This is a genomic window from Pseudomonas sp. IT-P294 (genome assembly GCF_949767865.1).
Taxonomy (GTDB): Bacteria; Pseudomonadota; Gammaproteobacteria; order Pseudomonadales; family Pseudomonadaceae; genus Aquipseudomonas.
The window spans coordinates 115,343-301,736 of sequence record NZ_CATKQW010000057.1 but is presented as its reverse complement, the minus strand read 5'-3'; the positions used below and the strand labels follow the sequence as shown (position 1 = coordinate 301,736).

175 protein-coding genes and 2 tRNA genes (1 of these 177 only partly in view) are annotated in these 186,394 nt (G+C 59.1%); 68 read left to right on the top strand and 109 right to left on the bottom strand.

From position 1 onward, the window contains the following. Nucleotides 1-123: 123 nt before the first annotated feature. From ACM6I0_RS28835 to pdeM, 9 genes are all read left to right on the top strand, one after another. Entirely contained in the window at nt 124-1,158 is a 1,035-nt protein-coding gene (locus tag ACM6I0_RS28835) for a ligase-associated DNA damage response exonuclease (protein WP_414923852.1), read from the top strand. Further along, nucleotides 1,155-2,843 (top strand): ATP-dependent DNA ligase, encoded by a 1,689-nt coding sequence (locus tag ACM6I0_RS28830; RefSeq protein ID WP_414923851.1) that lies wholly within the window; start codon nt 1,155-1,157, stop codon nt 2,841-2,843. Before ACM6I0_RS28835 ends, ACM6I0_RS28830 begins: the two co-directional genes overlap by 4 nt. 310 nt (nt 2,844-3,153) lie before the next feature. Further along, nucleotides 3,154-3,936, top strand: coding sequence for a transporter substrate-binding domain-containing protein (locus ACM6I0_RS28825; RefSeq protein ID WP_140666252.1), 783 nt, complete (start codon nt 3,154-3,156; stop codon nt 3,934-3,936). A 56-nt stretch (nt 3,937-3,992) separates the two neighbouring features. After that, nucleotides 3,993-4,721, top strand: a complete 729-nt coding sequence (locus ACM6I0_RS28820) for an ABC transporter permease (RefSeq protein WP_033058975.1) — start codon at nt 3,993-3,995, stop codon at nt 4,719-4,721. Continuing rightward, nucleotides 4,718-5,428 carry an ABC transporter permease gene (locus tag ACM6I0_RS28815; RefSeq protein ID WP_222590030.1) on the top strand — a complete coding sequence of 237 codons (711 nt, stop codon included), beginning with the start codon at nt 4,718-4,720 and terminating at the stop codon, nt 5,426-5,428. Before ACM6I0_RS28820 ends, ACM6I0_RS28815 begins: the two co-directional genes overlap by 4 nt. Before the next feature lie 28 nt (nt 5,429-5,456). Next, nucleotides 5,457-6,575: a succinylglutamate desuccinylase/aspartoacylase family protein gene (locus tag ACM6I0_RS28810; RefSeq protein ID WP_414923850.1), complete on the top strand. Its 1,119-nt coding sequence runs from the start codon at nt 5,457-5,459 to the stop codon at nt 6,573-6,575. A 13-nt stretch (nt 6,576-6,588) separates the two neighbouring features. Further along, the gene (locus tag ACM6I0_RS28805; RefSeq protein ID WP_208671578.1) at nt 6,589-7,353 is read left to right on the top strand and encodes an ABC transporter ATP-binding protein; all 765 of its coding nucleotides are present in this window, start codon (nt 6,589-6,591) and stop codon (nt 7,351-7,353) included. A 173-nt stretch (nt 7,354-7,526) separates the two neighbouring features. Continuing rightward, nucleotides 7,527-10,013, top strand: a complete 2,487-nt coding sequence (locus ACM6I0_RS28800; RefSeq protein ID WP_414923849.1) for a ligase-associated DNA damage response DEXH box helicase — start codon at nt 7,527-7,529, stop codon at nt 10,011-10,013. Beyond that, nucleotides 10,013-10,669 (top strand): ligase-associated DNA damage response endonuclease PdeM, encoded by a 657-nt coding sequence (gene pdeM / locus ACM6I0_RS28795; protein WP_285430259.1) that lies wholly within the window; start codon nt 10,013-10,015, stop codon nt 10,667-10,669. The genes ACM6I0_RS28800 and pdeM overlap by 1 nt, the downstream gene beginning before the upstream one ends. Nucleotides 10,670-10,717: 48 nt before the next feature. On the opposite strand, the gene ACM6I0_RS28790 is transcribed toward pdeM, so the two are convergent. Next, complete coding sequence (locus ACM6I0_RS28790; RefSeq protein WP_084321795.1) at nt 10,718-10,927, bottom strand: hypothetical protein; 210 nt, start codon at nt 10,925-10,927, stop codon at nt 10,718-10,720. Nucleotides 10,928-11,033: 106 nt separating this feature from the next. Beyond that, entirely contained in the window at nt 11,034-11,600 is a 567-nt protein-coding gene (dcd, locus tag ACM6I0_RS28785; protein ID WP_090187649.1) for a dCTP deaminase, read from the bottom strand. 354 nt (nt 11,601-11,954) lie between these two features. Here dcd and ACM6I0_RS28780 point away from each other — a divergent pair, with 354 nt between their 5' ends. After that, the gene (locus ACM6I0_RS28780; RefSeq protein ID WP_002554837.1) at nt 11,955-12,164 is read left to right on the top strand and encodes a cold-shock protein; all 210 of its coding nucleotides are present in this window, start codon (nt 11,955-11,957) and stop codon (nt 12,162-12,164) included. 110 nt (nt 12,165-12,274) lie between these two features. Here ACM6I0_RS28780 and ACM6I0_RS28775 read toward each other — a convergent pair whose 3' ends face one another. Beyond that, nucleotides 12,275-13,282, bottom strand: a complete 1,008-nt coding sequence (locus ACM6I0_RS28775) for a DUF481 domain-containing protein (RefSeq protein ID WP_285430263.1) — start codon at nt 13,280-13,282, stop codon at nt 12,275-12,277. 134 nt (nt 13,283-13,416) lie between these two features. Here ACM6I0_RS28775 and ACM6I0_RS28770 point away from each other — a divergent pair, with 134 nt between their 5' ends. The 4 genes from ACM6I0_RS28770 to ACM6I0_RS28755 all read left to right on the top strand — a co-directional run bounded on the left by ACM6I0_RS28770 (nt 13,417) and on the right by ACM6I0_RS28755 (nt 18,218). Next, nucleotides 13,417-13,797, top strand: a complete 381-nt coding sequence (locus ACM6I0_RS28770; protein WP_285430265.1) for an MGMT family protein — start codon at nt 13,417-13,419, stop codon at nt 13,795-13,797. Nucleotides 13,798-13,841: 44 nt separating this feature from the next. Then, complete coding sequence (locus tag ACM6I0_RS28765; protein ID WP_285430267.1) at nt 13,842-15,401, top strand: AmpG family muropeptide MFS transporter; 1,560 nt, start codon at nt 13,842-13,844, stop codon at nt 15,399-15,401. Between the two features lie 130 nt (nt 15,402-15,531). Further along, nucleotides 15,532-17,247 (top strand): proline--tRNA ligase, encoded by a 1,716-nt coding sequence (locus tag ACM6I0_RS28760; protein WP_414923848.1) that lies wholly within the window; start codon nt 15,532-15,534, stop codon nt 17,245-17,247. A 17-nt stretch (nt 17,248-17,264) separates the two neighbouring features. Next, nucleotides 17,265-18,218, top strand: a complete 954-nt coding sequence (locus ACM6I0_RS28755) for a hypothetical protein (RefSeq protein WP_414923847.1) — start codon at nt 17,265-17,267, stop codon at nt 18,216-18,218. Nucleotides 18,219-18,348: 130 nt separating this feature from the next. Here ACM6I0_RS28755 and dinB read toward each other — a convergent pair whose 3' ends face one another. Beyond that, the gene (dinB, locus tag ACM6I0_RS28750; RefSeq protein WP_414923846.1) at nt 18,349-19,410 is read right to left on the bottom strand and encodes a DNA polymerase IV; all 1,062 of its coding nucleotides are present in this window, start codon (nt 19,408-19,410) and stop codon (nt 18,349-18,351) included. A gap of 299 nt (nt 19,411-19,709) precedes the next feature. Between dinB and ACM6I0_RS28745 the strand changes: the two genes are divergently transcribed. The 4 genes from ACM6I0_RS28745 (at nt 19,710) to ACM6I0_RS28730 (ending at nt 24,313) form a co-directional block, all read left to right on the top strand. Beyond that, a tRNA-Met gene (locus ACM6I0_RS28745) sits at nt 19,710-19,786 on the top strand. A 231-nt stretch (nt 19,787-20,017) separates the two neighbouring features. Continuing rightward, nucleotides 20,018-20,094, top strand: a tRNA-Met gene (locus tag ACM6I0_RS28740). 278 nt (nt 20,095-20,372) lie between these two features. Beyond that, nucleotides 20,373-23,015, top strand: coding sequence for a bifunctional lysylphosphatidylglycerol flippase/synthetase MprF (mprF, locus tag ACM6I0_RS28735; protein ID WP_414923845.1), 2,643 nt, complete (start codon nt 20,373-20,375; stop codon nt 23,013-23,015). Then, nucleotides 23,015-24,313, top strand: a complete 1,299-nt coding sequence (locus tag ACM6I0_RS28730; protein ID WP_414923844.1) for an AcvB/VirJ family lysyl-phosphatidylglycerol hydrolase — start codon at nt 23,015-23,017, stop codon at nt 24,311-24,313. The genes mprF and ACM6I0_RS28730 overlap by 1 nt, the downstream gene beginning before the upstream one ends. 316 nt (nt 24,314-24,629) lie before the next feature. Here the strand turns inward: ACM6I0_RS28730 and ACM6I0_RS28725 are convergent, their stop codons facing one another. Both ACM6I0_RS28725 and ACM6I0_RS28720 read right to left on the bottom strand, forming a co-directional pair. Beyond that, nucleotides 24,630-24,917 carry a type II toxin-antitoxin system RelE family toxin gene (locus ACM6I0_RS28725; protein ID WP_111450975.1) on the bottom strand — a complete coding sequence of 96 codons (288 nt, stop codon included), beginning with the start codon at nt 24,915-24,917 and terminating at the stop codon, nt 24,630-24,632. Between the two features lie 11 nt (nt 24,918-24,928). Further along, on the bottom strand, nt 24,929-25,219 hold the full coding sequence (locus ACM6I0_RS28720) for a type II toxin-antitoxin system Phd/YefM family antitoxin (RefSeq protein ID WP_259152092.1): 291 nt from the start codon (nt 25,217-25,219) through the stop codon (nt 24,929-24,931). Between the two features lie 482 nt (nt 25,220-25,701). Between ACM6I0_RS28720 and ACM6I0_RS28715 the strand changes: the two genes are divergently transcribed. Next, nucleotides 25,702-26,028 (top strand): DUF3077 domain-containing protein, encoded by a 327-nt coding sequence (locus ACM6I0_RS28715; protein ID WP_285430278.1) that lies wholly within the window; start codon nt 25,702-25,704, stop codon nt 26,026-26,028. A gap of 185 nt (nt 26,029-26,213) precedes the next feature. Here the strand turns inward: ACM6I0_RS28715 and ACM6I0_RS28710 are convergent, their stop codons facing one another. Next, the gene (locus tag ACM6I0_RS28710; protein WP_285430280.1) at nt 26,214-28,115 is read right to left on the bottom strand and encodes a potassium transporter Kup; all 1,902 of its coding nucleotides are present in this window, start codon (nt 28,113-28,115) and stop codon (nt 26,214-26,216) included. Nucleotides 28,116-28,404: 289 nt separating this feature from the next. Between ACM6I0_RS28710 and rimO the strand changes: the two genes are divergently transcribed. The 6 genes from rimO to tsaA all read left to right on the top strand — a co-directional run bounded on the left by rimO (nt 28,405) and on the right by tsaA (nt 33,447). Then, nucleotides 28,405-29,742 (top strand): 30S ribosomal protein S12 methylthiotransferase RimO, encoded by a 1,338-nt coding sequence (gene rimO / locus ACM6I0_RS28705; protein ID WP_059181533.1) that lies wholly within the window; start codon nt 28,405-28,407, stop codon nt 29,740-29,742. A 113-nt stretch (nt 29,743-29,855) separates the two neighbouring features. Then, nucleotides 29,856-30,329 (top strand): GNAT family N-acetyltransferase, encoded by a 474-nt coding sequence (locus ACM6I0_RS28700; RefSeq protein ID WP_285430282.1) that lies wholly within the window; start codon nt 29,856-29,858, stop codon nt 30,327-30,329. A gap of 92 nt (nt 30,330-30,421) precedes the next feature. Next, nucleotides 30,422-31,132, top strand: a complete 711-nt coding sequence (locus ACM6I0_RS28695; RefSeq protein ID WP_090187685.1) for an rRNA pseudouridine synthase — start codon at nt 30,422-30,424, stop codon at nt 31,130-31,132. A gap of 75 nt (nt 31,133-31,207) precedes the next feature. Beyond that, nucleotides 31,208-31,678: a DUF1456 family protein gene (locus ACM6I0_RS28690; protein WP_285430283.1), complete on the top strand. Its 471-nt coding sequence runs from the start codon at nt 31,208-31,210 to the stop codon at nt 31,676-31,678. A gap of 136 nt (nt 31,679-31,814) precedes the next feature. Beyond that, entirely contained in the window at nt 31,815-32,585 is a 771-nt protein-coding gene (locus ACM6I0_RS28685; protein WP_285430284.1) for an SDR family oxidoreductase, read from the top strand. A 163-nt stretch (nt 32,586-32,748) separates the two neighbouring features. Then, on the top strand, nt 32,749-33,447 hold the full coding sequence (tsaA, locus tag ACM6I0_RS28680) for a tRNA (N6-threonylcarbamoyladenosine(37)-N6)-methyltransferase TrmO (RefSeq protein WP_285430286.1): 699 nt from the start codon (nt 32,749-32,751) through the stop codon (nt 33,445-33,447). Nucleotides 33,448-33,618: 171 nt separating this feature from the next. Here the strand turns inward: tsaA and fpr are convergent, their stop codons facing one another. After that, a complete protein-coding gene (gene fpr, locus ACM6I0_RS28675; protein WP_003443014.1) occupies nt 33,619-34,398 on the bottom strand; it encodes a ferredoxin-NADP reductase in 780 nt (259 codons plus the stop codon). A gap of 121 nt (nt 34,399-34,519) precedes the next feature. Here fpr and ACM6I0_RS28670 point away from each other — a divergent pair, with 121 nt between their 5' ends. Beyond that, nucleotides 34,520-35,446, top strand: a complete 927-nt coding sequence (locus tag ACM6I0_RS28670) for a LysR family transcriptional regulator (RefSeq protein WP_414923843.1) — start codon at nt 34,520-34,522, stop codon at nt 35,444-35,446. Here ACM6I0_RS28670 and ACM6I0_RS28665 read toward each other — a convergent pair. The 3 genes from ACM6I0_RS28665 to ACM6I0_RS28655 all read right to left on the bottom strand — a co-directional run bounded on the left by ACM6I0_RS28665 (nt 35,443) and on the right by ACM6I0_RS28655 (nt 37,499). Further along, on the bottom strand, nt 35,443-35,805 hold the full coding sequence (locus tag ACM6I0_RS28665; protein ID WP_008153979.1) for a diacylglycerol kinase: 363 nt from the start codon (nt 35,803-35,805) through the stop codon (nt 35,443-35,445). The two genes, ACM6I0_RS28670 and ACM6I0_RS28665, sit on opposite strands and share 4 nt — an antisense overlap. A gap of 75 nt (nt 35,806-35,880) precedes the next feature. After that, nucleotides 35,881-36,531, bottom strand: a complete 651-nt coding sequence (gene erdR / locus ACM6I0_RS28660; RefSeq protein WP_052966391.1) for a response regulator transcription factor ErdR — start codon at nt 36,529-36,531, stop codon at nt 35,881-35,883. 209 nt (nt 36,532-36,740) lie between these two features. Continuing rightward, nucleotides 36,741-37,499: a tRNA-uridine aminocarboxypropyltransferase gene (locus ACM6I0_RS28655; protein WP_285430292.1), complete on the bottom strand. Its 759-nt coding sequence runs from the start codon at nt 37,497-37,499 to the stop codon at nt 36,741-36,743. Nucleotides 37,500-37,688: 189 nt separating this feature from the next. On the opposite strand from ACM6I0_RS28655, the gene ACM6I0_RS28650 reads away from it, so the two are divergent. Continuing rightward, nucleotides 37,689-38,114 (top strand): quorum-sensing-regulated virulence factor family protein, encoded by a 426-nt coding sequence (locus ACM6I0_RS28650; protein ID WP_259151663.1) that lies wholly within the window; start codon nt 37,689-37,691, stop codon nt 38,112-38,114. Here ACM6I0_RS28650 and ACM6I0_RS28645 read toward each other — a convergent pair whose 3' ends face one another. Continuing rightward, nucleotides 38,115-38,309 carry a hypothetical protein gene (locus ACM6I0_RS28645; RefSeq protein WP_285430294.1) on the bottom strand — a complete coding sequence of 65 codons (195 nt, stop codon included), beginning with the start codon at nt 38,307-38,309 and terminating at the stop codon, nt 38,115-38,117. It lies immediately after the preceding gene. 365 nt (nt 38,310-38,674) lie between these two features. On the opposite strand from ACM6I0_RS28645, the gene ACM6I0_RS28640 reads away from it, so the two are divergent. Continuing rightward, a complete protein-coding gene (locus ACM6I0_RS28640) occupies nt 38,675-39,793 on the top strand; it encodes a TIGR00730 family Rossman fold protein (protein WP_414923842.1) in 1,119 nt (372 codons plus the stop codon). Nucleotides 39,794-39,838: 45 nt separating this feature from the next. Here ACM6I0_RS28640 and recX read toward each other — a convergent pair whose 3' ends face one another. The 22 genes from recX to ACM6I0_RS28530 all read right to left on the bottom strand — a co-directional run bounded on the left by recX (nt 39,839) and on the right by ACM6I0_RS28530 (nt 56,678). Further along, nucleotides 39,839-40,306: a recombination regulator RecX gene (recX, locus tag ACM6I0_RS28635; RefSeq protein WP_285430298.1), complete on the bottom strand. Its 468-nt coding sequence runs from the start codon at nt 40,304-40,306 to the stop codon at nt 39,839-39,841. 8 nt (nt 40,307-40,314) lie between these two features. After that, nucleotides 40,315-41,367: a recombinase RecA gene (recA, locus tag ACM6I0_RS28630; RefSeq protein ID WP_007907270.1), complete on the bottom strand. Its 1,053-nt coding sequence runs from the start codon at nt 41,365-41,367 to the stop codon at nt 40,315-40,317. Nucleotides 41,368-41,450: 83 nt separating this feature from the next. After that, entirely contained in the window at nt 41,451-41,951 is a 501-nt protein-coding gene (locus ACM6I0_RS28625; RefSeq protein ID WP_285430300.1) for a CinA family protein, read from the bottom strand. 80 nt (nt 41,952-42,031) lie between these two features. Beyond that, nucleotides 42,032-42,568, bottom strand: a complete 537-nt coding sequence (locus tag ACM6I0_RS28620) for a lysis protein (RefSeq protein ID WP_414923841.1) — start codon at nt 42,566-42,568, stop codon at nt 42,032-42,034. Then, entirely contained in the window at nt 42,550-43,113 is a 564-nt protein-coding gene (locus ACM6I0_RS28615) for a glycoside hydrolase family 19 protein (RefSeq protein WP_414923840.1), read from the bottom strand. The genes ACM6I0_RS28620 and ACM6I0_RS28615 overlap by 19 nt, the downstream gene beginning before the upstream one ends. 55 nt (nt 43,114-43,168) lie before the next feature. Then, nucleotides 43,169-44,194: a contractile injection system protein, VgrG/Pvc8 family gene (locus ACM6I0_RS28610; protein ID WP_285430305.1), complete on the bottom strand. Its 1,026-nt coding sequence runs from the start codon at nt 44,192-44,194 to the stop codon at nt 43,169-43,171. Between the two features lie 9 nt (nt 44,195-44,203). Beyond that, on the bottom strand, nt 44,204-44,416 hold the full coding sequence (locus tag ACM6I0_RS28605; RefSeq protein ID WP_285430307.1) for a tail protein X: 213 nt from the start codon (nt 44,414-44,416) through the stop codon (nt 44,204-44,206). Beyond that, a complete protein-coding gene (locus ACM6I0_RS28600) occupies nt 44,409-44,792 on the bottom strand; it encodes a phage tail protein (protein ID WP_414923839.1) in 384 nt (127 codons plus the stop codon). Before ACM6I0_RS28600 ends, ACM6I0_RS28605 begins: the two co-directional genes overlap by 8 nt. After that, nucleotides 44,792-46,864, bottom strand: coding sequence for a phage tail tape measure protein (locus ACM6I0_RS28595; RefSeq protein WP_414923838.1), 2,073 nt, complete (start codon nt 46,862-46,864; stop codon nt 44,792-44,794). The genes ACM6I0_RS28600 and ACM6I0_RS28595 overlap by 1 nt, the downstream gene beginning before the upstream one ends. Nucleotides 46,865-46,992: 128 nt before the next feature. Then, on the bottom strand, nt 46,993-47,574 hold the full coding sequence (locus ACM6I0_RS28590) for a phage tail assembly protein (RefSeq protein WP_414923837.1): 582 nt from the start codon (nt 47,572-47,574) through the stop codon (nt 46,993-46,995). A gap of 93 nt (nt 47,575-47,667) precedes the next feature. After that, the gene (locus tag ACM6I0_RS28585; RefSeq protein ID WP_285430314.1) at nt 47,668-48,174 is read right to left on the bottom strand and encodes a phage major tail tube protein; all 507 of its coding nucleotides are present in this window, start codon (nt 48,172-48,174) and stop codon (nt 47,668-47,670) included. Next, entirely contained in the window at nt 48,174-49,340 is a 1,167-nt protein-coding gene (locus ACM6I0_RS28580) for a phage tail protein (RefSeq protein WP_285430316.1), read from the bottom strand. Before ACM6I0_RS28580 ends, ACM6I0_RS28585 begins: the two co-directional genes overlap by 1 nt. A 2-nt stretch (nt 49,341-49,342) precedes the next feature. Then, on the bottom strand, nt 49,343-49,528 hold the full coding sequence (locus tag ACM6I0_RS28575; RefSeq protein WP_285430318.1) for a hypothetical protein: 186 nt from the start codon (nt 49,526-49,528) through the stop codon (nt 49,343-49,345). Nucleotides 49,529-49,628: 100 nt separating this feature from the next. Next, complete coding sequence (locus ACM6I0_RS28570; RefSeq protein WP_285430321.1) at nt 49,629-50,057, bottom strand: phage tail protein; 429 nt, start codon at nt 50,055-50,057, stop codon at nt 49,629-49,631. Between the two features lies 1 nt (nt 50,058). Further along, nucleotides 50,059-51,948, bottom strand: a complete 1,890-nt coding sequence (locus ACM6I0_RS28565; protein WP_285430323.1) for a phage tail protein — start codon at nt 51,946-51,948, stop codon at nt 50,059-50,061. Next, a complete protein-coding gene (locus ACM6I0_RS28560; RefSeq protein WP_285430324.1) occupies nt 51,949-52,584 on the bottom strand; it encodes a phage tail protein I in 636 nt (211 codons plus the stop codon). It abuts the gene before it with no gap. Next, nucleotides 52,581-53,576 (bottom strand): baseplate J/gp47 family protein, encoded by a 996-nt coding sequence (locus ACM6I0_RS28555; RefSeq protein ID WP_285430326.1) that lies wholly within the window; start codon nt 53,574-53,576, stop codon nt 52,581-52,583. The genes ACM6I0_RS28560 and ACM6I0_RS28555 overlap by 4 nt, the downstream gene beginning before the upstream one ends. Further along, on the bottom strand, nt 53,573-53,905 hold the full coding sequence (locus tag ACM6I0_RS28550; RefSeq protein ID WP_414923836.1) for a phage baseplate protein: 333 nt from the start codon (nt 53,903-53,905) through the stop codon (nt 53,573-53,575). The genes ACM6I0_RS28555 and ACM6I0_RS28550 overlap by 4 nt, the downstream gene beginning before the upstream one ends. Before the next feature lie 10 nt (nt 53,906-53,915). Next, nucleotides 53,916-54,527, bottom strand: a complete 612-nt coding sequence (locus ACM6I0_RS28545) for a phage baseplate assembly protein V (protein ID WP_285430328.1) — start codon at nt 54,525-54,527, stop codon at nt 53,916-53,918. 3 nt (nt 54,528-54,530) lie between these two features. After that, nucleotides 54,531-55,043, bottom strand: coding sequence for a hypothetical protein (locus ACM6I0_RS28540; RefSeq protein WP_414923835.1), 513 nt, complete (start codon nt 55,041-55,043; stop codon nt 54,531-54,533). Nucleotides 55,044-55,089: 46 nt separating this feature from the next. After that, nucleotides 55,090-55,440: a phage holin family protein gene (locus ACM6I0_RS28535; protein WP_285430331.1), complete on the bottom strand. Its 351-nt coding sequence runs from the start codon at nt 55,438-55,440 to the stop codon at nt 55,090-55,092. Between the two features lie 503 nt (nt 55,441-55,943). Next, complete coding sequence (locus ACM6I0_RS28530) at nt 55,944-56,678, bottom strand: LexA family transcriptional regulator (RefSeq protein WP_414923856.1); 735 nt, start codon at nt 56,676-56,678, stop codon at nt 55,944-55,946. 200 nt (nt 56,679-56,878) lie between these two features. Between ACM6I0_RS28530 and mutS the strand changes: the two genes are divergently transcribed. Together mutS and fdxA are read left to right on the top strand one after the other, a co-directional pair. Then, nucleotides 56,879-59,458, top strand: coding sequence for a DNA mismatch repair protein MutS (gene mutS, locus ACM6I0_RS28525; RefSeq protein ID WP_285430332.1), 2,580 nt, complete (start codon nt 56,879-56,881; stop codon nt 59,456-59,458). A 141-nt stretch (nt 59,459-59,599) separates the two neighbouring features. After that, entirely contained in the window at nt 59,600-59,923 is a 324-nt protein-coding gene (fdxA, locus tag ACM6I0_RS28520) for a ferredoxin FdxA (RefSeq protein WP_285430333.1), read from the top strand. Nucleotides 59,924-60,396: 473 nt separating this feature from the next. On the opposite strand, the gene rpoS is transcribed toward fdxA, so the two are convergent. The 8 genes from rpoS to ACM6I0_RS28480 all read right to left on the bottom strand — a co-directional run bounded on the left by rpoS (nt 60,397) and on the right by ACM6I0_RS28480 (nt 67,541). Next, complete coding sequence (gene rpoS, locus ACM6I0_RS28515; RefSeq protein ID WP_056856224.1) at nt 60,397-61,404, bottom strand: RNA polymerase sigma factor RpoS; 1,008 nt, start codon at nt 61,402-61,404, stop codon at nt 60,397-60,399. A gap of 105 nt (nt 61,405-61,509) precedes the next feature. Beyond that, entirely contained in the window at nt 61,510-62,367 is an 858-nt protein-coding gene (locus ACM6I0_RS28510) for a peptidoglycan DD-metalloendopeptidase family protein (protein ID WP_414923834.1), read from the bottom strand. A gap of 211 nt (nt 62,368-62,578) precedes the next feature. Then, a complete protein-coding gene (locus ACM6I0_RS28505; protein WP_197678969.1) occupies nt 62,579-63,214 on the bottom strand; it encodes a protein-L-isoaspartate(D-aspartate) O-methyltransferase in 636 nt (211 codons plus the stop codon). Nucleotides 63,215-63,255: 41 nt separating this feature from the next. Further along, complete coding sequence (surE, locus tag ACM6I0_RS28500; protein ID WP_285430339.1) at nt 63,256-64,005, bottom strand: 5'/3'-nucleotidase SurE; 750 nt, start codon at nt 64,003-64,005, stop codon at nt 63,256-63,258. After that, a complete protein-coding gene (gene truD, locus ACM6I0_RS28495; RefSeq protein WP_414923833.1) occupies nt 63,993-65,051 on the bottom strand; it encodes a tRNA pseudouridine(13) synthase TruD in 1,059 nt (352 codons plus the stop codon). Before truD ends, surE begins: the two co-directional genes overlap by 13 nt. Further along, nucleotides 65,048-65,521 (bottom strand): 2-C-methyl-D-erythritol 2,4-cyclodiphosphate synthase, encoded by a 474-nt coding sequence (gene ispF, locus ACM6I0_RS28490; protein ID WP_414923832.1) that lies wholly within the window; start codon nt 65,519-65,521, stop codon nt 65,048-65,050. The genes truD and ispF overlap by 4 nt, the downstream gene beginning before the upstream one ends. Before the next feature lie 53 nt (nt 65,522-65,574). Next, nucleotides 65,575-66,420 carry an S-formylglutathione hydrolase gene (gene fghA, locus ACM6I0_RS28485; protein WP_414923831.1) on the bottom strand — a complete coding sequence of 282 codons (846 nt, stop codon included), beginning with the start codon at nt 66,418-66,420 and terminating at the stop codon, nt 65,575-65,577. Nucleotides 66,421-66,428: 8 nt separating this feature from the next. Then, nucleotides 66,429-67,541 (bottom strand): S-(hydroxymethyl)glutathione dehydrogenase/class III alcohol dehydrogenase, encoded by a 1,113-nt coding sequence (locus ACM6I0_RS28480; RefSeq protein ID WP_285430347.1) that lies wholly within the window; start codon nt 67,539-67,541, stop codon nt 66,429-66,431. Nucleotides 67,542-67,648: 107 nt separating this feature from the next. Here ACM6I0_RS28480 and ACM6I0_RS28475 point away from each other — a divergent pair, with 107 nt between their 5' ends. Beyond that, on the top strand, nt 67,649-68,545 hold the full coding sequence (locus ACM6I0_RS28475; protein WP_285430349.1) for a LysR substrate-binding domain-containing protein: 897 nt from the start codon (nt 67,649-67,651) through the stop codon (nt 68,543-68,545). Between the two features lie 149 nt (nt 68,546-68,694). On the opposite strand, the gene ispD is transcribed toward ACM6I0_RS28475, so the two are convergent. From ispD to rpsB, 23 genes are all read right to left on the bottom strand, one after another. Next, nucleotides 68,695-69,402, bottom strand: coding sequence for a 2-C-methyl-D-erythritol 4-phosphate cytidylyltransferase (gene ispD / locus ACM6I0_RS28470; protein ID WP_285430350.1), 708 nt, complete (start codon nt 69,400-69,402; stop codon nt 68,695-68,697). Then, nucleotides 69,399-69,677 (bottom strand): cell division protein FtsB, encoded by a 279-nt coding sequence (gene ftsB, locus ACM6I0_RS28465; RefSeq protein ID WP_008028992.1) that lies wholly within the window; start codon nt 69,675-69,677, stop codon nt 69,399-69,401. The genes ispD and ftsB overlap by 4 nt, the downstream gene beginning before the upstream one ends. A 171-nt stretch (nt 69,678-69,848) precedes the next feature. Then, complete coding sequence (gene eno / locus ACM6I0_RS28460; RefSeq protein WP_090187791.1) at nt 69,849-71,138, bottom strand: phosphopyruvate hydratase; 1,290 nt, start codon at nt 71,136-71,138, stop codon at nt 69,849-69,851. Between the two features lie 156 nt (nt 71,139-71,294). Further along, entirely contained in the window at nt 71,295-72,140 is an 846-nt protein-coding gene (gene kdsA, locus ACM6I0_RS28455; RefSeq protein ID WP_285430351.1) for a 3-deoxy-8-phosphooctulonate synthase, read from the bottom strand. A gap of 5 nt (nt 72,141-72,145) precedes the next feature. Further along, nucleotides 72,146-73,777, bottom strand: a complete 1,632-nt coding sequence (locus ACM6I0_RS28450) for a CTP synthase (protein ID WP_285430353.1) — start codon at nt 73,775-73,777, stop codon at nt 72,146-72,148. 274 nt (nt 73,778-74,051) lie between these two features. Next, nucleotides 74,052-75,380 carry a tRNA lysidine(34) synthetase TilS gene (gene tilS / locus ACM6I0_RS28445; RefSeq protein WP_414923830.1) on the bottom strand — a complete coding sequence of 443 codons (1,329 nt, stop codon included), beginning with the start codon at nt 75,378-75,380 and terminating at the stop codon, nt 74,052-74,054. A gap of 133 nt (nt 75,381-75,513) precedes the next feature. Continuing rightward, complete coding sequence (locus ACM6I0_RS28440; RefSeq protein ID WP_010462799.1) at nt 75,514-76,461, bottom strand: acetyl-CoA carboxylase carboxyltransferase subunit alpha; 948 nt, start codon at nt 76,459-76,461, stop codon at nt 75,514-75,516. Nucleotides 76,462-76,611: 150 nt separating this feature from the next. After that, nucleotides 76,612-80,133, bottom strand: coding sequence for a DNA polymerase III subunit alpha (dnaE, locus tag ACM6I0_RS28435; protein WP_285430358.1), 3,522 nt, complete (start codon nt 80,131-80,133; stop codon nt 76,612-76,614). A gap of 76 nt (nt 80,134-80,209) precedes the next feature. Beyond that, nucleotides 80,210-80,836, bottom strand: a complete 627-nt coding sequence (gene rnhB / locus ACM6I0_RS28430) for a ribonuclease HII (RefSeq protein ID WP_285430390.1) — start codon at nt 80,834-80,836, stop codon at nt 80,210-80,212. Nucleotides 80,837-80,847: 11 nt separating this feature from the next. Beyond that, a complete protein-coding gene (lpxB, locus tag ACM6I0_RS28425; protein ID WP_414923829.1) occupies nt 80,848-81,978 on the bottom strand; it encodes a lipid-A-disaccharide synthase in 1,131 nt (376 codons plus the stop codon). Between the two features lie 2 nt (nt 81,979-81,980). Continuing rightward, nucleotides 81,981-82,757, bottom strand: coding sequence for an acyl-ACP--UDP-N-acetylglucosamine O-acyltransferase (gene lpxA, locus ACM6I0_RS28420; RefSeq protein ID WP_090187807.1), 777 nt, complete (start codon nt 82,755-82,757; stop codon nt 81,981-81,983). Continuing rightward, nucleotides 82,754-83,194 (bottom strand): 3-hydroxyacyl-ACP dehydratase FabZ, encoded by a 441-nt coding sequence (fabZ, locus tag ACM6I0_RS28415; RefSeq protein WP_017336708.1) that lies wholly within the window; start codon nt 83,192-83,194, stop codon nt 82,754-82,756. Before fabZ ends, lpxA begins: the two co-directional genes overlap by 4 nt. 108 nt (nt 83,195-83,302) lie before the next feature. After that, nucleotides 83,303-84,358 (bottom strand): UDP-3-O-(3-hydroxymyristoyl)glucosamine N-acyltransferase, encoded by a 1,056-nt coding sequence (gene lpxD, locus ACM6I0_RS28410; RefSeq protein ID WP_285430361.1) that lies wholly within the window; start codon nt 84,356-84,358, stop codon nt 83,303-83,305. 3 nt (nt 84,359-84,361) lie between these two features. Further along, on the bottom strand, nt 84,362-84,865 hold the full coding sequence (locus tag ACM6I0_RS28405; protein WP_008028980.1) for an OmpH family outer membrane protein: 504 nt from the start codon (nt 84,863-84,865) through the stop codon (nt 84,362-84,364). A gap of 45 nt (nt 84,866-84,910) precedes the next feature. Further along, nucleotides 84,911-87,289, bottom strand: a complete 2,379-nt coding sequence (bamA, locus tag ACM6I0_RS28400; protein ID WP_285430362.1) for an outer membrane protein assembly factor BamA — start codon at nt 87,287-87,289, stop codon at nt 84,911-84,913. Between the two features lie 74 nt (nt 87,290-87,363). Then, the gene (gene rseP / locus ACM6I0_RS28395) at nt 87,364-88,716 is read right to left on the bottom strand and encodes a sigma E protease regulator RseP (RefSeq protein WP_414923828.1); all 1,353 of its coding nucleotides are present in this window, start codon (nt 88,714-88,716) and stop codon (nt 87,364-87,366) included. 53 nt (nt 88,717-88,769) lie between these two features. Next, on the bottom strand, nt 88,770-89,960 hold the full coding sequence (gene ispC, locus ACM6I0_RS28390; RefSeq protein WP_414923827.1) for a 1-deoxy-D-xylulose-5-phosphate reductoisomerase: 1,191 nt from the start codon (nt 89,958-89,960) through the stop codon (nt 88,770-88,772). After that, complete coding sequence (locus ACM6I0_RS28385) at nt 89,957-90,763, bottom strand: phosphatidate cytidylyltransferase (protein WP_414923826.1); 807 nt, start codon at nt 90,761-90,763, stop codon at nt 89,957-89,959. Before ACM6I0_RS28385 ends, ispC begins: the two co-directional genes overlap by 4 nt. Next, nucleotides 90,763-91,518 (bottom strand): polyprenyl diphosphate synthase, encoded by a 756-nt coding sequence (gene uppS, locus ACM6I0_RS28380; RefSeq protein ID WP_222589971.1) that lies wholly within the window; start codon nt 91,516-91,518, stop codon nt 90,763-90,765. The genes ACM6I0_RS28385 and uppS overlap by 1 nt, the downstream gene beginning before the upstream one ends. 13 nt (nt 91,519-91,531) lie before the next feature. Next, nucleotides 91,532-92,089: a ribosome recycling factor gene (frr, locus tag ACM6I0_RS28375; RefSeq protein ID WP_208669802.1), complete on the bottom strand. Its 558-nt coding sequence runs from the start codon at nt 92,087-92,089 to the stop codon at nt 91,532-91,534. Beyond that, nucleotides 92,086-92,829: a UMP kinase gene (gene pyrH / locus ACM6I0_RS28370; protein WP_003172271.1), complete on the bottom strand. Its 744-nt coding sequence runs from the start codon at nt 92,827-92,829 to the stop codon at nt 92,086-92,088. The genes frr and pyrH overlap by 4 nt, the downstream gene beginning before the upstream one ends. 209 nt (nt 92,830-93,038) lie before the next feature. Beyond that, the gene (tsf, locus tag ACM6I0_RS28365; RefSeq protein ID WP_285430369.1) at nt 93,039-93,902 is read right to left on the bottom strand and encodes a translation elongation factor Ts; all 864 of its coding nucleotides are present in this window, start codon (nt 93,900-93,902) and stop codon (nt 93,039-93,041) included. Between the two features lie 192 nt (nt 93,903-94,094). After that, on the bottom strand, nt 94,095-94,832 hold the full coding sequence (gene rpsB, locus ACM6I0_RS28360) for a 30S ribosomal protein S2 (protein ID WP_090187835.1): 738 nt from the start codon (nt 94,830-94,832) through the stop codon (nt 94,095-94,097). 373 nt (nt 94,833-95,205) lie between these two features. Here rpsB and map point away from each other — a divergent pair, with 373 nt between their 5' ends. The 4 genes from map to ACM6I0_RS28340 all read left to right on the top strand — a co-directional run bounded on the left by map (nt 95,206) and on the right by ACM6I0_RS28340 (nt 101,014). After that, a complete protein-coding gene (gene map / locus ACM6I0_RS28355; protein WP_414923825.1) occupies nt 95,206-95,988 on the top strand; it encodes a type I methionyl aminopeptidase in 783 nt (260 codons plus the stop codon). A gap of 45 nt (nt 95,989-96,033) precedes the next feature. Next, nucleotides 96,034-98,736, top strand: a complete 2,703-nt coding sequence (locus tag ACM6I0_RS28350) for a [protein-PII] uridylyltransferase (protein ID WP_414923824.1) — start codon at nt 96,034-96,036, stop codon at nt 98,734-98,736. Nucleotides 98,737-98,890: 154 nt separating this feature from the next. Next, the gene (gene dapC / locus ACM6I0_RS28345; protein WP_414923823.1) at nt 98,891-100,090 is read left to right on the top strand and encodes a succinyldiaminopimelate transaminase; all 1,200 of its coding nucleotides are present in this window, start codon (nt 98,891-98,893) and stop codon (nt 100,088-100,090) included. Between the two features lie 180 nt (nt 100,091-100,270). Beyond that, nucleotides 100,271-101,014, top strand: coding sequence for a M12 family metallopeptidase (locus ACM6I0_RS28340; RefSeq protein WP_414923822.1), 744 nt, complete (start codon nt 100,271-100,273; stop codon nt 101,012-101,014). Between the two features lie 24 nt (nt 101,015-101,038). Here ACM6I0_RS28340 and ACM6I0_RS28335 read toward each other — a convergent pair whose 3' ends face one another. After that, entirely contained in the window at nt 101,039-102,670 is a 1,632-nt protein-coding gene (locus tag ACM6I0_RS28335; protein ID WP_285430376.1) for a Na+/H+ antiporter, read from the bottom strand. A 214-nt stretch (nt 102,671-102,884) separates the two neighbouring features. Between ACM6I0_RS28335 and ACM6I0_RS28330 the strand changes: the two genes are divergently transcribed. The 4 genes from ACM6I0_RS28330 to ACM6I0_RS28315 all read left to right on the top strand — a co-directional run bounded on the left by ACM6I0_RS28330 (nt 102,885) and on the right by ACM6I0_RS28315 (nt 106,008). Beyond that, nucleotides 102,885-103,247, top strand: a complete 363-nt coding sequence (locus tag ACM6I0_RS28330; RefSeq protein WP_222589966.1) for an ArsC family reductase — start codon at nt 102,885-102,887, stop codon at nt 103,245-103,247. Nucleotides 103,248-103,279: 32 nt separating this feature from the next. Further along, nucleotides 103,280-104,314, top strand: a complete 1,035-nt coding sequence (dapD, locus tag ACM6I0_RS28325; RefSeq protein WP_285430377.1) for a 2,3,4,5-tetrahydropyridine-2,6-dicarboxylate N-succinyltransferase — start codon at nt 103,280-103,282, stop codon at nt 104,312-104,314. A gap of 87 nt (nt 104,315-104,401) precedes the next feature. Next, nucleotides 104,402-105,607, top strand: a complete 1,206-nt coding sequence (locus ACM6I0_RS28320) for an aminotransferase class V-fold PLP-dependent enzyme (RefSeq protein ID WP_414923821.1) — start codon at nt 104,402-104,404, stop codon at nt 105,605-105,607. After that, entirely contained in the window at nt 105,604-106,008 is a 405-nt protein-coding gene (locus tag ACM6I0_RS28315) for a SufE family protein (RefSeq protein WP_414923820.1), read from the top strand. Before ACM6I0_RS28320 ends, ACM6I0_RS28315 begins: the two co-directional genes overlap by 4 nt. Before the next feature lie 89 nt (nt 106,009-106,097). Here ACM6I0_RS28315 and tcdA read toward each other — a convergent pair whose 3' ends face one another. Next, nucleotides 106,098-106,916 (bottom strand): tRNA cyclic N6-threonylcarbamoyladenosine(37) synthase TcdA, encoded by an 819-nt coding sequence (gene tcdA / locus ACM6I0_RS28310; RefSeq protein WP_090187862.1) that lies wholly within the window; start codon nt 106,914-106,916, stop codon nt 106,098-106,100. 213 nt (nt 106,917-107,129) lie between these two features. Here tcdA and ACM6I0_RS28305 point away from each other — a divergent pair, with 213 nt between their 5' ends. The 4 genes from ACM6I0_RS28305 to ACM6I0_RS28290 all read left to right on the top strand — a co-directional run bounded on the left by ACM6I0_RS28305 (nt 107,130) and on the right by ACM6I0_RS28290 (nt 112,354). Beyond that, on the top strand, nt 107,130-109,721 hold the full coding sequence (locus ACM6I0_RS28305; RefSeq protein WP_285429964.1) for a glycosyltransferase: 2,592 nt from the start codon (nt 107,130-107,132) through the stop codon (nt 109,719-109,721). Between the two features lie 219 nt (nt 109,722-109,940). Continuing rightward, nucleotides 109,941-111,092 carry a succinyl-diaminopimelate desuccinylase gene (gene dapE / locus ACM6I0_RS28300; RefSeq protein WP_414923819.1) on the top strand — a complete coding sequence of 384 codons (1,152 nt, stop codon included), beginning with the start codon at nt 109,941-109,943 and terminating at the stop codon, nt 111,090-111,092. Then, nucleotides 111,092-111,901, top strand: coding sequence for a putative RNA methyltransferase (locus ACM6I0_RS28295; protein WP_414923818.1), 810 nt, complete (start codon nt 111,092-111,094; stop codon nt 111,899-111,901). Before dapE ends, ACM6I0_RS28295 begins: the two co-directional genes overlap by 1 nt. Before the next feature lie 75 nt (nt 111,902-111,976). Beyond that, entirely contained in the window at nt 111,977-112,354 is a 378-nt protein-coding gene (locus ACM6I0_RS28290; RefSeq protein ID WP_285429959.1) for a hypothetical protein, read from the top strand. Between the two features lie 123 nt (nt 112,355-112,477). On the opposite strand, the gene ACM6I0_RS28285 is transcribed toward ACM6I0_RS28290, so the two are convergent. Further along, nucleotides 112,478-112,687 (bottom strand): cold-shock protein, encoded by a 210-nt coding sequence (locus tag ACM6I0_RS28285; RefSeq protein ID WP_008146705.1) that lies wholly within the window; start codon nt 112,685-112,687, stop codon nt 112,478-112,480. Nucleotides 112,688-112,852: 165 nt separating this feature from the next. On the opposite strand from ACM6I0_RS28285, the gene plsB reads away from it, so the two are divergent. From plsB to ACM6I0_RS28270, 3 genes are all read left to right on the top strand, one after another. Continuing rightward, nucleotides 112,853-115,336 carry a glycerol-3-phosphate 1-O-acyltransferase PlsB gene (gene plsB / locus ACM6I0_RS28280; RefSeq protein ID WP_414923817.1) on the top strand — a complete coding sequence of 828 codons (2,484 nt, stop codon included), beginning with the start codon at nt 112,853-112,855 and terminating at the stop codon, nt 115,334-115,336. Between the two features lie 112 nt (nt 115,337-115,448). Then, nucleotides 115,449-116,078 carry a hypothetical protein gene (locus ACM6I0_RS28275; RefSeq protein WP_414923816.1) on the top strand — a complete coding sequence of 210 codons (630 nt, stop codon included), beginning with the start codon at nt 115,449-115,451 and terminating at the stop codon, nt 116,076-116,078. A 53-nt stretch (nt 116,079-116,131) separates the two neighbouring features. Beyond that, nucleotides 116,132-116,821 (top strand): DUF4197 domain-containing protein, encoded by a 690-nt coding sequence (locus tag ACM6I0_RS28270; RefSeq protein ID WP_285429955.1) that lies wholly within the window; start codon nt 116,132-116,134, stop codon nt 116,819-116,821. A 44-nt stretch (nt 116,822-116,865) separates the two neighbouring features. On the opposite strand, the gene ACM6I0_RS28265 is transcribed toward ACM6I0_RS28270, so the two are convergent. The 3 genes from ACM6I0_RS28265 to ACM6I0_RS28255 all read right to left on the bottom strand — a co-directional run bounded on the left by ACM6I0_RS28265 (nt 116,866) and on the right by ACM6I0_RS28255 (nt 122,481). Then, a complete protein-coding gene (locus tag ACM6I0_RS28265) occupies nt 116,866-118,212 on the bottom strand; it encodes a Fic family protein (protein WP_414923855.1) in 1,347 nt (448 codons plus the stop codon). Nucleotides 118,213-118,308: 96 nt separating this feature from the next. Continuing rightward, the gene (locus ACM6I0_RS28260) at nt 118,309-121,374 is read right to left on the bottom strand and encodes an efflux RND transporter permease subunit (RefSeq protein ID WP_414923815.1); all 3,066 of its coding nucleotides are present in this window, start codon (nt 121,372-121,374) and stop codon (nt 118,309-118,311) included. A gap of 6 nt (nt 121,375-121,380) precedes the next feature. After that, nucleotides 121,381-122,481: an efflux RND transporter periplasmic adaptor subunit gene (locus ACM6I0_RS28255; RefSeq protein WP_285429953.1), complete on the bottom strand. Its 1,101-nt coding sequence runs from the start codon at nt 122,479-122,481 to the stop codon at nt 121,381-121,383. A 93-nt stretch (nt 122,482-122,574) separates the two neighbouring features. Here ACM6I0_RS28255 and ACM6I0_RS28250 point away from each other — a divergent pair, with 93 nt between their 5' ends. Then, complete coding sequence (locus ACM6I0_RS28250; RefSeq protein WP_414923814.1) at nt 122,575-123,222, top strand: TetR/AcrR family transcriptional regulator; 648 nt, start codon at nt 122,575-122,577, stop codon at nt 123,220-123,222. A gap of 103 nt (nt 123,223-123,325) precedes the next feature. Here ACM6I0_RS28250 and ACM6I0_RS28245 read toward each other — a convergent pair whose 3' ends face one another. Then, a complete protein-coding gene (locus ACM6I0_RS28245; RefSeq protein WP_390899694.1) occupies nt 123,326-124,108 on the bottom strand; it encodes a class I SAM-dependent methyltransferase in 783 nt (260 codons plus the stop codon). Nucleotides 124,109-124,201: 93 nt separating this feature from the next. Between ACM6I0_RS28245 and ACM6I0_RS28240 the strand changes: the two genes are divergently transcribed. Next, on the top strand, nt 124,202-124,822 hold the full coding sequence (locus tag ACM6I0_RS28240) for an energy transducer TonB (RefSeq protein ID WP_414923813.1): 621 nt from the start codon (nt 124,202-124,204) through the stop codon (nt 124,820-124,822). A gap of 87 nt (nt 124,823-124,909) precedes the next feature. Here the strand turns inward: ACM6I0_RS28240 and ACM6I0_RS28235 are convergent, their stop codons facing one another. The 6 genes from ACM6I0_RS28235 to ppc all read right to left on the bottom strand — a co-directional run bounded on the left by ACM6I0_RS28235 (nt 124,910) and on the right by ppc (nt 131,535). Continuing rightward, nucleotides 124,910-125,731: an isocitrate lyase/PEP mutase family protein gene (locus ACM6I0_RS28235; protein WP_414923812.1), complete on the bottom strand. Its 822-nt coding sequence runs from the start codon at nt 125,729-125,731 to the stop codon at nt 124,910-124,912. Nucleotides 125,732-125,764: 33 nt separating this feature from the next. Further along, nucleotides 125,765-126,625 carry a DUF72 domain-containing protein gene (locus ACM6I0_RS28230; RefSeq protein ID WP_414923811.1) on the bottom strand — a complete coding sequence of 287 codons (861 nt, stop codon included), beginning with the start codon at nt 126,623-126,625 and terminating at the stop codon, nt 125,765-125,767. Beyond that, nucleotides 126,625-126,930: a hypothetical protein gene (locus tag ACM6I0_RS28225; RefSeq protein ID WP_222589948.1), complete on the bottom strand. Its 306-nt coding sequence runs from the start codon at nt 126,928-126,930 to the stop codon at nt 126,625-126,627. Before ACM6I0_RS28225 ends, ACM6I0_RS28230 begins: the two co-directional genes overlap by 1 nt. 266 nt (nt 126,931-127,196) lie before the next feature. Then, the gene (gene tsaB / locus ACM6I0_RS28220; RefSeq protein WP_090187910.1) at nt 127,197-127,871 is read right to left on the bottom strand and encodes a tRNA (adenosine(37)-N6)-threonylcarbamoyltransferase complex dimerization subunit type 1 TsaB; all 675 of its coding nucleotides are present in this window, start codon (nt 127,869-127,871) and stop codon (nt 127,197-127,199) included. Nucleotides 127,872-127,968: 97 nt separating this feature from the next. Further along, nucleotides 127,969-128,616 carry an adenylate kinase gene (gene adk / locus ACM6I0_RS28215; protein WP_208669825.1) on the bottom strand — a complete coding sequence of 216 codons (648 nt, stop codon included), beginning with the start codon at nt 128,614-128,616 and terminating at the stop codon, nt 127,969-127,971. A gap of 288 nt (nt 128,617-128,904) precedes the next feature. Continuing rightward, a complete protein-coding gene (ppc, locus tag ACM6I0_RS28210; RefSeq protein ID WP_285429945.1) occupies nt 128,905-131,535 on the bottom strand; it encodes a phosphoenolpyruvate carboxylase in 2,631 nt (876 codons plus the stop codon). Nucleotides 131,536-131,736: 201 nt separating this feature from the next. Between ppc and ACM6I0_RS28205 the strand changes: the two genes are divergently transcribed. From ACM6I0_RS28205 to ACM6I0_RS28195, 3 genes are all read left to right on the top strand, one after another. Continuing rightward, complete coding sequence (locus ACM6I0_RS28205; RefSeq protein ID WP_208669827.1) at nt 131,737-132,081, top strand: pilin assembly protein; 345 nt, start codon at nt 131,737-131,739, stop codon at nt 132,079-132,081. Nucleotides 132,082-132,389: 308 nt separating this feature from the next. Beyond that, a complete protein-coding gene (locus ACM6I0_RS28200; RefSeq protein ID WP_285429943.1) occupies nt 132,390-132,803 on the top strand; it encodes a DUF4398 domain-containing protein in 414 nt (137 codons plus the stop codon). Nucleotides 132,804-132,858: 55 nt separating this feature from the next. Next, nucleotides 132,859-133,647 (top strand): OmpA family protein, encoded by a 789-nt coding sequence (locus ACM6I0_RS28195; protein WP_285429942.1) that lies wholly within the window; start codon nt 132,859-132,861, stop codon nt 133,645-133,647. Nucleotides 133,648-133,839: 192 nt separating this feature from the next. Here ACM6I0_RS28195 and ACM6I0_RS28190 read toward each other — a convergent pair whose 3' ends face one another. From ACM6I0_RS28190 to ACM6I0_RS28120, 15 genes are all read right to left on the bottom strand, one after another. Further along, entirely contained in the window at nt 133,840-134,169 is a 330-nt protein-coding gene (locus ACM6I0_RS28190) for a hypothetical protein (protein ID WP_222589943.1), read from the bottom strand. Beyond that, complete coding sequence (locus tag ACM6I0_RS28185) at nt 134,166-135,080, bottom strand: alpha/beta hydrolase (protein WP_285429939.1); 915 nt, start codon at nt 135,078-135,080, stop codon at nt 134,166-134,168. The genes ACM6I0_RS28190 and ACM6I0_RS28185 overlap by 4 nt, the downstream gene beginning before the upstream one ends. A 148-nt stretch (nt 135,081-135,228) precedes the next feature. Continuing rightward, complete coding sequence (locus tag ACM6I0_RS28180) at nt 135,229-136,506, bottom strand: flavohemoglobin expression-modulating QEGLA motif protein (RefSeq protein WP_285429938.1); 1,278 nt, start codon at nt 136,504-136,506, stop codon at nt 135,229-135,231. A 36-nt stretch (nt 136,507-136,542) separates the two neighbouring features. Further along, nucleotides 136,543-137,103, bottom strand: a complete 561-nt coding sequence (locus tag ACM6I0_RS28175; RefSeq protein ID WP_285429937.1) for a hypothetical protein — start codon at nt 137,101-137,103, stop codon at nt 136,543-136,545. Between the two features lie 148 nt (nt 137,104-137,251). Beyond that, the gene (locus ACM6I0_RS28170; RefSeq protein WP_285429936.1) at nt 137,252-137,968 is read right to left on the bottom strand and encodes a TetR/AcrR family transcriptional regulator; all 717 of its coding nucleotides are present in this window, start codon (nt 137,966-137,968) and stop codon (nt 137,252-137,254) included. Nucleotides 137,969-138,070: 102 nt separating this feature from the next. Next, nucleotides 138,071-139,573, bottom strand: coding sequence for a lysine--tRNA ligase (lysS, locus tag ACM6I0_RS28165; RefSeq protein ID WP_222589938.1), 1,503 nt, complete (start codon nt 139,571-139,573; stop codon nt 138,071-138,073). 71 nt (nt 139,574-139,644) lie between these two features. Next, nucleotides 139,645-140,740, bottom strand: a protein-coding gene (gene prfB / locus ACM6I0_RS28160) for a peptide chain release factor 2 (RefSeq protein ID WP_102593528.1) whose coding sequence is annotated in 2 segments (ribosomal slippage) — nt 139,645-140,667 and nt 140,669-140,740 — 1,095 coding nt in all. Because the reading frame shifts where the segments join, the coding sequence is not laid out codon by codon here. A gap of 160 nt (nt 140,741-140,900) precedes the next feature. Then, a complete protein-coding gene (locus tag ACM6I0_RS28155; protein WP_414923810.1) occupies nt 140,901-141,902 on the bottom strand; it encodes a diguanylate cyclase domain-containing protein in 1,002 nt (333 codons plus the stop codon). A 48-nt stretch (nt 141,903-141,950) separates the two neighbouring features. Beyond that, complete coding sequence (locus ACM6I0_RS28150; protein ID WP_285429929.1) at nt 141,951-142,961, bottom strand: chemotaxis response regulator protein-glutamate methylesterase; 1,011 nt, start codon at nt 142,959-142,961, stop codon at nt 141,951-141,953. Next, nucleotides 142,958-145,249, bottom strand: coding sequence for a hybrid sensor histidine kinase/response regulator (locus tag ACM6I0_RS28145; RefSeq protein ID WP_414923809.1), 2,292 nt, complete (start codon nt 145,247-145,249; stop codon nt 142,958-142,960). Before ACM6I0_RS28145 ends, ACM6I0_RS28150 begins: the two co-directional genes overlap by 4 nt. Beyond that, nucleotides 145,246-145,935: a chemotaxis protein CheW gene (locus ACM6I0_RS28140; protein ID WP_285429927.1), complete on the bottom strand. Its 690-nt coding sequence runs from the start codon at nt 145,933-145,935 to the stop codon at nt 145,246-145,248. The genes ACM6I0_RS28145 and ACM6I0_RS28140 overlap by 4 nt, the downstream gene beginning before the upstream one ends. After that, a complete protein-coding gene (locus tag ACM6I0_RS28135; protein ID WP_414923808.1) occupies nt 145,932-147,194 on the bottom strand; it encodes a CheR family methyltransferase in 1,263 nt (420 codons plus the stop codon). The genes ACM6I0_RS28140 and ACM6I0_RS28135 overlap by 4 nt, the downstream gene beginning before the upstream one ends. Further along, nucleotides 147,191-147,727, bottom strand: a complete 537-nt coding sequence (locus ACM6I0_RS28130) for a chemotaxis protein CheW (protein ID WP_414923807.1) — start codon at nt 147,725-147,727, stop codon at nt 147,191-147,193. Before ACM6I0_RS28130 ends, ACM6I0_RS28135 begins: the two co-directional genes overlap by 4 nt. Then, nucleotides 147,727-149,349, bottom strand: coding sequence for a methyl-accepting chemotaxis protein (locus ACM6I0_RS28125; protein ID WP_285429924.1), 1,623 nt, complete (start codon nt 149,347-149,349; stop codon nt 147,727-147,729). The genes ACM6I0_RS28130 and ACM6I0_RS28125 overlap by 1 nt, the downstream gene beginning before the upstream one ends. A 144-nt stretch (nt 149,350-149,493) precedes the next feature. After that, complete coding sequence (locus ACM6I0_RS28120) at nt 149,494-150,216, bottom strand: tellurite resistance TerB family protein (protein WP_414923806.1); 723 nt, start codon at nt 150,214-150,216, stop codon at nt 149,494-149,496. Nucleotides 150,217-150,392: 176 nt separating this feature from the next. On the opposite strand from ACM6I0_RS28120, the gene ACM6I0_RS28115 reads away from it, so the two are divergent. The 10 genes from ACM6I0_RS28115 to ACM6I0_RS28070 all read left to right on the top strand — a co-directional run bounded on the left by ACM6I0_RS28115 (nt 150,393) and on the right by ACM6I0_RS28070 (nt 161,073). Next, entirely contained in the window at nt 150,393-151,307 is a 915-nt protein-coding gene (locus ACM6I0_RS28115) for a LysR family transcriptional regulator (protein ID WP_090187962.1), read from the top strand. Nucleotides 151,308-151,407: 100 nt separating this feature from the next. Continuing rightward, nucleotides 151,408-152,895: a gamma-aminobutyraldehyde dehydrogenase gene (locus tag ACM6I0_RS28110; RefSeq protein ID WP_285429920.1), complete on the top strand. Its 1,488-nt coding sequence runs from the start codon at nt 151,408-151,410 to the stop codon at nt 152,893-152,895. Between the two features lie 82 nt (nt 152,896-152,977). Next, a complete protein-coding gene (ydcS, locus tag ACM6I0_RS28105) occupies nt 152,978-154,129 on the top strand; it encodes a putative ABC transporter substrate-binding protein YdcS (protein ID WP_285429918.1) in 1,152 nt (383 codons plus the stop codon). 105 nt (nt 154,130-154,234) lie between these two features. Next, a complete protein-coding gene (locus tag ACM6I0_RS28100; protein ID WP_090187970.1) occupies nt 154,235-155,272 on the top strand; it encodes an ABC transporter ATP-binding protein in 1,038 nt (345 codons plus the stop codon). A gap of 1 nt (nt 155,273) precedes the next feature. Beyond that, complete coding sequence (locus ACM6I0_RS28095; RefSeq protein WP_285429915.1) at nt 155,274-156,221, top strand: ABC transporter permease; 948 nt, start codon at nt 155,274-155,276, stop codon at nt 156,219-156,221. Continuing rightward, entirely contained in the window at nt 156,211-157,053 is an 843-nt protein-coding gene (locus ACM6I0_RS28090) for an ABC transporter permease (protein ID WP_285429913.1), read from the top strand. Before ACM6I0_RS28095 ends, ACM6I0_RS28090 begins: the two co-directional genes overlap by 11 nt. Before the next feature lie 176 nt (nt 157,054-157,229). Next, nucleotides 157,230-158,654, top strand: a complete 1,425-nt coding sequence (locus ACM6I0_RS28085) for a gamma-aminobutyraldehyde dehydrogenase (RefSeq protein WP_285429912.1) — start codon at nt 157,230-157,232, stop codon at nt 158,652-158,654. A gap of 225 nt (nt 158,655-158,879) precedes the next feature. Further along, nucleotides 158,880-160,364: an APC family permease gene (locus ACM6I0_RS28080; protein ID WP_285429910.1), complete on the top strand. Its 1,485-nt coding sequence runs from the start codon at nt 158,880-158,882 to the stop codon at nt 160,362-160,364. Nucleotides 160,365-160,556: 192 nt separating this feature from the next. Then, nucleotides 160,557-160,805 (top strand): CopG family ribbon-helix-helix protein, encoded by a 249-nt coding sequence (locus tag ACM6I0_RS28075; protein WP_414923805.1) that lies wholly within the window; start codon nt 160,557-160,559, stop codon nt 160,803-160,805. Further along, nucleotides 160,783-161,073: a type II toxin-antitoxin system RelE/ParE family toxin gene (locus tag ACM6I0_RS28070; protein WP_414923804.1), complete on the top strand. Its 291-nt coding sequence runs from the start codon at nt 160,783-160,785 to the stop codon at nt 161,071-161,073. The genes ACM6I0_RS28075 and ACM6I0_RS28070 overlap by 23 nt, the downstream gene beginning before the upstream one ends. A gap of 51 nt (nt 161,074-161,124) precedes the next feature. Here ACM6I0_RS28070 and ACM6I0_RS28065 read toward each other — a convergent pair whose 3' ends face one another. Beyond that, nucleotides 161,125-161,310: a hypothetical protein gene (locus ACM6I0_RS28065; protein WP_259151790.1), complete on the bottom strand. Its 186-nt coding sequence runs from the start codon at nt 161,308-161,310 to the stop codon at nt 161,125-161,127. Nucleotides 161,311-161,702: 392 nt separating this feature from the next. On the opposite strand from ACM6I0_RS28065, the gene ACM6I0_RS28060 reads away from it, so the two are divergent. Continuing rightward, complete coding sequence (locus ACM6I0_RS28060; protein ID WP_285429903.1) at nt 161,703-163,328, top strand: glucan biosynthesis protein D; 1,626 nt, start codon at nt 161,703-161,705, stop codon at nt 163,326-163,328. Nucleotides 163,329-163,534: 206 nt separating this feature from the next. Here the strand turns inward: ACM6I0_RS28060 and ACM6I0_RS28055 are convergent, their stop codons facing one another. The 3 genes from ACM6I0_RS28055 to ACM6I0_RS28045 all read right to left on the bottom strand — a co-directional run bounded on the left by ACM6I0_RS28055 (nt 163,535) and on the right by ACM6I0_RS28045 (nt 167,205). After that, nucleotides 163,535-164,641 (bottom strand): NADH:flavin oxidoreductase/NADH oxidase, encoded by a 1,107-nt coding sequence (locus ACM6I0_RS28055; RefSeq protein WP_414923803.1) that lies wholly within the window; start codon nt 164,639-164,641, stop codon nt 163,535-163,537. Between the two features lie 245 nt (nt 164,642-164,886). Continuing rightward, on the bottom strand, nt 164,887-166,596 hold the full coding sequence (gene recJ / locus ACM6I0_RS28050; protein WP_259151794.1) for a single-stranded-DNA-specific exonuclease RecJ: 1,710 nt from the start codon (nt 166,594-166,596) through the stop codon (nt 164,887-164,889). Nucleotides 166,597-166,662: 66 nt separating this feature from the next. Further along, nucleotides 166,663-167,205 carry a YaeQ family protein gene (locus ACM6I0_RS28045; RefSeq protein ID WP_008151638.1) on the bottom strand — a complete coding sequence of 181 codons (543 nt, stop codon included), beginning with the start codon at nt 167,203-167,205 and terminating at the stop codon, nt 166,663-166,665. A 147-nt stretch (nt 167,206-167,352) separates the two neighbouring features. Between ACM6I0_RS28045 and ACM6I0_RS28040 the strand changes: the two genes are divergently transcribed. Beyond that, nucleotides 167,353-168,552 carry a CaiB/BaiF CoA transferase family protein gene (locus tag ACM6I0_RS28040; protein ID WP_414923802.1) on the top strand — a complete coding sequence of 400 codons (1,200 nt, stop codon included), beginning with the start codon at nt 167,353-167,355 and terminating at the stop codon, nt 168,550-168,552. Continuing rightward, nucleotides 168,533-169,459 (top strand): TIGR02285 family protein, encoded by a 927-nt coding sequence (locus tag ACM6I0_RS28035; protein ID WP_414923854.1) that lies wholly within the window; start codon nt 168,533-168,535, stop codon nt 169,457-169,459. Before ACM6I0_RS28040 ends, ACM6I0_RS28035 begins: the two co-directional genes overlap by 20 nt. A 170-nt stretch (nt 169,460-169,629) precedes the next feature. On the opposite strand, the gene ACM6I0_RS28030 is transcribed toward ACM6I0_RS28035, so the two are convergent. The 6 genes from ACM6I0_RS28030 to xerD form a co-directional block, all read right to left on the bottom strand. Continuing rightward, nucleotides 169,630-169,917 (bottom strand): DUF3509 domain-containing protein, encoded by a 288-nt coding sequence (locus ACM6I0_RS28030; protein ID WP_285436538.1) that lies wholly within the window; start codon nt 169,915-169,917, stop codon nt 169,630-169,632. A gap of 160 nt (nt 169,918-170,077) precedes the next feature. Next, nucleotides 170,078-171,433 (bottom strand): transporter substrate-binding domain-containing protein, encoded by a 1,356-nt coding sequence (locus ACM6I0_RS28025; RefSeq protein WP_414923801.1) that lies wholly within the window; start codon nt 171,431-171,433, stop codon nt 170,078-170,080. Nucleotides 171,434-171,554: 121 nt separating this feature from the next. Further along, nucleotides 171,555-172,964 carry a threonine synthase gene (thrC, locus tag ACM6I0_RS28020; protein WP_090188006.1) on the bottom strand — a complete coding sequence of 470 codons (1,410 nt, stop codon included), beginning with the start codon at nt 172,962-172,964 and terminating at the stop codon, nt 171,555-171,557. A 66-nt stretch (nt 172,965-173,030) separates the two neighbouring features. Further along, nucleotides 173,031-174,335 carry a homoserine dehydrogenase gene (locus tag ACM6I0_RS28015; protein WP_285436535.1) on the bottom strand — a complete coding sequence of 435 codons (1,305 nt, stop codon included), beginning with the start codon at nt 174,333-174,335 and terminating at the stop codon, nt 173,031-173,033. A 134-nt stretch (nt 174,336-174,469) separates the two neighbouring features. Next, complete coding sequence (dsbC, locus tag ACM6I0_RS28010; protein ID WP_222589910.1) at nt 174,470-175,201, bottom strand: bifunctional protein-disulfide isomerase/oxidoreductase DsbC; 732 nt, start codon at nt 175,199-175,201, stop codon at nt 174,470-174,472. Nucleotides 175,202-175,455: 254 nt separating this feature from the next. After that, nucleotides 175,456-176,352: a site-specific tyrosine recombinase XerD gene (gene xerD, locus ACM6I0_RS28005; protein WP_414923800.1), complete on the bottom strand. Its 897-nt coding sequence runs from the start codon at nt 176,350-176,352 to the stop codon at nt 175,456-175,458. Between the two features lie 108 nt (nt 176,353-176,460). Between xerD and ACM6I0_RS28000 the strand changes: the two genes are divergently transcribed. Next, the gene (locus tag ACM6I0_RS28000; protein WP_414923799.1) at nt 176,461-178,269 is read left to right on the top strand and encodes a cation:proton antiporter; all 1,809 of its coding nucleotides are present in this window, start codon (nt 176,461-176,463) and stop codon (nt 178,267-178,269) included. Nucleotides 178,270-178,330: 61 nt separating this feature from the next. Here the strand turns inward: ACM6I0_RS28000 and rplS are convergent, their stop codons facing one another. From rplS to ffh, 5 genes are all read right to left on the bottom strand, one after another. Continuing rightward, entirely contained in the window at nt 178,331-178,681 is a 351-nt protein-coding gene (rplS, locus tag ACM6I0_RS27995; protein WP_003175895.1) for a 50S ribosomal protein L19, read from the bottom strand. A 45-nt stretch (nt 178,682-178,726) separates the two neighbouring features. After that, nucleotides 178,727-179,479 carry a tRNA (guanosine(37)-N1)-methyltransferase TrmD gene (trmD, locus tag ACM6I0_RS27990; RefSeq protein WP_090188015.1) on the bottom strand — a complete coding sequence of 251 codons (753 nt, stop codon included), beginning with the start codon at nt 179,477-179,479 and terminating at the stop codon, nt 178,727-178,729. Nucleotides 179,480-179,481: 2 nt separating this feature from the next. Continuing rightward, nucleotides 179,482-180,018, bottom strand: coding sequence for a ribosome maturation factor RimM (gene rimM / locus ACM6I0_RS27985; RefSeq protein WP_007944873.1), 537 nt, complete (start codon nt 180,016-180,018; stop codon nt 179,482-179,484). A 5-nt stretch (nt 180,019-180,023) separates the two neighbouring features. Beyond that, nucleotides 180,024-180,275, bottom strand: a complete 252-nt coding sequence (rpsP, locus tag ACM6I0_RS27980) for a 30S ribosomal protein S16 (RefSeq protein WP_010463010.1) — start codon at nt 180,273-180,275, stop codon at nt 180,024-180,026. A gap of 250 nt (nt 180,276-180,525) precedes the next feature. Continuing rightward, nucleotides 180,526-181,902 carry a signal recognition particle protein gene (gene ffh, locus ACM6I0_RS27975; RefSeq protein WP_003209589.1) on the bottom strand — a complete coding sequence of 459 codons (1,377 nt, stop codon included), beginning with the start codon at nt 181,900-181,902 and terminating at the stop codon, nt 180,526-180,528. Nucleotides 181,903-182,097: 195 nt separating this feature from the next. On the opposite strand from ffh, the gene ACM6I0_RS27970 reads away from it, so the two are divergent. From ACM6I0_RS27970 to ACM6I0_RS27960, 3 genes are all read left to right on the top strand, one after another. After that, a complete protein-coding gene (locus ACM6I0_RS27970; RefSeq protein ID WP_285436527.1) occupies nt 182,098-182,910 on the top strand; it encodes an inner membrane protein YpjD in 813 nt (270 codons plus the stop codon). Between the two features lie 12 nt (nt 182,911-182,922). Further along, nucleotides 182,923-184,164 carry an HlyC/CorC family transporter gene (locus ACM6I0_RS27965; protein WP_414923798.1) on the top strand — a complete coding sequence of 414 codons (1,242 nt, stop codon included), beginning with the start codon at nt 182,923-182,925 and terminating at the stop codon, nt 184,162-184,164. Between the two features lie 211 nt (nt 184,165-184,375). Next, on the top strand, nt 184,376-185,692 hold the full coding sequence (locus ACM6I0_RS27960; protein ID WP_414923797.1) for an MFS transporter: 1,317 nt from the start codon (nt 184,376-184,378) through the stop codon (nt 185,690-185,692). 114 nt (nt 185,693-185,806) lie between these two features. On the opposite strand, the gene purT is transcribed toward ACM6I0_RS27960, so the two are convergent. After that, nucleotides 185,807-186,394, bottom strand: the 3' end of a protein-coding gene (gene purT / locus ACM6I0_RS27955; protein ID WP_208669863.1) for a formate-dependent phosphoribosylglycinamide formyltransferase. The gene runs 594 nt beyond the window's last position; only the last 588 of its 1,182 coding nucleotides appear in the window; its start codon lies beyond the right edge, outside the window — the gene reads right to left on this strand; its stop codon occupies nt 185,807-185,809.

Genomic DNA, 186,394 nt, shown 5'->3' with positions numbered 1-186,394 from the left:
TGCTCCGCGTGGGAACGATCAGATCATCGATCTGAATCATTTTCATCCCACATGAAAATTCGATAGAACTTCTGGCTTCGCGCAAACCTCATAGCTAACAAGTCCCTCCATTTTGGTAACAACATGGATCTTGTTATCGCGCGTCCCGAAGGTTTGTACTGCCCCGCCGGCGATTTCTATATCGACCCGTGGCGGTCGGTCGAGCGTGCCGTCATCACCCACGCCCACGGCGACCACGCCCGAGGTGGCAATCAGCATTACCTGGCGGCCACACCCGGCGAAGGGATATTGCGTGCGCGACTGGGACAGGACATCAACCTGCAAACCCTGCCCTATGGCCAGCGGTTACTGCATCACGGCGTCACCTTGAGTTTTCACCCCGCTGGCCATGTGCTCGGTTCCGCACAAGTGCGCCTGGAATACGGCGGTGAAGTCTGGGTCGCGTCCGGGGATTACAAGATCGAACCGGATGGCACCTGTGCGCCGTTCGAACCGGTGCGTTGCCACACATTCATCACCGAATCGACGTTCGGCCTGCCGATTTACCGCTGGCAGCCCCAGGCGCAGGTTTTTTCCGAGATCAATCAGTGGTGGCAGGCCAATGCGTCGGCCGACAGAACCAGCGTGCTGTTGTGCTACTCCTTCGGCAAGGCCCAGCGAATCTTGCACGGCATCGACGCCAGCCTCGGCCCTATTCTGGTGCACGGCGCGGTCGAACCGCTGAACCGGGTTTACCGCGAAAGCGGCGTTTATATACCGCACACGATCTATGCCGGCGACGTCCAAAAAAGCGACCCGATCATGCGCAAGGCGCTGGTCATTGCCCCGCCATCGGCGGGTGCCAGCACCTGGATGCGGCGTTTTGGCGACTACAGCGACGGCTTCGCCAGCGGCTGGATGCGTTTGCGCGGCACGCGTCGGCGGCGCGGTGTGGACCGTGGCTTCGTGCTCTCCGACCACGCCGACTGGCCCGGCCTGCTCTGGGCCATCGAACAGACCGGAGCTGAACGGGTGATGGTCACCCACGGCTCGGTCGGCGTACTGGTGCGCCATCTGCGCGAACAGGGACTGGATGCTCAAAGCTTCAGCACCGAGTACGGCGACGATGAGGAAGACGCTGCGTTCACTGAGCCCGACACCGCCGAGGTGCAGCCATGAAAGCCTTCGCCGAGCTGTACGCGGAACTCGACGCGACCACTTCAAGCAACGCCAAACTGGCCGCGATGCAATCCTACTTCGCTCAGGCTGCGCCAAAAGATGCGGCATGGGCGGTGTATTTCCTGTCCGGCGGACGGCCTCGGCAATTGGTGCCCGTGCGGGTGCTGCGAGAGCTGGCGGTGGAGTTTTCCGGCCTGAAGCCCTGGCTGTTCGAAGAAAGTTACCAAGCGGTTGGCGACCTGGCAGAAACCATTTCGCTGATCCTGCCTGAAGCCTCGCACAGCTCCACCGACGGGTTGGCGGCATGGATCGAAGACAAACTCCTGCCCCTGCGCGGCGAGTCGCCGCAGGTTCTTGCTCAGCGCTTGCCTGCGCTGTGGGCGCAGCTGGACCGCCATAGCCTGATGCTCTGCATCAAACTCATCACCGGTAGTTTTCGCGTCGGCGTGTCCAAGCTGCTGGTCACTCGCGCCTTGGCATCCATGGCCGGGCTCGACAGTAAACGCGTGGCCCAGCGGCTGGTCGGTTACACCGATCTGTCCAATCGTCCGACTGCCGCCAGTTACCTGAAGCTGATCGCGGCCGAATCCAGCGATGAACATGCCCAGCGGGGTGGCCAGCCGTACCCGTTCTTCCTGGCGCATGCCTTGTCGCAACCGGTCGAGCAATTCGAAGACCTGCTGGGCCCCGCCAGCAACTGGCAGGTGGAATGGAAGTGGGACGGGATTCGCGCCCAAGTGGTCAAGCGCGAGGGGCGCCTGTGGATCTGGTCCCGTGGCGAAGAGCTGGTCACGGAGCGTTTTCCCGAACTCGACAGCCTGGTGCATGGCCTGCCGGACGGCACGGTCATCGACGGTGAAATCGTTGCCTGGAAACCCGCGCAATCCGGCACACAGGATGCCTTCAATCCGCAATCAAACGCCTCGCCAGCGGTGCAACCTTTCGCCCTGCTGCAACAGCGCATTGGTCGCAAAACCCTCGACAGGAAAATCCTCGAAGAAGTGCCGGTGGTCATCCTCGCCTACGACCTGCTGGAATGGGCCGGCGATGATTGGCGCAATCAGCCGCAGGACAAGCGCCGTACTCAGCTGGAGCAAGTCATCGCCACCTGCAACAACCCGGTATTGCTCGCCTCGCCGGTACTCACCGGTGAAAACTGGTTCGACCTCGCCCGACAACGCGAGTCTTCGCGCCGCCGCGGCGTCGAAGGCATGATGCTCAAGGCCCGGGATGCGCTGTATGGCGTCGGCCGGACCAAGGACATGGGCACATGGTGGAAGTGGAAAGTCGACCCGTTCAGTGTCGATGCGGTGCTGATTTACGCGCAACGCGGCCATGGCCGCCGGGCCAGTCTCTACAGTGATTACACCTTCGCAGTCTGGGACGGCCCGCCCGATGCCCGCGAACGAACGCTGGTGCCATTCGCCAAAGCCTATTCAGGGCTGACTGACGAGGAAATGCGCCAGGTCGACAGCATTGTGCGCAAGACCACGGTAGAGAAATTCGGGCCGGTCAGCAGCGTCAGGCCGAGCCTGGTGTTTGAGCTGGGGTTCGAGGGTATTGCCCTGTCCAAACGCCACAAGAGCGGAATCGCCGTGCGGTTTCCAAGGATGCTGCGCTGGCGCCAGGACAAGTCCGTCGAAGAGGCCGACAACCTCGCTACCTTGCAGGATTTATTAGGCTGACCCCAATCCCTGTGGGAGCGAGCTTGCTCGCGATTAAGGTGTATCAGTTGGTATAAATTCATCTGACATTCCGCTATCGCGAGCAGGCTCACTCCCACAGTTTTTTGTGCCAATCCGAACTAACTTGGTGCGGCTATTTCCCCGCGCCCGATTTCGTGCATAAATCTCCTGTTGCCATTTCTTGAATCACCTTTTAAAACGCTTGTTCGGGACTCTGGTTCGGAAATTGCTACTTTCACTTGGTCTTACGCTTTCCAGTAACAATAATTCTGCGCCACAAGCGCTCATATTGGTTCTTAGGGATTGAATAATGAAAAAAGCATTGCTGACCCTTTCTGCACTGGCATTGTGCATGGCTGCTGGTTCCGCCATGGCAAAGGAATACAAAGAACTGCGTTTTGGCGTTGACCCTTCTTATGCTCCGTTCGAGTCCAAAGCGGCTGACGGTAGCCTGGTGGGCTTTGACATTGATCTGGGGAACGCAATCTGCGCCGAGCTGAAGGTCAAGTGCAAATGGGTCGAAAGCGATTTCGACGGCATGATTCCGGGCCTCAAGGCCAATAAATTCGACGGCGTGATCTCTTCGATGACCGTCACCGAAGCCCGCGAAAAAGTCATCGACTTCTCCAGCGAGCTGTTCTCCGGCCCAACCGCCTACGTGTTCAAGAAAGGTTCTGGCGTCACCGCAGACGTCGCTTCGCTCAAGGGCAAGACCGTCGGCTACGAACAAGGCACCATCCAGGAAGCCTATGCCAAAGCCGTTCTGGACAAGGCCGGCGTTAAAACCCAGGCCTACGCCAACCAGGATCAGGTCTATGCCGACTTGACTTCCGGTCGTCTCGACGCAGGGATTCAGGACATGCTGCAAGCTGAACTGGGCTTTCTGAAGTCGCCGCAGGGCGCCGATTACGATGTCACCAAGCCAGTCGACAACGCTTTGCTGCCGGCCAAAACAGCTGTCGGTATTAAGAAAGGTAACACCGAGCTGAAAGCGCTTTTGGATAAAGGTATCAAAGCGTTACACGATGATGGCAAATACGCCGAGATTCAAAAGAAACACTTTGGCGATCTGAATCTGTACAGCGGCAAATAATGCCCGGCGCCCATCTCGCGATGGGCGCTTTTTTTATCCGATCAGGTTGCTGATTTATGTTCGAAAACCTATTACAAAATCTGGGGCTCTCAGCCTTCAGCCTCAAGGGCTTCGGTCCGTTGCTGATGGAAGGCACCTGGATGACCATCAAATTATCGGCGTTGTCGCTCTTGGTGGCCGTCTTGCTCGGCTTGCTGGGCGCCAGCGCCAAGCTGTCCAAAGTCAAACTGGTGCGCGTGCCGGCGCAGGTCTACACCACGCTGATTCGCGGCGTGCCGGACCTAGTGCTGATGCTGTTGATTTTCTACAGCCTGCAAACCTGGCTGACGTCGTTTACCGACTTCATGGAATGGGAATACATCGAGATCAACCCATTCAGCGCCGGGGTCATCACCCTGGGCTTCATCTATGGCGCGTACTTCACCGAGACCTTCCGTGGCGCGATACTCGCAGTCCCGCGTGGTCAGGTCGAAGCCGCCACCGCGTATGGCCTCAAGCGTGGCCAGCGTTTCTGGATCGTGGTGTTCCCGCAAATGATGCGTTTTGCCCTGCCGGGGATCGGCAATAACTGGATGGTGATGCTCAAGGCCACTGCGCTGGTGTCGATCATCGGCCTCGCCGACCTGGTCAAAGCCGCTCAGGACGCCGGCAAAAGCACCTATCAACTGTTCTATTTCCTGGTGCTGGCCGCGGTGATTTACCTGCTGATTACCAGCGCTTCCAACTTCGTCCTGCGCTGGCTCGAACGCCGTTACGCCGCTGGTTCCCGGGAGGCCGTACGATGATCGAACTCTTGCAGGAATACTGGAAGCCCTTCCTTTATACCGACGGCCAGAACATCACCGGCCTGGCCATGACCCTTTGGCTGCTCAGCGCCTCGATTTTCATTGGTTTCCTGGTGTCGATCCCGCTGTCCATCGCCCGGGTCTCGCCGCATTTCTACATCCGCTGGCCGGTGCAGTTCTACACCTACCTGTTCCGTGGCACGCCGTTGTATATCCAGCTGCTGATCTGCTACACCGGGATCTACAGCCTGGCCGCCGTGCGCGCCCAACCGGTGCTCGATGCATTCTTTCGCGATGCGATGAACTGCACGATCCTGGCATTCGCCTTGAACACTTGCGCCTACACCACGGAGATTTTCGCCGGGGCGATCCGCAGCATGAACCACGGTGAAGTCGAAGCGGCCAAGGCTTATGGCCTGACAGGCTGGAAGCTGTATGCCTACGTGATCATGCCGTCAGCCCTGCGTCGTTCGTTGCCGTATTACAGCAACGAAGTGATTCTGATGCTGCACTCGACCACCGTGGCGTTCACGGCGACCATCCCGGACATCCTGAAAGTCGCGCGGGACGCCAACTCGGCGACCTTCCTGACCTTCCAGTCGTTCGGCATCGCCGCGCTGATCTACCTGACCGTGACCTTCGCGCTCGTCGGCCTGTTCCGCCTCGCCGAACGCCGCTGGCTGGCCTTCCTCGGGCCTACCCACTAGGACCCGCTTTAGGGATAAAGAGACAAACATGCGCCACCAGATTCATAACCTGTTGTCCCCGCTGCCGGGGACCGCTCGACAGATTCACAGCTTCCACTTCGGTCCCTCGTCGGCCAAAGGCAAGATTTACATCCAGTCGTCCCTGCATGCCGATGAATTGCCCGGCATGCTGGTGGCCTGGCACCTCAAGCAGCGCCTGGCGGAACTGGAAGCCGCCGGCCACCTGCGCAGCGAGATTGTGCTGGTGCCAGTGGCCAACCCGGTCGGCCTGGAACAAGTGTTGATGGACGTGCCGCTGGGCCGCTACGAGCTCGAAAGCGGGCAGAACTTCAACCGCTGGTTCGTCGATTTAAGCGAGGCCGTCGGTAACGAGATCGAAGGCAAGCTTGGCGATGATCCGCATCACAACCTCGAACTGATCCGCAGCAGCCTACGTAATGCGCTGGCAACTCAGACTGCCGGCACACAACTGCAATCCCAGCGCCTGACCCTGCAACGGCTGGCCTGCGACGCGGACATGGTGCTGGACTTGCATTGCGATTTCGAAGCCGTGGCGCACCTCTACACCACGCCCGAAGCCTGGCCACAGGTCGAGCCGCTGGCCCGTTACATCGGTGCCGAAGCGAGCCTTCTAGCCACCGACTCCGGCGGTCAGTCGTTCGATGAATGCTTCACCCTGCTTTGGTGGCAGTTGAAAGAACGCTTCGGCGAGCAATTCGACATTCCGCTGGGCAGCTTCTCGGTCACCGTCGAATTGCGCGGCCAGGGTGACGTCAATCACCCGCTGGCCAGTCTCGATTGCCAGGCGCTGATCGACTACCTGATTCACTTCGGTGCCATTGCCGGCGAACCGGCGCCACTGCCTGCGCTGCCCTACCCCGCCACGCCGCTGGCCGGCGTCGAACCGGTGGCTACGCCGGTCGGCGGGCTGCTGGTATTCACCGCGCTACCGGGGGAATACCTCGAAGCCGGGCAGAAGATCGCCGAAATCATTGACCCGATCAGCGATCTCGTCACTCCCGTTCATTGCACCGCCGCCGGGCTGATGTACGCCCGTTCGCTGCGACGCATGGCCACTGCCGGCATGGTGATCGCGCACGTCGCGGGCGCCGAAGCCTATCGCAGCGGCTACCTACTTTCGCCTTGAGGATGCATGCCCCATGTACAAACTGACCATTGAAGGCCTGCATAAAAGCTATGGCGATCATCATGTGCTCAAAGGCGTTTCACTCAAGGCCAACACGGGCGACGTCATCAGCCTGATCGGCGCCAGCGGTTCGGGCAAAAGTACCTTCCTGCGTTGCATCAACTTTCTGGAGCAACCCAACGACGGTGCGATGACCCTGGACGGCCAGAATATCCGCATGATCAAGGATCGCCACGGCATGCACGTGGCCGACGCCAATGAGCTGCAAAAAATCCGCACGCGCCTGGCGATGGTGTTCCAGCATTTCAACCTGTGGAGCCACATGACCGTGCTGGAAAACATCACCATGGCGCCGCGCCGGGTGTTGGGTTGCAGCAAAGAGGAAGCCGAAGACCGCGCTCGTCGCTACCTCGACAAGGTCGGCCTGGCCGCTCGTGTGGCGGATCAGTACCCGGCATTCCTTTCCGGCGGCCAGCAACAACGGGTCGCTATTGCCCGCGCGTTGGCGATGGAGCCGGAAGTCATGCTGTTCGACGAGCCGACGTCGGCGCTCGACCCGGAACTGGTCGGAGAAGTGCTCCGAGTAATCCAGGGCCTGGCTGAGGAAGGCCGGACCATGATCATGGTGACCCACGAAATGAGCTTCGCCCGCAAGGTCTCGAGCCAGGTGCTGTTCTTGCACCAGGGACTGGTGGAAGAGGAAGGCGCGCCGGAAGACGTGCTGGGCAATCCGAAGAGCGAACGGTTGAAGCAGTTCCTGAGCGGCAACCTGAAGTAGGCAGGGCCTGTAGGCGCGAGCCTGCTCGCGACGGTGGTGTAATCAGGAAACACTTTCCTGACTGACACTGCGCAATCGCGAGCAGGCTCACTCCCACAAAAAACAAAGCAATTAAACTTGTTACATTCCGGCGCGGTCACTGAAAGAACACGTTCAGAGCGCACACCGCCGGCATGGGAACCTCCCCCGACTTCGCAAAACAATGGTTCACCGCCCGCGGCTGGAAGCCATTCGCCTTTCAGAAACAGGTGTGGACGGCGGTTAAACGCGGTGAGTCCGGGTTACTGCACGCCAGCACTGGCGCTGGTAAAACCTACGCGCTCTGGTTTGCCGCGCTCAATCGCTTCGCTGCATCTGTCGCGCCTGTTGAAACACCACGCAAACGAAAACCGCTCGCCCAACCGCTGACCGTGTTGTGGATCACGCCCATGCGCGCTCTGGCCGCCGACACAGCCCGAGCGCTGGAAGCGCCGCTGATTGATTTGCACATACCGTGGAGCGTCGGCCTGCGTACCGGCGACACCAGCAGCAGCGAGCGCGCCCGTCAGAGTCGACGTCTGCCCACCACCCTGATCACCACTCCCGAAAGCCTGACCCTGATGCTGGCCCGTGCCGATGCGCGCACGGCGCTGGCGACCCTGCGCATGGTGGTGGTCGACGAATGGCATGAGTTGCTAGGCAACAAACGCGGCGTGCAATTGCAACTGGCCCTGGCGCGCCTGCGGCGGTGGACCCCGGAGCTGATCGTGTGGGGCGTTTCCGCGACGCTGGGTAATCAGACCCACGCGGAACAGGTTTTGATCCCACAAGGTGGCGGCATCAGCGTACAGGGCCAGAACGCCAAGGCATTGCTCATCGACACCTTGTTACCCCCCACCATCGAACGGTTTCCCTGGGCCGGGCATATCGGTTTGAAAATGTTGCCGCAAGTCGTCGCGGAACTGGATTCCAGCCCCAGCAGCCTGGTCTTCACCAACACCCGTGCCCAATCGGAAATCTGGTATCAAGCCTTGCTGGAGGCACGCCCCGATTGGGCCGGGTTAATCGCTTTGCATCACAGCTCACTGTCGCGAGAAACCCGCGACTGGGTCGAGCGGGCATTGAAGGAAGGTCAGCTCAAAGCGGTGGTTTGCACCTCCAGCCTGGATTTGGGCGTGGACTTCTTGCCGGTCGAACGGGTGCTGCAAATCGGCTCGGCCAAGGGCGTGGCGCGACTAATGCAACGCGCAGGTCGCTCAGGTCACGCGCCGGGACGGGTTTCACGGGTGACCCTCGTGCCCACTCACAGCCTGGAATTGATCGAAGCGGCCGCTGCGCAAGACGCCGTGGCGGCGCAACGCATCGAACCTCGTGAGTCACCGCATAAACCACTGGATGTGTTGGTCCAGCATCTGGTCAGCATGGCGCTGGGCGGTGGTTTTTTACCGGATGAGTTGTATGAAGAAGTCCGCGGCGCCTGGGCATACCGCGATCTCACCGAGGCGGACTGGACCTGGGCCCTTGCTTTCGTACGCCATGGCGGACTTTCTCTGACGGCTTACCCGGATTACCGCAGGGTCGAACCGGATGAACACGGGGTGTGGCGCGTGCCGGATGCGCGACTGGCGCGGCGCCATCGCATGAGCATCGGCACCATCGTCAGCGACGCAAGCATCCAGCTGAAGTTCTGGAGCAAGGGTGGCGGAGGTAAACAATTGGGCAGTGTCGAGGAAGGGTTTATCGCGCGACTCAAACCGGGGGACGGTTTTCTGTTTGCGGGGCGTCTGTTGGAATTGGTCCGGGTGGAAAACATGACCGCTTATGTCAAACGCAGCACCGTGAAAAAAGCGGCGGTGCCGCGCTGGAATGGCGGCCGGATGCCCCTTTCCAACGAGCTGGCACAAGCGGTGGTCGAACGCTTCAGTGCCGCCGCGCACGGGGATTTCGTCGGTCCGGAAATGCAGGCGTTGCAGCCTTTGCTCGAGGTGCAACAACGATGGTCTGGCCTGCCAACCTCGACGAAGTTGCTGGCAGAAGCCCTGAAATCCCGCGAAGGCTGGCACTTGTTTCTTTACCCCTTTGCCGGTCGCCAAGTGCATTTGGGCCTCGCCAGTCTGCTGGCCTGGCGCGCCAGCCAACAACAACCAGTGACGTTTTCCATTGCGGTAAACGACTATGGGCTGGAGTTGCTCAGTGCCACTCACATAGATTGGTCACAGGTGCTGAACGCCGAATTACTGAGCCCCGGCAATCTGTTGCAAGACGTGCTTGCCAGTTTGAATGCCGGTGAGCTTGCGCGTCGCCGGTTTCGGGAAATCGCACGGATCGCCGGGCTGGTCTTCGCCGGCTACCCCGGTGCGCCGAAAAGCACGCGCCAGGTTCAAGCGTCGAGCGGGTTGTTCTTCGAAGTATTCAAGCAGTACGACGCCGGCAATTTGCTGCTGGCGCAGGCCGGGGAAGAAGTCTTGCGCAAAGAACTGGATATTCATCGCCTGGAGCAGACGCTGGAACGCATCAACCGCCTGACAGTGGAGCTGCACCCGATAAAACGTCCTACACCGCTCGGGTTTCCGCTGCTGGTCGAGCGCATGCGGGAGAGCATGAGCTCGGAAAAACTCGCCGATCGCATCCGCCGCATGGTCAGCGACCTTGAGAAAACCGCCGAAGCCGGAAAACGCTGATGAACACGCCCTATCCCGTGCGACTGGCTGGAGAGGAACTGTGGCTGCTGCCCGAAAAAGCCATCTACTGGCCAGCCCAGCAAGCGCTGCTGATCGCCGATGTGCATTTCGGCAAGGCGGCGGCCTATCGCAGTCTTGGCCAGCCAGTGCCTCACGGCACCACCGCGAGCAATATCGCGGTGCTGGACGGGTTGCTGACAGGCCTGCCCTGCCGTCAGCTGATTTTCCTCGGGGATTTCCTACACGGGCCCGGCTCTCACGCAACGGCCACCCTGAGCGCCCTGGCCGAATGGCGAATGCGCCACCCTGATTTACCGATGACGCTGATTCGCGGAAACCATGACAAACGTGCGGGGGACCCACCGGCCTCGTTAAACATCCGGGTTGTGCCCGAGCCGTTGCTGATGGGGCCGTTCGCCTTGCAGCACGAACCTGAGCCACACCCTGATCGGCACGTGCTCGCCGGACACGTTCATCCGGTGTATCGACTCAATGGCAGAGGTCGGCAGACCTTGCGGCTGGCCTGCTTCAAGCTGGGCGTGGACATAAGCCTGTTACCGGCCTTTGGCGCGTTTACCGGCGGGTATCAGGTCGAGCAGGACGAGCGCTGCAGGATTTTTGTCATTGGTGACAACGAAATATGGCCAGTCAGCTGACGTCTTCAAGGACATCAGCTGACTGGCCATTCATTTTTCAGCAGCAGGTCAGACAACAGGCGCGGGAGGTGGCTCATCCGGCAAAGTGGGCTCACCGGGTTCAGTCGGTTGTTCATTGGGGGTATCGGGATCAGGCTGACCGGGGATGCCCCCTGCCATGCTGATGGGTGGATGTGCCAACAAGGACCAGGCCAAAACGCCAACCTGATTGGGCTCAAGCCTTGCCAGTTCGGCACTTATTCGCGGATCGATCTTCATATAGCACTCCTGAGCGAAGGCCCCGTTCGCTGTGCGCGAACCGGGCAGTACACCCAATAGAGTGTCTACCCGCTCAAGAATTCCCGCTACCTCTCAGATGAATGACTCAAGTGCGCGGGAGGGTGACGCCGAGCTGGCCCTGATACTTGCCGCCACGGTCCTTGTAGGAGACTTCGCATTCTTCGTCGGATTCGAAGAACAACATCTGCGCCACGCCTTCGTTGGCGTAGATTTTCGCCGGCAAGGTGGTGGTGTTGGAGAACTCCAGGGTGACATGGCCTTCCCACTCGGGCTCAAGCGGCGTCACGTTGACGATAATGCCGCAACGCGCGTAGGTGCTTTTACCCAGGCAGATGGTCAGCACGTTGCGCGGAATGCGGAAAAATTCCACGGTGCGTGCCAGGGCGAAGGAGTTCGGCGGAATGATGCAAACATCGCTTTTAACGTCGACGAAGCTCTTCTCGTCGAAGTTCTTCGGATCGACGGTCGCCGAGTTGATGTTGGTGAATACCTTGAATTCATCGGCGCAGCGAACGTCGTAGCCATAGCTCGAAACACCGTAGGAAATGACGCGCTCGGCGCCTTCGCCGCGCATCTGGCGCTCAACGAAGGGCTCGATCATGCCGTGCTCTTGCGCCATGCGGCGAATCCACTTGTCCGATTTGATGCTCATGGCGGGTGTCCTGAATAGCGAGGTGGAAAAATTCTGTCCGGCATCTTACCGGGCGCGCGCTCCGGGTTCAAAGTCCAGGGCGCAATTCTCGCCGATCCCCCGTGAATATTGGGCTTTGGCCGCAATACGCTGCACCGTCAGTCACGAAAACATAGAAACCTTCGCAAGAAGCATTGGCACGTCCCGGAAAAAGGGTTAAGGTGGCGCCACTGTGCTGCTTGTGTCACTGAGAATCTCTACACGATATGTTGAATTTCGATCCAACCATCTACAAGAATTTTTCCTGCTCTTTGCACTCAGTCTCGGCCAGGGTTCTTCCTGAGTCGCAGTTATCTTTGTTCAAGGAGTTACACCATGTCTAATCGCCAAACCGGTACCGTTAAGTGGTTCAACGATGAAAAAGGCTTCGGCTTCATCACTCCACAATCCGGTGACGACCTGTTCGTTCACTTCAAAGCTATCCAATCCGACGGCTTCAAAAGCCTGAAAGAAGGCCAACAGGTTTCTTTCATCGCTACCCGCGGTCAGAAAGGCATGCAAGCTGAAGAAGTTCAAGTTATCTAACTTGTACTTGCTTTAGTAAAAAGCCCCGCCCTCAAAAGCGGGGCTTTTTTGTGCCTGACTGTTTTGCAGGCAAAAAAAATCGCAGCCAGTGGCTGCGATTTTTTTATGTCTTACCAGGCCACGCCAAACCCTGCGGTGTAGCGCGTCTTGTCCAGGTCAGCCTCGCTGGTGCCGCTGATGATGTCTCGCTCAGCCTTGAGGTTGAGCGATGCCCACTCGGTGACTTTGTAGCGCAAGCCCATTTCGGCATCGAGCGCGTAATCGGCGACGCCCGACAATGGCTTACTCACTTCGCCATTGGTGAAGAACTCCACCTTCTTGCCAATCAGGTAGCGGTTGTAGTCCCACTTCATTGCCAAGGAATAGAAGTTCTCCTTGCTGCCGTCGGAGAATTCATAGTCCGTGCGGTTAAGCAGCGAACCCAGGGAGAACGCGCCCAACTCGTCATCCCAGAATTGGTAACCCGGACCGGTACCGACCGTGCGCTGACGAGAGAGGTCTTCGACCTGGTCACGCTTATAGACCGCTCGACCTTCCCAGAACCATTTCTCGGTCAGGAAGCGGTCGAGTGAGTATTCGGCGCGCCAGTTGTCGGTGGTGACCACATCATCCTGGAATTCGCGGTTGTACTCGCCTTCCGCGATGTGGCGCCATTTGCCATGGCGCGCGGTGGTCTTGAAGTTGATGTCATAGTCATCGGTGTTTTTTTCCGCACGCTGGTAATCCAGCGCCGCGTCGATATTACCTTTCCACACCAGGTCTTCGATCACGGGCTTGGGCTTGAGGATCTGGTGGATGCTGGCCAGCTCGACTGTCTTCGGCGCCTCGCCATTCTCCAACGTCACCTTGCCGTCCTCCGCAGGATGCAACGACTTGGCTTTCTGGCCGGTGTAAGCATCTTGCTTAACCAGCAACTCCTGATCACTTTCCAGGGTTTTGACCTGTTTCCAGTCGATCGGTACCGCGCCGGCGTACTCCGTCTGGATCAGTAATTTGCCGCCGTCGAACAGTGAGATTTTGCCGCTCAACTTGTCACCGTTTTTCAACCAGACGGTATCGGCGAGCAAGGGCGTGGAGGCACTCAAGACAGCAAGGCACAACAGAGTTCTGGACACCATAAGCAGAGATAGGCTCAAGATTGCGAAAAAAGTCGGCATTATCCATAGGAATAAGGCCCCAACAACGACTGACCCAACTAATTCCCCTGAGTTCATTCTCAACAGGCGATCCAGGACTTACTCTACGGTCGGTAATGCGAACTTTTTCAGGAACCGCGGACGTGACCGACTCAACCACTGAAACCGAAAGCGCGGCGCAAATCCGACGCACGGCGCTCTACCTGACCCTTGCACAGGTACCAGAGGGCAAAGTGGTGAGCTATGGTCAATTGGCCGAGCTGGCTGGATTGGGTCGAGCCGCCCGATGGGTTGGACGCACACTGAGCCAATTGCCCGGCGACACGAAGTTGCCCTGGCACCGGGTGCTCGGTGCCGGCGGTCGGATCAGCTTGCCCGTTGGCAGTCCTTCAGGGGACGAACAGCGGGCGCGATTGCGCTCTGAAGGCATCAGTGTCCTGAATAATCGTGTTGATATTCTGCGCCATGGCTGGCGTCCGGTAGAGCACAGCGGTTAGAGTGCGCGCTTTGTTTCCGTAACTCTTGAGGCAGACTCCAACCCATGCCCCGTAAAACCTGGCGCGCCGCGCTCGCCGCCTATGCCAGCCCCTCGACGCTTGTGTTGTTGTTGCTTGGTTTCGCCGCCGGCATGCCCTACATGCTGGTGTTTTCGACGCTTTCCGTCTGGCTGCGTGAGGCCGGTGTGGCCCGCGAAACCATTGGCTATGCAAGCCTGATCGGCTTGGCCTATGCCTTCAAATGGGTGTGGTCTCCGCTGCTGGACCAATGGCGCCTGCCATTTCTCGGCAAACTCGGTCGACGACGCTCCTGGCTGGTACTGTCCCAGACGCTGGTCATCCTCGGCCTGATCGGGATGGGTTTCTGCGACCCGCAAAAACACCTGTCTTGGCTGATCGCTATCGCCGTGGTCGTCGCCTTCGCTTCGGCGACACAAGACATCGCGGTAGACGCCTACCGTCTGGAAATCGCCGACGACACTCGCCAGGCCGCACTCGCTGCCAGCTATATGTCTGGCTACCGGATTGCCGCCTTGCTGGCCACGGCCGGCGCACTGTTCTTCGCTGAAGGCTTCGGCTCCACCGGCTTCAACTACAAGCACTCGGCCTGGACCGGCACTTACGTGCTGTTTGGTGCCCTGATGGTTCCGGCCTTGCTGACCAGCCTGTTCATGCGCGAGCCACCCGTGCCTCTGCGCACCCAACTCCAGGCCGGGCGCTACAGTTTTGTGCATCAACTGGTGTCAGTGTTCGTGCTGATCGTGTTGCTGGTCTCGGTACCGGCCATGTTCACCCAGCTCTACAACACCGACTTTGCCAGCGTGCTGTTCAAAGGCGTCAGCCTGCTCGACCTGTTGCTTGAAGACCGTGCATTCCTGCGGGCAATCCTCTACACCACCCTGACAATGATGTGCCTGTCAGCCATGGGCCGGCGCGGTCTGGCGCCGGTGCTGACCCCGATCAACGACTTCATTTTGCGTTACCGCTGGCAAGCGTTCCTGTTGCTCGGACTGATCGCCACCTATCGGATGTCCGATACGGTCATGGGCGTGATGGCCAACGTGTTCTACATCGACCAGGGTTTCACCAAGGACCAGATAGCCAGCGTCAGTAAGGTCTTTGGCCTGATCATGACGCTGCTCGGCGCCGGAATGGGCGGCTTGCTGATCGTGCGCTTCGGTATCTTGCCAATCCTGCTCATCGGCGGTATCACGTCGGCCGGGACCAACCTGCTGTTCCTGATGCTCGCCGACATGGGCGCGAATCTGAACATGCTGATCTTCACCATTTCCCTGGATAACTTCAGCTCGGGCCTGGCGACCTCAGCGTTCGTCGCTTACCTGTCGAGCCTGACCAACCTCAAATTCTCCGCAACCCAATACGCCTTGCTCAGCTCGATCATGTTGCTGCTGCCTCGCCTGATCGGCGGTTACTCGGGCGTCATGGTGGAGAAATTCGGCTATCACAATTTCTTCATGATCACTGCCCTCCTGGGCGTGCCGACGGTGCTGCTGATCGCCCTGCACTGGTTCCAGGAGAGCCGCCGCGCAGGTCCGACACCGACACCCGAACCGGTGCCGACCCAGGTCGCCGAAGAATCGTAAGAAATTTCGCAGAGGGCGCGGCGAAACCCGCCCTCCTGCCACACCGCCGACCGCACGCCTGTACGCCAGCGGATCTCGCCCGTACAATGCTCCGTCATTTCTCGTCATCAGCAACCGACAACGGCCAACCATGCGCACCAGTCAATTTTTGCTCGCCACACAGAAAGAAACGCCTTCCGACGCGGTTGTAGTCAGCCATCAGCTGATGCTGCGCGCCGGCATGATCCGCAAACTCGCCTCGGGCCTCTACACCTGGCTGCCGATGGGCTTGCGAGTGATGCGCAAGGTCGAAGCCATCGTTCGTGAAGAAATGAACGCCGCCGGCTCTCTTGAAGTGTTGATGCCGAGCACCCAACCGGCTGAGCTGTGGCAGGAATCCGGTCGCTGGGAAGAGTACGGCCCTGAATTGCTGCGTTTCAAGGATCGCCACGGTCGCGATTTCTGCGCCGGCCCGACCCACGAAGAAGTGATCACCGATCTGATGCGCAATGAATTGAGCAGCTACAAACAGCTGCCAATCAACCTGTACCAGATCCAGACCAAGTTCCGCGATGAAATCCGCCCACGTTTCGGCTTGATGCGCGGCCGCGAATTCATCATGAAGGATGCGTATTCGTTCCACGCCGACCAGGCGTCGCTGCAGGTCACTTACGACCGCATGCACCAGGCTTACTGCAACGTCTTCACCCGCCTGGGCCTGAAGTTCCGTCCGGTTGAAGCCGACAACGGCTCTATCGGTGGCGCCGGCTCCCACGAGTTCCACGTACTGGCCGAATCCGGCGAAGACGACATCGTCTTCAGCAACGGTTCCGACTACGCCGCGAACATCGAGAAGGCAGAAGCCGTACCGCGTGAAACGTCTCGCCCTGCGCCAGCCGAAGAGCTGCGCCTGGTCGACACACCGAACGCCAAGACCATCGCGCAACTGGTCGAAGGCTTCAACCTGCCGATCGAGAAGACCATCAAGACCCTGGTGGTTCACGCTGAAGAGAAAGGCAAGCTGATTGCCCTGATCATCCGTGGCGACCATGAACTGAACGAAATCAAGGCCGCCAACCAGCCTGGCGTTGCCAGCCCGCTGGTCATGGCCTCCGAAAGCGAACTGCGCGACGCCATTGGCGCCGGCGCCGGTTCCCTCGGTCCGTTGAACCTGCCACTGCCAATCATCATCGACCGCTCCGTCGAACTGATGAGCGACTTCGGCATCGGCGCCAACATCGACGACAAGCACTACTTCGGCGTGAACTGGGAACGTGATCTGCCTGTTCCGACCGTTGCCGACCTGCGCAACGTCGTCGCTGGCGACCCAAGCCCGGATGGCAAGGGCACCCTGGAAATCAAGCGCGGCATCGAAGTCGGGCACATCTTCCAGCTGGGCAACAAGTACAGCAAGGCGATGAAGTGCGAAGTGCTGGGCGAGAACGGCAAGCCGGTCACCCTGGAAATGGGTTGCTACGGCATTGGCGTTTCCCGCGTGGTGGCTGCGGCCATCGAGCAGAACAACGACGCCAACGGGATCATCTGGAGCGACACCCTGGCCCCGTTCCAGGTCGCCCTGGTGCCACTGCGCTACGAAACCGAACAGGTTCGCGACGCCACCGACAAGCTGTATGCAGAGCTGACTGGCGCAGGCTTCGAAGTTCTGCTGGACGACCGCGACAAGAAAACCAGCCCGGGCATCAAGTTCGCGGACATGGAGCTGATCGGCATTCCTCACCGGATCGTGGTCAGTGACCGCGGCCTCGCCGAAGGCAATCTGGAATACAAGAGCCGCACCGAACCTGAAGCGCAAGCGCTGCCGGTCGCTGACGTGCTGTCGTTCCTCCAGGCCCGCATCCGCCGCTGACACCAGATAGAGAAGTCATGTTCAAGCGAAACACCTTAGGCCTCGGTGGTGCCGCCCTGTGCGGCACCCTGCTGGTCAGTGGCTGTGCAAATCACATGTCACAACGCAGCGAGCACGAGGAACGTGTCGAGCGCAAATTGCTCGATCACAGCCTGCAGATCGATGTCGGCGAACCCAAGGTGCTCGAATTGCCGCAACGTCGGGTGAAAATCCACGAGCAGAAGACGTTCGAAGTCACGGAATTCGAAGTCACCCGTCACTACGATCGCTATACGCCCTATCAACCCTGGCGGGAGGTTTACGAGATTCCGCTGGGTGCGGTGGCCGTGGTGGCAGGCATCGGCGCGAACGTGGTCAACGTGTTCGCCCTCGGCAATCTGCCGGACAGCGTGACGAAAGACTGGCTGAACTACGGTATCGCCGGGCTCAACCCGTTCATGAACATGCCATCCCATGGCCGAGCGCAGCAGAACCTGGCGGGCATCGACGAGGTTCAGCGCGACAAGCGCACCGAATACTCGAGCCTGCCCTGGAGCGAGCGCCCGGTGCAGGTCAAGGCCGGCAAGGAAACGTTCGAGCTGACTACCGATAAAAACGGTGTTTTACGCCTGAACCTGCTGGACACCCCGTTCGCCGAACATGACATCAATCATCTGACTCGACTGCTGATCAGTGTCGAAGACGGTCAGGACGATGTGCACACCGACTCGTCACTGGCAGTCAGCAGTGGTTTGCGTGGCAAGTTGCTCGAAGCCCACGGGCTGATTTACGACGACCTGGAAGACGACGAGGTGAACCAGTGGGTGCACCGGGTCAAACGCCTGTCGGAACTGGGTCTGGAAGAAGAAGCCAGCGAGCTGGAACAAAGTCTGATCGAACTGACTCGCAACGATCCCGAGTTGCAGACCGAATTCCTCAAGTCCTTGACCAAGGATGCCGGGCGATTGGTGGCGGATCCGGGACCGAATTAAAAGCAAAAAGCTTCGCGAGCAAGCCCGCTCCCACAGTTGACCGAGTTGTTCAGATGAATGCGGTCTAATGTGGGAGCGGGCTTGCTCGCGAAAGCGGCCCGACATTCACAACAGCACCAAAACCCTGCCACTACCGCTCAAACAATTCCATCTGCTCAAACCCGCCCCGCAAATCCTCCAGCCTCACCCCAACCCCCAGCAATCGAACCGGTTTGCCGCCGCGATTGAACGCCTGCGTCAGCAGCAACTGATAACTTCCCAAGGTCCGCCCTGCCCCGGCCTGCTCCAGCGTCGTCTGGGTAAAATCATGGAATTTCACTTTGACGAACGGCTTGCCGGGCCGATAGCTACTATCGATTCGCGCCATGCGACCCGCCAGGGTTTCCAGCAGCTCGGGGAGCTTGTCCAGGCAACTCACCAGATCCGGGAGATCCACGTCGTAGGTGTTTTCAACACTGATCGACTGTCGACGACTGTCGTTGTGTACCAGACGGTCATCGATCCCACGTGCCAGGCTCCAGAGTCGTTCGCCGAAACTGCCGAATTCACGCACCAGCGCCAACTTGTCCCATTCCCGCAGGTGCGAACAATCGACAATGCCGAGTCGGCCCAGCTTGTCGGCGGTCACTTTTCCGACACCGTGCAGCTTGCTGACGGGCAGACCACTGACAAAGCCCTCGACCTGATCCGGCGTAATGACGAACAAACCATTGGGTTTCTTCCAGTCACTGGCGATTTTGGCGAGAAACTTGTTTGGCGCCACGCCCGCCGAAACGGTGATGTGCAGTTGATTAGAGACGCGACGACGAATGTCCTGGGCAATACGCGTGGCGCTGCCGCCGAAATGCGCACTGTCCGACACGTCCAGATAGGCTTCATCGAGGGAAAGCGGCTCGATCAGGTCGGTGTAATCGCGAAAGATCGTGTGAATTTCCTTCGATGCTTCTCTATAAGCCTCCATGCGCGGCTTGACGATAGTCAGGTCAGGGCACAGCTTCAAGGCATGCCCGGAAGACATCGCCGAACGCACGCCGTAGGCCCGCGCCTCGTAGTTGCAGGTGGCGATAACCCCACGTCTGTCAGCCGAACCACCCACCGCCAGCGGCTTACCCGCTAGGCGCGGGTCGTCACGCATCTCGATGGCGGCGTAGAAGCAATCACAATCGACGTGGATGATTTTTCGCTGCGTCATATAAAAGCGGTGTTCATGTGAAGAAATGGAGTGTTACCGAGTCAGATCGGCAGTATCTCACTGGCACCTGTATATAGCACCAGTAGTCTGAATGTTCTTTTCCACACGTAGGAAAAGTGTCGATGAATTTATTTTCTCAATCGAAAAGCATCAGCCAATAGAGCTGAAACCCTTGTGATACCTGCCTTGCGCGCCGATCCAACTGACCGAATCGACCGCTAAGCGATTGAACATGAACAGGTTTTTTCCAGATTGAGGTTGACACCCCTGCGTTCCTCTGTAGAATGCCGACACACAGACGCGGGATGGAGCAGTCTGGTAGCTCGTCGGGCTCATAACCCGAAGGTCGTCGGTTCAAATCCGGCTCCCGCAACCAAACATCAAAAAAGGCTACTCGAAAGAGTGGCCTTTTTTGTGCGCGTCTGTTTTGTGAGTTGAGCGCTTAAATGAACAGAACCTCCTTTCGCGGGTGAAACCAGGAAATCGTTCTGATTCCGAAACTTAAGGCTCGGCAGCGACCGTTCGCCGCTCATTTACGCTTATTTGACCCTTCTGGGGATTAACGGTTGACACCCACGCGTTCGCCTGTAGAATGCCGCCACACAGACGCGGGATGGAGCAGTCTGGTAGCTCGTCGGGCTCATAACCCGAAGGTCGTCGGTTCAAATCCGGCTCCCGCAACCAAACATCAAAAAAGGCTGCTCGAAAGAGTGGCCTTTTTTGTATCTATTGAAAAAGTCCTTTCGCAACAATGACCTGTCACTGTGTAGTGAAGCGTTCCGGATCAACGAAGCTCTGAGACCAGACTATGCTGAATCGCAGACAGAACCCTCTACCACTGATGACATGCCATCACCGCTACCCGGTGAGAGGCGTTAATATTTGTGATTATTTTTTTCTACAGGGATTGGTAACTTGGCTCGATACCTCCATCCTGTCGCGCACAATCCAAGAGGTGATTGATGCGCGCCAACTCGTCTGATCCACAAGACACCGTCACAGCGACACAACCGATCAAGCCCGAGCGTTTGCGCTTGCTGGATCTGGTCAGCAAATATCGTCAGCCCATTGGTCTGGCGGTCACTCTGCTGTTGTTCGCTATCGCGCTGATTGCCTGTCGTCATCTGCTGAGCGAGCTCGACCTGTACGCTTTGCACGACTCGATCCTTGAAGTTCCCAAGCCTGCACTGCTTGGGGCGCTGGGTGCGACCGTGGCCGGGTTCATTATTCTGCTGGGATATGAATGGTCGGCCAGTCGCTACGCCGGTGTGAAATTGGCGCCGCGCATCCTCGCGCTCGGCGGCTTTACCGCGTTCGCCATCGGCAACGCCATCGGCCTGTCCATGCTCTCGGGTGGCTCGGTGCGTTACCGTTTATATGCGCGCCATGGCCTGGGGGCTTCTGACGTCGCCCACATGACCTTGTTCGCCAGCCTCTCGCTGGGTTGCGCCCTGCCACCGCTGGCCGCTCTGGCGACTCTGAGCAACCTGCCTGCCGCTTCTACCGCCTTGGGTCTGTCCGAACTGTTACTGGGGACGATTGCCGCTGCCGTGCTGCTGCTCTTTTCAGTGTTGGCCATCGGCATATACCGCCGTCGACTGCCGGAACAACCCTATCCGGACAACTTGTTGGTCAAGGTCGGCCGGCGCACCTTGCGCCTTCCTGGCCGTCGCCTGACGTTCCTGCAACTGGTCATTACCGCCCTGGACGTGGCTGCCGCCGCCACCGTGCTGTATCTGTTGCTGCCGGAAGCCCCACCGTTCGGCGCCTTCATGCTGGTGTACCTGCTGGCCCTGGCCGCCGGCGTGCTCAGTCATGTACCCGGCGGGGTCGGCGTGTTCGAAGCGATTCTGCTGGCAGCTTTCGCCGACAAACTCGGCGCGGCGCCACTGGCGGCCGCACTGCTGCTGTATCGCTTGATCTACGTGATTCTGCCGTTGCTGGTAGCTTGCCTGATGCTGCTGATCAATGAAGGTCAGCGCCTGTTCCAGACGCGCCAATCATTGCGGGCCGCGTCCGGCCTGGCCGCACCGATCCTGTCGGTGCTGGTGTTCCTGTCGGGCGTGGTGTTGCTGTTCTCCGGCGTGACTCCGGAAATCGACACCCGCCTGGAACACATCGGCTTTCTGATTCCGCACCGATTGGTCGACGCCTCGCACTTCGGCGCCAGCCTGGTCGGTGTTCTCTGCCTGTTGCTGGCCCAAGGCCTGCGCCGCCGACTGTCGGCCGCATGGATGCTGACCACCATTCTTTTGCTGGTGGGCGCCCTGCTCTCCCTGCTTAAAGGGTTCGACTGGGAAGAAGCTTGCCTGATGACCCTCATCGCGAGCCTGCTCGGGGTCTTTCGCCGCTCGTTCTATCGCCCGAGCCGTTTGACCGAATTGCCGTTCTCGCCGCTGTACCTGGTGTCCAGCCTGTGCGTGCTCGGGGCGTCGATCTGGTTGCTGTTGTTTGCCTATCAGGACGTTCCGTACAGCCATCAACTCTGGTGGCAGTTCACCCTCGACGCCGACGCTCCGCGCGGCCTGCGCTCGTTGCTCGGCGCAGCGGTGCTGCTGGTGGTGGTGTCCCTGACCTGGCTGCTGCGCACCGCGCGTCCGGTGATCCATCTGCCGACACTGGATGAACTGGACCGTGCGGTAAAAATCCTCATGGCTTCCTCGCAACCGGACGGCGGCCTGGCCCTGACCGGTGACAAGGCGTTGCTGTTCCACCCTAACGACCAGGCGTTCCTGATGTACGCCCGCCGTGGGCGCAGCCTGGTGGCCTTGTACGACCCGATCGGCCCGACCCAGCAACGGGCGGAGATGATCTGGCAGTTCCGCGACCTGTGCGACGTCCACCATGCGCGCCCAGTGTTCTATCAAGTGCGCGCCGAGAACCTGCCGTACTACATGGACATCGGCCTGACCGCGATCAAACTGGGCGAAGAAGCCCGGGTCGATCTCAAGCGCTTTGATCTCGAGGCCAAGGGCAAAGAGATGAAAGACCTGCGCTACACCTGGAACCGGGGCACCCGTGATGGTCTGTCGCTGGAGATCTTCGAGCCGGGTCAAGCGCCGATGGACGAGCTCAAGGTGATTTCCGATGCCTGGCTGACGGGCAAGAACGTGCGCGAGAAAGGTTTCTCGCTCGGCCGTTTCAGCGATGACTACCTGAAGCATTTCCGGGTGGCAGTGATTCGTTTCGAAGGACGCCCGGTGGCGTTCGCCAACCTGCTCGAGACGTTCGGCCATGAATTGGCCAGCCTCGACCTGATGCGCGCACACCCGGACGCCCCCAAGCTGACCATGGAATTCATGATGATCGGCTTGATCCAACATTATAAAAATCATGGATACGCGCGTTTCAGCCTGGGCATGGTGCCGCTGTCGGGGTTGCAACCCCGCCGTGGCGCACCTCTGACCCAGCGTCTGGGTTCGATGGTATTCCGCCGTGGTGAGCAGCTCTACAACTTCCAAGGCTTGCGCCGCTTCAAAGACAAATTCCAGCCCGACTGGGAACCCCGTTATATGGCCGTGCCCGCCGGACTCGATCCGCTGGTTGCCCTGGCCGACACTGCTGCCCTGATTGCGGGCGGCTTGACTGGATTGGTGAAACGCTGATGATTCGACGCTCCTTGCGGTACGTACTGGCCACACTGGTAGTGCTGGCCCTGATTCTCGGTGGCGGTTACTGGTACCTGAAACGTCCGGCACCGGAACCAACCCTCGAACGGCTGACGCCCGCCGATGGCGCCGCGATCACGCGCGTCATTCCCGGAAGAACTCCACGCGCCCAGGTGCTGGTATCGGTCAACGACGAGCAAAAGCTCAGCGACCAGCAATTGCTGACTTTGAGCCGCACCGCGTCGGCACAGATTGTTCAGGTCATTTTGCCCAAGGACTGCTTGCTGCAAAGTCGCGCATTGCAATCGGGTCTGAGAGAGCTCAAAGGCCCTGCGACCCTGGTCAGTGGTATCGGTCCTGGTGCCGTGCTGGCCTGGCGCTGGTTGTCCGAACAGAAGAACGACAAGGCCCAGGCCGTTTCGGTGGACCTGGCCCTGGAAAAACCGGGTTGCACGCACCTGCTGCCGAAGAGTGCTGCCCACGGCCACTGGCTGGTGGCGTGGAACGACAACCCGGATGACACCAGTGCCGGCTTCGTGCGCGACCAACCGAATGCCGAAACCAGCATCAGCGACTACGACATCAATCTGCCGCAAGTGCTGAACAACGAACTGCGCAAAATTCTCGTCGGCGGCGACAAAGCTGCTGGCGGCTTGCAGATTCCAGTGGTCGAAGTGCCGGCAGGTCAGGCCAAGGACACCGTCACTCTGTTCCTCTCCGGTGACGGCGGCTGGCGCGACCTGGACCGCGACGTCGCGGGCGAAATGGCCAAGATCGGCTACCCGGTCGTCGGCATCGACACCCTGCGTTACTACTGGCAGCACAAGAGCCCGGAGCAAAGCGCGCTGGACCTCGCCGAACTAATGCAGCACTACCGGCAAAAATGGGGCACCAAGCGCTTCATCCTGACCGGTTATTCGTTTGGCGCCGACGTCCTGCCGGCGATCTACAACCGCTTGGCCGAATCGGAACAGCAGCGCGTCGACGCAATCATCCTGCTCGCCTTCGCCCGCACCGGCAGCTTCGAGATCGAAGTCGAAGGCTGGCTCGGCAACGCCGGCAAAGAAGCCGCCACCGGCCCGGAAATGGCCAAGCTGCCTCCAGAGAAAGTGGTGTGCATCTACGGTGCAGAAGAAGTCGACGAAAGCGGCTGCACCGACAAGACCGCCGTAGGCGAAGCGATGAAACTGCCTGGCGGCCATCACTTCGACGAGAACTACCCGGCGCTGGCACAGCGGTTGGTGGACATCATCGTCAAGCGTCAGGCCAAGGACGGAGCGACGGCTCAGGAGTGATCTGAACCGCCCACAAAAAGCCCCCGCAGCCGTTTGGTTGCGGGGGCTTTTTCATATGAGCAAATATGAAGCGCTTCCAGCTAGCCTGACGTTATGCCGAATTCGACTCAGATTCCATTTCCCCTAAACCGTTTTTTTGGCGTGCAGGTGGAAACTGTGTTTTCCAATGTCGATACCGAGAAGCGTCATCGTGTTCATGAGAGATCCTCCGCCGAAAACGAGAAAAGCCCTGCAAGCGTAAACCTGCAGGGCTTCTCGGTCAGGCTGACCATCTCATTAAGCCCCCGCTGCCTTCACGGCAACGGGGGCTTCCTACTTAGAGGCGACGTTCTGCGGCGCCGTATACCTCTTCGTCACGTCGAGCCCCGACTGCAACGATCAATACTTGAATAGCCTTGCCATCGACTCGATAAACAATCCGCGTGTCGCCTGTCCGGATCCGTCTACAGCCAGCCAGACTGGCTCTTAGGGGCTTGCCGCTCTTGTCCGGCTCACCATTGATAATCCGCTCTTCGATAACATCAAGAATACGGTTCGCTGCCACTGCTCCCAGCAGATCCAGATCCTTCTGGACCTCCGGATGATAGATAACGCCCCAAACCATCCATAGCTCCTTTAGTCTTTCCTGGCGTACCGTGCCCGCATATCGTCGTGACTGACGGCCTTGGCCTGATCAAAACCAATCAATCGCTCCCGGGCAGCAGCTTCAACGCGAAGGTCCTCAAGCTCATCGAGCATTTCCTGATACGCCTCGACATTGATGATGACCGCTGCGGGTTGGTTGTCTTTGAAAATGACCAGCCGCTCGGTGGCTCGGCTGGAGATTTCTTTAAGCCTCGCACTAAACCCCCTGACCATCGCAGTCACCGATATTGCTTGGTCAGCACGCTCTAACAATGCCGTCATACTCACCTCTCTACCTACTCGTGCAAATTTGAACACACAGTTCTACGCAGAGTATTGCGTTGAATTCGACATACAGCAAGCAGCAAAAAAACTGGATTCTATCGCCCTGCTCTTTTCTCGCACACGGCAAGTGTTTAGTTTCGTTTACTTCTGGTGTCGCAATATCGGATGACGCCCGCAGACCTTGTAGGCAAACTCCGAATCTCGTGTTTGGGCACTTTGCCGCCTTGTTGCGCGTTTCTTCGACGGGATAGTCTCCGGACGTCGCTGACCATTCAGCGATCGGGCTTGGAAACCCGTCAACTAGCCGCAACAGCGCCTCTTCATGATTGCATGTGTTTTTTGATCATGAGTTATGGCAGCTGTGCGTGGGACGCTCTCGGGCGTGCCGGTTTCCTAGTTCCCGGTTTTCCAACCTGCGTACAGCTGTCACCCATTTGCTTGGAAACGAATGGGGCAGCTCCTCAACTAGGATTTTGAACATGACTAAAACTGACTCAACCGCAATTTCAGATTTAAAAACCATCGGCTTCACCCCGCTCATCTACTGCCAGGATGAGGCGTTATTCAACGTCCGCGCCGGCGTCCCCATCGTTGATGCCTTGTCACAAGCCTCCGACCTGCTGTTCCTCGCCAAATCGTTTACCGAGGACGCCGCCTATGCAAAAGACACCGACCGCCACGCCTGGGCTGCGCATTACCTGACGGCGATGGGCAAGGCCGTGATTGATGACGTGGTGAAGGTGCTGACGCCGCGACCGGCGCGGACGAAGACTGAATCCGAAGAAGAAATGCCCGATAGCAAATAACACCGAAAAACCCCTGTGGGAGCGAGCCTGCTCGCGATGGCGGACTGGAAAAACCTTTGATGTCGACTGACAGATCGCTATCGCGAGCAGGCTCGCTCCCACAGGGGGGGCATCGCCAGTTTCTGAATCCCGGGCACAAAAAAGCCCCCGCTGCCGCACTGGCAACAGGGGCTTTTTGATGGGGCTTACATCTCGACCTGTGTACCCAGTTCAATCACCCGGTTCAGCGGCAGATTGAAGAAGCGCAGGTTGCCGTTGGCATTCTTGAGCATGAACGCGAACAACGCCTCGCGCCAGCGGGCCATGCCTTCGAGTTTGGAGGCGATGACCGTTTCGCGGCTGAGGAAGTAGGTGGTGCGCATCGGGCTGAAGTCCAGGTCCTCGAGGTGGCACAGCTTCAGTGCTTGCGGCACGTCCGGCTCGTCGACGAAACCGAAGTGCAGGATCACCCGGAAGAAGCCTTCGCCATAGGAGTCGACCTCGAAACGCCGTGATGCCGGCACCCGAGGAATGTCTTCGTACACCACCGTCAGCAGCACCACTTGCTCGTGCAGCACCTGGTTATGCAGCAGGTTGTGCAACAACGCGTGGGGGACGGCGTCCGGGCGCGCGGTCAGGAACACGGCGGTGCCCTGGACGCGGTGCGGCGGTTGCACGGCGATACTGCTGATGAAGATCGGCAGCGGCAATCCGCCCTCGTCGAGACGCTCGACCAGCAGTTGCTTGCCACGTTTCCAGGTGGTCATCAGCACGAACAGCGCAATACCGGCGATCACCGGAAAGGCCCCGCCCTGAACGATTTTCGGCACGTTGGCGGCGAAGTACAGGCCGTCGACCAACAGGAAACCGATCGACAGCGGCACCGCGATGATCGGCGGCCACTTCCACAGCAGCAACATCACCGCCGACACCAGCACGGTGGTCATCAGCATCGTACCGGTCACCGCCACGCCATAGGCCGAAGCCAGGGCGCCGGAGGATCCGAAGCCGAGTACCAGCAGGATCACCCCGACCATCAGCGACCAGTTCACCGCGCCAATGTAGATCTGGCCCTGTTCGGCACTGGAAGTGTGCTGGATGTGCATGCGCGGAATGTAACCGAGCTGGATCGCCTGACGGGTCAGGGAGAACGCACCGGAAATCACCGCCTGGGAGGCAATCACCGTGGCCAGGGTCGATAAGCCGACCAGCGGAATCAACGCCCAGCTCGGTGCCAACAGGTAGAACGGGTTGCGAGCGGCTTCCGGGTCCCCCAGCAGCAACGCGCCCTGTCCAAAGTAGTTCAGCACCAGCGCCGGCAATACCAGGATGAACCAGGCACGGGCAATCGGCTTGCGGCCGAAGTGGCCCATGTCGGCGTACAGGGCCTCGGCGCCGGTCAGCGCCAGTACTACTGCGCCAAGAATCGCCACGCCCATGCCCGGGTGGTCGATGAAGAAGCGCACGCCCCAGACCGGGTTTATCGCTTGCAACACTTCCGGGTGCTGGAAGATGCCGTGGACGCCCAGGGCACCCAGGACCACAAACCACGTCACCATGATCGGCCCGAACAGAATGCCGATCCGCGCGGTGCCGTGACTCTGGATCAAAAACAGCGCGACGAGCACGATCAACGACAGCGGCACCACCCAATGGTCGATGCCATCGAATGCCAGGCCCAGGCCTTCAATGGCCGAGAGCACGGAAATCGCCGGGGTGATCATGCTGTCGCCATAGAACAGCGCCGCACCGATCAGCCCACAGACCACCAGCAGGGTGCGCAGTTTCGGATACCCCGACGCCGCCCGCCGCGCCAGCGCGGTCAAGGCCATGATTCCGCCTTCGCCCTGGTTGTCGGCGCGCAGCACGAACATCATGTATTTGAACGACACAACCCAGATCAGTGACCAGAAAATCAGCGCCAGGATGCCCAGCACGCCGTCATGGTTGACGGGTACGCCATAGCCACCGGAGAACACTTCCTTGAGGGTGTACAGCGGGCTTGTGCCGATATCGCCGTAAACCACACCCACCGCCGCGACCAGCATGCCGATCGGCTTTGCCGCCGAATGCTCAGCGCTTGCAGCCTGACTACTTGCCTGCCCCATCCAAAACTCCTACTACTCAGACCCGGACTTCTTATAAGAAGCACTATGCTTTGCCGTGCAGCATGCGCTGTTTTACTTAAGGTTACAGACGATTTATTGACTGTAAAAATTCGGTAAAGCGTAACGGCGCGAAGCATAGCGCAGCACTCGTCGTATTTCCCTGCATAAAGCTGGTCAAGTGCGCCTCTCATCGCTAGAATTGCGCACTTTTTGACCAGAGGCGCAACATAGCGCCCGTCTGTCGCCTTGCCGTCTTCGGCTGGAGGCGTCCCAAATACCGAGGTTAGACATGTCCACCACTCCCGCGCCAGCCAATCCAAAAGTTGGCTTCGTATCCCTGGGTTGCCCCAAAGCACTGGTCGACTCCGAGCGCATCCTTACCCAGCTGCGCATGGAAGGCTATGACGTCGTGTCCACCTACGAGGACGCCGACGTCGTTGTGGTCAACACTTGCGGTTTCATCGATTCGGCCAAGGCTGAGTCCCTGGAAGTGATCGGCGAAGCCATCAAGGAAAACGGCAAGGTCATCGTGACCGGCTGCATGGGCGTCGAAGAAGGCAATATTCGCAAGGTACACCCAAGCGTGCTGGCCGTAACCGGTCCGCAGCAATACGAGCAAGTGGTCAACGCGGTGCATGACGCAGTGCCGCCGCGCCAGGATCACAACCCGCTGATCGACCTGGTGCCGCCGCAAGGGATCAAACTGACCCCGCGCCACTACGCTTACCTGAAGATTTCCGAAGGCTGCAACCACAGCTGCAGCTTCTGCATCATTCCTTCGATGCGCGGCAAACTGGTCAGCCGTCCGGTCGGTGATGTGCTCGACGAAGCCCAGCGCCTGGTCAAGGCCGGCGTCAAAGAGCTGTTGGTGATCTCGCAAGACACCAGCGCCTACGGCGTCGACGTGAAATACCGCACCGGTTTCTGGAACGGCGCGCCGGTGAAAACCCGCATGACCGAACTCTGCGAAGCCCTGAGCACCCTCGGCGTCTGGGTTCGCCTGCACTACGTTTACCCGTACCCGCACGTCGACGAGCTGATCCCGCTGATGGCCGCCGGTAAAATCCTGCCGTACCTGGACATCCCGTTCCAGCATGCCAGCCCGAAAGTCCTGAAAGCCATGAAACGCCCGGCCTTTGAAGACAAGACCCTGGCACGCATCAAGAACTGGCGCGAGATCTGCCCGGACCTGATCATCCGTTCGACCTTCATCGTCGGCTTCCCCGGCGAAACCGAAGAAGACTTCCAGTACCTGCTGGACTGGCTGACCGAAGCGCAGCTGGACCGCGTCGGCTGCTTCCAGTACTCCCCGGTCGAAGGCGCCCCGGCCAACCTGCTGGACGCGGCCATCGTGCCGGACGACGTCAAGCAAGACCGTTGGGACCGCTTCATGGCGCACCAGCAGGCCATCAGCTCGGCGCGCCTGCAACTGCGCATCGGCCGCGAGATCGAAGTGCTGGTCGATGAAGTCGACGAGCAAGGCGCGGTCGGCCGCTGCTTCTTCGATGCCCCGGAAATCGACGGCAACGTGTTCATCGACAACGGCAGCAACCTCAAGCCGGGTGACAAGGTCTGGTGCAAAGTGACCGACGCCGACGAGTACGACCTGTGGGCTGAACAGATCTAAACGCAAAAAATACACACAGCCCCGCTCTTTTCACGAGATGCGGGGCTTTTTTACGTCTATCGTTTTGTGGGAGAAAGGACTCGCACAATCAACGGTAAAAGGGGCAGCCGGCCATGCGCCAACATTCGGTCATCCACACGCCGAAACAGAGCGACTACGAAGAACTCACGCGCGTCTGGGAAGCCTCGGTGCGCGCCACCCATGACTTCCTCCCGAACAGCTACATCGAACTGCTGAAGAACCTGGTGCTGACCCGCTACCTCGACGCAGTGATGCTGATCTGCACCAAGGACGCTCGCCAGCGCATCACCGGGTTTGCCGGGGTCGCCGCGGGAAAGATCGAAATGCTCTTCATTGACCCGGCCCATCGTGGCCAAGGCTTGGGCAAGCAGTTGCTGCGCTATGCCATGGAACATTTGAACGCCGATGAACTGGACGTCAACGAGCAGAACCCACAGGCGCTGGGTTTCTACTTCAAGCAGGGCTTTGAGGTGATCGGTCGTTCGGAAGTCGATGGCATGGGACAGCCCTATCCGTTGTTGCATATGCGCTTGCGTCAGGCGCAACAATTGACGCGCAATGGCTGACACAACATTAAAAGCACATGCGGCAAATGGAGCCGGGATTAACCGGCGCCACGCAGGTACAATGCCCACCCCTTTTTTGTTACGGCCCTGTCATGACTGACCCGATTCGTCTCTCCAAACGCCTCATCGAACTCGTCGGCTGTTCCCGTCGGGAGGCTGAGCTGTTCATCGAGGGCGGCTGGGTCACCGTGGACGGCGAAGTCATCGACGAACCGCAATTCAAGGTCGACACCCAGAAAGTCGAGCTTGACCCGGAAGCCAAGGCCACCGCACCGGAACCGGTGACCATCCTGTTCAACGTACCGGCCGGGATGGACGCGGAAACGGCGATGGCCACCATCAGCGCCGAGACCCTGAGCGAAGAACACCGCTTCAGCAAACGTCCGCTCAAGGGCCACTTCCTGCGGCTGACCGCCAGCACCGACCTGCAAGCCAACGCCAGCGGTCTGCTGGTGTTCACTCAGGACTGGAAGATCTTGCGCAAACTGACTGCCGATTCCGCCAAGATCGAGCAAGAGTATGTGGTCGAGGTTGAAGGCGACATGGTGGCTCACGGCCTCAACCGCCTGAACCATGGCCTGACTTACAAGGGCAAGGAACTGCCGCCGGTCAAGGCCAGCTGGCAGAACGAAAATCGCCTGCGCTTTGCGATGAAGAACCCACAACCGGGCGTGATCGCCCTGTTTTGCCAGGCCGTCGGCCTGAAGGTCGTCGCCATCCGCCGCATCCGCATTGGCGGCGTGTCCATCGGCAAAGTGCCGCTGGGGCAATGGCGCTACCTGTCCGGCAAAGAGAAGTTCTAAGACTTTTCACGCCGCCATACATTTCGGCGCCGCTGTTTATGCGGCGCCCACTGCTGAATATCAGGACTGCACACCATGATCCATAATGACGTACTGCGCAGCGTGCGCTACATGCTCGACATCAGCGACAAAAAAGTCATCGAGATCATCAAGCTCGGCGGCATGGACGTCACCCTGGCAGACCTGCTGACGTACCTGGACAAGAAAGAGGAAGACGAAGAAGGCTTCGTACGCTGCCCGGACGAAGTCATGGCGCATTTCCTCGACGGCCTGGTGATCTTCAAACGCGGCAAGGACGAAAGCCGTCCGCCGCAACCTATTGAAGTGCCGGTGACCAACAACATCATCCTGAAAAAGCTGCGCGTGGCCTTCGAACTCAAAGAAGACGATATGCACGCCATCCTCAAGGCTTCGGAGTTTCCGGTGTCCAAGCCCGAGCTGAGCGCGCTGTTCCGCAAGGTCGGACACAGCAATTACCGGGCGTGCGGCGACCAGTTGCTGCGCAATTTCCTCAAGGGCCTGACCCTGCGTGTTCGCCCGCAGTAAGCGCACATGCGCCTTGAGCCGCAACTCTGCGGCTCAAGGCCAGCCTGTATAGACCTTCATTCCTCGCAAAAATAGTGGCTCCGCTTCCGGCGGCTGACGACTAGGGTGTAATGACCCTCAGCTCTCAGGACTCGCCATGCACCCGTACTTTTCCCTGCAAGGCCGCACCGCACTGGTGACCGGCGGCACCCGTGGTATCGGCAAGATGATCGCCAAGGCCTATGTCGAGGCCGGCGCCAGCGTTTATGTGTGCGCCCGTGATGCCGACGCCTGCCGGCAAACCGCCGATGAGCTGAGCGCCTTCGGGGTGTGTCATGCGGTAGCTGCCAATCTGGCTCATGAGGAAGGCGTCCAGCAATTGGCGGCGCACCTGAGTGAGCAGATTGGCCAGCTGGACATTCTGGTGAACAATGCCGGCACCACATGGGGCGCGCCGCTTGAGAGTTACCCGGTCAAGGGCTGGGAAAAGGTCATGCAGCTCAACGTGACATCGGTGTTCAACTGCATCCAGCAGTTTTTGCCGCTGCTGCGAAAGGCCGGTTCGCCAGCAAATCCGGCACGGATCATCAATATTGGCTCAGTGGCCGGGATTTCTTCCTTTGGTGAAGAGGCGTATGCCTACGGCCCGAGTAAAGCGGCCCTGCATCAACTGTCGCGAATCCTGGCCAGAGAACTGGTGAGCCAGCACATCAACGTCAACGTCATTGCACCGGGGCGTTTCCCGAGCAAGATGACCCAGCACATTGGCAACGATGAGCAGGCGCTGGCGCACGATACGGCGTTGATACCCATGAAGCGCTGGGGTCGGGAAGAAGAGATGGCGGCGCTGGCGATCAGCCTGGCGAGCACGGCTGGGGCGTATATGACCGGGAATATTATCCCGCTGGATGGTGGATTCAGCCTCTGATCCGCATGATCGTTCCCACGCTCTGCGTGGGAATGCAGCCCGGGACGCTCCGCGTCCCAAAAGCGGACGCAGAGCGTCCATTGAAGCGTTCCCACGCAGAGCGTGGGAACGATCTTAGGGTGGGTTATCATGCCCGCCTCTTACCCGCTTCGACCCCCAAACCATGACCTACAGCGTTTCCCCCATCGGCTTCGTGCGCTCCTGCTTCAAGGAGAAATTCGCCATCCCGCGCCAACCGCAACTGGCCCCGGCTGCTCGCGGCGTGCTCGAACTGGTGGCGCCTTTTGATCAGGGTGATGCGGTGCAAGGCCTGGAGCAGGTCAGCCATGTCTGGCTGTTGTTCCTGTTTCATCAAGCCCTTGAAGAAAAACCACGCCTGAAAGTCCGCCCGCCTCGTCTGGGCGGCAACAAATCCATGGGCGTGTTTGCCACGCGCGCGACGCACCGGCCCAACGGCATCGGTCAATCCGTGGTGAAGCTGGACAAGGTAGAAGCCAATCGGCTGTGGATATCTGGAATAGACCTGCTCGACGGCACGCCGATTCTGGACATCAAACCCTATGTGCCTTACGCGGACATCATCGACACAGCGTCCAATAGCATCGCCAGCGCTGCGCCATCGCTGATTCCCGTGCAGTGGACGGACTCAGCGCTGCAACAGGCTCATAGCCATGCTCAGCGCCTTGAAGAGCCGTTGGTGGCACTGATCGAGCAATGCCTGGCACAAGACCCACGGCCGGCGTACCAGATTCCTGCGCCGGAGCGCGAATACGGGGCGCAATTCTGGGATCTGGATGTGCGCTGGCATTATCCCGAGGCCGGCGTGATCCGCGTTCTTGAAGTCATTCCCGCAAAATCCTGAATGCCAGAAACGAAAAAGCCCGCGATGCCTTTTCAGGCAACGCGGGCTTTTTGTGGCGAATAAAAAACCAATGTGGGAGCGAGCTTGCTCGCGAAAGCGGACTGTCAGTCAACATGATCGTTGAATGTTAAACCGCATTCGCGAGCAAGCTCGCTCCCACAGGTATTGGGCTTACTTCTCGACGAACGCACGCTCGATCAAGTAATCACCCGGCTCGCGCATCCGCGGCGAAACTTTCAAACCGAAGCTGTTCAGCACTTCGCTGGTCTCGTCGAGCATGCTCGGGCTGCCGCACAGCATGGCGCGGTCGTCCTGCGGGTTGATCGGTGGCAGACCGATGTCGCTGAACAGCTTGCCGCTGCGCATCAGGTCGGTCAGGCGACCTTCGTTCTCGAACGGCTCGCGGGTCACGGTCGGGTAGTAGATCAACTTGTCACGCAGCGCTTCACCGAAGAACTCGTTCTGCGGCAGGTGCTCGGTGATGAACTCGCGGTAAGCGACTTCATTGACGTACCGTACGCCGTGGCACAGGATCACTTTTTCGAAACGCTCGTAGGTTTCCGGGTCCTGGATGACGCTCATGAATGGCGCCAGACCGGTACCGGTGCTGAGCAGGTACAAATGTTTGCCAGGCTTCAAGTCATCCAGCACCAGGGTGCCGGTAGGCTTCTTGCTGATGATGATCTCGTCGCCTTCCTTCAGATGCTGCAACTGGGAAGTCAGCGGGCCATCAGGCACCTTGATGCTGAAAAACTCGAGATGCTCTTCCCAGTTCGGGCTGGCAATCGAGTAAGCGCGCATGAGCGGCCGGCCGTTGGGCTGTTGCAGGCCGATCATCACGAACTGACCGTTCTCGAAGCGCAGGCCCGGATCGCGGGTGCACTTGAAGCTGAACAGAGTGTCGTTCCAGTGGTGAACACTGAGGACACGCTCGTGGTTCATGTTGCTCATGTACGTGGGACTCCTGGAGATTTGCCTGCGCCAATGATGTGCGCAATTGCATCGCATTCTAATGGCAGCGACAATATCTGTTAAATGGATTATTAAGATAAGGGTTATCGGTTATATAGATATGCGATTTACTCTCCGTCAACTTCAAGTATTCGTCGCTGTCGCCCAGCAGGAAAGCGTATCCCGTGCCGCGGGCTTGCTCAACCTCTCGCAATCGGCGGCCAGCACCTCGATCACCGAGCTAGAGCGCCAGTCCAGCTGCCAGCTGTTCGACCGCGCCGGCAAACGGCTGAGCCTTAACGCCTTGGGCAAGCAGCTATTGCCACAAGCCGTGGCGCTGCTCGATCAGGCCAAGGAGATCGAAGACCTGCTCAACGGCAAGTCCGGTTTCGGCTCCCTGGCGGTTGGCGCGACTCTGACCATTGGCAATTATCTGGCGACCTTGTTGATCGGCAGCTTCATGCAACGCCATCCCGAAAGCCAGGTGAAGCTGCATGTACAGAACACAGCCAATATCGTGCAACAAGTCGCTCACTACGAAATTGATCTGGGTCTAATCGAAGGCGACTGCAGCCACCCGGACATCGAAGTGCAAAGCTGGGTCGAGGACGAACTGGTGGTGTTTTGTGCGCCTCAGCATCCATTGGCCAAACGCGGCAGGGCGACCATGGAGGAGCTGACCCATGAGGCATGGATCCTGCGCGAGCAAGGCTCTGGCACACGGCTGACCTTCGATCAGGCGATGCGTCACCATCGCAGCACACTCAATATCCGACTCGAACTGGAACACACCGAAGCGATCAAACGCGCGGTAGAGTCAGGATTGGGGATTGGCTGTATTTCCAGATTGGCACTGCGCGATGCCTTCCGCCGCGGCAGCCTGGTGCCGGTGGAAACGCCAGATCTGGACCTGGCGCGACAGTTCTATTTCATCTGGCACAAACAGAAATATCAGACCTCGGCGATGCGCGAGTTTCTCGACCTGTGCCGCGCGTTCACCGCCGGGGTGCAGCGCAGCGACGAGATCGTCCTGCCCACCATCGCTTAAAGCAGAATCACCGCCCACACCAGCGCGATCATGCTCAACGCCACGAGCTGAGCGGCGCTGCCCATGTCCTTGGCGTTCTTGGACAGCGGGTGCAACTCAAGGGAAATGCGGTCGATGGCCGCTTCCACCGCCGAATTGAGCAATTCGACAATCAACGCCAACAGGCAGACGGCGATCAGCAACGCCTGTTCGACACGGCTGACGTTCAGAAAGAACGAAAGGGGGATCAGGATGACATTCAGCAGCACCAGTTGCCGAAAAGCCGCTTCGCCGGTAAAGGCTGCGCGCAGGCCGTCCAGCGAGTAACCGGAGGCGTTAAGGATACGTTTTAGGCCGGTTTGGCCTTTGAAAGGTGACATAGAGTGGGCAACTGACCAAAAAAGAGTGGGGAAGCTAGATCAACCAAAGTCAAAAAAGCGTGAATAAGCCAATACTCAGTGGCTTGAAATTGACTCAAGTTGTTGCAGAAGCAAGGCCGCCTGGGTGCGAGTCCGCACATTCAGCTTACGAAAAATCGCCGTGACATGCGCCTTGATCGTCGCTTCGGAAACGCTCAGCTCATAAGCAATCTGCTTGTTCAGCAAGCCCTCACAGACCATGGTCAACACCCGGAACTGTTGGGGCGTCAGGCTGGCGAGGCCTTCACTGGCGGCCTTGGCTTCAGCGGAAACGCTCACCGCTTCGAACGCTTGAGGTGGCCAGAATACATCGCCGTCGAGCACCGCGCGCACGGCTTTCTGGATGACACTCAGGTCACTGGACTTGGGAATGAAGCCACTGGCGCCAAATTCGCGGGACTTCACCATGATCGAGGCCTCTTCCTGGGCCGAGACCATGACCACCGGAATCTGCGGGTACTGGCCGCGCAACAACACCAGACCGGAAAAACCGTAAGCCCCCGGCATGTTGAGGTCCAGCAGCACCAGATCCCAATCGGCCTTTTCGTCCAGACGGGTTTCCAGCTCGGCAATACTCGCCACTTCCACCAGACGGACATCCGGGCCAAGGCCCAGGGTCAACGCTTGATGCAGCGCGCTACGAAAAAGAGGATGGTCATCGGCAATCAGGATTTCGTATGTGGCCATTTTTCAAATGATCCTGTTTTTCAAACAACTCCAGGTGCAGCCACGCAGATGCACCAACAGGGCACGTTCAACGCCAATCACATGGCTATTCACGTAAAAATACGGCGTATCAAACGATGGCCGCGCCCCAATCGGCGCCAAGCATGCCCAGCGAAACCGGGGTGGTCAAGATGCATAACCGGTACAGTTCTTTGCAGTATGGGCGACAATCAGGACATGGCGGGGACGTCGTTATGAATAAACGGCATCAGCTCGGCGTGGGCCGGTGTGGCGAGGTTCATGTCCAGCTGGTTTTTCGCGTCCAGATAATGCTGACTGAACACATCAAAATAAGCGTCCAGCGCTGACGCGGCCGCGGTATCACCGGCCAGATCGAGACACAGTGCAGCCACTTCAGCGGTGCATAAATGTTCGCTGCGGGTGGAACGGCGCAGTCGATAGCGTGACAGCTTCTCGGGCAGCAGGCTCAAGATCGGCAAGCGATCAAAATACGGGCTCTTGCGAAAGATCTTGCGGGCTTCGGTCCAGGTGGCGTCCAGCAGAATGAACAGCGGACGCTTGGCGCTATCGGTCTCGACGCTGTTGGTGACGCGTTCGGGCTCAACGTATTCGCCCGGAAAGACCAGATACGGCTGCCACTGCGGATCTGACAACAGCGCCAACAGTTGCTGATCGACTTCAGTACGCGACCAAATGAACGCATGGTTATCGCGCACCACATCGGCAATCAGCCAACCGGTGTTGCTCGGTTTGAAAACTTCCTTGTTGGTCATGATCAGGCACACACCCGAGCGGGCCTCGACCAACGGACGCCAGGCACATAGGCAGTGACTTTCAATCACGCGGCAATCACGGCATCGCGGCGCCCTCCAGCCACGGGCCTGAATCGGCTTGATGCCCTCCTCTTCACGCTGATCGCGCAAGCGGGCGACGGCGTTTGCGGCAAAGCGCGGGGTGGCAGGGTTCATCGCAGGCGGCACCACAGGGGATGGAAAATCGACACGCAAAACACTCGCAAGGGCAAAAAGTCGCGGCAGTTTATCAGAGCAACCGGTACAAGCCTGTACCGCCCAGACCTCCTCCCCTATAATTCTGCGCCACTGAACGCACAGTCATGTGACGGGTCGAACCACCAGTCACTGAACCAGGAGAGTTTCATGCTGCGCCTTATCGTTCCCACCGCTGCCATTTTGCTGGCGTCGTCCTTTAGCGCTCAGGCTGCATCCTTGAGTGAGCAGAATCTCAACAGAGAGCTGCAAAATGTCGCCGTACAAAGCAGTGTTGGCACTCCACGGGCGATCAACGAAGACATTCTTGATCAGGGCTACACCGTTGAAGGCAAGACGCTGATCAATCACTTGAGCGTGCAAAGCAGCCACGCCGATAAGATGCGTGCCGACCCCAAAGCTGTGTATTTCCAGCTTGGCGCCTCTGTGTGCAACAACCCCTCGTACCGCAAACTGATGGCCAAGGGCGCAGTCATGCGTTACGACTTCACTGAGGTGAAGACCAACCGCGCCGTTGGCTCCGCCAGTTATCAGGAATCGGATTGCCCGAAAGCAACCCCGGCCAAGAAGAAGTAATCATCGGGAATTGGCGCGCCGTTGTTCATCCTCGGCGCGCAGTTCTGCCAACAGCGCTTGCAGATAACGTGAACGCCGGTCGGCCCCCTCCAGACGCCGGCAGCACTCTTGCTCGAGACTCAAATGATTGGTCTCGGCGGATGCCTTCAACAATCGATACAGTTGCGTATCGATCTCCAGAATGACTCTGGCCATCGCTTCCAGCCTCCCTGCACCTCGCCCCTTCGAGCGAAAAATCCTTGAACTGCATCAACCGATGCGTCGCGCCTTTGACGCAAAGTTGTCGTGTCACGCCTGTAATTTAGTAAATCAGAGCGCCAGACGCTTGGCTTGCGTTCAGACGAACGGTGAAATCACCTTGCAAATCGTTAATAAGCGGTTGCCAGGAAAGACTTTGCGGCGCAATCATCAAGCCAGCGAGAATCTCTGCAAGGGTCTAGATTCAGAGTATTAACGATCATCTTTCGTGGCAGAAAAGGGGCTGCCCGGCCTACGTCTAAATTGTGCGAATGTTTCTTTCTCCAAGGGAACAACAAAGCCTGTATGGAAGGAGAAGTTGAATGCCTTACCAACCGAATGACCTCCTGAGCCGTCATTTTGAAGAAAGCGGCCACGACCTCATCAGCAAGGTCGAAGAACAACTCAACCTGGTTTCACCCAACAGCCCCAACACCCCGATTTACCGCGACATGATCCTGACCGTGCTGCGCATGGCCCAGGAAGATCACAACCGCTGGAATGCAAAAATCACCCTGCAAACCCTGCGCGAACTGGAACACGCCTTCCGGGTGCTCGAACAGTTTCGGGGACGGCGCAAGGTCACCGTATTTGGCTCGGCCCGTACACCGATCGAACATCCACTGTATGCCTTGGCCCGGGAGCTCGGCGCGGCACTCGCGCGCTCGGACCTGATGGTCATTACCGGTGCCGGGGGCGGCATCATGGCCGCCGCCCACGAAGGTGCGGGCTTGGAACACAGTCTGGGATTCAATATCACCCTGCCCTTCGAGCAGCATGCCAATCCCACTGTCAAGGGCACCGCCAACCTGCTGCCGTTCCACTTTTTCTTTACCCGCAAGTTGTTCTTCGTCAAAGAGGCCGATGCGCTGGTCCTGTGTCCTGGTGGTTTTGGCACCCTGGATGAAGCGCTCGAAGTGTTGACGCTGATTCAGACCGGTAAAAGCCCGCTGGTGCCTGTGGTGCTGCTGGACTCGCCGGGCGGCACCTTCTGGCAAGGCGCGCTGGACTTCATTCACCATCAACTGGAGGAAAATCGCTACATTCTGCCAACCGACATGAAGCTGGTGAGTCTGGTCTACAGCGCTGAAGAAGCGGTGGAGCAGATCAATCAGTTCTACAGCAACTTCCACTCCAGCCGCTGGCTCAAGCATCAGTTCGTGATTCGCATGAACCACAAGCTCAGCGACCGGGCGCTCGAACACATGCAGGAAGCCTTTGCCGACCTGTGCCTGAGCGATCATTTCCATCAGCACGCTTATAGCGGCGAGGAGCATGACGAACCGCAGTTCAGTCATCTGGCGCGACTGGCCTTCAACTTCAACGCCCGGGATCATGGACGCCTGCGGGCACTGGTGGATTACATCAACCTGCCGGAAAACTGGGCCCATTCAAAACCCCAGCCGCAACAGCGCACGCGCGAACCGTCCAAGGTGACGTGAGGCACAAAAAAAACGGCCCGCTATCGAAATAGCGGGCCGTTTTTATTAATCATCCATTCCTCGACCACTGAACAAGCGGCTGATCATTTCCATGGAGTATCCCCGATAACTGAGGAACCGCCCTTGCTTGGCGCGCTCCCGGACGTCTATCGGTAGATGCCCGGCAAATTTGCGCCGCCAGGTATCTTCCAGTTGCTCCTGCCAGTTGATACCGCTCTCGCGCAAAGCGAGTTCAATATCTGCACGTTGCAGGCCGCGCTGGCTGAGTTCTTCGCGAATACGCAAAGGACCGTAGCCGGAACGGGCGCGGTAGGAAACGAAACTTTCGAGGTAACGGGATTCGGACAGCAGACCCTCTTCCGTCAAACGATCAAGTGCGGTGTCGATCATTTCAGGGAGAGCGCCGCGCTGACGCAACTTACGCGTCAGCTCGACTCGACCGTGCTCGCGTCGCGCGAGCAGGTCCATTGCGGTTCGCCGCACCGCGACGAGTGTATCGAGTACGGCGGTCATCGGATCAATCAGATATCAGCGTCAGCCAGGTCATCAGCAGTCTCTTTGACTGGCGATGCTTTGACGTCCGGCGCAGGGGTCAGCAACTTGTCACGCAGTTGCTTCTCGAGCTTGGCGGCGATTTCCGGATTGTCTGCCAGGAACTTGGCCGAGTTAGCCTTGCCCTGACCGATCTTGGTGCCTTCATAGGCATACCAGGCACCGGACTTCTCAACGAAACCGTGCAGCACACCCAGGTCGATCATCTCACCGTTGAGGTAGATGCCCTTGCCGTAGAGGATCTGGAACTCGGCCTGACGGAACGGCGAAGCCACCTTGTTCTTCACGACTTTAACGCGGGTTTCGCTACCGACGACTTCATCACCTTCTTTCACCGCGCCAGTACGACGGATGTCCAGACGTACCGAGGCGTAGAACTTCAGCGCGTTACCACCGGTGGTGGTTTCCGGGCTGCCGAACATCACGCCGATCTTCATACGGATCTGGTTGATGAAGATCACCAGGCAGTTGGCGTTCTTGATGTTACCGGTGATTTTACGCAGCGCCTGGGACATCAGACGGGCTTGCAGGCCCACGTGCATGTCGCCCATTTCGCCTTCGATTTCAGCCTTCGGAACCAGCGCGGCCACGGAGTCGACGATGATCACGTCAACCGCGTTGGAACGCACCAGCATGTCGGTGATTTCCAGGGCTTGCTCGCCGGTGTCCGGCTGGGAGACCAGCAGGTCGTCGACGTTGACGCCCAGTTTGCCGGCGTATTCAGGATCGAGTGCGTGTTCGGCGTCGACGAATGCGCAGGTCGCGCCGGCTTTTTGAGCCTGGGCGATCACCGACAGCGTCAGCGTGGTTTTACCGGAGGATTCAGGACCGTAGATTTCAACGATACGGCCTTTTGGCAGACCGCCAATGCCGAGCGCGATGTCCAGACCCAGAGAGCCAGTGGAGATAGCCGGGATCGCCTGACGGTCCTGATCGCCCATACGCATTACGGCACCCTTGCCGAATTGACGTTCGATCTGACCCAGGGCCGCAGCCAAGGCTTTCTTCTTGTTGTCGTCCATTAAAGTCCTCACGTAATCAATAAGGCCTGACGGCCAACACCTGTATAAGTAGCCAGTATTATTCCACAGCGTTTCAGGATCGCCTACCCCTGATTTGAGATTTCTCCCGCGGCATGGCGCAGCAGCCCCTCTAGCGCGGCCTTAACCGTTTGTCGGCGGACCTCATCGCGGTTACCGACGAAGTGTTGCTCCTCGCTGAAGACCTGCTCGCCAACGCCCCAGGCCAGCCACACCGTGCCCACCGGTTTACTCGGAGAACCGCCATCCGGCCCTGCCACACCGCTGACCGCCACGGCAAAACGCGCGTGGCTTTTGTCCTGGGCACCGCGAACCATCGCCTCAACCACCTCGCGACTGACCGCACCGACCGTCGTGAACAACTCGACCGGCACATTCAACTGTTGGGTTTTCTGGCGATTGGAGTACGTCACATAACCGGCCTCGAACCACGCCGAGCTCCCCGGGATACGGGTGATCGCCTCGGCGATGCCGCCGCCGGTGCAGGACTCGGCTGTAGTGACGTGGGCATTGAGAACCTGCATGCGCCTGCCAAGCTCAGCGGCCAGCTGGGTGATTTCTTTCACGGGCTTCTCCTGATCGAGCGGAATGAGAACTACCGTACACGAGCAGATGGCGCTTGCAAGGCGCAGGATTGATCAAAATGTTAGCGAGTGACGGCTCTGATATAAGCCTGACACGCCTGCAAGGCAATCAATCCGCTGTCACCGGCGTCGGTGATGGCGATAATTCGTTGAGCATGCGCCGGGTCAAGTCGGGCTCGCGCAACTCCATGATCCACGCTGCTGGCGCTGGAGGTGGCTGGCATTGAACAGCCTGAGGCAGCGTCATCGGCGTCGAGGAGGACCGACAAGCGCACATCAGCAGTGGCAAGACGATCGCGCAAGCGACCTTGATCACGTTGGGCATCGCTAAGCGCTCGAAAATGGACTTGTTCACTGATTGAAAGGCGCTGTTCAAGCGCCTGACGCTTGTCCTGCTCGGCCTGTTGCTGCGTTGCTGCAGCCATTGCCAGCCGATTCAACGCCTCGGCATGCACGCGGGCCTGTTCCGCCAGTTGCCGGCCATACCGCCAATCCTGGAAGTGCCAGGTCAGCGCCGCCGAGCTTGCGGCCAACACAGCCAGAAACACAACAAGCCCAATTGCCCGGCAAGAAACCGGCATCAGACCGAAGACTGGCATAGCACCGCCCTCGCCCGTGCCCACAACAACAGACGATCTTGCAGACCGTTGAGCCCACCGTTGATACGACGTGTGATGCTGTTGAACTGGTCGCGGTCGGCCAGTTCGTTGAGGCCGTTTTTTTGCCAGAACCACGCGGCGGATTCGGCGGCCCATTGGGGTTTTTCCAGGAGTTCTGGCAGAAACAGCAAACGGTCATCGCCGAATAGGCCGAGACTGCATTCACGGTAATTGTCGCGGCCAGTAATCTGGATCAGGCCCCTGCCACGGTACTTTTGACCATCACCGTCGGGTGCGGGCGTATTGCCCAAACGGGCGGCCAACGCGCCGGTGTCGTACTTGCTCAGATATTGCTCGCTGCCAAGCTCACGCACGTACTGCAACTGCCCGGATTCATGGCCGACTTGCGCGAGGAAAGCGGCAATGCGTTTCGGGGTGTTTATGTTGAAGCGAGCCATCGCGTTGTTGAGTGCGCAAATGAAAACGCCCGCTTGGGGGCGGGCGTTGGGCATGATGGTTTCCAGCAGTTGTTGCGTAACAGTCATGATGACCTCCATGGAAAGGATGGAAAGTTACTCGGCCGTCATCGGCACAAAGCACTCAATGCGCCAAGGACCGAGCGTCCAGGCAGGTCGCCTCGATTGAACAGCGATAGCTGTTCTGACGACTGCCACTGGCCGTAACCTTGTCGATTGACCAACGACCGCGCATGAAATCGGGCCACGTACTGTCCAGCAGCACCAGACCTTCGGCGGACAATCCTGGATTGCCGGGACACTCGATCTTCACCTTCAATGCTTCACGCATCATCCGGCGCACCTCGCCCTCAGCGGCGGCCCGGGCGTCGTTTGCACTTTGATAGCGTTGACGAAGGGTCTTGAACGGCGCGATGCCGCTTTCCTCGACACGCACTTTCCCGGCGGCTGCATCCCACCAACCGGTCTTGCAGCCCTGGTATTTCGCCCGAGCGGTTTCTTCGAGGGTTGCCGCGATAAAAGCCTCCTCGCCCGGACGATTGTCAGTCGTCACGGAGAGCTTTATGTCCGGCATGACGTTGCCCGACAGCGACTTCGCCTGCCCACGTCGCGCCAGCACATACAAATCGTTAATCGGCTTGGCGACACCGTCATGGAGAGTGGCCAGGCGGGTCAGAAACCCCATGTCCGTCTCGTTGGACTGGTCGATGTGTTCAATCTGGATCTGCGCCAGTTCAGGGGCGACGCGCGGTGAAAATCCGTGCCTGGATGTCAACTGGCGAAACAGCGTCCCCACGGTGGTCGGACCATGGCTGACGGATCGGCGTTGCTTGAAGCCGGTTTCATCCGCAGCACTGAACGGTGCCGCCGTGGCCACCAGCGTCATACGCAAGGGAAACAGCGTCGGCGTGCGCCGGGTGATCACGAATTCGCCCTTATCAACCAGGCCCGATTCCACATAGCCCACTCGCAAGCCGATTTTTCCGCCCAGGCTCGGTAAACCTTCGAGTCCATCCAGATTAATGGTCAGCGTCAGTTGATCGGACTCTATTCCCGCCGCATCGATGTGCTGCCATGAAATCAAGCGCTCGTTGAGCAGCGCAGCATTCGCGCCGTAAATCTCCACCGAGGGTGTGAAACCAAGTGACATGCCGCCTCCTTAATCCCAGGCCGATGCCGGCTTGGGTGCAATGGGTTTTGAGTCCAGCTCCGGCAGGAGCACCCGCACACCCGCCGGCAATACCGGACCATATTCGGCGAGCCCCGGATTGAGGCGCCAAAGCGCCTCTTCGGCGATATCGTCACAGCGCTGAAGCGCCCGGTAGAGCAACAGATTCACCGAATCACCGGCGATACTTCGAACATTACGCATTGGCGTACTCCATCAAATCGATGACCCAATCGACCACCATCGCGGTGCCATCATCAATCACGTTCGACTGGGTTTCGGACACCAAGACGATCAGCCATTGCCCCCAATTGCGGCCGGTGCCGTCAACCAATGGCACCGCGGCGTGCCGCGCCTGCATAGCACGCAATTCGTCAAGCCGTTCCATGGCCGTCGCGTACATCGATTTGCCCGTTATCTTCAGTTTTTGCAGGCCTTCGCCGGTCTGGCTGGATAGGGGCTTACTGCTGGCAGTTTCGATAACCTTCCAGCCACCATCCGAATTACGTATCAAGTTGTGGTAAGCGAAGTTTCTGGACAGGCCGAAAATGAAATTGCCTAACACCATTTGCTGACGCATCAGCTACCTCCATCGGTCAGGGCCGCGTCACTTCGCATGGCGAGTGAGTTGGGCAGGGTCATAAGTCCGAATTGGCCCGAGATCTGTTGCACAACCAGATTCGCCAACTGACTGGCGCTGGCCTGATCCTGGCCATTGATGTAAATGTTCGCCGTCATTGAGTTCTGCTGATTGCTCGTTTGGGCGCTGGTCAGGTCTTTGCTGACCTGGTCCGGAGCGGCGAGTTGATCGGCAGGTGCGGCGAGTTTTTCGCCCAGCCAACTACCCCCCTCCCCACCTACCCAGCTCCCTGCCAGTCCGCCGACGACCCCGCCTACCGTTGCGCCAATGGCCGTGCCGAGGAGCGGACCGAACAAGGTACCCACAGCAGCGCCCATGGAAGCACCTGCAGAAGCCCCGGCCCAGCCGCCGCCCGCGGCACCCAGGCCAGTGCCGAGCATCTTGGGGTCGCCGTTCATCGTGCCTTCAATCACATCGGGGGCAGCGCTTAACGCAAATGCTCCAGGTAAAAAGCGCTTAAATACGCCCAATGAAGCACTCAAGCCTTTCAGAGAATTGCCGGGGAGACGGGGAGCCTCGCCACCCAATACTCGCTTGGCAGCCCGACTGGTCATCTCATCCATGACAGCTTTGAACAGCGCCCCCACCAGCGGTTTGATCGCGGCTGCAACGAGCACAATTGCAGCAGTGGCTTTCGGTGAGGTTTCAGCAGATTCGCTCAAGCTATCAACCAGGGATCCAAGCGAGTGAAGCAAGCTATTCGTCGCAGGTGCCAGCGCATTGCCCGTGGTCACCGACAGGCGATCATTGCGTGCGCTCATAACGTTCAGCTGGCCTTGCCGGGTTTTTGACAGCGCGAGTGCGTCTTGTCTTACCGAGCCGTTGTTACCCAATTCCGACGTCGCGTACTGAGCAGTGTCTTTCACCTGCCAGAAGGCGCCATTCACTTCGGCAAGGTTTTGCGCCATGCGCAGTGCCGCTTTATCACCATTGCCAAACAGGGTAAAGGCAAGCGTCGGGCGTTTCTCGGCAGGTTGCGCGTTCAAGGCCGCAAGCACCGACATCACCGTGCCAGGTGCTGTCTCCTTGTCACGCAAGCCGCTCGCCACCGCTTTCGGCTCAAGACCCAGCTGCTTCCACGCTGCCCGCTCGGTTTTGGAGGCTTGATCTCCCTTGCCCATGGCAGCGGCGATGTCTTTCAGCGCTACGCCGGCTTCAGCCATCTGCGTACCGGTATTCAACAATGCCGTCGTTAACGCGGCGGCATGCGCGGGTGCCAGGCCTGCTGCTGTAGCAGCACTACCATCACGCTGCAAAACGGCGCCGATGTCAGCCGCTTTCGCACCACCGGGTATCTTGCCCAGATGGTTGACTGTATCCGCCAGGTCAAAGGCTTGAGTACCATTGAGCTTCATGGAAGTGCGCCAGCCGAGCATCATCTCTGCGACATCCATGGCCGGCATTTTGAACGCCGACGCGGCGACGCCAGCATCACTGGCGAAGCGCAGCAGCTCAAACTGTCGGTCGGAAGCATTGGGCAGATCACCCGCAATTCCTGAATTGGCGGCCAGCGTTGCAATCCTCACCAAATCAACCGCTTCGGTCCCTCCGGCCGCCACCAGCGGAGCGATAGCGATTTGCTGGGTTGACTGCGCCATCTCTTCGCTCTGGCGCGGGGTAAACTGGCCTGCCTGCTTCAGATCGGCCCTGGCCAAATCCATCGCTATCGCGGGTTTAAGCAAGTCCGGCGGTTCGATACCGCTACTCGACTTTCCCGCACTCTTTTGCTCGCAAGTCGACTCACACTTTTCACCGGCTCCCGTTGCCTGCGGTAACAAACGTTGCGACGAAAGTTTGAGGGTCAACGACTCAATAGCCGCCGTCAGCAGCCCGAGCTTGATTCCGACATTTTCCAGCACCAGACCAAGGCCCAGCATTTGATCCCTGACGGAGGGGCCCGTACCTTGTGCTGACATAACGCTCGTGGCAGCGGTAGTCAGGCTGGTATTTGCGAACGCCAGCCCACTGTTATCGATGGCTGCGTATTTGAGTGAATATCTATCGTCCGCCATCCCGCTCTACTCCTTTTTCACGCCAAGGCGAGTGATCGCAATGTCGTATCGGCGCAATGCCTTGCCGGCGTCCCATTCCAGAATTTCCGCCTCACTTATCGAGTAAATGAGCGGCACGACATCGAGGATTACTTCGATGTCGCGCTCCGAAAGAAGTCCGCCGGTTTGTTTAAAAAATCGTCGATGCGTACCTGAAGCTGTGTCCAGTCAGGCACGGTCAACAGGTCCAGGTCGGGAAGCATCAAGCCGGTGCAATGGGCGGTGATGAACTCGGCGCGTTCCTTGGCCGTTTTCAGTTTTTTCATCGCTTTAGTGGCGCGTAGTACGGGCATTTCCAGCGTCAGGGAGGTCAGGCTGCGGCCGGCCACTTTGAGTGGTTGCAGCAGTTGCACTTGATCGGGATCGTCCACGGCTTCGGCTTCGATATCCGGCTGTAGAAAATATGACGCCGGACGGGTTGACATCTCATGCACGTACTGCGCGATGCTCACGTAGTCCGGGCGTTTGAGCTGGTCGAGTTCCTTGACCGAAAGACCGGTGGCCAATTTGGCCAGTTCGAAAAACTGGTCGTCCTCATCATCGCCAGCACGTGCCAGGGCATCTTTCTGTGCGGCGTAGTACAACGGCTTGAGTTGAATCTGTTCGATGGCCGACTGATCGTCGCCGGTGATTGGCGACAACAGGGCATGAACGGGAGGTGTCCAGGACATGGAATGAATTCCTTGGGTGTGCAACCTGTGGGAACCGGCTCGCTCGCCACAGGAACTGCGTTTAGCTGAGTTGTATTGAGGTAGTGCGAGGGGTTATGTGATCAGCACTGCGCGACGGGCATCACCGAGAATATCCACGCCGTTGAGCATGAACTTCTGGGTACGCACGTCGATGTCGATCACAGGAATGCCGTTTTCGAGACGGTTGTAGGTGCGGCAGGAGAGTTCGAGGGTGGTCTTGGGTTTATCGCCCATTTTCAGCGCAGCTTCTCCAAGAGATTTCAGCTTGCCGCCGACAGTGTGATAGGTGAACCAAGTGTTGCCGTCCTGATCCTGTCCCGCTTCACGCACGTTCAGCAGAATGTCGTCGCCCAGTTTCACGCCCAGGGCAAGCATGACTTCCGGACCGGCGCCTTGCAGAATGAGGGTGGCGCCCAGCACCTTGCCGCTCTTGGCCATTTCCTCGGCGATGAAGCGTCCGCCGGTCATCGGTTCCATATCGAACTCGATCTTCGGCGGGGTGAACTCTTCCACGGTCGCCGACAACGGCAGGCCTTGCAGGGTGGCCGCGATGGCCTGTCTTACACGGTTGGTAAACATTAGAGAACATCCTCCAGGAACTGCTCGATGATTTCATCGCGGGCATTGAGTTGATAAACCATGTGTTCGTTCGGCGCGTAGCGGCCGTAGTCGATGACAATGAACCAGGTGCCGTTTTTGTACTTCTCGACGCTGTTCAATTCCGGGTGCAGGTACACGCTGCCGCCAGGGATCGTTTCGTCGACAACCAGGGTTTGCAGCCAGTCGTTGATGCGCTTGACCTCCTGATCCATGAACGACTTGGTCAGGTTCTTCGCCATGGCTTTCTGGCCGGCCTTCACCAGCTTGCGGCTGATCGCATCTTCAAGGCCGACGTAGCTGATGAACTTGCCGGTGATGGACCGGTTACCCAGCAGCGAGAAGCCACCGAGGACGGTCCGGGCGTAGTAGCTGATGCCGTAGCGGTTGAGCAGATCGCCTTCGGTGGATGTGTCGAGGATGTTGTATTCCACGACTCGCGACACGTCTTCGGCGTAGGTCACCTGGTTGCCGGGGCTCTCCCATTGCTTGACCTTGGCGAGCGCGGCAATGGCCAGGCTCGATGGCGACAGGAAGACGTTTTTCTTCGCCGCCTTGGAGTAAACGGCCGGCATATTGTGCACGACCAGGCAGCGGTCGAAACCGAGGTCCGCGCCGCCCAGTTCCTGGCTGTAAGTCACTTGATCAGCGACCGCGGCATCCTTGCCGTCGAGCACTACACGAGCCTTGATGCGCTTGCCGAACGAGGCGAATTCGCTGGCCACGGCTTTGGTGCCGGTGAAGCCTGGCGCACCAATGATGGTCAGGTCTTCCGGCACACCGCTCAGTGCAGCCAGGCCGAGTTTGCGACCGGTCAACGGCTCGATGCCGCCGATCACGTTGTTGATGGTGTCCGCCGGGGCTGCACCCTCTTCGACAATAACCACGTAGACCGGCACCTTGACCACTTTCAGGATCTGGAACACCGCGTGGAACAAGGTGCCCGATTCAGTGCCGGTCGGATCGAGCAGCGCCTGGGTGGTGAAGCTGTTAATGCGGAACGGGGAGTTACGCGGAATCAGCGGATCGGCCTTCGGCGCCGTGCCGATCAGGCCAATGACGTTGTCACCGAGACCACCCATGGCCTCAGGGGATTCGGAAGCATTGACGGTAATGCCGTTGTGCTCGAAGTTCAAAACCTCAGCCATGGTTATTCAGCCTTCTTGGCAGCGGCCGATTCGGCCTGGGTGGATGTGGACTTCAGCGCCAGGCGACCGACGCTTAGCAGCGCGTTGGCTTCGACGTCGAGCAGGTCGAGCTCTTGGCCAGCGGTCGACCAGTGACCACGCCCGACAGGGAACGGGACGAGGACGGTGTAGGTTTGGCGTTCTGCCATTTTGCGTTTCTCCAGATATGAAAAAGCCCCATTCGTTTGGGGCTTTCGGTTGTCGTTGGGTGTTTGTGCAGATAAGAAAACGCCCCGGTTGAACGGGGCGTTATTGAGGTTGTTTCGAGACCCGGACAGATAGAGTCGGGCGGCTATCAGCCGAGGGAAACTCAGGAGATTGCGGCCAGTCGCGCAGATTTCGGATATAGGACAGAAGCTCGCTGAACTGCTCGGGAGTCAGCGTCGGCTCTTGGCCAATATCCAGTTGATCCCGATGGCGCTCCCGAAGCCATTTGACGCGCTCGATCTCTTCGTCGCGCCACACACGCTCCACCGTTGAACGTACGGCTAACGTCTGCGCGGGAGGGTCAATCAAAATAGGTAAGCCATCCGCATCGAGGCTTCTGACTTTTCCAGGTTTTGGGTTCGCTATAACTTCCAGATATCGCGCCTCAGTAAGCGGCACAACATCATTTGGCATTGCGCCGTGTACGCGATCCAAGTAAACGCTGTCTGTTGATTTGCTGTAATAACGCATCTTATGAACCTATGGCCAGATATCGAACATTTGTCGTAGCCAAGTTGCCGTACGCAGTGAAACTTGTCAGTGACAAGGGACTCACTCCAAGCGAGTGAGCTCCGCTGCCGGCATCCGTCGCAAGTATTTGGTAAATGGCGGTTTTGAACGCAATTGGATAGCTGAAGGTGCCTGTTGTGCCCGGCATGATTGCGACGCCCCACTGAATCATCAAACCGCCTAACCAGGAAGGGAAAACAATGTAGCCATTCGCAGCAAGGCTGACTGAAAACCCAAGGCATAGTTTTTTAGGCGTTACGATAGTAGCGTCATCCGTGCCTTCGTTAGCCTGGGCCTGAGTCGCGACTTTTGCAGTTCCCTGTCTTGTCTCTGTTGCCTGCACGATAGAAGCAGCAAGCGCGGCGACATCAATATTTCCCTGATTGATCGGCGCGTTCCAGGCCTTGATGCACCACATCACGGCGAGGTTGTTTGGTCGGGTAATGCCGTAGGTGCCTTCGGAATTTCCGGGTAACGGAACATTTGCCTGCAGGCTTACGCCCGCAAGTGTCACGCCAGAGTAGAGTGCTATGTCGCCACTGTCGTAACCTGTCCTTACTCTCGAAGCGCCATGATCAGCAAGGTTGGAAGCAATTGCCTGGGTAGCCGCCACGTTTGTATCGATTGCCGCGATGCTGCCTTTCTGCCAGCTGCCAATATCACGGGAGGGGTCAACCCCGCGTCCATGATCCCAACCCCGGAAGAACTCGCCACGTGATTCAGGCAATCGGGTGTAACCCGTCGCATCACCTGGCAAGTTGTACTTGCGGTTCAGATACGTCGCCAAATCAGGATAAAGAGTGTCTTTGAATAGGCTGTTATCTACTTCAAGGAACCCAGGCGGTACGCTTTGTGTAGGGAAAGGCACCATCGTCCCCACCGGCAACGCAGAAGCCTTCGCAATCATCGCCTCAATCTCGGCCTTGGTGTACGTGTCCTTGATGCCAAACCCCGCCAGCGTCTCCGGATTTGTACCGCCAGTGGCACGACCGTACTTATCGACCGTCAGGCTCTTGTAAGTCCCTGCCTGAATTCCCGTCCTGCCGGCGAGCATTTCAAAGCTCAGCGAAGTAGTACCCAGCGTTATCGGGCCGTTCGTGACCAAGTACCAAAGAGCCCCCCCATTAGCAGCGCCCTCTTCGACCATTACCGTCAGGCCCGGCGTTACCCTGGCGCTGGTGTTGGCATCGACCGAACGTACCCACGCGCCGTTAGCCGCGACATAAATACCGTTATCTTTCGCTGCCGTTTGCGCCACCGCCAGCACACGCTGTCCAGACAGCACCGCGACGCCGTCGATTTGCTGCGCGCCACTCAATACAATGTTTTCCGTGGTGGCCACGCGAACCGATTGCTTGCCGTCCAGCTTGGCCAACTCATCGGCGAGATAACCCATTACCCACGCACGCGTCGCCTTAACCACCGTGTCATCAATCAACAACGTCACCAACGACGCATTACTGGTCTCAAAAATCGAGCGAATGTAAAACTCCTTCCCCGATCCCGACGTCGCCAAAACCGGTTTGAACGATTCCGGGTATTTGACGATGGCATACAGAATCCCGGTATCCGTCCAGATTCCAGCCTCGCGCACATACCAGCCGCCAACATCTGGAGGGATGGTCACTTCAGCCAGCAACCAGCTCGGATTCTTCTCATCCTGGAACAGTGCATTGAGCGGCCCGCGCCAGACTTCGCGCTTGAGCGCAGTGTCGGTTGCCGCCGGGTTGTAAACTGCACCACCGCCGTCACCGACGGAAATCTGCGACAGCTTGATCGGTGTGCCCGCCGCCTTGCAGGCAGTTTCGTAGGCAATCCCCGCATTGGTAAGCAGGGTGTAATAGTCGGCCATTTAGGACCCCTGAGGATAAATAGTGGAGGTTTCGACGGCGTAGAGCCCGGCCGCCATAAAGGCCTGGCCCGAGGCTTCGAGCCCTTCGATGACAATCGGATAAATCGTGGCCAGCTCGCCGCACACGGTGGCGGCGCCGATGACGTGATGACCGAAGGCGCTCAGGCCGACGGAGATTTTCAAGGTGTCGCGTTCGCTTTTGGCGTCCGCCAGGCGTCGATCAAGACGCGCATCGATTTCTTCGCTGTAAGGCTGTTCGGTAAAAGCCCTGACGGAAAAGCTGTAAGGCTGACCGGGTGGCGATTGCTCGTACCAGGCGCGCACGTCGGGTTGCAGTTGCAAACCTTTGGCGGCGTTTTCCAGTGCTTTGCGAGTACCTGCCTGCCGCGCGGTGGCCCAGGCGAGCTCTACCGTTAAACGCTTTTCCGCTTCGGGTGCTTCGGAGCTCCACTCGCTGACACCGCGATCCGCGCCGAGGTACGGCAAGAACGCCAATGGTGTTTCGCCGGGGTTCATCAACGCTGGAAACGGCAGCGTAATGCGCTCAAGCAATCTGCCGAACCCGAGGTCTAGAGCCCTCTCCAGCGGTGAACTGTTGGCCGGGAGCAGACTCGGCCCAGGTGTGTCGTCACTCATAACGTATCCACCTCGACCTCGACCCCCGTACAAAAGGGCGCCTGGAAAGCTGTCGTCACAATTGGCGCCAGCGGTTCAAGGATTTGCAACTGAACCGCACCGGCGTTGTGCAGCGTGTAGTCGATCCAGCTCGGGTCGACTCGCCCTTCGAGGCGATGACAGGAATCGGCATACGCCTGCAGCTGCTGCTGCACGGCGGCCTTGGTCAGCCCGGAATCGGGACCGGCGTTGATTTTCGCCACCACGCGTATTTTGTAGGTCTTGATTTGCGCGCCCTGGACGGTCACCCGGTCGGTCTCGGGCCGCACATCAGGTCGGGCGAAATGCTGGCGAACACCGTTAAGCAGATCGCCGGACGGCGTGCCATCGCCCTCCCGCGCCAACACAGTGACCATCACTTCGCCAGGCGCAGTGCGACGCCCGTTGCCATCCTTGACCTGCGCGGCATAGCCGTCAGGGTTGAAGGTGTACGTGACCGTCACCACGCCCGCCTCCGCCGTTTCGACCGTCACCGCCGGTCGTTCACCCAGGGTGAAAACTTCCCGGCGATACTGCATTCGCGAACCGGCCGCCGGGGCATGGGGCGCCAGGTAATAACGCAACCGGGCATTGTCGTCACTTTCAAAAACCGCGGGGACGGGCGGGAACGCTGCAGGATCGCCCGGGTCCAGCAATTGACGCTCAAGGCCCATGTCTGCCAAGCGTGCATCGAGGTTGCTGCCGGTGGCCCACCACGCCAGCATTTGCTTGATTCGGGCGTTGTATTTGCGCTCGTGGGTTTGCAGTCGTACACAAAAGGCCTCGAGGGCCAGGGTCAGCAATTCGCTCTCATTTTCCAGACTGTCCTTGAGCTTCGCCGCGCTCTCGGGAGAGCGGGCGCCGACGTATTCAACGACGAAGATCTTGAACTCTGCGAGCAGGTCCTCAAACGCCTCGACGGTGACGATGGCCGGCTCGGCCAACTGGTTTTGGCCTGGGATCAACATACTCATGTCACCACCTCGAAGGTTTGTTGACGGTTTTTCCAGGTGCCGGCGAAGCGCAGCAACAACCCCGCCCCCTGCCGGCTGGCGACAATGATTTGCGGTTGAAAATCACCGATGCCGTTCTGCTTGTTGTAAAACGCTTGCGCCGCATGGCTTTGGGCAAGCATCAGCACGTCGTCGCCGAGGTTTTGGCCCAAGAGATTCGGGATCAACGAGCCGTATAAAGGACGTTTCTGACGAGTGCCCAAAGGCGTGGTCAACGCTCGGGTCGCGCGCTGCACAAATTGCGGCCAGTCATCGACTGATGCGCCGGTGTTTCTATCGATTCCTATCATGGAAAACTCTTTAGGCAGTGCTAATGACTCGACCCTGGTGATCCACCAAGGGGCCGCTCAGGTGCACACCGGATGCGTCGAGCAGTAAACCGCTCGCGCCCAGTTGCAGTTGGATCGCCTTAGGCGTCATGACCAACCGGGCTGCGCCGATGCTCAGTTCGAGCGATTCGCGAGAGCCGGTGAACGTTGTTGGGCCGTTTTGCCAGTGCAGAGCGTGACTGGCGTCGTCGTAGCCACTTTCGGAGCCGTCCTGATAGCGGCGTCGCGTCAGCGAAGCCTGCGTTGAGGCCGGCGGAAACTGACCACCATTGAGACCGAACAGTGCAACGGACTGACCGCTGCTATCGCCGCCGCCATGGTTCAGCAGCACACACTGCTCACCAACCGAGGGAATGCGTGACTCGCTTTGTGCGCCGGCGCTCGGGTTAAAGAATCTGATAGCGGGGCTCAGTAGCTCACCGTGGCGAACCCTGCAGGTGTTGCTGGCCGCATCGACTTCCTCGCACACGCCGATCCGGCAGAGACTGTCGGTACGCCGATTCAGGTCTTCAATCTCGGTTTGCATCTGCGCCAGACGTTCGATGATTGGGCCCAGGTGCTGACTGATAAGGACATCGAACATGGATTACCCCTCCAGTGCCTGGTATTGGTCTGGATCGTCGATGTTCGACACTTCCCAGGTCCGGGCAAATTTAGGCGTGCCCACGGGGTCGTCCTGCAGCAATGGCCCGAGGTACAAAGTCTGGGTAAATGAAACGGTCCAGGTGCTGTATTCCCGGGCGCCGCTGATGAACGTCGAGGCAATGCCATCGATGTTCAACGGCAGATCGCACTGATCACCGGGCAGTTTCCAGCGGTTATCAGTGACCAGGTTTTTCAGTTCGCTGCCCAGATCGCAGGCTGCCAGGCCGGAAACGGGCGACACGACGTGCAGCGAAACCGTCAGCACATGAGCAATGCGCCCGTCATTGGCGCGACTGCCCGGCGCATCGTGCTGGAGTGCAATCAAAACCCAATCGAGATTATCTGTGCTGTCGAAATCGTGAGGGCTCCCGACATTCAAACCGGGAACGGCGATGCGCAATGCCTCGGCAATGGCGGAAAACAGCTGTGAAGGTTTTTCGATGACGACCGGCATTAATGGCCTCCTGTCAGAGTTGAATGTGAGGGTTCGAGATGTCGCCTCACTGTTGATCAGGGCGAGAATCGCGCGGCGGCACGTCGCAAACACCAATCCGCTTGGCCGCCCAGCGCTCATAAAGGCCAATCGCGACGTCCGCCCCGGCCATCGCCGTCAGGCAACCAAACGCACAGGCGGCCCAGATCGACACGCCGGCGGCGTACAGCAGCATGATTGCCGAGACCCCGCAGATCACGCAGGCCCCGGAACGCAGCGCCAGACGCCGCATCAGCGCCCAGCCTCGGGCGCCGTCCTTGTCGGCGCGCCACATTTCGCCGGACACCCCGCCCACCAGGGCGAGGACGATGACAAGCCAGATCGGCATGTCCAGCAACGCTTGTTGCTCGTTTGTCATGTCACGCCTCCTGGGGGTGATTGATGAGTGATGTACTTGTGTTTGAGCCGGTGCCGATTGAGAAATCGGCGACAGGTAGGCATTCCAAAAAGCCCGGTATTACTCCGGGCTTTTCAGTAATGCGGTCCTGCTGACTTTTCGGCGCTACTGGCGCGGTACGAGTCCATTCGAATTGTTCTTCCGACCGCGGTCCCTGCCCGCCGGATAACTGCTTCTGGTGCTTTACGCTGCACACCCGGGTCAGTTGCCAACCCTCTGAACCGTTGAGGCCGGTTCATCGCTGCCTTTGTAGTGGAACTAAAGAGCTTCGTTTCGAGCTGCTTTGTTGAGCGGCTTGAGACAAAGAATATGCATGGATGCATATACAGTCAATGCACAAATGCATTTATTCATGCATTTTAATTGCGCTGGCGCATGGGAACCCTGATAACAAAGGCGCTGATGGCTTTCGGAAGGCGAAAAAAAACCCGCTCGAAGGCGGGTTTTATCTGACAGTGATGAGGTTAACGGGCGTACATGCCCCACCAGAAGACGTGACCGAGGATGACGATTTGCTCTTCCTGGATTTCCTGGAAGGTGTAGTCCTCGTCCGGGTGTTCATCGCGATTGAAGCTGCGCAGGCGAATGCCGGTCGGCAGGCGGTACAGTTGTTTCACCCGTAACTGGCCGTTGTGGTTGATGGCATAAAGATCGCCATCGACGATGTCGCCAATCGCACACTTACCGGCATTCACCCCGACAGTGGCACCATCGCGCAACACCGGCAGCATACTGTTGCCACGCACCGTCACGCATTTAGCCTGGTCGAACTGCACACCGTTGTGACGCAGACTGCGCTTGCCGAAGCGCAGGCTAGAGCGCTCGCTCTCTTCGATGACGAATCTTCCTGATCCAGCAGCCAATTCAACCTCGCGAAGAAAGGGGACAGACACTTCGTCGTCATCGACGGGCGTGTCGTCGTCCCACAGACTTATGTCCTTGAGTTCGGAATGCAAATGATCGCGCCCGGCATTGGCGGTGGTCGCGACATCCGCGCGCCCACGCAACTGATCGGTGCTCACAGCGAAGTACTCGGCGATTTTCGAGATGTGTTTATCCGAAGGATCGACGATCTTCCCGCTGAGGATCCGCGAGAGCGTGGATTGAGGCACGCCGGTGCGACGGTGAAGCTCCGTGGGGGAGATCCCGTGCTGATCGAGCAGCGCTCTTAAGACGGTAGAAACATTGCGTTTTTGCATAACGCGCATAGTGCTTGATCTTTTTTACGAAGACAAATGCTGTTTTGCATAAATCATGCATAGACAACCGAAAAGACCGGCGAGGCGTTCATGCCTGCGTCGAGCGGACTGCCCATGTTAATCTTGCGCCCATTGCGCAAAAGCCGGCCGACGCCCCTTCCTTTGCCCTACACCTTTGAACGAGTTTTCCTGAATTCCCGATGAATAAAGCCCTCTCCGACCTGTCCTCCCACACGCCAATGATGCAGCAGTACTGGCGCCTGAAGAACCAGCACCCCGACCAGCTGATGTTCTACCGCATGGGCGACTTCTACGAGATCTTCTACGAAGACGCGAAGAAGGCCGCCAAGTTGCTGGACATCACCCTGACGGCCCGTGGGCAATCGGCGGGTCAGGCGATTCCGATGTGTGGGATTCCTTACCACGCGGCTGAAGGTTACCTGGCGAAACTGGTCAAGCTGGGCGAATCGGTGGTGATCTGTGAGCAAGTCGGCGACCCGGCCACCAGCAAAGGTCCGGTGGATCGTCAGGTGGTGCGGATCATCACGCCGGGGACGGTCAGTGATGAAGCGCTGCTCGATGAGCGCCGGGACAACCTGATCGCGGCGGTGCTGGGTGACGAGCGTCTGTTCGGCCTGGCTGTGCTCGATATCACCAGCGGCAACTTCACGGTGCTGGAGATCAAAGGCTGGGAAAACCTGCTGGCGGAGCTGGAGCGGGTCAATCCGGTGGAGCTGATGATCCCGGATGACTGGCCGAAGGATTTGCCGGCGGAAAAACGTCGTGGAGTTCGTCGCCGTGCGCCGTGGGATTTCGAGCGCGACTCGGCGCTGAAAAGTCTTTGCCAGCAGTTCTCCACCCAGGACCTGAAAGGCTTCGGTTGCGAGAACCTGACCCTGGCCATCGGCGCGGCCGGCTGCCTGCTCAGTTACGCCAAGGAAACCCAGCGCACCGCCCTGCCCCATCTTCGCAGCCTGCGCCATGAACGGCTGGATGACACCGTGGTGCTGGACGGCGCAAGCCGCCGCAACCTGGAACTGGACACCAACCTGGCCGGCGGTCGCGACAATACGCTGCAATCGGTGGTCGATCGCTGCCAGACGGCCATGGGCAGTCGTTTGCTGACTCGCTGGCTGAACCGTCCGCTGCGCGATCTCACTGTATTGCTGGCGCGCCAGACATCGATCACTTGCTTGCTCGACGGTTATCGTTTCGAAAAACTGCAACCGCAACTCAAGGAAATAGGCGATATCGAGCGGATTCTGGCGCGGATCGGTTTGCGTAACGCCCGTCCGCGTGACCTGGCGCGTCTGCGCGATGCACTCGGTGCATTGCCAGAGCTGCAAGTGGCGATGACCGAACTCGAAGCGCCGCACATCATTCAACTGGCGAAGACCACCAGCACCTACCCGGAACTCGCGGCGCTGCTGGAAAAAGCCATCATCGACAACCCACCTGCGGTCATCCGTGACGGCGGCGTGTTGAAGACCGGCTACGACAGCGAACTCGATGATCTGCAATCGCTCAGCGAGAACGCCGGGCAGTTCCTGATTGATCTGGAAGCACGGGAAAAGGCTCGCACCGGCCTGTCGCATTTAAAGGTCGGTTACAACCGCATTCACGGCTACTTCATCGAACTGCCAAGCAAGCAGGCCGAGTCGGCTCCGGCCGATTACATTCGCCGCCAGACGCTCAAAGGTGCCGAACGCTTCATTACGCCGGAACTGAAAGCGTTCGAGGACAAGGCACTGTCAGCCAAAAGCCGTGCACTGGCCCGCGAGAAGATGCTGTACGAAGCGCTGCTCGAAGACCTGATCGCCCAACTGCCACCGTTGCAGGATACTGCCGCGGCGCTGGCCGAACTGGACGTGCTGAGCAACCTGGCCGAGCGTGCGCTGAACCTGGACCTGAACTGCCCGCGCTTCGTTGACGAGCCGTGCATGCGTATCACCCAGGGTCGTCACCCGGTGGTCGAGCAAGTACTGACCACGCCGTTTGTGGCCAACGACCTGAGCCTCGACGACAATACGCGCATGCTGGTGATTACCGGTCCGAACATGGGCGGTAAATCCACTTATATGCGCCAGACCGCTTTGATCGTGTTGCTGGCGCACATCGGCAGTTTCGTGCCGGCGGCCAGTTGCGAATTGTCCCTGGTGGACCGGATCTTTACCCGGATCGGTTCCAGCGATGACTTGGCGGGTGGCCGGTCGACCTTCATGGTCGAAATGAGCGAAACCGCGAACATTCTGCACAACGCCACCGAACGCAGTCTGGTGCTGATGGACGAAGTCGGACGCGGCACCAGCACCTTCGACGGCCTGTCGCTGGCCTGGGCCGCGGCGGAGCGTCTGGCGCATCTGCGCGCTTACACACTGTTCGCCACCCACTACTTCGAGCTGACGGTGCTACCAGAGGCGCAACCGCTGGTGGCCAACGTTCACCTCAATGCCACCGAGCACAACGAGCGCATCGTGTTCCTGCACCACGTTCTGCCCGGCCCTGCCAGCCAAAGCTACGGCCTGGCGGTTGCGCAGTTGGCAGGCGTGCCAAGCGAAGTGATTGTGCGCGCTCGTGAGCACTTGGGCCGCCTGGAAGCGACCGCACTGCCCCATGAAGCGCCGAAACCCGCCAAAGGCAAACCGGCCGCGCCGCAGCAGAGCGACATGTTCGCCAGTCTGCCGCATCCGGTGCTCGATGAGCTGGCTAAACTTGATCTGGACGACATGACGCCGCGTCGCGCACTAGAAATGCTCTATACACTAAAGACACGGGTCTAACGCACTTGCCTGCAAGCTGTTAGAATCTCGCGCGGTTTGGGATGCTGCTGGCTAATAGCCTGGCCTGCAGACTATCGCTCCCAAACCTGGCGACCCCAACGTGAAGGGGCTCCGCTGCCGCCGCCTGAGGAGAAAATTAGAATGACCTTCGTCGTCACCGACAACTGCATCAAGTGCAAGTACACCGACTGCGTAGAAGTCTGTCCGGTGGACTGCTTTTACGAAGGCCCGAACTTCCTGGTGATTCACCCGGATGAGTGCATCGACTGCGCACTGTGCGAACCAGAGTGCCCTGCCGTGGCCATCTTCTCCGAAGATGAAGTTCCGGAAAATATGCAGCAATTCATTCAGCTGAACGTTGAGTTGGCCGAAATCTGGCCCAACATCACCGAGAAGAAAGATCCGCTGCCGGACGCTGAAGAGTGGGATGGCAAGAAAGACAAGATCAAAGAACTCGAACGCTGATCTTCCCACGCGTTCTGGAAAAGGCCCCTCGTGGGCCTTTTTGCTTTTCTACAGGCAAAAAAAGGGGCGGTTTGACCCGCCCACATTTTTTCCCTATTCCCTGTATTCCTTTTCATCGTCCTGATGAATCGCTTCCTGCGATGTCCATTCCCCCCTTCCTTGAAGGGCGTGTCGATCCGTCGACACAGTTCAGATACTAGAGAAATCCCTACCAAGCGCAATTGACCCAGATCGCTAAAATCGTTTGTCACATGCTGTTAACACAATAATATATCTATATAAATCAATTAGATAAGTTGTAAGCCAGTAGGAATATGGGCGACTACCAACCTGTAAAAATAGTGAACACTTACGAAAGAGTAAGCGAAAACTTACAGCGAGATACTACAAAGCAGAGACGCTCCCCCTCACCGTCCAGGCAATAAAAAACCCCGAGCCAGTCGGGGCCTTTTATGACCGTATGAGCCAATTGCTTATTGAAACAGCGACTCGCTCGACAAGCCGTTCTTCTCAAGAATCTCACGAAGACGCTTGAGGCCTTCCACCTGAATCTGTCTGACCCGTTCCCGGGTCAGGCCAATCTCCAGGCCTACGTCTTCAAGTGTGCTGCTCTCGTGGCCACGCAAGCCGAAGCGACGTACCACCACTTCGCGTTGCTTGTCGGTGAGCTCCGAAAGCCATTGATCGATGCTCTGAGACAGGTCGTCGTCCTGCAGCAGTTCACATGGATCGGTTGGACGATCATCGGTAAGGGTGTCCAGCAGGGTTTTATCCGAATCCGGACCCAGCGAGACGTCGACCGAAGAAACCCGCTCGTTCAAGCCGAGCATGCGCTTGACCTCTGCCACTGGTTTTTCCAGCAGGTTGGCGATTTCTTCGGGTGAGGGTTCATGGTCGAGTTTTTGAGTCAGCTCCCGTGCAGCCCGCAGGTACACGTTGAGCTCTTTGACCACATGGATCGGCAACCGGATGGTCCGGGTCTGATTCATGATCGCGCGCTCGATGGTCTGACGAATCCACCAGGTTGCGTAGGTCGAAAAGCGGAAGCCTCGCTCGGGATCGAACTTCTCCACTGCGCGGATCAGACCGAGGTTGCCCTCTTCGATCAGGTCCAGCAGTGACAGCCCACGATTGACATAGCGCCGGGCGATTTTCACCACCAGTCGCAGGTTGCTTTCAATCATGCGCTTGCGCCCGGCAGGATCGCCACTTTGCGACAGGCGCGCAAAATGAACTTCTTCTTCCGGAGAGAGCAATGGGGAAAAGCCGATTTCGTTGAGGTACAGCTGCGTGGCATCGAGTGCCCGAGTGTAATCGATGTACTTGTGTTGCTTTAACGAAGCGGAGTGTTTGGATTTGGCACGAACGGAAGGTGGAGCAGCCCCTTCATCATTCGACATCGAATCCGTACCGATGCCGGTCTCCATAAGGAGAACCTCATCGTCGATGTCAAACTCCGGCACTTCTTTACTGAGAGCCATTGTTATAGTCCTTTGGTGAGTTCGACCCCAAGCTCAAGCGGCGCCTTTATCCTTGGCAACGCTGGAGCCTGTCCCCTCTACGTGACGGAACAGGCTGGCAACAAATCAACGGCGTGGCAGGAACTGCAGCGGATCTACAGGTTTACCTTGTCGGCGAATCTCAAAATGCAGCTTCACCCGGTCTGTACCCGTTGACCCCATTTCGGCAATTGTCTGTCCGACCTTGACCTGCTGCCCCTCCCGAACCAACAGCCTGCGGTTATGTCCGTAGGCACTGACGTAGGTGTCGCTGTGTTTGATGATGACTAATTCGCCGTAGCCCCTTAAGCCACTCCCGGCGTATACCACCGTCCCATCAGACGCAGCTAAAACAGGCTGTCCCAAATCTCCGGCGATATCAATTCCTTTATTCAAACTACCGTTTGAGGAGAACTTTCCAATCAGAATGCCATTAGATGGCCATCCCCAGCCGGTCGGGGCCGGGCCGGCAGGAGGCATCGGAGCGGGGGCCGGCTTGGTGGCGACGGACGGTGCAACCACCGCAGAACTGGTCGTCGTGCCATTCGCCTGACGTCGGATCACCGTGGTTTTCAACGACGACGAAGGCGTTGAATCGGTTGCACTCTCCACCGGTGACGGGGTTGAACCGGTGCGACCATCAAAGCGAATTGTCTGACCTGGATGGATCGTATATGGCGTAGGAATGTTGTTCCGTGCGGCGAGGGCTTTGTAGTCCCAGCCGTAGCGAAAAGCGATCGAGAACAGCGTGTCTTTCGGTCGAACGACGTACTGCCCCGTGGTCACTACCGGACGCTGAGGAACGGCGTTGTTGCGATCGACCACGCGAACATCACTCGTTTTGGAACTGGAGCAACCGACCAGCAAGGTGCTCAAGACGAGGCCAGTCACCAGGCGCTGAAAGCTCTTTGTACCCATACGCTGCGCAATGACTGTGAGACTCACCCGCCGCTCCCTTTGTGGTGGCTGAAAATGTGGATTGCCGTGTTCCGGCACGAAATATCGCAAGTATAACGGGCCCGACAGGCTTTACCTTTAATGAAGCGAAATGGCTTCGCGCACACGTTTGCTGCCTGCCGTTGAATTCTGTTTAACACTTCGATGCCGCTGTAAGACCCGGGCAATCGAAGAGAATTCAGCGCTCCTGAATAAATGCTCAGGCCAGTGGCCCATTGAGCAACGGTACGAAACGCACCGATCCCAAAACGCGTCGGGAAAAGCCGTTTTCTTCACGGATGATCAGCATCAATTGCTGCACCTCGCCCGAACCGACCGGTATGACCAGTCTTCCGCCCGGCGCCAATTGATCGAGCAAAGCCTGCGGAACATCAGTGGCAACCGCAGTGACAATAATGCCGTTATACGGTGCCAGCGCCGGCCAGCCTTCCCAACCGTCGCCCCAGCGAAAAACTACGTTGCGCAGGTTCAGCTCGACCAGGCGTTCCTTGGCCCGGTCCTGCAAAACCTTGATGCGCTCCACGGAGAACACCCGCTCGACCAGCTGCGACAGTACTGCTGTCTGGTAGCCGGAGCCGGTGCCGATTTCCATCACCTTGTCGAGTGGCCCCGCCTCGAGCAGCAGCTCGCTCATGCGCGCCACCATATAAGGCTGGGAGATGGTCTGGTTGTGTCCGATCGGCAGTGCAGTGTCTTCATAAGCGCGGTGAGCCAGCGCCTCGTCGACGAACAGATGACGCGGCGTACGGCGGATGACTTCAAGCACCTTGGCGTTGGACACGCCTTCTTCATACAGGCGCTGAATAAGGCGCTCGCGAGTGCGTTGAGAGGTCATCCCGATGCCGCGACGCAAAATATCGTCTTGTTCACGCCCCATTAGCGCAACCCCTCCAGCCAGCCATCGAGACTTCTAAAGGCATCATTGAAGGTGCGATCCAGTTGCAGCGGCGTGATCGATACATAACCTTGCATCACCGCATGGAAATCCGTGCCCGGGCCGCCGTCTTCAGCGTCGCCCGCTGCGGCGATCCAGTAACCGGATTTGCCTCGCGGATCGACCACCTTCATCGGCGCCGCAGCGCGGGCGCGGTGCCCCAGGCGAGTCAGCTGTATGCCGCGAATGTGATCCAGCGGCAGATTGGGAATGTTCACGTTCAATACCGTGCGCGGCGGCAGATTGAGGTCAGCGTGGGCTTCGACCAGTTTGCGCGCAAAGTAAGCGGCTGTGGGAAGGTTCTCCACTTGCCGTGAGACCAACGAAAAGGCGAACGAAGGACGCTCAAGGAATCGCCCCTCGAGAGCTGCTGCGACGGTGCCGGAATACAACACGTCGTCCCCTAGGTTGGCGCCCAGGTTGATGCCGGAAACCACCATGTCCGGCTCGCACTCCAGCAAGCCGTTAAGGCCCAGGTGCACGCAATCGGTAGGTGTGCCGTTCAGGCTGATAAAGCCGTTGGCCAGGGTTTGCGGGTGCAACGGACGGTCGAGCGTCAGCGAGCTGCTGGCGCCGCTTTTGTCCTGGTCCGGGGCGATAACCACGCACTCGGTGTAATCCGCCAGCGCAGCATAAAGCGCGGCGAGACCGGGTGCCGCTACCCCATCGTCGTTAGAAATCAGAATACGCATGGGCTGTCCGTCTGCCCCACCGGCACCAGATCAACAAGCTCGCGCACCAATACGGTGGCAAAGCATCCGGCCGGTAGGACGAATTCCAGTTGCAGAATGTCAGGCTCGGGATAATGCCACGTCAACCCACCAATGGGCAGCCGCAGGATGCGACGTTCGTGGCTCATTCCGGCGTTAATCAACCAATCGCGCAGATCCGCTTCGCGCTCGGCGATTGCCTGCTCCAGTACATGGACAGCGCCGGTCGCTGGCGAGTCACCTTCGCCCCATTGAGGACCGGTCGGGTGCAGGTCGAGAATCGCCAGGCGCGGGTCGCTGCATTCGGCTTCACCTGCCGGAAAAAAGCTGCGGCTGTCGGTGAACGCCAGCAGATCGCCGACCTGCGCACGCTGCCAGCTGCCATCGGCCACGCGCGCCGCCAACACTTGGTTGAACAGAAAACTGCGCGCGGTGGACAGCAGGCGCGAACGCACATTGCGCTGCTCCGGCAAGGCCTTACGGGCAGCCCAGGCGCGGGCATCGACGACGTTACCGCCATCAAAGCCAAAACGCTGGGCGCCGAAATAATTGGGAACACCTTGCTTGGCGATCAGTTGCAGCCGCGCGTCGATCGCGGCCTTATCACCCGAAAATTGCGTCAGGCGCAACGTGAAGCCGTTGGCCGAGTGAGCACCGCGTTGCAACTTGCGCTTGTGTCGACCGGTCTTGAGGATTTTGAGTGTGTCGTTTTCCGCCGCCGACAGATCAGGATCGGCCTTGCCCGGCAGCTGTACGCTGAACCACTGGCGAGTCAGCGCCTGACGATCCTTCAAGCCCGCATAACTGACGGTGCGCAATGGCACGCCTGCGGCCTTGGCAATCCGCCGTGCTGCTTCTTCGGTATTCAGGCCACGCTTTTCCACCCAGATCCACAGGTGTTCGCCATCGCCGCTGAGGGGGATGTTAAGCACCTCATCGACCTGGAAATCTTCTGCCGTGGCTTTCAATACCGCGGTGCCGAGGGCATCACCGTAAGCCCGCGGGCCGAGCAATTGCGCTTCGTTCATGCGCGCAGCAACAAGGCAACGGAATGCACGGCGATGCCTTCTTCGCGACCGACAAAGCCGAGCTTTTCGGTGGTGGTAGCTTTCACGTTCACTTGATCCAACTCAACTTGAAGATCGGCGGCAATCAGCGCGCGCATCGATTCGATATGCGGGGCCATTTTCGGTGACTGGGCGACGATGGTGTTATCGACATTGCCGACCTTCCAGCCCTTGGCATGGATCAGTGCGACGACGTGACGCAACAGCACCCGGCTGTCGGCGCCCTTATAAGTCGGGTCGGTGTCCGGGAAGTGCTTGCCGATATCACCCAGCGCAGCCGCGCCGAGCAAGGCATCGCTCAAGGCGTGCAGCAGGACGTCACCGTCGGAGTGAGCGAGCAGCCCGAAGCCGTGTGCAATACGCACGCCGCCTAGAGTAATGAAATCGCCTTCAGCGAAACGATGCACATCATAGCCGTGGCCAATACGCATAAAAAAACGCCCCGATTTTTGTCAGGGCGTGATTCTACCTGCTTTGTCAGACATTAGGCGCTTAGCGCACGCCCATGATGCTGCAAGTGGTCGTCAATGAAGCTGGCAATGAAGAAATAGCTGTGGTCGTAGCCCGGTTGCAGGCGCAACGTCAGCGGATGACCGGCCAGTTTGGCCGCCTGTTGCAACGCCTCAGGTTTGAGCTGAGTGGCGAGGAAATCATCACGATCACCTTGGTCGACCAGCAGCGGCAATTTCTCACCAGCCTCGGCGATCAATGCACAGGCATCCCACTCGCGCCACTTCGATCGGTCTTCACCCAAGTAACGGGAAAAGGCCTTTTGGCCCCACGGGCAATCCATCGGATTATTGATCGGCGAGAACGCCGACACCGACTGATAGCGCCCAGGGTTGCGCAAGGCACAGACCAGCGCGCCGTGACCACCCATGGAGTGGCCGCTGATGCCGCGTTTGTCCGAAGCCGGGAAGTGAGCTTCGACCAATGCCGGCAGTTCCTGCACGACATAGTCATGCATCCGATAGTGCCGCGACCACGGTTCCTGCGTGGCATTCAGGTAAAACCCGGCGCCGAGGCCGAAGTCCCAGGCATCCTCTGGATCACCCGGTACATCGGGGCCGCGAGGGCTGGTGTCCGGAGCGACGATGATCAGCCCCAGCTCGGAGGCCATGCGCATGGCGCCGGCCTTGTGCATGAAGTTTTCATCGGTGCAGGTCAGGCCGGACAACCAATACAGCACTGGCAGCTTGCCGCCCTGCTCCGCTTGCGGCGGCAGGTACACGGCGAACACCATGTCGCAGCCGAGCACATCGGAGCGGTGCTTGTAGCGTTTGTGCCAGCCGCCGAAGCTTTTCTGGCAGGAGATATTTTCCAGGCTCATGAGCGACCTCAGAAATGAATGACGCTGCGGATGCTTTTGCCTTCATGCATCAGGTCGAAAGCCTTGTTGATATCTTCCAGACCCATGGTGTGGGTGATAAAGGTATCCAGCGGAATCTCGCCGGTTTCGGCCATTTCGACGTAGCTTGGCAACTCGGTGCGACCACGTACACCACCGAACGCCGAACCGCGCCAGACGCGACCGGTGACCAACTGGAACGGACGGGTCGAAATTTCCTGCCCGGCACCGGCGACGCCGATGATGACCGACTCGCCCCAGCCCTTGTGGCAGCACTCAAGCGCGGCACGCATCAACTGGACGTTGCCGATGCACTCAAAGGAAAAGTCGACGCCGCCATCCGTCATGTCGACGATGACTTCCTGGATCGGACGATCGAAATCTTTCGGGTTCACACAGTCGGTTGCACCCAGCTGCTTGGCGATTTCGAATTTGGCCGGGTTGATGTCGATGGCGATGATGCGACCGGCCTTGGCCTTGACCGCACCGATGATGGCTGACAAACCGATGCCGCCGAGGCCGAAAATGGCGACGGTATCACCGGGTTTTACCTTGGCGGTATTGAGGACTGCACCGATGCCGGTGGTGACACCGCAGCCCAACAGGCAGACTTTTTCCAGTGGCGCTTCTTTAGGAATCTTCGCAACGGAGATTTCCGGCAACACGGTGTACTCGGAAAAGGTCGAGGTGCCCATGTAGTGGAAAATCGGCTGGCCCTTGTAGGAAAAACGCGTGGTGCCATCTGGCATCAGGCCTTTGCCTTGCGTCGCGCGAATGGCCTGGCACAAGTTGGTTTTGCCCGACAGGCAGAATTTGCACTGACGGCATTCCGGGGTGTACAGCGGAATCACATGGTCGCCAACGGCGACAGAGGTCACGCCTTCGCCGATCGCTTCGACCACCGCACCACCTTCGTGACCGAGGATCGACGGGAAGATGCCTTCCGGGTCAGCGCCCGACAGCGTGTAGGCATCGGTATGACAGACACCGGAGGCAACCACTCGCAACAACACTTCACCGGCCTTGGGCATGGCGACATCGACTTCAACGATCTCGAGGGGTTTCTTGGCCTCGAAGGCTACGGCAGCGCGCGACTTGATCATGTGGATTCTCCAGTGAATAAAAACGAGACAGGGAGTGTAATACACCGCTTGACGGTGAATAATCAGGACAAAAGCAAAACATTATTGCTGTATAGGGATAATCATCGATGTCCGAGAACCGCTGGGAAGGTATAGACGAATTCGTCGCCGTCGCCGAATGCAGCCAATTCACCGCCGCCGCGGAACGACTCGGGGTCTCGTCCTCCCATATCAGTCGACAAATCGTACGACTCGAAGAGCGACTTCAGACACGGCTGCTGTACCGCAGCACCCGCCGGGTCACGCTGACCGAAGCCGGGCAAACCTTTCTGCAACATTGCCAGCGTTTGCAGGATGGCCGCGAAGAAGCCTTGCGTGCGGTGGGCGACCTGACCAGCGAACCAAAAGGCATGTTGCGCATGACCTGCGCCGTGGCCTATGGCGAGCGCTTCATCGTGCCGCTGGTCACGCGGTTCATGGGGCTCTATCCGCAACTTCGCGTCGACATTGAACTGAGCAACCGCCCGCTCGATCTGGTGCATGAAGGCCTGGATCTGGCGATCCGTCTCGGTCGCTTGCAGGATTCAAGGTTGGTCGCCACACGCCTGGCACCACGCCGCATGTATCTGTGCGCATCTCCGTCCTACATCGAACGGTATGGTCGCCCACACAGTTTGTCGGAGTTGAGCCGCCACAACTGCCTCATCGGCAGTTCGGACATGTGGCAACTGGAACAGAACGGGCGGGAATTTTCCCAGCGGGTACAGGGAAACTGGCGCTGCAACAGCGGTCAAGCGGTGCTGGACGCGGCGTTGCAAGGTGTCGGTTTATGCCAACTGCCCGACTACTACGTGCTGGAGTATTTGAAAAATGGCGAGCTGATTTCGCTGCTGGAAGCCCATCAACCGCCGAACACAGCCGTGTGGGCGCTTTATCCACAACAGCGGCATCTGTCGCCCAAGGTGCGCAAGCTGGTGGATTATTTGAAGGAAGGATTGGCTAATCGGCCGGAGTACCGGAGTTAAGTTATGCGTTGTCTTTTCGGCTGCTATCGCGAGCAAGCTCGCTCCCACATGGCTCTGTGGCGAACACTGATATTGTGAGCAACGCAAAACACTGTGGGAGCGAGCTGGCTCGCGATAGCGGTTTAAGAAACAACGGACAACTCAGCAGCTCAGTGGCGGTTAGCCCAACGCTGGCGCAACCAATCGAGGTCTTCAGGGCGAGTGACCTTGAGGTTATCGGACCGGCCTTCGATCAAGCGTGGCGCAAGACCTGCCCACTCCATCGCCGATGCTTCGTCAGTGATGACGGCGTCAGCCACCAAGCTGTCAGCCAGCGCCCGATGCAGCGCGCCAAGGCGAAACATCTGCGGTGTATAGGCTTGCCAGATCACGCTGCGATCCACGGTTTCGACGACACGACCGTGCTTGTCGACCCGTTTGAGTGTATCGCGGGCAGGCACTGCCAGCAGTCCGCCAACAGGATCGTCTGCTAACTCAAGCAACAATTTATCCAGATCATCACGCGAAAGATTCGGCCGCGCCGCATCGTGCACCAGCACCCAATCTTCATCGTCAGCGCCCAAGGCATGCAAATGCAGCAACGCATTGAGTACCGACCCGGACCGTTCATCGCCGCCGTCGACACGCTGAATGCGCGAATCGGTGGCACACGCCAGGTTCGGCCAGTAAGGATCATCTGCAGCAAGACTGACCACCAAGCCCTTGAGGCAAGGATGATCAAGGAAACAGCCAAGGCTGTGTTCGAGAATAGTGCGCCCGCCCAGTTGCAAGTATTGCTTGGGACGGTCCGCGGCCATACGGGCACCAACACCCGCGGCAGGAATCACGGCCCAGAAGGCCGGTAACGAGTTGTTCATTGAGCCAACTGGTAAAGGGTTTCGCCGTCCTTGACCATGCCCAACTCATGACGGGCCCGCTCTTCAACGGTCTCCATGCCTTTTTTCAACTCACTGACTTCGGCGTCCATGACCCGATTGCGCTCCAGCAAGCCTTCGTTCTCAGCGTGTTGATCCGCGATCTGCTGAGTCAGCTCGGCCACTTGCGCCAGACTGCCATTACCCACCCACAGGCGGTATTGCAGGCCAGCCAGCAGCAGGAGCAAGACGAGGAACAACCAATTGGGACTGCGCATCGAATATCGGGTATCCAGTGAAAAAAGACAGCCATGCCAAAACTTTGAAGCGTCTGATAGCACGAAGCCTGGAAGAACCAGGCTTGTGCTCTTAAGGCATCAGATTAGTGGCAAATCCATCGCTGTCGCGATATTTCCGACACAATCCTTTGTCTTTTTACCATGTGGCAATTAACCGCGGAACTCGCTGCGGCCGTTGTACTTGGCTTTACCCTGCAACTGCTCTTCGATACGCAGCAGTTGGTTGTACTTGGAAACGCGGTCGGAACGGCACAGGGAGCCGGTCTTGATCTGGCCAGCCGAGGTGCCCACGGCCAGGTCGGCAATGGTCGAATCTTCGGTTTCGCCGGAGCGGTGCGAGATGACGGCAGTGTAACCAGCGGCCTTGGCCATCTGGATAGCTTCCAGGGTTTCGGTCAGGGTGCCGATCTGGTTGAACTTGATCAGGATCGAGTTGGCGATCTTTTTATCGATGCCTTCTTTCAGGATCTTGGTGTTGGTCACGAACAAGTCGTCGCCTACCAGCTGGGTTTTCTCGCCGATCTTGTCGGTGAGGATTTTCCAGCCAGCCCAGTCGGACTCGTCCAGGCCATCTTCGATGGAGATGATCGGGTAACGCTCGGTCAGGCCTTTGAGGTAGTCGGCGAAACCTTCAGCGGTGAACACCTGGCCTTCGCCGGACAGGTTGTATTTACCGTCTTCGTAGAACTCGCTCGCCGCGCAGTCCAGCGCCAGGGTCACGTCGGTGCCCAGCTTGTAACCAGCGTTGGCCACCGCTTCCGAAATCACTTTCAAAGCGTCTTCGTTGGAAGCCAGGTTCGGTGCGAAACCGCCTTCGTCGCCGACTGCAGTGCTCAGGCCACGGGCCTTCAGCACAGCTTTGAGGTGATGGAAAATCTCGGTGCCCATGCGCAGGCCTTCCGAGAAAGACTTGGCGCCAACCGGCTGAACCATGAATTCCTGGATGTCGACGTTGTTATCGGCGTGCTCGCCACCGTTGATGATGTTCATCATCGGAACCGGCATCGAGTAAACACCCGGGGTGCCGTTCAGGTTGGCGATGTGCGCGTACAGCGGCAGGTCCTGGTCCTGTGCTGCTGCCTTGGCCGCAGCCAGGGAAACGGCGAGGATCGCGTTGGCGCCCAGGGAACCTTTGTTTTCAGTACCGTCGAGCTTGATCATCGCGTGATCCAGCGCTTTCTGGTCGCTTGGGTCTGTACCTTTCAACAGGTCGCGGATCGGACCGTTGATGTTGGCGACGGCTTTGAGCACGCCCTTGCCCAGGTAACGGCTCTTGTCGCCATCACGCAGCTCGAGTGCTTCACGCGAGCCAGTGGAAGCACCGGACGGCGCGCAAGCGCTACCGATGATGCCGTTATCGAGAAGCACGTCCGCTTCCACGGTGGGATTGCCACGGGAGTCGAGAACTTCACGACCTTTGATGTCGACGATTTTTGCCATTGTTGTAAACACTCCAAAGTTGACGAAAACGACGCAGCTAGAGGAAATCTTTTACCGTCGGCAAGTGATGTGCAGCGGGCAGACTTGCGGACGATAAGGCTCAGGCCCGAGGGCCTGAGCAACAAATCGTGCGGTACTTTACCGGAGAAATGAGGTTTACGCGGTCTCTACCGTCGGAAAACTCTTCACCAGTTCGTCCAGGGCTTTGAGCTGGGCCAGGAATGGCTCCAGTTTGTCCAGGCGCAAGGCACAAGGGCCATCGCATTTGGCATTGTCCGGGTCCGGGTGGGCTTCGAGGAAGAGACCGGCCAGGGACTGGCTCATGCCCGCCTTGGCCAGGTCAGTGACCTGGGCGCGACGACCGCCGGCGGAATCGGAGCGACCACCGGGCATTTGCAGCGCGTGGGTCACGTCGAAAAACACCGGGTATTCGAACTGCTTCATGATGCCGAAGCCGAGCATGTCCACAACGAGGTTGTTGTAGCCGAAGCTCGAACCGCGTTCGCAGAGGATCAACTGATCGTTGCCCGCCTCCACGCACTTGCTCAGGATATGTTTCATCTCGTGCGGTGCAAGGAACTGGGCTTTCTTGATGTTGATCACCGCGCCGGTCTTGGCCATCGCGACGACGAGGTCGGTCTGGCGCGACAGGAAAGCCGGCAGCTGGATGATGTCGCAGACTTCAGCGACGACCGCGGCCTGGTAGGGCTCATGGACGTCGGTGATGATCGGCACGCCGAAGGCTTGCTTGATGTCCTGGAAGATCCGCATGCCCTCTTCCAGGCCGGGGCCACGGTAAGAGGTCACGGAGGAACGGTTGGCCTTGTCGAAGCTGGCCTTGAACACATAAGGGATACCGAGTTTCTCGGTAACCTTTACGTACTCTTCGCAGACCTGCATCGCCATGTCTCGGCTTTCCAGCACGTTCATGCCACCGAACAGCACCATTGGCTTGTCGTTGGCAATCTCGATATCGCCTACACGGATGATCTTCTGCGCCATCGTATTTACGCCTTCTTCTGGTGTTGAACCAAAGCTGCTTTAACGAAACCGCTGAACAACGGGTGACCGTCACGAGGTGTCGAAGTGAACTCCGGGTGGAACTGGCAAGCGACGAACCATGGATGATCCGGTGCTTCAACCACTTCAACCAACGCACCATCGCCGGAACGACCGGAGATCTTCAGACCGGCAGCCATGATCTGCGGCAGCAGTTTGTTGTTCACTTCGTAGCGGTGACGGTGACGTTCGACGATCACGTCCTTGGCGTAGCAATCGTGCACCAGAGAGCCCTGCTCAAGCAGGCAATCCTGTGCGCCGAGGCGCATGGTGCCGCCCAGGTCGGACGATTCGGTGCGGGTCTCGACAGCGCCGGTGGCATCTTCCCACTCGGTGATCAGGCCCACGACCGGGTGACCGCTGGCACGATCGAACTCGGTGGAGTTCGCGTCTTTCCAGCCCAGCACGTTACGAGCGAACTCGATCACGGCCACTTGCATGCCCAGGCAGATGCCCAGGTACGGAACCTTGTTTTCGCGAGCGTATTGAACGGCGGTGATCTTGCCTTCCACGCCACGCAGACCGAAGCCGCCCGGTACGAGGATCGCGTCAACACCTTCGAGCAGCGCGGTGCCCTGGTTTTCGATGTCTTCGGAATCGATGTAGCGCAGGTTGACCTTGGTGCGGTTGCTGATGCCGGCGTGACTCATCGCTTCGATCAGCGACTTGTAGGCGTCCAGCAGCTCCATGTACTTGCCGACCATCGCGATGGTGACTTCGTGTTCCGGGTTCAGCTTGGCGTCAACCACAGCTTCCCACTCGGACAGATCGGCGCTACCGCATTGCAGGCCGAAACGCTCGACGACGAAGTCATCCAGGCCCTGGGAATGCAGGATGCCCGGGATCTTGTAGATGGTGTCGGCGTCTTCCAGCGCGATGACCGCACGTTCTTCAACGTTGGTGAATTGCGCGATCTTGCGACGCGACGAGATGTCGATCGGGTGATCGGAACGGCACACCAGTACGTCTGGCTGCAGGCCAATGGAACGCAGTTCCTTGACCGAATGCTGGGTCGGCTTGGTCTTGGTTTCGCCGGCAGTGGCGATGTACGGCACCAGTGTCAGGTGCATCAGCATCGCGCGCTTGGCGCCGACTTCGAAACGCAATTGGCGGATGGCTTCGAGGAACGGTTGCGACTCGATGTCACCCACGGTGCCACCGATCTCGACCATGGCCACGTCGGCATCGCCGGCGCCCTTGATGATCCGGCGCTTGATTTCGTCGGTGATGTGCGGGATCACCTGAATAGTGGCGCCCAGGTAATCACCACGGCGCTCTTTGCGCAGGACGTGTTCGTAGACACGGCCAGTGGTGAAGTTGTTGTTCTGGGTCATGGTCGTGCGGATGAACCGCTCGTAGTGGCCCAGGTCCAGGTCGGTCTCGGCGCCGTCGTGAGTGACGAACACTTCACCGTGCTGGAACGGGCTCATGGTGCCCGGGTCAACGTTGATGTACGGGTCCAGCTTCAGCATGGTGACCTTAAGTCCCCGCGCCTCCAGGATGGCCGCCAATGAAGCCGAGGCAATGCCTTTCCCCAATGAAGAAACAACACCGCCCGTGACGAATATGTAGCGCGTCATGAAAAACCCTAGAAGTCTGCGTTAAAGCGGTCCGAGCCGCCGGGGAAAGCGAAGGAAGGCCGAAGCCCCCGATCACCTGCATTAATCACAGTGCACCTTTCAAAAAAACCGCCGCGTTGGGACAGACCGGCAGATGAAACACCGGTACGTTGCTCGCTACACATTTTTTGGAATCGCCCAGCAAAGACTGCTTGGTAATCGGCAACTCCTGCAATTCAGGCGAATCCACAGAAGTTGTATCAAGAAGGGAGCGTAGTCTACCGGAAAGCCCCTTTCAGCTCAAACCTTGATCTTCGTGCGGTGGCTGCCAATGCAAATTCCACCCGCCGTGCACGCTGCCATTCAAGCCCGGCACGCCGGCCACGGCCAGCAATTGCCCGGCGCGAAAGACCAGCGGCAATCTGCCACGGACAAAGGCCGGAACACCTCGTTCGTTGAGCAAACGCTTGAGATCCCGGTGCCCGCGCTCGGGCAGGTGCATGACCTCACCTCCTTCACGATAGCGGATTTGCAGCGGGCCATCGGGGCTCTGACCGGTGAACCTCACCACGCCGTTATTCGGTAAATCCAGTGCTACTGAAGGATCAGTCCACTCGACCGCAAAGGACGGAGGGCCAAGCCAGCAGCCCGACAGCCACCAGATCCGCCCGCCGGACCGATGCAGCTCACCCTGCCCCAGTCGCCAGATCGGACACGCATCGCCGGTTGCATCGCGCAAATTTTCCCAACCCGACCAATGGTCGCTATCCGGCATCGACGTGAACGCGGCGAGCCAGTGGCTCAGGGCATTGCGTTGACGCGCGGCGGACAGTGCGGCAAGCGCTTCCAACTCCAGAGACGGTAAACCCAGCCAATCGAAATCGCTGACCGAGCTGTCGCCGGCCAGGTCGATGCTCGCCAGCTCATCAAGCAAGCCTTGTGCTTCGCTCAAGTGCGCAGCGCTGCGCGCCATCGTCGTCACCGCTTGCGGCCAGCGCTCGGTCAATACCGGGAACACCTGATGCCGCAGGTAATTGCGCGAGAACTGCCGATCCTGATTCGAAGGGTCCTCGATCCAGCTCAGTCGATGCTCGGTCGCGTAAGCCTCAAGCTCGGCGCGCGTCACATCCAGCAACGGACGGACAAGATGCCCGCGACCCAGGACGCGCTCACGAGGCATCCCCGACAAACCTCTCACCCCTGCCCCGCGTAACAGCCGGAACAACAGGGTTTCCGCCTGATCATCTCGATGCTGAGCGGTCAGCAGCAGTTCATTGGCTTGAATCGCTTCCTTGAAGGCGCCGTAACGCGCCTCCCGGGCGGCGCGCTCAAGACTGGCGCCGTGTTGCACCTGAACACGAACCACCCGTAGCGGCACCCGCAGGGCATCGCAGACGGATTGGCAATGTTGCGGCCACGCATCAGCCGCAGCCTGAAGGCCATGATGAACATGGAGGGCGCTCAGCGCTGGCAGGGATTGAGATTTTGCGAGATGGGCAAGCAGGTGCAGCAGGACAGTGGAGTCGAGGCCGCCGGAGAAGGCGATGTGCCAGGCCCGGGCATTGCGCCAGGGTTTCAGATTCAGGAGTAGCCTGGCTGACAGATCAATCTTGGATGAGCTCATAATGTTCAATTCGCCCAAATCAACTGTGGGAGCGAGCTTGCTCGCGATAGCGGTGTAACAGCCAACCTATTGGTTGAATGTTAAGTCGCCATCGCGAGCAAGCTCGCTCCCACATGGGTATTGCGCGCTCGGCTTAGAGACCGTAGCTCATCAGACGCTCGTAACGACGGGCCAGCAGCGCTTCGTTGTCGAACTTCTTCAGCATCGCCAGTTGCGAGCTCAGCTCGGCACGGATCGATGCAGCGGCGGCGGCCGGGTCGCGGTGCGCGCCACCCAGAGGTTCGCCGATCACTTTATCCACGATACCCAGGCCTTTCAGGCGCTCGGCGGTAATGCCCATCGCTTCCGCTGCATCCGGCGCCTTCTCCGCGGTTTTCCACAGAATGGAGGCGCAACCTTCCGGCGAAATCACCGCGTAGGTCGAATACTGCAGCATGTTCAGTTGATCGCAAACGCCGATCGCCAGAGCGCCACCGGAACCACCTTCACCGATCACGGTGGCGATGATTGGGGTTTTCAGACGAGCCATGACGCGCAGGTTCCAGGCAATCGCTTCGCTCTGGTTGCGCTCTTCAGCGTCGATACCAGGGTAGGCACCCGGGGTGTCGATGAAGGTCAGGATCGGCATTTTGAAGCGTTCAGCCATTTCCATCAGGCGGCACGCCTTGCGGTAGCCTTCCGGACGCGGCATGCCGAAGTTACGGCGAACCTTCTCGCGCACCTCACGGCCTTTCTGGTGACCGATGATCATCACCGGCTGGTCGTCCAGACGGGCAATGCCGCCCACGATTGCAGCGTCGTCGGAGAAGTGACGGTCGCCGTGCAATTCGTCGAACTCGGTGAAGATGTGTTCGATGTAGTCCAGGGTATATGGACGTTTCGGGTGACGCGCCAGACGTGCGATCTGCCAGCTGGTCAGCTTGCCGAAAATGTCTTCGGTCAGCGTGCTGCTTTTGTCCTGCAGGCGGGAGATCTCATCGCCGATATTCAGCGAATTGTCGTTACCGACCAAGCGCAACTCTTCGATCTTGGCTTGCAGGTCGGCGATCGGCTGTTCGAAATCTAGAAAATTCGGGTTCATAGGCGTCCGTCTTGGGTCGACGTCCAAGTGAGCTTGGGCCGGCCGGTTGTCTATTCGCGCCCTACCTTAAGGGACAGGCGCGTTCAGGTCGAGATTAAAAATTGGGTCGAGATCAGAGCGGCTCCTTTTTGTGAGAGCGGCACCTGACCGTCAACGGTATTGGAGGAAGACGTTGTCTCGCCCGAACTGGTCACGCAGGGCTTGAATCAACGCATCCGCCGGATCGATTCGCCAGGTCTCGCCGAACTGCAGCAAGGCCTTCGCATCGGGGCTCGTGTACTCCATGGTGATCGGGCACGCACCACGGTGACGCTTGAACAAGTCACCCAGCCAGCGTAGCTGATCGCCCTTCAAATCCTTGGTCTGCAGCTTCAGGCGCAGGCTTTCAGCGAGATTGGTGCGCGCATCTTCCATGCTCATCACGCGCTTGACTCGCAGGCGCAAGCCGCCGGAAAAGTCGTCGTTGCTGACCTCGCCCTCGACCACCACCATCGCATCGGTCTGCAACAGCGATTGCGCCGAATGGAACGCGTCGGCAAACAGCGAGGCTTCGATCCGCCCGGACCGGTCATCAAGGGTGATGAACCCCATCTTGTCGCCCTTTTTGTTCTTCATCACCCGCAGGGCGATAATCATCCCCGCGACAGTCTGTGTATCGCGAGCCGGTTTCAGGTCAATGATGCGCTGACGGGCGAAGCGGCGGATTTCGCCTTCGTATTCGTCGATCGGGTGACCGGTCAGGTACAGGCCCAGGGTGTCTTTCTCCCCTTTCAGGCGCTCCTTGAGCGTCAACTCCTTGGCCTTGCGGTGACTGGCGTAGACGTCGGCATCTTCCTCTACAAACAGACCGCCAAACAGGTCGGCATGGCCGCTGTCGTGGGTGCGAGCGGTTTGTTCGGCAGCCTTGATCGCCCCTTCCATTGCGTTCAGCAGGATCGCGCGGTTCTGGTCGATACTGGCTTGATAGGCTTTGGGTTCGTCGTGGAAGCACGGGCCCAGACGATCCAGTGCGCCGCTGCGGATCAAACCGTCCAGGGTGCGTTTGTTGATCCGCTTGAGGTCGACACGGGCGCAGAAATCGAACAGGTCCTTGAACGGCCCGTCCTGACGCGCCTCGGTGATTGCCTCGACCGGCCCTTCACCCACACCCTTGATCGCACCGAGGCCGTAAATGATGCGCCCTTCGTCGTTCACCGTGAACTTGAACTCAGAGGTATTCACATCCGGCGCGTCGAGACGCAGCTTCATGGTGCGAATTTCTTCGATCAAGGTCACGACCTTGTCGGTGTTGTGCATATCCGCGGAAAGCACTGCGGCCATGAACGGCGCCGGATAGTGCGTTTTCAGCCATGCCGTCTGGTACGACACCAGGCCGTAAGCGGCGGAGTGGGACTTGTTGAAGCCGTAACCGGCGAATTTCTCTACCAGGTCGAAAATGTTACCGGCAAGGTCGGCATCGATGTTGTTGGTCGCGCAACCTTCAATGAAACCGCCGCGCTGCTTGGCCATTTCTTCCGGCTTTTTCTTACCCATGGCTCGACGCAGCATGTCCGCACCGCCGAGGGTGTAGCCGGCCATGACCTGGGCAATCTGCATCACCTGTTCCTGATACAGGATGATGCCGTAAGTCGGTGCCAGAACAGGCTTGAGGCCTTCGTACTGGTAGTCCGAGTGCGGGTACGCGAGTTCGGCGCGACCGTGCTTACGGTTGATGAAGTCGTCCACCATGCCCGATTGCAACGGGCCCGGACGGAACAGGGCCACCAGTGCGATCAAGTCTTCGAGGCAGTCGGGCTTGAGCTTTTTGATCAGCTCTTTCATCCCGCGCGACTCAAGCTGGAACACCGCAGTGGTTTCAGCTTTTTGCAGCAGTTGATAAGTCGGTTTGTCATCCAGCGGGATGAACGCGATGTCCAATGGCGGCTCATCCACCTTGGCGCGATCGCGGTTGATCGTTTTGAGTGCCCAGTCGATGACGGTCAGGGTCCGCAGACCCAGGAAGTCGAACTTCACCAGACCGGCAGCTTCAACGTCGTCCTTGTCGAACTGGGTCACCAGGCCGTCACCGGCCTCATCGCAATAAATCGGCGAGAAGTCTGTCAGCTTGGTCGGTGCGATAACCACGCCACCGGCGTGTTTGCCGACGTTACGCACCACGCCTTCCAGCTTGCGCGCCATTTCCCAGATTTCGGCGGCTTCTTCATCGACCTTGATGAAATCACGCAGGATCTCTTCCTGCTCGTAGGCCTTTTCCAGGGTCATGCCGACTTCAAACGGGATCATCTTCGACAGACGATCTGCCAGCCCGTAGGACTTGCCCTGTACCCGCGCCACGTCACGGACCACAGCCTTGGCGGCCATGGAACCGAAGGTGATGATCTGGCTTACCGCGTTGCGACCGTATTTCTCGGCCACATAGTCGATCACGCGGTCACGACCGTCCATGCAGAAGTCGACGTCGAAGTCGGGCATGGATACCCGTTCAGGGTTAAGGAAACGTTCGAAGAGCAGGTCATATTCCAGCGGATCGAGGTCGGTGATCTTCTGTACATAGGCCACCAGCGAGCCGGCGCCCGAACCCCGGCCCGGCCCCACCGGCACGCCATTGCTCTTGGCCCACTGGATGAAGTCCATCACGATCAGGAAGTAACCGGGGAAACCCATCTGGATGATGATATCCAGTTCGAAATTCAGCCGGTCAACGTAGACCTGACGCTTGGCTTCGTAGTCTTCGGTAGTGTCTTTGGGCAGCAAAACGCTGAGACGGTCTTCCAGACCATCGAACGAAACCTTGCGGAAATACTCGTCGATGGTCATTCCATCGGGGATCGGGAAGTTGGGCAAAAAGTGAGTGCCCAGCTTCACTTCGATGTTGCAGCGCTTGGCGATCTCGACGGTGTTTTCCAGCGCCTCGGGAATGTCGCTGAAAAGCTCCGCCATTTCCTCGGCGCTTTTGAGGTATTGCTGATCGCTGTAGTTCTTCGAACGCCGCGGATCGTCGAGGGCGCGGCCCTCACCGATGCACACGCGGGTTTCGTGAGCGGCAAAGTCTTCCTGCTTGATGAAGCGCACATCGTTGGTCGCCACCAGCGGCGCCCCAATCTTCGCGGCCAGGGCCACGGCACCGTGCAACTGTTCTTCATCGTTGGGGCGATTGGTGCGCTGGATTTCCAGGTAGAAACGATCCGGAAACACTGCCATCCATTCGCGCGCCAGGTTTTCCGCTTCCGCCGGATTGCCGCTGAGCATGGCCAGACCGATCTCGCCTTCCTTTGCCGCCGACAGCATGATCAAGCCTTCACTGGCTTCGGCCACCCACTCGCGCTCGATGATGACCGAGCCATTGCGCTGGCCATCGATGAAGCCACGGGAGATCAGTTCAGTGAGATTGCGGTAGCCGACCGCGTTCATCGCCAACAGGCTGATCCGGCTCAGGGCATTGTCCGGATCCTTGTTCGACAGCCACAGGTCGGCGCCGCAAATCGGCTTGATGCCGGCGCCCATGGCTGCTTTGTAGAATTTGACCAGGGAACACATGTTGTTCTGGTCGGTGACCGCCACGGCAGGCATGTTCATGCCGACCAGGGTCTTGACCAGCGGTTTGATCCGCACCAGACCGTCGACCAGGGAGTATTCAGTGTGCAGGCGTAGGTGAACGAATGAAGCCGGCATAGTGATCCTGTCTAGTAACGTGAAGACAACAAGGCCCGGATTGTACCGGGCCTTGGCAAAAACATCAGCCTTGCGACTAACTCTCGATCAGGTTTACACGAGCTTCGTACGCCAGGCGAACCGGGGCGAACGAACGGCGGTGAATAGGCGTCGGCCCCAGTCGGGCCAGCGCTTCCAGATGAACGGGCGTCGGGTAGCCTTTGTGGCCGCCGATCCCGTAACCCGGGTAAATCAGTTCGAACGCCGCCATTTCACGGTCGCGGCTGACCTTGGCTAGAATCGAGGCTGCCGCAATGGCCGGCACCTTGCTATCACCCTGCACCACTGCTTCGGCGCGCATGGACAGTTTCGGGCAACGGTTGCCATCGATCATCGCCAGCTTCGGCTGAATGTGCAGGCCTTCGATTGCGCGCTGCATGGCCAGCATGGTGGCGTGGAGGATATTCAACTCGTCAATTTCTTCGACTTCAGCCCGGGCGATGCACCAGCTCAGGGCTTTTTCGCAGATTTCGTCGTAGAGCTTTTCGCGACGGGCTTCGGTGAGCTTCTTCGAATCGTTCAAGCCGAGGATCGGCCGATTCGGATCGAGAATCACCGCAGCCGTGACCACGGCACCGCAGAGCGGACCGCGACCGACTTCGTCGACACCGGCGACCAAATCTTCCACTTCAGCGACCAAGTTGAAATCCAGCCCCATCTGCATGCTTGTCTTACTCATTGTACTTGGCCGATCAGTTTCAGCACTGCATCCGCAGCCTGGTTGGAGGCATCCAGACGCAAGGTCCGGTGAATTTCGTCGAAGCCGCGCGTTTGCTCTTCACCGCCTTCGATCAATGGCGAAAGTGTTTGGGCCAACGCTTCGACCGTGGCGTCGTCCTGCAACAACTCGGGCACCAACAGACGCTGGGCCAGCAAGTTCGGCAAGGAAACATAAGGACTTTTCACCATGCGCTTGAGAATCCAGAACGTCAGCGGCGCCAGTCGATAGGCAACCACCATCGGCCGCTTGTACAACAACGCTTCAAGGGTCGCGGTTCCGGAAGCGATCAGCACCGCATCACACGCAGCCAGGGCCAGATGGGATTTGCCATCAAGCAAGGTCAACGGCAGATCGCGGCCAACCAGCAATGCTTCCAGTTGCGCGCGGCGCTCAGGACTGGCGCATGGCATGACGAACCGAACGCCAGGACGCATCGCACGCAGGCGCTGGGCGGTATCGAGGAACAACGCACCGAGACGGCCAACTTCGCCGCCACGGCTGCCCGGCATCAACGCGACCAGCGGCCCGTCCGGCAGACCGAGTTCTGCCCGTGCGGCGGCACGATCGGCTTGCAGCGGTATGGCGTCGGCGAGCGAATGCCCGACAAATCGCACCGGTACGCCCTTCTCTTCGTAGAATTTGGCTTCGAACGGGAACAGCGTCAGCATCAGGTCGCAACCTTCACGAATCTTCAGCACCCGCTTCTGTCGCCAGGCCCAGACCGACGGGCTGACGTAATGCACGGTCTTGATCCCGGCCTGACGCAGCTTGAGTTCGATATTGAGGTTGAAGTCCGGGGCATCGATACCGATGAACACGTCCGGTTTCTCGGCGATCAGGTCGGCGATCAGCTGCTTGCGACGCTTGAGCAACTCGCGAAGCCGACCCAGCACTTCCACCAGCCCCATGACCGAAAGCCGTTCCATCGGGAAATACGAGACCAGGCCTTCGGCCTGCATCAGCGGGCCACCGACACCGATGAATTCCACGGCCGGATACTGAGTTTTGAGCGCGCGCATGAGACCGGCGCCCAGAATGTCACCGGAAGCCTCACCTGCCACCAGTGCAATACGCAGATTGGCCATGATTAACGAGTGATGCCGCGGGTCGAAGACTGGATGGAGTCACGGAACACCGCGACTTCCGGGAACTGATCCGAAGGCTCGGCCAACTCGGCGAGCGCCTGCTCAACCGTCAGGCCCTGGCGGTAAACCACCTTGTAGGCACGACGCAGGGCGTGGATCGCGTCTTCGCTGAACCCACGACGGCGCATGCCTTCGAAGTTCATGCTGCGGGCTTCGGCGGGGTTGCCGAACACCGTGACGTAGGCGGGAACGTCTTTGCCGATGGCGGTGCCCATGCCGGAAAAGCTGTGGGCGCCAATGTGGCAATACTGGTGAACCAGGGTAAAACCGGACAGGATCGCCCAGTCTTCGACGTGCACATGACCTGCCAACGCAGTGTTGTTGACCAGGATGCAGTGATTGCCGATAACGCTGTCGTGACCGATGTGGGCATAGGCCATGATCAGGTTGTGATCACCCAGTGTCGTTTCCGAGCGGTCCTGAATGGTCCCGCGGTGAATCGTCACGCCTTCACGGATGACGTTGTGGTCACCGATGACCAGGCGGGTTTCTTCACCTTTGTATTTCAAATCGGGCGTGTCCTCACCTACCGAAGAAAACTGGTAGATGCGGTTATGCTTACCGATTCGGGTCGGGCCCTTGAGAATTACATGCGGCCCGATCACCGTCCCCTCGCCGATTTCCACACCTGCGCCGACGATCGACCAAGGGCCGACCTCAACGTCGTCGGCCAGAATGGCCGTCGGATCGATGATTGCGCGAGGGTCAATCAAACTCATAGTTTGCGTTCCGCGCAGATGATTTCAGCGGAGCAGACTGGCTTGCCATCGACCGAAGCCTGGCACTCGAACTTCCAGATCTGACGCTTGCAGCTGATGAAGCGGGCTTCGAGGATCAACTGATCGCCTGGGGTGACGGGCTGGCGAAAACGCAGCTTGTCAGAGCCGACGAAGTAGTAAAGCGTGCCGTCGGCAGGCTTCACGTCGAGCATTTTGAAGCCAAGGATACCGGCAGCCTGAGCCATCGCTTCGATGATCAACACGCCCGGCATGATTGGATGCGCAGGAAAGTGACCATTGAAGAACGGCTCGTTGATGCTGACATTCTTGTAGGCGCGAATGCGCTTGCCTTCCACATCCAGTTCCACGACTCGGTCCACCAGCAGGAACGGGTAACGGTGGGGCAGGTATTCGCGAATCTCGTTGATGTCCATCATTTCGGGGGGAAGCCTATGTAAAGATTGGAAGCGCGCGACTGACGCGCGCCCCTCTAGCAAATCAAGGAGGCAGTCTAGCGGCTGTGCACACTTGATATGGAAATGGTATCAGCCATCTGATGAAGCATTACCGTCAGGGGTCACTTCCCCCACACGCTTTTCCAGCTGTCGCAAACGTCGCGCGATGTCATCGAGCTGACGGATACGGGCCGCGCTTTTGCGCCATTCGGCCGCTGGTTGCATCGCCGTACCGGAAGAATAGGAACCCTTTTCGGTAATCGAGTGGGTCACCATGGTCATCCCGGTGATAAAAACGTTGTCGCAAATTTCGATATGCCCCACCAGCCCAACGCCACCGGCGAGCATGCAATGCTTGCCGATTTTGGTGCTGCCGGAAATCCCGACGCACGCCGCCATTGCGGTGTGATCACCCACCTGCACGTTGTGGGCGATCTGAATCTGGTTGTCGAGCTTAACGCCATTACCCAGAATGGTATCGGCCAGTGCGCCGCGGTCGACAGCGGTATTCACGCCAATCTCCACGTCATCACCAACCAGAACGCCGCCAATCTGCGCAATTTTCTGCCAGACACCCTTTTCGTTGGCAAAACCGAAGCCTTCGCCACCGAGTACGGCACCGGACTGAATCACGACCCGTTTGCCGATACGAACGTCGTGGTACAGCGTGACCCGCGGAGCCAGCCAGCCGCCTTCGCCAATTTCGCAACGGGCACCAATGAAGCAATGCGCTCCGATGGTCACACCCGCAGCAATACGCGCCTGGCTTTCGATTACGGCAAAAGCACCGATACTCGCCGCCGGATCCACCACTGCGTCCAGGGCCACGACGGCTGTCGGGTGAATACCGGCAGGCGCCTTGGGCTTGGGATCGAACAGATGGGAAATTCGCGCGTAGGCCAGATACGGATCAGGCACCACCAGGGCATCACCGACAAAACCTTCTGCGTCAGCGGCCTTCAGCAACAGGGCTGCAGCCCGGCAGTCCACCAGGTATTTACGGTATTGGGGATTTGCGAGAAAGCTCAACTGAGCTGGGCCAGCCTCTTGCAAAGTGGCTAGCCCAGTAATTTCTTTCTCCGGGTCGCCACGTAGCGTGGCGCCAAGGAACTCGGCCAACTGGCCGAGCTTTATAGTCGCTGTCATGGATTACTTCAGCTGATTCATGCGCTCGATAACCTGGCGAGTGATGTCGTACTGAGGTTTGACATCAATCACTGCGCCACGCTCGAAGACCAGGTCAAAAGCACCTTTCTTGATGACTTCTTCCACAGCGCTGTCCAGTTTCGGCTTGAGCTGCTTCAGCATTTCACGGTCGGCAACGGCTTTGGCTTCGTTCAGTTCCTTGGACTGGAACTGGAAGTCACGGGCCTTTTGCTTGAACTCGAGTTCAAGGCGTTCACGCTCGCCTTGCTGCATCTTGTCGCCACCGGCCATCAGACGATCCTGAATGCCTTTGGCGCTGCTTTCCAACGTCTTGAGCTTGGTCAGTTGCGGACCAAATTTCTTCTCGGCATCCACGGCGTATTTCTTGGCAGCATCGGATTCCAGCAGCGCCATCTGATAGTTCAGAACGGCGATTTTCATGTCGGCAAAAGCCGGACCTGCTACCAATACGGTTGCCAAGAGAACCAATTGAGTCAACTTACGCACGATGCACTCCTACAAAATCCATTGTCGTTATCTTGGGTCAGACGCTTAGAACGTCTGGCCGAGGGAGAATTGGAACACTTGAGTCTCGGCATTGCTGTCCGGCTTCTTGACTGGCATCGCCAAGGCGAAGCTCAACGGACCAAGGGCGGTAACCCAAGTCACACCGACACCCACCGAACTGGCCATATTGCTCAAGCTGACGTCATTACACTGAGTGTTGGACTTCGAGCCATCGGCGTTGGTGCTCTGCTTGCAAGTCGAATCGAACACGTTACCTACGTCCCAGAATACCGAAGTGCGCAAGGAACGCTGATCTTTCACGAACGGCATCGGGAACAGAACTTCTACACCACCTTGAATCAGGACGTTGCCACCAAACGGCAGTGGTTTCTGGTCCGGGTCGACCGAGGTGCCCGGGTTCACGCCACGGCTCGGCGTACTACGAGGCCCCAGGGTGCTGTCCTTGAAACCACGAACCGAGTTGAAACCACCAGCATAGTAGTTTTCATAGAACGGCAAGCCGTCGGTATCACCATAACCATCGCCATAACCCAATTCGGTGTGCAGGCGCATGGTGTAATTTTCAGACAGCGGCTGGAACAACTGACCGCGGTAATCGAGCTTGAAGAACGACAAGTCGCTGCCCGGCGTCGTGGCTTCTGCAGTCAAGCTCTGGGAGTGACCACGGGTTGCCAGCACACCTTTGTTCAAGGTGGATTCAGACCAACCGGCCGATGCCTTGAAGTTGAGGTATTGATCGCCTTCCTTGTTAACGAAGTCGAAGATTTCGTCGACGGTGTAGAGACCGGTCTTGATCTTGTCTTGTTGTGCAGACAAACCAAACGTCAGACGCGACGTCTCGCTGATCGGATAACCAACGCTGACACCTGCACCCAGGCTGTCTACGGCGTAGCTCGCTACGTTGACATCAAGGTCTTTGTAGTCGGTGGTGCGATAGAAGGCGTTGTAACCCAGGCTGACGCCATCGGCAGTCCAGTACGGGTCGACATAACCGAAGTTATAACGGCTTTGGTATTGGCTGCGGGTCAAGCCGATACTGACCTTGTTACCCGTACCCAGGAAGTTGTTCTGGGTGATCGAACCGCCGAGGATCAGACCGGCGCTCTGGGCAAAACCGATGCTGGCAGTGATCGAACCGGAAGCCTGTTCTTCAACGCTGTAGTTCACGTCGACCTGGTCATCGACGCCCGGTACGGCCGGGGTTTCGACGTTGACTTCCTTGAAGAAGCCCAGGCGTTCAAGACGAGTCTTGGATTGGTCGATCAGGTAGGTCGAAGCCCAGCCGCCTTCCATCTGACGCATTTCGCGGCGCAGCACTTCGTCTTCGGACTTGGTGTTGCCACGGAAGTTGATACGGTTGACGTAAGCACGCTTGCCCGGATCAACAGCGAAAGTGATGTCCACTGTGTGGTCTTCATCGTGAGGCTGAGGCACGCCGCTGACGTTGGCGAAGGTGTAGCCCTCGTTACCCAGACGACGGGTGATCAGTTCGGACGTGGTGGTCATCAGCTTGCGCGAGAACACCTGGCCTTTCTGAACCAGCAATAGCGACTTGACCTGGTCTTCAGGGACTTTCAGGTCGCCGCTCAGCTTGACGTCACGAACGGTGTATTTTTCGCCTTCGTTGACGTTGACAGTGATGTAGACGTGTTTCTTGTCCGGGGTGATGGACACCTGGGTCGAAGCGATATCCATGTTGATATAGCCACGGTCCAGGTAGTAGGAGCGCAGACGCTCCAGGTCACCGGAGAGTTTTTCACGAGCGTACTTGTCGTCGTTCTTGAAGAACGACAGCCAGTTGGTAGTCTTGAGCTCGAACAGGTCGATCAGGTCCTCATCAGGGAAGACCGTGTTACCCACCACGTTGATGTGCTGGATAGCGGCAACGGTGCCTTCGTTGATATTGACCTTCAGGGCAACGCGGTTACGCGGCTGCGGCACCACTTCGGTGTCGACGGTAGCCGAGTAGCGACCCTGGGCGACATATTGGCGCTGCAGCTCGTTACGGACACCTTCGAGGGTGGCTCGCTGGAAGATCTCGCCTTCAGCCAGACCGGATTGTTTGAGGCCCTTCATCAGGTCTTCAGTGGAGATCGCCTTGTTACCCTCGATCTCGATACTGGCGACCGACGGACGCTCGACTACCGTGATGACAAGGACGTTGCCTTCACGGCCCAGTTGGATATCTTGAAAGAACCCGGTTTTGAACAGCGCACGAGTGGATTCCACCAGGCGACGATCGTCCGCCTGTTCACCGACGTTTAACGGCAAAGCACCAAAGACGCTACCCGCGGAGACCCGCTGGAGGCCATTGACGCGAATATCAGAGATAGTGAAGGACTCGGCGTGAACTTCGGCGATCATCAATACGGTGAGAACCGCAGTTAGCAGCAGACGTTTCATGAAGTCCTTTCTTATTCCAACTGGCAATAAACAAACTGCCGCAAAATGCGGCAGATTCGCAATTCAGCGAAGTGTTACAGACGGCCCAAATCATTGACCAGAGCAAGCAACATCACCCCGACCACTAAACTGATACCGATCTGTATCCCCCAACCCTGCACCCGATCCGACAAGGGACGACCACGCGCCCACTCGATCAGATAAAACAACAAATGCCCCCCATCCAGTACAGGAATAGGCAACAAATTCAGAACCCCCAGGCTAATACTCAGATAAGCAAGGAAATTCAGGAAATCAGCGACACCCGACTGGGCAGAAGCGCCCGCCACTTTAGCAATGGTTATCGGTCCACTCAAGTTTTTTACCGAGAGCTCACCGAACAACATTTTCTTGAGCGAATCGAGGGTCAGTACGCTCATGGTCCAGGTACGTTGAGCCCCCTCCCCAATCGCGGCCACAGGACCGTAACTGACTTCGCGGATCATCTCTGGTGGCCAATCGACTGCTTTCACCCCGGCGCCCATATAACCGGTGGGTGCCTTGCTCTCGCCGCGAGCGGCCAGAGTCACTGGGACGTCGATTTGAGCACCATCGCGCTCGACGCGCAGCAGGATTTTGGTATCAGGATGCATACGCACCGTATCAACCACTTGTTGCCAGTCATCGAGCGCCTTGCCATCAAGGCTCAGCAGCCGGTCACCGGTTTTCAGGCCCGCTGCCTGCGCAGGGCCCTTCGGATCCAGCTCGGCCAACACCGGCGGCAACGCCGGACGCCAAGGACGAATACCCAACGAGCGGATGGGATCCGGCTCGTCTGCGCCCTTGAGCCATTTGTTCAGCATCAGCTCGCGAGGCGAATCCGCCGTGGAACCCTGCTCGCGCACCAACAATTGAAGAGAACCGCTTTCGCCCAGACGCCGAACCAGTCGCAGATTCACCGCAGCCCAGCCGGAAGTCGGCTCACCGTCGACGGCAATGATTTCCTGACCCGCGCTCAAACCCGCCTGCGCGGCAATGCTGCCCGACTCGACCGCGCCGATAACCGGACGCACTTGCTGGCTGCCGACCATGGCCAGCACCCAAAAAAACACCATCGCCAACAGAAAGTTGGCAATCGGGCCCGCCGCCACGATAGCAATACGCTGACGGACGGATTTGCGATTGAAGGCTTGATCGAGCTGATCGGCCGGCACCTCGCCTTCGCGCTCGTCGAGCATTTTGACGTAGCCGCCCAAAGGAATGGCAGCCACCACGAACTCGGTGCCTTTCCTGTCGTGCCAACGCAGCAATGGCAGGCCAAAACCCACGGAGAAACGCAGCACTTTGACCCCACAGCGACGCGCGACCCAGAAATGGCCGAACTCGTGGAAGGTGACCAGCACGCCCAAGGCTACCAGGGTGCCGACAATCATATAGAGCGCGCTCATCTACTTTCTCCGCAATCCTATCCAGTGCTGCATGGGGCAACGTATTTCAGCACTTACCGCCCGTGACGACTCAACCACTGTCCGGCGTGTTCTCGCGCTTTCGCGTCCGCCGTGAACACTGTCTCTAGATCATTCACCGCCACAACAGGTTCGAGGTTTAACACTTCTTCGATGATACTCGCGATTTCCGGATAGCGAACCCGTCCGTCGAGAAACGCCGCCACAGCCACTTCATTGGCTGCATTCAGCATGGCCGGAGCGCTGTTGCCAGCCTCAGCCGCCTGACGCGCAAGGCGCAGGCAAGGGAAACGCTCTTCGTCGGGAGCCTGAAAGTCCAGGCGAGCGATGGCGAACAGATCCAGCGGCGCTACACCCGAATCAATCCGCTCAGGCCAGGCCAGGGCGTTGGCAATCGGTGTGCGCATGTCGGGGTTGCCCAACTGCGCCAGCACCGAACCATCGATATAGTCGACCAGCGAATGAATCACGCTTTGAGGGTGAATGACCACTTCGACCTGGGATGGCTTGGCATCAAACAACCAGCAGGCTTCGATCAATTCGAGCCCTTTGTTCATCATGCTGGCCGAATCGACCGAGATCTTGCGACCCATGGACCAGTTCGGGTGGGCGCACGCTTGCTCAGGGGTAACATGCGCCAGTTCGGCCAACGGCGTCTGTCGGAACGGACCGCCAGAGGCTGTCAGCAGAATCCGACGCACACCGACCGCGCCAAGCCCTCGGGCGAAATCCTGCGGCATGCACTGGAAAATCGCGTTGTGCTCGCTGTCGATCGGCAGCAGCACCGAACCGCTTTTGCGCACAGCCTGCATGAACAGAGCACCGGACATCACCAGCGCTTCTTTGTTGGCTAGCAGGATCTTCTTGCCAGCCTCAACCGCCGCCAACGTCGGACGCAAGCCTGCCGCACCGACGATAGCTGCCATGACCGCATCGACCTCGGGATCGGCGGCGACCTGACACAGCCCCTCCTCCCCTACCAGCACGCGGGTCGACAGGCCGGCAGCGCGCAAGTCGTCCTGCAGGGTTCGGGCAGTGGCCGCTTGCGGCACGACCGCAAATCGCGGCGTATGACGCACGCACAAGGCCAGCAGCTCACTCAAGCGGGAGAACCCGCTCAAGGCGAAAACCTGAAAGCGCTCCGGATGGCGAGCGATCACATCGAGCGTGCTCAGACCAATCGACCCGGTAGCCCCCAGAACGGTTATCTGTTGAGGGCGGCTCATGGTGCAGCCATCCACAACAGCACAGCGAACACCGGGATCGCAGCCGTCAGGCTGTCAATCCGGTCCAGCACGCCGCCGTGCCCTGGCAGCAGGTTACTGCTGTCCTTGATCCCCGATTGACGCTTGAACATGCTCTCGGTGAGGTCGCCCACCACAGAGATAAACACGATCACCGCCGATCCCAAAAGGCCCATCAATATCTGTACGAAACTCCAGTCACGCGCCACGCCTACGATTGCCGCCAGCACCAGACTCAGCAGCAAGCCACCGTACACACCTTCCCAGCTCTTGCCGGGACTGACCTTCGGCGCCAGCTTGCGCTTGCCGAAGGCCCGACCGGAGAAGTACGCGCCGATATCGGCCCCCCAGACGAGCACCATCACCGCCATGATCAGCCAGTTACCCAAAGGCTCCTGCTTGATCTGGACCAGACCTTGCCAAGCCGGCAACAGAATCAACAAACCGATCACCAGTTTGCAGGCGGCACTGGCCCAGTGTTCGCTGGAACGCGGGTAAGTCAGCACCAGATACGTCGCCACGCCCCACCAAAGCACCGAAGCGCCCAGGACCCAAGGCGCGAGCCCCGGGAGGATGTGCATGATAAACAGGATGAATGCGACCACGGCCGCGTAGGCGATGCGAATCGGCTGGGCGGTGAAGCCTGCCAGGCGAGCCCACTCCCACGCGCCGAGGGTCACGACCAGCCCGATGAACAGCGCAAAGCCTGTGCCTTCGAGCAGGAAAAACCCGCACAAAGCGATCGGCAGCAGGATCAGCGCGGTGATGATTCGTTGTTTAAGCATTAAACGCGGGCCCCAGCCTCGATCTGCTCGCTCGTTTTACCGAAGCGGCGCTGACGAGAAGCGTAATCGGCCAGTGCGTTACGCATGGCTTCGTGTTTGAAGTCCGGCCAGAACAGGTCGGAGAAATACAACTCGGCGTAGGCCAGTTGCCACAGCAGGAAGTTACTGATGCGGTGCTCGCCCCCGGTGCGAATGCACAAGTCCGGCAACGGCAGGTCGCCGGTGGCCAGGCAAGTCTGCAACAACTCGGGAGTGATGTCCTCCGGACGCAGATGCCCGGCCTGAACCTCGCGCGCCAGACGCTGCGCGGCTTGCGCAATATCCCACTGACCACCGTAGTTGGCGGCGATCTGCAAGACAAAGCGGTTGGTTCCGGCGGTCATCGCTTCGGCTTCACGCATCGCAGCCTGAAGCTCGGGATGGAAACGCGAACGATCACCGATGATGCGCAAACTGATGTTGTTGTCGTTGAGGCGCTTGGCCTCGCGACGCAACGCCTTGAAGAACAGATCCATCAAGGCACTGACTTCATCGGCGGGGCGCTGCCAGTTCTCGCTGGAGAAAGCGAACAGCGTCAACACCTCGACCTTGGCCTCGGCGCATACCTCAATCACTGCACGAACGGCATCCACGCCCGCTTTATGACCGGCGACACCGGGCATAAAGCGTTTTTTCGCCCAGCGATTGTTCCCATCCATGATGATCGCGACATGGCGCGGCACCGCGGACGGTGCAGTCTGCTTAGTCTTTTCCATGAAAACGCGACCCTTATACGGCCATCAGGTCTTTTTCTTTCTGCGCCAGATTCGCATCGATTTCAGCCACATACTTCTTGGTCAAATCGTCGATCTCGCCAGTTGCACGACGTTCTTCGTCTTCGCTGATTTCCTTTTCCTTGACCAGATCCTTCAGCGAGCTGTTTGCATCGCGACGGATGTTGCGCACAGCAACACGGGCGTCTTCTGCAACATCACGCGCCTGCTTGGTGAAGCCCTTGCGGGTTTCTTCAGTCAGGGCTGGCATGGAGATCAGCAACAACTCGCCCAGGTTGGTCGGGTTGAGGTTCAGACCGGCACTACCAATGGCCTTGTCGACGGCGCCCAGCATGTTGCGCTCAAAGGCAACGACTTGCAGGGTACGGGCGTCCTTGACGGTGATGTTCGCCACTTGCTTGATCGGGGTGTCGGAACCGTAATACGGCACCATCACGCCTTCAAGAATGCTTGGGTGCGCCTGGCCGGTACGAATGCGGCCGAAGTTGTGCAACAGCGACTCGACGGATTTCTTCATACGCTCTTGAGCGTCTTTCTTGATTTCATTGATCATTGTTGGCCTTCCTCGATCAGGGTCCCTTCAGCGCCGCCATGCACGATGTTCAGCAGGGCGCCGGGCTTGTTCATGTTAAAGACGCGCAACGGCATCTTGTGGTCTCGGCACAGGCAAATGGCCGTCAGATCCATCACGCCCAGCTTGCGATCCAGCACTTCATCGTAAGTCAGATGATCGAACTTCTCGGCATGCGGGTCTTTGAATGGATCTGCAGTGTAAACGCCATCGACCTTGGTCGCCTTGAGCACAACGTCGGCGTCAATTTCGATTGCACGCAGGCAGGCTGCCGAATCCGTGGTGAAGAACGGGTTGCCGGTACCGGCCGCGAAAATAACAACTTCCTTGGCGTTCAGGTGACGCATCGCTTTGCGGCGATCATAGTGATCAGTCACACCCACCATGGAAATGGCCGACATCACGATTGCCGAGATATTGGCACGTTCCAGTGCGTCGCGCATGGCCAAGGCGTTCATCACAGTGGCCAGCATGCCCATGTGGTCGCCAGTCACCCGATCCATGCCGGCCGCGCTCAGCGCTGCACCGCGAAACAGGTTGCCGCCACCAATCACCAGGCCGACCTGGACACCGATACCGACCAGTTGGCCGACTTCAAGTGCCATGCGATCCAACACCTTGGGATCGATCCCGAACTCTTCGGACCCCATCAGGGCCTCGCCGCTAAGCTTGAGTAGAATGCGTTTATAGCGAGCCTGATAACCACTGCCCTGCTGAGCCATTGCGAATCTCTCCTGCGGCGTATTTTAAAAATTCTTTGCGAGCTGTTTACAGCTGGCGTTCACTCTAGCTTGGCGCTGCTTCAGCGCCATCGGAACATGGCTTTGTAAGCCAGTTCCAAACGGAAACCAATTAAAAATTGGTGCCCCATCTGAAAAGAGGCTGCGCGCGTAAGCGGGCAGCCTCTTCAGGGCGACAGTTGAAAACTGTCTTATTGCTTGGCGGCAGCCAGCTGGGCAGCAACTTCTTCGGCGAAGTTGTCGACCGGCTTCTCGATGCCTTCGCCTACTTTGAAGTAGGTGAAAGAAACGATTTCTGCACCGGCTTTCTTGGCCAGTTCGCCAACCTTGATTTCAGGGTTCTTGACGAACGCCTGCTCAACCAGGCTTGCTTCGGCCAGGAACTTGCTGATACGGCCTTTGACCATGTTCTCAACAATGTTTTCTGGCTTGCCTTTGATTTTTTCTTCGTTCAGCTGCAGGAACACAGCTTTTTCACGCTCGATCGCTTCAGCCGAAACTTCCGAAGGCAGCAGGAATTCAGGGTTGCTGGCTGCTACGTGCATTGCGATGTCTTTAGCCAGCTCTACGTTGCCGCCTTTCAGAACAACCGCTACACCGATTTTGTTGCCGTGCAGGTAGCCACCAACAACATCACCCTCAACGCGAACCAGGCGACGGATGTTGACGTTTTCGCCAACCTTGCCGACCAGTACCAGGCGAGCAGCTTCTTGAGCTTCAACCAGAGGCTCAACGGTAGTCAGCTTGTCAGCGAATGCTTTTTCAACGCTGGCAGCAACGAATGCCTTGAAGTCATCCTGCAGAGCCAGGAAGTCGGTCTGCGAGTTCACTTCCAGCAGAACAGCGGATTTACCGTCTTCTTTCAGAGCGATAGCGCCTTCAGCAGCAACGTTGCCTGCTTTCTTGGCAGCCTTGATGGCGCCCGAAGCACGCATGTCATCAATGGCTTTCTCGATGTCGCCGCCAGCCTTGGTCAAGGCCTTTTTGCAGTCCATCATGCCTTCGCCAGTACGCTCGCGCAGTTCTTTGACCAACGCTGCAGTAATCTCTGCCATTTCAAAATTCCTCTTGGATAGGTTTTCAACCATTCCACCCGATCGAACGGGCGATCAATTCTTCCCGAAACACCTTTGTAAGTCGCTGCACGTTACAAAAGCTGTAGCTGCGCTACCGACAAACGGTTTTCGAGGTGGCAAAAAGGGGGCCAAGCCCCCTTTTTGCTTACTGAGTCAACGCCTAGGCGCTAATTACTCAGCTGCAGCTGCCGGAGCTTCTTCAGCGAACTGCTCGGTGCCACCAGCAACGTGGTTGCGACCGCGGATAACAGCGTCAGCCATCGAACCCATGTACAGCTGGATAGCGCGGATTGCGTCATCGTTGCCTGGGATGATGTAGTCAACGCCTTCCGGGCTGCTGTTGGTATCGACTACGCCGATAACCGGGATGCCCAGCTTGTTGGCTTCGGTGATCGCGATGCGCTCGTGATCAACGTCGATAACGAACAGTGCGTCTGGCAGACCGCCCATGTCCTTGATACCACCCAGGGAACGATCGAGCTTCTCAAGATCGCGAGTGCGCATCAGCGCTTCTTTCTTGGTCAGCTTGGCGAAAGTACCGTCTTCGGCTTGCACTTCAAGGTCACGCAGACGCTTGATGGAAGCACGGATGGTTTTGAAGTTGGTCAGCATGCCGCCCAACCAGCGGTGATCGACGTACGGCGAACCGCAACGTGCTGCTTCTTCAGCAACGATCTTGCCAGCGGAACGCTTGGTGCCGACGAACAGAATCTTGTTTTTGCCCTGGGCCAGGCGCTCTACGAAAGTCAAAGCTTCGTTGAACATTGGCAGGGTTTTTTCAAGGTTGATGATGTGAATCTTGTTACGAGCGCCGAAAATGTACTTACCCATTTTCGGGTTCCAGTAACGGGTCTGGTGACCGAAGTGCACACCGGCCTTCAGCATATCGCGCATGTTGACTTGGGACATGATAGTTCCTTAATAAGTCGGGTTTGGCCTCCACGTATCCCAATGACCAACCAGCAGCATCAGCTGAAGGCACCCAGGTCATCGTGTCGACACGTGTGTGGATTTAAGCCTTTCGGGGTATCCCCGGAAAGCGGCGCATTTTATATCACAGGACTGCAAAAAACGGAACCCGGATTCTCAATTCGTGACGCGCAGCTTCATGCGCGCCCTTGGAATCGTTCAAGATTGCACCAAACTATAGAGACAAGCGACGCACAGAGGCTCAGATTTGCACTGATCGTCTGTTAGAATTGCGTTTTTAAGGGTCGCGAAGATCGATCGCGCATTGCCCATTTCGTATTAGCGAGCGCCATCGAGCGCAGAGAGAGCCTGTATGACCGTCACCCTCAAAACCCCCGAGGACATTGCAAAGATGCGTGTCGCCGGCAAACTGGCCGCCGATGTGCTGGAAATGATTGCCGAATACGTCAAGCCGGGCATCACCACAGACGAACTGGACCGCATCTGCCACGACTATATCGTCAACGAGCAGAAAGCCATCCCTGCCCCGCTCAACTACAAAGGCTTCCCCAAGTCTATCTGCACCTCGATCAACCACGTGGTCTGCCACGGCATCCCGAACGACAAGCCGCTCAAAGATGGCGACACGCTGAACATCGATGTCACCGTTATCAAAGACGGCTACCACGGCGACACCAGCCGCATGTTCCATGTCGGCACCGTGCCGGTCTGGGCCGAGCGTCTGTCGCAGGTCACCCAGGAATGCATGTACAAGGCGATCGAACTGGTCAAGCCGGGCTGCCGCCTGGGCGACATCGGCGAAGTCATCCAGAAGCACGCTGAAAAGAACGGTTTCTCGGTGGTTCGCGAGTTCTGCGGCCACGGCATTGGCAAAGTCTTCCACGAAGAGCCGCAAATCCTGCACTACGGCCGCGCTGGCACCGGCATGGAGCTCAAAGCGGGCATGACCTTCACCATCGAGCCGATGATCAACCAGGGCAAGGCGGATACCAAGGTGCTGGGCGACGGCTGGACCGCGATCACCAAGGACCGCAAGCTCTCCGCGCAGTGGGAACACACCCTGCTGGTGACCGAAACCGGTTACGAGATCTTCACCCTGCGCGCCGACGACACCATCCCGCGCGTTTCGGCCTGATCCGAACCGCGCAGCTCCCAGCTTTATAGACAGGAATGCCAATCGATGCCGCAGGTGGATCCCGAACTCTTCGACCGCGGCCAGTTCCAGGCTGAACTGGCCTTGAAGGCAAGCCCGATCGCGGCCTTCAAGAAGGCGATCCGTCAGGCCCGCGAGGTGCTCGACGGGCGCTTTCGCAACGGCCGCGATATTCGTCGGCTGATCGAGGATCGCGCCTGGTTCATCGATAACATCCTGCAAAAGGCCTGGGAGCAGTTCAACTGGAGCGAAGACGCCGATATCGCGCTGGTCGCGGTCGGCGGCTACGGTCGCGGCGAGTTGCACCCTTATTCCGACATCGACCTGCTGATCCTGCTCGACAGCGCCGATCACGAAATCTTCCGTGATTCCATCGAGCGTTTTCTGACGCTGTTGTGGGACATCGGCCTGGAAGTCGGTCAGAGCGTTCGCTCCGTGGACGAATGCGCCATCGAGGCCCGCGCCGACCTGACGGTCGTCACCAACCTGATGGAAAGCCGCACCATCTGCGGTCCCGAACGTTTGCGCCAGCGCATGCTTGACGTCACCAGCACCGCGCACATGTGGCCGAGCAAGGACTTCTTCCTGGCAAAACGCGCCGAGCAAAAGGCCCGTCACCACAAATACAACGACACCGAATACAACCTGGAACCCAACGTCAAAGGTTCGCCCGGCGGCCTGCGCGATATCCAGACGATTCTGTGGGTGGCCCGTCGCGAGTACGGCACTCTGAACCTGCGAGCCCTGGCGGGCGAAGGCTTCCTGGTGGAGAGTGAAAACGCCCTGCTGGCCTCGTCCCAGGAGTTCTTGTGGAAGGTTCGCTACGCATTGCACATGCTCGCTGGCCGCTCCGAAGACCGCTTGCTGTTCGACCACCAGCGCTCGATAGCCGGACTGTTGGGTTTCGAAGGCGATGACGCCAAGCACGCCATCGAAAACTTCATGCAACAGTATTACCGGGTAGTCATGAGCATCGCCCAGCTCAGCGACCTGATCATCCAGCACTTCGAAGAAGTCATCCTCGCCCCGGAAGATCAGGCGCCACCGCAGCCGATCAACTCGCGATTCCAGCTGCACGACGGTTACATCGAAGCGCGCAGCGAAAACGTATTCCGCCGCACACCGTTCGCCATGCTCGAGATTTTCGTGCTGATGGCCCAGCAGCCGGAAATCAAAGGTGTGCGCGCCGACACCATTCGTCTGCTGCGCGAGCATCGCCACCTGATCGACGACGACTTCCGCAACGACATACGCAATACCAGCCTGTTCATCGAGCTGTTCAAGTGCAAGATCGGCATCCACCGCAACCTGCGCCGGATGAACCGTTACGGCATTCTCGGCCGTTATCTGCCGGAGTTCGGCTTCATTGTCGGGCAGATGCAGCACGACCTGTTCCACATCTATACGGTCGACGCCCATACCCTGAATCTGATCAAGCACCTGCGTAAGTTGCAGTACACACAGGTGTCGGAAAAATTCCCGCTGGCCAGCAAGCTCATGGGCAAATTGCCCAAGCCCGAACTGATTTACCTCGCCGGCCTGTACCACGACATCGGCAAGGGTCGGCACGGCGATCATTCGGAAATCGGCGCAGTGGACGCCGAAGCCTTTTGCCAACGCCATCAGTTGCCAGTGTGGGACAGCCGCCTGATCATCTGGCTGGTACAGAACCACCTGGTGATGTCGACCACCGCTCAGCGCAAGGACTTGTCCGACCCGCAGGTCATCCATGACTTCGCCCAGATTGTTGGCGACGAAACCCGTCTTGATTATCTGTATGTATTGACCGTCGCCGACATCAATGCCACCAACCCGACGTTATGGAATTCCTGGCGCGCCAGCCTGTTACGCCAGCTCTACACCGAAACCAAACGTGCCTTGCGCCGCGGCCTGGAAAACCCGGTGGATCGGGAAATGCAGATCCGCCAGACCCAGAGCGCAGCCCTGGATATCCTGGTGCGCGGTGGGACCGACCCGGACGATGTCGAACAGCTGTGGTCGCAACTGGGCGACGACTACTTCCTGCGTCATACCGCCGGCGACGTAGCCTGGCACACCGACGCGATCCTCCAGCAACCCGCTGGTGGCGGGCCGCTGGTGCTGATCAAGGAAACCACCCAGCGCGAATTCGAGGGCGGCACGCAGATTTTCATTTATGCCCCCGATCAACACGACTTCTTCGCCGTGACCGTGGCCGCGATGGACCAGCTCAACCTGAACATTCACGACGCCCGGGTCATCACGTCCAGCAGCCAGTTCACCCTCGACACCTATATCGTGCTCGACACTGACGGCGACTCGATTGGCGACAACCCGGCGCGGGTCAAACAGATCCGTGAAGGCCTGACCGAAGCCCTGCGCAACCCCGACGATTACCCGACGATCATCCAGCGCCGCGTACCGCGCCAGCTCAAGCATTTCGCGTTCGCGCCGCAGGTGACGATCCACAACGACGCCCAGCGTCCGGTGACCGTGCTGGAGCTCAGTGCTCCGGACCGCCCGGGCTTGCTGGCGCGCATTGGCACGATCTTCCTGGAGTTCGATCTGTCGCTGCAAAACGCCAAGATTGCGACCCTCGGCGAACGCGTGGAAGACGTGTTCTTTATCACCGACGCGAACAACCAGCCGTTGTCCGACCCGCTGCTGTGCACCCGTTTGCAGGATGCAATCGTCGAACAGTTGACCGTCAGTAACGAACCCGAGATCCAATTGTCGCGCATCAGCATCTGAGTTAACCCATTCCCCCCTGTGGGAACGAGCCCCTGTGGGAGCTGGCTTGCTTGCGATAGCATCACCTCGGTGCATCTGACACACCGAGGCGCCTGAATCGCAGGCAAGCCCGACGCCCACACAAAGCTCGCTCCCACATTGAACGAGGCCCCGCATGAACAACGCTTTGAACCAGTTGCAGCCCTACCCGTTCGAAAAGCTCCGCGCCCTGCTCGGCAGCGTCACGCCAAACCCGGACAAGCGCGCCATCGCGCTGTCCATTGGCGAGCCGAAGCACCGTTCGCCAAGCTTTGTCGCCGAAGCCCTGGCCAGCAATCTGGATCAGATGGCCGTGTACCCGACCACCCTTGGCATTCCCGCCCTGCGAGAAGCCATTGCTGCCTGGTGCGAACGCCGTTTCAGCGTCCCGAGCGGCTGGCTCGACCCTGCGCGCAACGTGCTGCCGGTCAATGGCACCCGCGAAGCGCTGTTCGCCTTCACCCAGACCGTGGTCAACCGTGGCGACGACGCGCTGGTAGTCAGCCCGAATCCGTTCTATCAGATCTATGAAGGCGCGGCGTTCCTCGCCGGGGCCAAGCCGCATTACCTGCCGTGCCTGGACGAAAACGGTTTCAACCCGGATTTCGATGCCGTATCGCCAGACATCTGGAAGCGTTGCCAGATCCTGTTCCTGTGCTCGCCGGGCAACCCGACCGGCGCACTGATTCCGGTCGACACCTTGAAGAAGCTGATCGCCCTGGCCGACGAACACGACTTCGTTATCGCCGCGGACGAATGCTACAGCGAGCTGTACTTCGACGAGCAAACGCCGCCAGCCGGCTTGCTCAGCGCCTGCGTCGAGCTGGGCCGCAAGGATTTCAAGCGTTGCGTGGTATTTCACAGCCTGTCCAAGCGCTCCAACCTGCCAGGCCTGCGATCGGGTTTTGTGGCCGGTGACGCCGAGATCCTCAAGGGCTTCCTGCTCTACCGCACCTACCATGGCTGCGCCATGCCGGTTCAGACCCAGTTGGCCAGCGTTGCCGCGTGGAACGACGAAGTGCATGTGCGCGCCAATCGTGCGCTGTATCGCGAGAAATACGATGCGGTACTGGAAATCCTTGGACCGGTGATGGATGTGCAGCGCCCGGACGGTGGTTTTTACCTGTGGCCGAACGTTGAAGGCGACGATGAAGCGTTTTGCCGTGATCTGTTTGTAGAGGAACACGTGACCGTGGTGCCGGGTTCTTATCTGTCTCGTGAAGTTGACGGCTTCAATCCAGGTGCCGGGCGCGTGCGCATGGCACTGGTTGCGCCGCTGGCGGAATGCGTGGAAGCGGCCGAGCGGATTCGCGCCTTTATCCAGCGTCACAAGTAACACCAACCAAGCCTGTACTGTGCAATGCAGTACAGGCTTTAACGAAAGAAATATTAGTTAACCGCTTTAAACTTTACCCTCTTCAGCCGAACAACTAACCTCCCATCAAGCAACCGCTACAAGACCACGTAAACATCACTATTACACTTATCTTCCATACCGTTTATAAGGATATAAACCATGAACAATTTTCTTTCGTGCGACATTCAAACTCCTGTTGATCCTCGTGCCTCTTACGAAGCGGCTACACAAGAAAGAAAAAGCAACTCACCGCAAAGCAAATCAAATAGACCTACCCTCAGTATTGGCGCGCACACGAAGTACTGGGCAACGGGTAGAACACTCAAAATTGCCATCAATCGCTGGGACGACGACTTATTCAATACCGTCAAAAACGCCATCAATCAATGGGCTCCTTACGTCAATCTCAATTTCGAATTCGTCGACCTCAGTGATAACGACGAACTCTTTGAAGGTGATATTCGCATCGACCTCTCACCTTTCTACGATAAGGTGGCGTTCTCCCGCATCGGCACAGATGCATTAACGACTCCTGCCAATGAAGTCACCATGGGTTTAGGAATCAATAGTACCGATGAAAATTATAGTGCCGTGGTGATCCATGAATTTGGTCACGCTTTGGGTCGACTGCACGAACACCAACACCCTGACGCAGATATTCCTTGGGACCGGGAAAAAGTTTATGAGGCACTTCAACGCAACCATGGAATGTCGAGGGCTACAGTAGACGCCACCTTATTCCCCCTCCCTAAGGATAACAACGCGACTTATGCCCCCTATGACCGACACTCCGTGATGCATTATCAAGTAACAAACGACGCCACCCTTGGCGATTGGGAGCAACTTCAAAACAAACACCTCAGCGAAGGCGATATCGCGTTCGCTCGACAAGCTTATCCATAAACCTGACCGAGACCGGTGAAGGTATTACTTCACCGCACCGAGATTGGCTTCACTCAAGTCCAATTCCCCCAGCACTTCGCGCAATACGTCATCACCAATCTGGTGATGACGGCTCAGGCTGTAAAGCTCAAGGCGTTGCGCCCGCAGCGCCTTCAAGCGCAATCGTCGCTCCAGCAGGTCCATCTGGAACGCCAGCGCCTGGGCTTCCGCCGAATCGTTAAACACCTCCAGCTGATGCCGATACTCGGACATGATCCGCGCTTTCAGTTCCACAGCCAGCGCGGCCTGTGCGGCGTCTTGCGGATTGACCTCTTCGATTTCCAGCGCATGGATCGCCGCTTCGGCAGTCTTGCGCCAGGCGTCACGCACTTCGTTACGGCGCTTGTCGTCGGGACTTTTCTCGATGCCGCGCAGCAACAGAGGCAACGCGATGCACGCGGAGATCAACGACAGCAGAATCACGCCGGCGGCGATGAATATCAGCAGATCGCGCTCGGGAAACGCATTGCCTTCCAACAGCAACGGTACCGACAGTATGCCCGCCAGCGTCACGGCCCCGCGCACCCCGCCGACCGTCAACAACCAGCAGGAACGTGCGGTCGGCACTTGTGTCATCTCTCCCCTGCCGCGCCAGCGCCGCAGCACAACAGACAAGCGCCAGATGCTCTGCACCCAGACGAAGCGCAACACCAGCAGCACCAGAAATATGGCGACCACGTCCAGGCAACGGTAAAGCAGTGTCGGCCACAACGACGTTTCATGGCTGGCCACGGCCTTGATGATGTCCGGCAGTTGCAAGCCCAGCAGCAGGAAAATCAAACCGTTGAAGGCAAACTCAAGCAGCGACCAGACACTGCGATTGAGCAATCGGGTGCTGGTCTGGCGCGGCAGCAGATCGAGCCAACTCTGCATCATCCCCGCCGCCACGGCGGACAAAATGCCGGATGCACCGAGACGTTCCGCCACCACATAAGCGGCGAACGGCAGCAGCAACATAAACACCACATGAGTCGCTGGATCATCCCAGCCGCGAGCGATCATCCACGAACGCAGACGTCCCACCAGCCAGCTCAATGCGACGCCGACCGCCAGGCCGCCGGCCGCCACCAACACGAAGGTCACACTGGCGTTGGCCAGCGAGAAAACGCCCGTTACCGCTGCTGCCAAAGCAAATTTGAACGTCACCAGGCCCGAGGCATCGTTCATCAGCGCCTCACCTTGCAACATGTGCATCAACGGCGTGGGCAGACGATCCCGGGAGATGGCCGAGACGGCCACGGCATCCGTGGGCGACAACACCGCCGCCAAGGCAAAAGCCACTGGCAGCGGAATGCCGGGTAACAACCAGTGAATGAAATAGCCGGCGCCGACCACAGTGAACAGCACCAACCCCACCGCCAGTGTCAGGATCGGCCCGCGCAGGCGCCAAAGTTCACGCTTGGGCATTCGCCAGCCATCGGAGAACAACAGCGGTGGCAGAAACAGGAAGAGGAACAGTTCGGGATCCAGGGCCACATGCAGCCCCAGCGTCGGCCAGGCCAACAGCGCACCCGCGCCAATCTGTACCAGCGGCAATGGCAGCGGGATTACCCGTCCGATCAGGCGTGAAACGCCAACCAGCATCAACAGGATCAGGACGGTGTAGGCGGTTTGCATAAAGCGTGGGTTCCCAGGCAATCGACAGCATCGAAGTGCCATATTAGCCGCATAGACTGCCGGCTGACCGTTGCACTAATGTCGCACGTTCTCGCGCCCAACCTGACAACCCTGTGGGAGTAAGCTCGCGCCCACAGGGTTTTGGGTTTTAACTCAAGGGTCATGGCATAATCCGTCACCTTTAATTTCCAGCACCTGCAAAGGGGGCAATTCCTTGACCGTTTCAAGTAAAACGTTGCACCTTTTCGGCATCAAAGCCTGCGACACCATGAAAAAGGCGCGCACCTGGCTCGATGAACACGCTGTCAGCTATGACTTTCATGACTACAAGACGGTCGGAATCGACCGTGAACACCTGACCCAATGGTGCGACGAGCACGGTTGGCAAGTGGTGTTGAACCGTGCAGGCACGACCTTTCGCAAGCTCGACGACGAACGCAAAGCCGATCTCGACCAGCGCAAAGCCATCGAACTGATGCTCGCACAACCCTCGATGATCAAGCGCCCGGTGCTTGATCTCGGTGACCGAACCCTGATTGGCTTCAAGCCAGATATCTACGCGGCCGCACTCAAGTAAGCAGCCCGTTCCATTTTGTTAGAGGTATCAACATGTCCACTACTCTGTTCAGCCTGGCCTTTGGTGTCGGCACTCAAAACCGTCAAGGCGCATGGCTGGAAGTGTTTTACGCGCAGCCGCTGCTCAATCCATCGGCTGAACTGGTCGCTGCCATCGCACCGGTTCTGGGTTACTCCGAAGGCAATCAGGCCATCGCATTCAGCACCGCCCAGGCCTCGCAACTGGCTGAAGCGCTGAAAAATGTCGACGCTGCGCAAGCCGCGCTGCTGACCCGCCTGGCCGAGAGCCACAAGCCGCTGGTCGCCACGATCCTGGCCGAAGACGTACAACTGACCTCCACGCCTGAGGCTTACCTCAAGCTGCACCTGCTGTCCCATCGTCTGGTCAAGCCGCACGGCCTGAACCTGGCCGGTGTGTTCCCGCTGCTGCCGAACGTGGCCTGGACCAGCCAGGGCGCGATCGACCTGGCCGAACTGGCCGAGCATCAACTGGAAGCCCGCCTGCGCGGCGAGCTGCTGGAAGTGTTCTCGGTGGACAAGTTCCCGAAAATGACCGACTACGTAGTACCGGCCGGCGTGCGTATCGCTGACGCGGCGCGTATTCGTCTGGGCGCTTACGTGGGCGAAGGCACCACCGTGATGCACGAAGGTTTCGTCAACTTCAACGCCGGTACCGAAGGCCCGGGCATGATCGAGGGCCGTGTGTCGGCTGGCGTGTTCGTCGGCAAGGGCTCGGACCTGGGCGGCGGTTGCTCGACCATGGGCACCCTGTCGGGCGGCGGCAACATCGTGATCAAGGTCGGCGAAGGCTGCCTGATCGGCGCCAACGCCGGTATCGGTATCCCGTTGGGCGATCGCAACACCGTTGAGTCGGGCCTGTATGTGACCGCTGGCACCAAAGTGGCGCTGTTGGACGAAAAAAATCAGCTGGTCAAGGTCGTGAAAGCCCGCGAACTGGCTGGTCAACCTGACCTGCTGTTCCGCCGCAATTCGGAAACCGGTGCCGTGGAATGCAAAACCCACAAATCGGCGATCGAACTGAACGAAGCGCTGCACGCTCACAACTAAGCGTCGAATGACCCACTGTGGGAGCGAGCCGGCTCGCTCCCACAGGGTTTGTCGTACATCCGCCCATGTTTAACAGGGCCCGATAGCATGTTGATTCGCTCTCCCTGGCGCGCCGACTTCCCGGCCATCGCCGCGCTGCAACGGCAAGACCAGACGTATCTGGACAACGCCGCCACCACGCAAAAACCTCAAGCCCTATTGGACGCCCTGGCGCATTACTACGCCAATGGCGCGGCCAACGTGCATCGGGCGCAACATTTGCCCGGCGCCCACGCCACCCAGGCGTTCGAGGCCAGCCGCAGCAAGGTCGCTCACTGGCTGAATGCCGGCGACTGCGGGCAAATCATCTTCACCCACGGCGCGACTTCCGCGCTGAACCTCCTGGCTTATGGCCTCGACCACTTATTCAATCCAGGCGATGAGATTGTCATCAGCGCCCTGGAGCATCACGCTAACCTGCTGCCGTGGCAGCAACTGGCGCAACGTCGCGATTTGAAACTGGTGATTCTGCCTCTGGACGGCGACGGTTTGATTGACCTCGATGCCGCCACGCACTTGATCAATCCACGTACCCGCTTGCTCGCCGTCAGCCAGCTGTCGAACGTGCTCGGCGCCTGGCAGCCGTTGCCGGCATTGCTGGCGATGGCCAAGGCGCATGACGCCTTGACCGTGGTCGACGGTGCTCAAGGCGTGGTTCATGGCCGCCATGACGTGCAGGCGCTGGGTTGCGACTTCTATGTGTTTTCCAGCCACAAGCTGTATGGCCCTGACGGTTTAGGCGTGTTGTTCGGGCGCAATGAAGCGCTGAAACAATTGCGTCACTGGCAGTTTGGCGGCGAAATGGTGATGGATGCGGACTACCAGAGCGCACGCTTTCGCCCTGCGCCGCTGGGTTTCGAGGCGGGTACACCGCCGATTGCGAGTGTGATTGGCCTGGGGGCGACGCTGGATTATCTGGCGGGGCTCGATCAGGACGCGGTGTGCGCCCATGAAGCGGCGCTGCATGACTATTTATTGAAAGGTCTTGAAGCCCGCAAAGGCATTCAATTGCTCGGCAAGCCACAGCTGGCATTGGCCAGTTTTGTCGTTGAGGGTGTGCATAACTCTGATCTGGCGCATTTGCTCACCGAACAAGGGATCGCCGTTCGCGCCGGACATCACTGTGCCATGCCGTTGCTGAAAAGCTTTGAGCTGGCGGGAGCGATCCGGGTGTCGTTGGCGCTGTACAACGATTCCGAAGATCTGGAACGCTTCTTCGAGGCGCTGGATCAGGCCCTGGAGTTGCTGCGATGAGCTTGCCCGCCGAGGCCGTTACAGCGCTGGAGACCTTTCAGAGCGCTTCCAGCTGGGAGCAACGCGCGCGATTGCTGATGCAATGGGGCGAGCGCCTGCCGGCATTGAGCGCTGAGGATAAAGTCGACGCCAATCGTGTACACGGCTGTGAAAGCCAGGTGTGGCTTGTGGGCTCGCTGGAGGACGGTCACTGGCAGTTCGCGGCGAGCAGCGATGCGCGGCTGATTCGCGGGTTGGTGGCGTTGCTGCTGGCGCGGGTCAACGGCTTGTCGGCGGCTGAGCTGCGAGAAGTGGATTTGCCGGAGTGGTTCAATCAGCTAGGGCTTTCGCGGCAACTGTCGCCTTCGCGCAGTAACGGCCTCAATGCCGTGTTACAGCGGATGAATGAGTTGGCGGGCTAACCGCCATCGCGAGCAAGCTCGCTCCCACAGGGGAACGCATTCCAATGTGGGAGCGAGCTTGCTCGCGATGAGGCCATCAGCCATACCGATCAAACCTGAGGCTTGATGCGATCCGAAGGACGCCGCACACCCGCCACAATCTTATCCACAGCCTTGGTCGCCGCGACCATGCCAAACGTCGCCGTGACCATCATCACTGCGCCAAACCCGCCCGCGCAGTCGAGCTTCACGCCGTCTCCGACAAAACTCTTCTGCAAACAGATGCTGCCGTCCGGTTTCGGGTAGCGCAGTTGTTCGGTGGAAAACACGCACGGCACGCTGTAATGGCGCGTCACGGTGCGGGAGAAGTTGTAATCACGGCGCAACGTCGAGCGTACTTTCGAGGCCAGCGGATCGTTGAACGTGCGGTTAAGGTCGCAGACCTGGATCAGCGTCGGGTCGATCTGACCGCCGGCGCCGCCGGTGGTAATGATCTGAATCTTGCGGCGCTTGCACCAGGCGATGAGCGCGGCCTTGGCATTCACACTGTCGATGCAGTCGATCACGCAATCGATGTTCGGCGTGATGTACTCGGCCATGGTCTCGCGGGTGACGAAATCCGCCACCGCGTGCACCGTGCAGTCCGGATTGATCCCGCGCAGGCGTTCGGCCATCACCTCGACCTTGGGCTTGCCGACGGTGCTGTCCAGCGCGTGCAGCTGGCGGTTGGCGTTGCTGACGCAAACGTCGTCCAGGTCAAACAGCGAAATCTCGCCAACGCCACACCGCGCAACGGCTTCCGCCGCCCAGGAACCGACGCCACCGACGCCGACAATCGCCACATGGGCGGCGCGCAGGCGCTCAAGGCCCTCGATGCCATACAAGCGGGCGATGCCGGCAAACCGCGGATCTTCTGTACTCATGACCATTACCCCAAAAACCGGCGCGCATTATAGGCCCACCGCGCGAGAACTTTTCACCTTCCGGCTAGAAGTGTAAGAACTTATGTGAAACCCAATTGCCCAATGTCAGGCTTTTCCCTGCCTGCTGTACGGTAAGTGAAAGCACGGTGTAGGATGCGCGCCCCTTGGCCGACAGCCGACCGTTCCTTCGTTCCACTGCCTTTGGAACCTGAAATAGCTATGTCATCGCGTAAATTTGGACTCAACCTGGTCGTGGTGCTCGCCATCGCAGCCTTGTTTACCGGCTTCTGGGCGCTGATCAACCGCCCGGTCACCGCCCCCAACTGGCCCGAACAGATCTCCGGTTTTTCGTACTCGCCGTTTCAACAAGGCCAGTACCCACAGAAAGACCAATACCCTAGCGACGATGAAATGCGTCGTGACCTGGAGATCATGAGCAAGCTGACGGACAACATCCGTACTTACTCGGTCGACGGCACCCTGCAAGACATTCCCAAACTGGCCGAAGAGTTCGGTTTGCGGGTAACGCTGGGGATCTGGATCAGTCCGGACCAGGAACGCAACGAACGCGAGATCACCCGCGCCATCGAAATTGCCAACTCGTCCCGCAGCGTGGTTCGCGTGGTGGTCGGTAACGAGGCGATCTTCCGTAAGGAAATCACCGCCAAGGACCTGAGCGTGATCCTCGATCGCGTCCGCGCAGCCGTGAAGGTGCCGGTGACCACGTCCGAGCAGTGGCACGTCTGGGAAGAACACCCGGAACTGGCCAAGCACGTCGACCTGATCGCCGCCCACATACTGCCCTACTGGGAATTCATCCCGGTGGACAAGGCCGGCCAATTCGTCCTCGACCGCGCCCGCGACCTGAAAAAAATGTTCCCGAAAAAGCCGCTGCTGCTCTCGGAGGTTGGCTGGCCGAGCAACGGCCGCATGCGTGGCGGCACCGATGCGAGCCCGGCAGATCAGGCGATCTACCTGCGCACATTGGTCAACAAACTCAATCGCCAGGGCTTCAACTACTTCGTGATCGAAGCGTTTGACCAGCCGTGGAAAGCCAGCGACGAAGGTTCTGTGGGCGCTTACTGGGGCGTGTTCAACGCTGCCCGCCAGCAGAAATTCAACTTCGAAGGCCCGGTGGTCGCGATCCCGCAATGGCGCGTGCTGGCCATCGGTTCGGCGGTGCTGGCCTTGCTGTCCCTGACGTTGCTGATGATTGACGGCTCGGCCCTGCGTCAACGCGGTCGCACTTTCCTGACCTTTATCGCGTTCCTTTGCGGTTCGGTATTGGTGTGGATCGGTTACGACTACAGCCAGCAATACAGCACCTGGTTCAGCCTGACGGTGGGTTTCCTGCTCGCCCTCGGCGCACTCGGGGTCTTTATCGTTCTGCTGACCGAGGCGCATGAACTGGCCGAAGCGGTCTGGACGCACAAGCGTCGGCGCGAATTCCTGCCGGTGGTCGGCGAGTCGGACTACCGACCGAAAGTCTCGATCCACGTGCCGTGCTACAACGAACCGCCGGAGATGGTCAAACAGACCCTCAACGCCCTGGCCAATCTCGACTATCCGGACTTCGAAGTCCTGATCATCGACAACAACACCAAGGACCCGGCGGTCTGGGAACCTGTTCGCGATTACTGCGAAACCCTCGGCCCGCGCTTCAAGTTCTTCCACGTTGCACCGCTGGCCGGTTTCAAGGGCGGCGCGCTCAATTACCTGATTCCGCACACCGCCAAGGATGCCGAAGTCATCGCGGTGATCGACTCGGACTACTGCGTCGACCCGAACTGGCTCAAGCACATGGTGCCGCACTTCGCCGACCCGAAAATCGCCGTGGTGCAGTCGCCACAGGATTATCGCGACCAGAACGAAAGCACCTTCAAGAAGCTTTGCTACGCGGAATACAAAGGCTTCTTCCACATCGGCATGGTCACCCGCAACGACCGTGACGCGATCATCCAGCACGGCACCATGACCATGACCCGGCGCTCGGTGCTCGAAGAACTCGGCTGGGCTGACTGGTGCATCTGTGAAGATGCCGAGTTGGGCCTGCGCGTGTTCGAGAAAGGCCTGTCGGCGGCGTATTACCACACCAGTTACGGCAAGGGCCTGATGCCCGATACCTTTATCGACTTCAAGAAACAGCGTTTCCGCTGGGCCTATGGTGCGATTCAGATCATCAAGCGTCACACCGCCAGCTTGCTGCGCGGCAAGGGCACCGAGCTGACCCGTGGCCAGCGTTACCACTTCCTCGCGGGCTGGTTGCCGTGGGTCGCGGACGGCATGAACATCTTCTTCACTGTCGGCGCGTTGTTGTGGTCGGCGGCGATGATCATCGTGCCGCAGCGGGTCGATCCGCCGTTGCTGATTTTCGCGATCCCGCCATTGGCGCTGTTCGTGTTCAAGGTCGGCAAGATCATCTTCCTCTACCGTCGCGCGGTCGGGGTCAACCTCAAGGATGCGTTCTGCGCGGCACTGGCCGGGCTGGCGTTGTCGCACACCATCGCCAAAGCGGTGCTGTACGGTTTCTTCACCAGCAGCATTCCGTTCTTCCGCACACCGAAAAACGCCGATAACCACGGCTTTTGGGTGGCGATTTCGGAAGCGCGTGAAGAAGTATTCATCATGCTGCTGTTGTGGGGCGCGGCGCTGGGGATCTTCCTGGTGAACGGGTTGCCGAGCAACGACATGCGTTTCTGGGTGACCATGTTGCTGGTGCAATCACTGCCGTACCTGGCGGCGCTGATCATGGCGTTCCTGTCTTCGCTGCCCAAACCGGTGGTCGAAACAGAGACGGCGCCAGCGGTCTAAATCTTTGCAGATGCACTAAACGGCGGCCAATGGCCGCCGTTTTGCTTTAAGATAACCGCCATTTTGCAGGGCTTGGCGTGATCTCCATCCCTGTGGGAGCCAGCCTGCTGGCGATGGCAATGTAACAATCACAGTTTATGTTGACTGCCACACCGCCATCGCCAGCAGGCTGGCTCCCACATTAGTCCGCGCCCACATTCATGATCTCCGGAGTTTTCCATGACGGCCCACGCCGACCTTTCGCCGACCCTTCAACTCGCCATCGACCTGATCCGCCGTCCGTCCGTGACCCCGGTCGACGCCGATTGCCAGAAGCAGATGATGCAGCGCCTGGGCGATGCCGGTTTCAAACTGGAACCGATGCGCATCGAAGATGTGGATAACTTCTGGGCGACCCACGGCAAACACGACGGCCCGGTGCTGTGCTTCGCCGGTCACACCGACGTGGTGCCGACCGGCCCCGTGACCGCTTGGCAGATCGACCCGTTCAACGCGCTGATCGATGAACACGGCATGCTCTGCGGCCGTGGCGCCGCAGACATGAAAGGCAGTCTGGCGTCGATGACCGTGGCAGCCGAGCGCTTTGTCGCCGACTACCCGGACCACAAGGGCAAGGTCGCATTCCTGATCACCAGCGACGAAGAAGGCCCGGCGCACCACGGCACCAAGGCTGTGGTCGAACGCCTGGCGGCGCGCAAGGAACGTCTGGACTGGTGCATCGTCGGCGAACCGTCGAGCACCACGCTGGTGGGCGATGTGGTCAAGAACGGCCGTCGTGGCTCCCTCGGCGCCAAGCTGACCGTACGCGGCGTGCAAGGTCACGTGGCCTATCCGCACCTCGCCAAGAACCCGATCCACCTGTCAGCTCCGGCGCTGGCCGAACTGGCTGCCGAGCACTGGGACCACGGCAACGATTTCTTCCCGCCGACCAGTTTCCAGATCTCCAACGTCAACTCCGGCACCGGCGCGACCAACGTCATCCCGGGCGATCTGGTGGCGGTGTTCAACTTCCGCTTCTCCACCGAATCCACTGTTGAAGGCCTGCAAAAGCGCGTTGCCGACATCCTCGACAAGCATGGCCTGGACTGGCATATCGACTGGGCGCTGTCCGGCCTGCCGTTCCTGACCGAGCCGGGCGCGCTGCTCGATGCCGTGGCCTCGAGCATCAAGGACGTCACCGGTCGCGAAACCAAGGCGTCCACCAGCGGTGGCACCTCCGACGGTCGCTTCATCGCGACCATGGGCACACAGGTGGTTGAACTGGGCCCGGTCAACGCGACGATTCACCAGGTCAACGAACGTGTACTGGCCGCCGACCTCGATGTGCTGACCGAAATCTATTACCAGACCCTGATCAAGTTGCTCGCCTGATGCTCGCCTGCCCGATCTGCAGCGAACCGCTGAACGCGGTGGACAACGGCGTGGCCTGCCCCGCCGGGCATCGTTTCGACCGTGCGCGCCAGGGTTACCTGAACCTGTTGCCGGTGCAGCACAAAAACAGCCGCGACCCTGGGGATAACCTGGCGATGGTCGAAGCGCGCCGCGACTTCTTGAACGCCGGCCATTACGCGCCGGTGGCCAAGCGTCTGGCGGAACTGGCGGCGCAGTACGCGCCGCAGCGCTGGCTCGACATCGGTTGTGGCGAGGGTTACTACACCGCGCAAATCGCCGACGCCTTGCCCAACGCTGACGGTTACGCGCTGGACATCTCCCGGGAAGCAGTCAAACGCGCCTGCAAGCGCAATCCGCAACTGACCTGGTTGATCGCCAGCATGGCGCGGGTGCCGTTGGCGTCCGGCAGTTGCCAGTTCCTGGCCAGCGTCTTCAGCCCTTTGGATTGGGAAGAAGCCAAGCGCTTGCTCAGCCCGGGCGGCGGCTTGATGAAAGTCGGGCCCACCAGCGGTCATCTGATGGAGTTGCGCGAGCGGCTTTACGACGAAGTCCGCGAGTACACCGACGACAAGCACCTGGCCCTGGTGCCCGAAGGCATGACGTTGCAGCACAGCGAAACCCTGGAGTTCAAACTGACGCTGGAAAAAGGTCAGGACCGGGCGAACCTGTTGGCCATGACGCCTCACGGCTGGCGCGCCAGTGCCGAACGCCGGGCGGCGGTAATCGAACAGGCCGAGCCGTTCGAGGTCACTGTTTCGATGCGCTACGATTATTTCGTACTTCAATAATTTTTGGTGTCGAGCAAACGCTCGAGGCCGGCTAAATCCGCGAATGGATTTTTCAAGACCGCAGTGAGGACATCCATGCGCCAACCCGATATCGAGATTTACCTGAAAGACGCCGACGTCGACTACAAGGCCATCGCGGCCTGGCTCGGCCAAGCGTTGGGCCCGTGCACCGACTGGGTCCAGAAAGGTCAGACTTACAAGTGCAAGGCTGGCAACGTACCCGTCACCTGGCTGCCCAAGGCGGTAGGCAAATGGAACAGCCTGTACCTGGAAAGCGATCAAACGCCGTGGGACGACGACATCGCCTGTGCCCGCGCAGCCTTTGCCGCATTGAACGTTGAAGTGCGCTGTGCACCGGGGACGTGGATCGAGGAAGAAGGTGAAGAAACGGCGGACCGCTGGATGCGCATCAGCGCCGACGGCGAAGAAGAAATCACCTGGAAAACCACTTGAGACACTGATCGTTCCCACGCTCTGCGTGGGAATGCCTCAACGGGCGCTCTGCGTCCACTTCTGGGACGCAGAGCGTCCCGGGCTGCATTCCCACGCAGAGCGTGGGAACGATCCTTAATAGGTTTACAGCCCCACAACATCCTCAGCCTGCAAGCCCTTCTCGCCGGTCACCACGCCGTATTCAACCTGCTGACCTTCAGCCAGCGAGCGATGCCCCTCACCGCGAATCGCGCGGTAATGCACGAACACGTCCACCCCGTCCTCGCGCTGAATAAACCCGTAGCCTTTGGCGTCGTTGAACCACTTCACATTGCCGGTTTCGCGCGTTGCCATGTCAGTACTCCCCTTGTTTTTATTTTGAACGGCCGAGTATATGACAGCCGCCAAAACTCTCAACTCAAGTTTACTTAGCCGCTTTTTTGCCGATTTTAAGCGAATACGGCACACTATCGGCCGCCCGAGCAATTGCTCGGTTTTACTCACTCAAGCAGAAGCCGTATGACCCGCTCCCCGTTCCGCCGTCTTGTGTTTGGCACCCTGCGCCGACTGTTGTACCTCTGGGTTCGCTCGGAGACGATCAATCAGTCGTCGTTCACCCTCAACCTCGACCGCAGCCGTCCGGTGTTCTACGTTCTGCAAAACCCTTCGCTGACCGACCTGGCCGTGGTCGACACCGAATGCACCAAGGCAGGCCTGCCTCGCCCGGTACTGCCGGTCTCGGTGGGCAACCTGGTGGAGCCCGCCGCGTTCTTTTACCTGACCCCGGAGCCCGACTGGCTCGGCCGTCAGGACAAACGCGGCGCGCCGCCAACCTTGACTCGACTGGTCAGCGCCCTGAGCCAGAACGCTGCCGAAGACGCACAGATCATTCCGGTCAGCGTGTTCTGGGGCCAATCGCCAGACAGCGAATCGAGCCCATGGAAACTGCTGTTCGCCGACAGTTGGGCGGTGACCGGGCGCCTGCGCCGGTTGCTGAGCATCATCGTCCTGGGGCGCAAGACCCGCGTGCAGTTCTCCGCGCCGATTAATCTGCGTGAGCTGATCGATCACAACAAAGGCCACGAGCGCACAGTGCGCATGGCCCAGCGGATCCTGCGGGTCCACTTCCGCAACCTCAAAGCCGCAGTGATCGGGCCGGACATTTCCCACCGTCGCAACCTGGTCAAAGGCCTGCTCAACCAACCGCTGGTCAAACAGGCGATCCTCGACGAAGCCGAGCGCGAAAACATCTCCCTGGACAAAGCCAAGGCCCAGGCCTTGCGCTACGGCAACGAGATCGCCTCGGACTACACCTACACCGCGATCCGCTTCCTGGAAGTGGTGCTGAGCTGGTTCTGGAACAAGATCTACGACGGCATCAAGGTCAACCACATCGAAGGCGTGCAGAACGTCGCACAAGGTCACGAAGTGATCTACGTGCCGTGCCACCGCAGCCACATCGACTACTTGCTGCTCTCGTACCTGCTGTTCCGCAACGGCCTGACCCCACCGCACGTCGCCGCCGGGATCAACCTCAACATGCCGGTGATCGGCAGTCTGCTGCGCCGTGGCGGTGCGTTCTTCATGCGCCGCACGTTCAAGGGCAATCCGCTGTACACCTCGGTGTTCAACGAATACCTGCACACCTTGTTCACCAAGGGTTTCCCGGTCGAATATTTCGTCGAGGGCGGCCGTTCGCGGACCGGGCGCATGCTGCAACCGAAAACCGGGATGCTGGCAATCACCCTGCGCAGCTTCCTGCGTTCATCGCGCATGCCGATCGTGTTCATTCCGGTGTACATCGGCTACGAACGAGTACTCGAAGGCCGGACTTACCTCGGCGAACTGCGCGGGGCGACCAAGAAGAAAGAATCGATCTTCGACATCTTCAAAGTCATTGGCGCTCTCAAGCAGCGCTTCGGCCAAGTGGCGGTGAACTTCGGCGAGCCGATAAAACTGGCGGAATTCCTCGACAGCGAACAGCCGGACTGGCGCCAACAGGAACTGGGTCCGCAGTTCAAACCGGCGTGGCTCAACGAAACCACCAACCGCCTCGGCGACAAAGTCGCGCAGCACCTGAACGAAGCGGCGGCGATCAACCCGGTCAACCTCGTGGCGCTGGCCTTGCTGTCCACCAGCCGCCTGGCGCTGGATGATCGCGCCATGGCGCGGGTGCTCGACCTGTATCTGGCGCTGTTGCGCAAAGTCCCTTATTCGCCGCACACCACGTTGCCGGAAGGTGACGGTCGCGCGCTGATCGAGCATGTGAAGGACATGGACCTGTTGTCGGAACAGAGTGATGCCCTGGGCAAAATCCTGTACCTGGGCGAGCAGAACGCCGTCCTCATGACCTACTACCGCAACAACGTGCTGCACATCTTCGCCCTGCCGTCGCTACTGGCGAGTTTCTTCCAGAGCGCGTCGCGCATGAGCCGCGAGCAAATCCTGCGCTACGCCCGCGCGCTGTATCCGTACCTGCAATCGGAACTGTTCATTCGTTGGTCGCTGGAAGAACTGGATGGCGTAATCGATCAATGGCTGGAAGCGTTCGTCGAACAAGGCCTGCTGCGTTTCGAGAATGACGTCTACCTGCGTCCGGCGCCAAGCTCGCGACATTTCGTGTTGCTGACCTTGCTGTCGAAAAGCATCGCCCAGACCTTACAGCGTTTCTACATGACGGTTTCGCTGTTGCTCAACAGCGGTCAGAACAGTATCAGCGCCGAAGAACTGGAAGACCTGTGCACCGTCATGGCCCAGCGCCTGTCGATCCTGCATGGCTTGAACGCCCCGGAATTCTTCGACAAGAGCCTGTTCAGACACTTCATTCAAACGATGCTGGACCTCGATGTGCTCAAGCGCGACGAAGCCGGCAAATTGAGCTATCACGAACTGCTGGGTGAGCTGGCTGAAGGGGTGGCCAAACGGGTGCTGCCAGCGGAGATTCGATTGTCGATCCGTCAAGTGGCGTTACACCGCAGTGAAGATGCGGCGGATCAGGCTTAGTTAATCTGCCTGTCACTTCCAGACAACAACTAAAAGAACAACCTTGTTCTTTTAGTTGTGCAGATATGAACTAATACAGCCCCGCTCAAACAATCACGATAAGGACATCGCGATGAACACTGCACAAAACACCGATCAATATGTCACGCTGACGTTTAGTTTACCCGATGACTATTTCCCCCCTGAAGGTGGCGAAGGCGAAACCCGGATAAGCGTCTATACCGCAAACACCAAGCCCCCCATCAGTGTGGCAACATCAAGCATTCCCGCCTTGCGCAGTGGACGTTGGAATTTTTCTTTTGCACATAAGTATTTCGATATCAGCGTTAAATACCTTATTACAGTAAACATGACTCACAACGGTATTCCGCTGTTGATTGACCTGGACTACTTTGTGATCGTCCATGCTGCGCCGCACCGACAAACCGTGCATCTGAGTCCTGTCGGGCGCCTCTACATTCAGGCGCAAACGCCACAGGAAGTTAAGCCTGAACAAGCGGTGACCATCGTGGCGCATGAGCACGACGACACGAATGCGCAACTGATCCGAATACACATCAGCGAAAAGATGGCTGAGGCGCTTTATCTGGAATACGATCCGGACACCGTCATCCCTGGTAAACGCTATACCCTGACCGGCATTGAAAACCACTATCTCAATACGATCGAAGTCTACCCTCGCGCCGTTGTATTAAAGCCCTCCATGCCATACAGCTTGACGGCAGCGACCCGTGACCACTGATAATTCGCATCGATGCCGTCCGCTAATTTCCTCTTTCGTACAAGGAAGCTGCCATGCTCCGCCCTACCCTTCGCTTTGCCGGCCTCTGCGCAGGCTTGATGATCTCCGCCAGCGCGCTAGCGCTGTCGCTTGCTGACCTGTCGCAAAAAGACGCCACCGGCGGCCTCAAGGATGCCCTGACCCAAGGCGCGCAACTGGCCGTCAAACAACTAGGCACACCGGGCGGCTTCAGCAACAACCCGGACGTGAAAATCGAACTGCCAGGCAAACTGGGTAAAGTCGCCAGCAAAATGAAGCAGTTCGGCATGGGCGATCAGGTCACTGAGCTTGAAACCAGCATGAACAAAGCGGCTGAAACTGCTGTGACCCAGGCGCAGCCAATCCTGGTGGACGCGGTCAAGAAAATGAGCGTCGAGGATGCCAAAGGCATTCTCAGTGGTGGCAACGACTCAGCAACTCAGTACCTGAGCAAGACCAGCCGCGAACAGATCCGCCTGAAATTCCTGCCGATCGTGAAGCAAGCCACCGACCAGGTTGGCTTGGCCAAGCAATACAATACGTTTGCCGGCCAGGCAGCGACCATGGGCGTGCTGGATACCAAGAACGCCAATATCGAGGGCTACGTGACCGAGCAGGCGCTGAATGGTTTGTTCAAGATGATCGGCAAACAGGAACAAACCATCCGAGAGAACCCGGCTGCTGCGGCGACGAGTTTGGCGAAGAAGGTGTTTGGTACGCTGTAATCTTCAAACCTGATCCTGTGGGAACGAGCCTGTTCTCACAGAAATCAGGTCGTCAATGCAGCCCGTAGAAAGAAAACCCACTCGCGTCCCATCTTCCTTTTCTCGAACACTTTCAGCTCAACCAGCCCGTTCAACGTGGCTGACGCGGCGCCGTACGAACAGTCCAGGTTTTCCTTCACGTTGAAGGCCGTAAACTCCTTCGCCATCCCGCTCTTGGCTACGTGGTAAATAGCGCGCTGCTTTTCGGTCAAACGATCGAAAAATCCGGATTCGGTCAGCCAGCGATCAAAAAGCTCCGTATACGCCAGACTTTTCCGATAAGCCTCAGTAAAACCACTGACAGCGCGCAGAATCACTGAACACTGAAAGTCGATGAAATACGTCAGGTCTAAATCATCAGCCTCGGTATTGAGATAAGACCGGCCATACTTCACCGGCGCATTACGTAGCAAAATGCTGATCGCGATGTAGCGAAACGCCGAAAAATCATTCTTGAACATGAACCAGTAGAACAGCGCACGCGCGACTCGGCCGTTGCCATCACGAAAAGGATGCTCATAACCCAGAGCGAAATGCAGTGCGATGCCTTTGATCAAAGGATGAACGTAGCCCTCGCGCTCGGGATCGTCGTGCGATTGGTTGAGCCAGTCCGCCAACACTTGTAATCGCGCCTCCAGCCCAGCCGCAGGCGGCGGCGTATGAACGGTGTTGCCCTCACCGTCCTGCACGACCACATCGTCATTGTTTCTGAACGCCCCCGGCGAGTACTGCGCATCGTCGATACCCTCGACACCGACCCGGTGCATTGCCGTCATCAGCTCAGCACTTAACGGCTCGTAGCGCTTTTCCCATGCGAAGTTCATCATTTTGAAGTTGCCTACGACCATTCGCTCATCTGGAGTGCGCGGCAGGCGTTTGCGCTTAAGCATGTCCTTGGCCACCCGTGTGGTGGTTGCCGCGCCTTCAAGCTGACTGCTGCTGATGGCTTCGTCTTCGATCAAATCGTTGAGCAGATAACTGAAATGCGCATGCTCACCAATCTGGCTGGTCATGTACTCCAGCGAAGCCGTGGTGGCTTGTCGGTCGACGGCCGAAATGGTTTTTTGCGCCAAGGGCGTCAGCACAAAGGTGCCCCACTGCACTGGCTCGCCAAGTGGAAGAAGGCTTGAATACTGTGCAGTCCGGGCCTTCTTCACCAGCGCCCAGCACAGACCCGAATCCATTCCTGGCGCCCAGCGGTAGCGTAACTCGTCGAATGGAAGATACCGTCCCTGATCATCCAGCGGTTTGAGCAAGGCGAGGTAGTCACAGAGGCGCTCCCTATGGGGTGTCTGTGCCAACAGATCGAATACCCGGTCCGACCTCCCTGTCAGCACGGGTGGCTTTTTCATCATTGATGTCTCAAATACTCATAAAACCGAGTCTTGAGTACAGCACTCAGGCCTCGCTGACTCAATATCAGAGAGGTCCGAGATTATCGTAGGAAATCAGACCGGCTCTTTCTTGACCCTGAACCAGGCCGCATACAACGCCGGCAAAAACAGCAACGTCAGCGCTGTCGCCACAATCAACCCGCCCATGATCGCCACCGCCATCGGCCCGAAGAACACGCTGCGCGACAATGGGATCATCGCCAGCACCGCCGCGAGTGCCGTCAGCACAATGGGCCGGAAGCGCCGCACCGTGGCTTCGATGATCGCCTGCCACGGCTTGAGCCCGGCCGCGATGTCCTGCTCGATCTGGTCCACCAGAATCACCGAGTTGCGCATGATCATACCGGACAACGCGATGGTCCCAAGCATCGCCACGAAACCGAACGGCTGACGAAACACCATCAGGAACAACGTTACGCCGATCAAGCCCAGCGGCGCTGTCAGAAACACCATCACGGTGCGTGAGAAACTGCGCAGTTGCAGCATCAGCAAGGTCAGCACCACCACGATAAACAACGGCACGCCGGCCTTCACCGAGTTCTGCCCGCGGGCAGAGTCTTCCAGCGTGCCGCCGACTTCCAGCAAGTAGCCGTCGGGTAGTTCAGCACGCACCGGTTCGAGAGTCGGCAGGATTTGTTGCACCAGGGTCGCCGGTTGTTCCTTGCCATAGATGTCGGCGCGAACGGTCACGTTCGGCAGGCGATTTCGATGCCAGATGATGCCTTCCTCGAAACCGTATTCAAGGGTCGCAATCTGCGACAGCGCCACGCTGCGGCCATTATCGGTCGGCACCGCCAGGCTTGGCAGCAAGGACAGCTCGGTGCGTTCATGCACGGTGCCGCGCAACAGAATCTCGATCAATTCGTTGTCTTCGCGGTACTGGCTGACGCTGGAACCGGTGAGGGAGCTTTGCAGGAACTTCGACAGGTTCGCCGTGCTCACGCCCAGCGCCCGGGCGCGGTCTTGATCAACGTTCAGGTAAACAACTTTGCTCGGTTCTTCCCAGTCCAGATGGACGTTGGCCACGTGCGGATTTTCACGAACCTTGGCCGCGACTTTACGGGCCAATGCGCGCACTTCTTCGATGTGTTCGCCGGTCACCCGAAACTGCACCGGATAGCCAACCGGCGGGCCGTTTTCAAGACGCGTGACCCGTGAACGCAGGGCCGGGAATTGTTCATTGAGGGTTTCAATCAGCCAGGTGCGCAGGGTTTCGCGTTCCTCGATGGTCTTGGCCAGGACCACAAACTGGGCGAAGCTCGCCGCCGGCAGTTGCTGATCCAGCGGCAAGTAAAAACGCGGCGATCCGGTGCCGACGTAGGCCACGTAGTTGTCGATGCCGGCGTGATCCTTCAACAAGCCTTCAAGGCGTTTAACTTCGTCGGCGGTGTTGCTCAGTGACGCGCCTTCCGCAAGTTTCAGATCGACCATCAATTCCAGTCGGCCCGAGGCCGGGAAAAACTGTTGCGGCACAAAACGGAACAGCACTACCGACGCGATAAACATCACCACGGTCAGGACAATCACTGTTTTACGCCGGCGCACGCACCACTCCACCAGGCGCCTGACACGCTGATAGAACGGCGTGCCGTACGGATCGGGTTGATCGGTGCCATGTTTGGCGGCATGAATCTTTGCCAGATCCGGCAGGAGTTTTTCCCCCAGGTACGGCACGAAAACCACTGCGGCAATCCACGAAGCCAATAGCGCGATGGTCACCACCTGAAAGATCGACCGGGTGTATTCGCCGGTGCCCGATTGCGCGGTGGCAATCGGCAAGAACCCGGCGGCGGTGATCAGCGTGCCGGTGAGCATCGGGAATGCGGTGCTGGTCCAGGCATAACTGGCCGCCTTGATGCGGTCGAAGCCCTGTTCCATTTTGATCGCCATCATTTCCACGGCAATGATCGCATCGTCCACCAGCAAGCCCAACGCCAGCACCAACGCGCCGAGGGATATCTTGTGCAGGCCGACCCCCAGGTAATACATGCAGGCAAAGGTCATCGCCAACACCAGCGGAATCGCCAGCGCCACCACCATGCCGGTGCGCACACCGAGTGAGAAAAAGCTCACCAGCAACACGATCGCCAGGGCTTCGACCAGCACCTGAACGAACTCGCCAACCCCGGTTTTCACCGCGGCGGGTTGATCAGACACCTTGCGTAGCTGCATGCCGGCCGGGAGGTTTTGCTGGATACGGTCGAACTCGATTTCCAGCGCCTTGCCCAGCACCAGAATATCGCCGCCATCCTTCATCGCCACGGCCAGACCAATGGCGTTTTCCGCCATGAAGCGCATGCGCGGTGCCGGCGGATCGTTGAACCCGCGACGCACGTCGGCGACATCGGAAATACGGAAGGTACGATCGCCTACGCGGATCGGGAAGTTCTTGATCTCGTCGACTGTCTGAAAATTCCCCGAAACCCGTAGCTGCAATCGCTCACTGGTGGTTTCAAAGAACCCGGCCGTGGACATCGCATTCTGCTCTTCGAGCGCTTTCTGCACCGCAGCCAATGGCAATCCGAGGGTCGCGAGCTTGACGTTGGAAAGCTCGATCCAGATCTTCTCGTCCTGCAAACCGAGCAAGTCGACCTTGCCGACATCCTTGACCCGTTGCAGCTGGATCTGGATGCGGTCGGCGTAATCCTTTAGCACCGCGTAATCAAAGCCGTCGCCGGTCAGCGCATAGATATTGCCGAACGTGGTGCCGAACTCATCGTTGAAAAACGGCCCTTGAATACCGGGCGGCAAGGTCTGGCGAATGTCGCTGATCTTCTTGCGAACCTGATACCAGAGATCCGGTATTTCCACCGAGTGCATGGAATCGCGAGCAACGAAGGTGACCTGGGACTCGCCCGGACGGGAGAACGAGACAATGCGTTCGTACTCACCGGTTTCCATCAGTTTCTTTTCAATGCGCTCGGTGACCTGGCGCGAGACTTCCTGAGCGGTGGCGCCCGGCCAGTTGGTGCGAATGACCATGGCTTTGAAGGTGAACGGCGGGTCTTCGCTTTGGCCGAGTTTGGTGTAGGAAAGTGCGCCGACGATTGCCAGCAAGAGCATCAGGAACAGTACGATCTGGCGATTACGCAGCGCCCATTCAGAAAGATTGAAACCCATCGGGGATTACTCCTTGTCCGCCAGTTTGACCACGCGGTTGGAGCGATCCACCGGGCGCACTTGCTGCCCGTCATGAAGCACATGAACACCGGCGGCCACCACCCAATCGCTGGCGTTCAGGCCTTCAAGGACCGGCACGGTTTTCTCACCGAATGCGCCGACCCGGACCGGGGCTTTTTTCAGGGTATTGTTGGCGCCGAGCACCCAGACGTAGGTCGCACCGTTTTCTGCGGTGACGGCCGACAGCGGGACCGACAGCGACACCGCCTCGGCAGTCTGGATAAACACGCGGGCACTCTGGCCCAGTTCGGCGGGGACCTTACCGGCGGTGAACGCAATGCGCGCGGCGAAGGTGCGCGATTTCGGGTCGGCGGCTGGCGACAGTTCACGGATGCGCCCGGCGAAACGCTGATCGGGCTGGGTCCAGAGTTCAACCGATACCGGCTGGCCGACCTTGAAGCGACCAAAGCTCTGCTCCGGCAGGCTGATCAACACGTCACGCTCGCCATCGGTTGCGAGGGTAAACACGGTTTGCCCGGCGGCCACCACTTGCCCGACTTCCACCGCGCGCTTGGCCACCACGCCATCCTGAGGCGCACGCAACACCGCGTAACTGGCCTGATTGGTCGACACGTTGAATTCGGCTTTGATTTGCTTGAGACGCGCTTCACCGGATCGGTAAAGGTTCTCGGCATTGTCGTACTGCGAGCGACTGACCATCTGGCGGTCCATCAGCGTTTTGTAGCGATCACGCTCGGCGCGCACCAGGTTCAGGTTGGCCTCGGCGGCCGCAACCTGGGCACGGGTGGCTTCCAGTTGCAGGCGTACGTCCTGCGGATCGAGTTCTGCCAAAGGCTGGTCGGCCTTGACCCGCTGCCCCTCTTCGACCAGTCGTCGGCTGACTTTGCCGCCAATGCGAAACGCCAGGTCCGGCTCGTAACGAGCCCGCACTTCACCCGGATAGCTTTCCATTGCCTGGGCCGAAGGCTCTGGCTGCACCACCATGGCCGGGCGAACGGTGACTTGAGGCGCCTCTTCATGGCCACACGCAGACAATAAAAACGCCAGAGCGACTGGCAACGCGAGGGGCAAGGCATAGCGGAACATGGTGAAGGACCTTTCGCTAATGGTGCTTGGAATAATTATACTTGCCAGTATGTTATTAATAGCAAACTCACCAGTCCAGTATTAAAGCGAAGAATGTCGAACAATCTTTCAGCACCCAACGGTCCGGGCCGCCCCAAGGATCTGGCCAAACGCCAGGCCATCCTCAACGCGGCGAAAACTTTGTTTCTGAGCAAGGGTTACGCCAATACCAGCATGGACGCCGTGGCGGCGGAGGCCGGCGTATCCAAACTGACGGTCTACAGCCATTTCAACGACAAGGAGACGTTGTTCTCCGCCGCCGTGATGGCCAAGTGCGAAGAGCAGCTGCCGACGCTGTTTTTCGAATTGCCGGATGGCATCGCCGTGGAAACGGTGCTGTTGAATATCGCGCGCGGTTTTGATCAGCTGATCAACAGCGATGAATCGGTGAACCTGCATCGGCTGATGATGGCCCTGGGCAGTCAGGACCCGAAACTCTCGCGGATCTTTTTCGAAGCCGGGCCGCAGCGCATGCTGCATGGCATGGAGCGGTTACTGACCAAGGTTGATCAGAGCGGCGCATTGCGCATCGATAAACCGCGCAATGCGGCCGAGCACTTCTTCTGCCTGCTCAAGGGCGCGGCGAATTTCCGCTTGTTGTATGGCTGCGGCGAGCGGTTGACCGGGGATGCGGCCGAGGAACATGTGCGCGAAGTGGTGGGGTTGTTTATGCGGGCTTATCGACCTGAGTCAGCTAGATAGTTTTTTGTAGTCTGATCAGGCCCCATCGCGAGCAAGCTCGCTCCCACAGGGTTCTCGGCAGTCCTGTGGGAGTGAGCTTGCTCGCGATGGGGGCGACGCGGTCTTAAGGCTTGAGCGCTTTCTTGGGGTAAATGTCGTACCGGCTGGATTTGCCATCCAGCGCATGGCTCGGTTTCGGCCCCTCAATGCACGGTGCCTTGCGCGGACGCTTGACCACCACCCGATGGCTGGCCAGCGCCAACGCAGCTTCCAGCAATGCCGGTGCATCCGGGTCATCACCCACCAATGGCCGGAACAGGCGCATTTCCTTCTTCACCAACGCCGTTTTCTCACGGTGCGGAAACATCGGGTCGAGGTAGATCACCTGGGGCGGCTCCCCTTCCCAATTGCGCATCACCTCGATCGAATTGCCCTTGAGCAACTTCATTCGCGCCACAATCGGTGCCACGTCGAAATCTTCCGCGCCACGGGCCAGACCGTCTTCCAGCAACGCACCAATCAGCGGCTGGCGCTCGATCAGGCTCATCTCGCAGCCCAGGCTCGCCAGCACAAACGCATCCTTGCCCAGCCCTGCCGTGGCATCCAGTACGCGTGGACGCACGCCCTGCGCGATGCCAACCGCCTTGGCGATCATCTGCCCGGTGCCCCCACCGAACAACCGCCGATGCGCGGCCCCCCCTTCGACGAAGTCCACCCGCACCGGCCCCGGCGCGTCCGGCCCGAGCTGTTGCAGCTGCAATCCCTGCTCGCCCACCTGCAAGGCAAACTCGCCGTCATCCACTTGCAAAGGCAGGCCCAGGCGTTCAGCCCATTGCTCGGCTTGTGGCTGAAATGCCGGGGCCGAGGCCTCGACATGGATGCGGCAGGCCGCAGGTTGCTCAATCATGGGAAAACACGCTCAAAAAATTAATGATCGGCAAAAACGGCCGATAACAAAACTAACGAGCATTTTGCCAGAGCTGAGCGTCGACCGAGAAAAATGTCAGGCATTCAATCCACATCCGTAGGCTACATTTCGCGTCATGGCGATTATGGTCTGCGAAACTCTCAAGCACTGAGCGGCGTCAGTCACCTGTGGCAGGATTTTTTTGCCCAGGCCCTGGCCGATCAGTCGAGTGATGTGGTGCCGGCGTGTGGCACCTTCCCGCCGGTTGACCTCGAAAGCCCGGTCGAGCCGACCGTCGGCAGCGAACTGCTGGCGCACATCGTCAGCCAGCGCGAATGCGATGTGAAAGAAACCGAGGTCAAGCCACCCGAGCCGCTGTTCCTGCCGATTGCCGAGTTCGAGATGGACCTGGCCGACAAGCCTTTCCCACCGTTCCCACCACAAGAAATCGTCGCCCAGCAAAAACAGCAAGACTTCGAAAGCAGCTGGGTTCGTCCGATCGTGCTCACCTCTGGCCAGCAAGCCCCGGAAGCCGGCCCGGCGCCACAACCGCGTCCGCTGCACTTGCCCATCGCCGAATTCGAGATGGACCTGCTGGACAAGCCATTCCCGCCGTTCTCGCCCGAAGAACTGGTCGAGCAACAAAAACACTTCGATTTCGATACCGGCTGGGCTCGCCCGATCGTGCTGCAGAACCTGCGCATCGCCGCCTGACATTCAATGACAAGCCCTTAGGCGATGGGCGGCGTTGCAGTCCAGGCTCAACACCACGCTAAACAGGCCGCCACCGAAACCGCATCGTCAGCCTTTGAACAATTGATTGGCCTTCGCATACGGCATGGACCGCGACGTGAATCCGAACGTGCCCGACGTCTTGATCTCTTCAGCGGCGCGGAAAAACTCGCCATAGGCAGCCAACGCCAGCGCCGAACCGACGCTAACGCGTTTGACGCCCATTTCGCGCAACTGCTCGACTGTCAGCTTGAGCGCGCCGGACATCAACACATTGACCGGTTTCGGTGCCACGGCGCGAACCACCGTCAACACATCTTCAGGACTGCGCAGGCCCGGCGCGTACAACACGTCGGCGCCCGCCTCCGCGAAGGCCTGCAAGCGGCGAATGGTGTCGGCGAGATCTGGATTGCCATGCAGGAAGTTCTCCGCGCGGGCGGTCAGCATGAACGGGAAAGGCAAGCTGCGCGCTGCGGCGACAGCCGCTTCGATACGCGCCACGGCATGTTCGAAGCAGTAAATAGGCGTCTGTTCGCGGCCCGTGGCGTCTTCGATCGAGCCTGCGACGGCACCGGCCTCGGCTGCCCGCAAAATGCTCTGTGCGCATTCCGCCGGGCCGTCGGCGAAGCCGTTTTCCAGGTCCACCGCCACCGGCAGATCCGTCGCTGCGACAATCGCCCGAACATTCGCCAGGGTGTCCTCTAGCGACAACCCTCCATCGGGGCGTGCATTGGAAAAGGCATAACCGGCACTGGTGGTCGCCAGTGCCTCGAAACCCAGGCTGGCGAGCATCTTCGCCGAGCCGGCGTCCCACGGGTTGGGAATGACAAAAATGCCTTCGCGTTCGTGCAGTGCTTTGAACGCCTGGGCTCGAAGGGTTTGCGCATCCATTGGCAGGCTCCTGAAAAGGGGAACGAATCCGCCTCAGAGCAGGCCAAGTTGCTCGGCGGCGGGTTCTCTGTATAGCTCAGGCAGCGGCGCCAAGCCAGGCAAACGCAGCATCAGTTGTGCGTGAAAACGTTGCGCCAGCCTGGCCGCCAGCAAGTTATCGGCGGTGTGCAGGAAGATGTAGGGGGTACGGCCCTCTTCGATCCACAAGGCGATTTTCTCGACCCACGGCACCAGAAACGGATCGTTGGCTTCAAGCTGCGGATGGCCGATGAAGCGTACCTGCGGGAATTGGGTGAACGCTGCCGGGCGCGGCGGCACGTTGGGCTTTTTCGATTGCGCGTGCAGCACCGAGGGATCGGTTGACGTGCTACTGAACAATGCGCGCGGATCAAGGCAAATCCGCTCGACGCCACGGTCGCGCAACAGGCGGTTGAGCATTCGCTCGCTGTCACCTTTGGCGAAAAATTCGCTGTGGCGTACTTCTACCGCCAACGGTCGTTCCACGGCATCGATGAAAGCGGCGAGTTCGGGCAATCGTTGCGGCGTGAAGCTTTTCGATAATTGCAGCCACAACGGCGAAACCCGCTCGCCCAGCGGGCTGAGCAATTGCAGGAAGGTTTCGGTGGCAGTCAGTTGTTCGCGCAGGTCACCGCCGTGGCTGATGTCGCCGGGGAACTTGGCGGTGAAGCGAAAGTGTTCGGGCAGAGTCTCGGCCCAACGCTGCACGGTGCTGGCAGCCGGGCTCGCGTAGAAGGTCGTATTGCCCTCTACGGCGTTAAACACTTGGGAATAAAGATTCAGAAATTCGGCGGGTTTGGCGTCGGGCGGATAAAGATAGTCGCGCCAGGCGCTTTCACTCCAGGACGGGCAGCCGAGGTAGTAAGGCAGCAACATCAGATGTAAAGGTCGAGGCCCAGCACACCTGAATCCCAATCGACAAACCCGGCAGTGCTCAGGTAGCTGGCGAGTGCCGTGGCGACGCTTTTGCTCATGGCGCGGTGGTAGATCATGTCTTGCTGACGGGCCGGGAGATTACTCAGGCGTTGCGCGGAGGCTTTGGCAGCACGGGCGGCCAGTTGCTCTTCGGACGGAATCTCCAGCTCGCCGTCGATATCGACGTTATCGTCATCCGCCACAGGCCCTTTGCGGGGTTTGCGCTTGATGGGGTACGACTGGGAGGAAAGGCCGTCTATACGCATGAGTACATGTCCGGTATCAGTAATGGCAGTTTAGTGGCACATATCCCACTTCGCAAACCGCCGAGTGATAACTAGAACACATAAAATCAAAAAGGTTTAAAAGCGGGGAGATAAATCGACGATTGGCTGAATTGAAACGCTGATTGTGGGCAGAACACTGACCTGTGGGAGCGGGCTTGCTCGCGAAGGCGGTGGGTCAGCCGACATTGATATTGGCTGACCCACCGCCTTCGCGAGCAAGCCCGCTCCCACATGGACCGCGTGGATCAACGCGCCTTGGGCGTCGCCACCTTATCGCGCAGGTAAACCGGCTGAGCTTCATCCGCCACAATCGCTTCACCGCGTTCCCAGGCAAACCGCGCCAGCGTCAGCAAGTCTTCGGCGTGAGGCAGCATGCCCGCGTCCTGCCCGGTGAGGTTGACGGCGATGCGCTCGGCATAACCCCAACCGGTGCCCGCGCCAAACCAATCGCCGCTGGCGTCGGCAGGCAATGCCGCCGCTTCCGGCGCCAATACCGCTTCCTTGCCGACCAGACGCATCTCCCCCGCCGTTTCGCGGTAGCAACCCCAATACACCTCGTCCATCCGCGCATCGATGGCGGCCGCGACCTGGCTCACGCCGTGTTCGCGATACGCCCGCTGTGCCAGCACTGCCAGGTTGGACACCGGCAGCACCGGGCGATCCAGCGCAAACGCCAGGCCTTGCACCACGCCAATGGCGATCCGCACACCGGTGAATGCGCCTGGCCCACGACCGAATGCAATGGCATCGACCGCCTGCAGCGTGGTCCCGGCATCGGCCAGCAGTTGCTGGATCATCGGCAACAGCTTCTGCGCATGCAGGCGCGGGATCACCTCGTAATGGCTCGTGACTTTGCCTTCATGCAGCAAGGCAACGGAGCAAGCTTCAGTCGCGGTGTCCAGGGCCAGCAAGGTGCTCATCGATGTTTCCGTAAGAAAGAGAGGTCAGAAAAAGTGCGCCAGTATAAACAACTACGGCCCGCAAGCGGGCCGTAGAAGATGAAGCGATTCAGACTTTTCAGCTCAGCGCTTCAAGCACCTTGCCGGTGATCGCTTCAACCGAGCCAACGCCTTCGACGTGGCTGTACTTCGGTTTGCCTTGAGCGGCGGACAGCTCCTGGTAAAACTTCACCAGAGGCTCGGTCTGGGCGTGGTAGACCGACAGACGATGACGCACGGTTTCTTCGGTGTCGTCTTTGCGCTGCACCAGCTCTTCACCGGTGATGTCGTCTTTACCGGCGATTTTCGGCGGGTTGTAGACGATGTGGTACACGCGACCGCTGGCCTCGTGAACACGACGGCCAGCGATACGCTGAACGATGTCTTCGTCTTTAACGTCGATTTCCAACACGTGATCCAGCTCGACGCCGGCTTTCACCAGGGCTTCAGCCTGGGGAATGGTGCGCGGGAAACCGTCGAACAGGAAGCCGTTGGCGCAATCGGCCTGGCTGATGCGTTCCTTGACCAGATTGATGATCAGGTCATCGGAAACCAGACCACCGCTGTCCATGACGCTCTTGGCGATCAGGCCCAGCTCGGTGCCGGCCTTGACCGCTGCACGCAGCATGTCGCCAGTGGAGATTTGCGGAATGCCGAATTTCTCGGTGATGAACTTAGCCTGAGTACCTTTACCGGCCCCGGGAGCTCCCAGCAGAATGACGCGCATCGATGTGCTCCTCAATTTTTTATATGGATAACGTCAGATTCGCCTCGTGGGGCCAATCTCAAAAATAGGGTCGTGACCGCCCAAACGGCCAAAGGCTGATCAAGATACACAGCAGGCCCGGACCACACAAGCCGCCGAAAGTCGGAGAAACCCCCACCCAATGTGCCCCTGAGACGGGGTACCCCAAGTCGCAACCCCATCACTAACTGTCGCCTGGCCGCACGTTTTTGCCCCTCGCCCACAGGCACTCTACGCTCGCGCCGAGAACCTCGCCCCACGACGAAAACCTTAGCCGGTATTTCGCAAACCGGCGGCGATCCCCGCTACAGACACCAGCAGCGCCTGTTCTACCGGGCTGCCCTGGGCCACGTCCTGTTGCCGCGAGCGCGCCAACAATTCGGCCTGCAATAGATGAAGCGGGTCGAGGTAGGTGTTGCGCAAGCGGATGAATTCCAGGGTATCTGGGCTATGTGCCAGTAGCTGAGACTGACCTGTCAGCCCAAGGACAACAGCGCATGCCTGCGACAATAGGTCGCGTAAATGCGCACCCAAAGGAAGCAAATCCGCCTCGACCAAACGCTCATCGTAGGACCGGGCGATGTCGGCATCGGCTTTGGCCAGGACCATTTCCAGCATATCGATGCGCGTGCGAAAGAACGGCCACTGTTCGCGCATCTGTCCCAGCAGTTCGCCTTCGCCGCGCTCCAGCGCCTTGCTCAGCGCCGCTTCCCAGCCCAGCCAGGCCGGCAACATCAGGCGCGTCTGGGTCCAGCCGAAGATCCACGGAATGGCGCGCAGGCTTTCGATACCGCCCGCGCGGCGCTTGGCCGGGCGGCTGCCCAGCGGCAAACGGCCCAATTCCTGCTCCGGGGTGGACTGGCGGAAGTACTCGACGAACTGGGGATTTTCCCGCACCACGGCGCGGTAGGCCTTGACCCCGTCCGCAGCCAATTCGTCCATCAGATGGCGCCAGGCCGGTTCTGGTGGTGGCGGCGGCAACAACGTCGCTTCCAGCACCGCCGCCAGGTACAGATTAAGGTTTTGCTCGGCGATGTCCGGCAGGCCGAATTTGAAACGAATCATTTCCCCCTGCTCGGTTGTGCGGAAACGCCCCGCCACCGAACCCGGCGGCTGCGACAGAATCGCCGCGTGTGCCGGGCCGCCGCCGCGACCCACGGTGCCACCGCGACCGTGGAACAGCAGCAGCTCCACTTGCTGCTCGCGGCAGATATCGACCAAGCGTTCCTGCGCCCGATATTGCGCCCAGGCCGCAGCAGTGGTGCCGGCGTCCTTGGCCGAGTCGGAATAGCCGATCATCACTTCTTGCGGCCCTTGCAGGCGCGAGCGATAGCCCGGCAGCAGCAACAGCTTTTCGATCACCGGGCCGGCGTTGTCCAGGTCGGCGAGGGTTTCGAACAGCGGCACTACACGCATCGGCCGCAGCACGCCAGACTCTTTGAGCAGCAGTTGCACAGCCAAGACATCGGAAGCGGCACCGGCCATGGAGATCACATAAGAGCCGAGCGAAGCGCCCGGTGCTGCAGCGATTTCCCGGCAGGTCGCGAGTACTTCTGCGGTGTCGGCCGATGGTTTGAAGTACGCCGGCAGCAGCGGCCGACGGTTATTCAACTCATTCATCAGGAAGGTGATGCGCTCTTCCTCGCTCCAGTCTTCGTAACGACCAAGCCCCAGGTAATCGGTGATTTCCGTCATGGCGGCGGTGTGCCGCGACGAGTCCTGACGCACGTCCAGGCGCACCAGAAACAACCCGAATGTCACCGCCCGGCGCAGGCAATCGAGCAAGGGGCCGTCGGCAATCACACCCATGCCGCACTCATGCAGCGAGTGGTAGCAAAGCTCCAGCGGATCGAGCAGGTCGCGGTTGTTTTGCAATACATCGGCGGGAGCAGGCGTCGTCGCAGTCAACGATGCGTGAGCCCAGTTGCGCGTCGCGCGAAGACGTTCGCGCAGTTGTTTAAGCACCGCGCGATAAGGTTCGGCACTGTCGCCGGCCTTGGCTTTCAATGCATCGCTGGCCTGCTGCATCGACAATTCTGCAGCGAGATGATCGACATCGCGCACGTACAAATCGGCCGCCATCCAGCGCGCCAGCAGCAAGACTTCACGGGTCACGGCGGCCGTCACATTCGGGTTGCCGTCGCGGTCGCCGCCCATCCAGGAAGCGAAGCGAATCGGTGCGCCTTCCAGCGGCAGATGCAGGCCGGTGGCGTCATGCAGGGCTTTATCGGCCTTGCGCAAATAGTTGGGGATCGCTTGCCACAGCGAATGCTCGATCACCGCGAAACCCCATTTGGCCTCGTCCACGGGCGTCGGCCGGGTGCGGCGGATTTCTTCGGTGTGCCAGGCCTCGGCGATCAGGCGCTGCAACTTCGTCTTGATCTGCTCGCGCTCGGCGGTGGTCAGGTCGCGGTGGTCTTGGGCTGCCAGTTGCGCGGCGATGGCGTCGTATTTCTGGATCAGCGTGCGGCGCGCCACTTCGGTCGGGTGCGCGGTAAGGACCAGCTCGATTTCCAGCCGTCCCAACTGACGGGCCAGGGATTCGGCGCTGTGGCCTTCGGCGCGCAAGCGAGCGAGCAACTCCGGCAACACGCGCGCTTCGAACGGTGCGGGTTGTGACTCTTCGCGGCGGTGAATCAGCTGATATTGCTCGGCGATATTGGCGAGGTTGAGAAACTGGTTGAACGCTCGGGCTACAGGCAGCAACTCTGCTTCGCTCAACTGGTTGAGACTGGCACTCAGTTCAGCGTCCATCGAGCCGCGACGGTCAGCTTTGGCGCCTTTGCGAATCTGCTCGATCTTGTCGAGAAAGCCGTCCCCGTACTGGTCACGAATGGTGTTGCCCAACAGCTCACCCAGCAGGTGAACGTCCTCGCGCAAGCGTGCATCAATATCGGTCATCAGCAGTTCTCCAGCAAAAATTCCGGGCGGCCTAGAGCCTAAAGAGTGCCGCTCTAAAGCGGTTCTTACAAGCAAACGACGAAGGGACTTTAAACCTTGGGCGCAGAAGCTAGTCTCAAGTGTAAGCCGCACAACGGCTTCGGCCGGCCTTTGCCGGACACTGACACCGCCTGCCACGAGCAGGAGCGCAATGAGGTTTTTATGAAAATCCGTGAATTGGCTCAGCATTGGGAAGAAAACGCCAAGGGTCGACTGACCGATACCGGTTACAGAATTCATCTGGATGTGGAGGCCGCCGCACGGCTTGCTGCAATTGTCGAGATGTACCCCAAACGCCAACCCGAAGAACTGCTTGGCGAGCTGATCGGCGCCGCGCTGGAAGAGTTGGAAAAGAGCTTTCCCTACGTGAAAGGCTCGACCGTGGTGGCCACTGACGAAGAGGGAGATCCGCTGTACGAAGACATTGGTCCGACCCCGCGTTTCCTCGCGTTGTCACGTCGGCACCTGCACGATTTATCGGCCGGTAGCGAGAAGCAGAAGCACTGAGTTTTGCGCCGAACATGTGGGAGCACATTTGCTCCCACATGAGTTGTAATCCCCCCCTGAAATTGAGTATTCCCAGGCTTGCAAGTGGTCGTGGATACCCCTGCATCTCGCCAAAGTTCCCGAACTAGAGCCTTGTCCGATCGTTCAAAGTTTTTTTCGGCGATTGGCCATCTTTTCTGAACTTTAAAAAAACCATTCGGGTCACACCCATTAACCACGCCTGGGACGGCCGTTTCAAAACACCCCGCAAATTGACGGTTACGGCTCCTGGCCCAGCATGGATTTTTCAGTTTTTAGGAGTTTTACCAATGGAGTTGAAGACCATGAAGATCAGCACTGCCAAGTCCTCGTTCAATCATTTGCGCAGTCTGAAACTGGCTGCCCTGGCAATCGGCACCAGCTTCGTTCTGGCTGGCTGCGCCGGCAATCCACCGACCGAGCAATTCGCCGTAACGCAATCGGCCGTGAACAGCGCGGTCAGCGCCGGCGGCACCGAGTTCGCTGCTGTGGAAATGAAATCCGCGCAAGACAAGCTCAAACAATCCGAAATCGCCATGCACGACAAGAAGTATGACGAAGCCAGAATTCTGGCCGAACAGGCTGAGTGGGACGCTCGCGTAGCCGAACGCAAAGCCCAGGCGACCAAAGCCGATCTAGCTGTGAAGGACTCTCAGAAAGGCGTTCAGGAACTGCGTCAGGAAAGCCAGCGCACTGTGCAATAAGCGCGCATCCGGACCAAAGACTGAAGCTCTTATCGATAGAAAAGGACGAATGAATATGCGTAAGCAACTGATGATCCCCGCACTCCTGGCCGCAAGCGTTGCACTGGCTGCCTGCTCCACCCCGCCTAACCCGAACCTGGAACAGGCCCGCACCAACTACAGCGGCCTGCAAGCCAATCCGCAAGCGAGCAAGGTTGCGGCGCTGGAAACCAAAGACGCCAGCGATTACCTGGACAAGGCCGACAAGGCTTATCAGGACAAGCAAGACCAGGCCAAGGTTGACCAACTGGCTTACCTGACCAATCAGCGTGTTGAAGTGGCCAAGCAGACCATCGCCCTGCGCACCGCTGAAGCCAACCTGAAAAACGCATCGGCCCAACGTGCCCAGGCTCGCCTGGATGCCCGCGATGCGCAGATCAAGCAGTTGCAGGACAGCCTGAACGCCAAGCAAACCGATCGCGGCACCGTGGTGACCTTCGGTGACGTGCTGTTTGCCACCGACCGCGCTGACCTGAAATCCAACGGTCTGGTGAACATCAACAAACTGGCGCAGTTCCTCTCGGAAAACCCTGATCGCAAAGCGATCGTCGAGGGTTACACCGACAGCACCGGCACTGCGGACCACAACCAGTCGCTGTCCGAACGTCGTGCCGGTTCCGTGCGCATGGCACTGGTGAAAATGGGCGTTGATCCAGCGCGCATCGTTGCGCAGGGTTATGGCAAGGAATACCCGGTTGCTGAAAACACCAGCACCTCGGGCCGTGCGATGAACCGTCGGGTGGAAGTGACCATTTCCAACGACAACCAGCCAGTGATCCCGCGTTCGGCAGTCAGCTCGAACTAAGCGTCACCCGCTGAAACACAAAAGCCCCGCCTGAGTCGATCAGGCGGGGCTTTTTATGTCTGGCGATCACCAAACCCTGTGGGAGCGGGCTTGCTCGCGAAAGCGGTGTGTCAGTCAATGATGATGTCGACTGACCCACCGCTTTCGCGAGCAAGCCCGCTCCCACATTGATCTCTGTTGCAGTCAGACTGGTTACTGCTCAAGTTGCTGCGGCTTTTCCTGGCCCATGCAGCGCACGGCTTTTTTCTGGTTGTTGACCAGTACGCCGGTCAGGCCTTTCTGTTCCGTATCAAACATCACCAGCACGCCATCGATGCACTGGGCTACTTGCGCCGCAGGCTCCAGGGAGACCTTGTAGTCTTCACCCGGCACGGTCTTGAGCATGGTGAAATCGCTGAGCAGCAATGCATCTTCGGGTTTGGCGAAGTGCAGGTAACCGTAGAACCACAAGGCCCCAACGGTGCCGAGGATGCTGCAGATGCCGGTGATGATCAGCGGGATGGCGTTACGTTCTTCACTCATTGCGGACTCTCTGGTGGTTCATCTTCTGAATTCGGGGGGGCCGGGTAATTGGGAACTTCACCCAGGCGGCGCAGGCCGTTGAAATGCTGCGGGTCGTCAAGATAGCGCAGCATGACTTTGCGCCAGACCGGGTCGGCGAACGTCTGCACATGACCGCCACGGGTCAGCTGCAGCACTCGCGGAGGCGGCGCAGCTTGATACAGACGGATGCCGTTTGAAAGGGGCACGATTGGATCGTCGATGCTGTGGTAGATCAGTTTTGGTACGCCATTGAGCTGTGCCGCCGAGTTGATCGCACTGTCACCGTCCGGCACCAGCCAGGACAAGGGCACCTGGAAAGCCCAGGTCAGCCAGGAGTGGCTCAGGGCGAATTGGCCGATATCGCGATAACTGGCGGGAACCCCGTCCAGGACCAGGGCCTTGAGTTGTTTCTGGCGTTCGGGGTGCTGGGCCAGATAGTGCACAGCCATCGAACCACCGAGGCTCTGGCCAAGCAGGATCACCGGCTTGCCTTTGACCTCCGGCGCCTGATCGAGCCATTTGAACGCAGCATCGATGTCTTGATAGATCGCCGGCAAACTTGGTTTCCCTTCGGACAAACCGTAGCCGCGATAGTCCACCAGCAGCACTTGATAGCCTTGTTTGGGCAACCACCAACTCCCGCCCAGATGCATTGGCAGATTGCCGCCGTTGCCGTGCAGATGCAGCACGGTGCCTTTGACCTCGACACCTTTTTTCGCCGGCAGCCACCAAGCATTCAGCTTGAGGCCATCCGCCGTGACCAGGGTCACTTCGCGGTAGTCGAGCTTGGCTTTTTCCGGGGTGAACAGCTGGCCGGGTTCGGGATAGAACAGCAAGGAGCTGCAACCGCTCAAGGTCAGGAGAAGGCAAAGGATGCCGAGGATTCTCATCCGTTGAAACCTCGCGAAAATGGACTGGGAATACATCCCCCCTGTGGGAGTGAGCCTGCTCGCGATAGCGGTGTGTCAGGCAACATTAACGTTGAATGATAAGGCGCCATCGCGAGCAGGCTCGCTCCCACAAAGGATCTCGTCATCGTTACAAAATGTTCGAGTAATCCGCTTCGATCCGGTCCAGGCTCAGGTGGTTGAGGAAGTTGGAGAAGCACATCCACGCCGACAGCGCGTTCATGTCGCGGAACTGCTCCGGCAAATACTTGGGCGGCACTACCAGCCCTTCATCCACCAACTGACGCAAGGTGCGCATGTCTTCCAGCGTAGTCTTGCCGCAAAACAGCAACGGGATCTGCTCAAGCTTGCCTTTACGCACGGCCAACTGAATGTAGTTGTAAACCATGATAAAGCCCTTGAGGTAGGACAAGTCTTTGGTAAATGGCAGCCCATTGGGCACCGAACCGCGGAAAACCCGGCTGGCGTTGCCGTAGCTTTCGGGCATTTCGAAGCCTTGCTCGCGGAAGAACTCGAAGACCTGCAGGAAGTCTGCGCCCTCCTCCACCATGTGAATGGCGCGGGTGCGGTTGGTCAATTTACGCAGGCGGCTCGGGTAGGAAGCGAAGGTGATGATTTCCATCAGGATCGCCAGGCCTTCCTGGGTCACCGTCGACGACGGCGGGCCTTTGGACAGGAACGTGCAGATCGGCTGGTTCAGACCGTTGAGCGTCGTGCCGACATGCACCAGCCCTTCGTGAACCTCCAGGGCGCGCACGTCACGTTCGTTGAACATCGCGTCGGTGCGGATCTTGATGTAGTCGGCGCCGGCCGCTGCGTCGGCAACAATGCCATCGGACTCGAACACCCGAATGGTTTCCTCGGCTTCGCCAAACACCTTGCTCAACCGGGTTTGCAACAACTGCACGGCGTCCTTGGCGGTGAGGATTTTCGGCTCGTCCTTCAGGTCCCCCCGGCCATCGATGTTGTTCAGGTAGTCGGAGAGCATCAGGCCGAGGTCGGACAGCGTCGGGTCACCGGCGTGGAACGCATCGGACGCAGCGCCGTACAACTCTTGTGAAATCAGACCGAAATCCTCGGTGCCGCGCGCTTCGAGCATACGCACCACCATCCGGTATTCCTTGCACATGCGACGCATGATCTGGCCGACCGGGTTGAACTGGCCAAGCTGGCGGGTGATGTCACGTTCGATGTTCTGGAATTCCAGTTTCACTTTGCTGGAATCGAACGACAGCGGCCGATTGAGGTAATAGTCGCGGTCCACGGCGGGCATTTCCTTGCCCTTGGCCTTGAGGAATCCCTTGCGGATGCTGTCGTCCCACTTCACCGCATCGAGGATGCGAATCGGCGTCTGCGCCAGCACAATGCGATCGGACAAAATGCGTATCGTCTGCTGGTAATCGTCCACCCGAAACTCCTGTAGAAAAACCGTAACGTGCTGGATTTATTTAACGTTAGCTTTGGCCAGGCGCTGATAACGCACGGCCTCGACGAACACATCGGAATTGGCTGGATCATCGAGGTAAGCAAAGACCTGGTCCATGCTATTGTCGATCAATACGCCGTCGCCGTCGTCGGTCTGAAAGCCTTCGCCACTCAGGACTTTTTGTCCGAGGGCCTGGTTGATCTGCTCGAGGTCGAGGTTATAGACCACCAGTTCGTGCTTATCGTTGAGCTCGAAACCCGCAATAGTGAAATGACCGCCGAACTGCGCCGGGACCTTCGCCGACAGGTACCAGCGGCTGCCATGGCGAATCACGGTGAAGGGATAGGCTTCGCGCTCACTGGGTTTGGCCTTGAAATAGCTCACCGCCTGATAGCGATTGTCACCCAGGCGCGTCAGTTCCAGATTCATCGGCTCGCCCCAGGCGTTGGTGCTGGTCCATTTGCCGAGCAGACCTTTGGGCGCGGGGTCGCTCGTGGTCAGAGGCTCCTTGAAGGTCACCAGACAGCCACTGAGCAGCAAGAACGACAAGGCGATCACCACGACGCGCCAGGCTTTCATTCAACACTCCCTATGAACACACATCGCCCTGCGATCGTTCCCACGCTCTGCGTGGGAATGCCGCCATGGACGCTCTGCGTCCGCTTTGGATGTGACGCGGAGCGTCACGGGATGCATTCCCACGCAGAGCGTGGGAACGATCAGTTGCCTACACCGATGCCAATACCAAATGCATGTAGCGGGTCAGAATACCGAGCATTTCGGCTTCGGCCACAGGCTCGGCGTCGTTGAGCAGGCCCTGATATTCCATCCGTCCGATAATGGCCGTCAACACTTTGGCATCCTGTTGTGGCTCACGGGATCCCAATACTTCGAAAAGCTGACACGTTCCCTGCAGCAGAATTTGCTGATGCGAGCGCACCAAAAGCGCCAGACGCGGGTTCAGCAGCGCTTCCTGACGGAATGCCTGTTCGGCCATCAAGTGTTCGCGACGGTTGATCAGTTGACGGTGAACATAGTCCGCCATCAACCGTGCGATGTCGTCCGCCAATTGCGAGCGAGACTCCGGGCTGCCGTCGCCGCTGACCACCATCTCACGCAGCAGGCCTTCATTGTTCACCCACAGCTTGGCCATGAACGCGGCGCTGCGTTCCACGTATTGCGCGAAGGTATCGGTGAGCAAGTCATCGATATCCTTGAAATAGTAAGTGGTTGCCGACAACGGCACACCGGCCTCGGCCGCCACCGCGCGGTGACGCACAGCCCGCACGCCATCGCGCACGACAATGCGCATCGCCGCATCGAGAATCTCCTGTCGACGCTGCTCGCTGCCCTGTCGGCTGGCCTTGCGGCCTTGGTACTGAACACTTTCAGCGACTGCAGTGGCGACATCCGCTGCACCCTCTTGAGCCATTGCACGGTTCACGACAGGTCTTCCTCACTTATTTCAAAAGTAACCATTTGATACGTTTGTACCAGACAGGCAATAAAAAGCCGCCTGTTTTAGGCGGCTTTTTAAATGAAACGTTTACGCTTGCGGCCGCATGTGCGGGAACAGGATCACGTCGCGGATCGACGGTGAGTTGGTCAACAACATCACCAGACGGTCGATGCCGATACCTTCACCCGCCGTTGGCGGCATGCCGTACTCCAGCGCACGAACGAAGTCGGCGTCGTAGTGCATGGCTTCGTCGTCGCCGGCGTCCTTGTCCGCCACCTGCGCCATGAAGCGCTCGGCCTGGTCTTCCGCGTCGTTCAACTCGGAATAGGCGTTGGCGATTTCACGGCCGCCGATGAACAGTTCGAAACGGTCGGTGACGCTTGGGTTTTCGTCGTTACGACGGGCCAGCGGCGACACTTCGAACGGGTACTGGGTAATGAAGTGCGGCTGTTCCAGCTTGTGCTCGACCAGCTCTTCGAAAATCATCACCTGCAACTTGCCCAGACCTTCGAAGCCCAGCACCTTGGCACCGGCCTTCTTGGCGATGGCGCGAGCCTTCTCGATGTCGGTCAGGTCGTCAGCGGTCAGCTCGGGGTTGTACTTGAGGATCGAGTCGAACACCGAAAGACGCACGAACGGTTCGCCGAAATGGAACACCTTGTCGCCGTAAGGCACGTCGGTGCTGCCCAGTACCAACTGCGCCAGCTCGCGGAACAGTTCTTCGGTCAGGTCCATGTTGTCTTCGTAGTCGGCGTAAGCCTGGTAGAACTCCAACATGGTGAATTCAGGGTTGTGACGCGTCGAGACGCCTTCGTTACGGAAGTTGCGGTTGATCTCGAACACTTTCTCGAAGCCGCCGACAACGAGGCGCTTGAGGTACAGCTCAGGCGCGATACGCAGGAACATTTCCATGTCCAGCGCGTTGTGGTGAGTTTCGAATGGCTTGGCCGCAGCGCCGCCAGGAATGGTTTGCAACATCGGCGTTTCGACTTCGAGGAAGTCGCGCTTCATCAGGAAGCTGCGAATGTGCGCAATCACTTGCGAACGCACGCGGAACGTCTGGCGCACGTCTTCGTTGACGATCAGGTCAACGTAGCGCTGGCGATAGCGCTGTTCGGTGTCGGTCAGGCCGTGGTGCTTGTCCGGCAGTGGGCGCAGCGACTTGGTCAGCAGGCGCACTTCGGTCATTTCAACGTACAGGTCGCCCTTGCCGGAGCGGGCCAGGGTGCCAACGGCTGCAATGATGTCGCCCATGTCCCAGGTTTTTACCGCGGCCAGGGTTTCTTCGGACAGGGTTTTACGGTTGACGTAGACCTGGATGCGCCCGGTCATGTCCTGAATCACCATGAACGAGCCACGGTTGAGCATGATGCGACCGGCAACCTTGACCGGGATCGCAGCCTCTGCCAGCTCTTCCTTGGTCTTGTCCGCGTACTGTTTCTGCAAGTCTTGGCAGTAGTTGTCGCGGCGGAAGTCGTTGGGGAAGGCATTGCCCTTGGCGCGCTCGGCAGCAAGCTTTTCCTTGCGCAGGGCGATCAGGGAGTTTTCTTCCTGTTGCAGGGCTTGCGGGTCGAGTTCTAGGTCGCTCATGTCTTTAAAAATTCCATCACAGGTTCGTTGCCCCCACCGATGGCGGGGGACTTAGGGTCTTGACTGACGGTTTACAGCCCTTGTTTGAGGCTCGCCACCAGGTATTCGTCAATATCGCCGTCGAGCACCTTGTCGCAGTCACTGCGTTCGATGTTAGTGCGCAAATCCTTGATTCGCGACGCATCGAGCACGTAAGAGCGAATCTGGTGACCCCAGCCGATGTCCGACTTGGTGTCTTCCAGGGCCTGGGAGGCGGCGTTGCGTTTCTGCACTTCCTGCTCGTACAAGCGCGCCCGCAACATTTTCATCGCGGTGTCTTTGTTGGCGTGCTGGGAGCGTTCGTTCTGGCAGCTGACCACGGTGTTGGTCGGTACGTGGGTAATCCGTACGGCCGAGTCGGTGGTGTTTACGTGCTGACCACCGGCACCGGAGGAGCGGTAGGTGTCGATGCGCAGGTCCGACGGGTTGATGTCGATTTCGATGTTGTCATCGATTTCCGGCGACACGAACACGGCCGAGAACGAGGTGTGGCGGCGGTTGCCGGAGTCGAACGGGCTCTTGCGCACCAGACGGTGCACGCCGATCTCGGTGCGCAACCAGCCAAAGGCGTATTCGCCCTTGATGTGCACCGTGGCGCCCTTGATCCCGGCGACTTCACCGGCAGACAGTTCCATGATGGTGGCGTCGAAACCGCGTTTGTCGGCCCAGCGCAGGTACATGCGCAGCAGGATGTTGGCCCAGTCTTGGGCCTCGGTGCCGCCGGAGCCGGCCTGGATGTCCAGGTAGGCATTGTTGGCGTCCATTTCACCGCTGAACATGCGACGGAATTCGAGTTTTTCCAGCGACTCGCGCAGGCGCTCGACTTCGGCAGCGACGTCATCGACGGCAGCCTGGTCTTCTTCTTCGGCGGACATCAGCAGCAGGTCTTTGGCGTCGGCCAGGCCTGAATGCATTTCGTCGAGGGTTTCGACGATCTGGGCCAGCAGCGATCGCTCGCGGCCCAGTTCCTGAGCGTACGACGGGTTGTTCCAGACAGCCGGATCTTCAAGCTCGCGATTGACTTCAGTCAGACGCTCATGCTTTTGATCGTAGTCAAAGATACCCCCGAATAGTTTCGGAGCGCTCGGACAGGTCCTTGATACTGTTAAGGATCGGGTTGATTTCCATGGCGGGCAGCACTCGTTGGCGAACTTTTGAAAGCCGGCGAGTATAACGTAATCAGGCTGTAACCGCAGCCCGCCTGGCGGCTTTAGGGGCGAATGGTTTGTACCGCACAACCCTGTGGGAGCGAGCCTGCTCGCTCCCACAATTTGAACCAAGTCGATCCTTATTCGATCCCCACCTGATTACGCCCATTGTTCTTGGCCCGATACAGCCCCTTGTCCGCCGCCGAAATCAGTTGCCGGCAATCGCTGCCTTGCTGCGGGATCATGGTCGACAGGCCGATGCTGATGGTCAGGCTCGAACCTTCGGTGGGGGCAATGTGTGGAATCTTCAGCGCGGCCACGGTCAGGCGCAGCTTTTCCGCCACCAGGCGCGCACCGCCCGGCGTGGTATTGGGCAGCACAAGAGCGAACTCTTCACCCCCATAACGCGCCGGCAGGTCCGAAGGCCGCGCACTGGCGTCCCGGATCGCCGTGGCGACTTTGCGCAGGGCCTCGTCGCCTTCCAGGTGGCCAAAGCTATCGTTGTAGGACTTGAAGTAGTCGACGTCGATCATCAGCAGCGACAGTTGCGTCTGGTCGCGTAGCGAACGGCGCCATTCCAGTTCCAGGTATTCATCGAAGTGCCGGCGGTTCGACAGTCCGGTCAGGCCGTCGGAGTTCATCAACCGCTGCAACACCAGATTGGTGTCGAGCAACTGCTGCTGGCTGACCCGCAGCGCGCGGTAGGCCGCGTCGCGCTGCAACAACATCATGTAGGAGCGCGAGTGATAGCGGATACGCGCCACCAGCTCGATGTTGTCCGGCAGCTTGACCAGGTAATCATTGGCCCCTGCGGCAAACGCCGCGCTTTTGATCAGCGGGTCTTCCTTGGTCGACAAGACAATGATCGGGATGTCCTTGGTCGCCGGGTGATTGCGGTATTCGCGCACCAGGCTCAGGCCGTCGAGGCCGGGCATCACCAGGTCCTGCAGAATCACCGTCGGCTTGATGCGGATCGCCTGCGCAATGGCCTGGTGCGGGTCGGCGCAGAAGTGAAAGTCGATATTATCCTCGCTCGACAACCCGCGGCGCACCGCCTCGCCGATCATCGCCTGATCGTCCACCAACAGCACCATGGCGGCGTTTTCGTCGGTTTTGAAGTCGTCGAGTTGTAAGTCAGTCATGGGCAGTCACCTGATTACTACTTGGGCCAGGATTACTGTGAAAAGCCGTCATTTCGAGAAAACCTCCAGCAATCGGGGCGCTATCTTTTCCAGTGGGCGAATTTCCATCGCCGCATCGATGGCCGCTGCCGCTTTCGGCATCCCGTACACCGCACTGCTGTTCTGGTCCTGAGCGATTGTCAGGTAACCCTGTTGGCGCATGAGTTTAAGCCCTTGTGCGCCGTCGCGCCCCATACCGGTGAGCAAAACGCCTACGGCGTCACCATTCCAGTAATTGGCCACGCTCTCGAAAAACACATCGATCGAGGGGCGATAGATCTCGTTGACCGGCTCGGCGGTGTAGGCCAGCGTGCCGTTTTTCAACAAGCGGATATGATGGTTGGTGCCGGCCAGCAGCACGGTGCCAGTCTGTGGCGGCTCGCCTTCCTGAGCCAGGCGTACGTTCAGGCCGCTGGCACTGCCGAGCCATTCGGCCATGCCGGCGGCAAATACCTGGTCAACATGCTGGACCAGGACAATCGCCGCCGGAAAATCGCGCGGCAAGCCCTTAAGCAACACTTCCAACGCCGCCGGCCCACCAGCGGATGAGCCGATAGCAATCAAGCGCTGACGGGTGGCGGAACCGCGCAGCGGGCCAGGAGCCGATCGCTCCCGATTGCCCTTGTCACCGATAAGCCAGCCAATGTTCATGATCTTGCGCAACAACGGGGCCGCCGCCTCTTGGGCGTTGCCGACGCCGAGGGCCGGGGTGTCGACCACGTCCAGCGCGCCGTGGCCCATGGCCTCGAACACCCGGTGGACGTTCTGCTGGCGGTCGACCGTGACGATGACGATGGCGCACGGGGTCTGCGCCATGATTCGCCGTGTGGCCTCGACGCCGTCCATGACCGGCATGATCAGGTCCATCAGAATCAAGTCGGGGGTAATGTCGGCGCAACGCTGCACCGCTTCCGCCCCGTTGCTGGCGACCCACACCACCTCGTGCGCCGGTTCAAACGCCAAGGCCCGGCGCAGGGCTTCTACGGCCATGGGCATGTCGTTAACGATGGCTATTTTCATACCCGCGCTCCTCCGATGAGCTCAACCACCGCATCAAGCAGGGCGTCGTCGTGAAAACTGGCTTTGGCTAGATAATAGTCGGCTCCGGCATCCAGTCCACGACGACGGTCCTCTTCTCGGTCCTTATAGGACACCACCATCACGGGCAGCGACTGCAGACGGTTATCCCGGCGCAACAAAGACACCAGTTCGATGCCGTCCATGCGCGGCATGTCAATGTCAGTGATCAGCAGATCGAAATCCTCCGAACGCAGAGCGTTCCAGCCATCCATACCGTCGACCGCCACGGCCACGTCGTATCCACGATTGAGCAACAGCTTGCGCTGCAACTCGCGAACGGTCAGTGAATCGTCGACCACCAGAATCCGTTTGCGTGCCGCTTCGACAGCTTGACTGCCGTGACGGGCAATTCGCTCCAGACGCCCGGTGTTGAGCAGTTTGTCTACTGAACGCAACATGTCCTCGACGTCCACGATGAGCACCACCGATCCGTCATCCAACAAGGCACCGGCGGAAATGTCCTGCACCTTGCCCAGACGCTCATCCAGCGGCAGTACAACCAATGTCCGCTCGCCAATGAACCGTTCGACCGCCACACCGTAAATCGCATCGCGCTCGCGGATCACCACCACTTTGAGAGTCTGCTGACTGTTTTGGTTCGCCGGACGCTGCAGCAGTTGACTGGCCGCGACCAGCCCGACGTGCCGACCGTCATGCCAAAAATGCTGGCGCCCCTCGATCTGAACAATGTCCGAAGGCTCCAGATCGCACATGCGTTCGATGTGCGCCAGCGGAAATGCGTAGGCCTCGTCACCGACCTCCACCACCAGACTGCGCACCACCGACAACGTCAACGGCACTTCAAGGTGAAAACGGCTGCCCTCACCCGCCGTCTGTTCCAGCACCACCGCACCGCGCAACTGACGGACCATGTGCTGAACCGCGTCCAGGCCAACGCCGCGCCCGGACACTTCGGTGACGGTGTCGCGCAGGCTGAAACCCGGCAGGAAGAGGAACGTCAGCAGCTCTTCCTCGCTCAACTGCTCGGCGGTTTCAGCGGGAGATAGCTGACGCTCGATGATGCTGCGTCGGACCTTCTCCAGATCGACGCCATGACCGTCGTCGCTCAATTCCAGCACCAACAGGCCGGCTTGATGGGAGGCGCGCAGACGAATCAAACCTTCTGGCGGCTTACCGGCCAGCAAGCGTTGTTCAGGAGATTCGATGCCGTGGTCGACGGCGTTGCGCAGCAGATGTGTCAGCGGGGCTTCGAGTTTTTCCAGCACGTCGCGGTCGACCTGGGTTTTCTCGCCCTCGATCTCCAGCCTTACCTGTTTTCCAAGACTGCGACCGAGGTCGCGGACCATGCGCACTTGCCCGCTCAACACGTCGGCAAAGGGCCGCATGCGACAGGCCAGCGCGGTGTCGTACAGCACCTGTGCGCGCTGACTGGCCTGCCAGGCGAACTCATCCAGCTCAGCGTTTTTTTCCACCAGCAGTTGCTGGGCTTCAGCCAGCAGGCGACGGGCATCACCCAAGGCTTCCTGGGCCTGGAGGCTCAAGGAATGCTCCTTGAGGTGGACATTCAGGTTTTCCAGGGCGCGCAGGCCGTTGTTCTGCAGGCGCTTGAGGCGCTGCATCGTGGCCAGGTGCGGCTTGAGACGCTGGGTTTCGACCAGGGATTTGCTCGACAGGTCGAGCAGGCTGTTCAACCGTTCCGCGGTGACCCGCAGCACGCGCTCGCCGTTATCAGTGGTGCGCCTGTTTTTGCGCGGCGGATCGACTGGGGCAACCGATGCAGGCTCGACGACCGGAACAAACACCTCGACGGCGGCCGCTTGCGGTTCACGCGCGGCCATGAACGGTGCGATGGGTGTACTCATGGGCGCAGCCAGCGCCAGCGGGTCCAGCAATGTCGCCATCAGCGCCACATACACGTCGATTTCCACCGGGGTGGGCGCGTGGGCCGGAGTCGCAATCCGCATCAGTAAATCAGTGCCTTGCAGCAAGGCGTCAATGTGCTCGGGACGCAAGTACAGGCGCCCTTCCTGCGCACTGACCAGACAATCCTCCATCACATGGGAAACGCTGACCCCGGCATCGACGCCGACAATCCGTGCCGCGCCTTTGAGAGAGTGGGCCGCGCGCATACACGACTCGAGGTGATCGGCTTGGGTCGGATCGCGCTCAAGCGCCAGCAGACCTGCGCTCAACACCTGGGTCTGGGCCTCAGCTTCGAGGCTGAACAATTCCAGCAACGAGGAATCACGCATTTGCTCGGGTGTCATGCGAGGCTCCGGGTCACGGCGGACAACAGCTGTTCTTCATCCAGCCAACGCAGGCTGCGCCCCTTGAATGGCAACACGCCGCGAGTGTATTTGCCGCTGGCCTGGGTGCCGGACTGCGAGGCGGCATCGAGAATACGCTCGTCGATGGCGTGAATCCCGTCCACTTCATCTACCGGCACCACCACGGGCCCGCCGTGAGCGGCAATGATCAGCATCCTGGGCATCACCCGCGTGCCGGACGCCACGTTACCGATGCCGGTGCCGTCGAGCCCCAGCAACTCCACCAGCGACAAGCACGCGACCAACGCGCCGCGCACATTAGCCACGCCGAGCAACGCTCGGGAGCGCTGGTGCGGCAAGGAGTGAATCGCTTGCAGCGGCGCGACTTCCACCAGCGTGCGCGTGGTCAGGCCCAGCCATTCTTCGCCGAGACGAAACATCAACAGCGAGCGGGTTTTCACGTCGGTTTCGACCACTGCCCTGACCTGCTCGAGGTCGTTCTGCTGCAAGGCGTAGCGATCCAGCAAGCGGGTGGCCGCAGCGGAATACACCGCGCAATTGCGGCAGTGAATGTGTTCGATCAGTAGCGGGCAGGACTTGTCACCGTGGATACCGATGCGGTTCCAGCAGTCGTCGATGGCCTGGGCATCTTCGTGGGTGAGGCTCAAGGTGTCGGAGGCGCTCATCGTTTACGCTCACTGTCGGCGCGTCCGTTTCTGGCGGCGCGGTCCTGCAATCGTCGGGCACCCGCCGTGTCGCCCAATGACTGCAGCAAGGCAGCCAAGTGCATCAACGCGTCGGGATGTTGCGGTTCGAGGTACAACGCTTTGCGATAAAACCCTTGGGCCTCCAGCACTTTACCGGCGACATCGCTGAGCAGCCCCAGCCAGTAAAACACCTGGGCCACGGGCTCATGATGCTCCAGATAGCGTTCACAGGCTGCACGGGCGTCGGCGCTTTTGCCTTCGTTGGCCAACGCGGTGATGTTCGCCAGCAATGCGGCGGCATCCGAAGCTTTCGGGGTGACGGTCGGCGGCGTGAGGGAGGTGAACGGACGATTGCGCACCGGCGTGGGTGTCACGCTGCGTACCGGTTGGCGCACCGGCAACGGCGTCGGAACGAAAACAGGCAGCGACTCCGGCGCCGGCGTGCTTTGGCGACTGAACGCAAACGACTGCGCAATGCCAATCGAGCGCATGCCAAAACGCCCCAGCAAACTGCCTTCGGCCGGTCCGATAAACAGCACGCCGTCGATATGGGTCAGGCGCTTGAGGACCTCAAAGACTTGCTGCTGGGTCGCTTGATCGAAATAGATCAGCAGGTTTCGGCAGAACACAAAATCATAGGGCGGCTCGCTGGCCAGCAACGCCGGATCGAGCAGGTTGCCGACTTGCAGACGCACCTGTTCCAGCACTCGCTCGCTGAGGCGATAACCGTCGCTTTCCACGGTGAAATACCGCTCGCGAAACGCGAAGTCTTGACCACGAAACGAATTTTTCCCGTACAGCGCGCGCTTGGCCTTTTCCACCGACAGCGGACTGACGTCCATGCCTTCGACTTTGAACTGATGCGGTTTCAGCCCGGCATCGAACAAGGCCATGGCGATCGAATACGGTTCTTCGCCAGTGGAACACGGCAGGCTGAGAATCCGCAGCGCGCGCATGTGATTGATCTCGACCAACCGTTTGATCGCCAGTTTCGCCAACGTGGCGAAGGATTCCGGGTAACGGAAAAACCAGGTCTCGGGGACGATCACGGCCTCGATCAGCGCCTGCTGCTCGTCTTGAGAACCTTGCAGCGTGTGCCAGTATTCATCGGCCGTCAGCGCTTGGGACGCAGTGCTGCGTTGGCGCACCGCGCGCTCGATAATCGCCGGGCCCACCGACGTCACATCCAGGCCAATTCGTTCTTTGAGGAAGTCGAAAAAACGCTGATCGCTGCTCATGGCCGCTCCTCAAGCAGCGCCAGGTCCAGCGGTGGCGAGGGAAACAGCAGCGCGCGCACCTGCTCATCAAGCAAATCGGTTACACGCACCCATTGCAGCAAACCCTGCGCGTCTTCACGAACCGGCCCAAGATAGGGTGCCAGGCGATTGTCCAGGCCGTAGGGCTTAAAGTCCGCCGGGTTGCAGCGCAAGGTATCGGTGGCCTGCTCCAGAATCAGCCCGAGCAAGGTCGAAGGTGTCACATCGTCCGGCCGATAGTGCACCAGAACCAAACGCGTGCTGGTACGGATCTGCGCCGGCTGGCCGAACGTCAGCGCGCTGAGGTCGATCACTGGCACCACTGCGCCGCGATAGGCAAAGACCCCGGCAACCCAGGCCGGCGCTTTGGCAATCGGTTTCAATGGCAGGCGCGGCAACACTTCAGCCACCTCGATCGCCTGCAAGGCAAAACGCTCGCTGGCGATGCGAAACACCAGGAACAACGCCTGCTTCGCGGGCATCACCGCGCCACGCTTGAGCGCCAGTTCGCTCATCAGACTTTGAATCGCGAAACGCCGCCACGCAGCCCAATGGCCACCTGGCTCAATTCATCGATCGCGAAACTGGCCTGGCGCAGGGACTCGACGGTCTGGCTGCTGGCATCGCCCAACTGCACCAGCGCATGGTTGATCTGTTCCGCACCGGTGGCCTGCGCCTGCACACCTTCGTTGACCATCAACACCCGCGGCGCCAGCGCCTGGACCTGATGGATGATCTGCGACAGCTGCTCGCCGACCTGCTGCACTTCGGACATGCCGCGCCGCACTTCCTCGGAGAACTTGTCCATGCCCATGACCCCGGCCGACACTGCCGATTGAATCTCACGCACCATCTGTTCGATATCGTACGTGGCGACGGCGGTCTGGTCCGCCAGTCGCCGTACTTCAGTGGCGACGACGGCAAACCCGCGCCCGTATTCACCGGCCTTCTCGGCTTCGATGGCGGCGTTCAGGGACAGAAGATTGGTCTGGTCAGCGACCTTGACGATGGTCACGACCACTTGGTTGATGTTGCCGGCCTTCTCATTGAGGATCGCCAGTTTGGCGTTGACCAGATCCGCCGCGCCCATCACCGCGTGCATGGTCTCTTCCATGCGGGCCAACCCTTGCTGCCCGGAACCGGCCGCCACCGAGGCCTGATCAGCGGCGGTGGAGACTTCGGTCATGGTGCGCACCAGGTCACGGGAAGTGGCCGCGATTTCACGGGACGTCGCACCGATTTCAGTGGTGGTGGCGGCGGTTTCCGTGGCGGTGGCTTGCTGTTGTTTGGAGGTGGCGGCGATTTCCGTCACCGAGGTGGTGACTTGCACCGACGAGCGCTGGGCCTGGGACACGAGCGAGGTGAGCTCGGTCATCATGTCGTTGAAGCCGGTTTCCACCGCACCGAATTCGTCTTTGCGCTCCAGGTTCAGGCGGCCACTGAGGTCGCCGGTGCGCATGATTTCAAGGATCTGCACGATCCGGTTCATCGGCGCCATAATCGCGCGCATCAACAACAGCCCGCAGAAGCCCGCCGCCAGAACCGCGACCAACAGGGAAATGCCCATGATGACTTTCGCGGTAAACACGGCATCATCGATGGTGGCGATGTCCTGGTCGGCCACCTCTTTGTTTTCCCGAATAATGTCATTGAGTTTCATCCGACCTGCGGTCCAGGCCGGGGTCAGTTGCTCGTTGAACAGCTTGATCGCTTCATCGTCCTGATTGCGCTTGCGCAGGTCGAGCACCGAAGCCAGGACCTTGTTGTAATCGGCATGGAGCTTTTCAAAAATGGCGTACTCGACCTTGTCTTCTTCCGTGGTGACGGTGTCCTGATAGTTCTTCATCTGCTCCAGCAGACGCGCTTCGAAGTTTTTGAAGCTCTCGGCTTCTTCCGCGCTGTAGCCCTGCCCCTCTTTCAAACCAAGCATTTCCTGGGTTCGAAAGTAGGTGTCGACCCAGGCGCTGCGAACCATCGAGCTGTAATACAAACCGGGAAGTGCGTCATCACGAACACTGGCCTCGCTGGTCTCGATCTTCAACAGCCGGGAATACGAGACGACGACCATCAACAGCATGATGGCGATGATTACCGCAAAGCTCGCCAAAATGCGTTGGCGCAACGTCCAGTTCTTCACAGTCATTCCTCGGAGCGATTCAAATGCTGCGCAGTATAGCCGAGGGTGTTGCGTTTATAAGACAGCTGTCATTCCACTGCTCAATCTGACGAAACCCCGATCAGGCCCCCGGTGTCGGCCGTTGCACGTGCAAACCCAGAGGGTTCAAGTCAACGCCTGACGTACCTGCTTCTCCAGTTCAGCCTTCAACCCCGGCTCCAGCTTCAGTTGCCGCGCCAATTCGTCGAGGTAGGACTTCTCCATGAAGCTCTCTTCATCCACCAGCATCACACTGGCGATGTACATCTCGGCGGCCATTTCCGGCGTGCTGGCAGCACGGGCGACTTCCGCCGGGTCGAGTGGCTTGCTGAGTTCGGCATGCAGCCATTGCTGCAATTGCTGATCGCTGTCGAGTTTGGTGAATTCGCCTTCGATCAACGAACGTTCGCGGTCATCGACATGGCCATCGGCTTTGGCGGCGGCCACTAACGCTTTGAGGATTGCCTGACTGTGCTCTTCAACTTGCGCTGCCGGCAAACGATCAAGCGTTTGCGGTTCGGTTTGAGGGGCCGCGCCCTGCTGGACCTGCCAGTTGCCGTACGCCTTATAAGCAATCACGCCCAATGCCGCGAGGCCGCCGTAAATGGCGACTTTGCCGCCGACTTTGCGAACCTTCTTGCTACCCAGCAGAAGCCCCATGGCCCCGGCGGCCAGCGCGCCGCCTCCTGCACCCGAGAGCAAGCTGCCGAGGCCGCCCGAACCACCGCTGCCACCGAGCAATCCGCCCAAGCCACCGCTGGACGCCTTGTTCTGTGCGCCGCCGGCCTTGTTCTGCAACAGGTCCTGACCGGACTTGAGGAGTTGATCGAGCAATCCACGCGTATTCATTTTTACCGCCTCCACGAAACGGGTTAACCGGACACTTGAGGCCACGAGCCTAGATCGAAAGTGCCCGGTCTCTCCCGGCGAGAGTGCTTCTGAATGTTGCCTTGTCAAAAGTGGCTATCGAATAAAAAGATATACACTCGATTAAATCTATAAAAACCGCCCACCGGGTATTGCCCATGATGACTCTGCGTCAAATCCGCCATTTCATCGCTGTGGCCGAGACCGGCTCGATCTCCGCCGCTGCGCAAACCGCGTTCATTTCCCAATCGACCTTGACCCTGGCGATCCAGCAACTGGAAGAGGAGATCGGCGTCAGCCTGTTTAACCGACACGCCAAGGGCATGAGCCTGACCCACCAGGGCCATCAGTTCCTGCGCCAGGCACACCTGATTCTCGCCACCGTGGACAACGCCAAACGCAGCCTGCAACAAAGTACCGATCAGGTCGCCGGCCAATTGATCATCGGCGTAACCAGCCTGGTGGCCGGTTATTACCTCGCGGACCTGCTCACCCGCTTCCAGCGCGCCTACCCCAATGTCGAGATCCGCGTGATGGAGGACGAGCGTCCATACATCGAGCATTTGCTGGTCAGCGGCGAGATCGATGTCGGCGTGTTGATCCTCTCCAACCTCGAAGACCGCCACGCCTTGCAGACTGAAGTCCTCACCCACTCACCCCATCGGCTATGGCTACCGGCCCAGCATCCGTTGCTGGAACACGACAGCATCAACCTCGCCGATGTGGCCCGCGAGCCGCTGATTCAGCTGAACGTCGATGAAATGGACCGCAATGCCCAGCGCATGTGGTCCGCCGCTTCGCTGCAACCGCGCATCACCCTCAGAACCGCCTCGACGGAAGCCGTGCGAAGTCTGGTGGCGGCCGGTCTGGGGGTTTCCATCCAGCCCGACATGACCTACCGCCCTTGGTCGCTGGAGGGCGACATCATTGAAGCGCGGCCGATTGCCGACCTGAGCCAGACCCTCGATGTCGGCCTGGCCTGGCGTCGCGGCACGGCGCGCCCGGCGCTGGTAGACCCATTCCTGACGGTCGCTCGCGAGCAGCCTCACGGCGGGCGCAAGCCATCTATTTAATCGAACGCCACCTTCAGTATTTAGAATTTGTCGACCTCGGGCCCGCGCACTAGTCTTGGTACATCTATAAGACGGCCGCGCCCCAGTCACAGGGAGCAGCATGGCCACACAAGAAAAGAGAACCCGAAAAATGGCTGGCGCGCAGACCCCGTTGTTCACCGCGTTATTGATCGATGGCGAATTGGTCGCGGGCCAGGGTTTTGTCGAACCGATCCTCAACCCGGCGACCGGTGAAGTGCTGACGCACATTGCCGAAGCCAGCACCGAGCAAGTCGAAGCCGCGATTCACGCCGCCCACCGCGCCTTCGCCGGTTGGTCGCGGACCACGCCGCAACAACGCTCGAACCTGTTGCTGGACATCGCCAACGCCATCGAAAAACAAGCCGACCTCCTCGCCCGCCTTGAATCCCTGAACTGTGGCAAGCCGTTGCACCTGGCCCGCCAGGATGATTTGAGCGCGACGGTCGACGTGTTCCGCTTCTTCGCCGGTGCCGTACGCTGCCAGACCGGCCAGCTCAGCGGCGAGTATCTGCCGGGCTACACCAGCATGGTCCGTCGCGATCCGATTGGCGTGGTCGCATCGATTGCGCCTTGGAACTACCCGATCATGATGGCCGCGTGGAAAATCGCCCCGGCCCTCGCTGCGGGTAACACGCTGGTCTTCAAGCCGTCGGAACACACGCCGCTGTCGATTCTGGCCCTGGCGCCCGCGCTGGCCGAGATCCTGCCGCGCGGGGTGATCAACATTGTCTGCGGCGGCGGTGAAGGCGTCGGCAGCCATTTGGTCAGTCATCCCAAAGTACGCATGGTCTCGCTGACCGGCGACATCGTCACCGGGCAGAAAATCCTGCAAGCCGCAGCCAAAACCTTGAAGCGCACCCACCTTGAACTCGGCGGCAAGGCGCCGGTGATCGTCTGCAACGATGCGGACATTCAGGCGGTGGTCGAAGGCGTGCGCACTTACGGCTATTACAACGCCGGCCAGGATTGCACCGCCGCGTGCCGGGTTTATGCTCAGGCCGGGATTCACGACCGCTTGGTGGCCGAACTCGGCGCGGCGGTCAGCAGCCTGCGCTTTGCCGGCAAACGCGATGCCGATAACGAGATCGGCCCACTGATCAGCACCCGCCAACGGGACCGCGTGGCCAGTTTTGTCGAACGCGCCCTCGGCCAGCCACACATTGAACGGGTGACCGGCGCGGCGGTGCATTCCGGTGCCGGCTTCTATTACCAGCCGACGCTACTGGCCGGTTGCAAGCAGAGCGATGAAATCGTCCAGCGCGAAGTGTTCGGGCCGGTGGTCACCGTGACCCGTTTCGATGAACTTGAACAAGCGGTGGATTGGGCCAACGATTCCGAATACGGCCTCGCCTCCTCCATCTGGACCCAGAACCTGGACAAGGCGATGCAGGTCGCGGCGCGCTTGCAGTACGGCTGCACCTGGATCAACAGCCATTTCATGCTGGTCAGCGAAATGCCCCACGGCGGCCTGAAACGTTCGGGTTACGGCAAAGACTTATCCAGCGATTCGCTCCAGGACTACAGCGTGGTGCGGCACATCATGGCGCGCCACGGACAGCATCTCTGACTACGCTAATAACAAGCCGCTAACGGCATGCTTCACCACGTTCACAACTGCCCCGACCATAATTAAAGAAGAGGGAATTCCCATGTTCGTGCACAAGACCGCACTGCTCAGTGCAATCACCACCGCGCTGTTGGCCAGCGCCAGCCTGCAGGCCGCCGAACCGATGAAGGCGGTCGGTGCCGGCGAAGGTCAGCTGGATATCGTGGCATGGCCCGGCTACATCGAACGTGGCGAAAGTGACAAGGCATACGACTGGGTCACCGGTTTCGAGAAGGAAACCGGCTGCAAGGTCAATGTGAAAACCGCAGCAACTTCCGACGAGATGGTCAGCCTGATGGCCAAGGGTGGCTACGACCTGGTGACCGCCTCGGGCGACGCCTCGTTGCGGTTGATCGTCGGCAAGCGTGTGCAGCCGATCAATACGGCGTTGATTCCGAACTGGAAAAACATCGATCCGCGTCTCAAAGATGCGCCTTGGTACGTGGTTAATAAGCAGACCTACGGCACCCCTTACCAGTGGGGCCCGAACGTGTTGATGTACAACACCAACGTGTTCAAGACCGCGCCAACCAGTTGGGGCGTGGTGTTCAACGCGGAAAACCTGCCGGATGGCAAACCAAACAAAGGGCGCGTGCAGGCCTATGACGGCCCGATCTACATCGCCGACGCCGCGCTGTACCTGAAAACCGCCAAGCCGGAACTGGGTATCCAGAACCCGTATGAACTGACGGAAACGCAGTACAAAGCTGTGCTCGATCTGCTGCGCGCCCAGCAGCCGCTGATCCACCGATACTGGCATGACACCACCGTGCAGATGAGCGACTTCAAAAACGAAGGCGTGGTGGCCTCCGGTGCATGGCCGTATCAGGTCAATGGCCTGATGAACGAGAAGCAGCCGATTGCTTCGACCATTCCAAAAGAAGGCGCCACCGGTTGGGCCGACACCACGATGTTGCACGCCGAGGCCAAGCACCCGAACTGCGCTTACAAGTGGATGGACTGGTCGCTGACCCCGAAAGTCCAGGGTGACGTGGCGGCGTGGTTCGGCTCTTTGCCTGCGGTACCGGCGGCATGCACCGGCAGCGAATTGCTCGGTGCCGAAGGTTGCAAAACCAACGGTTTCGACCAGTTCGAGAAGATCGCCTTCTGGAAAACCCCACAGGCCGAAGGCGGCAAGTTTGTGCCGTACAGCCGCTGGACCCAGGACTACATCGCGATCATGGGCGGCCGCTAAGCCCTCATCGCGAGCAGGCTCACTCCCACATGTAAACGCATTCCAATGTGGGAGCGAGCCTGCTCGCGATGCTTTTAAAGATTCAGATTTTCGGAGCACCGCACCATGACGCTTGCAGTCCAGTTCACCAACGTTTCCCGTCTATTCGGCGAAGTGAAAGCCGTAGACCGGGTTTCCATCGACATCCAGGACGGCGAGTTTTTTTCCATGCTGGGCCCTTCCGGCTCCGGCAAAACCACCTGCTTGCGCCTGATCGCCGGGTTTGAACAACCGAGCGCAGGCTCCATCCGAATCCATGGCGAAGAAGCCGCTGGATTGCCGCCGTATGAGCGTGACGTCAACACGGTGTTTCAGGATTACGCCCTGTTCCCGCACATGAACGTGCTCGACAACGTCGCCTACGGTTTGAAAGTCAAAGGCGTTGGCAAGGCCGAACGCCAGAAACGCGCCGAGGAAGCCCTCGACATGGTTGCCCTCGGCGGCTACGGCGAGCGCAAGCCGGTGCAACTGTCCGGCGGTCAGCGCCAGCGTGTGGCACTGGCCCGCGCCCTGGTCAATCGCCCACGCGTGCTGCTGCTCGACGAGCCATTGGGCGCGCTCGATTTGAAGCTGCGCGAACAAATGCAGAGCGAACTGAAAAAGCTGCAACGCCAACTGGGCATCACCTTCATCTTCGTCACCCACGACCAGACCGAAGCGCTGTCGATGTCAGACCGTGTAGCCGTGTTCAACAAGGGTCGCATTGAACAGGTCGACACACCGCGCAACCTGTACATGAAACCGGCGACCACCTTCGTCGCTGAATTCGTCGGCACCTCCAACGTGATTCGCGGTGATCTGGCGAAGCAATTGAGCGGCAATCCACAGCCGTTTTCGATTCGCCCGGAACACGTGCGTTTCGCCGAAGGTCCGTTGGCCAGTCATGAGATTGAAGTCAGCGGCGTGCTGCATGACATTCAGTACCAGGGCAGCGCCACGCGCTATGAACTGAAGCTGGAAAACGGCCAGACACTCAATATCAGTCAGGCCAACGTGCAGTGGCTGGACGTCAGCGCCCAGCACCAGACCGGGCAGCGCATCAATGCTCGCTGGGCGCGCGAAGCGATGATCCCGCTGCACGACACCGTTGTTGGCGGGGTGTGAGATGACCAGCGTGGCTATCCCTCAAACCCCGGCCAGCGGCTCGCCGTTGCGCAGGTTTTCCAACCTGCTGTATCGCCGGCCGAACTTTTATCTTTCGTTGCTGCTGGTGCCGCCGCTGCTATGGTTCGGCGCGATCTACCTCGGTTCGCTGCTGGTGCTGCTGTGGCAGGGTTTCTACACCTTTGATGACTTCACCATGTCGGTCTCGCCAGAACTGACCCTGGCGAATTTCACCGCACTGTTCCAGCCGTCAAACTTCGACATCATTCTGCGCACCTTGAGCATGGCCATTGTCGTGTCCATCGCCAGCGCCGTCGTCGCGTTCCCGATTGCCTATTACATGGCGCGTTACACCACGGGCAAGACCAAAGCGTTTTTCTACATCGCGGTCATGATGCCGATGTGGGCCAGTTACATCGTCAAGGCGTATGCCTGGACCTTGCTGCTGGCCAAGGGCGGCGTGGCGCAGTGGTTCATTCAACACCTTGGCCTGGAGCCAGTGTTGCACTTCGTACTGGGCATTCCGGGCGTGGGCGGCAGCACATTGTCGACCTCGCACCTGGGCCGCTTCATGGTGTTCGTCTACATCTGGCTGCCGTTCATGATCCTGCCGATCCAGGCGTCGCTGGAACGCTTGCCGCCGTCGCTGCTGCAAGCGTCCGCCGACCTCGGCGCCAAACCGCGCCAGACCTTCATGCAGGTGATTCTGCCGCTGTCGATTCCGGGCATTGCCGCCGGTTCCATCTTTACCTTTTCCCTGACCCTGGGCGACTTCATCGTGCCGCAACTGGTGGGCCCGCCGGGCTACTTCGTCGGCAGCATGGTGTATGCCCAGCAAGGCGCTATCGGCAACATGCCGATGGCCGCGGCCTTCACGTTGGTGCCGATCGTGTTGATCGCCATCTACCTGACCATCGTCAAACGACTGGGGGCCTTCGATGCGCTCTGATGTGAAAAAACCAAAGCCTGAAAAGCAGGGAGATCAAGCGTCACTGGGCTTGCGGATCGCAGCGTGGGGCGGGTTGGTGTTTCTGCACTTTCCGATCCTGATCATCTTCATGTACGCCTTCAATACCGAAGACGCGGCCTTCAGCTTCCCGCCCAAGGGCTTCACCCTGAAGTGGATCGGCGTGGCGTTCGCACGGCCGGACGTACTGGAAGCGATCAAGTTGTCGCTGCAGATTGCAGCCGTCGCCACCCTGATTGCGCTGGTCCTCGGCACGCTGGCGTCAGCGGCGTTGTACCGGCGTGATTTCTTCGGCAAGCAAGGCATTTCACTGATGCTGATCCTGCCGATTGCCTTGCCCGGGATCATCACCGGGATCGCGTTGCTGGCGACCTTCAAGACGCTGGGGATCGAGCCCGGGATGTTCACCATCATCGTCGGTCACGCGACCTTCTGCGTGGTGATCGTCTACAACAACGTCATCGCCCGCTTGCGCCGCACGTCCCACAGCCTGATCGAAGCCTCGATGGACCTCGGCGCCGATGGCTGGCAGACCTTTCGCTACATCGTCCTGCCGAACCTCGGCTCGGCGCTGCTGGCCGGGGGCATGCTCGCGTTTGCGCTGTCGTTCGACGAAATCATCGTCACCACCTTCACCGCCGGCCATGAACGCACCCTGCCGCTGTGGCTGCTCAACCAGCTCAGCCGCCCACGGGACGTGCCGGTGACCAACGTCGTCGCGATGCTGGTGATGATGGTGACCATGCTGCCGATTCTCGGCGCCTATTACCTGACCCGTGGCGGTGAAAGCGTGGCGGGCAGTGGCGGGAAGTAACAACGACGATTAGTCACTATGAGAACCGAATCCAGGGTGGGAGCGGGCTTGCTCGCGAAGGGGCCATCACATTCAAAATTGATGTTGGCTGATACACCGCTTTCGCGAGCAAGCCCGCTCCCACCCTGGATTCGGTTCCTTCAGGAAAAAACAATAGCTTCGAAGAGGACAATGCCATGCAAACCAAACTCTTGATCAACGGCCAACTGATCGACGGCGACGGCCCCGCCCAACCCGTCTTCAACCCGGCGCTGGGCCGTGTGCTGGTGGAAATCAACGAAGCCAGCGAAGCCCAGGTTGATGCCGCCGTGCGCGCCGCCGACAGTGCATTCGAAGGCTGGTCTCAAACCACGCCGAAAGAGCGCTCGCTGCTGCTGCTCAAACTCGCCGACGCCATCGAAGCCCACGGTGAAGAGCTGGCCAAGCTGGAGTCGGACAACTGCGGCAAGCCTTATAGCGCGGCACTCAATGACGAGATCCCGGCGATTGCCGACGTGTTCCGTTTCTTCGCCGGGGCCAGCCGTTGCATGAGCGGTTCGGCGGGCGGCGAATACCTGCCGGGCCACACCTCGATGATTCGCCGCGACCCGGTCGGCGTAATCGCCTCGATTGCACCGTGGAACTACCCGCTGATGATGGTCGCGTGGAAAATCGCACCCGCCTTGGCCGCCGGTAATACCGTGGTGCTCAAGCCGTCGGAACAAACCCCGCTGACCGCGTTACGCCTGGCCGAACTGGCGTCGGAGATTTTCCCCGCCGGCGTGCTTAACCTGGTGTTTGGCCGTGGTCCTACCGTCGGTAGCCCACTGGTCACCCATCCGAAGGTGCGCATGGTCTCGCTCACCGGTTCGATTGCCACGGGCTCGAACATCATTTCCAGCACCGCCGACAGCGTCAAACGCATGCACATGGAGCTGGGCGGCAAAGCCCCGGTGATCATCTTCGACGACGCCGACATCGACGCCGCCGTGGAAGGCATTCGCACCTTCGGCTTCTACAACGCTGGCCAGGACTGCACCGCCGCCTGCCGCATCTACGCGCAGGAAGGCATTTACGAAAAATTTGTCGAGAAGCTTGGCGCGGCCGTCAGCAGCATCAAGTACGGTTTACAGGATGATCCGTCGACCGAGTTGGGGCCGCTGATCACTGCGCAGCATCGCGACCGCGTGGCCGGCTTCGTCGAGCGCGCCGTGGCTCAGCCGCACATCCGCTTGATCACTGGCGGCAAGGCTGTCGACGGCAATGGTTTTTTCTTTGAGCCAACGGTGCTGGCCGACGCCCAGCAGGACGACGAAATCGTACGCCGCGAAGTATTCGGCCCCGTGGTTTCGGTGACCAAATTCACCGATGAAGCGCAGGTACTGGGTTGGGCCAACGATTCGGACTACGGCCTGGCGTCGTCGGTCTGGACCTCGGATGTTGGCCGCGCGCATCGCTTATCTGCGCGCTTGCAGTACGGCTGCACCTGGGTGAATACGCACTTCATGCTGGTCAGTGAAATGCCCCATGGCGGTCAGAAACTGTCCGGTTACGGGAAGGACATGTCGATGTACGGGCTGGAGGACTACACCGTCGTTCGGCATGTGATGTTCAAGCACTAAACGCATCGCGGGCAAGTCTCGCTCCTACAGGTTCACCGCAGTACCTGTGGGAGCGAGCCTGCTCGCGATGGCAACACCGCACTATCAAGGAAGAAGCCGGCACAAGCAGCACCAGGTTCCACGCCAAAGAAGCCAAAACAATAACCACCGATCCGGGCAGCGCCTTACGGCCCCGCCACGGTTTCGGACATCCGAAATCTGCCGATTTTCCGGAGCTTACACACCATGAGTGCACTACCCGAACTCTCCGCAGCCGTCGCCGACAGCGATGCCGAGCAGCTACGCAAACTGGGTTACACCTCCAACTTCAATCGCAGCATGAGCCTGTGGGAAAACTTCGCCCTGGGCTTCACTTACCTCTCCCCTGTCGTAGGGGTGTATACCCTCTTCGGTCTGTGCCTGGCCGCCGGTGGACCACCGATGTTCTGGGCCTATTTGCTGGTCGGTTGCGGCCAATTGCTGGTGTGCCTGATCTTCGGGGAAGTGGTTTCGCAATTCCCGATTTCCGGCGGCGTCTACCCATGGGCTCGCCGCTTGGTGGGCAAACGCTGGGCGTGGATGGTCGGCTGGATCTACTCCATCGCCCTGTGCGTGACCATTGCTGCCGTTGCCGTCGGTGCCGGTCCTTACCTGGCCGCGATGATGGGCTTTGAGCCAAGCAACAACACCAACATCGTCATCGCGCTGTTCCTGACGTTGTTCGCCACCCTGATCAACCTGAGCGGCACCAAAATGCTCGCGCGGATCGCCATGTTCGGCTTCATCTGCGAGCTGGTCGGCGCGGTAATTGTCGGCGTTTACCTGCTGGTCTTCGAGCGCCACCAGTCAATCAGCGTGCTGTTCAACACCTTCGATATCAGCGTTGATGGCTCGTATCTGCCAGCCTTCCTCACCGCCTCGCTGGCGGGGATGTTCCTGTACTACGGCTTCGAAGCCTGCGGCGATGTGGCCGAAGAAACCCCGAATCCGAGCAAGCAGATTCCAGTGGCCATGCGAATGACCATCTACATCGGCGGCATCGCAGCGATGTTCGCCTGCCTGGCGCTGATCCTCGCCGTACCGGACATGCAAGCCGTGATCAACGGCACCGACAAGGACCCGGTCACCACCATCCTCAACAACGCGTTCGGCCCGGTCGGTTCGAAAGTGGTGATGGGCGTGGTGATGATTTCGTTCATCTCCTGCGTCATCAGCCTGCAAGCGGCGGCGAGTCGTCTGCTCTACTCCTACGCTCGCGACGAAATGGTCATCGGCAGTTCACTGCTCAAGAAGATTTCTCCTACGACCCAGGTTCCGGTGGCGGCACTGTTCGTCTCCGGCGTCCTGCCAGCGCTGATCATTATCCTGGGCTTCTTCCTGCAAGATGCCGTAGCAACCATCGTCAGCTTCGCAGCCATCGGCATCTACCTGGCCTTCCAGATGATCGTTCTCGCGGCGCTGTATGCGCGCCTGAAAGGCTGGAAACCCAGCGGCAAATTCACCCTTGGCGCTTGGGGCTGGGTGGTCAACATCGGCGCGCTGGTCTACGGCGTCGGCGCGATCATCAACATGGCCTGGCCACGCACGCCGGATGCGGCGTGGTACATCAACTACGCGATGGTGTTGAGCACGGCCATTGTTATCGGGCTGGGGTTGATCTACATGTGGATTGCCAAGCCGTATGACCACGGCAAGGCGCCTGCGGGGGATGCTTGGAAGGTTAGTCGGTAATTGAGTTTCGCCCCGGTGCCATCAATGACAGCGGGGCACTCATTGCATTTCGAAATACATCCCCTCCTCCCGTTCTGCTTTCGCCCGCTAAGGTTTCTTCAAACCAATGCACGGAGATCGGTTGACGAACAAGCCAGTAAGTCCTAGGGTGTTTACGTCGTTTACAACGTATACATTTCTAGGAGAGCCACCATGGCCTCGCCCGTTTTGTCTTTTCGAGTTGAAGAAACGCTCGCCCAACAGCTTGATAGTCTGGCAGCGGCCACTGATCGAGATCGTCAGTATCATCTCAAGCGTGCATTGGTTCGATATGTAGAAGCCGAGTCATGGCATCTGCAAGCCATAAGCGACGGCATAAAAGACGCCGACGCAGGAAAACTCACCGATCTGGATGCCGTAAAGGCTAAGTGGGCAAAACGTGCCGAGCGTAGTACTGACTGAAAAAGCTGAAAGTGACCTCGATTCTATTCATGAGTATTACCAAGGCGCTCTTGGTGCAGATGCCGCGTTGGAGGTCGTAGCAATTTTTCTGCAATCCTTCCATCAACTGGAGCAGTTTCCAGGGTCAGGAAGGCCTTCAGTAGTACCGGATGTACGTGAGCTGGTAATCGGTCGTTATCCATTTATCGCTCCCTATCGATTGATGCATGGCCAGATACAGGTACTGCGAGTTCTGCACCAACGGGCAGAGCGATCGCAAAACTGGTAATCGGCGACATTCAGCCGCAACACTACCGCCGCGGCTGAAAGTCGTACTTCCTCAAAACCGCGAAACAGTCCGCATCGCATCCACCAGATACCGCATCGCAATCCGGTCGCTCTCCGATAACTCGCGATACCTTTCCAACAATTTCATTTCGTCCGTACTGAGCCGGCGCCTTCGCCGCTCGGTCGCCAGGCAAGGAAAGATGCCCAGCAATTGGGTGATGCCTTGTACTTTCGTCATGGACGATGTCCTTCTATAAGCCCGAGAAAACTTCAAAAACCGCATCGCCCTCTCCTTTTTGTTTGTCGCCGGCCTGAAGGGCAGAAACCGGTCATGAACACAGAATAGGAACATTCGCGGCGCTGAAAAGCGGTTTTTAGAGTAATTAGTCAAAAAAAGCAGAAATGCCCTATGAATCAGAAAGTGCTGTGGGAAAACTTCACCAACATCTCTTGTTTCATTGCTGAATGACCAAAGGGCTACCAATCATTTTTTCTCGATAACCGAACGGTTTAAGCTATTTGTTATCTGTTTAGAGTCCGTTGCGTTTGGCCGAAGGCATGTCCGAACCGATATTTTTGATCCAGCACGTGCCAGGAACGGCGCGGGATTGTTCACGACAGGTTGTACTTATGCATCGCAGGAATTTGCTCAAAGCGTCCATGGCCATTGCGGCTTACACCGGTTTATCGGCGTCTGGCCTGATGGCCGCGCGTGCCTGGGCAAGCAATGGCACCGCTGATGGCGACGCCCAGGCGTTCGATTTCGAGGCGCTGAAGATCCAGGCCAAGCAACTCGCCGGCAACCGCTATCAGGACACCAAGCAAGTTCTGCCGCCGACACTGGCGACCATGACGCCACAGAATTTCAATGCGATCCGCTACGACGGCAACCACTCGTTATGGAAAGACTTGAACGGTCAGCTGGACGTGCAGTTTTTCCACGTCGGCATGGGTTTCAAGCAGCCGGTGCGCATGTACAGCGTCGATCCCAAGACGCGGCAGGCCCGTGAAGTGCATTTCCGCCCTTCCCTGTTCAACTACGAAAAAACCACGGTGGACACCAAGCAGCTCACGGGCGATCTGGGGTTTTCCGGGTTCAAGTTGTTCAAGGCACCGGAACTGGACCGCCACGATGTGCTGTCCTTCCTCGGCGCCAGCTATTTCCGTGCGGTCGATGCCACGGGCCAGTACGGTCTGTCGGCCCGCGGACTGGCGGTCGATACCTACGCCAAGAAGCGTGAGGAATTCCCCGACTTCACCAAGTTCTGGTTCGAGACGCCGGACAAGGACAGCACCCGCTTCGTGGTCTACGCCCTGCTGGATTCGCCAAGTGCCACCGGCGCGTACCGTTTTGACATTGACTGCCAGGCCAACCAAGTGGTCATGGGCATCGACGCGCACATCAATGCGCGGACCGCCATCGAACAATTGGGCATCGCACCGATGACCAGTATGTTCAGCTGCGGTACCCACGAGCGCCGGATGTGCGACACCATTCATCCGCAGATCCATGATTCGGATCGCCTGGCGATGTGGCGTGGCAACGGCGAGTGGATCTGTCGTCCGCTGAACAACCCGGCGACCCTGCAATTCAACGCCTTCGCCGACACCGACCCGAAAGGTTTCGGCCTGGTGCAGACCGATCACGAGTTTGCCAGCTATCAGGACACCGTCGACTGGTACAGCAAGCGCCCGAGCCTGTGGGTAGAACCTACGACGGCGTGGGGCGAAGGCTCTATCGATCTGTTGGAAATTCCTACAACCGGCGAAACCCTGGATAACATCGTCGCGTTCTGGACCCCGAAAAAACCGGTCGCGGCCGGTGATTCCCTGAACTACGGCTACAAGCTCTACTGGAGCGCGTTGCCCCCGGTCGGCACACCGCTGGCGCGGGTCAACGCAACCCGTTCGGGCATGGGCGGCTTCACCGAGGGCTGGGCGCCGGGCGAGCATTACCCTGAGGTCTGGGCGCGCCGGTTTGCCGTGGACTTCACAGGCGGCGGTCTGGACCGCTTACCGGAAGGCGCGGGGATCGAGCCGGTGGTGACGTGCTCCAACGGAGAGGTCAAGGACTTCAACGTGCTGCTGCTCGATGACATCAAGGGTTACCGGATCACTTTCGACTGGTACCCGACCAATGACAGCGTGGCGCCGGTAGAACTGCGGTTGTTCATTCGCACCAATGACCGCACGTTGAGTGAAACCTGGTTGTACCAGTATTTCCCGCCGGCACCGGATAAGCGTAAGTACAGCTGATCGTCAGTGGGTGTCTGGGCCGGCGTCATCGCGAGCAGGCTCACTCCCACAGGTGATCTTCGCTGGATACAAAATCTGTGTCTCATGAAAATCCTGTGTGGGAGCGGGCTTGCCCGCGATGAGGCCAGCTCAAGCGCTGAATATCCTTCAGAAAAAAAAAGCCCCGATCAACTCGATCGGGGCTTTTTTGCTTTTTACAGCATCATTCAATCACGCAAATCAGACTCATGAATCGGCTGATCGCGATGTGTCGCCCGCTGATACTGCGCCGGCCAGGTGGCCTTGCGGCCACCCAGGTCATCATCGGCATGCAACGGCCAGTAAGGGTCACGCAACAACTCACGCGCGAGGAAGATGATGTCGGCCTGGCAGGTGCGCAGAATGTGCTCGGCCTGCGCGGGCTCGGTAATCATTCCTACTGTGCCGGTGGCAATGCCTGACTCCTTGCGCACCCGTTCGGCGAAGCGTGTCTGATAACCAGGCCCAGTAGGAATCTCGGCATTGGCCGCTGTGCCACCGGACGACACATCAATCAAGTCCACGCCCAGATCCTTGAGACGACGCGCCAACTCGACGGTTTCATCCGGGTTCCAGCCGTCTTCCACCCAGTCGGTGGCCGACACCCGTACGAACAACGGCAGTTCTTCAGGCCACACCGCACGCACCGCTTCGGTGACTTGCAGCACCAGCCGGATCCGGTTCTCGAACGAGCCGCCATATTGGTCGCGGCGCTGATTGCTCAGCGGCGAAAGAAACTGATGCAACAGGTAACCGTGGGCCGCATGGATTTCGACGACTTTGAAACCGGCAGTCAACGCCCGCTTGGCCGAGGCGACAAAGGCCTTAATGACCTCAGCGATCTGGCCGTCATCGAGTTGCTTGGGCGGCGTGTGCTGCGGGTCGAAAGCAATCGGCGAAGGACCGACCGGGACCCAGCCACCGTCGTCGGGTTTGACGCTGCCATGCTTGCCGAGCCACGGCCGATGGGTGCTGGCCTTGCGTCCGGCGTGCGCCAATTGAATACCGGCCACCGCGCCTTGAGCGGTGATGAAACGGGTGATGCGTTGCAACGGTTCGATCTGGTCATCGTTCCACAGGCCGAGGTCTTCGGAGGTGATGCGCCCGTCGGCCGTGACCGCCGTGGCTTCGGTGAACACCAGCCCGGCGCCGCCGACAGCGCGACTGCCGAGGTGGACCAAGTGCCAGTCATTGGCCAGTCCATCGACGCTGGAGTACTGGCACATTGGCGATACCGCGATGCGGTTGAGCAGGGTCAATTGACGAAGGGTATAGGGTTCAAGCAGCAGACTCATGGGGCACCTCTCGAATCAGTGGGCAGGCTCCAGGGTTCTGTTTGAAAAGTCGACGAGTGACAGGAAAAAGGTAGAGCACCCGCCCCCGCGGGCAAAAAATTCGACAAGACGTCACAAGGATTATCAAGCAGTGCTTAGAGCCTAGTCGACATCGGGGGATGAGGGAGGGTTCCGGGGGATATTTGGCGTCAGGTAGATCGCTATCGCGGGCAACCCCGCTTCCACAGGGTTTGCCCGCGACGAAGTCAACGGGGCTCTATATGGGCAATCATCAATTGCACCGTCTCGTTCCCACGAAACTCGTTGAGGTCGAGTTTGTACGCCAGCTCTACCCACTTGATGGTGGGATTTGGCCAGATATCACGGTCGATACCGAACGCAATGCCATCCAGTTTCACCGAGCCGCATTCGCTTTTCAGCACCACTTTGAGGTGCCGCTCGCCGACAACGCGCTGCTCGACCAACTGAAACACGCCATGAAACAACGGTTCGGGAAAGTGCTGCCCCCAGGGTCCGGCATGGCGCAAGGCACGCGCCAGTTCGAGGTGGAATTCTTCAACCGCCAATACCCCGTCCGACAGCAGCCGTCCGGTCAGGTCTTCTTCGCGCAATTGCCTGCGCACTTCGGCGTCGAAAGCCTCGGCGAACAACGGGAAATTCGCCTCCGGCAACGTCAAGCCGGCCGCCATCGCATGGCCGCCGTATTTGCTGATCAGGTTCGGATGCTGCGCCGCCACCACGCTCAGGGCATCGCGAATATGGAAACCCTGGACCGAACGTCCCGAACCCTTGAGCAAGCCATCTCCCGCATCGGCAAAGGCAATCGTCGGACGGAAATAGCGCTCTTTCATACGCGAGGCGAGGATTCCGATGACACCTTGGTGCCATTCTGGATCGAACAGGCACAAGCCGAACGGCATCGACTCGACCGGCAGGTCCTTGAGCTGAGCCAGCGCTTCACGCTGCATGCCCTGCTCGATGGATTTGCGGTCCTGGTTCATGCCGTCGAGCTGCACAGCCATTTCCCGCGCCAATCCTGCGTCGTCGGTGAGCAGGCATTCGATGCCCAGGCTCATGTCATCCAGGCGCCCCGCCGCATTCAGGCGCGGGCCGACAATGAAGCCCAGATCGGTCGAGGTGATTCGCGCAGGCTCACGCTTGGCGACTTCGAGGATCGCCTTGATCCCCGGCCGTGCGCGCCCGGCACGAATGCGCTCCAGGCCCTGGTGCACCAGAATCCGGTTGTTGGCATCCAGTGGCACCACGTCGGCGACGCTGCCGAGCGCCACCAGGTCCAGCAATTCTCCGATGTTCGGCTGCGGCTTGCTTTCGTACCAGCCAAGGCTGCGCAAACGCGCGCGCAGCGCCATCAACACATAGAAAATCACCCCGACGCCGGCCAGTGCCTTGCTTGGAAACCCGCAACCCGGCTGGTTGGGATTGACGATGGCGTCGGCCAGCGGCAGCTCATCGCCGGGCAAGTGGTGGTCGGTGACCAGCACTTTGAGCCCGGCCTTTTTCGCCGCCGCGACGCCTTCAACACTGGAAATGCCGTTGTCCACGGTGATGAGCAACTGTGGCGTGCGCGTCAGCGCGACTTCGACGATTTCCGGGGTCAGGCCGTAGCCATATTCGAACCGGTTCGGCACCAGGTAATCGACGTGCGCCGCACCTAGCAGGCGCAACCCCAAGACGCCCACGGTACTGGCGGTGGCGCCATCGGCGTCAAAGTCGCCGACGATCAGAATCCGCTGACGCTGTTCCAGCGCCACGACCAGCAAATCGACCGCTGCATCGATGCCTTTGAGCTGCTGGAACGGGATCAGCCGCGCCAGGCTCTTGTCCAGTTCAGCCTCCGACTGCACGCCACGCGCCGCGTACAAGCGGGTCAGCAGCGGCGGCAGATCACCGAGGAATGGCAGGGTGTCGGGCAACAGGCGAGGTTCGATGCGCATGGGGTGACAGGTGCTTCTCTTGAATACGTAGGATAAAACCGGACAAAGCGGAACAGCGACGAATAATCAGCCGCGTTCGCCGCTCAGCCACTGCAATTGGACTTCGTGCTGACCACGGTCGTCGGTGACGAAAATAGTCCCTTCGCTGATCATCACGTCCCACTTGATAACGCGCGGCATGTCTTTGGCCAGGGTTTCCAGCACGTCTTGCGGCACGGCGGCGATGTGCACGTTTTTCAGGTTTTTGATCGCCGGGATCACTTTGGTTTCCCAGACGCGCAAGCTGCCGTAGGCCAGCAGGCTGGTACGCTCGGTGCGGCGCGAGCACCAGGTCAGGCGATCGGCGTCTGGCTGACCGACTTCGATCCAGTGCAGGACACGGTCATCCAGGCTTTTTTCCCACAGGGCTGGCTCATCCACGTCCGACAGACCGCGACCGAACGACAGTTGCTCGTTGTACCAGAAGGCGTAGGCCAGCAGCCGCACGGTCATGCGCTCTTCGGTTTCCGAAGGGTGACGGGCAATGGTCTGCTTCACGGACTCGTAGACGCTGCGGTCGAGGTCGGTGAGGTTCAGTTCAAACTTGTAGGTCGTGGACGGCTGGGCCATGAACGGGCTTCTTGATACGAGGAAAGGCGGCAAGTCTAACCGATGCGGTAGGCAATCAACGAATTGAAGGCGATCAACCTTGGTTGTCTGACGTTGGGCTATGTTAAAAGGCTATATCCCCTTACCGTTTGTCCTACAGGATCCAGCATGCCGTTCACCGCCAAACCGCTTTCAGGTCTTAAAGTCATCGAATTGGGCACCTTGATCGCCGGGCCTTTTGCCTCGCGCATCTGCGGTGAGTTTGGCGCCGAGGTGATCAAGATCGAGTCTCCCGACGGCGGTGATCCGTTGCGCAAATGGCGCAAGCTGTATGAAGGCACCTCGTTGTGGTGGTTTGTCCAGGCGCGCAACAAGAAGTCGCTGACACTGAACCTGAAACACCCGGACGGCCTGGCGATTCTGAAAAAGCTGCTGAGTGAAGCAGACATCCTCATCGAGAATTTTCGCCCTGGCGTGTTGGAAAAGCTCGGCCTGGGCTGGGAAGTCTTGCACGCCCTGAACCCGAAACTGGTGATGGTGCGGCTGTCGGGCTTCGGCCAGACCGGGCCGATGAAAGACCAGCCGGGTTTTGGTGCCGTCGGTGAATCCATGGGCGGCCTGCGCTACATCACCGGTTTCGAAGACCGGCCACCGGTGCGCACCGGGATTTCCATCGGCGACTCGATTGCCGCGCTGTGGGGCGTCATCGGCGCGCTGATGGCCCTGCGTCATCGCGAGGTTAACGGTGGCCAGGGCCAAGTGGTCGACGTTGCGTTGTATGAAGCGATCTTCGCCATGATGGAAAGCATGGTCCCTGAGTTTGACGTCTTCGGCTTTATCCGTGAGCGCACCGGCAACATCATGCCGGGCATCACGCCCTCCTCGATCCACACCAGCGCCGACGGCAAACATGTGCAGATCGGCGCCAATGGCGATGCAATCTTCAAGCGCTTCATGCTGATCATCGGTCGCGAAGACCTGGCCAATGACCCGGTGCTGGCCAGCAATGACGGGCGCGACAGTCGTCGAGACGAAATTTATGGCGTGATCGATCGCTGGGTCAATTCGCTGCCGCTGGACACGGTACTTGCCCAATTGAATCAGGCTGACGTGCCGGCCAGCCGAATCTTCAGCGCCGAAGACATGTTCAGCGACCCGCAATACCTGGCCCGGGAAATGTTCCTCCAGGCCAAGCTGCCGGATGGCAAAGACTTCAAGATGCCGGGGATCGTGCCGAAACTCTCAGAGACACCCGGCACATCGGAATGGGTCGGGCCGCAGTTGGGCGAACACAATGCGCAGGTACTGAACGATCTTGGTTATGACAAAGAACAGATCGCAAAGCTGCGTGAAGACGGGGCCATCTAAGCTGAAGCGCCTGCTTTCATCAGCCAGTCACAACACCCGCCACTGGTGCGCAGTGGCGGCTGTCGGGCTGTCGGCCGGGCTGGCATCCCCGGTCTGGGCACAGCCTAAAGAGACGCTGATCTGGTTGCTGCGCGATTTGCCGCCAACGATGATTCTTGAAGGGCCGAAAAAAGGTCAGGGGATCATCGATCATATGCTGCCGCTGTTGATCGCCGGCATGCCGCAATACGATCACACGCTGATGCGGGTCAATCGCGCCCGGGCCATGCAAATGCTCCACGAAGAATCGTTTACCTGCGATCCCGCGCTGGTCTGGACCAAGGAGCGGGAACAGTGGATTACATTCTCGATTCCGGCCTTCCGTGCCGTGAGCAACGGGCTAGTCGTGCGCATGCAAGATCGTTCGGTGCTTGAGCCGTTTTTGATCGATGGTGAAGTCGATCTGGCGGCGCTGCTGGTCAATGGGCAAAAGAAAGTCGGCGTGGTGGCCGAGCGCAGTTACGGTGAGGTTCTCGACACACTGCTCAAACAGGCACCGGACGGCGCCCTGACGCCTCACTATGGCAACGACGCCCTGGGCAGTCTGTTGCAGATGCAGCGTCTGGGCCGATTGCAGGTGGTGCTGGGTTACTGGCCAGAAATCCGCTACCTGGCCCATCAAGCGAACATCGCCGAAGACGAGCTGGCGTTTTATCCGATCAAGGGCACGGGCAAGTACCTGTCCGGGCACATCGGTTGCTCCAGTACACCCCAGGGTCGACAAGCTATCAGCGAAATAAATCAGCTGTTGCGCACTTTGCCTCACGAGGGACTGGGCCGGTTGTATGCCGACTGGCTCGATCCGCAAAGACGCAAGGATTACCTGGAAGAAACCAAGGCGTTTTTCGAGCATCAAGCCGGGCAGTGACAAATCGCAGGCAAAAGAAACCCCGAGAAGTGGGGAGACGACTCGGGGTTAAACGTGGCCTACATAAAGACCAGTGGCAGCAAGCTACAAGCACCGGAGCACAATGCTTGATCCTGCTGTTACATGCTCTGACTGACGTGGGCGCAGGAAGGTTCCCACAAAAAAGCAATTCAATTGCGGCTGGCCAGGATCTTGTCCTGAGCCGCATTGCGCAACGCCGCGATCACGCAGGGCTCCAGCCGCCCTTCGGCAATCAGCAAATCGCGGTGCAAGCCGTCGACCACATCGGTCAGCAGGCGTTTATCGGTTAACTGGGCCTGGTTGAATACCCGTTCGACGACAATCGCGCCGGTCGTATTCTTCAAGGTCACCAGGCATTCGCCATGCGCACCCGAGGGAGTCAGCGTGACCTGATACGGGCTCAGCGCCTCACCAAGCAATAGACTGATACTTTCCATCTCGATCACCACTCAATAGTCCGAATACAAAGTGCCTGGGGCCTGTCTACATAAATGACCACTGGCCCGAGAAGAAAGTTCTGAATTCCAGCTGCAGGCGCATCGGCGTCTCTGGTCGAAAGAGCATGCACGCCAAAGATGACAGAGCAAAAACAGCGAGTCACATTGATGTTGTGCGCCGACCAATATCGGTCCATCCCCCCAGCAACCCACGCAATTGGCCGTCGACGCCATAGAACGGCACCGTCCATTGGTAAATATCCCGGACCCCGTTGTTGAACATCAATTGACGTTCACTGAAGCGCGGTTTTCGATTTTCAAGCTGAGCCATGAACTCGGCGTGCAACAGTGCTGCGGTTGCCTTGGGCAACACATCGAGTTCAATCAGCTGTCTTCCCTGAATCTGATCGAAACGGGTACCGAGCCCCTCCTCGTAGCTTTTGTTGCACATGATCAAACGCCCTTCCAGATCACGCACGAACATCGGATCGGGCATGGCGTCCATCAAGGCATGCTGGAAAGACAGTTGATCACCGAGGCTTTTTTCCGCGTCGGCGCGCTGCTTGATCAGCGCCGCGAGTCGGCGATTCCAGAGCAAGGAAAGCAGGCCGAACAGGCTGATGACGAACATGCCCCAACAGAACCATTGAGACATCTGCGGCCAACGAGAGACAGGCTCGACGGGGGCTACTCCTTTAAGCCATTTCAGGCGAATGGCACGCAACTCAGCCGCAGGAAACGCCTCAAGCGCCTTGTTGAGAATGCTCAACAACAGCGGCTGACCATGGCGTACCGCAAGGTGATCAGCCTCCCACTTACCCTCCACCACCCGCCCAACCTTCAGTTGCCCCAAGGGATAGAGCTGCGCACCGATTTCATTTTCGATGGTGGCATACGCGTCACCGCTTTCAACCAGCGCCCTGGCTTCGGCGTAGGTTTTGACCGAGCGCAATTCGATCGCCGGGTAGTCGCGGCGAATAGTGCCTTCGAGTGCGTGGCGAGTGGGTAACACCAGCACTTTTTCCGCCAACTGATCCAGGGAGCGCACAACAGGCGCATCAGCCCGCCCGACAAACACCCACCCGGCGCCACCGAAGGCATGACTGAAATCCAGAAACGCCTTGCGATCATCATTCATTGCCAGCGTTGTACTCATGTCCGCTTCGCCACTCTCCAGACGCCCGAGCATCTGATCGGTAGAAAACGATTCTTCGTGAACAAACTGCAAGCCTGTCATGGCCGTGATGTGATTGAGCAAATCGTTGTTCAGACCACTCCATCGACCGTGCTCATCCTTGAACAGATACAGCGGATACTGCACCGATGCGACGACGACTTGCGGGTGCTCGGCGAGCCATGCCAATTCATCGGCATCCAGCTCGATGGTTGCACCGACTCTCGCGCCCTTAGGCTCGGCAGTCGTCAGTTGCGCTGCCGCCGCCCCTTGAGCAAAGCCCAGGACAGCGATGAAAAACATCCAGCACGTGGCTGGTTTTAACCCTCTGAAAAACAGCATTGCCACTTCCTTCGCGATCAAATCGCCCGTCCTTCCTGGGGCGAAAACCTGACAAGTGTGGCATGCAGAAATGAGAAAGCCCGTCAGGAGACGGGCTTCAAAATGTGACAGCGTTTACCGGTTACAGAGGCTTTCCGCGGTTGCCATGCTGGCTGACAAAGGCCTGCACGGCTTTCAGATCGTTCGGCAACACGGTGCAACGCTCATCTCGCTCAAACAAATCAGAAAGATGTGCAGGTAGCTCAAGCGCTTTTCCTACACCGGCTTTCTCCACTGCATCCGGGAATTTGACCGGATGGGCGGTGCCCAGGATCACCATCGGAATATCCAGGCTGCGGCGGCATTCGCGCGCTGCTTTCACGCCGATGGCGGTGTGCGGATCCAGCAGCTCACCGGTTTGCTCGTAGACTTCGGCGATGGTTTCGCAGGTTTGCGCGTCGTCCACGGCCAGCGAGTCGAACAATTTGCGCGCTTCAGTCCAGCGTTCCTGTTCGACGCTGAAACCGCCACCCTGCTTGAAGGTGTCCATCAGGCCGGCAATCGCTGCGCCGTTGCGACCGTGGAGGTCGAATAGCAGGCGTTCGAAGTTCGACGACACCATGATGTCCATCGACGGCGACAGCGTGGCGTGCAGGGTTTCCTTGACGTACTGGTTGCCGCTCATGAAGCGGTGCAGGATGTCGTTGCGGTTGGTGGCGACGATCAACTGGTTGATCGGCAGGCCCATGTTGCGCGCCAGGTAGCCGGCGAAGATGTCGCCGAAGTTGCCGGTCGGCACCGAGAACGACACCGAGCGCGCCGGGCCGCCCAACTGCAGGGCTGCGTGGAAGTAGTAAACGATCTGGGCCATGATCCGCGCCCAGTTGATCGAGTTCACCGCTACCAGACGCGTGCCTTTGAGGAAGCTCTGGTCGGCGAAGCTGTTCTTGACCATTTCCTGGCAGTCATCGAAGTTGCCTTCGATGGCGATGTTGTGGATGTTCTCGCCGAAGATGGTGGTCATCTGGCGACGCTGCACTTCGGACACGCGGTTGTGCGGGTGCAGAATGAAGATGTCGACGTTTTCGCAGTGCTTGCAGCCTTCGATGGCGGCCGAACCGGTATCGCCGGAGGTAGCGCCAACGATCACTACGCGCTCGCCGCGTTTAGCCAGCACGTAGTCGAGCAAACGACCGAGCAGTTGCAGGGCAAAGTCCTTGAACGCCAGGGTCGGGCCATGGAACAGCTCCAGCACCCATTCATTGCCGTTCAGCTGACGCAGCGGAGCGATGGCGTTGTGGGAGAACACGCCGTAGGTTTCTTCCAGAATCTTTTTGAAATCGGCGTCAGGAATGCTGCCAGTGACGAACGGGCGCATCACCCGGAAGGCCAGCTCGTGATACGGCAGGCCGGCCCAGGAAGCGATTTCTTCCTGGGTGAAGCGTGGCAGGTTTTCCGGCACGTACAGGCCGCCGTCGGTGGCCAGACCGGCCAGCAGGACGTCTTCGAAATTCAGGGCCGGTGCCTGGCCGCGGGTACTGATATAACGCATGACTGGCTCCAATAGACAGTGTTCGCAAACCCGGGCCCGCACGCAGGCCCGGTGAACGATAACGGCTTAGTTCAGGTGCTCGACGCGGATCCGTACAACCGGACCGACCACACCCGTCAGGGCTTCCAGAGCGGCGATCGCATCGTTCATGTGCTGTTCCAGCACACGGTGCGTCAGCAGGATCATCGGCACCAGTCCGTCATGCTCTTCCACTTCTTTCTGCATGATCGATTCGATGTTGATGCCGCGCTCCGACAGGATGCTCGCCACTTGAGCCAATACGCCCGGATGGTCCTTGGCCTGGATGCGCAGGTAGTACGAGCTTTCGCAGGCTTCGATCGGCAGAATCGGGTGCGCGGACAGCGAATCCGGCTGGAAGGCCAGGTGCGGCACGCGGTTTTCCGGGTCGGAGGTCATGGCGCGAACCACGTCCACCAGGTCGGCGATCACCGACGAAGCCGTTGGCTCCATGCCAGCGCCAGCGCCGTAGAACAGTGTTGAACCAGCGGCGTCACCGTTGACCATCACCGCGTTCATCACGCCGTTGACGTTGGCGATCAGGCGATCAGCCGGGATCAACGTCGGGTGTACGCGCAGTTCGATGCCCGCTGCCGTGCTACGAGCGACACCGAGGTGCTTGATGCGATAGCCCAGCGCTTCGGCGTAGTTCACATCAGCCGTGGTCAGCTTGGTGATGCCTTCGGTGTAAGCCTTGTCGAACTGCAGCGGGATGCCAAAGGCGATGGACGCCAGGATCGTCAGCTTGTGGGCCGCATCGATGCCTTCAACGTCGAAAGTCGGATCGGCTTCGGCGTAACCCAGGGCCTGCGCCTCGGCGAGTACGTCTTCGAAGGTGCGACCCTTCTCGCGCATCTCGGTGAGGATGAAGTTGCCGGTGCCGTTGATGATCCCGGCGACCCAGTTGATACGGTTGGCGGACAGGCCTTCACGGATCGCCTTGATCACCGGAATGCCGCCGGCAACAGCCGCTTCGAACGCCACGATCACGCCTTTCTCGCGAGCCTTGGCGAAAATCTCATTACCGTGAACGGCGATCAGTGCCTTGTTCGCGGTGACCACATGCTTGCCATTCTCGATGGCCTTGAGTACCAGCTCGCGGGCAACGGTGTAGCCGCCCATCAGCTCTATGACGATGTCGATCTCAGGGTTCGTGGCCACTTCGAAGACATCGTTGGTAATCGCAATACCGGTCGTTTGGAACTGAGGCTTTGGCGTGCGCATGGCAATTTGTGCCACTTCGATTCCACGCCCGGCACGACGAGCAATTTCCTCGGCGTTACGCTGAAGTACGTTGAAGGTACCGCCACCGACGGTCCCTAACCCACAGATGCCTACTTTGACCGGTTTCACTGTGAACTCCCCATAAAACGGCCGACTCAAGGCCGGCCGTGAAAACAGCCGCACGTTCGCGGCTCTCTATTAATGACCCGGTAAATGTTGCTGCCGGGCCATGATCGTCAAAGGCTGGCCGTGACGATGCGAATTTACTTCGCGCCCAACGCCAGTTTGGCGACTTGTGGCGCAGGCTGGTAGCCCGGAATGACCTGACCGTCAGCCAAAACGATGGCCGGTGTGCCGTTCACGCCAATCGACTGACCGAGGGCAAACTGCTTGGAAACCGGGTTATCGCATTTGGCGGCCTTGATTTCCTTGCCATCGACCATTTTGTCCATGGCGGCTTTCTTGTCTTTCGAGCACCAGACCGCTTGCAGCTGTTCGTCACCCGGCGAGCCCAGGCCCTGGCGCGGGAACGCGACATAACGCACTTCGATGCCGCGCTTGTTCAGCTCAGGCACTTCGGCGTGCAGTTTGTGGCAATACGGGCATGTGGTGTCGGTGAATACGGTGATGTGCGATTTGGTTTCACCGATGGCCGGGTAGACCACGGTTTCGGCGACCGGAATCTCATTGATCAGCTTGGAGACGCCCAGGCGTTCGGTCTTCTCGGTCAGGTTGACCGGTTTGCCGTCCTTGAGCTGGAACATATAGCCCTGAACCACATACTGGCCGTCGGCGCTGGCATAAAGCACGCGGCTGCCTTTGAGTTTGACTTCATACAGGCCTGGCAGCGGGCTGGCAGTGATGGTTTCGACAGGCACATCGAGCTGGAGGTTTTCCAGGCTTTTACGGATGGCTTTGTCGGCCGCGTCATCGGCGACGGCGAAGGTGCTGACCAACGCAATGGCGGCGGCGGCGAAAATATGGGTCAGACGCATGAGAACTCCTGAAGGCGGACAAATGGGACGATCAGAACGCCCGTGCCGAAACACCGGGTCATAATCGCCCATCGTGCAAACCGGCAAAGCCTACCACATAAGGTCCGCGTGGCCGAATGCGCCTGACGCAAGACATTTGAGAGCACCGAAGAACCTGTAGGAGTGAGCCTGCTCGCGATAGCGGTAGTCCTGACAACACAGCGGTGACTGACAGACCGCCATCGCGAGCAGGCTCACTCCTACAGGGATTTTGTTCAGCCTCTGGGATGGTGCTTGGCGTGCAGGTCTTGCAGGCGTGCGCGGGCAACGTGAGTGTAGATCTGAGTGGTCGACAAATCGCTGTGGCCCAGCAGCATTTGCACCACGCGCAGGTCGGCGCCGTGGTTGAGCAGGTGCGTGGCGAAAGCGTGACGCAGAGTATGCGGCGACAGCGACTTGCCGATCCCGGCAACCTTGGCCTGGTGCTTGATGCGATGCCAGAAGGTCTGGCGGGTCATCTGCTCGCCTCGCAAGCTGGGGAACAGCACATCACTGGGCCGCCCACCGAGCAACTCACCACGCGCATCGCGCATGTAACGCTCGACCCAGACAATCGCCTCCTCGCCCATCGGCACCAGTCGTTCCTTGCTGCCCTTGCCCATCACTCGCAATACGCCCTGGCGCAGGTTGACTTGTTCCAGCGTCAGGCTGATCAGCTCCGTAACGCGCAAGCCACAGGCGTAAAGCACTTCAAGCATGGCGCGATCGCGCTGGCCGATGGCTTCGCTCAAGTCCGGCGCCTTCAGCAGCGCTTCCACATCCGCTTCGGACAACGATTTGGGCAACGGCCTGCCGAGTTGCGGCATGTCAATGCGCAACGTCGGGTCGACGGCGATCAGCTTTTCCCGCAGAAGATAGCGATAGAAGCCACGCACACCGGAGAGAAAACGCGCAGTGGATCGGGGTTTGTAACTTTGCTCCAGGCGCCAGGCCAGGTGATCGAGGATCAGTTCGCGACCGGCGTTAATCAGCTCCAGGCCCTTTTCCTGCAACCAGCCATTGAACAAGGCCAGGTCGCTGCGATAGGCATCGCGGGTATTGTCGGAAAGACCTTTTTCCAGCCAGAGGGCGTCGAGGAATTGGTCTATCAGTGGATGATCGATTGCAGGCATGGGCACTCAAGACACACAGCCTTCAAGGCTGCGCTGGGAAAAAAGGATGAACTGTCGAAATGGCCGCTAGTCTTTCATAGCCCGCCACTTCAAGGAACAGGAGCTTCAATGAACGAGCAGCAGATTTTATTGGCTTTTGGCGGTATCGGTGCAGCCGCCCTGGGTTGTCAGTGGCTGGCGTGGCGCCTGAAACTGCCGGCAATCCTGTTTCTGTTACTGACAGGCATTCTGGTTGGGCCGATTCTGGGCTGGCTTGATCCGCAAGAAATGTTCGGCCCCCTGCTGATGCCACTGGTGTCGCTGGCGGTGGCGCTGATCTTGTTCGAAGGCAGCCTGACCCTACATTTAAAGGAGTGGCGCGAGATTGGCAGCGTGGTCCATCGCCTGGTCACGATCGGCGCCATATCGACTTGGGTGGTCATCGCAGTCGCCACCCACTGGTTGCTGGGGTTCGACTGGCTATTGGCAACTCTGTTTGGCAGCCTGACGCTGGTGACCGGGCCTACGGTCATCGTGCCAATGCTGCGGGTCGTGCGCCCGAAAGCCTCGATTGCCAACATCCTGCGTTGGGAAGGCATTGTGATCGACCCCATCGGCGCGCTCCTTGCCGTGGTGGTTTACAGCTTCATCATCGCGCGCGCTTCCGGGGACGGGTTGAGCCAGAGCCTGCTGACCTTCGGCGGCGTGATCCTGTGCGGCAGTGTCTTCGGAGTTGCCGGTGGCTGGGTACTCGGCACGATCATCCGGCGGCAATGGTTGCCGCAATACCTGCACAACCTCGCGGCGCTAGCCGCAGTGCTGGGCATCTTCATCGCTGCCAATGAGGTGATGCACGAATCCGGCCTGCTGGCGGTGACATTGATGGGCATGTGGCTGGCCAACATGAAAGGCGTGGATGTGCGGGACATCCTGCACTTCAAGGAAAACCTCAGCGTGCTGCTGATCTCCGGGTTGTTCATTTTGTTGGCGGCGCGACTCGATCTGAGCGCCTTGATCGGGCTAGGGCCCCTGGTGCTGATTTTGCTGCTGGTCATTCAATTCATTGCCCGCCCTTTGAACGTGGTGATTTCCACGGCGGGTTCAAGCTTGAGCTGGCGCGAACGGGCACTGTTAGCCTGGATTGCACCTCGCGGGATCGTGGCGGCGGCGGTGTCGGCGATTTTTGCCATTCGCCTCGACGAGGCCGGACACGAGGGCGCCTTGCTGCTGGTGCCGCTGACGTTCGCAGTGATCATTGGCACCGTGGTGCTGCAAAGTGCCACGGCTCGACCGTTGGCCCGCTTGCTGAAAGTTGCCGAGCCCGCGCCCAGCGGCTTTCTGATCGTCGGCGCCAACGCCCCCGCGCGTTCGCTAGGCAAAGCCCTGCAACAATTGGGCAGTCGGGTGCTGCTCACGGATTCGAGCTGGGAGAATATTCGTGCAGCGCGCATGGAAGGCTTGCCCACTTACTTTGGCAACCCGGCGTCGCAGCACGCGGATGCGCATCTGGACCTGGTCGGCCTCGGACATTTGCTGACGCTGTCACCGTCCGGCGAATTGAACACCTTGGCGGCAATGCGCTTTCGCCATGACTTCGGCCATCAGCGCTTGTTCAGCCTGGCCAGTGGCCAGGAGAGTCGTCGCACCGATAAACACCGGGCTAGCCACGAGCATAGGGGGCGTTTACTTGGCAGCGAAGAATTGACCTACAACAAGCTGGCCAACCTACTGCATCAGGGAGCCGAGGTGTACAGCACGAATCTGACAGAGGGGTTTGACTGGGAGGATTACCGAGCGCTGCACGGTGAACGCGCGACCTTGTTGTTCGCGAGAGATGACAGCGGGTGGGTGCACGTGGCGACCTCCGACAGCGCACTCAAGCCTGCGGCCGGATGGACACTGCTGGCGTTGATTCAGCCGGAAACTGCTGGCGCCTGAAAAATTACGGACAACAAAAAAGCAGCCCGTAGGCTGCTTTTTTCTGCATCGGAAGCTGGACTTAAGCCAGTTTTTCCTTGATGCGAGCTGCTTTACCGGACAGGTCACGCAGGTAGTACAGCTTGGCTTTACGTACGTCACCGCGACGTTTAACGGCCATGCTGTCGATTTGCGGGCTGTAGGTCTGGAAAGTACGCTCTACGCCAACACCGTTGGAGATTTTACGAACGGTGAAAGCACTGTTTACGCCGCGGTTACGCTTGGCGATAACAACACCTTCGAACGCTTGCAGACGCGAACGGTCGCCTTCCTTCACTTTCACCTGAACGACAATAGTGTCGCCCGGGGCAAAGGTAGGGATCTCTTTGGTCATCTGCTCTGCTTCGAGTGCAAGGATGATTTTGTTAGTCATGCTGTGCTCCTAAGGTAAATCAACGGACTTACCATCGATACGTTGTTAACTATCGTCCCGCTCGCGGATGTATTCCTCGAGCAGCTTCTTCTCTTCTCCAGAAAGCGAGCGGCTTTCCAGAAGATCGGCGCGTCGTTCAAAGGTCCTACCAAGGGACTGCTGTAAACGCCAACGCCGGATATGCGCGTGATTGCCACTTAGCAATACGTCGGGAACACGCTGATCCGCATACACCTCCGGTCGGGTGTAGTGCGGGCAATCCAGCAAACCATCCGTAAAGGAATCTTCCTCGGCGGAGTCCGCATGCCCTAAAGCTCCAGGCAGCAGTCGTGTAACCGCATCGATCAGGACCATCGCCGGCAGCTCGCCGCCAGACAATACATAGTCGCCAATCGACCACTCTTCATCGACATGAGCTTCAATAAAACGCTCGTCAATGCCTTCATAACGACCGGCAATCAGGATCAATGCATCCAGATTCGCCAACTCGCGTACCGCCGACTGATTCAGTTGACGGCCTTGGGGGGACAGGTAAATCACCTTCGCCGCCTCCCCGGCTGCTGCCTTGGCCTGAACCAGAGCGTCTTCCAGGGGCTTGATCTTCATCACCATGCCCGGACCACCGCCAAATGGGCGATCGTCCACAGTGTGATGTCGATCCGTCGTGTAGTCTCGCGGATTCCAACAGGTGAGCTGCAAGAGCCCCTGTTTCACCGCACGACTGGTGATGCCGTACTCGCTGATGGCGGAGAACATCTCGGGAAACAAACTGATCACTTCTACGCGCAAGTTAGCCACGCTTAGAAGTCCGCGTCCCAATCCACCTTCATCTCGCCTGCGGCGAGGTCGACGGCCAACACGCATTGCTCCGTATAGGGCAACAGGCGTTCGCGATCATCCAGGCTGCCAGCGCAAGGCTTGACCACCATTACATCATTGGCGCCGGTTTCCAGAAGGTGGTCGATTTTCCCGAGCAGTTGCCCGAGTTGATCAATAACCTTCAGACCTTCCAGCTGGTACCAGTAGTACTCGCCGTCGGTCAATTCAGGGAACAGGTTGCGCGGCACGCAGATCTCATAACCGGCCAGAAGACGTGCTTCTTCACGATCATCAAGACCCTTGAGCTTTGCGACCAGGAACTTGTCGTTCCCACGTCCGCTGACCAGCTCGACCTGTTTGACATTGCCTTCGCGCTTGAGCGTCCAGGTTTTGTACTGCAACAGGTTTTCAGTCGGATCAGTAAAGGAATAAACCTTCACTTCGCCGCGAACGCCATGAACAGAATAAATCTTGCCGATAACGATCAAATCATCAGCAACAGCTGGCGTCGCGTTCATATTGCTCAGGCCGCAGCCTTAGAAGCGTCCTTCAACAACTGAGCAACACGCTCAGAAGGCTGTGCACCAACGCTCAGCCAGTAGGCTACGCGCTCTTGGTTCACGGACAGACGGACTTCTTGACCACGAGCAACAGGGTTGAAGAAACCAACCTGTTCCTTGTGCGAACCGTCGCGCGGGTTGCGGCTGTCGGTTACGGTCAAGTGGTAAAACGGGCGCTTTTTGGAGCCGCCAAGGGCAAGACGGATTGTTAGCATGTGAACATCGTTCCTGTAGTCGGTGCTGCAAATCTAAAGGCACAGCGGGCATAGGTGCCCGAAAGGCCGCATATTCTAAGGAATATCCGGACTTTTGCAAATGACTTTTTCCGACGGTCTTTCGGCCGCCATCAAGATTTGCTATAGAGCCGTCGTTGAAAACGGCCAGTCAGCTCCCGCCAAGTGCGGGTTTGCTGTTGATCCCGCATCACTGCGGGTCTGCGCCGACATGACTGCCGGCGCGGATTCTTTACATTTTCGGCATGCCGCCGCCGGGCAACATACCGCCCATGCCGCGCATCATTTTGGCCATTCCGCCTTTGGCGGAGAATTTCTTCATCATCTTCTGCATCTGCTTGTGCTGCTTGATCAAGCGACCGATGTCCTGCACCTGGGTGCCGGAACCCATGGCGATCCGGCGTTTGCGCGAACCGCTGATCAGCTCAGGGTCGCGGCGCTCGGCCGGGGTCATGGAATTGATGATGGCTTCCATCTGTTTGAATTGTTTCTCTGCCGCGCCCTGGGCGTTACCCATTTGCGCCAGGTTCACACCGCCGATGTTCGGCAGCTTGTCCATGAGGCCGCCAAGGCCGCCCATGTTCTTCATCTGCTGCAGCTGATCGCGGAAGTCTTCGAGGTCGAAGCCCTTGCCCTTCTTCAGCTTCTTGGCCAGTTTGTCGGCCTTGTCCTTGTCGAGCGTCGCTTCGGCCTGCTCGATCAGGCTGAGCACATCGCCCATGCCGAGGATGCGCGAAGCAATACGCTCAGGGTGGAACGGCTCGAGCGCTTCGCTCTTCTCGCCCATACCGATGAACTTGATCGGCTTGCCGGTAATGGCACGGACCGACAATGCGGCACCCCCACGGGCGTCGCCGTCGACCTTGGTCAGGATCACACCGGTCAGCGGCAGCGCATCGCCAAAGGCCTTGGCCGTGTTGGCGGCGTCCTGGCCAGTCATGGCATCCACCACGAACAGCGTTTCGACCGGGTTGATCGCGGCGTGCAGCGCCTTGATTTCGCCCATCATCTCTTCGTCGATGTGCAGACGACCGGCGGTATCGACGATGACCACATCAATAAACTTAAGCTTTGCTTCTTTTATAGCCGCTTGCGCGATGTCGACCGGCTTCTGGCTCAGGTCGGACGGAAAGAAGGTAACGCCGACTTCACCCGCGAGCATTTCCAGCTGTTTGATCGCCGCCGGACGATAAACGTCCGCCGACACGACCATGACCGACTTCTTCTTGCGCTCTTTAAGGAAGCGCGCGAGTTTACCGGCGGTGGTGGTTTTACCCGCGCCCTGCAGACCGGCCATCAGCACGACGGCAGGCGGAACGGCGCTCAGGTTCAAATCTTCGTTGGCCGCGCCCATCAGGCTTTCGAGTTCAGCCTGGACGATCTTCACGAAGGCCTGGCCCGGCGTCAGGCTGCGCGACACCTCGGTGCCGACGGCACGTTCCTTGACCGAATTGACGAAGTCTTTGACCACCGGCAAGGCGACATCGGCCTCGAGCAACGCCATGCGCACTTCACGCAGGGTGTCTTTGATGTTGTCCTCGGTCAGCTTGGCTTTGCCGGTGACATGGCGCAGCGTCTGCGAGAGACGGTCGGTTAAGTTTTCAAACATTGCGCGATCCTTTCAGGCCCTGTGTAGACCGGGATAATGGCGGCCCAGACCGGAATAAACATGTGCTCGGCGAGCCTGCGGCGTGGGCAGGTCGCGGATTATAGCGAAGACTGCGTCTGGCGGACACCTCGCACTTTCGTGCTGCGGGGGTTCTATGCCAAACTCAGCGCCTTTCGGGCTTGCCTAACAGGATTTATGCTCCCCTTGTCACCCAGTTTGCTCACTACCCTCGCCGCCGCCTGCTTGTATGCCGCTGCGACCCTCTATCAGGGCACTCGCCTGGCCACTGGCGCCAAGGCGAACAAGCGTCTGCTGGTCACGCTCGGCGTTCTGGCCGTGCTGGCTCATAGCGCCAGCCTGCTCACCCACCTGTTGACGCCAATTGGCCTGGGCCTGGACTTTTTCAGTGCCGCCAGTCTGATTGCCGCAGCGGTCATCGCCCTGACCCTGCTGGCCTGCTCGCGAATCCCGGTGGAAAACCTGCTTGTATTGCTGTTCCCGCTCGGTGTCGCCACGGTACTGCTGGCACAATTCGCCCCTGCCGGCACGGTGCAGGTCATCGACGAAGAGCCCGGCATTCTCGCCCATATCCTCTTGTCGATCCTTGCTTACGGCATGTTCACCATCGCCGTGTTCCAGGCGTTGCTGTTGCTGGTGCAAGATCACCAGCTCAAACACAAGCATCCGTCCGGCCTGATCAAGAACTTCCCGCCGCTGCAAACCATGGAAAGCCTGCTGTTCGGTTTTCTCTGGGCCGGCTGGACCCTGCTTTCGCTGTCGCTGATCTCCGGCTGGCTGTTCGTCGAGAACCTGTTCGCCCAGCATCTGGTGCACAAGACCTTGCTGGCCTGCCTGGCCTGGATCGTCTTCAGCGTGCTGCTCTGGGGCCGTAACCACCTCGGCTGGCGCGGACACAAGGCCATCCGCTGGACCCTCGCCGGTTTCTGCCTGCTGATGCTGGCGTATTTCGGCAGCAAACTGGTCCGTGAATACATTTTGCACATCTGACGGGCGGCAATAATGGACGACTTGCCCATAGGGCCGATGCTCGCGGTATTGGCCCTGCTGATTTTATGGTCGGGTTTGTTTACCGCCATCGAAACGGCACAACAACACCTGCTGGCCCAACGCACCGCCTCGCGTTCGAGCGACAAACCGGTGGCGAAGCTGAGCTTCCCGATCAATAGCCTGATTTTGTGCAATACGCTGTGCCGTGCGCTGGTCATGGTCATCAGTACATTGCTGGCGATCTTCACCTGGGCGCAAAACGGCCCCTGGATTGCCTGTATCGGCGCCGGTGCCGGGCTTCTGGTGTTCGCCGACTACCTGCCGCGCACCCTGGCCGTGCGGTATCCGGACGCCATTCTGGCCTTGGGCAACACGTTGCTCGTCGCACCGTTGAAAATCATCTACCCGGCAGCCTGGCTGCTCAATGCCATCGCCCAGTTGCTGACGCGGCCGTTTGCCCGTAAACCCAAAGTCGTGCAGCAGAGCGAAGACGAGACGCCGAACGAACGGCACGACAATCACGAACAGCCGGTCTGCCGTCCGCACCCGCTCTCGGGCATCCACGCGCTCGACAACATCACGGTCAACGACATCCTGGTGCCGCGCAGTGACGTCGACGGGATCAACCTCGATGACCCGATTGAGGAAATCATCGAACAACTACGCAACAACAAGCGCACACGCCTTCCGGTGTTCCACAGCGACATCAATCAAGTCGAAGCGGTGCTGAACACGCGACAGATCCGGCACTTGCTGCCCAACGGCAGCCTGACTTTCGAGGCGCTGCTGGCCGCCAGTCACGAACCGTACTTCGTGCCGGAAAGCACGCCACTGCAACTGCAACTCCTGAATTTCCACAAGCAGCAGCGGCGCCTGGGCATGGTGGTCGACGAATATGGTGAAGTGCTGGGCATCGTGACGCTTGAGGACATCCTTGAAGAAATCGTCGGTGAATTCGAGAGCCAGCACAGCCTGGACAACCCGCACATCCATCCGCAGCCTGACGGGCGACTGGTGATCGAAGGCGCGGCGTCTATTCGCGAACTGAACAAGACCCTGGGCTGGCACCTGCCCAGCGACGGCCCGAAAACCCTTAACGGTTTGGTCACCGAAGCGCTGGAGACCATTCCCGACAGCGCGGTGTGCCTGAAAATCGGGCGTTATCGCCTGGAGATTCTGGAGACTGAGGACAATCGCGTCACGCGCGTGCTCATCTGGCATACCAGTTCGGTTCCGGCCCTCCCCCAGGTCTGACCCAATCCCTTTGTTCAAGGCCCAGAACCTGTGGGAGCGCGTTTGCGCCCCAAGCCCCTTGTTGAATCGTTAGCCGCCTTCCTATAATCGAGCCGCTTACCCAAGCCCCGCCCTACCCCCGTGCTACCCGCACACCGCTCTAAACCCACATCCCTGGGTGTTCGACCATAATAATTCGCTCCACTGGAGCATGACTGTCAGGGATCATCGCATGACGACCAGCACCGCTTTCAGCGACACCACGCCTGCGCAACCGACCAACTCTGCCACCCGAGTCGCGACGGCGAGTTTTATCGGCACTGCCATCGAGTTCTACGACTTCTACGTCTACGCCACCGCTGCTGCGTTGGTGATCGGCCCGGTGTTCTTTCCGCAGACCTCCGGCACCGCGCAGATGCTCTCGGCGTTTCTCACCTTTGGTATCGCTTTTCTTGCCCGACCGCTGGGTTCGGCGCTGTTTGGACACTTCGGTGACCGTATCGGACGCAAATCGACGTTGGTTGCCTCGTTACTGTTGATGGGCGTGTGCACCACGTTGATTGGCGTGTTGCCGGGTTACGACAGCATTGGCGCCTGGGCGCCGATCCTGTTGTGCGTCCTGCGTTTTGGCCAAGGCCTTGGGCTCGGTGGCGAATGGGGCGGCGCGGCGTTGCTGGCGACGGAGAATGCGCCCAAGGGCAAACGTGCCTGGTTCGGCATGTTTCCGCAGCTCGGCCCTTCCATCGGTTTTCTGGCCGCCAACGGCCTGTTCCTGACATTGGCCATGACCTTGAATGACGAGCAGTTCCGCTCGTGGGGCTGGCGGATTCCGTTCCTGCTCAGCGCCGTGCTGGTGATGGTCGGCTTGTACGTACGCCTCAAGCTCCACGAGACCCCGGTGTTCGCCAACGCCATGGCCCGCCAGGAACGGGTGAAGATCCCATTGGTCGAGTTGTTCAGCCAATACTGGGCGCCGATGCTGTTGGGTGCCGGTTCGATGGTGGTGTGCTACGCGCTGTTCTACATCTCGACAGTGTTTTCGCTGAGTTATGGCGTGTCGACGCTTGGTTACACGCGCGAAACCTTCCTTGCCCTGCTGTGCTTCGCCGTCCTGTTCATGGCGGCGGCAACACCGCTATCGGCCTGGGCCAGTGATCGTTACGGGCGCAAGCCGGTGCTGATCATCGGCGGCGTGCTGGCGATTCTGTCCGGTTTTTTGATGGAACCGCTGCTGACTCAGGGGTCGACCTGGGGCGTGGCACTGTTCCTGTGCATTGAGCTGTTTCTGATGGGCGTGACGTTTGCACCGATGGGCGCGTTGCTGCCGGAGCTGTTTCCGACCCACGTTCGCTATACCGGCGCATCGGCGGCCTACAACCTGGGCGGCATCGTCGGAGCTTCCGCGGCGCCGTTCTTCGCACAGAAACTGGTGGCGATGGGTGGTTTGAGTTACGTCGGCGGGTATGTGTCAGGGGCGGCAGTGCTGAGCTTGATTGCTGTGCTGTGCCTGAAAGAGACGCGTCACAACGATTTGAATCGGGTAGCCTGAAGCAGAAGCATCGCCAGCAGGCTGGCTCCCACATGGAAATTGGGTGTCCACAAAATCTGTGACCAATCAATAACCCTGTGGGAGCTAGCCTGCTGGCGATAGGCGCGCCTCGGTTTACAGCTCGACGACGACAGCCTGGGAAGCGCGGGTCGCTTTAGCTCGAGCAGCCTCAATCGACTCATCCCGCGCCAACGCCACGCCCATTCGGCGCTGACCGTTCACTTCAGGCTTGCCGAACAGACGCAACGCGGTATCCGGCTCGCTCAATGCAGCCCCCAGATTGGCAAACGCCGTCTGGGTCGATTGCCCCTCCACCAGAATCACCGCCGAAGCCGAAGGTCCGAACTGACGGACCAATGGAATCGGCAGGCCGAGAATTGCCCGTGCGTGCAGCGCGAACTGCGACAGATCCTGAGAAATCAACGTCACCAGACCGGTGTCATGCGGACGCGGCGACACTTCGCTGAACCACACCTGATCACCTTTGATGAACAGCTCGACACCAAACAGACCGCGACCGCCCAGGGCTTCGGTGACCGCTTTGGCAACGCGCTCGGATTCAGCCAGGGCAATCGGGCTCATGGCTTGTGGCTGCCAGGACTCCTGATAGTCGCCCTTCTCCTGACGATGGCCGACTGGCGCGCAGAACGTGGTGCCGCCAATGTGACGCACGGTCAGCAAGGTGATTTCGTAATCGAAATC

What these genes read in the sequence shown, in the direction of transcription:
- ACM6I0_RS28555 (WP_285430326.1), bottom strand. Translation starts at nt 53,576, where the DNA reads ATGAGTATGTTGATCCCAGGCCAAAACCAGTTGGCCGAGCCGGCCATC.
- ACM6I0_RS28790 (WP_084321795.1), bottom strand. Translation starts at nt 10,927, where the DNA reads ATGAAGATCGATCCGCGAATAAGTGCCGAACTGGCAAGGCTTGAGCCC.
- tilS (WP_414923830.1), bottom strand. Translation starts at nt 75,380, where the DNA reads ATGAGCTCATCCAAGATTGATCTGTCAGCCAGGCTACTCCTGAATCTG.
- ydcS (WP_285429918.1), top strand. Translation starts at nt 152,978, where the DNA reads ATGTTCGTGCACAAGACCGCACTGCTCAGTGCAATCACCACCGCGCTG.
- ACM6I0_RS28800 (WP_414923849.1), top strand. Translation starts at nt 7,527, where the DNA reads ATGGGAACCTCCCCCGACTTCGCAAAACAATGGTTCACCGCCCGCGGC.
- ACM6I0_RS28690 (WP_285430283.1), top strand. Translation starts at nt 31,208, where the DNA reads ATGATCCATAATGACGTACTGCGCAGCGTGCGCTACATGCTCGACATC.
- ACM6I0_RS28830 (WP_414923851.1), top strand. Translation starts at nt 1,155, where the DNA reads ATGAAAGCCTTCGCCGAGCTGTACGCGGAACTCGACGCGACCACTTCA.
- ffh (WP_003209589.1), bottom strand. Translation starts at nt 181,902, where the DNA reads ATGTTTGAAAACTTAACCGACCGTCTCTCGCAGACGCTGCGCCATGTC.
- ACM6I0_RS28580 (WP_285430316.1), bottom strand. Translation starts at nt 49,340, where the DNA reads ATGGCTGAGGTTTTGAACTTCGAGCACAACGGCATTACCGTCAATGCT.
- ACM6I0_RS28530 (WP_414923856.1), bottom strand. Translation starts at nt 56,678, where the DNA reads ATGCAAAAACGCAATGTTTCTACCGTCTTAAGAGCGCTGCTCGATCAG.
- fghA (WP_414923831.1), bottom strand. Translation starts at nt 66,420, where the DNA reads ATGAGCCTGGAAAATATCTCCTGCCAGAAAAGCTTCGGCGGCTGGCAC.
- ACM6I0_RS28765 (WP_285430267.1), top strand. Translation starts at nt 13,842, where the DNA reads ATGCCCCGTAAAACCTGGCGCGCCGCGCTCGCCGCCTATGCCAGCCCC.
- ACM6I0_RS28295 (WP_414923818.1), top strand. Translation starts at nt 111,092, where the DNA reads ATGCTCGCCTGCCCGATCTGCAGCGAACCGCTGAACGCGGTGGACAAC.
- ACM6I0_RS28605 (WP_285430307.1), bottom strand. Translation starts at nt 44,416, where the DNA reads ATGCGTAATGTTCGAAGTATCGCCGGTGATTCGGTGAATCTGTTGCTC.
- ACM6I0_RS28775 (WP_285430263.1), bottom strand. Translation starts at nt 13,282, where the DNA reads ATGGTGTCCAGAACTCTGTTGTGCCTTGCTGTCTTGAGTGCCTCCACG.
- ACM6I0_RS28335 (WP_285430376.1), bottom strand. Translation starts at nt 102,670, where the DNA reads ATGCAAACCGCCTACACCGTCCTGATCCTGTTGATGCTGGTTGGCGTT.
- ACM6I0_RS28730 (WP_414923844.1), top strand. Translation starts at nt 23,015, where the DNA reads ATGATTCGACGCTCCTTGCGGTACGTACTGGCCACACTGGTAGTGCTG.
- ACM6I0_RS28760 (WP_414923848.1), top strand. Translation starts at nt 15,532, where the DNA reads ATGCGCACCAGTCAATTTTTGCTCGCCACACAGAAAGAAACGCCTTCC.
- tcdA (WP_090187862.1), bottom strand. Translation starts at nt 106,916, where the DNA reads ATGGTCATGAGTACAGAAGATCCGCGGTTTGCCGGCATCGCCCGCTTG.
- ACM6I0_RS28080 (WP_285429910.1), top strand. Translation starts at nt 158,880, where the DNA reads ATGAGTGCACTACCCGAACTCTCCGCAGCCGTCGCCGACAGCGATGCC.
- ACM6I0_RS28090 (WP_285429913.1), top strand. Translation starts at nt 156,211, where the DNA reads ATGCGCTCTGATGTGAAAAAACCAAAGCCTGAAAAGCAGGGAGATCAA.
- ACM6I0_RS28665 (WP_008153979.1), bottom strand. Translation starts at nt 35,805, where the DNA reads ATGTCACCTTTCAAAGGCCAAACCGGCCTAAAACGTATCCTTAACGCC.
- tsf (WP_285430369.1), bottom strand. Translation starts at nt 93,902, where the DNA reads ATGGCAGAGATTACTGCAGCGTTGGTCAAAGAACTGCGCGAGCGTACT.
- ACM6I0_RS28770 (WP_285430265.1), top strand. Translation starts at nt 13,417, where the DNA reads ATGCGAACTTTTTCAGGAACCGCGGACGTGACCGACTCAACCACTGAA.
- eno (WP_090187791.1), bottom strand. Translation starts at nt 71,138, where the DNA reads ATGGCAAAAATCGTCGACATCAAAGGTCGTGAAGTTCTCGACTCCCGT.
- ACM6I0_RS28550 (WP_414923836.1), bottom strand. Translation starts at nt 53,905, where the DNA reads ATGATAGGAATCGATAGAAACACCGGCGCATCAGTCGATGACTGGCCG.
- dapC (WP_414923823.1), top strand. Translation starts at nt 98,891, where the DNA reads ATGAACAACGCTTTGAACCAGTTGCAGCCCTACCCGTTCGAAAAGCTC.
- erdR (WP_052966391.1), bottom strand. Translation starts at nt 36,531, where the DNA reads ATGGCCACATACGAAATCCTGATTGCCGATGACCATCCTCTTTTTCGT.
- ACM6I0_RS28250 (WP_414923814.1), top strand. Translation starts at nt 122,575, where the DNA reads ATGTCGAACAATCTTTCAGCACCCAACGGTCCGGGCCGCCCCAAGGAT.
- ACM6I0_RS28540 (WP_414923835.1), bottom strand. Translation starts at nt 55,043, where the DNA reads ATGCCGGTCGTCATCGAAAAACCTTCACAGCTGTTTTCCGCCATTGCC.
- ACM6I0_RS28045 (WP_008151638.1), bottom strand. Translation starts at nt 167,205, where the DNA reads ATGGCCCAGCCGTCCACGACCTACAAGTTTGAACTGAACCTCACCGAC.
- ACM6I0_RS28305 (WP_285429964.1), top strand. Translation starts at nt 107,130, where the DNA reads ATGTCATCGCGTAAATTTGGACTCAACCTGGTCGTGGTGCTCGCCATC.
- surE (WP_285430339.1), bottom strand. Translation starts at nt 64,005, where the DNA reads ATGCGTATTCTGATTTCTAACGACGATGGGGTAGCGGCACCCGGTCTC.
- ispD (WP_285430350.1), bottom strand. Translation starts at nt 69,402, where the DNA reads ATGAACAACTCGTTACCGGCCTTCTGGGCCGTGATTCCTGCCGCGGGT.
- ACM6I0_RS28620 (WP_414923841.1), bottom strand. Translation starts at nt 42,568, where the DNA reads ATGCCAGTCTTCGGTCTGATGCCGGTTTCTTGCCGGGCAATTGGGCTT.
- ACM6I0_RS28575 (WP_285430318.1), bottom strand. Translation starts at nt 49,528, where the DNA reads ATGGCAGAACGCCAAACCTACACCGTCCTCGTCCCGTTCCCTGTCGGG.
- ACM6I0_RS28270 (WP_285429955.1), top strand. Translation starts at nt 116,132, where the DNA reads ATGCTCCGCCCTACCCTTCGCTTTGCCGGCCTCTGCGCAGGCTTGATG.
- ACM6I0_RS28560 (WP_285430324.1), bottom strand. Translation starts at nt 52,584, where the DNA reads ATGAGTGACGACACACCTGGGCCGAGTCTGCTCCCGGCCAACAGTTCA.
- ispC (WP_414923827.1), bottom strand. Translation starts at nt 89,960, where the DNA reads ATGAGCCGCCCTCAACAGATAACCGTTCTGGGGGCTACCGGGTCGATT.
- ACM6I0_RS28535 (WP_285430331.1), bottom strand. Translation starts at nt 55,440, where the DNA reads ATGACAAACGAGCAACAAGCGTTGCTGGACATGCCGATCTGGCTTGTC.
- ACM6I0_RS28115 (WP_090187962.1), top strand. Translation starts at nt 150,393, where the DNA reads ATGATGACTCTGCGTCAAATCCGCCATTTCATCGCTGTGGCCGAGACC.
- ACM6I0_RS28585 (WP_285430314.1), bottom strand. Translation starts at nt 48,174, where the DNA reads ATGTTTACCAACCGTGTAAGACAGGCCATCGCGGCCACCCTGCAAGGC.
- ACM6I0_RS28195 (WP_285429942.1), top strand. Translation starts at nt 132,859, where the DNA reads ATGCGTAAGCAACTGATGATCCCCGCACTCCTGGCCGCAAGCGTTGCA.
- ACM6I0_RS28725 (WP_111450975.1), bottom strand. Translation starts at nt 24,917, where the DNA reads ATGGTTTGGGGCGTTATCTATCATCCGGAGGTCCAGAAGGATCTGGAT.
- tsaA (WP_285430286.1), top strand. Translation starts at nt 32,749, where the DNA reads ATGACCTACAGCGTTTCCCCCATCGGCTTCGTGCGCTCCTGCTTCAAG.
- lpxA (WP_090187807.1), bottom strand. Translation starts at nt 82,757, where the DNA reads ATGAGTTTGATTGACCCTCGCGCAATCATCGATCCGACGGCCATTCTG.
- ACM6I0_RS28645 (WP_285430294.1), bottom strand. Translation starts at nt 38,309, where the DNA reads ATGGCCAGAGTCATTCTGGAGATCGATACGCAACTGTATCGATTGTTG.
- ACM6I0_RS28065 (WP_259151790.1), bottom strand. Translation starts at nt 161,310, where the DNA reads ATGACGAAAGTACAAGGCATCACCCAATTGCTGGGCATCTTTCCTTGC.
- ACM6I0_RS28610 (WP_285430305.1), bottom strand. Translation starts at nt 44,194, where the DNA reads ATGTCACTTGGTTTCACACCCTCGGTGGAGATTTACGGCGCGAATGCT.
- ACM6I0_RS28140 (WP_285429927.1), bottom strand. Translation starts at nt 145,935, where the DNA reads ATGAGCGCCTCCGACACCTTGAGCCTCACCCACGAAGATGCCCAGGCC.
- dcd (WP_090187649.1), bottom strand. Translation starts at nt 11,600, where the DNA reads ATGAGCATCAAATCGGACAAGTGGATTCGCCGCATGGCGCAAGAGCAC.
- ACM6I0_RS28135 (WP_414923808.1), bottom strand. Translation starts at nt 147,194, where the DNA reads ATGAGCAGCGATCAGCGTTTTTTCGACTTCCTCAAAGAACGAATTGGC.
- recA (WP_007907270.1), bottom strand. Translation starts at nt 41,367, where the DNA reads ATGGACGACAACAAGAAGAAAGCCTTGGCTGCGGCCCTGGGTCAGATC.
- mutS (WP_285430332.1), top strand. Translation starts at nt 56,879, where the DNA reads ATGAATAAAGCCCTCTCCGACCTGTCCTCCCACACGCCAATGATGCAG.
- rpsB (WP_090187835.1), bottom strand. Translation starts at nt 94,832, where the DNA reads ATGTCCCAAGTCAACATGCGCGATATGCTGAAGGCCGGTGTGCACTTC.
- ACM6I0_RS28475 (WP_285430349.1), top strand. Translation starts at nt 67,649, where the DNA reads ATGTCCGAGAACCGCTGGGAAGGTATAGACGAATTCGTCGCCGTCGCC.
- adk (WP_208669825.1), bottom strand. Translation starts at nt 128,616, where the DNA reads ATGCGCGTCATTCTGCTGGGAGCTCCCGGGGCCGGTAAAGGTACTCAG.
- ACM6I0_RS28695 (WP_090187685.1), top strand. Translation starts at nt 30,422, where the DNA reads ATGACTGACCCGATTCGTCTCTCCAAACGCCTCATCGAACTCGTCGGC.
- ACM6I0_RS28275 (WP_414923816.1), top strand. Translation starts at nt 115,449, where the DNA reads ATGAACACTGCACAAAACACCGATCAATATGTCACGCTGACGTTTAGT.
- bamA (WP_285430362.1), bottom strand. Translation starts at nt 87,289, where the DNA reads ATGAAACGTCTGCTGCTAACTGCGGTTCTCACCGTATTGATGATCGCC.
- ACM6I0_RS28190 (WP_222589943.1), bottom strand. Translation starts at nt 134,169, where the DNA reads ATGAGTGAAGAACGTAACGCCATCCCGCTGATCATCACCGGCATCTGC.
- ACM6I0_RS28075 (WP_414923805.1), top strand. Translation starts at nt 160,557, where the DNA reads ATGGCCTCGCCCGTTTTGTCTTTTCGAGTTGAAGAAACGCTCGCCCAA.
- frr (WP_208669802.1), bottom strand. Translation starts at nt 92,089, where the DNA reads ATGATCAATGAAATCAAGAAAGACGCTCAAGAGCGTATGAAGAAATCC.
- rseP (WP_414923828.1), bottom strand. Translation starts at nt 88,716, where the DNA reads ATGAGCGCGCTCTATATGATTGTCGGCACCCTGGTAGCCTTGGGCGTG.
- ACM6I0_RS28110 (WP_285429920.1), top strand. Translation starts at nt 151,408, where the DNA reads ATGGCCACACAAGAAAAGAGAACCCGAAAAATGGCTGGCGCGCAGACC.
- ACM6I0_RS28650 (WP_259151663.1), top strand. Translation starts at nt 37,689, where the DNA reads ATGCTGCGCCTTATCGTTCCCACCGCTGCCATTTTGCTGGCGTCGTCC.
- ACM6I0_RS28820 (WP_033058975.1), top strand. Translation starts at nt 3,993, where the DNA reads ATGTTCGAAAACCTATTACAAAATCTGGGGCTCTCAGCCTTCAGCCTC.
- rplS (WP_003175895.1), bottom strand. Translation starts at nt 178,681, where the DNA reads ATGACTAACAAAATCATCCTTGCACTCGAAGCAGAGCAGATGACCAAA.
- ACM6I0_RS28670 (WP_414923843.1), top strand. Translation starts at nt 34,520, where the DNA reads ATGCGATTTACTCTCCGTCAACTTCAAGTATTCGTCGCTGTCGCCCAG.
- ACM6I0_RS27960 (WP_414923797.1), top strand. Translation starts at nt 184,376, where the DNA reads ATGACGACCAGCACCGCTTTCAGCGACACCACGCCTGCGCAACCGACC.
- ACM6I0_RS28205 (WP_208669827.1), top strand. Translation starts at nt 131,737, where the DNA reads ATGAAAATCCGTGAATTGGCTCAGCATTGGGAAGAAAACGCCAAGGGT.
- ACM6I0_RS28570 (WP_285430321.1), bottom strand. Translation starts at nt 50,057, where the DNA reads ATGCGTTATTACAGCAAATCAACAGACAGCGTTTACTTGGATCGCGTA.
- ACM6I0_RS28805 (WP_208671578.1), top strand. Translation starts at nt 6,589, where the DNA reads ATGTACAAACTGACCATTGAAGGCCTGCATAAAAGCTATGGCGATCAT.
- tsaB (WP_090187910.1), bottom strand. Translation starts at nt 127,871, where the DNA reads ATGAGCACCTTGCTGGCCCTGGACACCGCGACTGAAGCTTGCTCCGTT.
- ACM6I0_RS28055 (WP_414923803.1), bottom strand. Translation starts at nt 164,641, where the DNA reads ATGAGTCTGCTGCTTGAACCCTATACCCTTCGTCAATTGACCCTGCTC.
- lysS (WP_222589938.1), bottom strand. Translation starts at nt 139,573, where the DNA reads ATGAGCGACCTAGAACTCGACCCGCAAGCCCTGCAACAGGAAGAAAAC.
- ACM6I0_RS28715 (WP_285430278.1), top strand. Translation starts at nt 25,702, where the DNA reads ATGACTAAAACTGACTCAACCGCAATTTCAGATTTAAAAACCATCGGC.
- fabZ (WP_017336708.1), bottom strand. Translation starts at nt 83,194, where the DNA reads ATGATGGACATCAACGAGATTCGCGAATACCTGCCCCACCGTTACCCG.
- ACM6I0_RS28590 (WP_414923837.1), bottom strand. Translation starts at nt 47,574, where the DNA reads ATGTCCTGGACACCTCCCGTTCATGCCCTGTTGTCGCCAATCACCGGC.
- ftsB (WP_008028992.1), bottom strand. Translation starts at nt 69,677, where the DNA reads ATGCGCAGTCCCAATTGGTTGTTCCTCGTCTTGCTCCTGCTGCTGGCT.
- pyrH (WP_003172271.1), bottom strand. Translation starts at nt 92,829, where the DNA reads ATGGCTCAGCAGGGCAGTGGTTATCAGGCTCGCTATAAACGCATTCTA.
- rpsP (WP_010463010.1), bottom strand. Translation starts at nt 180,275, where the DNA reads ATGCTAACAATCCGTCTTGCCCTTGGCGGCTCCAAAAAGCGCCCGTTT.
- ppc (WP_285429945.1), bottom strand. Translation starts at nt 131,535, where the DNA reads ATGACCGATATTGATGCACGCTTGCGCGAGGACGTTCACCTGCTGGGT.
- dapE (WP_414923819.1), top strand. Translation starts at nt 109,941, where the DNA reads ATGACGGCCCACGCCGACCTTTCGCCGACCCTTCAACTCGCCATCGAC.
- ACM6I0_RS28815 (WP_222590030.1), top strand. Translation starts at nt 4,718, where the DNA reads ATGATCGAACTCTTGCAGGAATACTGGAAGCCCTTCCTTTATACCGAC.
- ACM6I0_RS28655 (WP_285430292.1), bottom strand. Translation starts at nt 37,499, where the DNA reads ATGAACCCTGCCACCCCGCGCTTTGCCGCAAACGCCGTCGCCCGCTTG.
- ACM6I0_RS27970 (WP_285436527.1), top strand. Translation starts at nt 182,098, where the DNA reads ATGCTCCCCTTGTCACCCAGTTTGCTCACTACCCTCGCCGCCGCCTGC.
- ACM6I0_RS28260 (WP_414923815.1), bottom strand. Translation starts at nt 121,374, where the DNA reads ATGGGTTTCAATCTTTCTGAATGGGCGCTGCGTAATCGCCAGATCGTA.
- ACM6I0_RS28240 (WP_414923813.1), top strand. Translation starts at nt 124,202, where the DNA reads ATGTCAGGCATTCAATCCACATCCGTAGGCTACATTTCGCGTCATGGC.
- ACM6I0_RS28385 (WP_414923826.1), bottom strand. Translation starts at nt 90,763, where the DNA reads ATGCTTAAACAACGAATCATCACCGCGCTGATCCTGCTGCCGATCGCT.
- ACM6I0_RS28685 (WP_285430284.1), top strand. Translation starts at nt 31,815, where the DNA reads ATGCACCCGTACTTTTCCCTGCAAGGCCGCACCGCACTGGTGACCGGC.
- ACM6I0_RS28130 (WP_414923807.1), bottom strand. Translation starts at nt 147,727, where the DNA reads ATGAGCGAACTGGCGCTCAAGCGTGGCGCGGTGATGCCCGCGAAGCAG.
- rimO (WP_059181533.1), top strand. Translation starts at nt 28,405, where the DNA reads ATGTCCACCACTCCCGCGCCAGCCAATCCAAAAGTTGGCTTCGTATCC.
- ACM6I0_RS28545 (WP_285430328.1), bottom strand. Translation starts at nt 54,527, where the DNA reads ATGTTCGATGTCCTTATCAGTCAGCACCTGGGCCCAATCATCGAACGT.
- ACM6I0_RS28340 (WP_414923822.1), top strand. Translation starts at nt 100,271, where the DNA reads ATGAACAATTTTCTTTCGTGCGACATTCAAACTCCTGTTGATCCTCGT.
- fdxA (WP_285430333.1), top strand. Translation starts at nt 59,600, where the DNA reads ATGACCTTCGTCGTCACCGACAACTGCATCAAGTGCAAGTACACCGAC.
- ACM6I0_RS28440 (WP_010462799.1), bottom strand. Translation starts at nt 76,461, where the DNA reads ATGAACCCGAATTTTCTAGATTTCGAACAGCCGATCGCCGACCTGCAA.
- ACM6I0_RS28145 (WP_414923809.1), bottom strand. Translation starts at nt 145,249, where the DNA reads ATGACACCCGAGCAAATGCGTGATTCCTCGTTGCTGGAATTGTTCAGC.
- ACM6I0_RS28095 (WP_285429915.1), top strand. Translation starts at nt 155,274, where the DNA reads ATGACCAGCGTGGCTATCCCTCAAACCCCGGCCAGCGGCTCGCCGTTG.
- ACM6I0_RS28030 (WP_285436538.1), bottom strand. Translation starts at nt 169,917, where the DNA reads ATGGAAAGTATCAGTCTATTGCTTGGTGAGGCGCTGAGCCCGTATCAG.
- ACM6I0_RS28200 (WP_285429943.1), top strand. Translation starts at nt 132,390, where the DNA reads ATGGAGTTGAAGACCATGAAGATCAGCACTGCCAAGTCCTCGTTCAAT.
- ACM6I0_RS28640 (WP_414923842.1), top strand. Translation starts at nt 38,675, where the DNA reads ATGCCTTACCAACCGAATGACCTCCTGAGCCGTCATTTTGAAGAAAGC.
- ACM6I0_RS28710 (WP_285430280.1), bottom strand. Translation starts at nt 28,115, where the DNA reads ATGGGGCAGGCAAGTAGTCAGGCTGCAAGCGCTGAGCATTCGGCGGCA.
- ACM6I0_RS28700 (WP_285430282.1), top strand. Translation starts at nt 29,856, where the DNA reads ATGCGCCAACATTCGGTCATCCACACGCCGAAACAGAGCGACTACGAA.
- thrC (WP_090188006.1), bottom strand. Translation starts at nt 172,964, where the DNA reads ATGCGTTATATCAGTACCCGCGGCCAGGCACCGGCCCTGAATTTCGAA.
- ACM6I0_RS28235 (WP_414923812.1), bottom strand. Translation starts at nt 125,731, where the DNA reads ATGGATGCGCAAACCCTTCGAGCCCAGGCGTTCAAAGCACTGCACGAA.
- ACM6I0_RS28265 (WP_414923855.1), bottom strand. Translation starts at nt 118,212, where the DNA reads ATGAAAAAGCCACCCGTGCTGACAGGGAGGTCGGACCGGGTATTCGAT.
- ACM6I0_RS28825 (WP_140666252.1), top strand. Translation starts at nt 3,154, where the DNA reads ATGAAAAAAGCATTGCTGACCCTTTCTGCACTGGCATTGTGCATGGCT.
- truD (WP_414923833.1), bottom strand. Translation starts at nt 65,051, where the DNA reads ATGAACGAAGCGCAATTGCTCGGCCCGCGGGCTTACGGTGATGCCCTC.
- ACM6I0_RS28780 (WP_002554837.1), top strand. Translation starts at nt 11,955, where the DNA reads ATGTCTAATCGCCAAACCGGTACCGTTAAGTGGTTCAACGATGAAAAA.
- ACM6I0_RS28040 (WP_414923802.1), top strand. Translation starts at nt 167,353, where the DNA reads ATGCCGTTCACCGCCAAACCGCTTTCAGGTCTTAAAGTCATCGAATTG.
- ACM6I0_RS28720 (WP_259152092.1), bottom strand. Translation starts at nt 25,219, where the DNA reads ATGACGGCATTGTTAGAGCGTGCTGACCAAGCAATATCGGTGACTGCG.
- ACM6I0_RS28615 (WP_414923840.1), bottom strand. Translation starts at nt 43,113, where the DNA reads ATGACTGTTACGCAACAACTGCTGGAAACCATCATGCCCAACGCCCGC.
- lpxB (WP_414923829.1), bottom strand. Translation starts at nt 81,978, where the DNA reads ATGGCCAATCTGCGTATTGCACTGGTGGCAGGTGAGGCTTCCGGTGAC.
- rimM (WP_007944873.1), bottom strand. Translation starts at nt 180,018, where the DNA reads ATGAACGCGACGCCAGCTGTTGCTGATGATTTGATCGTTATCGGCAAG.
- ACM6I0_RS28225 (WP_222589948.1), bottom strand. Translation starts at nt 126,930, where the DNA reads ATGCGTATAGACGGCCTTTCCTCCCAGTCGTACCCCATCAAGCGCAAA.
- ACM6I0_RS28600 (WP_414923839.1), bottom strand. Translation starts at nt 44,792, where the DNA reads ATGCGTCAGCAAATGGTGTTAGGCAATTTCATTTTCGGCCTGTCCAGA.
- dnaE (WP_285430358.1), bottom strand. Translation starts at nt 80,133, where the DNA reads ATGCCGGCTTCATTCGTTCACCTACGCCTGCACACTGAATACTCCCTG.
- ACM6I0_RS28450 (WP_285430353.1), bottom strand. Translation starts at nt 73,777, where the DNA reads ATGACGCGCTACATATTCGTCACGGGCGGTGTTGTTTCTTCATTGGGG.
- ACM6I0_RS28185 (WP_285429939.1), bottom strand. Translation starts at nt 135,080, where the DNA reads ATGAGAATCCTCGGCATCCTTTGCCTTCTCCTGACCTTGAGCGGTTGC.
- ACM6I0_RS28810 (WP_414923850.1), top strand. Translation starts at nt 5,457, where the DNA reads ATGCGCCACCAGATTCATAACCTGTTGTCCCCGCTGCCGGGGACCGCT.
- ACM6I0_RS28320 (WP_414923821.1), top strand. Translation starts at nt 104,402, where the DNA reads ATGTTGATTCGCTCTCCCTGGCGCGCCGACTTCCCGGCCATCGCCGCG.
- ACM6I0_RS28150 (WP_285429929.1), bottom strand. Translation starts at nt 142,961, where the DNA reads ATGAAAATAGCCATCGTTAACGACATGCCCATGGCCGTAGAAGCCCTG.
- lpxD (WP_285430361.1), bottom strand. Translation starts at nt 84,358, where the DNA reads ATGACAGCGACTATAAAGCTCGGCCAGTTGGCCGAGTTCCTTGGCGCC.
- dapD (WP_285430377.1), top strand. Translation starts at nt 103,280, where the DNA reads ATGTCCACTACTCTGTTCAGCCTGGCCTTTGGTGTCGGCACTCAAAAC.
- ACM6I0_RS28100 (WP_090187970.1), top strand. Translation starts at nt 154,235, where the DNA reads ATGACGCTTGCAGTCCAGTTCACCAACGTTTCCCGTCTATTCGGCGAA.
- rpoS (WP_056856224.1), bottom strand. Translation starts at nt 61,404, where the DNA reads ATGGCTCTCAGTAAAGAAGTGCCGGAGTTTGACATCGACGATGAGGTT.
- dsbC (WP_222589910.1), bottom strand. Translation starts at nt 175,201, where the DNA reads ATGCGTCTGACCCATATTTTCGCCGCCGCCGCCATTGCGTTGGTCAGC.
- ACM6I0_RS28755 (WP_414923847.1), top strand. Translation starts at nt 17,265, where the DNA reads ATGTTCAAGCGAAACACCTTAGGCCTCGGTGGTGCCGCCCTGTGCGGC.
- ACM6I0_RS28085 (WP_285429912.1), top strand. Translation starts at nt 157,230, where the DNA reads ATGCAAACCAAACTCTTGATCAACGGCCAACTGATCGACGGCGACGGC.
- ACM6I0_RS28595 (WP_414923838.1), bottom strand. Translation starts at nt 46,864, where the DNA reads ATGGCGGACGATAGATATTCACTCAAATACGCAGCCATCGATAACAGT.
- ACM6I0_RS28835 (WP_414923852.1), top strand. Translation starts at nt 124, where the DNA reads ATGGATCTTGTTATCGCGCGTCCCGAAGGTTTGTACTGCCCCGCCGGC.
- ACM6I0_RS28175 (WP_285429937.1), bottom strand. Translation starts at nt 137,103, where the DNA reads ATGAAAGCCTGGCGCGTCGTGGTGATCGCCTTGTCGTTCTTGCTGCTC.
- recJ (WP_259151794.1), bottom strand. Translation starts at nt 166,596, where the DNA reads ATGCGCATCGAACCTCGCCTGTTGCCCGACACCCTGCCATTCCTCGGT.
- ACM6I0_RS28315 (WP_414923820.1), top strand. Translation starts at nt 105,604, where the DNA reads ATGAGCTTGCCCGCCGAGGCCGTTACAGCGCTGGAGACCTTTCAGAGC.
- ACM6I0_RS28155 (WP_414923810.1), bottom strand. Translation starts at nt 141,902, where the DNA reads ATGACTGACTTACAACTCGACGACTTCAAAACCGACGAAAACGCCGCC.
- ispF (WP_414923832.1), bottom strand. Translation starts at nt 65,521, where the DNA reads ATGCGTATTGGCCACGGCTATGATGTGCATCGTTTCGCTGAAGGCGAT.
- rnhB (WP_285430390.1), bottom strand. Translation starts at nt 80,836, where the DNA reads ATGCAGATGGGGCTGGATTTCAACTTGGTCGCTGAAGTGGAAGATTTG.
- xerD (WP_414923800.1), bottom strand. Translation starts at nt 176,352, where the DNA reads ATGCCTGCAATCGATCATCCACTGATAGACCAATTCCTCGACGCCCTC.
- ACM6I0_RS28120 (WP_414923806.1), bottom strand. Translation starts at nt 150,216, where the DNA reads ATGAATACGCGTGGATTGCTCGATCAACTCCTCAAGTCCGGTCAGGAC.
- fpr (WP_003443014.1), bottom strand. Translation starts at nt 34,398, where the DNA reads ATGAGCAACATGAACCACGAGCGTGTCCTCAGTGTTCACCACTGGAAC.
- ACM6I0_RS28480 (WP_285430347.1), bottom strand. Translation starts at nt 67,541, where the DNA reads ATGATCAAGTCGCGCGCTGCCGTAGCCTTCGAGGCCAAGAAACCCCTC.
- dinB (WP_414923846.1), bottom strand. Translation starts at nt 19,410, where the DNA reads ATGACGCAGCGAAAAATCATCCACGTCGATTGTGATTGCTTCTACGCC.
- ACM6I0_RS28285 (WP_008146705.1), bottom strand. Translation starts at nt 112,687, where the DNA reads ATGGCAACGCGCGAAACCGGCAATGTGAAGTGGTTCAACGACGCCAAA.
- ACM6I0_RS28255 (WP_285429953.1), bottom strand. Translation starts at nt 122,481, where the DNA reads ATGTTCCGCTATGCCTTGCCCCTCGCGTTGCCAGTCGCTCTGGCGTTT.
- kdsA (WP_285430351.1), bottom strand. Translation starts at nt 72,140, where the DNA reads ATGGCGCAGAAGATCATCCGTGTAGGCGATATCGAGATTGCCAACGAC.
- ACM6I0_RS28565 (WP_285430323.1), bottom strand. Translation starts at nt 51,948, where the DNA reads ATGGCCGACTATTACACCCTGCTTACCAATGCGGGGATTGCCTACGAA.
- ACM6I0_RS28060 (WP_285429903.1), top strand. Translation starts at nt 161,703, where the DNA reads ATGCATCGCAGGAATTTGCTCAAAGCGTCCATGGCCATTGCGGCTTAC.
- ACM6I0_RS28290 (WP_285429959.1), top strand. Translation starts at nt 111,977, where the DNA reads ATGCGCCAACCCGATATCGAGATTTACCTGAAAGACGCCGACGTCGAC.
- plsB (WP_414923817.1), top strand. Translation starts at nt 112,853, where the DNA reads ATGACCCGCTCCCCGTTCCGCCGTCTTGTGTTTGGCACCCTGCGCCGA.
- uppS (WP_222589971.1), bottom strand. Translation starts at nt 91,518, where the DNA reads ATGGAAAAGACTAAGCAGACTGCACCGTCCGCGGTGCCGCGCCATGTC.
- recX (WP_285430298.1), bottom strand. Translation starts at nt 40,306, where the DNA reads ATGACCGCCGTACTCGATACACTCGTCGCGGTGCGGCGAACCGCAATG.
- ACM6I0_RS28000 (WP_414923799.1), top strand. Translation starts at nt 176,461, where the DNA reads ATGAACGAGCAGCAGATTTTATTGGCTTTTGGCGGTATCGGTGCAGCC.
- ACM6I0_RS27965 (WP_414923798.1), top strand. Translation starts at nt 182,923, where the DNA reads ATGGACGACTTGCCCATAGGGCCGATGCTCGCGGTATTGGCCCTGCTG.
- ACM6I0_RS28230 (WP_414923811.1), bottom strand. Translation starts at nt 126,625, where the DNA reads ATGTTGCTGCCTTACTACCTCGGCTGCCCGTCCTGGAGTGAAAGCGCC.
- pdeM (WP_285430259.1), top strand. Translation starts at nt 10,013, where the DNA reads ATGAACACGCCCTATCCCGTGCGACTGGCTGGAGAGGAACTGTGGCTG.
- ACM6I0_RS28350 (WP_414923824.1), top strand. Translation starts at nt 96,034, where the DNA reads ATGCCGCAGGTGGATCCCGAACTCTTCGACCGCGGCCAGTTCCAGGCT.
- ACM6I0_RS28245 (WP_390899694.1), bottom strand. Translation starts at nt 124,108, where the DNA reads ATGATTGAGCAACCTGCGGCCTGCCGCATCCATGTCGAGGCCTCGGCC.
- ACM6I0_RS28025 (WP_414923801.1), bottom strand. Translation starts at nt 171,433, where the DNA reads ATGCTGTTTTTCAGAGGGTTAAAACCAGCCACGTGCTGGATGTTTTTC.
- ACM6I0_RS28505 (WP_197678969.1), bottom strand. Translation starts at nt 63,214, where the DNA reads ATGACCTCTCAACGCACTCGCGAGCGCCTTATTCAGCGCCTGTATGAA.
- map (WP_414923825.1), top strand. Translation starts at nt 95,206, where the DNA reads ATGACCGTCACCCTCAAAACCCCCGAGGACATTGCAAAGATGCGTGTC.
- mprF (WP_414923845.1), top strand. Translation starts at nt 20,373, where the DNA reads ATGCGCGCCAACTCGTCTGATCCACAAGACACCGTCACAGCGACACAA.